This is a genomic window from Halomonas getboli (genome assembly GCF_023094245.1).
Classification (GTDB): Bacteria; Pseudomonadota; Gammaproteobacteria; order Pseudomonadales; family Halomonadaceae; genus Halomonas; species Halomonas getboli.
This window is the reverse complement of the sequence record NZ_JALMEW010000002.1, coordinates 168785-393366: the sequence shown is the minus strand read 5'-3', so window position 1 is coordinate 393366 and position 224582 is coordinate 168785. Positions and strand designations below refer to the sequence as shown.

213 protein-coding genes, 10 tRNA genes, 1 other RNA gene and 2 pseudogenes (2 of these 226 running past the window's edge) are annotated in these 224582 nt (G+C 67.2%); 127 read left to right on the top strand and 99 right to left on the bottom strand.

Annotated elements, in window-relative coordinates; translation table 11 throughout:
* From nagE to MYL53_RS06760, 10 genes are all read left to right on the top strand, one after another.
* Window positions 1–94, top strand: partial view of an N-acetylglucosamine-specific PTS transporter subunit IIBC gene (gene nagE, locus MYL53_RS06805; protein WP_247852863.1) — the 3' end only. The gene continues 1598 nt to the left of window position 1, outside the view; only the last 94 of its 1692 coding nucleotides appear in the window; the start codon falls outside the window, past its left edge; it ends in the stop codon at window positions 92–94.
* An 89-nt stretch (window positions 95–183) separates the two neighbouring features.
* Window positions 184–981 carry an HAD family hydrolase gene (locus MYL53_RS06800; RefSeq protein WP_247852862.1) on the top strand — a complete coding sequence of 266 codons (798 nt, stop codon included), beginning with the start codon at window positions 184–186 and terminating at the stop codon, window positions 979–981.
* Between the two features lie 77 nt (window positions 982–1058).
* Window positions 1059–1784 carry a response regulator gene (locus MYL53_RS06795; protein ID WP_247852861.1) on the top strand — a complete coding sequence of 242 codons (726 nt, stop codon included), beginning with the start codon at window positions 1059–1061 and terminating at the stop codon, window positions 1782–1784.
* Window positions 1781–3265: a sensor histidine kinase gene (locus MYL53_RS06790; RefSeq protein ID WP_425591740.1), complete on the top strand. Its 1485-nt coding sequence runs from the start codon at window positions 1781–1783 to the stop codon at window positions 3263–3265. The genes MYL53_RS06795 and MYL53_RS06790 overlap by 4 nt, the downstream gene beginning before the upstream one ends.
* 78 nt (window positions 3266–3343) lie before the next feature.
* Window positions 3344–4534, top strand: coding sequence for an AGE family epimerase/isomerase (locus MYL53_RS06785; RefSeq protein ID WP_247852860.1), 1191 nt, complete (start codon window positions 3344–3346; stop codon window positions 4532–4534).
* Window positions 4535–4656: 122 nt separating this feature from the next.
* Window positions 4657–5931, top strand: a complete 1275-nt coding sequence (locus MYL53_RS06780; protein ID WP_247852859.1) for an ABC transporter substrate-binding protein — start codon at window positions 4657–4659, stop codon at window positions 5929–5931.
* A 60-nt stretch (window positions 5932–5991) separates the two neighbouring features.
* Window positions 5992–6933, top strand: coding sequence for a carbohydrate ABC transporter permease (locus MYL53_RS06775; RefSeq protein WP_247852858.1), 942 nt, complete (start codon window positions 5992–5994; stop codon window positions 6931–6933).
* Entirely contained in the window at window positions 6926–7804 is an 879-nt protein-coding gene (locus tag MYL53_RS06770; protein ID WP_247852857.1) for a carbohydrate ABC transporter permease, read from the top strand. Before MYL53_RS06775 ends, MYL53_RS06770 begins: the two co-directional genes overlap by 8 nt.
* A gap of 86 nt (window positions 7805–7890) precedes the next feature.
* On the top strand, window positions 7891–9012 hold the full coding sequence (locus MYL53_RS06765) for an ABC transporter ATP-binding protein (RefSeq protein WP_247852856.1): 1122 nt from the start codon (window positions 7891–7893) through the stop codon (window positions 9010–9012).
* Window positions 9013–9026: 14 nt separating this feature from the next.
* On the top strand, window positions 9027–10286 hold the full coding sequence (locus tag MYL53_RS06760) for a YbiU family protein (protein WP_247852855.1): 1260 nt from the start codon (window positions 9027–9029) through the stop codon (window positions 10284–10286).
* Here MYL53_RS06760 and MYL53_RS06755 read toward each other — a convergent pair.
* The 8 genes from MYL53_RS06755 to MYL53_RS06725 form a co-directional block, all read right to left on the bottom strand.
* Window positions 10273–10716 (bottom strand): universal stress protein, encoded by a 444-nt coding sequence (locus MYL53_RS06755; protein ID WP_247852854.1) that lies wholly within the window; start codon window positions 10714–10716, stop codon window positions 10273–10275. The two genes, MYL53_RS06760 and MYL53_RS06755, sit on opposite strands and share 14 nt — an antisense overlap.
* A gap of 66 nt (window positions 10717–10782) precedes the next feature.
* The gene (locus tag MYL53_RS06750; protein WP_247852853.1) at window positions 10783–11223 is read right to left on the bottom strand and encodes a universal stress protein; all 441 of its coding nucleotides are present in this window, start codon (window positions 11221–11223) and stop codon (window positions 10783–10785) included.
* 74 nt (window positions 11224–11297) lie between these two features.
* Window positions 11298–12362: a TIGR01620 family protein gene (locus MYL53_RS06745; RefSeq protein ID WP_247852852.1), complete on the bottom strand. Its 1065-nt coding sequence runs from the start codon at window positions 12360–12362 to the stop codon at window positions 11298–11300.
* Window positions 12359–13735 (bottom strand): YcjX family GTP-binding protein, encoded by a 1377-nt coding sequence (locus MYL53_RS06740; protein WP_247852851.1) that lies wholly within the window; start codon window positions 13733–13735, stop codon window positions 12359–12361. Before MYL53_RS06740 ends, MYL53_RS06745 begins: the two co-directional genes overlap by 4 nt.
* A 22-nt stretch (window positions 13736–13757) precedes the next feature.
* Window positions 13758–14936 (bottom strand): MFS transporter, encoded by a 1179-nt coding sequence (locus tag MYL53_RS06735; RefSeq protein WP_247852850.1) that lies wholly within the window; start codon window positions 14934–14936, stop codon window positions 13758–13760.
* The gene (locus tag MYL53_RS17335; protein ID WP_345740360.1) at window positions 14927–15442 is read right to left on the bottom strand and encodes a helix-turn-helix domain-containing protein; all 516 of its coding nucleotides are present in this window, start codon (window positions 15440–15442) and stop codon (window positions 14927–14929) included. Before MYL53_RS17335 ends, MYL53_RS06735 begins: the two co-directional genes overlap by 10 nt.
* Window positions 15443–15498: 56 nt before the next feature.
* Entirely contained in the window at window positions 15499–15945 is a 447-nt protein-coding gene (locus MYL53_RS17330) for a DJ-1/PfpI family protein (protein WP_345740359.1), read from the bottom strand.
* Between the two features lie 157 nt (window positions 15946–16102).
* Window positions 16103–17695 carry a solute:sodium symporter family transporter gene (locus MYL53_RS06725; RefSeq protein WP_247852849.1) on the bottom strand — a complete coding sequence of 531 codons (1593 nt, stop codon included), beginning with the start codon at window positions 17693–17695 and terminating at the stop codon, window positions 16103–16105.
* Between the two features lie 364 nt (window positions 17696–18059).
* Here MYL53_RS06725 and MYL53_RS06720 point away from each other — a divergent pair, with 364 nt between their 5' ends.
* Entirely contained in the window at window positions 18060–18608 is a 549-nt protein-coding gene (locus MYL53_RS06720; protein ID WP_247852848.1) for a DUF924 family protein, read from the top strand.
* An 83-nt stretch (window positions 18609–18691) separates the two neighbouring features.
* A complete protein-coding gene (locus MYL53_RS06715) occupies window positions 18692–18934 on the top strand; it encodes a GlsB/YeaQ/YmgE family stress response membrane protein (RefSeq protein WP_247852847.1) in 243 nt (80 codons plus the stop codon).
* Window positions 18935–19040: 106 nt separating this feature from the next.
* On the opposite strand, the gene gabT is transcribed toward MYL53_RS06715, so the two are convergent.
* Both gabT and MYL53_RS06705 read right to left on the bottom strand, forming a co-directional pair.
* Window positions 19041–20339, bottom strand: a complete 1299-nt coding sequence (gabT, locus tag MYL53_RS06710; RefSeq protein ID WP_247852846.1) for a 4-aminobutyrate--2-oxoglutarate transaminase — start codon at window positions 20337–20339, stop codon at window positions 19041–19043.
* Between the two features lie 32 nt (window positions 20340–20371).
* Window positions 20372–21817 (bottom strand): NAD-dependent succinate-semialdehyde dehydrogenase, encoded by a 1446-nt coding sequence (locus MYL53_RS06705; protein ID WP_247852845.1) that lies wholly within the window; start codon window positions 21815–21817, stop codon window positions 20372–20374.
* Between the two features lie 214 nt (window positions 21818–22031).
* On the opposite strand from MYL53_RS06705, the gene MYL53_RS06700 reads away from it, so the two are divergent.
* Entirely contained in the window at window positions 22032–24494 is a 2463-nt protein-coding gene (locus tag MYL53_RS06700; protein ID WP_247852844.1) for a DUF1266 domain-containing protein, read from the top strand.
* Between the two features lie 121 nt (window positions 24495–24615).
* Complete coding sequence (locus MYL53_RS06695) at window positions 24616–25203, top strand: C40 family peptidase (protein WP_247853000.1); 588 nt, start codon at window positions 24616–24618, stop codon at window positions 25201–25203.
* Window positions 25204–25262: 59 nt separating this feature from the next.
* Here MYL53_RS06695 and MYL53_RS06690 read toward each other — a convergent pair whose 3' ends face one another.
* Window positions 25263–26141 (bottom strand): LysR family transcriptional regulator, encoded by an 879-nt coding sequence (locus MYL53_RS06690; RefSeq protein WP_247852843.1) that lies wholly within the window; start codon window positions 26139–26141, stop codon window positions 25263–25265.
* A gap of 87 nt (window positions 26142–26228) precedes the next feature.
* Between MYL53_RS06690 and MYL53_RS06685 the strand changes: the two genes are divergently transcribed.
* Window positions 26229–27443, top strand: a complete 1215-nt coding sequence (locus MYL53_RS06685; protein WP_247852842.1) for an MFS transporter — start codon at window positions 26229–26231, stop codon at window positions 27441–27443.
* Here MYL53_RS06685 and msrA read toward each other — a convergent pair.
* Window positions 27428–28054, bottom strand: coding sequence for a peptide-methionine (S)-S-oxide reductase MsrA (msrA, locus tag MYL53_RS06680; protein WP_247852841.1), 627 nt, complete (start codon window positions 28052–28054; stop codon window positions 27428–27430). The two genes, MYL53_RS06685 and msrA, sit on opposite strands and share 16 nt — an antisense overlap.
* 140 nt (window positions 28055–28194) lie before the next feature.
* On the opposite strand from msrA, the gene MYL53_RS06675 reads away from it, so the two are divergent.
* Genes MYL53_RS06675 through MYL53_RS06665 form a run of 3 tightly spaced genes read left to right on the top strand, consistent with a single transcriptional unit; the run spans window position 28195 to window position 33679 of the window.
* On the top strand, window positions 28195–30438 hold the full coding sequence (locus MYL53_RS06675) for an FAD-dependent oxidoreductase (RefSeq protein WP_247852840.1): 2244 nt from the start codon (window positions 28195–28197) through the stop codon (window positions 30436–30438).
* The gene (locus MYL53_RS06670) at window positions 30438–31067 is read left to right on the top strand and encodes a CDP-alcohol phosphatidyltransferase family protein (RefSeq protein ID WP_247852839.1); all 630 of its coding nucleotides are present in this window, start codon (window positions 30438–30440) and stop codon (window positions 31065–31067) included. Before MYL53_RS06675 ends, MYL53_RS06670 begins: the two co-directional genes overlap by 1 nt.
* Before the next feature lie 23 nt (window positions 31068–31090).
* A complete protein-coding gene (locus MYL53_RS06665) occupies window positions 31091–33679 on the top strand; it encodes an FdhF/YdeP family oxidoreductase (protein ID WP_247852838.1) in 2589 nt (862 codons plus the stop codon).
* A 90-nt stretch (window positions 33680–33769) separates the two neighbouring features.
* On the opposite strand, the gene MYL53_RS06660 is transcribed toward MYL53_RS06665, so the two are convergent.
* Complete coding sequence (locus MYL53_RS06660; RefSeq protein ID WP_035595239.1) at window positions 33770–34252, bottom strand: FKBP-type peptidyl-prolyl cis-trans isomerase; 483 nt, start codon at window positions 34250–34252, stop codon at window positions 33770–33772.
* A gap of 207 nt (window positions 34253–34459) precedes the next feature.
* On the opposite strand from MYL53_RS06660, the gene MYL53_RS06655 reads away from it, so the two are divergent.
* Complete coding sequence (locus tag MYL53_RS06655; RefSeq protein ID WP_247852837.1) at window positions 34460–34741, top strand: hypothetical protein; 282 nt, start codon at window positions 34460–34462, stop codon at window positions 34739–34741.
* An 87-nt stretch (window positions 34742–34828) separates the two neighbouring features.
* On the opposite strand, the gene MYL53_RS06650 is transcribed toward MYL53_RS06655, so the two are convergent.
* From MYL53_RS06650 to MYL53_RS06600, 11 genes are all read right to left on the bottom strand, one after another.
* Complete coding sequence (locus MYL53_RS06650) at window positions 34829–35296, bottom strand: outer membrane lipoprotein (protein ID WP_247852836.1); 468 nt, start codon at window positions 35294–35296, stop codon at window positions 34829–34831.
* Between the two features lie 250 nt (window positions 35297–35546).
* On the bottom strand, window positions 35547–35765 hold the full coding sequence (locus tag MYL53_RS06645) for a hypothetical protein (RefSeq protein ID WP_247852835.1): 219 nt from the start codon (window positions 35763–35765) through the stop codon (window positions 35547–35549).
* Between the two features lie 574 nt (window positions 35766–36339).
* Complete coding sequence (locus tag MYL53_RS06640) at window positions 36340–37938, bottom strand: isocitrate lyase (protein WP_247852834.1); 1599 nt, start codon at window positions 37936–37938, stop codon at window positions 36340–36342.
* A gap of 361 nt (window positions 37939–38299) precedes the next feature.
* Window positions 38300–38731, bottom strand: a complete 432-nt coding sequence (locus tag MYL53_RS06635) for a GNAT family N-acetyltransferase (RefSeq protein WP_247852833.1) — start codon at window positions 38729–38731, stop codon at window positions 38300–38302.
* 18 nt (window positions 38732–38749) lie between these two features.
* Entirely contained in the window at window positions 38750–39937 is a 1188-nt protein-coding gene (locus MYL53_RS06630; protein ID WP_247852832.1) for a ribosomal protein uL16 3-hydroxylase, read from the bottom strand.
* A 309-nt stretch (window positions 39938–40246) separates the two neighbouring features.
* On the bottom strand, window positions 40247–41626 hold the full coding sequence (gene purB, locus MYL53_RS06625) for an adenylosuccinate lyase (protein ID WP_247852831.1): 1380 nt from the start codon (window positions 41624–41626) through the stop codon (window positions 40247–40249).
* Between the two features lie 43 nt (window positions 41627–41669).
* Complete coding sequence (gene hflD, locus MYL53_RS06620; protein ID WP_247852830.1) at window positions 41670–42311, bottom strand: high frequency lysogenization protein HflD; 642 nt, start codon at window positions 42309–42311, stop codon at window positions 41670–41672.
* A complete protein-coding gene (gene mnmA, locus MYL53_RS06615; protein ID WP_247852829.1) occupies window positions 42308–43438 on the bottom strand; it encodes a tRNA 2-thiouridine(34) synthase MnmA in 1131 nt (376 codons plus the stop codon). Before mnmA ends, hflD begins: the two co-directional genes overlap by 4 nt.
* Before the next feature lie 130 nt (window positions 43439–43568).
* A complete protein-coding gene (locus MYL53_RS06610; protein WP_247852828.1) occupies window positions 43569–44018 on the bottom strand; it encodes an NUDIX domain-containing protein in 450 nt (149 codons plus the stop codon).
* Window positions 44015–44665: a pseudouridine synthase gene (locus MYL53_RS06605; protein WP_247852827.1), complete on the bottom strand. Its 651-nt coding sequence runs from the start codon at window positions 44663–44665 to the stop codon at window positions 44015–44017. The genes MYL53_RS06610 and MYL53_RS06605 overlap by 4 nt, the downstream gene beginning before the upstream one ends.
* On the bottom strand, window positions 44662–44895 hold the full coding sequence (locus MYL53_RS06600) for a hypothetical protein (RefSeq protein ID WP_247852826.1): 234 nt from the start codon (window positions 44893–44895) through the stop codon (window positions 44662–44664). Before MYL53_RS06600 ends, MYL53_RS06605 begins: the two co-directional genes overlap by 4 nt.
* Window positions 44896–44927: 32 nt before the next feature.
* On the opposite strand from MYL53_RS06600, the gene MYL53_RS06595 reads away from it, so the two are divergent.
* The 3 genes from MYL53_RS06595 to clpA all read left to right on the top strand — a co-directional run bounded on the left by MYL53_RS06595 (window position 44928) and on the right by clpA (window position 50158).
* On the top strand, window positions 44928–47162 hold the full coding sequence (locus MYL53_RS06595) for an NADP-dependent isocitrate dehydrogenase (RefSeq protein ID WP_247852825.1): 2235 nt from the start codon (window positions 44928–44930) through the stop codon (window positions 47160–47162).
* Window positions 47163–47383: 221 nt separating this feature from the next.
* Window positions 47384–47746: an ATP-dependent Clp protease adapter ClpS gene (gene clpS, locus MYL53_RS06590; protein WP_247852824.1), complete on the top strand. Its 363-nt coding sequence runs from the start codon at window positions 47384–47386 to the stop codon at window positions 47744–47746.
* Between the two features lie 135 nt (window positions 47747–47881).
* On the top strand, window positions 47882–50158 hold the full coding sequence (gene clpA, locus MYL53_RS06585) for an ATP-dependent Clp protease ATP-binding subunit ClpA (protein WP_247852823.1): 2277 nt from the start codon (window positions 47882–47884) through the stop codon (window positions 50156–50158).
* Between the two features lie 164 nt (window positions 50159–50322).
* On the opposite strand, the gene infA is transcribed toward clpA, so the two are convergent.
* The 3 genes from infA to aat all read right to left on the bottom strand — a co-directional run bounded on the left by infA (window position 50323) and on the right by aat (window position 52168).
* Window positions 50323–50541 carry a translation initiation factor IF-1 gene (infA, locus tag MYL53_RS06580; RefSeq protein WP_013332816.1) on the bottom strand — a complete coding sequence of 73 codons (219 nt, stop codon included), beginning with the start codon at window positions 50539–50541 and terminating at the stop codon, window positions 50323–50325.
* Window positions 50542–50664: 123 nt separating this feature from the next.
* Window positions 50665–51402 (bottom strand): arginyltransferase, encoded by a 738-nt coding sequence (locus MYL53_RS06575; RefSeq protein ID WP_247852822.1) that lies wholly within the window; start codon window positions 51400–51402, stop codon window positions 50665–50667.
* The gene (aat, locus tag MYL53_RS06570) at window positions 51392–52168 is read right to left on the bottom strand and encodes a leucyl/phenylalanyl-tRNA--protein transferase (RefSeq protein WP_247852821.1); all 777 of its coding nucleotides are present in this window, start codon (window positions 52166–52168) and stop codon (window positions 51392–51394) included. The genes MYL53_RS06575 and aat overlap by 11 nt, the downstream gene beginning before the upstream one ends.
* A 249-nt stretch (window positions 52169–52417) precedes the next feature.
* On the opposite strand from aat, the gene MYL53_RS06565 reads away from it, so the two are divergent.
* Both MYL53_RS06565 and lolA read left to right on the top strand, forming a co-directional pair.
* A complete protein-coding gene (locus tag MYL53_RS06565) occupies window positions 52418–55555 on the top strand; it encodes a DNA translocase FtsK (RefSeq protein WP_247852999.1) in 3138 nt (1045 codons plus the stop codon).
* Window positions 55556–55661: 106 nt separating this feature from the next.
* A complete protein-coding gene (gene lolA, locus MYL53_RS06560; protein WP_247852820.1) occupies window positions 55662–56291 on the top strand; it encodes an outer membrane lipoprotein periplasmic chaperone LolA in 630 nt (209 codons plus the stop codon).
* Window positions 56292–56506: 215 nt separating this feature from the next.
* Here lolA and MYL53_RS06555 read toward each other — a convergent pair whose 3' ends face one another.
* Window positions 56507–57847 carry a replication-associated recombination protein A gene (locus MYL53_RS06555; protein WP_247852819.1) on the bottom strand — a complete coding sequence of 447 codons (1341 nt, stop codon included), beginning with the start codon at window positions 57845–57847 and terminating at the stop codon, window positions 56507–56509.
* A 197-nt stretch (window positions 57848–58044) separates the two neighbouring features.
* Between MYL53_RS06555 and MYL53_RS06550 the strand changes: the two genes are divergently transcribed.
* The 4 genes from MYL53_RS06550 to MYL53_RS06535 all read left to right on the top strand — a co-directional run bounded on the left by MYL53_RS06550 (window position 58045) and on the right by MYL53_RS06535 (window position 65845).
* A complete protein-coding gene (locus tag MYL53_RS06550) occupies window positions 58045–58590 on the top strand; it encodes a hemerythrin domain-containing protein (RefSeq protein WP_247852998.1) in 546 nt (181 codons plus the stop codon).
* A gap of 174 nt (window positions 58591–58764) precedes the next feature.
* Window positions 58765–59541, top strand: coding sequence for a glutamate racemase (gene murI / locus MYL53_RS06545; protein WP_247852818.1), 777 nt, complete (start codon window positions 58765–58767; stop codon window positions 59539–59541).
* Window positions 59542–59643: 102 nt separating this feature from the next.
* On the top strand, window positions 59644–60750 hold the full coding sequence (trmA, locus tag MYL53_RS06540; protein WP_247852817.1) for a tRNA (uridine(54)-C5)-methyltransferase TrmA: 1107 nt from the start codon (window positions 59644–59646) through the stop codon (window positions 60748–60750).
* 253 nt (window positions 60751–61003) lie between these two features.
* On the top strand, window positions 61004–65845 hold the full coding sequence (locus tag MYL53_RS06535; RefSeq protein WP_247852816.1) for an NAD-glutamate dehydrogenase: 4842 nt from the start codon (window positions 61004–61006) through the stop codon (window positions 65843–65845).
* 148 nt (window positions 65846–65993) lie between these two features.
* Here the strand turns inward: MYL53_RS06535 and MYL53_RS06530 are convergent, their stop codons facing one another.
* Window positions 65994–66395 carry a hypothetical protein gene (locus MYL53_RS06530; protein ID WP_247852815.1) on the bottom strand — a complete coding sequence of 134 codons (402 nt, stop codon included), beginning with the start codon at window positions 66393–66395 and terminating at the stop codon, window positions 65994–65996.
* A 196-nt stretch (window positions 66396–66591) separates the two neighbouring features.
* Window positions 66592–67944: a magnesium transporter gene (gene mgtE / locus MYL53_RS06525; RefSeq protein ID WP_247852814.1), complete on the bottom strand. Its 1353-nt coding sequence runs from the start codon at window positions 67942–67944 to the stop codon at window positions 66592–66594.
* A 176-nt stretch (window positions 67945–68120) separates the two neighbouring features.
* Here mgtE and MYL53_RS06520 point away from each other — a divergent pair, with 176 nt between their 5' ends.
* Entirely contained in the window at window positions 68121–69137 is a 1017-nt protein-coding gene (locus tag MYL53_RS06520) for a quinone-dependent dihydroorotate dehydrogenase (protein ID WP_247852813.1), read from the top strand.
* A 97-nt stretch (window positions 69138–69234) separates the two neighbouring features.
* On the opposite strand, the gene rmf is transcribed toward MYL53_RS06520, so the two are convergent.
* The gene (rmf, locus tag MYL53_RS06515; protein WP_152478577.1) at window positions 69235–69441 is read right to left on the bottom strand and encodes a ribosome modulation factor; all 207 of its coding nucleotides are present in this window, start codon (window positions 69439–69441) and stop codon (window positions 69235–69237) included.
* Window positions 69442–69702: 261 nt separating this feature from the next.
* Between rmf and rlmKL the strand changes: the two genes are divergently transcribed.
* Together rlmKL and MYL53_RS06505 are read left to right on the top strand one after the other, a co-directional pair.
* The gene (rlmKL, locus tag MYL53_RS06510; RefSeq protein ID WP_247852812.1) at window positions 69703–71895 is read left to right on the top strand and encodes a bifunctional 23S rRNA (guanine(2069)-N(7))-methyltransferase RlmK/23S rRNA (guanine(2445)-N(2))-methyltransferase RlmL; all 2193 of its coding nucleotides are present in this window, start codon (window positions 69703–69705) and stop codon (window positions 71893–71895) included.
* Window positions 71892–72230: a glutaredoxin family protein gene (locus MYL53_RS06505; protein WP_247852811.1), complete on the top strand. Its 339-nt coding sequence runs from the start codon at window positions 71892–71894 to the stop codon at window positions 72228–72230. The genes rlmKL and MYL53_RS06505 overlap by 4 nt, the downstream gene beginning before the upstream one ends.
* A gap of 55 nt (window positions 72231–72285) precedes the next feature.
* On the opposite strand, the gene MYL53_RS06500 is transcribed toward MYL53_RS06505, so the two are convergent.
* On the bottom strand, window positions 72286–72567 hold the full coding sequence (locus tag MYL53_RS06500; RefSeq protein ID WP_247852810.1) for a hypothetical protein: 282 nt from the start codon (window positions 72565–72567) through the stop codon (window positions 72286–72288).
* A 119-nt stretch (window positions 72568–72686) separates the two neighbouring features.
* Here MYL53_RS06500 and pdxB point away from each other — a divergent pair, with 119 nt between their 5' ends.
* Window positions 72687–73835, top strand: a complete 1149-nt coding sequence (gene pdxB / locus MYL53_RS06495) for a 4-phosphoerythronate dehydrogenase PdxB (RefSeq protein WP_247852809.1) — start codon at window positions 72687–72689, stop codon at window positions 73833–73835.
* 131 nt (window positions 73836–73966) lie between these two features.
* On the opposite strand, the gene htpX is transcribed toward pdxB, so the two are convergent.
* From htpX to msrB, 4 genes are all read right to left on the bottom strand, one after another.
* Window positions 73967–74866, bottom strand: coding sequence for a protease HtpX (gene htpX / locus MYL53_RS06490; RefSeq protein WP_247852808.1), 900 nt, complete (start codon window positions 74864–74866; stop codon window positions 73967–73969).
* A 145-nt stretch (window positions 74867–75011) separates the two neighbouring features.
* Window positions 75012–76241, bottom strand: coding sequence for a pyridoxal phosphate-dependent aminotransferase (locus MYL53_RS06485; RefSeq protein WP_247852807.1), 1230 nt, complete (start codon window positions 76239–76241; stop codon window positions 75012–75014).
* An 80-nt stretch (window positions 76242–76321) separates the two neighbouring features.
* The gene (gene ylqF, locus MYL53_RS06480) at window positions 76322–77290 is read right to left on the bottom strand and encodes a ribosome biogenesis GTPase YlqF (RefSeq protein ID WP_247852806.1); all 969 of its coding nucleotides are present in this window, start codon (window positions 77288–77290) and stop codon (window positions 76322–76324) included.
* A 76-nt stretch (window positions 77291–77366) separates the two neighbouring features.
* The gene (gene msrB, locus MYL53_RS06475) at window positions 77367–77768 is read right to left on the bottom strand and encodes a peptide-methionine (R)-S-oxide reductase MsrB (RefSeq protein ID WP_247852805.1); all 402 of its coding nucleotides are present in this window, start codon (window positions 77766–77768) and stop codon (window positions 77367–77369) included.
* Between the two features lie 171 nt (window positions 77769–77939).
* Between msrB and MYL53_RS06470 the strand changes: the two genes are divergently transcribed.
* The 14 genes from MYL53_RS06470 to MYL53_RS06405 all read left to right on the top strand — a co-directional run bounded on the left by MYL53_RS06470 (window position 77940) and on the right by MYL53_RS06405 (window position 83254).
* Window positions 77940–78015, top strand: a tRNA-Glu gene (locus tag MYL53_RS06470).
* A 24-nt stretch (window positions 78016–78039) separates the two neighbouring features.
* Window positions 78040–78114, top strand: a tRNA-Gly gene (locus MYL53_RS06465).
* A gap of 92 nt (window positions 78115–78206) precedes the next feature.
* Window positions 78207–78282: transfer RNA gene (locus MYL53_RS06460), tRNA-Glu, on the top strand.
* A gap of 27 nt (window positions 78283–78309) precedes the next feature.
* Window positions 78310–78384, top strand: a tRNA-Gly gene (locus MYL53_RS06455).
* 89 nt (window positions 78385–78473) lie between these two features.
* Window positions 78474–78549 (top strand) — tRNA-Glu (locus MYL53_RS06450).
* Window positions 78550–78572: 23 nt separating this feature from the next.
* Window positions 78573–78647: transfer RNA gene (locus tag MYL53_RS06445), tRNA-Gly, on the top strand.
* Between the two features lie 113 nt (window positions 78648–78760).
* Window positions 78761–78836: transfer RNA gene (locus tag MYL53_RS06440), tRNA-Glu, on the top strand.
* 21 nt (window positions 78837–78857) lie between these two features.
* Window positions 78858–78932: transfer RNA gene (locus tag MYL53_RS06435), tRNA-Gly, on the top strand.
* A 385-nt stretch (window positions 78933–79317) separates the two neighbouring features.
* Window positions 79318–80274 carry an ABC transporter ATP-binding protein gene (locus MYL53_RS06430; protein WP_247852804.1) on the top strand — a complete coding sequence of 319 codons (957 nt, stop codon included), beginning with the start codon at window positions 79318–79320 and terminating at the stop codon, window positions 80272–80274.
* Window positions 80271–81044, top strand: a complete 774-nt coding sequence (locus MYL53_RS06425) for an ABC transporter permease (RefSeq protein ID WP_247852803.1) — start codon at window positions 80271–80273, stop codon at window positions 81042–81044. Before MYL53_RS06430 ends, MYL53_RS06425 begins: the two co-directional genes overlap by 4 nt.
* Before the next feature lie 2 nt (window positions 81045–81046).
* Window positions 81047–81883: an NADPH-dependent 7-cyano-7-deazaguanine reductase QueF gene (gene queF / locus MYL53_RS06420; protein ID WP_247852802.1), complete on the top strand. Its 837-nt coding sequence runs from the start codon at window positions 81047–81049 to the stop codon at window positions 81881–81883.
* Between the two features lie 94 nt (window positions 81884–81977).
* A complete protein-coding gene (locus MYL53_RS06415; RefSeq protein ID WP_247852801.1) occupies window positions 81978–82538 on the top strand; it encodes a nitroreductase family protein in 561 nt (186 codons plus the stop codon).
* 2 nt (window positions 82539–82540) lie between these two features.
* Window positions 82541–83044 (top strand): YiiD C-terminal domain-containing protein, encoded by a 504-nt coding sequence (locus tag MYL53_RS06410; protein WP_247852800.1) that lies wholly within the window; start codon window positions 82541–82543, stop codon window positions 83042–83044.
* Between the two features lie 122 nt (window positions 83045–83166).
* Window positions 83167–83254, top strand: a tRNA-Ser gene (locus MYL53_RS06405).
* Between the two features lie 130 nt (window positions 83255–83384).
* On the opposite strand, the gene MYL53_RS06400 is transcribed toward MYL53_RS06405, so the two are convergent.
* On the bottom strand, window positions 83385–83636 hold the full coding sequence (locus tag MYL53_RS06400) for a hypothetical protein (protein ID WP_247852799.1): 252 nt from the start codon (window positions 83634–83636) through the stop codon (window positions 83385–83387).
* Here MYL53_RS06400 and MYL53_RS06395 point away from each other — a divergent pair.
* From MYL53_RS06395 to MYL53_RS06370, 6 genes are all read left to right on the top strand, one after another.
* Window positions 83528–83908, top strand: a complete 381-nt coding sequence (locus MYL53_RS06395; protein ID WP_282103422.1) for a S24 family peptidase — start codon at window positions 83528–83530, stop codon at window positions 83906–83908. The genes MYL53_RS06400 and MYL53_RS06395 overlap by 109 nt on opposite strands.
* Window positions 83909–83972: 64 nt before the next feature.
* Complete coding sequence (locus MYL53_RS06390) at window positions 83973–84320, top strand: hypothetical protein (RefSeq protein ID WP_247852797.1); 348 nt, start codon at window positions 83973–83975, stop codon at window positions 84318–84320.
* A gap of 15 nt (window positions 84321–84335) precedes the next feature.
* Entirely contained in the window at window positions 84336–84671 is a 336-nt protein-coding gene (locus tag MYL53_RS06385) for a hypothetical protein (RefSeq protein ID WP_247852796.1), read from the top strand.
* A 9-nt stretch (window positions 84672–84680) separates the two neighbouring features.
* Window positions 84681–85049 carry a S24/S26 family peptidase gene (locus MYL53_RS06380; protein ID WP_247852795.1) on the top strand — a complete coding sequence of 123 codons (369 nt, stop codon included), beginning with the start codon at window positions 84681–84683 and terminating at the stop codon, window positions 85047–85049.
* Window positions 85050–85101: 52 nt separating this feature from the next.
* Complete coding sequence (locus MYL53_RS06375; RefSeq protein ID WP_247852794.1) at window positions 85102–86205, top strand: nucleoid-associated protein; 1104 nt, start codon at window positions 85102–85104, stop codon at window positions 86203–86205.
* 2 nt (window positions 86206–86207) lie between these two features.
* The gene (locus MYL53_RS06370) at window positions 86208–87467 is read left to right on the top strand and encodes a hypothetical protein (RefSeq protein WP_247852793.1); all 1260 of its coding nucleotides are present in this window, start codon (window positions 86208–86210) and stop codon (window positions 87465–87467) included.
* A gap of 470 nt (window positions 87468–87937) precedes the next feature.
* On the opposite strand, the gene MYL53_RS06365 is transcribed toward MYL53_RS06370, so the two are convergent.
* Entirely contained in the window at window positions 87938–88177 is a 240-nt protein-coding gene (locus tag MYL53_RS06365; protein ID WP_247852792.1) for a hypothetical protein, read from the bottom strand.
* 233 nt (window positions 88178–88410) lie between these two features.
* Between MYL53_RS06365 and MYL53_RS06360 the strand changes: the two genes are divergently transcribed.
* Complete coding sequence (locus MYL53_RS06360; RefSeq protein WP_247852791.1) at window positions 88411–90201, top strand: diguanylate cyclase; 1791 nt, start codon at window positions 88411–88413, stop codon at window positions 90199–90201.
* Between the two features lie 119 nt (window positions 90202–90320).
* On the opposite strand, the gene trxA is transcribed toward MYL53_RS06360, so the two are convergent.
* Together trxA and MYL53_RS06350 are read right to left on the bottom strand one after the other, a co-directional pair.
* On the bottom strand, window positions 90321–90644 hold the full coding sequence (gene trxA / locus MYL53_RS06355) for a thioredoxin (RefSeq protein ID WP_247852790.1): 324 nt from the start codon (window positions 90642–90644) through the stop codon (window positions 90321–90323).
* 159 nt (window positions 90645–90803) lie between these two features.
* Window positions 90804–91820 (bottom strand): zinc-binding alcohol dehydrogenase family protein, encoded by a 1017-nt coding sequence (locus MYL53_RS06350; protein ID WP_247852789.1) that lies wholly within the window; start codon window positions 91818–91820, stop codon window positions 90804–90806.
* 149 nt (window positions 91821–91969) lie between these two features.
* On the opposite strand from MYL53_RS06350, the gene MYL53_RS06345 reads away from it, so the two are divergent.
* Entirely contained in the window at window positions 91970–92878 is a 909-nt protein-coding gene (locus MYL53_RS06345) for a LysR family transcriptional regulator (protein ID WP_247852788.1), read from the top strand.
* Between the two features lie 206 nt (window positions 92879–93084).
* Here the strand turns inward: MYL53_RS06345 and MYL53_RS06340 are convergent, their stop codons facing one another.
* The 5 genes from MYL53_RS06340 to MYL53_RS06320 form a co-directional block, all read right to left on the bottom strand.
* Entirely contained in the window at window positions 93085–93837 is a 753-nt protein-coding gene (locus MYL53_RS06340) for a hypothetical protein (RefSeq protein WP_247852787.1), read from the bottom strand.
* Between the two features lie 75 nt (window positions 93838–93912).
* Window positions 93913–94566: a c-type cytochrome gene (locus tag MYL53_RS06335; RefSeq protein WP_247852786.1), complete on the bottom strand. Its 654-nt coding sequence runs from the start codon at window positions 94564–94566 to the stop codon at window positions 93913–93915.
* 534 nt (window positions 94567–95100) lie between these two features.
* Window positions 95101–95499, bottom strand: a complete 399-nt coding sequence (locus MYL53_RS06330) for a SpoIIAA family protein (RefSeq protein WP_247852785.1) — start codon at window positions 95497–95499, stop codon at window positions 95101–95103.
* Between the two features lie 124 nt (window positions 95500–95623).
* Window positions 95624–98737 (bottom strand): efflux RND transporter permease subunit, encoded by a 3114-nt coding sequence (locus tag MYL53_RS06325; protein ID WP_247852784.1) that lies wholly within the window; start codon window positions 98735–98737, stop codon window positions 95624–95626.
* Entirely contained in the window at window positions 98737–99873 is a 1137-nt protein-coding gene (locus tag MYL53_RS06320) for an efflux RND transporter periplasmic adaptor subunit (protein WP_247852783.1), read from the bottom strand. The genes MYL53_RS06325 and MYL53_RS06320 overlap by 1 nt, the downstream gene beginning before the upstream one ends.
* Before the next feature lie 296 nt (window positions 99874–100169).
* Here MYL53_RS06320 and MYL53_RS06315 point away from each other — a divergent pair, with 296 nt between their 5' ends.
* Both MYL53_RS06315 and MYL53_RS06310 read left to right on the top strand, forming a co-directional pair.
* Window positions 100170–101345: a BaiN/RdsA family NAD(P)/FAD-dependent oxidoreductase gene (locus MYL53_RS06315; RefSeq protein WP_247852782.1), complete on the top strand. Its 1176-nt coding sequence runs from the start codon at window positions 100170–100172 to the stop codon at window positions 101343–101345.
* Between the two features lie 107 nt (window positions 101346–101452).
* Entirely contained in the window at window positions 101453–102406 is a 954-nt protein-coding gene (locus MYL53_RS06310) for a CHAD domain-containing protein (RefSeq protein ID WP_247852781.1), read from the top strand.
* 24 nt (window positions 102407–102430) lie between these two features.
* Here MYL53_RS06310 and MYL53_RS06305 read toward each other — a convergent pair whose 3' ends face one another.
* The 5 genes from MYL53_RS06305 to MYL53_RS06285 form a co-directional block, all read right to left on the bottom strand.
* Complete coding sequence (locus MYL53_RS06305) at window positions 102431–103165, bottom strand: ParA family protein (protein ID WP_247852997.1); 735 nt, start codon at window positions 103163–103165, stop codon at window positions 102431–102433.
* Window positions 103166–103270: 105 nt separating this feature from the next.
* A complete protein-coding gene (locus tag MYL53_RS06300) occupies window positions 103271–103564 on the bottom strand; it encodes a YqjK family protein (protein WP_247852780.1) in 294 nt (97 codons plus the stop codon).
* A gap of 3 nt (window positions 103565–103567) precedes the next feature.
* Window positions 103568–103963 (bottom strand): phage holin family protein, encoded by a 396-nt coding sequence (locus MYL53_RS06295; RefSeq protein ID WP_247852779.1) that lies wholly within the window; start codon window positions 103961–103963, stop codon window positions 103568–103570.
* Window positions 103963–104295, bottom strand: coding sequence for an ElaB/YgaM/YqjD family protein (locus tag MYL53_RS06290; RefSeq protein ID WP_247852778.1), 333 nt, complete (start codon window positions 104293–104295; stop codon window positions 103963–103965). Before MYL53_RS06290 ends, MYL53_RS06295 begins: the two co-directional genes overlap by 1 nt.
* 75 nt (window positions 104296–104370) lie before the next feature.
* A complete protein-coding gene (locus MYL53_RS06285) occupies window positions 104371–105447 on the bottom strand; it encodes a phospholipase A (protein WP_247852777.1) in 1077 nt (358 codons plus the stop codon).
* Window positions 105448–105601: 154 nt separating this feature from the next.
* On the opposite strand from MYL53_RS06285, the gene mscK reads away from it, so the two are divergent.
* A complete protein-coding gene (gene mscK, locus MYL53_RS06280; RefSeq protein ID WP_247852776.1) occupies window positions 105602–109024 on the top strand; it encodes a mechanosensitive channel MscK in 3423 nt (1140 codons plus the stop codon).
* A gap of 226 nt (window positions 109025–109250) precedes the next feature.
* Here mscK and MYL53_RS06275 read toward each other — a convergent pair whose 3' ends face one another.
* The 3 genes from MYL53_RS06275 to MYL53_RS06265 all read right to left on the bottom strand — a co-directional run bounded on the left by MYL53_RS06275 (window position 109251) and on the right by MYL53_RS06265 (window position 113357).
* The gene (locus MYL53_RS06275; RefSeq protein ID WP_247852775.1) at window positions 109251–110006 is read right to left on the bottom strand and encodes a TlyA family RNA methyltransferase; all 756 of its coding nucleotides are present in this window, start codon (window positions 110004–110006) and stop codon (window positions 109251–109253) included.
* Between the two features lie 66 nt (window positions 110007–110072).
* Window positions 110073–112088 carry a hypothetical protein gene (locus MYL53_RS06270; protein WP_247852774.1) on the bottom strand — a complete coding sequence of 672 codons (2016 nt, stop codon included), beginning with the start codon at window positions 112086–112088 and terminating at the stop codon, window positions 110073–110075.
* A 45-nt stretch (window positions 112089–112133) separates the two neighbouring features.
* Window positions 112134–113357: an ATP-grasp domain-containing protein gene (locus MYL53_RS06265; RefSeq protein ID WP_247852773.1), complete on the bottom strand. Its 1224-nt coding sequence runs from the start codon at window positions 113355–113357 to the stop codon at window positions 112134–112136.
* Between the two features lie 252 nt (window positions 113358–113609).
* On the opposite strand from MYL53_RS06265, the gene ffs reads away from it, so the two are divergent.
* Both ffs and MYL53_RS06255 read left to right on the top strand, forming a co-directional pair.
* Window positions 113610–113706: signal recognition particle sRNA small type (gene ffs / locus MYL53_RS06260), an RNA gene on the top strand.
* Window positions 113707–114040: 334 nt separating this feature from the next.
* Window positions 114041–115186: an N-acetylmuramoyl-L-alanine amidase gene (locus MYL53_RS06255; protein ID WP_247852772.1), complete on the top strand. Its 1146-nt coding sequence runs from the start codon at window positions 114041–114043 to the stop codon at window positions 115184–115186.
* A gap of 83 nt (window positions 115187–115269) precedes the next feature.
* Here MYL53_RS06255 and nhaC read toward each other — a convergent pair whose 3' ends face one another.
* The 10 genes from nhaC to MYL53_RS06205 form a co-directional block, all read right to left on the bottom strand.
* Entirely contained in the window at window positions 115270–116727 is a 1458-nt protein-coding gene (gene nhaC / locus MYL53_RS06250; protein WP_247852771.1) for a Na+/H+ antiporter NhaC, read from the bottom strand.
* A 97-nt stretch (window positions 116728–116824) separates the two neighbouring features.
* On the bottom strand, window positions 116825–117604 hold the full coding sequence (locus MYL53_RS06245) for an amino acid ABC transporter ATP-binding protein (RefSeq protein WP_425591739.1): 780 nt from the start codon (window positions 117602–117604) through the stop codon (window positions 116825–116827).
* Window positions 117605–117616: 12 nt separating this feature from the next.
* Complete coding sequence (locus tag MYL53_RS06240) at window positions 117617–118270, bottom strand: amino acid ABC transporter permease (protein WP_247852770.1); 654 nt, start codon at window positions 118268–118270, stop codon at window positions 117617–117619.
* A 45-nt stretch (window positions 118271–118315) separates the two neighbouring features.
* Window positions 118316–118972, bottom strand: coding sequence for an amino acid ABC transporter permease (locus MYL53_RS06235; protein ID WP_247852769.1), 657 nt, complete (start codon window positions 118970–118972; stop codon window positions 118316–118318).
* A 77-nt stretch (window positions 118973–119049) separates the two neighbouring features.
* Complete coding sequence (locus MYL53_RS06230; RefSeq protein ID WP_247852768.1) at window positions 119050–119853, bottom strand: transporter substrate-binding domain-containing protein; 804 nt, start codon at window positions 119851–119853, stop codon at window positions 119050–119052.
* Between the two features lie 183 nt (window positions 119854–120036).
* The gene (locus MYL53_RS06225; protein WP_247852767.1) at window positions 120037–121215 is read right to left on the bottom strand and encodes an acetyl-CoA C-acyltransferase; all 1179 of its coding nucleotides are present in this window, start codon (window positions 121213–121215) and stop codon (window positions 120037–120039) included.
* Complete coding sequence (locus MYL53_RS06220; RefSeq protein WP_247852766.1) at window positions 121212–122492, bottom strand: ArgE/DapE family deacylase; 1281 nt, start codon at window positions 122490–122492, stop codon at window positions 121212–121214. Before MYL53_RS06220 ends, MYL53_RS06225 begins: the two co-directional genes overlap by 4 nt.
* A complete protein-coding gene (locus MYL53_RS06215; protein WP_247852765.1) occupies window positions 122492–123145 on the bottom strand; it encodes a 3-oxoacid CoA-transferase subunit B in 654 nt (217 codons plus the stop codon). Before MYL53_RS06215 ends, MYL53_RS06220 begins: the two co-directional genes overlap by 1 nt.
* Complete coding sequence (locus MYL53_RS06210; protein WP_247852764.1) at window positions 123135–123836, bottom strand: CoA transferase subunit A; 702 nt, start codon at window positions 123834–123836, stop codon at window positions 123135–123137. The genes MYL53_RS06215 and MYL53_RS06210 overlap by 11 nt, the downstream gene beginning before the upstream one ends.
* A 6-nt stretch (window positions 123837–123842) precedes the next feature.
* Window positions 123843–125213 carry an aminotransferase family protein gene (locus MYL53_RS06205; protein ID WP_247852763.1) on the bottom strand — a complete coding sequence of 457 codons (1371 nt, stop codon included), beginning with the start codon at window positions 125211–125213 and terminating at the stop codon, window positions 123843–123845.
* A 106-nt stretch (window positions 125214–125319) separates the two neighbouring features.
* Between MYL53_RS06205 and MYL53_RS06200 the strand changes: the two genes are divergently transcribed.
* From MYL53_RS06200 to cysK, 3 genes are all read left to right on the top strand, one after another.
* Complete coding sequence (locus tag MYL53_RS06200; protein ID WP_247852762.1) at window positions 125320–126231, top strand: LysR family transcriptional regulator; 912 nt, start codon at window positions 125320–125322, stop codon at window positions 126229–126231.
* Window positions 126232–126353: 122 nt separating this feature from the next.
* Window positions 126354–127388, top strand: a complete 1035-nt coding sequence (locus MYL53_RS06195; protein ID WP_247852761.1) for a histone deacetylase family protein — start codon at window positions 126354–126356, stop codon at window positions 127386–127388.
* A 24-nt stretch (window positions 127389–127412) separates the two neighbouring features.
* Window positions 127413–128384: a cysteine synthase A gene (cysK, locus tag MYL53_RS06190; protein ID WP_247852760.1), complete on the top strand. Its 972-nt coding sequence runs from the start codon at window positions 127413–127415 to the stop codon at window positions 128382–128384.
* A 91-nt stretch (window positions 128385–128475) separates the two neighbouring features.
* Here cysK and MYL53_RS06185 read toward each other — a convergent pair whose 3' ends face one another.
* Window positions 128476–129513 carry a sodium:calcium antiporter gene (locus tag MYL53_RS06185; RefSeq protein WP_247852759.1) on the bottom strand — a complete coding sequence of 346 codons (1038 nt, stop codon included), beginning with the start codon at window positions 129511–129513 and terminating at the stop codon, window positions 128476–128478.
* A gap of 135 nt (window positions 129514–129648) precedes the next feature.
* Between MYL53_RS06185 and MYL53_RS06180 the strand changes: the two genes are divergently transcribed.
* Window positions 129649–130728 (top strand): endonuclease/exonuclease/phosphatase family protein, encoded by a 1080-nt coding sequence (locus MYL53_RS06180; protein WP_247852758.1) that lies wholly within the window; start codon window positions 129649–129651, stop codon window positions 130726–130728.
* Between the two features lie 46 nt (window positions 130729–130774).
* Here the strand turns inward: MYL53_RS06180 and MYL53_RS06175 are convergent, their stop codons facing one another.
* The 7 genes from MYL53_RS06175 to MYL53_RS06145 form a co-directional block, all read right to left on the bottom strand.
* A complete protein-coding gene (locus MYL53_RS06175; RefSeq protein WP_247852757.1) occupies window positions 130775–132940 on the bottom strand; it encodes a UvrD-helicase domain-containing protein in 2166 nt (721 codons plus the stop codon).
* Entirely contained in the window at window positions 132937–139521 is a 6585-nt protein-coding gene (locus tag MYL53_RS06170) for a DEAD/DEAH box helicase (protein WP_247852756.1), read from the bottom strand. Before MYL53_RS06170 ends, MYL53_RS06175 begins: the two co-directional genes overlap by 4 nt.
* Before the next feature lie 179 nt (window positions 139522–139700).
* The gene (locus MYL53_RS06165; RefSeq protein WP_247852755.1) at window positions 139701–142556 is read right to left on the bottom strand and encodes a helicase-related protein; all 2856 of its coding nucleotides are present in this window, start codon (window positions 142554–142556) and stop codon (window positions 139701–139703) included.
* A gap of 137 nt (window positions 142557–142693) precedes the next feature.
* On the bottom strand, window positions 142694–144367 hold the full coding sequence (locus MYL53_RS06160) for a hypothetical protein (protein ID WP_247852754.1): 1674 nt from the start codon (window positions 144365–144367) through the stop codon (window positions 142694–142696).
* Window positions 144368–144429: 62 nt separating this feature from the next.
* On the bottom strand, window positions 144430–149436 hold the full coding sequence (locus MYL53_RS06155; protein WP_247852753.1) for a DNA methyltransferase family protein: 5007 nt from the start codon (window positions 149434–149436) through the stop codon (window positions 144430–144432).
* A 13-nt stretch (window positions 149437–149449) separates the two neighbouring features.
* Window positions 149450–150475 (bottom strand): Abi family protein, encoded by a 1026-nt coding sequence (locus tag MYL53_RS06150; RefSeq protein WP_247852752.1) that lies wholly within the window; start codon window positions 150473–150475, stop codon window positions 149450–149452.
* Between the two features lie 220 nt (window positions 150476–150695).
* Window positions 150696–153617: a DEAD/DEAH box helicase gene (locus MYL53_RS06145; RefSeq protein WP_247852751.1), complete on the bottom strand. Its 2922-nt coding sequence runs from the start codon at window positions 153615–153617 to the stop codon at window positions 150696–150698.
* A 389-nt stretch (window positions 153618–154006) separates the two neighbouring features.
* Here MYL53_RS06145 and dnaX point away from each other — a divergent pair, with 389 nt between their 5' ends.
* The 6 genes from dnaX (at window position 154007) to MYL53_RS06115 (ending at window position 159274) form a co-directional block, all read left to right on the top strand.
* Entirely contained in the window at window positions 154007–156064 is a 2058-nt protein-coding gene (gene dnaX, locus MYL53_RS06140; protein WP_247852750.1) for a DNA polymerase III subunit gamma/tau, read from the top strand.
* A gap of 99 nt (window positions 156065–156163) precedes the next feature.
* A complete protein-coding gene (locus MYL53_RS06135) occupies window positions 156164–156490 on the top strand; it encodes a YbaB/EbfC family nucleoid-associated protein (RefSeq protein ID WP_247852749.1) in 327 nt (108 codons plus the stop codon).
* Window positions 156491–156577: 87 nt separating this feature from the next.
* Complete coding sequence (gene recR / locus MYL53_RS06130) at window positions 156578–157183, top strand: recombination mediator RecR (protein WP_247852748.1); 606 nt, start codon at window positions 156578–156580, stop codon at window positions 157181–157183.
* Window positions 157184–157217: 34 nt separating this feature from the next.
* Complete coding sequence (gene rnd, locus MYL53_RS06125) at window positions 157218–158345, top strand: ribonuclease D (RefSeq protein WP_247852747.1); 1128 nt, start codon at window positions 157218–157220, stop codon at window positions 158343–158345.
* A complete protein-coding gene (locus MYL53_RS06120; protein WP_247852746.1) occupies window positions 158342–158644 on the top strand; it encodes a YcgL domain-containing protein in 303 nt (100 codons plus the stop codon). Before rnd ends, MYL53_RS06120 begins: the two co-directional genes overlap by 4 nt.
* A gap of 183 nt (window positions 158645–158827) precedes the next feature.
* Entirely contained in the window at window positions 158828–159274 is a 447-nt protein-coding gene (locus MYL53_RS06115; RefSeq protein ID WP_247852745.1) for a YcgN family cysteine cluster protein, read from the top strand.
* A 66-nt stretch (window positions 159275–159340) separates the two neighbouring features.
* On the opposite strand, the gene MYL53_RS06110 is transcribed toward MYL53_RS06115, so the two are convergent.
* Window positions 159341–161452: a S9 family peptidase gene (locus MYL53_RS06110; protein ID WP_247852744.1), complete on the bottom strand. Its 2112-nt coding sequence runs from the start codon at window positions 161450–161452 to the stop codon at window positions 159341–159343.
* A 71-nt stretch (window positions 161453–161523) separates the two neighbouring features.
* On the opposite strand from MYL53_RS06110, the gene MYL53_RS06105 reads away from it, so the two are divergent.
* The 8 genes from MYL53_RS06105 (at window position 161524) to MYL53_RS06070 (ending at window position 173366) form a co-directional block, all read left to right on the top strand.
* Window positions 161524–161955 carry a hypothetical protein gene (locus MYL53_RS06105; protein ID WP_247852743.1) on the top strand — a complete coding sequence of 144 codons (432 nt, stop codon included), beginning with the start codon at window positions 161524–161526 and terminating at the stop codon, window positions 161953–161955.
* A 9-nt stretch (window positions 161956–161964) separates the two neighbouring features.
* Window positions 161965–163800, top strand: a complete 1836-nt coding sequence (locus MYL53_RS06100; RefSeq protein WP_247852742.1) for a vWA domain-containing protein — start codon at window positions 161965–161967, stop codon at window positions 163798–163800.
* Window positions 163793–164578, top strand: coding sequence for a class II glutamine amidotransferase (locus tag MYL53_RS06095; RefSeq protein WP_247852741.1), 786 nt, complete (start codon window positions 163793–163795; stop codon window positions 164576–164578). The genes MYL53_RS06100 and MYL53_RS06095 overlap by 8 nt, the downstream gene beginning before the upstream one ends.
* A 145-nt stretch (window positions 164579–164723) precedes the next feature.
* Window positions 164724–166415: an AMP-binding protein gene (locus MYL53_RS06090; protein ID WP_247852740.1), complete on the top strand. Its 1692-nt coding sequence runs from the start codon at window positions 164724–164726 to the stop codon at window positions 166413–166415.
* Between the two features lie 345 nt (window positions 166416–166760).
* Entirely contained in the window at window positions 166761–170777 is a 4017-nt protein-coding gene (gene hrpA / locus MYL53_RS06085) for an ATP-dependent RNA helicase HrpA (RefSeq protein WP_247852739.1), read from the top strand.
* A 116-nt stretch (window positions 170778–170893) separates the two neighbouring features.
* The gene (locus MYL53_RS06080) at window positions 170894–171664 is read left to right on the top strand and encodes an MlaA family lipoprotein (protein WP_247852738.1); all 771 of its coding nucleotides are present in this window, start codon (window positions 170894–170896) and stop codon (window positions 171662–171664) included.
* A 9-nt stretch (window positions 171665–171673) separates the two neighbouring features.
* The gene (locus MYL53_RS06075; RefSeq protein ID WP_247852737.1) at window positions 171674–172870 is read left to right on the top strand and encodes a PP2C family protein-serine/threonine phosphatase; all 1197 of its coding nucleotides are present in this window, start codon (window positions 171674–171676) and stop codon (window positions 172868–172870) included.
* On the top strand, window positions 172857–173366 hold the full coding sequence (locus MYL53_RS06070) for an STAS domain-containing protein (RefSeq protein WP_247852736.1): 510 nt from the start codon (window positions 172857–172859) through the stop codon (window positions 173364–173366). Before MYL53_RS06075 ends, MYL53_RS06070 begins: the two co-directional genes overlap by 14 nt.
* 135 nt (window positions 173367–173501) lie before the next feature.
* Here MYL53_RS06070 and tal read toward each other — a convergent pair whose 3' ends face one another.
* A complete protein-coding gene (gene tal / locus MYL53_RS06065) occupies window positions 173502–174440 on the bottom strand; it encodes a transaldolase (protein WP_247852735.1) in 939 nt (312 codons plus the stop codon).
* 131 nt (window positions 174441–174571) lie between these two features.
* Here tal and MYL53_RS06060 point away from each other — a divergent pair, with 131 nt between their 5' ends.
* From MYL53_RS06060 to MYL53_RS06025, 8 genes are all read left to right on the top strand, one after another.
* Window positions 174572–175756 carry a Bcr/CflA family multidrug efflux MFS transporter gene (locus tag MYL53_RS06060; protein ID WP_247852734.1) on the top strand — a complete coding sequence of 395 codons (1185 nt, stop codon included), beginning with the start codon at window positions 174572–174574 and terminating at the stop codon, window positions 175754–175756.
* Between the two features lie 186 nt (window positions 175757–175942).
* The gene (locus MYL53_RS06055; protein ID WP_247852733.1) at window positions 175943–176956 is read left to right on the top strand and encodes a PstS family phosphate ABC transporter substrate-binding protein; all 1014 of its coding nucleotides are present in this window, start codon (window positions 175943–175945) and stop codon (window positions 176954–176956) included.
* A 115-nt stretch (window positions 176957–177071) separates the two neighbouring features.
* Complete coding sequence (pstC, locus tag MYL53_RS06050) at window positions 177072–178328, top strand: phosphate ABC transporter permease subunit PstC (RefSeq protein WP_247852732.1); 1257 nt, start codon at window positions 177072–177074, stop codon at window positions 178326–178328.
* Window positions 178329–178347: 19 nt separating this feature from the next.
* Window positions 178348–179514, top strand: coding sequence for a phosphate ABC transporter permease PstA (gene pstA, locus MYL53_RS06045; protein WP_247852731.1), 1167 nt, complete (start codon window positions 178348–178350; stop codon window positions 179512–179514).
* Window positions 179515–179580: 66 nt separating this feature from the next.
* Window positions 179581–180390 carry a phosphate ABC transporter ATP-binding protein PstB gene (pstB, locus tag MYL53_RS06040; protein ID WP_282103421.1) on the top strand — a complete coding sequence of 270 codons (810 nt, stop codon included), beginning with the start codon at window positions 179581–179583 and terminating at the stop codon, window positions 180388–180390.
* Window positions 180391–180569: 179 nt separating this feature from the next.
* The gene (locus tag MYL53_RS06035; RefSeq protein ID WP_247852730.1) at window positions 180570–181616 is read left to right on the top strand and encodes an ArsJ-associated glyceraldehyde-3-phosphate dehydrogenase; all 1047 of its coding nucleotides are present in this window, start codon (window positions 180570–180572) and stop codon (window positions 181614–181616) included.
* 3 nt (window positions 181617–181619) lie between these two features.
* Window positions 181620–182867 (top strand): organoarsenical effux MFS transporter ArsJ, encoded by a 1248-nt coding sequence (gene arsJ / locus MYL53_RS06030; RefSeq protein WP_247852729.1) that lies wholly within the window; start codon window positions 181620–181622, stop codon window positions 182865–182867.
* Window positions 182864–183235 carry a metalloregulator ArsR/SmtB family transcription factor gene (locus tag MYL53_RS06025; RefSeq protein WP_247852728.1) on the top strand — a complete coding sequence of 124 codons (372 nt, stop codon included), beginning with the start codon at window positions 182864–182866 and terminating at the stop codon, window positions 183233–183235. Before arsJ ends, MYL53_RS06025 begins: the two co-directional genes overlap by 4 nt.
* 4 nt (window positions 183236–183239) lie before the next feature.
* Here the strand turns inward: MYL53_RS06025 and MYL53_RS06020 are convergent, their stop codons facing one another.
* From MYL53_RS06020 to MYL53_RS06010, 3 genes are all read right to left on the bottom strand, one after another.
* Window positions 183240–183470, bottom strand: coding sequence for a thioredoxin family protein (locus MYL53_RS06020; protein WP_247852727.1), 231 nt, complete (start codon window positions 183468–183470; stop codon window positions 183240–183242).
* 22 nt (window positions 183471–183492) lie between these two features.
* On the bottom strand, window positions 183493–184845 hold the full coding sequence (locus MYL53_RS06015; RefSeq protein ID WP_247852726.1) for a permease: 1353 nt from the start codon (window positions 184843–184845) through the stop codon (window positions 183493–183495).
* Between the two features lie 92 nt (window positions 184846–184937).
* Window positions 184938–186146, bottom strand: coding sequence for an MFS transporter (locus tag MYL53_RS06010; protein WP_247852725.1), 1209 nt, complete (start codon window positions 186144–186146; stop codon window positions 184938–184940).
* Between the two features lie 37 nt (window positions 186147–186183).
* Between MYL53_RS06010 and MYL53_RS06005 the strand changes: the two genes are divergently transcribed.
* Window positions 186184–186849 (top strand): ABC transporter ATP-binding protein, encoded by a 666-nt coding sequence (locus MYL53_RS06005; RefSeq protein ID WP_247852724.1) that lies wholly within the window; start codon window positions 186184–186186, stop codon window positions 186847–186849.
* Window positions 186840–187643, top strand: a complete 804-nt coding sequence (locus MYL53_RS06000) for an ABC transporter permease (RefSeq protein ID WP_247852723.1) — start codon at window positions 186840–186842, stop codon at window positions 187641–187643. The genes MYL53_RS06005 and MYL53_RS06000 overlap by 10 nt, the downstream gene beginning before the upstream one ends.
* 47 nt (window positions 187644–187690) lie before the next feature.
* On the opposite strand, the gene MYL53_RS05995 is transcribed toward MYL53_RS06000, so the two are convergent.
* Window positions 187691–188878, bottom strand: coding sequence for an acetyl-CoA C-acyltransferase (locus MYL53_RS05995; protein WP_247852722.1), 1188 nt, complete (start codon window positions 188876–188878; stop codon window positions 187691–187693).
* Window positions 188879–188997: 119 nt separating this feature from the next.
* Between MYL53_RS05995 and MYL53_RS05990 the strand changes: the two genes are divergently transcribed.
* The 3 genes from MYL53_RS05990 (at window position 188998) to MYL53_RS05980 (ending at window position 192270) form a co-directional block, all read left to right on the top strand.
* Window positions 188998–189567: a TetR/AcrR family transcriptional regulator gene (locus MYL53_RS05990; protein ID WP_247852721.1), complete on the top strand. Its 570-nt coding sequence runs from the start codon at window positions 188998–189000 to the stop codon at window positions 189565–189567.
* Between the two features lie 239 nt (window positions 189568–189806).
* Complete coding sequence (locus MYL53_RS05985; RefSeq protein WP_247852720.1) at window positions 189807–191486, top strand: AMP-binding protein; 1680 nt, start codon at window positions 189807–189809, stop codon at window positions 191484–191486.
* A 16-nt stretch (window positions 191487–191502) separates the two neighbouring features.
* A complete protein-coding gene (locus MYL53_RS05980; protein ID WP_247852719.1) occupies window positions 191503–192270 on the top strand; it encodes an SDR family NAD(P)-dependent oxidoreductase in 768 nt (255 codons plus the stop codon).
* 95 nt (window positions 192271–192365) lie between these two features.
* Here the strand turns inward: MYL53_RS05980 and MYL53_RS05975 are convergent, their stop codons facing one another.
* From MYL53_RS05975 to MYL53_RS05960, 4 genes are all read right to left on the bottom strand, one after another.
* Window positions 192366–193160 carry an SDR family NAD(P)-dependent oxidoreductase gene (locus tag MYL53_RS05975; RefSeq protein WP_247852718.1) on the bottom strand — a complete coding sequence of 265 codons (795 nt, stop codon included), beginning with the start codon at window positions 193158–193160 and terminating at the stop codon, window positions 192366–192368.
* A gap of 88 nt (window positions 193161–193248) precedes the next feature.
* Complete coding sequence (locus MYL53_RS05970) at window positions 193249–193557, bottom strand: winged helix-turn-helix domain-containing protein (RefSeq protein ID WP_247852717.1); 309 nt, start codon at window positions 193555–193557, stop codon at window positions 193249–193251.
* 80 nt (window positions 193558–193637) lie between these two features.
* Window positions 193638–194915: an adenosylmethionine--8-amino-7-oxononanoate transaminase gene (gene bioA / locus MYL53_RS05965; protein ID WP_247852716.1), complete on the bottom strand. Its 1278-nt coding sequence runs from the start codon at window positions 194913–194915 to the stop codon at window positions 193638–193640.
* Window positions 194916–195107: 192 nt separating this feature from the next.
* Window positions 195108–195317, bottom strand: a complete 210-nt coding sequence (locus MYL53_RS05960) for a hypothetical protein (RefSeq protein ID WP_247852715.1) — start codon at window positions 195315–195317, stop codon at window positions 195108–195110.
* A 445-nt stretch (window positions 195318–195762) separates the two neighbouring features.
* Here MYL53_RS05960 and MYL53_RS17255 point away from each other — a divergent pair, with 445 nt between their 5' ends.
* Window positions 195763–196449: an HNH endonuclease gene (locus tag MYL53_RS17255; RefSeq protein ID WP_282103420.1), complete on the top strand. Its 687-nt coding sequence runs from the start codon at window positions 195763–195765 to the stop codon at window positions 196447–196449.
* Window positions 196450–196710: 261 nt separating this feature from the next.
* Here MYL53_RS17255 and MYL53_RS05950 read toward each other — a convergent pair whose 3' ends face one another.
* The 18 genes and pseudogenes from MYL53_RS05950 to MYL53_RS05865 all read right to left on the bottom strand — a co-directional run bounded on the left by MYL53_RS05950 (window position 196711) and on the right by MYL53_RS05865 (window position 205555).
* On the bottom strand, window positions 196711–196938 hold the full coding sequence (locus MYL53_RS05950; protein ID WP_247852714.1) for a hypothetical protein: 228 nt from the start codon (window positions 196936–196938) through the stop codon (window positions 196711–196713).
* Between the two features lies 1 nt (window position 196939).
* Window positions 196940–197449, bottom strand: coding sequence for a hypothetical protein (locus MYL53_RS05945; protein ID WP_247852713.1), 510 nt, complete (start codon window positions 197447–197449; stop codon window positions 196940–196942).
* Window positions 197446–197685, bottom strand: coding sequence for a hypothetical protein (locus tag MYL53_RS05940; RefSeq protein WP_247852712.1), 240 nt, complete (start codon window positions 197683–197685; stop codon window positions 197446–197448). The genes MYL53_RS05945 and MYL53_RS05940 overlap by 4 nt, the downstream gene beginning before the upstream one ends.
* On the bottom strand, window positions 197685–197981 hold the full coding sequence (locus MYL53_RS05935) for a hypothetical protein (protein WP_247852711.1): 297 nt from the start codon (window positions 197979–197981) through the stop codon (window positions 197685–197687). The genes MYL53_RS05940 and MYL53_RS05935 overlap by 1 nt, the downstream gene beginning before the upstream one ends.
* Window positions 197978–198706, bottom strand: a complete 729-nt coding sequence (locus tag MYL53_RS05930) for a hypothetical protein (RefSeq protein WP_247852710.1) — start codon at window positions 198704–198706, stop codon at window positions 197978–197980. Before MYL53_RS05930 ends, MYL53_RS05935 begins: the two co-directional genes overlap by 4 nt.
* Window positions 198707–198708: 2 nt before the next feature.
* Window positions 198709–198942, bottom strand: a complete 234-nt coding sequence (locus MYL53_RS05925) for a hypothetical protein (RefSeq protein WP_247852709.1) — start codon at window positions 198940–198942, stop codon at window positions 198709–198711.
* Between the two features lie 8 nt (window positions 198943–198950).
* A pseudogene (ssb, locus tag MYL53_RS05920) lies at window positions 198951–199367 on the bottom strand (single-stranded DNA-binding protein); the annotation flags it as partial.
* A 22-nt stretch (window positions 199368–199389) separates the two neighbouring features.
* Window positions 199390–200304, bottom strand: a complete 915-nt coding sequence (locus MYL53_RS05915) for a DNA-methyltransferase (RefSeq protein WP_247852708.1) — start codon at window positions 200302–200304, stop codon at window positions 199390–199392.
* Between the two features lie 9 nt (window positions 200305–200313).
* Window positions 200314–201693: a helicase-related protein gene (locus MYL53_RS05910; protein ID WP_247852707.1), complete on the bottom strand. Its 1380-nt coding sequence runs from the start codon at window positions 201691–201693 to the stop codon at window positions 200314–200316.
* On the bottom strand, window positions 201690–202217 hold the full coding sequence (locus MYL53_RS05905) for a death domain-containing protein (RefSeq protein WP_247852706.1): 528 nt from the start codon (window positions 202215–202217) through the stop codon (window positions 201690–201692). Before MYL53_RS05905 ends, MYL53_RS05910 begins: the two co-directional genes overlap by 4 nt.
* A complete protein-coding gene (locus MYL53_RS05900; RefSeq protein ID WP_247852705.1) occupies window positions 202214–202564 on the bottom strand; it encodes a hypothetical protein in 351 nt (116 codons plus the stop codon). Before MYL53_RS05900 ends, MYL53_RS05905 begins: the two co-directional genes overlap by 4 nt.
* Before the next feature lie 10 nt (window positions 202565–202574).
* Window positions 202575–202889, bottom strand: a complete 315-nt coding sequence (locus MYL53_RS05895; RefSeq protein ID WP_247852704.1) for a hypothetical protein — start codon at window positions 202887–202889, stop codon at window positions 202575–202577.
* Entirely contained in the window at window positions 202886–203203 is a 318-nt protein-coding gene (locus tag MYL53_RS05890; RefSeq protein ID WP_247852703.1) for a hypothetical protein, read from the bottom strand. Before MYL53_RS05890 ends, MYL53_RS05895 begins: the two co-directional genes overlap by 4 nt.
* Window positions 203200–203511 (bottom strand): hypothetical protein, encoded by a 312-nt coding sequence (locus MYL53_RS05885; protein WP_247852702.1) that lies wholly within the window; start codon window positions 203509–203511, stop codon window positions 203200–203202. Before MYL53_RS05885 ends, MYL53_RS05890 begins: the two co-directional genes overlap by 4 nt.
* Window positions 203508–203828, bottom strand: coding sequence for a hypothetical protein (locus MYL53_RS05880; protein WP_247852701.1), 321 nt, complete (start codon window positions 203826–203828; stop codon window positions 203508–203510). The genes MYL53_RS05885 and MYL53_RS05880 overlap by 4 nt, the downstream gene beginning before the upstream one ends.
* Window positions 203825–204208 carry a response regulator transcription factor gene (locus MYL53_RS05875; protein ID WP_247852700.1) on the bottom strand — a complete coding sequence of 128 codons (384 nt, stop codon included), beginning with the start codon at window positions 204206–204208 and terminating at the stop codon, window positions 203825–203827. Before MYL53_RS05875 ends, MYL53_RS05880 begins: the two co-directional genes overlap by 4 nt.
* Before the next feature lie 150 nt (window positions 204209–204358).
* Window positions 204359–204838, bottom strand: coding sequence for a hypothetical protein (locus tag MYL53_RS05870; protein WP_247852699.1), 480 nt, complete (start codon window positions 204836–204838; stop codon window positions 204359–204361).
* Window positions 204839–204886: 48 nt separating this feature from the next.
* On the bottom strand, window positions 204887–205555 hold the full coding sequence (locus MYL53_RS05865; RefSeq protein WP_247852698.1) for an XRE family transcriptional regulator: 669 nt from the start codon (window positions 205553–205555) through the stop codon (window positions 204887–204889).
* Window positions 205556–205659: 104 nt separating this feature from the next.
* On the opposite strand from MYL53_RS05865, the gene MYL53_RS05860 reads away from it, so the two are divergent.
* The 36 genes and pseudogenes from MYL53_RS05860 to MYL53_RS05690 all read left to right on the top strand — a co-directional run.
* Window positions 205660–205863, top strand: a complete 204-nt coding sequence (locus MYL53_RS05860) for a Cro/CI family transcriptional regulator (protein WP_247852697.1) — start codon at window positions 205660–205662, stop codon at window positions 205861–205863.
* Window positions 205864–205904: 41 nt separating this feature from the next.
* Window positions 205905–206696, top strand: a pseudogene (locus MYL53_RS05855) (helix-turn-helix domain-containing protein); the annotation flags it as partial.
* Window positions 206697–206727: 31 nt separating this feature from the next.
* The gene (locus MYL53_RS05850; protein ID WP_345740358.1) at window positions 206728–207516 is read left to right on the top strand and encodes a replication protein P; all 789 of its coding nucleotides are present in this window, start codon (window positions 206728–206730) and stop codon (window positions 207514–207516) included.
* 2 nt (window positions 207517–207518) lie between these two features.
* Window positions 207519–207857 carry a hypothetical protein gene (locus tag MYL53_RS05845; protein WP_247852696.1) on the top strand — a complete coding sequence of 113 codons (339 nt, stop codon included), beginning with the start codon at window positions 207519–207521 and terminating at the stop codon, window positions 207855–207857.
* Window positions 207850–208173 (top strand): helix-turn-helix domain-containing protein, encoded by a 324-nt coding sequence (locus MYL53_RS05840; protein WP_247852695.1) that lies wholly within the window; start codon window positions 207850–207852, stop codon window positions 208171–208173. Before MYL53_RS05845 ends, MYL53_RS05840 begins: the two co-directional genes overlap by 8 nt.
* Window positions 208157–208387, top strand: a complete 231-nt coding sequence (locus MYL53_RS05835) for a hypothetical protein (protein ID WP_247852694.1) — start codon at window positions 208157–208159, stop codon at window positions 208385–208387. The genes MYL53_RS05840 and MYL53_RS05835 overlap by 17 nt, the downstream gene beginning before the upstream one ends.
* A complete protein-coding gene (locus MYL53_RS05830) occupies window positions 208384–209184 on the top strand; it encodes a hypothetical protein (RefSeq protein WP_247852693.1) in 801 nt (266 codons plus the stop codon). The genes MYL53_RS05835 and MYL53_RS05830 overlap by 4 nt, the downstream gene beginning before the upstream one ends.
* Window positions 209181–209489 carry a hypothetical protein gene (locus tag MYL53_RS05825; RefSeq protein WP_247852692.1) on the top strand — a complete coding sequence of 103 codons (309 nt, stop codon included), beginning with the start codon at window positions 209181–209183 and terminating at the stop codon, window positions 209487–209489. Before MYL53_RS05830 ends, MYL53_RS05825 begins: the two co-directional genes overlap by 4 nt.
* 37 nt (window positions 209490–209526) lie before the next feature.
* Window positions 209527–209844 (top strand): hypothetical protein, encoded by a 318-nt coding sequence (locus tag MYL53_RS05820; RefSeq protein WP_247852691.1) that lies wholly within the window; start codon window positions 209527–209529, stop codon window positions 209842–209844.
* Window positions 209841–210041: a hypothetical protein gene (locus MYL53_RS05815; RefSeq protein WP_247852690.1), complete on the top strand. Its 201-nt coding sequence runs from the start codon at window positions 209841–209843 to the stop codon at window positions 210039–210041. The genes MYL53_RS05820 and MYL53_RS05815 overlap by 4 nt, the downstream gene beginning before the upstream one ends.
* A gap of 61 nt (window positions 210042–210102) precedes the next feature.
* Entirely contained in the window at window positions 210103–210762 is a 660-nt protein-coding gene (locus tag MYL53_RS05810; protein WP_247852689.1) for a metallophosphoesterase, read from the top strand.
* Window positions 210759–211316, top strand: coding sequence for a VRR-NUC domain-containing protein (locus tag MYL53_RS05805; RefSeq protein ID WP_247852688.1), 558 nt, complete (start codon window positions 210759–210761; stop codon window positions 211314–211316). The genes MYL53_RS05810 and MYL53_RS05805 overlap by 4 nt, the downstream gene beginning before the upstream one ends.
* Window positions 211270–212043, top strand: a complete 774-nt coding sequence (locus tag MYL53_RS05800; protein ID WP_247852687.1) for a hypothetical protein — start codon at window positions 211270–211272, stop codon at window positions 212041–212043. The genes MYL53_RS05805 and MYL53_RS05800 overlap by 47 nt, the downstream gene beginning before the upstream one ends.
* 121 nt (window positions 212044–212164) lie before the next feature.
* A tRNA-Met gene (locus tag MYL53_RS05795) sits at window positions 212165–212238 on the top strand.
* Window positions 212239–212366: 128 nt separating this feature from the next.
* Window positions 212367–212618: a hypothetical protein gene (locus MYL53_RS05790; RefSeq protein ID WP_247852686.1), complete on the top strand. Its 252-nt coding sequence runs from the start codon at window positions 212367–212369 to the stop codon at window positions 212616–212618.
* On the top strand, window positions 212615–213112 hold the full coding sequence (locus MYL53_RS05785; protein ID WP_247852685.1) for a lysozyme: 498 nt from the start codon (window positions 212615–212617) through the stop codon (window positions 213110–213112). Before MYL53_RS05790 ends, MYL53_RS05785 begins: the two co-directional genes overlap by 4 nt.
* Complete coding sequence (locus MYL53_RS05780; RefSeq protein WP_247852684.1) at window positions 213105–213326, top strand: hypothetical protein; 222 nt, start codon at window positions 213105–213107, stop codon at window positions 213324–213326. Before MYL53_RS05785 ends, MYL53_RS05780 begins: the two co-directional genes overlap by 8 nt.
* Window positions 213323–213826: a hypothetical protein gene (locus MYL53_RS05775; protein ID WP_247852683.1), complete on the top strand. Its 504-nt coding sequence runs from the start codon at window positions 213323–213325 to the stop codon at window positions 213824–213826. The genes MYL53_RS05780 and MYL53_RS05775 overlap by 4 nt, the downstream gene beginning before the upstream one ends.
* Entirely contained in the window at window positions 213789–213911 is a 123-nt protein-coding gene (locus MYL53_RS17250) for a hypothetical protein (protein ID WP_282103419.1), read from the top strand. The genes MYL53_RS05775 and MYL53_RS17250 overlap by 38 nt, the downstream gene beginning before the upstream one ends.
* Window positions 213908–214060 carry a hypothetical protein gene (locus MYL53_RS05770; RefSeq protein ID WP_247852682.1) on the top strand — a complete coding sequence of 51 codons (153 nt, stop codon included), beginning with the start codon at window positions 213908–213910 and terminating at the stop codon, window positions 214058–214060. Before MYL53_RS17250 ends, MYL53_RS05770 begins: the two co-directional genes overlap by 4 nt.
* A 149-nt stretch (window positions 214061–214209) precedes the next feature.
* The gene (locus MYL53_RS05765; protein WP_247852681.1) at window positions 214210–214392 is read left to right on the top strand and encodes a hypothetical protein; all 183 of its coding nucleotides are present in this window, start codon (window positions 214210–214212) and stop codon (window positions 214390–214392) included.
* 212 nt (window positions 214393–214604) lie between these two features.
* A complete protein-coding gene (locus MYL53_RS05760) occupies window positions 214605–214913 on the top strand; it encodes an HNH endonuclease (protein ID WP_247852680.1) in 309 nt (102 codons plus the stop codon).
* Between the two features lie 150 nt (window positions 214914–215063).
* Window positions 215064–215540: a hypothetical protein gene (locus MYL53_RS05755; protein ID WP_247852679.1), complete on the top strand. Its 477-nt coding sequence runs from the start codon at window positions 215064–215066 to the stop codon at window positions 215538–215540.
* A 7-nt stretch (window positions 215541–215547) separates the two neighbouring features.
* Window positions 215548–217074: a terminase large subunit gene (locus MYL53_RS05750; RefSeq protein WP_247852677.1), complete on the top strand. Its 1527-nt coding sequence runs from the start codon at window positions 215548–215550 to the stop codon at window positions 217072–217074.
* Window positions 217071–218381, top strand: a complete 1311-nt coding sequence (locus tag MYL53_RS05745) for a phage portal protein (RefSeq protein WP_247852675.1) — start codon at window positions 217071–217073, stop codon at window positions 218379–218381. The genes MYL53_RS05750 and MYL53_RS05745 overlap by 4 nt, the downstream gene beginning before the upstream one ends.
* 13 nt (window positions 218382–218394) lie before the next feature.
* Window positions 218395–219276: a head maturation protease, ClpP-related gene (locus MYL53_RS05740; RefSeq protein ID WP_247852673.1), complete on the top strand. Its 882-nt coding sequence runs from the start codon at window positions 218395–218397 to the stop codon at window positions 219274–219276.
* The gene (locus MYL53_RS05735; protein WP_247852671.1) at window positions 219267–220472 is read left to right on the top strand and encodes a phage major capsid protein; all 1206 of its coding nucleotides are present in this window, start codon (window positions 219267–219269) and stop codon (window positions 220470–220472) included. The genes MYL53_RS05740 and MYL53_RS05735 overlap by 10 nt, the downstream gene beginning before the upstream one ends.
* Before the next feature lie 361 nt (window positions 220473–220833).
* Complete coding sequence (locus tag MYL53_RS05730; RefSeq protein ID WP_247852669.1) at window positions 220834–221304, top strand: hypothetical protein; 471 nt, start codon at window positions 220834–220836, stop codon at window positions 221302–221304.
* Window positions 221219–221827, top strand: a complete 609-nt coding sequence (locus MYL53_RS05725) for an FkbM family methyltransferase (RefSeq protein WP_247852667.1) — start codon at window positions 221219–221221, stop codon at window positions 221825–221827. Before MYL53_RS05730 ends, MYL53_RS05725 begins: the two co-directional genes overlap by 86 nt.
* Window positions 221815–222429: a glycosyltransferase family protein gene (locus tag MYL53_RS05720; protein ID WP_247852665.1), complete on the top strand. Its 615-nt coding sequence runs from the start codon at window positions 221815–221817 to the stop codon at window positions 222427–222429. Before MYL53_RS05725 ends, MYL53_RS05720 begins: the two co-directional genes overlap by 13 nt.
* Window positions 222423–222743, top strand: coding sequence for a head-tail connector protein (locus MYL53_RS05715; protein ID WP_247852663.1), 321 nt, complete (start codon window positions 222423–222425; stop codon window positions 222741–222743). Before MYL53_RS05720 ends, MYL53_RS05715 begins: the two co-directional genes overlap by 7 nt.
* Window positions 222740–223081 carry a phage head closure protein gene (locus MYL53_RS05710; protein WP_247852661.1) on the top strand — a complete coding sequence of 114 codons (342 nt, stop codon included), beginning with the start codon at window positions 222740–222742 and terminating at the stop codon, window positions 223079–223081. The genes MYL53_RS05715 and MYL53_RS05710 overlap by 4 nt, the downstream gene beginning before the upstream one ends.
* A gap of 8 nt (window positions 223082–223089) precedes the next feature.
* The gene (locus tag MYL53_RS05705; RefSeq protein WP_247852659.1) at window positions 223090–223563 is read left to right on the top strand and encodes an HK97-gp10 family putative phage morphogenesis protein; all 474 of its coding nucleotides are present in this window, start codon (window positions 223090–223092) and stop codon (window positions 223561–223563) included.
* On the top strand, window positions 223563–223931 hold the full coding sequence (gp17, locus tag MYL53_RS05700; protein WP_247852657.1) for a tail completion protein gp17: 369 nt from the start codon (window positions 223563–223565) through the stop codon (window positions 223929–223931). Before MYL53_RS05705 ends, gp17 begins: the two co-directional genes overlap by 1 nt.
* A 76-nt stretch (window positions 223932–224007) precedes the next feature.
* On the top strand, window positions 224008–224517 hold the full coding sequence (locus MYL53_RS05695) for a phage tail tube protein (RefSeq protein ID WP_247852655.1): 510 nt from the start codon (window positions 224008–224010) through the stop codon (window positions 224515–224517).
* A gap of 11 nt (window positions 224518–224528) precedes the next feature.
* Window positions 224529–224582 carry the 5' end (the start) of a phage tail assembly chaperone family protein, TAC gene (locus MYL53_RS05690; RefSeq protein WP_247852653.1) on the top strand. 297 nt of this gene lie beyond the right edge of the window, so only the first 54 of its 351 coding nucleotides appear in the window; it begins with the start codon at window positions 224529–224531; its stop codon lies off the right edge, out of view.

Below are 224582 nucleotides of genomic sequence, written 5' to 3'. Positions count from 1 at the left end.
CTGTCGGGGACGCCAGTCGCTGGGGCAGGGCGCCTGGCACCTGGTGGTCGGCGACCAGGCCACGCCGCTGGCCCGCGCGCTGAACGCCGGCTGAGCCCGCTCCGGGGGCGCCGCGCGACCGCGAGCGACGCCTCCGGGGCTGGTAGAATGGGCGCACACTCTTGTCAGCGGAGGGCGCCGCCCATGTCGGCCCATCTCATCGTCAGCGACCTCGACGGCACCCTGCTCGGGGCGGATCACGCCTTGGCGGACGACACCGTGGCCACCCTGCGCGCCCTGGCGGCGCGCGGGCACCACATCGCCCTGGCCTCGGGGCGCCACTATCGCGACATCTTGGCGTTTCGCGACCGCCTGGGCGTGGATGCCCATATCATCAGCACCAACGGCGCCTATACCCACGCCCCGGATGACACCCTGATCGTGGCGCGCCACCTGCCGGTCGAGCTGGCCCGCGCGCTGATCGACCTGCCGCGCCCCGACGCCGTGCGCCTCAACCTCTACCACGATGACGAGTGGGTGATCGACGCCGAGGCGCCGAGGCTGCTGGCGCTGCACGCCCACACCGGCTTCGGCTATCGGGTGGTGGCGCCCGAGCGGCTGGCCGCCGAGGGCGTGGGCAAGGTGCTCTACATCGGCGAGCCCGGGCACCTGGCCGAGCTCGAGGGCGAGGTGCGTCGCCGCGCCGGCAAGCGACTGCACGTCACCTATTCCATGGGTAACTCGCTGGAGATCATGGCCGAGGGCGTCAACAAGGGCACCGCGCTGACGGCGCTGCTCGAACGGCTCGACCTGCCCGCCGGGCGCTGCCTGGCGTTCGGCGACAACCTCAACGACACCGAGATGCTGGCGCTGGCCGGCGAGGCCCACATCATGGCCAACGGCCACCCCGAGCTGGACGCGCGCCTGCCCGAGGCACGGCGCATCGGCCATCACGCCGAGGCGGCCGTGGCACGGCATCTGGCCGAGCGATTCGCCCTCTAGGCCGGCGCGGGTGCGAGGCGGGCGTTGCCACGATGGTGGTATCGCCCGACGACGGCGGCGCGGGTAAGGTGTCTGGCATGACGACTCCCGCCGCTACCCTGATCGTGGTCGACGACGACCCGGAGATTCGCGACCTGCTGGCCGACTATCTGGGCCGGCACGGCTATCGCGCCCTGGTGGCGGAGGACGCCGTGGCGCTGCGCGAGCTGCTCGCCAGCGAGGCGCCCGACCTGCTGATCGTCGATCTGATGCTGCCCGGCGACGACGGCTTCGCGATCTGTCGCGAGGTGCGCCGCGACGGCGAGCTGCCGATCATCATGCTGACCGCCAGCCCCGACGAGACCGACCGGATCCTCGGCCTCGAGCTCGGCGCCGACGACTATCTGGGCAAGCCCTTCAATCCCCGCGAGCTGCTGGCTCGGGTCAAGGCGGTACTGCGGCGCTGCCGGCCCCGTGAGCCGGCGGTCGCCCCGGCGCGGGCCCGGGTAGTGGCCTTCGGCGACTGGCGGCTGGACCGCATCACCCGTGAGCTGATCGACGCCGGTGGCGCGCGCAGCGCTCTCTCCGGCGCCGACTTCACGCTGCTGCAGGCCTTCCTCGATCACCCCGAGAAGGTGCTGTCGCGAGATGTCCTGTTCGACCTGACCCGCGGGCGTCCGGCGCCGCCGCTGGATCGTTCCATCGACGTGCACGTCTGCCGGCTGCGCCAGCGGCTAGGCGAGGATGCCCAGCACTCGGCGCTGATTCGCACCGTGCGCGGCGCGGGCTACGTGCTGGCGACCCGGGTGGACGTGATCGCGTGAGTCGGGGTGTCTGGCGGCGCGGCCGGCGGCGGCTGGCGCGCTGGCTGCCGCGCACGCTGCGCGGCCGTTTCCTGCTGATCATGCTGGTGGGGGTGCTCGGCGCCCAGCTGGCCAGCTATGCCATCTGGACGACACAGGTGCGCGACGGCCGGCTCGCCCGACTCGACGAGCTGTCGCGCGATATCGCCTATAGCGTCGCCTCCACGGTGCGCTTCTTCCGCTCGCTGCCCTATGGCTATCGCCATATCGTGCTCGACCAGCTGCGCGACATGGGCGGCACGCGTTTCTTCGTCAGCGTCAACGATCACCGCATCGCCGTGGCCGACGCCGGTGGAGGGCCCGAGGCGCGGCTGGTGATCGACAATTTCCATGCAGTGCTGCGCGCCGAACTCGGCGTTACCGACGCCCTGGTGGCCTTCTCCGAACCCGGCACCCTGCGGCTGCTCAATAACGAGGTGCCGCTGCGCGACCTGCCGCCGCGCTGGGGGCAGCACAGCCTGCTGACGGCGCCGCCGACGCAGCCGATCCTGGTGGTGCAGCTCCCCCTGGAGGCCGACCAGTGGCTCTATGTGGCCACCCTGCTGCCGGTGCCGGAGGGGCTGGACGCGCGTCACTGGCTGTCGGCGGATCGCCTGTTCGTGCTGCTGATGGTGCTGCTCACCGTGATCGGCCTGTCGTGGCTGGGCATTCGCAGCGCCACGCGGACCCTGGCGCGGCTGGCCAGGGCGGCGCGACGCCTCGGCGACGATCTGGATGCGCCGCCGCTCGGCGAGGGCGGGCCGCGGGAGGTCGCCGCCTCGGCGGCGGCCTTCAATCGCATGCAGCGGCGCATTCGACACCAGTTGGAGGAGCGCGAGCGGCTGTTCTCGGCGATCTCTCACGATCTCAAGACCCCGATCACCCGCCTGCGGCTGCGTGCCGAGATGCTCGACGACCCGACCCAGCGCGAGCGTTTCTGCGCCTCCCTCGACGAGCTCGATCGGCTGGTGAGAGGCGCGCTGGACTCGGTCAAGGGGCTCGACATGCACGAGGAGGTCGCCGCCGTCGCGCCGCGGGCGCTGATCGACGAGCTGGCCGGCGAGCTGCGTCTGCAGGGCGGCGAGGTCACCGTCGAGGGCGAGGCGGCGCCGCTGGCCGTCAAGCCGCTGGCGTTCAAGCGCTGCCTGGCCAACCTGCTGGAGAACGCCGTCTTCTACGGGCGGCGGGCCGAGGTGCGCCTGACGGACGACGCGCAAGCGCTGCGCCTCGATATCCGCGACCATGGTCCGGGCATTCCGGTGGACCAGCGCGAGCGGGTCTTCGAGCCCTTCGTGCGGCTGGAACCGTCGCGCAGCCGGCATACCGGCGGCAGCGGCCTGGGGCTGGGCATCGCCCGGCACATCCTCGAGGCCCATGGCGGACGACTGCGGCTGCTCGATCCCCCCGGTGGCGGGCTGGTGGTTCGCCTCGAGCTGCCCCGTCCCGGCCCGCTGGCCCCGTAACACTTCGCAGCATTCGGAAATACGCATTCCTGGCGGCTCACGCTAGGCTGGACCCGATATTCCTGCAGGAGGCACCCAGTGAACGTCTACGATCGCGACTTTCTCGCCGCCCATGTGCGCAAGACCATGGCCTTCTACCATCCTCGCGCCATCGACCCGCACGGCGGTTTCCATCACTACCTGCTCGACGACGGCACCATCCTCGATCGCGGCCACCGGCATCTGGTCTCCAGCGCCCGCTATGTGGTGACCTACGCTCGCTATGCCCGTCACGGCGGCGGTGACGAGTACCGCCACTGGGTCCGCCATGGCCTGGCCTATCTGGAACGGGCGCACTTCCAGACCGCTACACAGGGCTATGCCTGGACCCTGGACGCCGGGGTGGTGGAGGACGATACGAACCACTGTTACGGGCTGGCTTTCGTGCTGCTCGCCCATGCCGAGGCGCTCAAGGCCGGCATCGACGAAGCGCGAGACGGCCTGTACGCCGTCCATCGGCTGCTGCAGAAGCGCTTCTGGGAGCCGCAGTGGCAGCGCTTCGCCGACGAAGCCGACCGGCACTGGCGAGTGTCGGCCTATCGCGGCCAGAACGCCAACATGCACGGCTGCGAGGCGCTGATCGCCGCCTTCGAGGCCACCGGCGACGCCGCCTTCCTCGACCAGGCGCTGGCCATCGCCCGGGCCATGGTGACGGCCAATCGCGATCATCCTCACGGCTGGATCTGGGAGCACTACGACGACCAGTGGCGCCCCGACTGGGACTACAACCGCGACGATCCCGCCCACCTGTTCCGCCCCTGGGGCTATCAGGTCGGGCACCAGACCGAGTGGGCCAAGCTGCTGGTGATGCTGGAGCGTCATCGCCCCGAGCCCTGGCTGGTGCCCGCGGCCGAACGGCTGTTCCTGTCCAGCGTGACGGCGGGCTGGGATCGTGATCATGGCGGCCTGGTCTATGGCCTCGATCCGGCGCAGCGGGTCTGCGACGGCGACAAGTACTTCTGGGTGCAGGCCGAGAGCCTGGCGGCGGCGGCGCTGCTCGGCGCGCGCACCGGCCGGCCCGCCTACTGGCGCTGGTACGAACGACTCTGGGACTACAGCTGGCGCCACTTCATCGACCACCGCCACGGTGCCTGGTACCGCATCCTGACCCCGGACAATCGCCGCTACTCCGACGTCAAGAGCCCGGCCGGCAAGGTCGACTACCACACCATGGGCGCCTGCCACGACGTCATGGATGCCCTGGCCGGGCGAGATGTTTCAGCGCCGTAATATCTCGGCAATACTATCCAGCATTAGGTAACGCCTATTGATGCCACGAATGCGCTAGCGTGAGGCGAGCCGCCAAGGTTTCGGGCGGCAGTCGAGACAACAACAATCAGGAGGCACGGCACATGCGCGCATTGATGCGATTCACCCCACTCCGCCATGCCCTGCTGGGACTGACCGCGGCTGGTGCCCTCGGCGCCGGCCAGGTCCAGGCCGGTGAGGTCGAGGTGCTGCACTGGTGGACCTCCGGCGGCGAGGCCAAGGCGGTGGGCGAACTACGCGACCTGCTCGAGGCGGAAGGGCACCAGTGGAAGGACTTCGCGGTGGCCGGCGGGGCCGGCGACAGCGCCATGACGGTGCTCAAGTCCCGGGCGATGTCCGGCAATCCGCCGGCGGCGGCGCAGATCAACGGCCCGGAGATCCAGGAGTGGGGCGAGCTCGGCCTGCTCGGCAATCTCGACGGCGTGGCGGAGCAGGGCGACTGGGATGCGCTGCTGCCCGAGGTGGTGGCCGACATGATGCGCCACGACGGCCACTACGTGGCGGTGCCGGTCAACGTCCACCGGGTCAACTGGCTGTGGGCCAATCCCGAGGTGCTGGCCGATGCCGGCGTCGAGATGCCGACCACCTGGGACGAGATGTTCGCCGCCGGCGATGCGCTGCGCGAGGCGGGCTACGTGCCGCTGGCCCACGGCGGGCAGCCCTGGCAGGACGCCACCCTGTTCGAGAGCGTGGTGCTCAGCCAGGGCGGCAGCGATTTCTATCGCCGCGCCTTCGTCGATCTCGACGAGCAGGCGCTCGAGAGCGATACCATGATCGAGGCGCTGACCACCTTCAAGCGCCTGCGCGAGCTGATGGACGAGGGCATGCCGGGACGCGACTGGAACCTGGCCACCGGCATGGTGATCGACGGCGACGCCGCCATGCAGATCATGGGCGACTGGGCCAAGGGCGAGTTCACCGCCGCCGACATGCAGGCCGGCGAGGACTATCGATGCGCGCCGGTGCCGGGCACCGAGGACGCCTTCACCTTCAACATCGACAGCTTCGCGATGTTCAAGCTCGGCGACCCCGAGGCGCGGGAGGCACAGTTCGCCCTGGCGCGGCTGATCCTCGAGCCGGAGTTCCAGAAGACCTTCAACCAGCTCAAGGGCTCGATTCCGGCGCGCCCGGATCTCGACATGAGTGGCTTCGACGACTGTGCCCTGCGCTCCATGGAGGACTTTCAGGACGCGCGCGACGCCGACACCCTGGTGCCCAGCATGGCGCACCGCATGGCCATGCGCAGCGATGTCCAGGGCGCCTTCTTCGATATCATCACCAACTACTTCAACTCGAGCGACATGAGCGCCGACCAGGCCGCCGAGCGGCTGGCCCAGGCCGCCAGCCTGGCCCTCTGAGCGTTCCGTCCGGCGCCTGCACGGCAGGCGCCGCCCCTTCCTCGAGTGTGAGGTGATCCCATGAAATCCGTTTCGACTCACGCCGACGCCTGGCGGCGCGGCGGGCGCCCCGCGGCGCGTGCCAGTCTCACGGGGCGCTTCCAGGCCTGGCTGCCCAAGCTGGTGCTGGCGCCATCCGTCGCGATCTCGCTGTGCTTCATCTATGGCTTCATGCTGTGGACCTTCGTCCTCTCGCTGACCAATTCGCGCATGCTGCCGAGCTACGACTTCGTCGGCTTTGCCCAGTATGCGCGGCTGATGGCCAACGAGCGCTGGTGGGTGGCGGCCACCAATCTCGGCGTGTTCGGCGCGCTGTTCGTCGGCATCTGCCTGGTGCTGGGAGCAGGCCTTGCGATCCTGCTCGACCAGCGGATTCGCCAGGAGGGCGTGCTGCGCACGATCTACCTGTATCCCATGGCGCTGTCGTTCATCGTCACCGGGGTGGTGTGGAAGTGGCTGCTCAATCCGGGCCTGGGCATCCAGGCGATGGTGCGCGGCTGGGGCTTCGAATCCTTCACCTTCGACTGGCTGGTGGATCCCGACATGGCGGTCTACACCCTGGTGATCGCCGCGGTGTGGCAGGCCTCGGGCTTCGTCATGGCGCTGTTTCTGGCCGGCCTGCGCGGCATCGATGACAGCATCCTCAAGGCCGCCCAGCTCGATGGCGCCAGCCTGCCGCGGGTCTATCGCCGGGTGGTGATGCCCTGCCTGCGGCCGGTGGTGTTCAGCGCGGTGATGATCCTCTCGCACATCGCCATCAAGAGCTTCGACCTGGTGGTGGCGCTGACCGGCGGTGGCCCGGGCTATGCCTCCGACCTGCCGGCGACCTTCATGTATGCCCACGCCTTCACCCGGGCCCAGATCGGCATGGGCTCGGCCAGCGCCATCCTGATGCTCGGCGGCGTGCTGGCGATCCTGGTGCCCTACCTGTATTCCGAACTGCGGAGCCGTCGACATGGATAACGTGATTCGCTCCCGGACGCCGGCGGCCCGTGCCGGGCGCCTGCTGCTGCAGGCGGTGCTGGTCGTCGCCGCACTGTGGTATCTGCTGCCGCTGGCGGTGATGGTGCTGACCTCGCTCAAGCCCCTGGACGAGATCGGCGCCGGCAGCCTGCTGACGCTGCCCGAGCATCCGACGCTGGCGCCCTGGCTCAAGGCCTGGGGTTCGGCCTGCACCGGGATGCGCTGCGAGGGGGTGAGCGGCTACTTCTGGAACTCCTTCGCCATCGTCATCCCGGCGGTCATCATCGCCACCCTGATCGGGGCGCTGAACGGCTATGCCCTGACCAAGTGGCGCTTCCGCGGCGCGGAGCTGCTGTTCGCGCTGATGCTGTTCGGCTGCTTCATCCCCTTCCAGGTCATCCTGCTGCCCATGGCCCAGACCCTGGGTTGGCTGGGGCTGTCCAGTTCCCGGGCCGGGCTGGTGCTGGTGCACGTGGTGTTCGGCATCGCCTTCACCACGCTGTTCTTCCGCAACTTCTACGTGTCGGTTCCCGACGAGCTGGTCGCGGCGGCCAAGCTGGACGGCGCCGGATTCTTCCGCATCTTCTGGCGCATCCTGCTGCCGGTGTCCAAGCCGATCATCGTGGTCTCGGTGATCTGGCAGTTCACCCAGATCTGGAACGACTTCCTGTTCGGGGTGGCCTTCTCCGGGCACGACACCCAGCCGGTGACGGTGGCGCTCAACAACCTGGTCAACACCTCGACCGGGGTCAAGGAGTACAACGTCGACATGGCCGCCGCCATGATCGCCGCGCTGCCGACCCTGCTGGTCTACGTGCTGGCCGGCAAGTATTTCGTGCGCGGGCTCACCGCGGGTTCGGTCAAGGGCTAGCGACGCCACGGGCCGGGAGCCGCCCTCATCGTCGGCGGCCCGTCGCCCCCGGTACGGGGCAACAGAACAATGAAGAGGTAACCACCATGTCAGCTTTGGAAATTCAGCGGGTCTGCAAGGACTTCGGCAGCACCCGGGTGCTCCAGGACGTCAGCCTGGCCATCGACTCGGGCGAGTTCCTGATCCTGGTCGGCCCCTCCGGCTGCGGCAAGTCGACCCTGATGAACGCCATCGCCGGCCTCGAGCCGGTGACCTCGGGAGAGATTCACATCGGCGGCGAGGAGATCACCTGGCGCACGCCCGCCGAGCGTGACATCGCCATGGTCTTCCAGTCCTATGCGCTCTATCCGAGCATGACGGTGCGCGGCAACATCGCCTTCGGCCTGGAGATGCGCAAGGTGCCCAAGGCCGAACGCGAGGCCGCGGTGGAACGGGTCGCCGATCTGCTGCAGATATCGCATCTGCTCGAGCGCAAGCCCTCGCAGCTCTCCGGCGGCCAGCGTCAGCGGGTGGCCATGGGCCGGGCGCTGGCCCGCGAGCCCAAGGTCTACCTGTTCGACGAGCCGCTCTCCAATCTCGATGCCAAGCTGCGGGTGGAGATGCGCACCGAGATCAAGAAGCTCCACCAGCGCCTGGGCACCACCATCGTCTACGTGACCCACGACCAGATCGAGGCCATGACCCTGGCCGACAGCATCGCCGTGATGCGCGACGGATGCATTCTGCAGTTCGGCACGCCGGACGAGATCTACAACGACCCGGTGGACATCTTCGTGGCCGGCTTCATGGGCTCGCCGTCGATGAATTTCGTTCCGGCGGTGCTGGAGGGTGCGCCCGGCGACTACCGCCTGCGCGTGGCCACGCCCGGCGCCGACGACCTGCTGCTGCCCTGGCCGGTGAGTCGCGAGACCGCCGCCCTGGCCGAATGCCGTGGCCGGACGCTGACGCTGGGCCTGCGTCCCGAGCACTTCAGCGAGGAAGACGCGCGGCTCGGCGAGCAGGCCGAAGGCACACCGCTGTCGGCGACCGTCAGCGTGGTCGAGCCCACCGGGGCCGATATCCTGCTGCGCCTGCCGCTCGGCGACGGCGAGATCACGGCCCGGGTGAATCCCGACTGCCGGGTGGCGGCGGGGGAGCGCCTGGGCCTGCGCGTCGACATGCGCCGAGCGGTGCTCTTCGATCCCGACAGCGAACGGCGTCTCGCCTGACACAGGAGGTCGTCATGCCACAGCAAGCCTTTACTCTCGATCCCGAGCGGCTCGGCGAGACCATTGCCGCCGCCAAGCGCGAACTGCGCCAACGGATCGGCGATTATCGCGGCGCTTTCGCCCAAGCCGAGGCCGCCATTCTCGCCCAAGTGGCCGAGATCCGGGCCGAGCGCGAGGCAGGCTGCTCGCCGATCCCGAGCCTCGACGCCGACGACGTGGTCGCCGGCCGGGTCGACGAGGCGGTCCTGGCGCGGATCCGACGACGCGGCGCCTGTGCCATCCACGGCGTGTTCCCGGCGGCCACCGCCGCGTCCTGGAACGTCGAGATCGGCGACTACCTGGCGCGCAACCGCTTCATGGCCAGGCTCGCCGAGGCCGCCGAGGACCCCTATTTCGGTGGCCTCGACCAGGGCACGCCGCAGATCTACGGCCTCTACTGGTCGCGCCCACAGGTGCTGGCGCGCCAGGATCCGCGCCTGGCCGACGCCTGTCGCTTCCTCAATGGCCTGTGGGACGCCGGGGAGGAGTTCGATCCCGGGCGCCTGGCCTGCTATGCCGACCGGCTGCGGCGTCGTCCGCCGGGCTCGGCGAGCCTGGGGCTGTCGCCCCACGTCGACGGCGGTTCCGTGGAACGCTGGCTGGAGGCCAACTTCCGCGACGTCTATCGTCACGTCTTCGACGGCCGGCCGGAGCGCTTCGATCCCTTCGACGCGCGCAGCCGAACCCGGGTGCGCGAGGTGAAATCGCCGGCGGTGTGCTCGATGTTCCGCACCTTCCAGGGCTGGACGGCGCTGACGGCGCAGCGCGGCGGGGCCGGCACCCTCAACCTGATCCCGATCGCCGATGTGATGAGTTACTTGCTGCTGCGGGCACTGCAGGACGACGTGCCGGAGCACGATCTGTGCGGGGCCCGGCCGGGGCGAGCGCTGTCGGTGGACCCTCACTGGCATGCGCCGCTGCTCGAGGCGCTGACGCCGATCCCGGACCTGGCGCCCGGCGACACCATCTGGTGGCACTGCGACGTGGTGCATGCGGTGGACCCCGAGCATCGCGGGCACGAGGACAGCAACGTGATCTATATCGGCGCGGCGCCCTGGTGCGACAAGAACGCCGCCTACCTTGAAGAGCAGTGGCGGGCCTTCGCGTCGGGCCGCACGCCGCCGGATTTCGCCGCGGACGATTTCGAGGTGGACTTCGTCGGGCGCGGCAGGCCGGGGCAGCTGACGCCGCAGGGGCGCGGGCTGATGGGTGACCCGACGTTCAATGGACGGTGACCACGCTGCACTCGGCGGCATGGCTGACCTTGTGCGACACGCTGCCGGTGAGCAGGCCGCGCAGGTCGCTGAGGCCGCGGCTGCCCATCAGGATCGCGTCCACGTCGCGGGCGGCGGCCAGCTCGAGGATGGTACGGGTGGGGTCGCCGTAGCGTAGCAGGGGCTCGACGTGGCGGACGCCGCGGTCGCGCGCTTCCTCCGCGGCCGTATCGAGCAGCCGTCGGGCGCGACGTTCGCGCTCGTCGCGGGAGTCGGCCGCGGCCTCGCTGCCCGCGCCCCACATCATTGGCGGGTCGTGCGGCGCGGCTTCGGGGACGTGGAGCAGCAGCAGGCAGGCGTCCTGACGGTCTGCCAGCAGCTGGCAGGCCAGCGAGAGCGCCTTGCGGGAGTGGGATGAACCGTCGACCGGCACCAGGATCGTGCGAAACATGGCATCACCTCGCGACACGGGCTTCACGCCTGCAGCCTAGCCGCCGGTCGACGCTGCGTCAGCGGATCAGTGAACGGTGATCACCCGGCAGTCGGCGCCGTGGCTGACCTTGTGCGACACGCTGCCCACCACCAGGCCCTTGAGGTCGCCGAGGCCGCGGCTGCCCATGACGATGGTGTCGACGCCGTGCTCCTCGGCCGCGGCCAGGATCGTCTGGCTGGGATCGCCGCGGGTGAGCACCGGCTTGACCTGCTCGATGCCCAGGGCCTTGGCCTCCTCGATGGCGTGATCGAGCAGGGTCTGTCCGACCTCGTCGCGCTTCTCCAGGGTCGATTCCATGGGCACCGCGCCGATGCCCCAGACCAGCAGCGGCTCGTGGGGCAGGGCCTCGGGGATGTGCAGCAGGATCAGCTGGCCGTCCTCCTGGCGGGCCAGCTTGCAGGCGACGCACAGCGCCACCCGCGAGTGCTCGGAGCCGTCGATGGGCACGAGGATGGTGTGGAACATGGGATCTCTCCTTGGCGTGGCCGGTGGCATACCCTTCAGCCTAGACCCCATCGGGCCGCCTGGGATGATCCTCATCAACGCTTGTCGTCCTGCTCGCGACGCTCCAGGCGTCGCATTCTGCCCCACAGCTCGCGGCGCAGGTCGGCGACGCGCGGCCGCTCGGCCTCGTCGAAGGCCAGCGGGCGGGTCAGTCGCTGGGCGCGAAGCCCCAGCCGTGCCCCGAGCAGGCCCACCGCCATGCCCTGGCCGGCCCGCGCCGAGAGGCGTCCGGCCAGGTTCAGCGACAGCCATTCCATGCCGGCCTCGCTGGCCAGCTCACTGGCGCCAGCGAAGGCCATGTCGCGCAGGACCTGGCGAAACAGCCGCAGGCGCGCGGCATAGCCGAGCTCCAGGCCGTAGAGCCTGCACAGCCGGTCGATCAGCGACAGATGCCGCCAGGCCACCAGCGCCATGTCGACCAGCGTCAGCGGGCTCAGCGCCACCATCACCGCGGTTTCGCCGCTCATTCGGGAGATCAGCCGCCGCGCCTCGCGGTCGCGCGGGGCCAGCAGGTGGTGGGCCAGCAGGGCCCGGGTCTCGCGGCCGTCGTGATGGGGCTCATGGGCGGCGAGGAAGGCCTGCCAGTGCGGATGGTCCTCGTCCAGGCCCAGCTGGCGGCGCAGCTGGTCGGCGGTGGCGCGCGCCTGGCGGGCGGAGGCCTCCGGCAGCGCGCCGAGCGTCTCGCGCAGCCGCTCGTGGCGCCGCAGGCGGCGCAGTCGCCACAGCTCCCGGGCCAGGGCGCCGCCGCCGAGGCCGATGGCGCCGAGGCCCAGCAGCCCCCAGCCGAGCCCCAGCCAGTCGCCCTCGGCCAGCGCCGCGGGCATCGACAGCGCGAGCTCGCCGGCGCCCAGTCCGAGCCCCGCGACCAGCAGCCCGAGCAGGCCCCAGCGGCGGCGCTTCGGCGGCGCCAGCCCGGCGGTGACGGCGGCCTCACTCTCGCCGGGGGCGGCGTCCGGCTCCGCCGGCGTCGGTGGATGGTGGGCCTGTGTCGGATCGAACAGATGCTCCGGGGCCGGCGTCTCGGGCGCCTCCGGGGCGGTTTCGGTCTCCAGCGTGAAGCGCCGGCCGGGGCGCGGGTCGGATTCGCGGGGCGCGGTCATGTCAGCTTGTCTCCGATCAGCCACTCCAGGGCGGCGTCCAGGCGAATGTGCGGCAGGGCGCCGCCGTCGCGGGGCTGGGGGCGAAAGGCGGTGAAGGTGAAGCCCTGGCGGCGCCAGAAGCCGGCGTCGGGCAGGGCGGCCGGCACCTCGCCGGGGAACAGCAGCGTCTCCTCGCCCTCGAGGGTGGTGCCGCGCAGGACCGGCTGGCGTTGGCCGCGGTGGTCGACCTCGCGGGCCTCGGTGGCGCGGATCGCGGCCAGGCTCAGGGCGCGCACCGGCACGTCGGCGAAGCGCAGGTCCTTGAGCGGCTCGGCCAGCAGCGCCTGGAGCAGCCCGGTGAGGCGCGGATGCTGCTCGGGAGTGACGTGGTCGGCCTTGGTGGCGGCGATGGCCAGGCGGTCGATGCGCGGGGCGAACAGCCGCGAGAGCAAGCTGCGCCGGCCGTAGTCGAAGCTCTGCATCAGCCGCGTCAGCGCCCGGGACAGATCCTCGAAGCGCTCGGGCCCGGCGTTCAGTGCGCCCAGCACGTCGACCAGCACGATCTGGCGGTCGAAGCGCCGGAAGTGATCACGGTAGAACGGCTTGACGATGTGCTGCTGGTAGTGGCGAAAGCGTCGCGCCAGGGTGGCGTAGAGGCTCTCCGGCGGCAGCTGCGCCAGCACGGACGGATCGGCCCCGTCGAGCCCCGGCAGGGGAAAGAACTGCAGCACCGGGGCGCCCTCGAGCTCGCCGGGCAGCAGGAAGCGGCCCGGCTGAAGGTCCGAGAAGCCGGCCTCGCGGGCGGCCCGCAGGCCCTCGGCGTAGCGCTCGGCGATCTCGGCCAGGCGTGCCTCGTCGACCTCCTGAGCCGGGTCGAGCTTCGCCACCTCGCGCTGCCAGTCGGCGAACAGCGCGGCGCGCTCGCCGTCGAAGCGCTGGGCCCGGCACCAGCTGGCGAAGTCGTGCTCCAGCAGCGGCAGGTCGAGCAGCCATTCGCCGGGATAGTCGAACAGGTCCAGCGTCAGCCGGCGGGTGTCGCCGCCGATCCAGCCCGGGCGGCTGGGGCGGTAGCGGATCGACAGGCGCAGCTCGCTGATGCCGCGGGTCGGCGCCGGCCACTGCGGCGGGTCGGCGTCGAGGGCGGCGAGGGCGCGGTCGAAGGGAAAGCGCGGCACGCCGAGGTCCTGCTGCTCGACCCGTCGGGCGCCCAGCAGGCGGCCTTCCCGAGCGGCCGGCAGCAGGTCCAGTCGGGCCTCGAGCCCGGCGTGGCGCAGCTGGTCGATCAGCGAGGTCAGGAAGGCGGTCTTGCCCGCCCGCGACAGGCCGGTGACCGCCAGGCGCAGCTGGCGGTCGCGGCCGCGTTCGAGCAGGTCGCGTGTCAGGTTTCGGGGCATGGGGCGTCGCTCGGCATCCGTGTCAGCCCCTAATCTGCGGGCGGCGACGCCGGAAGGCAAGGCGACGGGCGCCGAGCAGCGCCAGCGGCAGCAGGCACAGCGGGACCAGCAGCAGGTTGAGGCTCGCCCAGCCCAGCAGCGTCACCGCCGGGCCGGCCAGCAGCGCGGTGATCGCCACGGTGGAGAACACCAGGAACTCGTTGGCGGCCTGGGTACGGGCCTTCTCGGCGGGGGAGTGGGCCTCGGTGAGCAGCCCGGTGGCGGGCAGGAAGGCGAAGTTCCAGCCCAGACCGAGCAGCACCAGCCCGGCATGGAAGCCGGCGAGCCCGGCGTCGAGCTGGGCGATCAGGGCGCTGGCCGCGAGCAGCAGGCAGCCGGCGCCGATCATCCGCGGGGCGCCGAAGCGGGCGGTCAGTCGCCCGGTGAAGAAGGAAGGCAGGAACATCGCCACCACGTGCCATTGAATGGTGGTGGCCACGTGATCGAAGCCGTGGCCGACCTCGGCCATCGCCAGCGGGGTGGCGGTCATGGCCAGGTTCATCACCCCGTAACCGACCATGGCGCTGACCACTGCCAGCAGAAACACCGGCTGGCGGACGATCTCGCTCAGCCGGCGCGGCTCGCCCTCGGCGGCTTCCCGGCCGGGCTCGGGCAGGCGCACGCCGGCCAGCAGCGCCAGGGCCAGCAGATAGAGCGCGCCAAGGCCGAGGAAGCTGCCCAGGTAGGGCACCTCGGCCAGGGCGTGGCTGTGGCGGGCCAGCCAGGGGCCGAAGAAGGCCGCCAGCACGCCGCCGCCCATCACCAGGCCGATGGCCCGGTCGCGTCCGCCCTCGGGGGCCGCCTCCACCGCGGCGAAGCGATACAGCTGGCCGAAGCCGATGCCGATCCCGATCAGCCAGGTGGCGAGCAGGAACAGGCCGAACGTCTGGGCCTGGAGGGCGGCCACGGCGAGGGCTGTGCCGGCGAGCCCCAGCAGGTGGCCGAGCACGAAGCCGCGGCGGCGACCCAGCCGCGCCATGATCAGCGAGGCGGGAATGGTGGCGCACATCAGCCCCAGCCACTGGGTCGCCACCGGGGCGGTGGACCAGGCCGGCGCCGGGGCCAGCTGGGCGCCGATCAGCGGCGATACGGCGATCAGCAGGATGTTGCCGCTGACCAGCAGGGCCTGGCACAGCGAAAGCAGGGTGACGGTCAGGGGCATGGGGCTGGCTCCTCGAGCGGGACGGGGCGGGCGCCGAAGCGCTCATGATAGACCGACGGCGGGACGCCGTAGCGGCGATGAAAGAGGCGGCGCAGCTGCTCGGCGCCGCCCAGCCGCCAGCGGGCGGCGAGACGCTCGAGCGGCGGGGCGGGATGGCCATCGATCAGCTCTCGGCGGTCACCCTCCAGGCGTAGCTGCGTCAGGTAGGCGCCGGGCGAGGTATCGAGATGGCGCCGGAACAGTCGCGACAGATGGCGCGGGGTGACCGCCATCCGCTCGGCCATGCGCTCCAGGCGGTGATCGCCGGCCGGATCGGCGTGCAGGCCGTCCAGCAGCTCGCGCAGCGGGCCGCTGGTGCGACGCTGTTGCGCGAGCGCCTCGCTGAACTGGGACTGGCCGCCCGGGCGGTGCAGGAACATCACCAGCTCGCGGGCCACCCGGCCGGCCAGTTCGGCGCCGTGATCGGCCTCGACCAGCGACAGGGCCAGATCGATACCGGCGGTCACTCCGGCGCTGGTGTAGCGGCCGCGGTCGGCGACGTAGAGCGCATCCGGCTCGACGCTTACCGTCGGGTAGGCCTGCGCCAGGGCCTGGCGTGGCGCCAGTGGGTGGTGGCGCGGCGGCCGTCGAGCAGGCCGGCTCGGGCCAGCAGGAAGGCGCCGGTGCAGATGGCGCCCAGTCGCCGGACGCGCGGTGCCATCTCGCGCAGTCCGTCCAGGTGGTGTCCGGCGCGGCACTCGGCGAACACGCCGCTGCCGCCGGCCACCAGCAGGGTATCCGGCGCGCCACGTGCCGTCAGGCCCGCCCAGTCGAGGTCGGCCACTATCGCCAGGCCGCCGTTGGTGTGAAGCGGGCCCGGGGCGCGGGCGACCAGTGACAGCTCGTAGAGCGGCCGGCCGGCGCAGTCGTTGGCGCTGGCGAAGACCTGCCAGGGGCCGCTGACGTCCAGCGCCTGGCAGTCGGGATAGGCCAGTAATACGACGCGGCGCGGCGGGAAAGCATCGGACATCGGCGGGTTCCTTGACGAGACGATGTCTGAAGTCTGGCGGCTGGCGTCGATGTCTACAACGACCCATTTCCCACTGATCAGGACATGGCGCGGCCCGAAACGACGACGCCCCGCACGGGGCGGGGCGTCGTCATGGCGCGGAGAAGCCGGCGTGGCGTCAGGCGAAGGCGGCGTAGATGGCGATCACCAGGATCACCAGCACGATGCCGGCAGGCACGGCGCCCTTCCACGGCGTCAGGTCGACGGCGCCGCTGTCCTCGTGGACCCAGGCCTCGGCGCGCGGACGCAGCTTTCCGATCACCAGCATCGCCACCACCAGCAGCACGAAGACCGAGGCGACGAAGTGGAACTCGTTCATGATCTGCGGCAGCTGGTTGAACGGCGGGATGAAGTAGCCGGCGAAGATCAGCAGGCAGCCGCCGACCAGGGCGATCTTGGCCGCCATGGGCGGCACGCGCTTGGTCAGCAGGCCGACCAGCACCACCGCCAGCAGCGGGATAAAGTAGATGGCGTTCATCTTCTGCAGATAGCCGAACAGGCTCTCCTGGCCGGCCAGCAGCGGGGCGATTGTCATGGCGATCAGCGCCATGATCCAGCCGAAGGTCTTGCTGGCACGGACCACCTGTTCCTCGCTGGCGTCCTTGTTCAGCACGCCCTTGTAGAAGCCGAGGCTGAACAGGGTGGTGGTGGAGTTCAGCGCCGAGTTGAACGACGACAGGATGGCGCCGACCATCACCGCGGCGAAGAAACCGCTGAGGTAGGGCGGCAGCACGTTGAACACCAGGTGGCCGTAGGCCTCGTCGGCCTGGACGCCCTGATCGGCGTAAAGGTGATAGGCGATGATGCCGGGCAGCACCAGGTAGAGCGGGCCGAGCAGCTTGAACAGGCCGGTCAGCAGCACGCCCTTCTGACCCTCGGCCAGGTTCTTGGCGGCGAAGGTACGCTGGATGATCTGCTGGTTGGTGGTCCAGTAGAAGACGTTGATCAGGAACACGCCGGTGAACAGGGTGGCGAAGGGCACCTGCTGGTCTTCACGGCCCATGGAGTTCAGACGCTCGGGATGGGCTTCCTTGAGCATGTCCCAGCCGGCCATCACGCCGCTGCCGTCGCTGACGGCCTGCAGGCCGAAGTAGACGATCACGAAGCCGCCGATCAGCAGGCCGATGCCGTTGAGGGTGTCGGAGACGGCGACCGTGCGCAGGCCGCCGAACAGCGCGTAGACGGCGCCGATCAGGCCCACCATCCACACCGTCAGCCACAGCAGGGTGGTGTCGGACTGGATGCCGGTCAGGCCGTGCAGGTCGAGCATGCCCTGCAGGCCCATGGCGCCGGAGTAGAGGATGATCGGCAGCAGGATCACCGCATAGGCCAGCAGGAAGATCACGTTGGCGATGCGCTGGGTGCCCTTGTCGAAGCGGATCTCCAGCAGCTGGGGGACGGTGGCGATGCCGCTGCGCAGGAAGCGTGGCAGGAAGAACAGCGCCAGCAGCACCAGGGCGATGACCGCCACCACTTCCCAGGCCATCACGCTCAGGCCATCGGCGAAGGCGGCGCCGTTGAGCCCGACCATCTGCTCGGTGGAGAGGTTGGTCATCAGCAGCGAGCCGGCGATCAACGGGAAGGTCAGGCTGCGCCCGGCCAGGAACAGGCCGTTGGTGCTTGAGTGGTCGTCGCGGCGGGTGATCCGCCAGGTCAGGAAGGCCACCAGTCCTGTAAAGAACAGGAAGGAGGCGAGGGTCAGGGCGTGCATATCGGAAACATCCTTAATGTCTGGCGCACATTGGCGTTGTCGCCGCGTGGGGACCGTTTTTTCTTGCTAACTTTACGAGAGTGGTCGGGAGTCTAGGGAACTGCCTTGCCTGTGCCATACGCCTTTCGTCTAACCTTCGGTAGTCTTTTTTCAGGATAGCGTCACCACACCCACCGATGTCGGCCATGCCCCGCCGCACAGCGGCGCCAGACGCGTCGCAGGAAGCGCCGAGCAGCGAGATCGGCCGATAGGCGGCCGCAGGCGTTGTCGGGCATCGGTCGGGTAGCGAGAGCGGGCTGCTATGCTGGGAGATCATCCGCCGTGGCCGGGGGTTGGCCCCGCTACCAGAGGAGGCAGCGACGCCATGTCAGGCCAGGAGTCCCGGGAAGTCCTCGCGTTCTGGTTCGACGAGCTGGCACCGGCGCAGTGGTTCCGCCAGGACAGTGCCCTCGACGACGAGGTGCGGCGGCGCTTCGGCGATACCCACGCGGCCGCACGCCGCGGCGAGCTCGACGGCTGGCGGCAGTCGGCGCGGGGAAGACTGGCCGAGATCATCGTGCTCGATCAGTTCTCCCGCCATATCCACCGAGACACCGCCGGGGCCTTCGCCGCCGACGCACGTGCGTTGGCGCTCGCCCGGGAGGCGGTGGCCGTCGGCGACGACGCAGCGCTTCCGGCTCGCGAGCGAGCCTTCCTCTATATGCCCTACATGCACAGCGAGTCGCTGGCCGTTCACGACGAGGCGCAGGGGCTGTTCGCGCAGCTGGGCCTGGAGGACAGCCTGCGCGCCGAGCGCCGGCATCGCGACATCCTCGAGCGCTTCGGCCGCTATCCGCATCGCAACGCCGCCCTCGGGCGAGCCTCGACCGAGGAAGAGCGGGCCTTCCTGGCCCGGCCCGGATCATCGTTCTGAGCTTGCGTTACGACCTTGCTTTTTGACACCGCATGCCGGCAGTCTGGCAGGCACATCCCTAGGAAGTGGAAAAGGAGAGTCCCATGAGCATCATCGCCTGGTTGATCATCGGCGGGTTGGCGGGCTGGATCGCCGGCAACATCATGCGCGGCGGCGGCTTCGGCCTGCTGGGCAATATCGGGGTGGGGGTCGTCGGCGCGGTGGTCGGCGGCTTCCTGTTCAGCCTGCTGGGCCTGCAGGCCGGCGGCTTCATCGGCTCGCTGGTCACCGCGGTGGTGGGGGCAGTAGTCCTGCTGTGGGTGATCGCGAAAGTGAAAAAAGCCTAGGAGTGCCCGGCGAGGTTTCGCCTCGCGCCTGACGCCTATCCCCTCACGTAAAACGCACGCCGCCTGGCCGATTGGCCGGGCGGCGTGCGTTTGGGCTAGCGCAGGATCAGGCGGTGGCGGCGGCCTGGCTGCCGACCAGCTCCGTCAGGCACTCCTCGATGATCGCGAGGCCTTCTGCCAGCACTTCGTCCTCGATGGTCACCGGCATCAGGAAGCGGATGGTGTTGCCCCACAGGCCGCAGGACAGCAGGATCAGGCCCTTCTCGCGCGCCTTCTTGCACAGCGCGCCGGCCAGGTCCGCGTCCGGGGTGTGGTTGGCCTTGTCGGAGACCACGTCGAAGGCGGCCATGGCGCCGAGATGGCGGCCGTTGGCCACGCAATCGAAGCGCTTCGCCCACTGGTCGAAGCGTTGGCCCAGCTTGTCGCCCAGGGCCTGGCTCTTGTCGAGGATCTTCTCCTCCTCGAACACCTCGAGCACCGCCAGCACCGCGGCGCAGGACACCGGGCTGCCGGTGTAGGTACCGCCCAGCGAGTTGCCGCCGGAGGCGTCCATCACCTTGTCGGTGCCGACCACGGCGGAGATCGGCATGCCGTCGGCCATGCTCTTGGCCATGGTGATGATGTCCGGCTCGACGCCGCTGTGCTCGATGGCGAACAGCTTGCCGGTGCGACCGAAGCCGGACTGCACCTCGTCGACGATCATCAGCATGCCGTGCTCGTCGCACAGCTCGCGCACCGCCTTGAGGAAGCTCGGCGAGGCGGCGTAGAACCCGCCTTCACCCAGCACCGGCTCGAGCACGATGGCGGCGGTATTCTTAGGGTTGGCATCGGTCTTCAGCGTCAGCTTCAGGCCGCGCAGGGCCTCTTCCTCGCTGACGCCGTGATAGGGCACCGGATAGGGCGCGCGGAAGACGTTGCCCGGCATGCTGCCGAAGTCGGTGGCGTAGGGCGCGACCTTGCCGTTCATGGCCATGGTCATGAAGGTGCGGCCGTGATAGCCGCCGGTGAAGCAGATCACGTTGTCGCGGCCGGTGGCGGCGCGGGCCACCTTGACGGCGTTCTCCAGCGCCTCGGCGCCGGAGTTGGCCAGCATCACCTTGCCGTGGCCGCGCACCGGGGTCACCTGGCTGAGCTTTTCGGCCACCTTCACGTAGCCCTCGTAGGGCATCACGGTCTGGCAGGTATGCATGACCTTATCGAGCTGGTCCTTGACCGCCTGGACCACCTTGGGGTGGCGATGGCCGATGTTGAGCACGCCGATGCCGCCGGCGAAGTCGATGATGCGGTTGCCGTCGGCGTCCCAGATCAGGGCGTTCTCGGCCCGGTCGGCAAACTGGGTGGCCGGGCTGGCGGCACCGCTGGCGACGTAGCGCTGCTTGAGCTCGTTGAGTTGTGCGTTGTTCATGAGACGACTCCTGTTGAGAGAGCGGTAGGGGCTCAGAGCCCGCCGACACAGACGTATTTTAGTTCAGTGTATTCGTCCAGACCGTGACGCGAGCCTTCGCGACCCAGGCCGGATTCCTTGACGCCGCCGAACGGCGCCAGCTCGGTGGAGAGCAGGCCCTCGTTGACGGCCACCATGCCGTACTCGAGGCCTTCCATGGTCTGCCAGATGCGCCGGTAGTCGCGGGCATAGAAGTAGGCGGCCAGGCCGAATTCGGTGGCGTTGGCCATGGCGATCGCTTCCTCGTCGTCGTGGAAGCGGAACACCGGCGCCAGCGGACCGAAGGTCTCCTCGGTGGCCACCCGCATCTCGGCGGTGACATCGGCGACCAGGGTCGGCTGGAAGAAGGTGCCGCCCAGGGCATGGGGCTCGCCGCCGCACACCAGGCGCCCGCCGTGCTCGAGGGCGTCGGCGATGTGCGCCTGTACCTTGTCCACCGCCGCGGCGTTGATCAGCGGGCCCTGCAGCACGCCGTCCTCGAGGCCGTTGCCGACCTTGAGCTCGGCCATGCGCGCGGCCAGCTTCTCGATGAAGGCATCGTAGACTCCATCCTGCACCAGGAAACGGTTGGTGCACACGCAGGTCTGGCCGGCATTGCGGAACTTGGAGGCGATGGCCCCTTCCACGGCCGCATCCAGGTCGGCATCATCGAAGACGATGAAGGGCGCGTTGCCGCCGAGCTCCATGGAGGCCTTCTTGACGGTGCCGGCGCACTGGGCCAGCAGCGTCTTGCCGACCGGGGTAGAGCCGGTGAAGGAGACCTTGCGCACCCGCGGGTCGGTGGTCAGCACCTCGCCGATCTCGGCGGGACGGGAGGCGGTCACCACGTTGATCACGCCCGCGGGGAAGCCGGCGTCCTCGGCCAGCCTGGCCAGCGCCAGGGCGGTCAGCGGGGTGGCCTCGGCGGGCTTGATCACCACCGGGCAGCCGGCGGCCAGGGCCGGGGCGCATTTGCGGGTGATCATCGCCAGCGGGAAGTTCCAGGGCGTGATCGCGGCCATCACGCCGATCGGCTCGCGCATCACCAGGATGCGCTTGTCGGCGCCGTGGCCCGGCAGGGTCTCGCCGGCCACGCGCTTGGCTTCCTCGGCGTAATACTCGACGAAGCTGGCGCCGTAGCCGACCTCACCGCGCGACTCGCCGATCGGCTTGCCCTGTTCGCGGGTCATCAGCCGTGCCAGGACCTCCTGGTGGGCCATGATGCGCTCGTACCAGCCTCGCAGCAGGGCGGCGCGTTGCTTGGCGGTCTGGCGGCGCCAGGCCGGCCAGGCGGCCTCGGCGGCAGCCACGGCCTCGCGGGCGTCGTCGGCGGTCAGGTCCGCCACCTCGGCCAGCACTTCGCCGCTGGCGGGATCGGTCACGGGGAAGCGGCGCTCGGCGTCGCGCCACTGGCCGGCCACATAGGCCTTGTCGATCAGCAGGTCGCTCTCGGTGAACATGGGGCTCTCTCGCGATGCGTTAGGATGGCTCGTGATGCGTTATGATTGACGAGTGTGCATTATTTGAAACACCTCGCCAAGCCCCGGCGTTGACTTTCTCTGGAAGGGGATTCGAGCATCGGCGAGGGCGGCGCTTTCCGTTACACTATGTCGCCGAATTTCCCGCGGCGCCGAGGCGCCGTTCCGAACGTTTGCTTGTGTGGCGAGGTGTGCCTTGGTCGATCCCCTGAATGCCTGGTGGGCCCAGCAGCTGGTGCTGTGTGATTGGGCCTTCGCCCCCGATCCCCTGACGCTGGAGGCCGAGGTGGCCGAGGCGCGTCTGGAGGAGCTGGGGGTCGTCGACCGCGGCGAACTGGGCTGGCGCCTGCTGGAGGCGTTCGGCGCCGGGGGCGAGGCCCATCCGGGGCGGCTGCTCGCCGCGCTCGAGCTCGCGGCCCTGGCCGGCGCCGCCGGTTGGCTCGGCGAGCAGCGGGCCCGGGACTGGGGCCAGCGCATCGCCGAGGAGATCGGCGGCCGCTATCACGGCCTGGACGCCTGGCTGGATGCGCTGTGCCGCGCGCGTAGCGCCGAGGGCTGGGTCCACGGCGACGATGGCTTCAGCGAGGCCTGCGAGGCGCTGGCCGCGCTCGAGCATCAAGGCGAGGGCGTGACCTGGGACATGCTGCGCGAATGGCTGGCCGGTTCGCGCCGCGAGCCGGCGCTGTGGCCGGACGACGAAGCCGAACGGGTGTGGCGGCTGCGCGCGGCCTTCAGCCCGGTGCTGGAGGCACGGGCCGCGCCCCTCGACTGGCAGGGCGTCGAGGCCTGGCTGGCCGAGGGCTGGCAGGTCCAGGGCCGCGACGAGCTGATCCGGGTGCTGCTGTGGCTGGCGTCCCAGGGCGACCGACAGGCCTGGGACCTGGACGCCGAGCGCCTGCTGTCGGCCGCCGGTGAGGAGCGCCGCGCCTGGTGGGAGGGGCTGGCGCCGCGCGACCAGTCCGCCGGGCGCGTGCTGCTGACCCTGGTCGAGGGCGGCGAGCCGCTGGAATGGGCCGCCTGGGACTGGCTGCGCATGATCGATCTGGCCTGGGCCGGCCTGTGTCTGGGCTGGCTCGACGACGAGGAAGCCCGCCATTTCGCGCTCCACGGCGCCGACCTGGCGATGCATCGCTACAGCGACTGGATGGCCCTGGCCCGGGCCTACCAGCGCGGTCGCAGCCTGTTCGAGGCCCGCGACCTGCGCGGCGCGTTCGACGCCGACTGGGCGTTGCTGCTGCAGTCGCCGGTCAGCCCCTGGCGCCGGCCGCTAAAGGAGATCGCCGCGGACGAGGCTCTGGAGGCCTCGCGCCGGGCCATGCGTGACTGGCGACGCGATCCGAGCCACTGGGTGCTGGCCCTGGCCGCGGTGCGCGAGCCGGAGCTGGCGCTGCGCCAGGGCGTGGCGCCGTCGCTGGACGAGGCGCGCCAGCAGGATGCGCGCCGCTATCTTGCCGAGACCCTCGATCTGCACGCCGACGAGGGCCCCGAGGCGCTCTCGCGCTACTGGCTGCCGGCCCAGGCGCATCACCTCAACCAGCTGGCGGCGGACGGCGCCCACGGGGCCCTGCCACCGCCCGCCACGCCGTTCGGCCGCCCGACCAAGGGCGATCTGGCCGCCCGTGACGCCCTGGGCAAGGCCAGTCGACACGCGGCGACCATCCACATGGCCGAGAAGTATGCCTTTCACCTGCAGATGGCCATGGACAGCGGGCTGTTCGATGCCGACCGGCTGGCCGAGCTGGCCGCGGCCCTGCACGGTTCGCTGAGCCGCTTCTATGCCAGCCCGCGGCGGCTGCTGGCGGCCTGGGCGCAGTGGGAGGCGCTGTTGCCGGAGCCCGACCAGCCCTCGTTGGTGGCCGAGATCCGCTGGCATCTGGAAGACCCGGGCAGCCCCTTCCACTGGCTGGACTGGAAGAGCGGCGAATGGCGGGAGCCCGGCCCGCGGCCGAGCCTGCCGCACTTCACCGCCATGGCCCTGGTGGGGCCGCTGAACAGCCCGGCGTGGAGCCTGCCCCAGCCGGAGAGCGAGCGCGAGTGCGCCTCGATCCGCGAATGGGTCGACGGCCACTACGGCCTGCATACGGCCGGCGAGCTCGCCGACTTCATCGACTACCTGCTGGACGTCGGGGATCGGCAGGAGTATCAGATCAACTACGCCCCTTACACCCTCAACCGCAGCCGGCTGCTGTCGGAGATTGCCACCCTGGAGTCCGGCGAGTGCAGCGAGGAGGAGCGCAACCACCTGCTGCGCCTGATCCGCGTGCGCGACGGCGAAGAGGGCTGCAACGAGCTCGACATGACCGCCTGGGACCTGGCCCAGGCGGTGGACCTGGCGATCGCCGGTCGCCAGCTCGGCTGGCTGGCGGAGCCGGACTTTCTCCAGCGCCTGGAGCGGGCCCACGCCCTGGCCGCCCGCCACTATGGCGGCTGGGAGGAGTACGGTCGCGGCCTGCTGGCCGGCTTCTCCTTCTTCATGGGCGAGACGCCGGAGCGCGAGGCCTTCCTCGCCGGCTTCCGTCAGGCGCTGGTGAGCTGGCTGTCCGCCGCGCCGCCGCTGGCCGGGGCCTGGGCGAGCCTCGATTTCCCGGGCGCGCGGCTGCGTCACTGGGCACCGATGCACGTGGACACGCTGCCCGGTGATGGCCGGCAGCTGCATTAAACCGTTACGCTGGTTATGATGTCGACGGCTGGCGCCGACCGGCCGACATCATCTTCAAGACACACAGGGATCGGGGAAGGGGACAGGGATGTCGACGTGGAGTCGCGTTTCACTCGCAGGCCTGACATTGCTGCTGCTGACCGGTTGCGCCGGCAGCGGCGGATCGAAGCCGCCGGTGGACGATTATTTCGCCCGCGATATGCCGGGGCTGCCCGGCGGGGCGCAGATGTCGCCAGTCGACAATCCTGTCCTCGCGCTGCGCGGGCTGCGTAATCCGCCGCCGGCCCAGGTGCGCCAGGCGCTGCTGGTCGAGCACCAGCGCTGGCTCGGCACGCCCTACCGGCTGGGCGGCACCACCCGCCACGGTATCGACTGCTCCGCCCTGGTGCAGCGCGTCTTCGCCGAGGCCTTCGGCCTGGATCTGCCGCGCACCACCACCCAGCAGGTACGCGAGGGCGAAGCGGTGCCGCGCGACGACCTGCGTCCCGGCGACCTGGTGTTCTTCCAGCCGCCCGGCTATTACCATCACGTTGGCATCTATGTCGGTCAGGGGCGCTTCCTGCACGCCTCGACCTCCCGCGGGGTCAAGATTTCCTCCCTCGACAATCGCTACTGGCGCCACTACTACTGGCAGGCGCGGCGTCCGCTGGACGACGTGCATCTGGCGCAGCGCCTCGACGACGCCCCGTCCGATCGCGGCGAGGGCTGAGGACTCGCGCCAGGCGCTGCCTGACACGTCGACGCGCGCCGGCACCGCTCTGACATCGCCTAGCGGTTCTCCAGCACGAACGTCACGAAGGCCTGTTCGGCCCGCGACAGATAGGCGCCTTCCTTCCAGGCCAGCGACAGCGCCAGCCAGGCCGGCGGGTCGAAGGATACCGCCGCCAGCTCCGGCTCCTCGACCACCCGCCTGAGGAAGGTCGTGATGCCGAAGCCCTGGCGCACGATGGCCTTGGTCAGCGGAATCAGGTTCGACTCGAAGGCGACGTTGGCGCTGGCCCCGGTGTCACGCGCCAGGGCGTCGATGAACTCGCGATGAAAGTAGCCATCCTGGAACAGCACCAGCGGCTCGGCGAAGAAGGCCTCGGGCGTGACGCTGTCGCGTGCGGCGAAGGGGTGTTCCCGGGGCACGCAGACCACCATTTCTTCCCGCGCCAGCGCCTCGCGCGTCAGATGGCGGCTCTCGCCGTCGTCGATCACCACCCCCAGGTCCAGCTCGCCCGCGGCGATCATGCGCTGCAGGCGGCGAGCGCCGGCCTCCACCACCGTCAGCCGGATGCCCGGATGGCGCGCCTTGAAGCCCATCAGCAGCGGCGGGAAATAGTAGGAGCCCAGCATCGAGGGAATGCCGATCCGCAGCTCGCCCTTGACCAGCCCGTGAAGCTCCCGCATGGCAAGCTCCGCGGCTTCGGCCCGAGCCAGCAGGTCGCGGGCATGCTCGGCCAGGGCCTCGCCCTCGGCGGTCAGGGCGATGCGTCGCTCGTGGCGATGAAAGAGCGTGAGCTCGAGGCGATGTTCCAGGTTGGCGACGGTCTGGCTGACTGCGGACTGGGCCAGGTGCAGCGAGCGGGCGGCGGCGCTGAAGCCGCCATGGTCCACCACCGCCAGGAATACGCCGAGGCTGCGCAGGTCGAAGGGCAGGGCCATAAGAGAATCCGATGAGTTCCATCATTAACTTCTGCTTGGCTTATCATTGTGCGCCCTGGATCATGGGCAGCCAACCCGGAGGCCTTCATGATCGACGCTCACAGTCGCGCCTGGTGGCGCGCGACCCTGGCCCTGTGCCTGGGCTCCTTCCTCGTGTTTCTGAATCTCTATGTGGTGCAGCCGCTGCTGCCCTCGCTGCACCAGGCCCACGGCGTCTCGACGCTGGTCGCCAACCTGGCGATGTCGCTGGCCACGCTGTCGCTGGCGGCGGCACTGCTGGTGTTCGGCCCGCTGTCGGACGCCATCGGCCGCGGCGGCATCATGCGCCTGACGCTGCTGGCCGGGGGCGGGCTGTCGCTGGCGCTGGCGGTCGTGCCGGGCTTCGAGACGCTGCTGGCGCTGCGCGTGGTCCAGGGGTTCGTGCTGGGCGGGCTGCCGGCGGTGGCGATCGCCTGGATGGGCGACGAGTTCGAGCGCTCGGCCATGCTGCCGGCGGTGGGGCTCTACATCGCCGCCAACTCGCTGGGCGGCATCTCGGGGCGGGTGATCGGTGGCTGGGCCGCGGAATCGGCCGGGGTCTCGGCGAGCTTCCTGTGGGTCGGCGGCCTGACGCTGGCCGGCGTGGCGCTGTTCTGGTGGCTGCTGCCGCCGGCCCGCGGCTTCGCGCCGCGTCGTTTTCGGCTGAGCGAGGCGCTGGCCGACATGGCCGGGCACCTGCGCCAGCCCGAGCTGCGCGGCGCCTACCTGCTGGGCGGACTCAACTTCCTGGTCTTCATCAACCTCTACAGCTACCTGACCTTCCGCCTGGCGGATGCGCCGTTCTCGCTGGACGCGCGCCTGCTGGGACTCTTGTTCCTGACCTATCTGGGCGGCACCCTGGGTTCGTCGCTGTCCGGCCGCCTGGTGCGTCGCGCCTCGCCGCCGACCTGCATGGCGCTCGGCACGCTGCTGCTGGCCGCGGGCATGGCGCTGACGCTGGCGCCTTCATTGCCGGTCATCCTGGTCGGGCTGACGCTGGCCGCCTTCGGCTTCTTCCTGGCCCACTCCATGGCCTCGGGCTGGGTGGGGCGCCAGGCCAGGCGGGCCCGCGGCAGCGCCTCGGCGCTCTATCTGGTGTTCTACTATGTCGGCGCCAGCCTCGGCGGCGTGTGGCTCGAACCGTTCTGGCGCGCGGGACACTGGCCGGGCGTGGTGCTGGGCGGCGGCCTGGTGCTGCTCGTTACCCTGACGCTGGCCTGGCGGCTGCGTCGCGGGGAGCGCCGGCGGGCGGCGAAAGAGGCGTCGGCTCAGGGCATGGCGTGAGCCGACGCCTCGTCGCCCCAGACCTCCTCCAGCCGATCGGCACGCCCGCAGGCCGACTTGTAGAAGTGGTAGCGCACCGGATTCTTTTCGTAGAAGTCCTGGTGGTAGTCCTCGGCCGGGTAGAAGGCCGTGAAGTCGCGGATCTGGGTGCCGATCTCGCGGCCGAAGCGTTCGGCCACGGCGTCGCGACTGGCCTCGGCTAACGCGCGCTGCTCGTCGCCCATGACGAAGATGACGCTCTGGTAGGTCGCGCCCTTGTCGCAGAACTGACGGCCCACCGCGAAGGGGTCGATATTGCGCCAGAAGACGTAGAGCAGGGTGCGGTAGTCGACCGTGGCGGGATCGTAGTCCACCTTCACCACCTCGATATGGCCGGTGCCGCCGGCCGAGACCTGCTCGTAGCTGGGATTTTTCACCTCGCCGCCGGAGAAGCCCGAGGTCGTCGCGACCACGCCGTCGACCTCGTCGAAGGCCTGTTCCACGCACCAGAAGCAGCCGCCGCCGAACACGGCGCTCTCGGTGGCGGTGCCGTCGGACTCGGCGGCCGCGGGAACGGCGAACGCGGCCGCGAGCAGCAGGGCGGGCAGGCGAATCATGCGGTTGACTGTCATGATGGGAATCTCCTCCACGAGCGATGACGATGGGTCGGTCGCGAACGGCTTTCCTTACACGCGATTGACCGCCAGTGTAAGGGGAAGTGCCCGGCGACGACTCACAGGGCGTTACCTCACCATGGAACAGGGAGACCGACTTGACCAAGCGACGCCTGCTGCTGGGCCTGATCATTCTCGCCTTCGCCGCCTTCTTTCTCTCCGGTGCCGATCAACTGCTGACGCTGGATCATCTCAAGGCCGAGCAGGTCCGCTTCCAGGCCTGGCTGGCCGAGGACCCGCTGACCTTGGCCGGCGGCTTCTTCGCCCTCTACGTGGCAATGGCAGCGCTGTCGTTGCCGGGGGCGGCGCTGCTGACGCTGCTCGGCGGGGCGCTGTTCGGCTTCGGCTGGGGGCTGGTGCTGATCTCGTTCGCCAGCAGCCTGGGCGCGACCCTGGCGGCGCTGATCGCCCGCACCCTGGCCCGCGCGCCGCTGGAGCGGCGCTTCGCCGCCCAGCTCGAACGCGTCAACGCCGGCATCCGGCGTGAGGGCGCCTTCTATCTCTTCACCCTGCGGCTGATCCCGCTGTTTCCGTTCTTCGTCATCAACCTGGTGATGGGCCTGACGCGGATGCGGCTGACCACCTTCTATTGGGTCAGCCAGCTGGGCATGCTGCCGGGCACCGCGGTCTACGTGAATGCCGGCCGCGAGCTCGGCGACCTCGAGTCGCTGGCCGGCATCCTGTCGCCGGGGCTGATCCTGTCCTTCGCCCTGGTCGGGGTCTTTCCCTGGCTGGCCCGGGGGCTGGTGGGCCTGGTTAAGCGGCGCCGGCTGGCCCGGCGATTCTCCCGGCCGGCGCGCTTCGATCACGACATCGTGGTGATCGGCGGCGGTTCGGCCGGGCTGGTGGCGAGCTACATCGCCGCCGCGGTGAAGGCCCGGGTGGCACTGGTGGAGCGCGACCGGCTGGGCGGCGACTGCCTCAATACCGGCTGTGTGCCCTCCAAGGCGCTGATCCGCGCGGCGCGGGCCGCCGAGGAGGTGCGCCGGGCGCCGCGCTACGGCGTTACCGCCGGCGAGCCGAGCGTCGATTTCGCCGCCGTGATGGCCCACGTGCGCGAGGCGATTCGCGAGATCGAGCCCCACGACAGCCGCGAGCGCTACGAGGGGCTCGGCGTCGAGGTCGTCCAGGGCGAGGCACGGCTGGACGATCCCTGGCGGATTCGCGTATCCGAAGGCGAAAGCGAGCGGGTGATCACCGCGCGCCATGTGATCATCGCCAGCGGCGCCTCGCCCTGGGTGCCGCCGCTGCCGGGCATCGAGCAGGCCGAGCCGCTGACCTCGGACACCCTCTGGCAGCTCCAGGCGCTGCCCGAGCGCCTGCTGGTGCTGGGCGGCGGGCCTATCGGCTGCGAGCTGGGCCAGAGCTTCGCCCGGCTGGGCAGCCGGGTGACCCTGGTGGAGCTGGGCGGCCAGCTGCTTCCCCGGGAGGACGAGGACGCCGCCGAGGCGGTGGCCGACCGGCTGCGCGAGGAGGGCGTCGAGGTGCGCCTGACGGCCAAGGCGCTGCGGGTGATCGCGCTCGACGACGGTGGCCACGGCCTCGAGGTCGAGATCGGCCAGGGCAATGAGGCCGGCGATACGCGCCTCGACACGCTGCCCTTCGACCGGCTGCTGGTGGCGGTGGGGCGGCGCGCCAACGTGTCCGGCCTGGGGCTCGAGGCGCTGGGCGTCGAGACCGCCCCGGACGGCACCCTGGCGGTGGACGAGACGCTGCGCTCGGTGCTGCCCAACGTCTGGGCCTGCGGTGACGTGGCCGGGCCCTTCCAGCTGACCCATGCCGGGGCGCACCAGGCCTGGCATGCCGCGGTCAACGCCCTGTTCGGCGAGCTCAGGCGCTTCCGGGTCAGCTATCGGGCGCTGCCGGCGGTGACCTTCACCGACCCGGAGGTGGCGCGGGTCGGCCTCAGCGAGCGCGAGGCCCGCGAGCGCGGCATCGAGGTCGAGGTGACCCGCTACGCGCTGTCCGAGCTCGACCGCGCCATCGCCGACGGCCGGCGCGACGGCTTCGTCAAGGTGCTCACCGTGCCGGGGCGCGACCGCCTGCTGGGCGCCACCCTGGTCGGCCTGGGCGCCGGCGAGATGCTGGCCGAGTTCACCCTGGCGATGACCCACGGCATCGGGCTCAACAAGCTGCTCGGCACCGTGCATCCCTATCCGACCCGCAGCGAGGCGGTGAAGGCCACCGCCGGGGTGTGGAAGAACGCCCACAAGCCGGCACGGCTGCTGGCCTGGCTCGAGCGCTATTTCGCCTGGCGCCGGGGCGAGGGGCGCGCCGAGGGGAAGGGGGAGCGCGACGGGAGCGACAGACGAGACGAGAGTGACGCGAAAGGAGACGCCTGATGCTCGATCGCTGGACCATGCCGCTGACCCAGCGGCCGCTGAGATGGCTGGCCCGGGGGCTTGCGAAGATCGGCGTGCGGCCGGATCAGGTGACCGTGGTGGCCTTCCTGGTCGGCATGCTGGCGCTGCCGCTGCTGGCCATGGAGGCCTACGGCGCCGCTCTGGCGGTGATCCTGCTCAATCGGCTGGGCGACGGCCTGGACGGTGCCCTGGCGCGGCTGACCGATCACGCCAGCGACGCCGGCGGTTTCCTCGATATCGGCCTGGACTTCGTCTTCTACGCCGCCGTGGTGCTGGGCTTCGCCCTGGCCGACCCGGCCGCCAACGCCCTGGCCGCGAGCCTGCTGCTGTTCGCCTTCATCGGCACCGGCACGTCGTTTCTGGCCTTCGCCATCATGGCCGCCCGCCATGCGCTGGACCGGCCGCGCTTTCCGCGCAAGGCGTTCTATTACCTGAGCGGCCTGACCGAAGGCACGGAGACGCTGCTGGCGCTGGTGGCCTTCTGCCTGTGGCCGGGGCACTTTCCGCTGCTGGCGGTCGTCTTCGCCGCGGCCTGCCTGGTGACGACCGCGACCCGGCTGGCGGGCGGCTACCTGACCCTGAGGGCGCTGTCGGCCGGCTCGAGCTGATCGTCAGGGCCCCGGCGTGCGCCATGGTCAGGGGGCTGCATGGCGGCCTGACGTTGGCGCTCCCGGATTTTGCACGGCCCAGGCTGTCCCTTATGGTGTGGAGGGGGGCTGATTCGAGAAGGACACTCACTCACCTGTGTATGGAGCCTGGCATGTCCGATTCCTCTTCCTCGACGTCGTCCGATACGACGCCGCCGCACGTCGCCTTCGGCACCAAGGGGGCACACGCGCCCGACCTGGACCCGGGGCTTGCCGGTAGCCAGCTGGGCACGCCCCCGGGGGGTGGATGGCCCTCCCTCAAGGCCGTCGAGACGTTCCTGTGGTCGGAGCACCTGCCCGTCAAGGGCCATCTCGGCTTGCTGAAGATGAATCAGCCCGACGGCTTCATCTGCCCCAGCTGCGCCTGGCCGAATGGCGACAAGCCCAAGCGGGCGAATTTTTGCGAGAACGGCGCCAAGGCACTGGCGTGGGAGGCCACGAGCAAGCGCCTCGAGGATCGTTTCCTTGCCGACCATACGCTGAGCGAACTGCGCGAGTGGACGGATCATCAGCTGGAGCGCGAGGGGCGGCTGACGCGCCCGCTTCGCTATGACGCCGAGCAGGATCGCTACGTTCCCGCTTCCTGGGCGGCGGCCTATGCGGAAATCGGCCAGCGGTTGAAGGGTTACGAGAGTCCGAATCAGGTCGAGTTCTACACCTCGGGGCGCACGTCCAACGAGGCGGCCTTCCTGTTCTCGTTGCTGGGGCGCCTGTACGGCACCAACAACTTTCCCGATTGCTCCAACATGTGCCACGAGACCACGTCGCGGGCGCTGCCGGAGTCCATCGGCCTGGGCAAGGCCACGGTGAATCTCGACGACTTCTCCCAGGCGGATGCCATCTTCATCTTCGGCCAGAACAGCGGCACGAACAGCCCTCGCATGCTGGGAGACCTGCACGCGGCTCGCGCTCGCGGGGCCGAGATCGTCAGCTTCAATCCCCTGCGCGAGCGGGCGCTGATACGCTTCGCCGACCCGCAGTCCGCGAAGGACATGCTGGGGCGCGAGGGCACGGAGATCTGTACCCAGTACCATCAGCTGCGAATCGGCGGTGACCTGGCCGCGATCCAGGCGATGTGCAAGTACGTCATCGAGGCGGACGATGCGCGTCGCCGCGACGATCCGCATGCCGCGGGCTACCTCGACCACGCCTTCATTGCCCAGCACTGCCATGGCTTCGAGGCCTTCGCCGATTACTGTCGGGCGCTGTCGTGGGACGACCTGGTCGGCATGTCCGGTCTGTCGCGTGAGTCACTGCAGCAGGCCGCACAGACCTATCTCGAGGCCGATCGCGTCATCTGCTGCTGGGGAATGGGGATTACCCAGCACGCTCGGGGCGGCGACACCATCCAGCAGATCATCAACCTGCTGCTGCTGCGCGGCAACATCGGGCGTCCGGGCGCCGGGGCCTGCCCGGTCCGTGGCCATTCCAACGTGCAGGGGGATCGTACCGTCGGGATCGAGAATCTGCCCAAGCCCGAGATGCTGGACGCCTTCGATCGGGTCTTCGACATGCAGTGTCCGCGCGACCCTGGCCATGATGTGGCCGAGTGCTGCGAGGCCATCCTGCGTGGTGAGGTGAAGGCCTTCATCGGCATGGGCGGCAACTTCTTTCGTGCCATCCCCGACCAGCAACGCGTGGTCCGGCGTGTGGGCGAGCTGGACATGACCGTGCACATCGCCACGAAGCTCAATCGCAGTCATCTTCATCCTGGTCGGCATGGCTGGGTGCTGCCGACGCTGGGGCACAGCGAGCGTGATCGTCAGGCAGGCCCCGACGGCCAGGGCGCGGAGCAGGTGACAAGCGTCGAGGACGGCATGTGCAACGTCTCGCCGTCGCGCGGCATGCTCGCCCCGGCCGACCCCTCGCTGCCATCGGAAATCGCCATCACCTGTCAGCTGGCCAAGGCGACGCTGCCGGCGCACCCTTCCCTGGATTGGGACTGGCTGCAGGCGGACTATGCCCGCATCCGGGATCGCATCGAGGCGGTCTTCCCGCAGATTTTCCCCGACTACAATGCGCGTCTGGCCGAGGGAGGCTTTCGCATCCGGACGCCGCCTCGAGAGCGCATCTGGCCGACCGACAGCGGGCGCGCCAACTTCCTGTTCCCCGATGGGCTGGGCGCCGATGAGCCGGGCCTCGACAAGGTCACTCACGAGACGCTCGACAGGAATAGCGTCTTCCTGCTGATTACCCTGCGGGGGCATGATCAGTTCAATACCACCGTCTATTCGGAGGATGACCGCTATCGAGATGTCTACGGCACCCGCATGGTGGTGATGATCAGCCCCCAGGATCTTGAGGCGCTCGGCTTCACCGAAGGCCAGCGTGTGCGGCTGGAGACGGCCAGCGAGGATGGCCTTGAGCGTGGCATGTCGGGCTTTCGGCTCAAGGCCTACGACATTCCGAGCGGCTGCCTGGCGGCGTATTATCCGGAAACCAACGACCTGATTCCGCTGGATCATCGGGATGCCCGCAGCAATACGCCGGCCTCGAAGTCGGTGCCGGTGCGTCTGCGCCCGATGGACGCCGAGGAGGTGAATGCGCGCGAGGGAGTGCTGGCCAGCGTCTGAGGCCGGCGTTGACTGCTCATCTCGACGGGACAGGCATAGAAAAGGGGCAGCCCGTGGGCTGCCCCTTTTTCGTCCTGGCTGGCGGCGAGCTTAGTGCTCGTGGCCACCTTCGCCGTGGACGTGGCCGTGCTCGACCTCTTCCTGGCTGGCCTCGCGGACTTCGGCGATCTCGACGTCGAAGTTCAGGGTCTGGCCGGCCAGCGGATGGTTGCCGTCGACGGTGACGGTGTCGCCTTCGACCTGGGTCACGGTGACCATTAGCGGACCGCCCTGGGTCTGCGCCTGGAACTGCATGCCCGGCTCGATGCTTTCGACGCCCTGGAAGGCGTCGCGCGGGACTTCCTGCACCAGCTGCGGCTGGACTTCGCCGTAGCCTTCTTCGGGGGCGACCTTGGCCTGGAGCTTGTCGCCAGCCGCACGACCTTCCATTTCCTTCTCGAGGCCCGGAATGATGTTGCCGGCGCCGTGGAGGTAGGTCAGCGGCTCACGGCCTTCCGAGCTGTCCAGCACTTCCCCTGCATCGTTGGTCAGGGTGTAGTGGAAGGCCACAACGGAATTCTGTGCGATTTGCATGATGAACCTATCGATGAGTGCGTGTGCGCGCATGGTAACGTGGCTTCCCGGGGACTGTCAGTGGCGTAAGGAGATTTTTCAGCTTGCTCGCGGCGATCCTGAGCGGGATTCACGCCTTGTCCCCGTGGTTGCGTGCTTCTGAAGGCGGGGATACCCTTTGTGCGACGCTTTTTCCCCGTTCATTCGTTCCCTGCTGGAGACTCCTCCATGACCTTGACCGTCATCTGGCTGATCGCCTTTGCCGTGATCCTCTTCCTGTGCCTGAGCCGCTGGGAGGCCACCGTCAGCTCGGCGCTCGACAAGCTGATGCCGTCTGTACTGCGCAGCGAGGACGACCGCTGGGTGTGGAGCCCGGCCATTGCCGTGCTGGGCGCTACCGCCATCGTGCGCCCGGTGGATCTGCTGCTGACGCTGGTCATCATCGGCCTGATCGTGCTGATCGGCAGCAAGCTGGTGTGCTGGGCGATGCGCAAGGCCAACTTCCACTGAGGTTGACGCCTGCTCGACGAGAAGGCCCGCGGCGCATGCGCCGCGGGCCTTCTGCGTTATCGCGTCGGCGTATCGACGGCGCGGGGCTCAGTAAGGCGCCACGCTGACGTTGTTGCCGGTGCCGATCAGGCGCACCTTCTGGCCGACCTGGAACGGCTGATCGGCCTTCTGCACCACCACCACGGTCTGGCCGGTCTGCTTGCGGATCTCGAGCTCCCAGGCGTCGGTGCGATTGGCGCTGTCCTCGATCTTCTTGCCGGCCACGCTGCCGCCGATGGCGCCGGCCGCGGTGGCCAGGGTGCGGCCCGAGCCGCCGCCGATCTGGTTGCCCAGCAGTCCGCCGATGACGGCGCCGCCGAGGCCGCCCAGCGCGCCGCTGTTCTGATCCCCGGCCTGGATCTGCACCCGCCGCATGGCGGTGATGGTGCCGATGCTCACGTTCTGGGCCACCTTGGCCTGATTGCCGGAATAGACGTTGCCCGAGTAGGGCGCGGTGTTGGCGCAGCCCGCCAGGGTCAGGGCGCCGAGGGCGACGATGGGAAGAAAGCGCTTCATGAATGACTCCTTGCAAGTCGGTGAGCGACGCCGTTGGTGTCGCGCCGTATGGCTTCCGTAAGACATGGTGCAGCGGAGCGTATGCTCGCCGTTGTTCATACCCTGCCTGTAGACGCGATTTTTGACCAGCGAATGCCGAAAAGGTGCGCCTGCGAACGAGGGCGGCCGGTGGCGAAGCGAGTGCCATGAAAAAGCCCACCCCGCAGGGCGGGGTGGGCAATGGCTAGTCAGGCTGTCGCGGAAAGGCGCCTCATTCCTCCTCTTGCTGCAAGGCGTCGCCGGTCAGCACCTCGTCCCAGGCATCGTCGAGGGAGTAGCCCACGCGGCTGTCGACGGTATCGATCACCTCGACGGCGTGCTGCAGGGATTCCCGGTTGCCCTTCAGGGCCAGCACCAGCTTGGCGAGTTCCTGCTTGCTGAAGGTGCTGGCAATGAGGTCGGCTTGGTGGCTCAGTTCGATGCAGTTCATGTGTAACACCTCGTTCAGTCGCCATCGTCGATGGCATTAGGGGGCGTTTGCTACGCATGCCGGGCCGGGTAAGCGCCCTATGCTGCAGTCGCGAAGTGGTCACAAGCTTGGAAAGACCATCGCCTATGGCGCCTGGATCATCGACAAGAGCGCCTTCGTTGTAGCTTTCAGCGCGGGTCGCCGGTCGGGGTAGCGACGCGTTGTCCTGCGCTGTGAATTGACTATGGTGCAGCACGGTAGAACCGACCATGCCTCATTGGCCGCAGCCGGGGTTGTAACTCGACTACATCGTGTAAGGAACGTCGCGGATGTTGTTGGCATGCTTCATGGGTGCGAGGTGCGAGGTGCGAGGTGCGAGGTGCGAGGTGCGAGGTGCGAGGGGCGAGGTGCGAGGGGCGAGGTGCGAGGGGCGAGGTGCGAGGGGCGAGGGGCGAGGGGCGAGGAGAGAGGAGAGAGGAGAGAGGAGACAGGGGCGATGCGAGTCGGGGCAGTGAGCGCCGGGTAGGCCGACAGTAAAAAAGGGGAGGCCGAAGCCTCCCCGAGTGTCTTGTCGTGGCGGTGGTGCTGCGTTCGATCAGCCGAACTGGTTCATGGTGTTGTCCTTGCCGCCGGCCTTGAGCGCCGCCTCGCCGTGGAAGAACTCCTTGTGGTCGTCGCCGATGTTGGAGCCGGCCATGTCCTGGTGCTTGACGGTGGCGATGCCCTCGCGAATCTCGCGGCGCTGGACGCCCGCCACGTAGGCCAGCATGCCTTCTTGGCCGAAGTAGCCCTTGGCCAGGTTGTCGGTGGACAGGGCCGCGGTGTGGTAGGTCGGCAGAGTGATCAGGTGGTGGAAGATGCCGGCCTCGCGGGCGGCGTCGCGCTGGAAGTTCTGCGTCCACTCGTCGGCCTGGCGACCCAGCTCGGTGGCGTCGTACTCGGCGTTCATCAGGTCGGCGCGGTCGTAGGCGCTGACGTCGCGGCCCTCGGCCTCCCAGGCGTCGAATACCTGCTGGCGGAAGTTCAGAGTCCAGTTGAAGGACGGCGAGTTGTTGTAGACCAGCTTGGCGTCCGGGCAGACCTCGCGCACGCGGTCCACCATGCCCTTGATCTGGCCGACGTGGGGCTTCTCGGTCTCGATCCACAGGAGGTCGGCGCCGTTCTGCAGGCTGGTGATGCAGTCCAGCACCACCCGGTCCTCGCCGGTGTCCGGCTTGAACTGGTAGAGGCCGGAGGCCAGGCGCTTGACCTTGACCAGCTTGCCGTCCTGCTTGATCACCACGTCGCCGTTGGCGATATCGTCCGCGGAGGCGATCTCGTCGCCGTCGAGGAAGGCGTTGTACTGGTCGCCCAGGTCGCCCGGCGCGTGGCTGACGGCGATCTTCTGGGTCAGGCCGGCGCCCAGGGAGTCGGTGCGGGCGACGATCACGCCGTCTTCCACGCCGAGCTCCAGGAAGGCGTAGCGCACGGCATTGAGCTTGGCGATGAAGTCCTCGTGGGGCACGGTGACCTTGCCGGCCTGGTGGCCGCACTGCTTCTCGTCGGAGACCTGGTTCTCGATCTGCAGGCAGCATGCCCCGGCCTCGATCATCTTCTTGGCCAGCAGGTAGGTGGCCTCGGCGTTGCCGAAGCCGGCGTCGATGTCGGCGATGATCGGCACCACGTGGGTCTCATGGTTGTCGATCTGGCCTTCGAGCTCGGCGACCCTGGCGCTGTCGCCGGCCTCGCGGGCGGCTTCCAGGTCGCGGAACAGGTGATTGAGCTCCCAGCTGTCGGCCTGGCGCAGGAAGGTGTAGAGCTCCTCGATCAGCGCCGGCACGCTGGTCTTCTCGTGCATCGACTGGTCGGGCAGCGGGCCGAACTCGGAGCGCAGTGCGGCGACCATCCAGCCGGAGAGGTACAGGTAGCGGCCCTTGGTCTCGCCGAAGTGCTTCTTGATGGAGATCATCTTCTGCTGGCCGATGAAGCCGTGCCAGCAGCCCAGCGACTGGGTGTACTTCGCGGTGTCGCCGTCGTAGGCCGCCATGTCCTCGCGCATGATCCGGGCGGTGTAGCGGGCGATGTCCAGGCCGCTCTGGAAGCGGTTCTGAACGCGCAGCCGGGCGGCGTGCTCGGGCGTGATGTTGTCCCACTTGCCGCGCTGACCTTCGCGCAGCTGGGTCAGGGTCTTGAGCTGTTCTTGAAACGTTGCCATGGAGCCATCCTCTCTGCCTGCTGGGGGAGGTCGCCCGGTCTCGTCTCGGCGTGATTGCCGTCTGGTGTCGACGAAGCCTCATGCTGCGACCGCGAAGCGCTATCAGGTTCGTCCGCTTTCCCGAGTCTGTCTCCAGGAGGCTGGTCGAACCTCGTCGAGAGAGGAAAGTGCCCGGCGACTACATGGCACAAGCGTCGATGCCGGGCGTCCCTCGCTCGCCTTGGATATCACTATGGGCCGCCATGGCGCGGCTCAACAATTGATCCTTGGGGGCAGCGAGGGTTGTAGCCCGACTACAGAATGGGGGTGTGAGGCGTGTTTCCTGTAGTCGGGTTTCCCGCGCTGGATGCGGGAGAGGGCATCAGGCGTCGAGGCGAAGCATCATGTTGCGGTGCGGAATGCCGGCGTCCATGAAGGTGTCGCCGAAGGCCTCGAAGCCCAGCCGCTCGTAGAAAGCGAGGGCATGGGTCTGAGCGGCGAGCTCGGCCGCGGGCAGGCCGCGATGGCGGGCGGCGGCGATGGCCGCCTCCATCAGCGCCAGTCCGATGCCGAGCCCACGCGCCTCGGCCAGCACGGCGACGCGGCCGATATGGCCGTCTGGCAGCAGCCGGGCGGTGCCCAGGGGGCGGCCGTCGGCCAACGCCAGGAAGTGCAGGCACTCGGGATCGCGGCCGTCCCATTCCTCGTCCCTGGGCACGTCCTGCTCCTCGATGAAGACGACGCGGCGGATCTCGCCGGCCGCCTCGCCGAGGGTCTGCCAGTCGCCCTCACGGATCTCGACGTTACCACTCATGCGCTTACTCCTCGTGTCTCATTCTTCTTCGTGGTCGCTCCACCAGGCCAGGCTGCCGGCGTCGAGCAGATGGGTCAGCACGCGCGGGGCGTCGTCGAAGGCGAGCAGGTCGGCGTCGACCGGCTCGCCGCCGGCCAGGGCGCGGGCCAGGGCGATCGAGCACTCGACGCCGTCGCCGTCGACGAACAGGGTGGCGCGTGCGTCGTCCAGCGCGCGCCAGGCGAAGCGCGAGCCGGGGCTACGCTCCAGCGTCTCGCCGTCCTGTAGCGCGGCGACAAGGTCGTTCGGGTCGGTGGGCGTCTCGCTGGCCACCAGCTGGTCGACGTACTTGGGCTGGGTCATCACGCGGCCGAACCACTGGGCCAGCTGGGCGGGATCGTCGAGGGTCTCGAGGATCAGCGCGCGCATGCGCTCAAGCGCCGCGTCATCGAGCTCGGCCGGGTCGGCGGGCGGCGTCATGCCGGCGTCGGCGTAGCGCAGCGAGGGCGGCAGCTGTTCGCCGATGTAGTCGGCGTAGGAGGTCACGGCCTCGTCGGCGGAGGGGGCGCGGAAGCCCACCGAGAAGGTCATGCAGTCGCTGGACTGGCTGACGCCGTGATGGGCCCAGCCCGGCGGCAGATAGAGCATGTCGCCCGGTTCCAGCACCCAGTCGGCGTCGGCCTCGACCTCGAAGGTCTCGAGGATGCGCAGGTCGATGCCCTTGAGGATCGGGGCGTCGTCGCCGACCTCGCCGCCGAGCTGCCAGCGGCGCTGGCCGCTGGCCTGGAGCAGGAAGACGTCGTACTGGTCGACGTGGGGGCCGACGCTGCCGCCCGGCGGGGCGTAGCTGACCATGATGTCGTCGAGGCGCCAGCTGGGCAGGAAGTCGAAGGTCTCGAGCAGTTCGGCGACCTCGGGCACGTAGTGGTCCACGGCCTGGACCAGCAGGGTCCAGTCCTGCTCCGGCAGGCGGGCGAAGGTGGCCTCGTCGAAGGGGCCGTGGCTGACCTGCCAGGGGCCGTCGGGGCCGCGTTCCTCGACCAGACGCGCCTCGATGTTCTCCTCGCAGGCCAGGCCGGCGAGCTCGTCGGGCTCGAGGGGGCTCTGGAAGTCGGGGATGGCGCCGCGGATCAGCAGCGGCCGGCGCTGCCAGTGGTCGCGCAGGAAGTCGGCTGCGGTGCGCCCGCCGAGCAGGGTGAGGGGTTCGTCTCGGGACTGTCGTGACATTGGCTCGCGCTCGCGAAGGGATGAAACGGCGACAGGCGCCGAGTGGCGCCTGTCGGGATACTAGCATGTGGGGCCAGCCGATGAGGGGCATGGCGGGTTAAGGGTCGGGCCTCGTGCTCGCGATCCCGGGAACGAAACCCTGACACTGCGCTTGCCGCCTGCGCGTCGCTTCACAACATAATCCCTCACGGGTGAAGCCGGCTCGCCATCCCTGGCGAGCCACGCGCGCGGCTGCGCTGGTGTCAGCGTCCCCGGGTAGATATCGCATCGCTACGATGCCCGCCCCTGATCGTCTGACCGGCCGGGCGCTTACAGATTACGCGCCTGGGCTTCGGCGTTGCCGATGTAGTTGGCCGGGGTCAGCTGCTTGAGCTCGCCCTTCACCTCGGCCGGCAATTCCAGGGTGTCGATGAAGGCGGCGAAGCCGGCCTGGTCGATGCGCTTGCCGCGGGTCAGCTCCTTGAGCTTCTCGTAGGGCTTCTCGATGCCGTAGCGACGCATCACGGTCTGGATCGGCTCGGCCAGCACTTCCCAGCTGTTGTCCAGGTCCTCGGCCAGGCGGGCCGGGTTGGCCTCGAGCTTGCCGATGCCCTTCAGCGAGGCCTGGTAGGCCACCAGCGCGTAGGCCATTCCGACGCCCAGGTTGCGCAGCACGGTGGAGTCGGTCAGGTCGCGCTGCCAGCGGGAGATCGGCAGCTTCTCGGCCAGGTGACCCAGCACGGCGTTGGAGAGCCCCAGGTTGCCCTCGGAGTTCTCGAAGTCGATCGGGTTGACCTTGTGCGGCATGGTCGAGGAGCCGATCTCGCCGGCCACGGTCTTCTGCTTGAAGTAGCCCAGCGAGATGTAGCCCCAGACGTCGCGGTCGAAGTCGATCAGCACGGTGTTGAAGCGGCACACGGCGTCGAACAGCTCGGCGATGTAGTCGTGCGGCTCGATCTGGGTGGTGTAGGGGTTGAAGGTCAGGCCCAGGCCCTCGACGAAGGTACGAGCGTTGGCCTCCCAGTCGACCTCCGGGTAGGTCGCCAGGTGGGCGTTGTAGTTGCCTACGGCGCCGTTGATCTTGCCGAACAGCTCCACGCTCTCGATCTGCTTGAGCTGGCGACGCAGCCGGTAGGCGACGTTGGCCATCTCCTTGCCGAGGGTAGTGGGGCTGGCGGTCTGGCCGTGGGTGCGCGACAGCATTGGCTGGGCGGCGTGCTCCTCGGCCAGGCGGGCCACCTCGTCGGCCACCTGGTGCATCACCGGCAGCAGCGCGTCCAGGCCGCCGCGCAGCATCAGCGCGTGGGACAGGTTGTTGATGTCCTCGCTGGTGCAGGCGAAGTGCACGAACTCGGTGATGGCGTGCAGCTCGGGCGTCTCGGCGATGCGCTCCTTGATGAAGTACTCGACCGCTTTGACGTCATGGTTGGTGGTGCGCTCGATCTCCTTGATGCGCTCGGCGTCTTCCACGGAGAAGTCGCGGACCAGGGCGTCCAGCGCCGCGGTGGCCTCGGCGGAGAGCGGCGGCACCTCGGTGATCTGTGGCTGCTCGGCCAGGCGCTGCAGCCAGCGGACCTCGACGATGACCCGGGCGCGGATCAGGCCGAACTCGCTGAAGTGCTCGCGCAGGGCCTCGGCCTTGCTGCCGTAGCGGCCATCGACGGGAGAAAGGGCGGTGAGGGCGGTCAGGGGGAGTGACTTGGGCTGCATGGTCGCGTTCCGGGTGGCGTGGTGGAGAAATCAGTGGGGGAAATCAGTTCAGCTCGTCCAGGGCCTTCTTGAGGGCGCCGCGCTGGAACATCAGCTTCCAGCGGCGGCCGCCCTGTTGGTGCCACAGCAGCGCGAAGCGGATGCCGGTCAGCAGGCAGGCACGCACGCGCTCGGGCATCATGCGGCTCTGCAGCAGCGAGGGATCGCCCTGGACGACGATCCGGCTCTTGAAGGTGGAGATGGTGTCCTGATAGGCCTCGCCGAGGCTGGCGACCACGTTCTCGTGGGTCTCGCCGAAGTGCTCGGCCTGACCCTGGATGCGGGTCAGGCGGGCGCCCAGGGTGTCCATCATGTCGTTGTCGTTTCTCAGCTTGCTCATCAGCATCAGCAGCGAGAAACCGTAGCGCATCACCACCGGATTGGCCTGACGTCGGCCCAGCATGCCCTCGAGGGTCTCGATGCCCAGGCGCAGGTTGTTGGGGTGCCCGCCGTAGATGGCCTCGAAGCTGGCCGGATCGGTGTCGAGGGTGGCGTGGATCAGGGTGTCCCAGGCGCGCTGGTCGACCTGGCCGGTGCGGGCCAGCTGGTCGACCTGGCTGGCGGCCTGGAACACTCCGGCCAGCGCCAGGGCCTGGCGCGCGACGGGCGAGTCCGGGGCGCGGTGAATGGGCGTGGTGCCGTTCATCGCGCGGCCTCCTCGGCGTTCCAGATGGCCTTGATCACGCCGCCGCCGAGGCAGATCTCGCCGTCGTACAGCACCAGCGACTGGCCGGGCGTCACGGCGCGCTGGGGCTCGTCGAAGCGGACCCGCACGCCGCCGTCCTCGGTGGTCTCGAAGCGGCAGGGCACGTCTTCCTGGCGATAGCGGGTCTTGGCGGTGAGGCGGCCCTCGGTGGCCGGCGGCTCGCCGGCGACCCAGTCCATCGGCTCGGTGGCCAGGCTGTCGGTATAGAGCAGCGGATGGTGCTTGCCCTGCACGGCCACCAGCACGTTGCGCTCGAGGTCCTTGTCGGCCACGAACCAGGGGGCGTCGGAGTAGTCGGCGAGCCCGCCGATGCCGAGCCCCTGGCGCTGGCCGAGGGTGTAGTACATCAGGCCCATGTGCTCGCCGATGACGTCGCCGTCGGGGGTCTCGATGGTGCCGGGCTGGGCCGGCAGGTACTGCTGCAGGAAGTCGCGGAAGCGGCGCTCGCCGATGAAGCAGATGCCGGTGGAATCCTTCTTCTTCGCCGTCACCAGGTCATGGCGCTCGGCCAGGGCGCGGACGTCGGGCTTCTCCAGCTCGCCGACCGGGAACAGGGTGCGAGCGATGGCCGCCTCGGGCACGGCGTGCAGGAAGTAGCTCTGGTCCTTGTTGGCGTCGAGCCCCTTGAGCAGGCGCGGCCTTTCGACGCCGTCGAGCTCGCCACGCGCCCGGCCGCCGCGGACGTAGTGCCCGGTGGCGATGCGCTCGGCGCCGAGCATCTCGGCGTACTCGAGGAACACCTTGAACTTGATCTCGCGGTTGCAGAGGATGTCCGGGTTCGGCGTGCGCCCGGCCTTGTACTCGGCGAGGAAGTGCTCGAAGACGTTGTCCCAGTACTCGGCAGCGAAGTTGGCGGTGTGCAGCTTGATGCCGAGCTTGGCGCACACGGCCTCGGCGTCCGCCAGGTCCTCCTTGGCGGTGCAGTACTCGGTGCCGTCGTCCTCGTCCCAGTTCTTCATGAACAGGCCCTCGACCTCATAGCCCTGCTCGAGCAGGAGCAGGGCGGAGACGGAGGAGTCGACGCCGCCGGACATGCCGACGATCACCTTGCCTTGGGTGGCTGTCATGACGCTCTCGGATTGGGGTGGTCGCAAATGGGGCGGGATTATACACGACACTGGAGACGAGGTTCGAGGTTCGAGGTTCGAGGTTCGAGGTTCGAGGTTCGAGGTTTCCTCGCCCCTCGCCCCTCGCCCCTTACCGCTCGTGTATCACGTCCATGGGGTAGAAGCGCCCGGCCAGGGCGTCGCGCACGCGGCGCAGCACCAGCGGGCTGCGTAGCCGGCCCAGTCGCTCCAGTGCCTCCAGCTCTTCCAGCGTCACCCAGTGGGTGGCCAGGATGTCCGGGTCGAGCTCGTTGCCCAGTCGGGCCAGCGCCATGCCGTAGAAGCCATGGCTGTGGAAGGTGGTGCCGTCCGGCGCCTGATAGACGTAGATGCCCAGATAGTCGCTGAGGCCTACCTGCCAGGCGGTTTCCTCGCGCAGCTCGCGCAGGGCGGCGTCCTGGATGCGTTCGCCCGGTTCCAGATGCCCGGCCGGCTGGTTGAAGACGGTCTCCGGCCCGCCCCGGTCTTCCTCGACGATCAGGAAGCGCCCGGCGCGCTCGACCACGGTGGCCACGGTGACGTAAGGGTGCCAGCGGCTCATCGGCGTGTCCTCCCGCTGTTGCGTGACTTGCCGTTCTGGCGGCCGCTGGTCCGGCGGCCGGAGTCGCGACGGTCCGAGGGCGGCTTGGGCGCGTGCAGGGTCTCGCGGCGCCACTCGCCCGGCGCCAGGCCGTCGAGCGTCCATGAGCCGATCGCCACCCGCACCAGGCGCAGGGTGGGATGGCCGACGTGGGCGGTCATGCGCCGCACCTGGCGGTTGCGGCCCTCGGAGATGATCAGCTCCAGCCAGGTGGTGACCGGGTGGCGCTTCGGGTCCAGCGGCGGCTCGCGCTCGGGCAGCTCGCTCGCCTCGAGGCGTCGGACCCGGGCCGGCCGGGTCGGGCCGTCCCTGAGTTCGACGCCGCGGCGCAGGGCGTCCAGGGCGGCATCGTCGGGCCGGCCCTCGACCTGCACGCGATAGGTCTTGGGCTGCTTGTGACGCGGGTGGCTGATGCGGTGGATCAGCTCGCCGTCGTCGGAGAGCAGCAGCAGGCCCTCGGAGTCGTGGTCGAGTCGGCCCGCCGGATAGATGCCGGGCACGTCGAGATAGTCGGCCAGGGTGGCGCGGGGCGTGCCCTCGGCGTCGCCCTTGTCGGTGAACTGGGACAGTACCCGGTAGGGCTTGTGAAAGAGATATAAGCGGCTCATGGGCGTATCTTACCGGTCGACGCGGCGGGATGGCAGGGATCGCCGCCATGCGTCGCGGGCGGCGGGCTGATATACTGCGCGACGCTCGCCGGAGCGCCCTCGTCATTTTCCGGGCCTGGCGTGACCCGCTCAGAGGGTGGCCGATGTCGCGTGTCGGCGATCGCGCCGAGTGGCTCGCCCTGGTTGCCCGTGTCGCCGACATCGAGAGTGTGCGCTTCGATCCGTTTCATGTTAATGCAGTGACCAGAGAGATCTACGCCACATGTCCAAAACGCCGAAGATTATCTATACGCTGACCGACGAAGCGCCGGCTCTGGCGACCCATTCCCTGCTGCCGATCATCGACGCCTACACCGATTCCGCCGGCATTACCGTCGAGACCCGTGATATCTCCCTGGCCGGGCGTATCATCTCGCAGTTCCCCGACGTTCTCACCGACGAGCAGCAGCTGGGCGATCACCTGGCCGAGCTGGGTCAGCTGGCCAAGACGCCGGAAGCCAACATCATCAAGCTGCCCAACATCAGCGCCTCGCTGCCGCAGCTCAAGGCGGCCATCAAGGAGCTGCAGGGCCAGGGCTATGCGCTGCCCGACTACCCGGACGAGCCGAGCAGCGACGCCGAGCGCGAGGCCAAGGCCCGCTACGATCGCGTCAAGGGTAGTGCCGTGAACCCGGTGCTGCGCGAGGGCAACAGCGACCGCCGCGCGCCGCGCTCGGTCAAGAACTACGCCCGCAAGTACCCGCATCGCATGGGTGAGTGGCAGTCCGATTCCCGCTCTCATGTCGCCCACATGACCGACGGCGACTTCTACGGCAGCGAGAAGTCCGCCGTGATCGGCGCCGACGGTGCGGTCAAGATCGAGCTGGTCGGCAACGATGGCAGCGTCAGCGTGCTCAAGGAGCGCACCCCGGTGCTGGCCGGCGAGGTGATCGACGGCTCCATGATGAGCCGCAAGGCGCTGTCCGCCTTCGTCGCCGAGCAGATCGCCGACGCCAAGGCTCAGGGCGTGCTGTTCTCCCTGCACCTCAAGGCCACCATGATGAAGGTCTCCGACCCGATCATGTTCGGCATGGTGGTCGAGGAGTTCTACCGCGACGTGCTCGAGAAGCACGCCGAGGCGCTGGAAGAGGTCGGCTTCGACGCCACCAACGGCATCGGCGACCTGTATGCCACCATGGCCAAGCTGCCGGCCGACAAGCAGGCCGAGATCGAGGCCGACGTCGACGCGCTGTACGCCGAGCGCCCGAGCCTGGCCATGGTCGACTCCTACAAGGGCATCACCAACCTGCACGTGCCGAGCGACGTGATCATCGACGCCTCCATGCCGGCGATGATCCGCGATTCCGGCAAGATGTGGGGCGCCGATGACGCCCTGCACGACACCAAGGCGGTGATCCCGGACCGCTGCTACGCCGGCATCTATCAGGCCACCATCGAGGACTGCAAGAAGAACGGCGCCTTCGATCCGACCACCATGGGCAGCGTGCCCAACGTCGGCCTGATGGCTCAGAAGGCCGAAGAGTACGGCTCCCACGACAAGACCTTCCAGATTCCCGCCGACGGCACCGTGCGCGTGACCGACGAGGCCGGCGAGGTGCTGTTCGAGCACGCGGTGGAAGAAGGCGACATCTGGCGCATGTGCCAGACCAAGGACGCGCCGATCCGCGACTGGGTCAAGCTGGCCGTGTCCCGCGCCCGTGAGAGCGGTGCTCCGGCGGTGTTCTGGCTCGACGCCCAGCGCGCCCACGACGCCCAGCTGATCAACAAGGTCGAGGCCTACCTCAAGGATCACGACACCGACGGCCTGGACATCCGCATCATGGCGCCGGTCGAGGCGATGCAGTTCTCCCTCGAGCGCATCCGTCGCGGCGAGGACACCATCTCCGTGACCGGCAACGTGCTGCGCGACTATCTGACCGACCTGTTCCCGATCATGGAGCTCGGCACCAGCGCCAAGATGCTGTCCATCGTGCCGCTGATGAACGGCGGTGGCCTGTTCGAGACCGGCGCCGGCGGCTCCGCGCCGAAGCACGTCCAGCAGCTGCTGCAGGAAAACCACCTGCGCTGGGACTCCCTGGGTGAGTTCCTGGCCCTGGCCGCGTCCCTCGAGCACCTGGGCAAGACCTTCGACAACGCCCGCGCCCGCGTGCTGGCCAAGGCGCTGGACGAGGCCAACGGCAAGTTCCTCGACAGCAACAAGTCGCCGTCGCGCAAGGTCGGTGAGCTCGACAACCGCGGCAGCCACTTCTATCTGGCCATGTACTGGGCCGAGGCGTTGGCTGCCCAGGACGAGGACGCCGAGCTGAAGGCACTGTTCGGCAAGCTCGCCGTCGAGCTGACCGCCAAGGAAGCGGTCATCGTCGAGGAGCTCAACGCCGTGCAGGGGCAGGCGGTCGACATCGGTGGCTACTACCACGCCAACGGCGAGCTGGCCGATGCCGTGATGCGCCCGAGCCGCACCCTCAACGCGGCCCTGGAGCTGGTGGCCGAGCGCTAAGCGCGACCGCCCGCGACAGGCACGTCGTCGACGTGTTCCGGCCCCCGCCCGTTCCCGGGCGGGGGCCGTTGCATTGCTGGCGGCGGCCAAAGACGGCAAAGTGAATCAATCCCGATGAACCCGGCCGCCCCGCCGGCGTCCAAACACGGTTGGAATGCCCGGCGGCGACCGGCTTGTCGATAGCGACAGTGAAGCTTATGTTCAAGACACAGGAAGACGGCATGATGGCGCACCGCGCGTCGGTGCATGCCGGCATGACGCGTCCTCCGGGGCCGGAGGAAGAGGGCGACGGCGACCTGGCGGTGCAGTCGTCAGAGCCTGAGCTGGCGAAGCCACCGATGTACAAGGTGGTCTTGCACAACGACGACTTCACCCCCATGGAGTTCGTGGTGGAAGTGTTGCAGACGTTCTTCAACATGGACAACGAGAAAGCGGTGCAGATCATGCTGGCCGTGCACACCCAGGGCAAGGCGACCTGCGGGATCTTCACCCGCGACATCGCCGAGACCAAGAGCCATCAGGTCAATGAATACGCCCGTGAGTGCCAGCATCCACTGCTGTGCGACATCGAGGCAACGGATTGAGCGCTGGCGTGTCGAAGTAGGGAAATCGCCAGCGTTGGCGGTGCGACTTGCAACGCCAATGTTTGTGCTCGATGTTGATGATGCCGGACCCAGAAGGATCCGATGCAAGCCCTAAGCGGCGAGAAGGGGACTGCCATGCTGAGCAAAGAACTTGAACTGACCCTGAACACGGCCTTCACCGTGGCGCGCTCCAAGCGTCACGAGTTCATGACCGTGGAGCACCTGCTGCTGGCGCTGCTCGACAATGCCTCGGCGGCAGACGTGCTGCGAGCCTGCGGGGCCAACCTCGATAAGCTGCGGTCCGACCTGCAGGATTTCATCAATTCCACCACGCCGCTGATTCCCGAGGATCAGGCCGACCGCGAGACTCAGCCGACGCTGGGTTTCCAGCGCGTCCTGCAGCGCGCGGTGTTCCACGTGCAGTCCTCCGGCAAGAGCGAAGTGACCGGCGCCAACGTGCTGGTGGCGATCTTCTCCGAGCAGGAGAGCCAGGCCGTCTACTTCCTCAAGCAGCAGAACGTGGCCCGGGTGGATGCCGTCAACTACATCGCCCACGGCATCTCCAAGGTCGCCGGACATGGCCAGAGTCAGAGCTCGCCGTCGCCCGAGGCCGAGGATGCCGAGGAAGCCGGCAGCGAGCAGGGCGGCAATCCGCTGACCGGCTACGCCACCAACCTCAACGAGCAGGCCCGCATGGGCAAGATCGACCCGCTGATCGGGCGCGATCACGAGCTCGAGCGGGTGGTGCAGATCCTGGCCCGGCGGCGCAAGAACAATCCGCTGCTGGTCGGCGAGGCCGGCGTGGGCAAGACCGCCATCGCCGAGGGACTGGCCAAGCGCATCGTCGAAGAAGATGTGCCCGAGGTGATCGGCGACGCCGTGGTCTACTCCCTCGACATGGGTGCGCTGCTGGCCGGCACCAAGTACCGCGGCGACTTCGAGAAGCGCCTCAAGGCGCTGCTGGCCGAGCTGCGCAAGCAGCCCAACGCCATCTTGTTCATCGACGAGATCCACACCGTGATCGGCGCCGGCGCGGCCTCCGGCGGCGTGATGGATGCCTCCAACCTGCTCAAGCCGCTGCTGTCCTCCGGCGAGCTGCGCTGCATCGGCTCCACCACCTTCCAGGAGTTCCGCGGCATCTTCGAGAAGGATCGCGCGCTGGCCCGCCGCTTCCAGAAGGTCGATGTCATGGCGCCCTCGGTGGAGGACACCATTCGCATCCTCAAGGGGCTGCGTTCGCGCTTCGAGGAGCATCACCACCTCAAGTACACCGACGCCGCGCTGGAGAGCGCCTCGCGGCTGGCGGATCGCTACATCAATGATCGCCACCTGCCCGACAAGGCCATCGACGTGATCGACGAGGCCGGCGCCCATCAGCGGCTGCTGCCGCCCGAGGTGCGTGTCGATACCATCGATACCGATCAGGTCGAGGCGGTGGTGGCCTCCATCGCGCGGATTCCGCCGAAGAGCGTCTCCAGCTCCGATCGCAAGCTGCTGGCCAACATCGACCGCGACCTCAAGATGCTGGTGTTCGGCCAGGATGAGGCGATCGACGGGCTGGCGGCGGCCATCAAGCTCTCGCGTGCCGGCCTCAAGGCGCCGGACAAGCCGGTGGGCAGCTTCCTGTTCGCCGGTCCCACCGGCGTCGGCAAGACCGAGGTCGCCCGCCAGTTGGCCCATATCATGGGCATCGACCTGGTGCGCTTCGACATGTCCGAGTACATGGAGCGTCACACCGTGTCGCGGCTGATCGGCGCGCCTCCAGGCTACGTCGGCTATGATCAGGGCGGCCTGCTGACCGAGGCGATCACCAAGCAGCCGCACTGTGTGCTGCTGCTCGACGAGATCGAGAAGGCGCATCCGGAAGTCTTCAACCTGCTGCTGCAGGTGATGGATCATGGCCGGCTGACCGACAACAACGGCCGCGAGGCGGACTTCCGTCACGTGATCCTGATCATGACCTCGAATGCCGGGGTCGAGCAGGCCACGCGTCGTTCGATCGGCTTCCAGACCCAGGACCACTCCACCGACGCCATGGAGGTCATCCGCAAGACCTTCTCGCCGGAGTTCCGCAACCGCCTGGACGGCATCATCCAGTTCCACGCCCTGCCCACCGAGGTGGTGCGCAATGTGGTCGACAAGTTCCTGATCGAACTCCAGGCGCAGCTCGACGAGAAGCGCGTGCAGCTCGACGTGGACGACGAGGCCCGGGACTGGCTGGCCGAGAAGGGTTACGATCCCGACATGGGGGCCAGGCCGATGGCGCGCCTGATCCAGGAGAAGCTCAAGAAGCCGCTGGCCGAGCTGATCCTGTTCGGCGAACTGGCCGAGCACGGTGGCGTGGTGCACGTCAGCGTCGAAGGCGGCGAGCTGCACCTGGCATCTGAATCGGAACTGGCCGACGCGCCCTGAGACGGCGCGTCGATCGCTCCCGCCAACTTATCAGCGCCCTGTCTTCGGACGGGGCGTTGTGCGTCTGGGAGCCGTGCTGGCGGGGAGTCTCCAAAGGGCGCTGCGGGCACGCCCTAAGGCGGTGTCTGAAAAGTCGGCGAGCGCCGCCTCTTTTCAGGCATGGCCTAGCGAGAGCGGTAGACGATGCGGCCTTTGGACAGGTCGTACGGGGTCAGCTCGACCTTGACCTTGTCGCCGGTGAGGATGCGGATGTAGTTCTTGCGCATCTTGCCCGAGATGTGGGCGGTCACCACGTGGCCGTTCTCGAGTTCGACCCGGAACATGGTGTTGGGCAGCGTGTCGACGACGACGCCTTCCATTTCGATATGGTCTTCGCGTGCCATATAGGCAATTCCTCGCTGGTGATAACAAACGGCGGCACGAGTGGCGGAGTGTCCGCTCGTGCCGATCAGGATAGCGCGATATTGTGCCGCATGCCGGGCGTCAAGGCAAAAAGCGCCGCAATGTCAGGTCGGGATCAGGCGCCGCCAGTGGCGTCCCTCGAGCCGCTCCAGGGGGGAGAAGGCCTGTTTGTAGGCCATCTTTCGGCACTCCTCGATCCAGTAGCCCAGGTAGACGTGGGGCAGCTCCAGCTCGCGGGCGCGTTCCACCAGTGCCAGCACCGCGTAGGTGCCCAGCGAACGGCGGTCGAACTCCTCGGCCGGGTCGAAGAAGGTGTAGATGGCCGACAGGCCGTGCGAGAGCTGATCGAAGGCCGACACGGCCAGCAGTCGTCCGTTCAGACGCAGCTCCAGCATGCGCGCGTAGTCCTGGTTCAGGGTCAGAAAGGTGCGGTACTGCTCGTGGCTCGGCGGATACATGTCGCCGTCGGCGTGGCGGGTGCGAATGTAGTGGGCATAGAGCCCGTAGTGTTCGGGGTCGAACAGCGCCGGGCGGATGCGCATCTCCAGGTCGGCGTTGCGGCGATAGAGCTTGCGCTGGGTGCGGTTGGGCGAGAAGCCCTTGACCGGAATGCGCACCGAGACGCAGGCGTTGCAGCCTTCGCAGTGGGGGCGATAGAGATGGCTTCCGCTGCGCCGGAAGCCGAGCGGCGCCAGGGAGTCGTAGACGCCGCTGCCCGGGGATTCCTGCGGGTCCAGGAACAGGGTGGTCGCCTCGCGCCCCTCCAGATAGCTGCAGGCGTGCGGCACGGTCAGGAAGAACCGCAGATCGCGAATCGGCTGGCGGGGAGTGTTACTGCTCAAGGCGGCCGCCTCCTGTGGCTCCCGGTGGCATCTGTCTCGCGGCGTCGAGGCGTTCGAACGACCATGCCGGCGGCGGAAAGACGAGTTCGGTGTCGTGTCGCGGCTCCGGCATGTCGTCCAGCCACTCATCAAGATAGTCGATGAACGTCTCCCGGGCGATGTCCCGGGCGCCCAGGCTCGCCAGGTGGGCGGTGTGCATCTGGCAGTCGATCAGCCGGCCACCCTCGGCGGCCATGGTGCGGGCGAGGCACGCCAGCGCTACCTTGGAGGCGTCGGGTGCCCGCGAGAACATCGATTCGCCGAAGAACACCGGCCCCAGGGCGATGCCGTAGAGGCCGCCGACCAGCGTCTCGCCCTGCCAGACCTCCACCGAGTGTGCCGCGCCCAGTGCATGCAGCCGACGGTAGGCTGCGGCCATCTCGTCGGTGATCCAGGTGCCGGGCTCGTCGTCGCGCGGTGCCGCGCAGGCGTGAATCACCGCCTCGAAGGCGCGGTCGCCGGTGACCGTGAAGCCGCCGTTGCGTAGCCGCTTGGCCAGGCTGCGGCGCACGCGCACCTCGTCGGGAAACAGCACCATGCGCGGGTCCGGGCTCCACCAAAGCAGCGGCTGGCCCTCGCTGTACCAGGGAAAGATGCCGTGGCGATAGGCGCTGAGCAGCCAGGCCGGGCTCAGTTCGCCGCCGGCGGCCAGCAGGCCGCCGGGATCGTCGAGGGCGGACTCGACCGGCGGAAAGCGAACGGGGTGCGCGGGGAGCCAGGGCAGCATGGAAAGGACGTCCTCGGGGCGTGGAAGCCCAAGTGTGACCGGCGCGATGCCGCGGCTCAAGTCGTCGCCTGCCCCCTGTGACGGGCGCGGCTTGCTCGGTATGATTGATGGCCTTGGATTTGGAAGACGCCATCTCGGCGCAAGGGGGTTGGCCGCTTGAGTGCCAAGAAGACAACCACGTCGCCGCGCGAGCGCGCGGTGACTGCCAAGGAAACGGCCAGGCGCTTCGGCCTGCGACTGCAGGGATCGATGCGCGAGGGCGTGGTGATCCTGCTGCTGGCAGGCTGCGTGTTCCTGCTGCTGGCGCTGTACAGCTTTCGTCCCGATGATCCCGGCTGGTCGCGCAGCGGCCCCGAGACAGAGGTCGCCAACTGGATGGGCCAGATCGGCGCCTGGCTGGCCGACGTGCTCTATTCGCTGTTCGGGGGGAGTGCCCTGTGGTGGCCGGCGATGCTCGGCTTCGCCGCCTGGTGGCTGATTCGCGCCGGCCAGGTGCGCCTGGAATGGGACGCCACGGCGCTCGCCGTGCGCTGCGGTGGCCTGATGCTGCTGCTGCTCGGCTCGACCACGCTCGGCGCGCTGCACTTCTACGATCCCGAGAGCCTGCTGCCCTACGGGGCCGGCGGCATCCTCGGTGAAGGGCTGGTCGGCGCGCTGCTGCCGCTGGTCGGCGGAGGAGGAACGGCGCTGCTGTCGCTGGTGGCGATCCTGTGCGGGGTGCCGCTGTTCACCGGCTGGTCCTGGCTGACCATCATGGACGAGCTGGGCCGTCGCGTGACCTCGCTGTGGGGCGGTATCACCGATCGCTTCGCCCTGCGCCGGGATGAGGGGGACGACGCCGAGTCTGAAGCCGAGCTCACGACGCGCTCGGCGCCCGAGCCCGATGCGGCCACCGAGGCCGACGATGCGCCGACGAGCGCCCGCGAGCCCTGGTGGCGTCGCTGGCTGCCGGCGCGCCGCGAGTCGGCTCCGGTGCTGGCGACGGAAGGTGCTCGGCGCGAACCTGGCTTCGGCAACGACGGCGACACCGAGATTCCCTGGGAAGTGCCCGAGCGTACGCCCTCGGCGAAGCGCCCCGGGGCGGCCTATACCGCCCAGGAGCCGAGCCTGTCGCTGTCCGCCGAGCGCCGCGAGCCCGAGGCACCCGCGGTTGCCGCCATGCCGCTGCGCGCCACCGAGCCGGCGGAGCCGGAGGCCTCGCCTGATGCCGCGGAATCGGTATCTTCTCGTGAGCCCGAGGCTTCGCCTGCTGCGCCGTCGCCCCAGGCATTCGCGCCGCGCGAGCGCGAGGAAAAAACGCCCAAGCCTCGGGAGCCCGCGCCGTCTCCGGCGCCCGTGCCGGCGCCACGGGTCGAGCCGGCTGCTGCGGCCGAACCTTCGCCCGCCGAGGCGCCATCGGAGGAAGCGCCCGCGGAGGCGGCCGTGCTGCCCTGGTCGCGCGACGAGAGCGCCGACCCGGTGAATGCCGAGCGTGAGCCCGCTCCTGCTGCTGCACCGAATCAGCCGGCCGAGCCCCGGGCGGCCGAGACGACGCCCGAGCCTGCCGCTTCCCGCGAGCCCGAACCGGCCACCCCGCCGGCGCGCGAGCGCAACGAGGCGCCGGCATCGACGCCGTCGCCCGAGCCGCGCCGGGTGCCGGAGGTGATCCCCGATCCGGTGCTGCCGGACGACGACGATGAGCCGTCCGCCGCGGCGGCCTCGTTCGCGTCGCCGCAAGCCTCCCGGCCGGCCGAGCCGCCGCGGCAGGAAGCGCCGCCGGCGCAGGTGGCGACCGCCGAGCAGGGGCGTCAGGCCGCCGACGAGCCCGACGGGCCGACGCTGTGGACCGTGGAGCACCTGCAGAACCAGCGCCCCGAGATGGAGGCGTTCGCCGAGCCCGAAGGGGAGCTGCCGGGCCTGCGCCTGCTGACGCCGCCCCAGGATCATCAGCCCAACTACACCGACGAGCAGCTGGCCGAGATGGCCGAGCTGCTGGAAGTTCGGCTGCGCGAGTACGGGGTCAAGGCCGAGGTGGTCGACACCTGGCCGGGGCCGGTGATCACACGCTTCGAGATCAAGCCGGCGGCCGGGGTGAAGGTCTCCAAGATCAGCAACCTGGCCAAGGACCTGGCGCGTTCCCTGATGGTCAAGAGCGTGCGCGTGGTGGAGGTGATCCCGGGCCGGCCCACGGTGGGCATCGAGATCCCCAACCCCAACCGCGCCATGATTCGCCTGCGCGAGGTGATCGATTCCGACCGCTACCAGCACGAGGCCTCGGCGCTGACCCTGGCGCTGGGCCAGGACATCGGCGGCGGCCCGGTGGTGGCCAACCTCGGCAAGATGCCGCACCTGCTGGTGGCCGGCACCACCGGCTCGGGCAAGTCGGTGGGCGTCAACGCCATGCTGATCTCCATGCTGCTCAAGGCCAAGCCGGAAGAGGTCCGCATGATCATGGTGGACCCGAAGATGCTTGAGCTGTCGGTCTACGACGGCATCCCGCACCTGCTGGCGCCGGTGGTCACCGACATGAAGGAGGCCGCCAATGCCCTGCGCTGGTGCGTGGCCGAGATGGAGCGGCGCTACAAGCTGATGGCCGCCATGGGGGTGCGCAACATCGCCGGCTTCAACGCCAAGCTCGACGAGGCCGAGCGCGCCGGGGCCCAGGTCGCCGATCCGCTGTGGGAGCCGCAGCCGTGGGAGATGCACCAGGCGCCGCCGGTGCTCGAGAAGCTGCCCTACATCGTGGTGGTGATCGACGAGTTCGCCGACATGTTCATGATCGTCGGCAAGAAGGTCGAGGAGCTGATCGCGCGCCTGGCCCAGAAGGCCCGCGCCGCCGGCATCCACCTGATCCTGGCCACCCAGCGGCCCTCGGTGGACGTGGTGACCGGTCTGATCAAGGCCAACATCCCCACCCGCATGGCGTTCCAGGTCTCCTCCCGGGTCGATTCGCGCACCATCCTCGACCAGGGCGGCGCCGAGAACCTGCTGGGCCACGGCGACATGCTCTACCTGCCTGCCGGGTCCGGCATGCCGACTCGCGTGCACGGGGCCTTCGTCGACGACGACGAGGTGCACCGGGTGGTCGAGGACTGGAAGCGCCGCGGCGAGCCGGAGTACATCGACGAGATCCTCTCCGGCGGCGTCTCCGCGGATGCGCTGGCCGGCCTCGAGGCCGAGGGCGGTGGCGGCGACGACGACGCCGAGCAGGACGCCCTCTACGACGAGGCGGTGGCCTTCGTCACCGAGAGCCGCCGGGCCTCGATCTCGGCGGTCCAGCGTCGCTTCAAGATCGGCTACAACCGGGCGGCGCGCCTGGTCGAGGCGATGGAGATGGCCGGCGTGGTCTCGACCATGGGCACCAACGGCGCCCGCGAGGTGCTGGCGCCGCCCCCGGCGGGTGACTAGCCCGCCGATCGTGCAACCACCATGCAAGCCGCGGCGGGAGCGCAACCCGCCGCGGCCTGCGCAGTCTTACCGGGCAGGATGCCCTCGACCTTCAGGGAAACAGGAGATGACCATGAAACGAACCTTCGCCGCGCTGGCCCTGGTGGCCCTGACGCCGCTCTCGGCCGCCGCCGATGATGGCGCCGAGCGCCTGGCCCGTATGCTGAAGCCGGTACAGACCTACGTGGCCGACTTCGACCAGCAGATCCTCGACGGCTCCGGGCAGCGCCTGCAGGAGGCCAGCGGGCGCATGTGGCTGTCGCGCCCGGGCCGCTTCCGCTGGGAGGTGAATGCCCCGTATGAGCAGGTCGTGATCTCCGACGGCGACGAGGTCACGCTCTACGACCCCGACCTGCAGCAGGCCACCGTGCAGCCGCTGGACGACCGTGTGACCCACACGCCGGCCCTGCTGCTGTCCGGCAGCGCCGACCAGCTCACCGACAGCTACGAGGTCACCAGCAGTCAGCAGGGTACCGCCGAGACCTTCGACCTGGTGCCGAAGAGCCCCGATACCCTGTTCGAAGAGCTCAAGCTGACCTTCTACAGCGAGCGGCTGGGCTTCCTGCAGATGACCGACAGCACCGGTCAGCGCACCGCCATCCAGTTCGATGACGTCGAGCAGAACGTGGCGGTGGATGACTCGCGCTTCGACATGGCGCTGCCGGAAGGTACCGACGTGATTCGCGAATCGCGGTAAGCGGTCTGGTCAGGCGGGAGGGGTGAGGGGGAGACCTTCACCCCTCATATTATCTCGCACCTCGCACCTCGCACCTCGCACCTCGCACCTCGCACCTCGCACCTCGCACCTCGCACCTCGCACCTCGCACCTCGCACCTCACACCTCACACCTCACACCTCACACCTCACACCTCACACCTCACACCTCACACCTCACACCTCACACCTCACACCTCACACCTCACCGCGATCCGCCTGGGCATCGAGTTCGGCGCGCCATTCCAGCATCTGGCCGTAGCGCTTCTCCTGGCCGTTGGCGGTGGGTTGGTAGAAGCGCTCATGGGGCACGTCCTCAGGCCAGCAGTCATGGGCGCTGCCGGCGGGGTAGCTGTTGGGCTCGGCGTGGGCCCAGCGGTAGCCGTCGCCGTGGCCCAGCGACTCCATCAGCTTGGTGGGAGCGTTGCGCAGGTAGGTGGGTACCTCGAGCCGCGGCTGGGCGGCGGCAAACGCCTTGGCGCGATTCCAGGCCTGGTCGACGGCGTTGCTCTTGGGGGCCACCGCCAGGTGGACGGCGGCGTGGGCGATGGCGCGCTGGCCCTCGTAGTCGCCGAGCCGCAGGTAGGCGTCCCAGGCCGCCATGGTCAGCGGCAGCGCCTTGGGATCGGCGTTGCCGACGTCCTCGGAGGCGATGGCGGTCAGCCGGCGGATCACGTCCAGCGGATCGCCGCCGCCCTGCATGAAACGGGCGATGTAGAGCAGGGCAGCGTCCGGCCGCGAGGAGCGCACCGACTTGTGGATCGCCGACAGCAGGTCGTAGAAATGATCACCCTGCTTGTCGAAGGCGCTGGCCTGGTGGCCGATCACGTCCTCCAACGCCTCGCGGGGCAGCCGTTCGCCGTTGCCCTCGGGCACGGTGAAGTCGCAGGCGGTCTCCAGCAGCCCCAGGGCGCGGCGGGCGTCGCCGGCGGCGGCCCGGGCCAGCAGCGCGAGCACCTCGTCGTCCACGGCGATGTTGCGCTCGCCCAGGCCGTGCTCGGCATCGGCGAGCGCGCGCCTGAGCACCTCGGTCACGTCGTCGTCGGAGAGCGACTTGAGCACGTGCACCCGGGCCCGGGACAGCAGCGCCGAGTTGACCTCGAACGACGGGTTCTCGGTGGTGGCGCCGATCAGCGTCAGCAGGCCGGACTCCACGTGGGGCAGCAGGGCATCCTGCTGGCTCTTGTTGAGCCGGTGGATCTCGTCGAGGAACAGCAGGGTGGGGCGCTCCTGGCCCTGGGCGGCGCGGGCGCGGTCCACCGCGGCGCGGATGTCCTTGACCCCGGCCATCACCGCCGAGAGGCGCTCGAGGTGGGCGCCGGACTCCTCGGCCAGGATCTCGGCCAGGGTGGTCTTGCCGGTGCCCGGCGGCCCCCACAGGATCATCGAGCGTACCGGGCCGCCCTCGGCCATGCGGCGCAGCGGCTTGCCGGGGCCGACCAGCGCCGGCTGGCCCACGTAATCGGCCAGCCGGCGGGGGCGCATGCGCCAGGCCAGGGGGGCGCTCTCCTCACTGCTGGCCTGCTGGAACAGGTCCATTTCTGACTCCTTCGCTGACGGCTGCTATGTTGGATACGCGATGCCGGGGATTCGCTCCCGGCGTCGGGCAAGATCTCGAACGAGGTGGGCGAACCCTGACGGCCGGTGCCATTGGCCAGGAACCCGGAGGGCGAAGGCGCGTCTAACACCAGTGCCTTCCATCCATGACCGATATTGAGGAGGCTGCCGCAATGCCCATGCTGAACCAACTGCGCCAGGATCATGCCAACATGGCCCGCATGTTGCACGTTCTTCAGCTCAAGCAGAAGACCCTGGCCGAGGGCGAACGCCCGAATTTCCAGCTGGTGCGGGAAGTCGTGGATTATATCCTCGATTACCAGGACGGCTTCAGCCAGCCGCTGGAGCACGTCTGCTCCGAGCGCCTGCGGGAACTGGCGCCGGAGACCGAGGAGGTGACCGAGCGTCTCTCGAAGAACTATCGTGCCCTGAAAGTCCAGCTCAAGCGGCTTTCCGGCGACCTCGACATGATTCTCATGGATGCGGTGATCCCCATGGATCGCTTCGCCGACGACCTCAAGGCCTATCTCGACGCGCACCGGGCCTATCTGCGCGACGAGCGCGAGCTGCTCTTCCCGCTGATTCGCGAACACTTCGCCGAGGGCGATCTCGAACGCCTGGCCGAGGCCCTGCCGGAGGGAGCGGCCGACGAGCTCGAGCGCCTGCAGGAAGCCTACCCCGAGCTCTATGCCGAGCTGCGCGATGCGCCGGAGCCGGTGACCTGACCGCCATCCTTGTCGTCGCCGGGTGACGGCTTCGAGTCCCGGCTCCACTGAGGTAGAATGCGCCGCATCGTTCGACGGAAAACCTGCGATGCCGATGTTCGCCTCGACCACTCTGACATTTCCTTCGCCCCCCGTGCTCGGCCGGCCGGGGGGCGAACGCGTGGTGGCGTGCCGATGACGGGCCCGGTGCTGGTGTTCGATTCCGGCGTCGGCGGGCTCTCGGTGGTCGAGGCGCTGCGCCGCCGGCTGCCGGAGGTCGCCCTGGCCTATGCCTGCGACAACGCCATGCTGCCCTATGGCGTGCGCGAGGACGGCTGGCTGGTGGCGCGCATCCTCGCCGTATGCGAGGCGGCGGTGGCCGCCAGCGGCGCCTGCGGTCTGGTGGTCGCCTGCAACACCGCCAGCACCCTGGCCCTCGACGCCCTGCGCGAGCGGCTGTCGGTGCCGGTGGTGGGCACCGTGCCGGCGATCAAGCCCGCAGCCGGGGCCAGCCAGAGCCGCCATATCGGCCTGCTCGCCACCAGCGCTACCGTGGCGCGGCCCTACACCGCGCGGCTGATCGAGGCCTTCGCCGGCGATTGCCGGGTCACCCGCCTGGCTGCCGACCCGCTGGTGGGCGAGGCCGAGCGTCTGGTGGCCGGTGATCGTCCGGACATGGCGGTGCTGCGCCGGGTGCTGGCGCCGCTGGCCGAGCTACCCGATCTCGATACCCTGGTGCTCGGCTGCACCCATTTCCCGCTGCTGCGCGAGGCCCTCGAGGCCGCGGTGCCGCATCCGGTGCGCTGGGTCGACTCCGGCGATGCCATTGCCCGGCGCACCGGTCAGGTGATCGCCGCGCCGCAGCGTCGCCCGGCCGCCGAGCGAGGCTGGATCACCGGCCCCGATCCGACGCTGGCCCGCGGGCTGGCCGGCTTCGGCTTCGCCGAGACGCATCCCCTGGTGCTGCGCTGAGGCTCGTGCTGCGCTGGGGCGCGTGCCGCCCACAAGCGCCGTGCCTTCCGTCTTTCCCGTATTCGCTCATTCCATTCGACCGACCATCTTCCAGGAGCCGCCGTGGCCATTCCCGTTGTCGACCCCGACCGCTATGACGAGCAGCTCGCGGCCAAGCGTGATCGCCTGACCGCCCAGTTCGCCCGCTTCAACCCGCCGGCGCTGGAGGTCTTTGCCTCGCCGCCCAGCCACTATCGCCAGCGCTGCGAGTTCCGGATCTGGCACGAGGGCGACGATCTCTACTACGCCATGTTCGAGGTCGATCCCGAGGATCCCAAGCAGAAGACCGTGGTGCGCCTGGACGACTATCCGGTGGCCGGCCGGCGTATCAACGAGCTGATGCCGGCGCTGCGCGAGCGCCTGCTCGACAACCGCGCCCTGCGCCATCGGTTGTTCCAGGTGGAGTTTCTGACCACGCTGACCGGCGAGGCGCTGGTGACGCTGATCTATCATCGCCAGCTCGACGAGGCCTGGGAGGCCGAGGCCCGGGCGCTGGAGCAGGCGCTGGACATCATGATCATCGGTCGGGCCCGCAAGCAGCGTCGGGTACTGACCCGCGATCACGTCTGGGAGCGGCTCGACGTTGACGGCCGCGAGCTCGTCTATCAGCAGGTCGAGAACAGCTTCACCCAGCCCAACGCCGAGATCTGCCGCGCGATGTTGTCCTGGGCGCGCGACGTCACCGCCGGCAGCACCGAGCGCGATCTGGTGGAGCTGTACTGCGGCAATGGCAATTTCACCGTCGCCCTGGCCGAGAACTTCCGCCGCGTGCTGGCCACCGAGATCTCGCGCACTTCGGTCGCCAGCGCTCGCGAGAACCTGGCCGCCAACGGCGTCGACAACGCCGTGGTGGGGCGCATGTCCGCCGAGGAATTCTCCCAGGCGCTGCGCGGCGATAAGGGCGGTCGCCGGGTCGCCGAGTTCGGCCTCGACGACTACGATTTCTCTACCGTGCTGGTGGATCCGCCGCGGGCCGGGCTGGATGAGGACAGCTGTGGTCAGATCAGTGGCTACGAGCGTATCGTCTATATTTCATGCAACCCGGATACGCTCGCCGACAACCTGGAGACCCTGACTCGCACCCATGAGGTGGTACGTTTCGCGCTCTTCGACCAGTTCCCTTGGACGCACCACTGCGAATGCGGCGTCCTGCTGGAGCGGCGCCGCTAGCCGCGGCCGGTTCCCTCAGAGGACGCCCCGCTGCCGCGAGGATTGTCAAGAGCAATGCGTAACCGACATGGTCATGAGAGAACCGGCATGCTGCTGGGGTGGGCCGTGTCAGAGGCGTAAGCTGTTGCCAACGCGGGCCTTTGGCGAGGACTGTCGGCGTCTCACGGGACGAGGCGCCGACGGATCTCCGGGCTCGGCGATCCGGTCCAATGATCCGGCCGCATGAAGCGGCCGCTGGCAGTCGAGGTGATGGATGCTACAAGTCGCACACGAGGAGAGTCGTCAGGATCTTCTCAAGCAGCTCGAGGAACGGCTGCAGAGCCGTCTGGACAAGGAGAAGGCCGAGGCGGTCGAGGCCTTCGCCAGATACTTCTATGCCGCCGTGCCGCTGGAGGACCTTGCGGACCGCCGGCTGGACGATCTCTACGGCGCGACCCTCTCGGTGTGGCACTTCATCCAGCAGTTCGACGCCGCCGATCCCAAGGTGCGGGTCTTCAACCCGGACTTCGAGGAGCACGGCTGGCAGTCCACCCACACCTTCATCGCCGTGCTGCACCAGGACATGCCGTTCCTCGTCGACTCGGTGCGCGTGGAGCTCAATCGCCGCGGCATGACCGTGCACGCCATTCACAACGCCGTGCTGGCGGTGGAGCGCGACAAGTCGGGTCGCCTGGGGCGGGTGACTGCGCCCGGCGAGGCCGATGCGCCCTCCTCGCGTGAGTCGCTGATCGCCATCGAGGTGGATCGCCACTCCGATCCCGAGGAGCTGGAGGAGATCGAGGCCAGCCTGCAGGAGGTGCTGGGCGACGTGCGCACCGCGGTGGCCGACTTCGACCCCATGCGCGAGAAGGTGCGGGCGGCCATCGACGAACTGAAGGCCGGCTGCCCCGAACAGGTCGCGTCCGAGGACCATCAGGAGGCGATCGACTTCCTCGAGTGGCTGCTGGCGGACAACTTCACCTTCTTCGGCTATGACGAATACGAGGTACACGAGAGCAAGGGCCGGCAGCGCCTGGACAAGGTCAAGGGCAGCGAGCTCGGCGTGTTCCGCCTCGACCAGCCGCGCTACCTCGAGCGCATCCGCACCGACCTGGGCGTCGAGGGCGACCGCTTCGTGCTGGTGCCCCAGCTGCTGTCGTTTGCCAAGAGCGCCCATCACGCTCGCATCCATCGGCCGACCTACCCGGACTACATCTCCATCGACCGCTACGACGCCGAGGGCAACATCATCGGCGAGCGGCGCTTCCTGGGGCTGTTCACCGCCACCGTCTACAACGACTCGCCGCGCCACGTGCCGATCCTGCGCCGCAAGCTGAGCTCGGTGATGGAGATCTCCGGCTTCAGTCCGCAGGCCCACAACGGCAAGCAGCTGATGCAGATCCTCGAGGTCTATCCGCGCGATGATCTGTTCCAGATCGATGTCGACGAGCTGGCGCAGACGGCGCTGGGCATCCTCGACATCCGCGAGCGGCGCCGGGTGCGGCTGTTCATCCGCGAGGATCGCTTCGGCAAGTTCTATTCCTGCCTGGTGTTCGTACCCCGCGACGTGTTCTCCACCGAGCTGCGGCTGCGGCTGCAGGAGCTGCTGTGCCAGGAGCTCGATGCCACCTTCGGCGACTTCAACACCTATCTCTCCGAGTCGGTGCTGGCGCGTATCCAGTTCATCCTGCGCTTCAACGGCGATGCGCCGACCGACTACGACATCAAGCGCCTCGAGGACAAGCTGGTCAAGCTGGCCCGCAACTGGCGCGACGACCTGCTCAACGCCGCCATCGAGGGCTTCGGCGAGGAGCAGGCCAACCTGCTGATGGGCCGCTTCCGCGACGCCTTCCCGGCCAGCTACCGCGACGATTTCAGCGCCCGCACCGCGGTCTACGACCTGCAGCATCTCGGCGAGCTCGACGACGGCGCGCCGCTGGCGTTGTCGCTGTACCGCCTGATCGAGGAAGAGGGCAGCGGCGTCAATCTCAAGCTGTTCCATCCCGACGCCTCGATTCCGCTCTCCGACGTGCTGCCGATGATGGAGAATCTCGGTCTACGCGTGCTCGGCGAGCGGCCCTACGAGGTCCACGCCACCGACCGCGACTACTGGATTCACGCCTTCACCCTGGAGCATCACACCAGCATCGAGGTGAACCTCCAGGAGATGCGCGAGCCCTTCATCGAGGCGTTCCGGCGCATCTGGGCCGGCGAGGCCGACAACGATCCCTTCAACCGACTGATCATCGGCGCCAACCTGGACTGGCGCGAAGTGGCGATGCTGCGCGCCTACGCGCGCTACCTGAAGCAGATCCGCTTCGGCATGTCGCAGAACTACATCGCCACCACTCTGGTGAAACATCCCGAGATCACCCGCGAGTTGGTGACCCTGTTCGAGCTGCGCTTCGACCCCGCCGATCGCCCCGAGGCCAGCGAGATCGCCGACTGCGAGGCGCGCATCCTGGCACTGCTCGACGAGGTGCCGAGCCTCAATGACGACCGCATGCTGCGTCGTTACATGGAGCTGATCCAGGCGACCCTGCGCACCAATTACTACCAGCGTACCGAGAGCGGCGGCGTCAAGGACTATATTGCCCTCAAGCTCGAGCCCTCCAGGGTCACCGGGATGCCCAAGCCGCGGCCGGCCTTCGAGATATTCGTCTGCTCGCCGAGGGTCGAGGGCGTGCACCTGCGCGGCGGCAAGGTCGCCCGCGGCGGGCTGCGCTGGTCCGATCGCCGCGAGGATTTCCGTACCGAGGTGCTGGGCCTGGTCAAGGCGCAGCAGGTCAAGAACGCGGTGATCGTGCCGGTCGGCGCCAAGGGCGGCTTCGTCTGCAAGCGCATGCCGGAGGGTGCGGATCGTGAGGCCGTGCAGAAGGAAGGTATCGCCTGCTACCAGACCTTCATCCGTGCGCTGCTCGACGTCACCGACAATCTGGCCGGCGGCGAAGTGGTGCCGCCGAAAGACGTGGTGCGCCACGACGATGACGATGCCTACCTGGTGGTGGCCGCCGACAAGGGCACGGCAACCTTCTCAGACATCGCCAACGAGATCTCCGCCGAGTACGGCCACTGGCTGGGCGACGCCTTCGCCTCGGGCGGCGCCAACGGCTACGACCACAAGAAGATGGGCATCACCGCCAAGGGCGCCTGGGAATCGGTCAAGCGCCACTTCCGCGGGCTGGGCATCAACACCCAGCAGGACGAGTTCAGCGTGGTCGGCATCGGCGACATGGCGGGCGACGTGTTCGGCAACGGCATGCTGCTGTCCGACAAGATCCAGCTCAAGGGCGCCTTCAACCATCTGCACATCTTCGTCGATCCGACCCCGGACGCCGCATCGAGCTTCGCCGAGCGTCAGCGCCTGTTCGCGCAGCCACGTTCGAGCTGGGAAGACTATGATGCGTCGCTGATCTCCGAGGGCGGCGGTATCTTCAAGCGCAGCGCCAAGTCGATCGCCATCACCCCGCAGATGAAGAAGGCCTTCGGCATCCGCGAGGACAAGCTGTCGCCCAACGAGCTGATCCGCGCCATGCTGGTCTCCCAGGTCGACCTGATCTGGAACGGCGGCATCGGCACCTACGTCAAGGGCAGCATGGAAAGCGATGCCCAGGTCGGCGACAAGGCCAACGACGCCCTGCGTATCGACGGTCGCGACCTCAACTGCCGCGTGGTCGGCGAGGGCGGCAACCTCGGCCTCACCCAGCGCGGGCGCATGGAAGCCGCGGCCAAGGGCGTGCGGCTCAACACCGACTTCATCGACAACGCCGGCGGCGTCAACTGCTCCGACCATGAGGTCAACATCAAGATCCTCATCGACGAGGTGGTCTCCCGCGGCGACATGACCGAGAAGCAGCGCAACCAGCTGCTGGCCGACATGACCGACGAGGTCAGCGAGCTGGTGCTGCGCGACAACTATCGCCAGACCCAGGCCCTGGATCTCGCCGAGCGCCTTTCCCAGGAGGGCATCGGGCCCTTCCGTCGCTTCATCAGCGAGCTGGAATCGGCCGGTCAGATCGACCGCGAGCTGGAGTTCCTGCCCGCCGACGAGGAGCTTCAGGAGCGCGCCCAGCAGGAGCAGGGCATGACCCTGCCCGAGCTGTCGGTGCTGATCTCCTACGCCAAGAGCGTGCTCAAGGGCGACCTGATCGCCTCCGACGTGCCCGATGACCCGACCATCATCCGCTTTGTCGAACGTGTCTTCCCGTCGGTGCTGGCCGAGCGCTATCACGACGAGATGTACGATCACCGCCTCAAGCGCGAGATCGTCGCCACCCAGGTGGCCAACGACATCATCGATCACATGGGCGTGGTGTTCATGCGTCGGCTGATGGACTCCACCGGCGCCGGCCGCGCCGACATCGCTCGCGCCTACGTGATCGCCCGCGACAGCTTCCAGCTGACCAAGCTGTGGGAGCAGGTCGAGGCGCTGGACAACAAGGTGGCCAGCGACGTCCAGTACGCGATGATGCTCGACCTGATGCGCATGCTGCGCCGTGCAACGCGCTGGTTCCTGCGCCATCGCAGCAGCATGAGCACCCGCGACGCCATCGACTACTTCGGCCCGCGCCTGGCCCAGCTGCAGGAAGGCATCGGCAAGCGCCTGCGCGGCGAGGAGAAGGCCCAGTGGGAGGCGCGCCGCCAGGAGCTGGTCGAGGCCGGCGTGCCGGAGGCCCTGGCCGCCACGGTGGCCGCGGCCAACAGCCTCTATGCGGCGCTGGGCATCATCCATGCCGCGCGCCAGAACGATGACAAGCCGCAGCGGGTCGCCGAGGTGTTCTACGAGATCGGCGCGCGCCTGGAGCTGCCGTGGCTGCTGCAGCAGGTCTCGCAGCTCGAGGTCCGCGACGGCTGGCAGGTGAAGGCGCGTGAGACCTTCCGCGACGACATCGAACGTCAGCAGCTGGCGCTGACCTCGAGCGTGCTGAGCATGGAAGACGGGCCGCGCGACAGCGCCGAACGCGTCGAGCGCTGGCTGTCGCTCCACGAGAGCATGCATCAGCGCTGGGGTCGCCTGCTCGAGGAGGTCGGCAGCGGTAGCCAGGGCGGCTTCCCGCTGTTCGCCGTGGCCGTGCGCGAGCTGGTGGATCTGGCCGAGAGCAACAGCGAGTCCTAGGCAAGGCAGCGTGTCGGCCTGACACGGGTCGGCACGAGCGCTGCTGATACGGCCTGACACGAGAAAGGGCGCCCCGCGGGGCGCCCTTTCTTGTTGCCTTCCTGGCTGTGATTTCCGTGGGACAGCAGGCCGGCCGAGATGCCGGCGATCAGCGGCAGCTGACGCTCCAGATCGCCTTGTAGTCCTCGCCGTCGTCGTTCAGGGCCGCCAGGTTGGTGTCCTCGTTGACGGTGCCGCCTTCCACCATGGCTTCGGCCTCGTGACGCTTCTTCGCGCTGGCGTCGGGCCCCAGCACCTGCTGCTCCTGAATGATGAACTCGTCCCGGTCGCGAGCCTCGCAGACCTCCAGGGCGCGCTCCTTGGCCGCTTCCAGGGCTTCCTGGCGGTCGTCGCCGAGGCCGGTCACCACGTAGTCGGTGCTTTTCATCTCCATGGAGGCGCTGTCGCTGGCGCAGCCGGTGATGCCCAGAACGGCGATGGCGCCGGCCGCGATCATCAGGGTGCGTGTCTTGGTCAGCGGTGCTTTGATCAACTGAGTCTTGGTCAACATGGGTCTCTCCTTTTCCGTCGTGCCGATCCGTGCGGGAAAGCCGTTTCCCGTGGTGACGAGGCCACCGGGCGCGGTGGCCTGTCGTGGTTCTCATGCTAGCGGGGATGCGGAGGCGCACAAGAGTGGCGCGGCGGAGACGCCGGCCGTCGCGGAACGGCGACGGCTCGGGGCGTGGTGGCAGCAGCAGGAGCCGCGGTTACAGCAGGAAGAGCGTGGCCAGGCCGAGGAAGGACATGAAGCCGACCACGTCGGTCACCGTGGTCAGCACCACCGAGCCGGACAGGGCGGGATCGATGCCGAGGCGCTTGAGCAGCAGCGGAATGACGATACCGGCGACGCCGGCGGCGAGCATGTTGATCACCAGGGCGGCGGCGATGATGACGCCGATGCCGAAACTGCCGAACCAGACGATCGCCAGTGCCGCCACCACCAGCGCCCACAGCAGGCCGTTGAGCACCGCGATGCCGACCTCCTTGCGCAGCAGCCAGTTGCTGTTGGTGCGGCTGATCTGGCCCAGCGCCAGGCCGCGGATCGCCAGCGTCAGGGTCTGGCTGCCGGCGATGCCGCCCATGCTGGCGACGATCGGCATCAGCACCGCCAGCGCCACCAGCTGGTCCAGGGCCGCCTCGAAGCGGCCGATCACCCAGGCGGCCAGGAAGGCGGTCAGCAGGTTGATGCCGAGCCACACGGCGCGGCGCTTGGCGCTGGGCAGCACCGGGGCGAACAGGTCTTCCTCCTCGTCGAGGCCGGCCATGTTCATCAGCGCCTGTTCGGACTGCTCACGGATCACGTCGACGATGTCATCGATCACGATGCGGCCGAGCAGCAGGCCGCGGGCGTCGACCACCGGCGCCGAGACCAGGTCGTGGGTCTGGAACAGGGTGGCCACGTCGAGGGACTTCATGGTCACCTGGATGCTGTCGACATCGCTGTCCATCAGGTCGGCCACGGCCTGATCCTGATCGCTGGCCACCAGCCGGGCCAGCGGCAGCACGCCCATGAACAGGCCGTTGCGGTCGACCACCATCAGGCTGTCGGTATTGTCGGGCACCTCCTGCTTCCAGCGCAGGAAACGCTGTACGGTCTCCAGGCTGACGTCGGCGCGCACGGCGATGGTGTCGGTGCGCATCAAACGCCCGGCAGAGTCCTCCTCGAAGGCCAGGGTCTCCTGCAGGCGAGCGCGCTGCAGCTCGTCCATGGAGCGCAGCATGTCCTCGGCGACCTGCTGCGGCAGGTCCTCGAACAGCTCCGCCAGATCGGCGGTGTCGAGCCCGGCGGTGGCGGCCACGATCTCGGCGTGGTCCATGTCGTCGATCAGGGTGCTGCGCGCCTCGTCGTGGACGTGCAGCAGTACCTCGCCGTCGACCTCCTGAGGCACGCGTTCCCACAGCCGGATGCGCGCGTCGAGCGGCAGCGACTCCAGCAGCAGGGCGACCTCGGCGGGCTCCAGGTCGGCGATCACGTCGTCGACCCATTCCAGATGTTCCTTCTCCAGCGCCAGGTGAATGCGCGACAGGCGGTGTTCCAGCGTCTCGGTCGTTTCGGTCATGGCGTCTCCCTGGCGGGGCGGCGTCGCCCGCGGTCTGTTCCGTGTCGGACATTCCGATGTCCGGTCAGTCAATCATACAAGATGTGCCGCACGGTCGTTGGCATTGACGTTCGTCGTGGCGAGTCGGCTGCGCTATACTCGCGCCCGATTTTTCCGCCCTCGTCTCAGGAGCCGCCATGTATTCCCTCGCCCGTTCGCTGCTGTTCCGCCTCGATGCCGAGAAGGCCCATGGCCTGGCACTGTCGGGGCTGGACCTGGCCGACCGTCTCGGCCTGGCGAAGGCCATGGGCAAGCGCGTCGACGATCCGGTGGAGTTGATGGGACTGCACTTTCCCAACCGGGTGGGGCTGGCCGCCGGACTCGACAAGAACGCCGACCATCTGGACGCCCTTGGCGCGCTCGGCTTCGGCTTCGTCGAGGTCGGCACCGTGACGCCGAAGCCCCAGGACGGCAACCCGAAGCCGCGGCTGTTCCGCCTGCCCGAGGCCGGCGCCATCATCAATCGCATGGGCTTCAACAACGCCGGCGTCGACCACCTGATCGCCAAGGTGAAGGCCAGCCGCTATCGAGGCGTGATCGGCATCAACATCGGCAAGAACCTGACCACCCCGGTGGAGCAGGCGGTGGACGACTACCTCCACTGCCTGAACGAGGTGCATGCCCATGCCCACTACATCACCGTGAACATCTCCTCGCCGAACACCCCCGGGCTTCGCAACCTGCAGTTCGGCGAGCATCTGGACGAGCTGCTCGGCACCCTGCGCGAGGCGGGCGACCGGCTCGATCGCGAGAACGGCCGTCGCGTGCCCCTGGCGGTCAAGATCGCGCCGGACATGGACGCCGAGGAGGTCGGCCTGGTGGCACGCAGCCTCGAGGCCAATCGCATCGACGCGGTGATCGCCACCAACACCACGGTGGCTCGCGAGGCAGTGGCCGGGCTGGCCCACGGTGATGAGCAGGGTGGACTGTCGGGCCGGCCGGTGTTCGAAGCGTCCAACCGCGTGATTCGCGAGCTGCGCCGACATCTGCCCGAGCTGCCGATCATCGGCGTGGGCGGCATCGACAGCGGCGCGGCGGCGGCGGCCAAGATCGAGGCGGGCGCGGACCTGGTTCAGCTGTATTCCGGCTTCATCTACCGCGGGCCGGCGCTGATCGGGGAGTGTGCTCGGGCCCTGCGCGACCGTCGTCGCTGACCTGGCGTGCGGGCGGCGCATTAAAAAGCCCACGCGAGGCGTGGGCTTGAGAGGTGAAGTTCGTCGAACGAAGGGGAGAGTCTGCCCGGTCGTCGGGTCAGATCACCATGGGGTTCTTGTGAATACCGGAGACCCCGGTCATTCCGGACCATTGGTCACCACGACCTTCACGCCAACCGCTCATCCAGTACTCTCTTAGGTTGATGTCCTGGTTCGGACAGTCATCGCGGGAGCGACCTGAGACTCCCGCCTTGTACCCATGAACATAGGCACGCTGGAAGCGATCACGTTTCTGTCGTTTCATTGGACTACCTCTTGCTAAAAGGCACCGATGGTAGCGACGCTTCAGGCGTCGCGACCGTGACTCGAGGGTGTCGAAACGGCACAGCTATGTACTGTGTCGACAGGTCCTTGCCCTCATGACAGGAACGCATGCGTTGTCTGGTAGCTACCACTTCATTCATAGCGCAACCTGGTCGATGCCGTCGACAGGTGATTTGTAACAAAGCGTACATTCAGGCGTCACGCGGACGTGGCCGACCTGAAACCACCCGATGGATTTCTCATGACCGAACGACGAGCTTCCGACTCCCTGGCCTTTCTCGCCACCTGCCCCAAGGGGCTGGAACTGCTGCTGGCCGATGAGCTGGCGGCGCTGGGCGCCACGCCCGGCAAGACGACCCTGGCCGGGGTGAACTTCCAGGCCGACCTCGAGACGGCCTATCGGGTCTGCCTGTGGTCGCGGCTGGCCAACCGGGTGGTGCTGTGCCTGGTGCGCGAGGAGGGCATCGAGACCCCTGACCAGCTGCGCGCGGCCACGGCCGCCGTGGCCTGGCGCGATCACCTGCCGCGCGGGGCGACCCTGGCGGTGGACTTCCACGGCCGCTCCAGCGAGATTCGCCACACCCGCTTCGGCGCTCAGACCGTCAAGGACGGCGTGGTGGATCGCCTGCAGGCCGACGGCCAGCCACGGCCGAACGTCGACACTCACCAGCCCGATCTGCGCCTCTACGCCCATCTGCATCGCGGCCGGCTGACCCTGGGCATCGACTTCGCCGGCGACAGCCTGCACCGCCGCGGCTATCGCCGCGACGTGGGCCACGCGCCGCTCAAGGAGAACCTGGCCGCGGCGCTGCTGATCCGCGCCGGCTGGCCCGAGCGGGCCCGCGAGGGGCAGCCGCTGGTCGACCCGCTGTGCGGCGCCGGCACCCTGCTGATCGAGGCGGCGATGATGGCCGCCGACATGGCGCCCAACCTCAACCGCGAGCGCTTCGGCTTCCAGGGCTGGGCCGGCCACGACAAGGCCCGCTGGCAGGAGATCAAGCGCGAGGCCGAGGCGCGGGCCAGCATCGGCCGCAAGCGCTGCCGCTGCCGGCTCTACGGTTTCGACCAGAGCCCGCCGGCGCTGTCCTCGGCCAAGGCCAATGCCATGCGTGCCGGCATTCCGGCGCTGATCACCCTGCAGGGCGCGAGCCTCACCGAGCTCAAGCGCCCCGAGGATCTCGACCCCGAGGCGACGGGGCTCATGATCACCAATCCGCCCTACGGCGAGCGCCTGGGCGAGCTGCCCGAGCTGGTCGGCCTCTACGCCGATCTCGGCGAGCGCGCGCGCCAGGCCTTCCCGGGCTGGCGCCTGGCGCTGTTCACCGGCAATCCGGACCTCGGCCATCGCACCGGGCTGCGCGCCCACAAGCAGTATTCGCTGAAGAACGGCCCGCTGGATGCGAAGCTGCTGCTGATGGACGTGCCGGAGGGCGCTCAGGGGGAAGGCGAGGCCGCGACGTCGACGCCGCCGCCGCGCTCCGAGGGCGCGCAGATGTTCGCCAATCGCCTGACCAAGAACCGCAAGCGGCTGAAGAAGTGGCTCAAGCGCTCCGGCGAGACCTGCTACCGGCTGTATGACGCCGACATGCCGGAATATGCTCTGGCCATCGACGTCTACGGCGATCACGTGCACGTGCAGGAATACGCGCCGCCGAAGTCGATCGATGCCGGTCAAGCCCAGAAGCGGCTGTTCGAGGCGCTGGCGGTGATTCCGGAGGAGCTGCAGGTCGACGCCAGCCGGGTGGTGGTCAAGCGCCGCGAGCGCCAAAGCGGGCGCGCTCAGTACCAGAAGCAGGCGGCCAGCGGCGAGCGCTTCGAGGTCCGGGAGGGGCCGGCCCGGGTGTGGGTGAACCTGCGCGACTATCTCGACACCGGGCTGTTCCTTGATCACCGCCCGGTGCGGCGCATGCTCGGCGAGATGGCAAAGGGCAAGCGCTTCCTGAACCTGTTCTGCTACACCGCCACGGCCACCGTGCAGGCGGCGCTTGGCGGCGCCTCGGACAGCGTCAGCGTGGACCTGTCCAACACCTATCTCGACTGGGCCCGCGACAACTTCGCCCTGAACCGGCTCGACCCCTCGCGTCACCGCGTGGTGCGCGACGATTGCTTCCAGTGGCTGGAGACCGCCGGCGTCCAGTTCGACCTGATCTTCATGGACCCGCCGACCTTCTCGAACTCGAAGAAGATGGCCGACACCCTGGACGTGCAGCGCGACCACGGCCGGCTGGTGCGCCTGGCCATGGCGCGGCTGGCGCCCGGCGGCACCCTGGTGTTCTCCAACAACCAGCGCCGCTTCAAGCTCGACGCCGAGCTGGCCGAGGCCTATGCGGTGGAGGACATCTCGGCGAAGACCTTCGATCCGGATTTCTCACGCAGGCCCGATCTACATCATGTCTTCCTGATCCGCCACAAGGAGGGTGCCGCCGAGGCATGATCCATCTGACGCTCTACACCACGCTCGGCTGCCATCTGTGCGAGACGCTGGAGGCCGGGCTGGCGCGCCTGGCCGGCGTCGAGTATTGCCTGACGCGGGTCGAGATCAGCGAGGACGAGGCACTGCTGGCGCGCTTCGGCGAGCGCATCCCGGTGCTGGTGGACGCGGCGGGGGAGGCGCTGGAGGGCGGCGTCTCCCCGGCGCGACTGGCCGAATGGCTGGCCGCGCGGGGCTGGCTGGACGAAAGCGCCTGGCAGGCGATGCAGGGCGAGAGCGAGGCGACGCAGGAGTCGGGCGGCGCGGTCAGCCGGCGGGGGCGTCGCTATCTCGGATAGGGCTCGGATAGGGGCTGAGGGGCCAGCCGAGGTCGGGACTAACGTCAGGGGCGGATCAGAGCTGGTCGAGCAGCGACAGCTGGTTGACCGCATCGCGCCCTTCGGGGCTGTGATCGTCGGCCTCGAGCACCTTGTGAAAGCCGCGCGAGGCCTGGATGGTGGCTTCGTCCTCGAGCCACATCATTGCCTGGGCGTGGTCGTCGGCGAGCCGATGCTTGAGCCCGCCGAACTGGGTGCCGATCTGGCCCCAGGCGCGGCTGAAGATCCAGTCGCCGAACATGTCCTGATGGACATGTACCAGCACATAGTCATGGTCGGTTTCCCAGCGGACGATCACGGCGACTCCCGAGGTCGGCGGCGGCGCGACGCGCACCGCTCGTGTAACATGACCTGTATTGTAAGGCCTTGTGTTTCATGGACAAGTTTCATGGACAAGTCAATCGAGAGGAAGGACCCATGAGAATCGTCGTCGACGCCAACGTGCCGGCCGCGGAGGCCTGTTTCGGGCCGCTGGGCGAGGTGATACGGGTGCCGGGCCGCGAGATCGATGCCGACACGGTGCGCGACGCCGATGCGCTGGTGGTGCGCTCCATCACCCGCGTCGACGAGGCCCTTGTGGCCGGCTCCCGACTGCGCTTCGTCGGCACCTGCACCATCGGCACCGACCACGTCGACCGGGCGGCGCTGGCCGCGCGTGACATCGGCTTCGCCAGCGCGCCGGGCTGCAACGCCGAGGCGGTGGTCGACTACGTGCTGACGAGTCTCGCGACCCTGGCCGAGCGCCAGGGCTTCTCGCTGCTCGAGCGCACGGTCGGCATCGTCGGCGTGGGCAACGTCGGCGGCCGGCTACGCACGCGCCTCGAGGGCATGGGCATCGCCTGCCTGGCCTGCGACCCGCCTCGCGCCGAAGCAGAAGGCGGCGAAGGCTTCCACGACCTCGACGCCCTGATCGATGCCTGCGACGTGCTGTGCCTGCATACGCCGCTGGTGCGCGACGGACGTCACGCCACCCGCCATCTGCTCGACGCTCGTCGCATCGCCGAGCTGGCGCCGGGCACCGTCGTGCTCAACGCCGGGCGCGGCGATTGCCTGGACGGCCAGGCGCTGCGCGCGCGGCTCTCGGGGCAGGGCGACATCACGGCGGTGCTCGACGTCTGGGAGGAGGAGCCCGGCATCGATGCCGCCCTGTGCGACCTGGCGGCGATCGCCACGCCGCATATCGCCGGCCACAGCCGCGACGGCAAACTGCGCGGTACCCACGCCATCTATCAGGCGCTGACCCAGCGCTTCGGCCTGCCGGCGCGACTGACCCTGGCGGATCTGTCGCCGGCGCCGCCGCTGGCCTCGCTGACCCTTGACGGCGGCCTGTCGGTGGAGGAGGCGCTGCGGCTGTGCATGCGCGCGGTCTATGACGTGCGCCGCGACCATGATGCCCTGCGCCGGGAGAGTCGCCGCCAGGGCATGGCGGTCGGCTTCGACCACTGCCGTGCCAATTACCCGCTGCGCCGCGAGTTCTCGACCCTGGCCGTCGAGCTGCGCCCGGCGGCCGAAGCGCTGGCGAAAACGCTCGCGGCTGCGGGGTTTCGGGTGGCGCCTAGCGCCTAGCTACAAGCGCCAAGCTATAAGAAAACCCGAAGGCCATGGCCTTCGGGTCTTCTTTTGCTTCGAGCAGTTTCACGCTGTCGATTTGCAGCTTGCAGCTTGCAGCTTGCAGCTTGCAGCTTGCAGCTTGCAGCTTACTGCCTATAAGCCGCTTCCTTGAGCGCACGAATACGGTCGTCGAGGGGCGGGTGGCTGGCGAACAGCCGCTCCATCAGCTTGCGGGTCTGGCCGGTGGTGATGGCGAACGCGGTCAGGGTGTCCGGCATCTGGTCGGCCATCTGGGTCTCGGCCTTGAGCCGGCCCAGAGCGTTGATCATGGCGCCGCTGCCGGCCAGCCTGGCGCCCGCGGCGTCGGCGCGGTACTCGCGGAAGCGCGAGAACCAGGCGACGATGGCCGAGGCGATCAGGCCGAACACGATCTCGGCGACGATCACCACCGCGAAGTAGCCGAAGAAGCCCAGGCCTTCGTTGTCATCGCGGCGCAGGAAGCTGTCGACCAGCTGGGCCACCACGCGAGCGAAGAACATCACGAAGGTGTTCAGCACGCCCTGGATCAGCGCCAGGGTGACCATGTCGCCGTTGGCCACATGGCCGATCTCGTGGGCCAGCACCGCACGCACCTCTTCCGGGCGCATGCGGTTAAGCAGGCCGGCGGAGACCGCCACCAGGGCGTCGTCCTTGTTCCAGCCGGTGGCGAAGGCGTTGGATTGCTGGGCAGGGAAGATGCCGACCTCCGGCATCTTGATGCCGGCCTCTCGGGCCAGCTCGCCCACGGTGTCCAGCAGCCACTGCTCGGTGCTGTTGGAGGGCTGCTCGATGATTACCGTGCCGGTGGTGCGCTTGGCCATCCACTTGGAGATGAACAGCGACACCATGGAGCCGGCCATGCCGAAGATGAAGCAGAAGATCAGCAGGCTGTTGAAGTTGATGCCCTGGGCGGTGAGGTAGGGCTCCACGCCGAGCAGTCGCAGGGTGATGCTGGCCACCAGGATCACCGCCAGGTTGGTGCCCAGGAACAGCAGGATTCTCATCATTGCCGGAACTCTCCCATGAGGGTTGTCGTGCAGGCGCCGCGCCCCGGTGGGCGCGACGAGTAGAAGCATCTGCTTAGATACGGACTTTCGTCGGGGGTTTCAAGCGCGGCGTCGCGACAGCCTCATCGACGATGGCGAGATGGGCTTACTGGCGGTAGCGCGACAGGAACCGCGCGAAGCGATCCAGGGCGTCGTCGAGCTGTTCGGCCCAGGGCAGGGTGACGATGCGCACGTGGTCCGGCTCGGGCCAGTTGAAGGCCGTGCCCTGCACCAGCAGGATCTTCTCCTGCAGCAGCAGGTCGAGCACCAGCTGCTGGTCGTCCTGGATGTTGAACACCTTGGGGTCGAGGCGCGGAAAGGCGTAGAGCGCACCCTTGGCCCTGGTGCAGGACACCCCGGGAATGGCGTTCAGCTTTTCAAAGGTGATGTCGCGCTGGGCCAGCAGCCGGCCGCCGGGCAACACCAGGTCGTTGATCGACTGGTAGCCGCCCAGCGCGGTCTGGATGGCGTGCTGGGCCGGCACGTTGGCGCACAGGCGCATCGAGGCCAGCATGTTGAGGCCCTGGATGTAGTCCTGGGCGCGTTGCTTGGCGATGCTGCCCGACAGCGTCATCCAGCCGCTGCGGAAACCGGCGCAGCGATAGCTCTTGGACAGCCCGTTCATGGTCACCACCAGCTGGTCGTCGCCGGCCAGGGAGCCGGTGGAGACGTGCTCGGTGCCGTCGTAGAGGATCTTGTCGTAGATCTCGTCGGAGAACACCACCAGATTGTGCTTGTGGGCGATCGCCAGCAGCTCGCGCACCACCTCCGGCGGATAGACGGCGCCGGTGGGGTTGTTGGGGTTGATGATGACGATGGCCCGGGTGTGCTCGGTGACCTTCTTGCGGATGTCATCGAGATCCGGCGCCCAGTCGGCCTGCTCGTCGCACAGATAGTGCACGGCGCGGCCGCCGGAGAGGTTGGTGGCGGCGGTCCACAGCGGATAGTCCGGCGCCGGGATCAGCACCTCGTCGCCGTCGTTGAGCAGCGCCTGGAGCGAAATGGTGATCAGCTCGGAGACCCCGTTGCCGACGAACACGTCCTCGACGCTGACGCCGGGAATGCCCTTGCGCTGGCACTCCTGCATGATCGCCTTGCGCGCCGAGTAGAGTCCCTTGGAATCGCAGTAGCCCTGGGCGGTGGGCAGGTTGCGCATCACGTCCTGGAGGATCTCCTCCGGGGCCTCGAAGCCGAACGGCGCGGGGTTGCCGATGTTCAGCTTGAGGATGCGCTGGCCTTCCTCTTCCAGGCGCTTGGCATGGTCGAGCACCGGGCCGCGGATGTCATAGCAGACGTTTTCGAGCTTGTGCGATTTCCTGAGCGAGGCAGTGTCCATGGGGTCGAGTCCAGTGGTGTCCAGGGCCGCCGGTCGGCGGGGTGATCGTCTTTTCGAGAGTAAAGGTGTGTCAGCCTGTCTCAGCCGGCCGCTTCGTCGTCGGCGCTGGCTGAGGTGTCGGCGTCCTCTTCGGGAGGCTCGGCCGGAATGTCGGCGGGGGTCTCGAGGGTCACGCGGCCGAGCTTGCCATCGCGCAGCTCGTGCAGCAGCACCTCGGCACCGCGGTGCAGGTCGACCTCGCCGCCGGCACGCAGGCCGCCGCGCTTGCTGGCAATGGTGGCGAGCAGGGCGTGGCCGTCGAAACCGGCCTCGGCCAGCAGGTCGAGCTGGGCGTCGCCGTCGGCCTCGACTCGGTCGGCATCGGGGTTGCCCTCGTAGGGAGGCAGTGTCTTCAGCTTGTAGCGAGCGGAAAACGCGTCGGGATAGCGCTTGGCCAGCTCGGCGGCGGCCACCACGGCCACGTCGACGTAGTCGATGGCGGTGTCGCGGATCGCGCCGCTGGCGGCCAGGCGATAGGCGCTGGCCTGATCCTCGATCTTCGGCCACAGCACCCCGGGGGTGTCGATCAGCGCCACCTGGCCGTTGATGCGCACCTTCTGCTGACGCTTGGTGACCGCCGGCTCGTTACCGGTCTTGGCGATGGTGCGTCCGGCCAGGCCGTTGATCAGCGTCGACTTGCCGACGTTGGGAATGCCCATGACCATCACCCGCACGTCGCGGTCGGCGCGCACCTGGCCGGCCAGCTCGTGGCACAGCTTGGGAATGCGCTTGAGCTCGCGCGACTGGGTGGTGGTCACCGCCAGGGCGCGGGTGTCAGGCTGGGCGTCGAAATGAGCGGTCCACTCTTTCGTACGGACCGGGTCAGCCAGGTCGGCGCGCGAGAGAATCTTGAGCACCGGCTTGTGGCGGGTGAGCTCCGCCAGCATGGGGTTGGCGCTGGAGTAGGGCAGACGGGCGTCGAGCACCTCGATCACCACGTCGATCTCCGGCAGCGCCTCGAGGATCTGCCGGCGCGCCTTGTTCATGTGTCCCGGGAACCAGCCGAGCATCATCCCTCTCCTGCTACTCAATGAAACGGCCGATCATCATAGCAGATGGCCGGCCGCCGCAGGGTGGGGGAGGGCGCTATTCCCCGGGATGGAAGTCGAGAGCGACCGAGTTGATGCAGAAGCGCTGGCCGGTGGTCTCCTGCGGGCCGTCGGGGAAGACGTGGCCAAGGTGAGCGTCGCAGCGGGCGCACAGCACCTCGATGCGCTGCATGCCATGGCTGGCATCCGCCTGGTGTTCCACGCAGCCGGTGCCCAGGGGGCGATCGAAGCTCGGCCAGCCGCAGCCGGCGTCGAACTTGTGCTCGTTCTCGAACAGCGGTGCGTGACAGCACACGCAGTGATAGATGCCCTGTTCGTCGTTGACCTTGTAGTCACCTGAGAAGGGGCGCTCGGTACCCTTCTCGCGGGTCACGTGGTACTGCTCGGGGGTGAGCTGTTCACGCCATTCGGCCTCGCTCTTCTCTACCTTCTTGCGCATGGCCTCTACTCCTTGGTTGCGTCGCCAGGTGCGTGCACCTCATTGTGACATCAAGACACGAGATTTTTTCCAGTCCGATCGTTAACGCTAGATCGTCGTGCCACTCCCGTGCTTGACACTTTCCCGCCGTGTCAGTACTATACGCGCCATCTCGACGAGGCGAGACACAGCGTCCCATTCGTCTAGTGGTCCAGGACACCGCCCTTTCACGGCGGTAACAGGGGTTCGAACCCCCTATGGGACGCCACTCTTCTCGATGAGATACCGGAGTGCGGGAATAGCTCAGTGGTAGAGCATCGCCTTGCCAAGGCGAGGGTCGCGAGTTCGAATCTCGTTTCCCGCTCCATTCAGTCTTCGGGCTGATGGGTTTAGAGTAGGGCCTGCGAGGGTCGCGAGCTGGTACGCCAGCCCGGTCGAATCTCGTTTCCCGCTCCATGCGTCCCATTCGTCTAGTGGTCCAGGACACCGCCCTTTCACGGCGGTAACAGGGGTTCGAACCCCCTATGGGACGCCACATCCGGTGTTTGACAATGCGAAAGCTGCGGGAATAGCTCAGTGGTAGAGCATCGCCTTGCCAAGGCGAGGGTCGCGAGTTCGAATCTCGTTTCCCGCTCCATTTTCCTTCGGGGTGATGGGTTAGAGTAGGGCCTGAGAGGGTCGCGAGCTGGTGCGCCAGCCCGGTCGAATCTCGTTCCCGCTCCATGCGTCCCATTCGTCTAGTGGTCCAGGACACCGCCCTTTCACGGCGGTAACAGGGGTTCGAACCCCCTATGGGACGCCACTTCGCAGTGTCGCCAGTGTTAAGCGGGAATAGCTCAGTGGTAGAGCATCGCCTTGCCAAGGCGAGGGTCGCGAGTTCGAATCTCGTTTCCCGCTCCATCTTCTTTCGGGATGATGGGTTCTAGAGTAGGGCCTGCGAGGGTCGCGAGCTGGTGCGCCAGCCCGGTCGAATCTCGTTTCCCGCTCCATTTGCTCGTTAGGGCAATGATTGCGTCCCATTCGTCTAGTGGCCTAGGACACCGCCCTTTCACGGCGGTAACAGGGGTTCGAACCCCCTATGGGACGCCACCTCGAAGTACCTCCTTCCAAGCGGGAATAGCTCAGTGGTAGAGCATCGCCTTGCCAAGGCGAGGGTCGCGAGTTCGAATCTCGTTTCCCGCTCCAGTAGGTCTCCAGAGAATGTTGTTTGGCCAAGGCTCGGGTCACGATCCGAAGTGTCGGTCCAATCGAATCTCGTTTCCCGCTCCAGTAGGTCTCCAGAAAATGTTGTTTGGCCAAGGCTCGGGTCACCATCCGAAGTGTCGGTCCAATCGAATCTCGTTTCCCGCTCCATTCGAAGGTTTCTCTTCACCGGTCCGGCCAGATGCGCCTGTCCGGGATGTCGTGTGTCTGCCCTTGGCGTCTGTCGATAGGCGTCTTTCCTCGCCGTGCCGCAAGAGCATGCCTCCCGGAAAATCGCCCAACTCGTTCGCCCGCGATTGAATTTGGCGGAATCGTCCCCATGATAGTGGGCCTTCAACGACATTCACCCAAGTACACAGGACTGCTCATGGCCGAACCGGCGCTGTCCATTCGTGGCCTGACCAAGGTCTACGGCAATGGCTTCCAAGCCCTCAAGGGCATCGACCTCGATGTCGCCCAAGGCGACTTCTATGCCCTGCTGGGTCCCAACGGTGCGGGAAAATCCACCACCCTCGGGGTGGTCTGCTCGCTGGTGCAGAAGACCGCCGGCAAGGTCTCGATATTCGGCATCGACATCGACAAGGACTTCGCCAAGGCGAAGTACCACCTCGGCGTGGTGCCCCAGGAATTCAACTTCAACCAGTTCGAGAAGGTCATCGACATCGTGCTGGCCCAGGCCGGCTACTACGGCATGTCGCGCCGCGAGGCCCTGCCGCGCGCCGAGGAACTGCTGCGCGACCTGGGGCTGTGGGACAAGCGCAACGGCAGCGCCCGCATGCTCTCCGGCGGCATGAAGCGTCGGCTGATGATCGCCCGCGCCCTGATGCACCGTCCCAAGCTCTTGATCCTCGATGAGCCGACCGCCGGGGTCGACATCGAGCTGCGTCGCAGCATGTGGGAGTACATGCGCCGCATCAACGAGAAGGAAGGCACCACCATCATTCTCACCACCCACTACCTGGAAGAGGCCGAGAGCCTGTGCCGGCGCGTGGGCATCATCAACCACGGCGAGATCATCCGTGACACCAGCGTGCGCGACCTGCTCGCCGAGCTGGACACCGAGACCTTCCTGCTCGACCTGGCGCACCCGCTCGAGGACGCGCCCGCCATCGACGGCTTCGACGTGCGCAAGTCCGACGACGCCCAGCTGGCGGTGATGGTTCATCGCGGCCAGCGCCTGAACGACGTCTTCGACGCCCTGGGGCAGCAGGGCATCGAAGTGGTCTCGATGCGCAACCGCGCCAACCGACTCGAGGAAATGTTCGTCTCCATGGTGGAAGAGGGGCAGAAATCCGCTAAATCCGACCAGGAGGCCCGTTCATGAACGCCAACCAGATCGCCATTGCCCTCTGGACGCTGGTGTCCAAGGAGATCCGCCGCTTCACCCGGATCTGGCCGCAGACGCTGCTGCCGCCGTCGATCACCATGACCATGTACTTCATCATCTTCGGCAACCTGATCGGATCGCGCATCGGGGCCATGGATGGCTACAGCTACATGGACTTCATCGTGCCCGGCCTGATCATGATGGCGGTGATCACCAACAGCTACTCGAACGTCGCCTCGAGCTTCTTCTCCAACAAGTTCCAGCGCAGCGTCGAGGAGATGATGGTCTCGCCGATGCCCAACTGGGTCATCCTCGCCGGCTTCGTGCTGGGCGGCATGGCGCGCGGCCTGGGCGTGGGCGTCATCGTGACCTGCGTGTCGCTGTTCTTCACCCGCATCGACGTGGCCCATCCGCTGCTGACCATCGTGGTGGTGGTGCTGACCGCGGCGCTGTTTGCCATCGGCGGCTTCATCAACGCGCTGCTGGGCAAGAAGTTCGACGACATCTCCATCGTGCCGACCTTCGTGCTGACGCCGCTGACCTACCTGGGCGGGGTGTTCTACTCGATCTCGCTGCTGCCGGCCTTCTGGCAGGGCGCCTCGATGCTCAACCCGATCCTCTACATGGTCAACGTCTTCCGCTACGGCTTCCTGGGCGTCTCCGACATCCCGGTGGGCTGGGCCCTGACCGCCATCCTCGGCTTCATCGTGGTACTGTTCGGCATCGCCCTGTGGATGCTCGACAACGGCAAGGGCATCAGGAGTTGACCATGGCACACGAACGACCCGAGACGCTCGCAGAGGCCCCGCTGGGCCGCGAGTCCGCCTATCCGGAGCACTACGACGCCGGGCTGCTGTACCCGATTGCCCGCGCCGCCAACCGCGCGCCGCTGGGCATCGAGGAGGGCGCGCTGCCGTTCGTCGGCGAGGACGAATGGCACGCCTTCGAGGTCTCCTGGCTCAACGCCCGCGGCAAGCCGATCGTCGCCGTGGCGCGCTTCCGGCTGCCGGCCGAGTCGCCGCGGCTGATCGAGTCCAAGTCGTGGAAGCTCTACCTCAATAGCTTCAACCAGACCCGCCTGGCCTCGCAGGACGAGGCCCGGGCGATCATGGAGCGCGACCTCTCCTCCGCGGCCGGTGCGCCGGTGGCCGTGGAGCTATTCGGCGTCGACGACGAGGCGCTCGCCCCGCGCCGCCTGCCGGGGGAGTGCATCGACGAGCGTGACATCGAGGTCGAGGACTACACGCCCAGCGCCGAGCACCTGACCACCGGCGACGAGATCGTCGAGGAAACGCTGCACTCCCACCTGCTCAAGTCCAACTGCCCGGTCACCGGCCAGCCCGACTGGGGCAGCGTGATGATCCGCTACCGCGGGCCGCGCCTCGACCGCGACGGCCTGCTGCGCTATCTGATCGGCTATCGCCAGCATCAGGATTTCCATGAGCACTGCGTCGAGCACATCTTCATGGACCTGATGGAGCGGGCCAGGCCCGAGCGGCTGCTCGTGCTGGCGCGCTACGTGCGCCGCGGCGGCCTCGACATCAGCCCCTGGCGCGGCACCCCCGGCGAGCGGCCGCCGACCCCGCTGCGTCTGGCGAGACAGTAGGGCGTTCCCGCCACCAGGCCTGGCGCGACAGCAATCGAGCGGCTTGATAGAGTATCGAGAACCTTTCTCGTCTGACCTCGGCAAGGAGACACCGATGGATGCGATGACGCTGCTGCAACAACGCAGCTCCATGGGCAAGCTGATGGCCCCGGCCCCGAACGCGGAACAGCTCGAGGCGATGTATCGGGCCGCACTGCGCGCCCCGGACCACAAGGAGCTCCGGCCCTGGCGCTTCATCGAGTTCTCCGGCGACGGGCTCGACCGCCTCGGCGAGCTGTTCGCCGAGGCCGAGCGGGTCGAGAATCCCGATGCCCCGGAGGCCGTGCTCGAGGGTGCGCGCAAGAAGCCCAAGCGCGCGCCGATGATCATCGCCGTGGTTGCCAGGGTCGTGCCGGACGAGCCCAAGGTGCCGCGGGTCGAGCAGGTGATCTCCGCCGGCTGCGCCGCCCACGGCCTGCTGCTGGCCGCGCACGCCCAGGGCCTGGGCGCCATGTGGCGCACCGGCAAGTACGCCTTCGACGCCACCGTGCGCGAGGGGCTCGGCCTGGCCGAGCAGGACGAGCTGGTCGGCTTCCTTTATCTGGGGCAGGTCGGCGGCCGCCACCGCCCGGTGCCCGAGCACGACCTCGACGCCTTCGTCGAGCGCTGGAGCTAAGCATGCGCGAGCTCGGCGTGCCCCATCCGCGCCTGCCGCTGCCGTCGGCGGGCGCGGAAGACGATCCGGCGGCCTTCCTGACCTGGCTGTGCGACGCCATCCCAATGGTCGAGCATCTCGGCATCGAGGCCATGCGGCGCGACGGCGATGCGCTGGAATGGCGGCTCGCCATCGCCCCGAGCCTCAACGACAAGGGCACCGGCTTCGGCGGCGCCCTGACCGCCCAGACCACGCTGCTCGGCTGGTGCTGGGCCACGCTCTGGCTGCGGCGACATGGTGTTGACCGTGATGTGGTGGTGGCCGAGGCCAGCCAGCGCTTCCTGGCGCCGGTGACCGGTGACTATCGGCTGGTCTGCACGCCGGAAAGCGAGCACGGCCCGGCGCGCCTCGAGGAGCGTCTGGCGGAGCGGGGCAGGGGGCGCATCGCCCTGGTGCAGCGCCTGTACTGCGGCGAGACCCTGTGCCTCCAGGCCCGCGGCGACTACGCCGTGCGCCCGGCACGCTGAGCCACCGGGCCCGATCAGCAAGAAAACGAAAAAACCACTTGCGTACACGGACTTAAGTGGATAATATACGCCCCGTTCTCGAGGCAAAGGCAGCAAGTCAAACGGTTCGAGAGCCAAAATGCGGAGGGGTGTCCGAGTGGTCGAAGGAGCACGCCTGGAAAGTGTGTAAGTCGAAAGGCTTCGAGGGTTCGAATCCCTCCCCCTCCGCCACGAATTCTAAGAAAGCCGCTGAGAGATCAGCGGCTTTCTTGCGTTTGTGCCTCCCCAAAGCGCTACACCTTCTCGCATCCCAGTGCACAGATTCCCCGGCCCCTAGCGGCATTCCTCTGGACGACTGTCCTTACAGACCCTCGCACAATCCGCAGCCACACTCACCTTGGTCGGTGATCGCTAATTCAGGCATGACAGCCGCATCTCTCTTAGGTAGTGTCGTCCTAAGTGTTGTGAGTGGACGTTGGTGGTTGAGGCGCGCTTTCTTCTCGAATGCATCCACGCCGCCGGCGATGGCCGTTCGCTCGAGCGGGAGGAAGTCGAATCCACCATGTACTTCCCCACCGAGCAGCTCGCCGCCCAGGGCCTCGATCTGGTCCAAGCAAGGTCCGCAGCGACTCGATGGACGGCACCCTGGCCGACGGCGACTGGGTGCTGGTGGATCGCAGTAGCCGCGATCCGCACACGGAAGGGGTGTTCTTGCTGCTCGTGCACGGCGAGCGACGTATCAAGCGCGGGCAGCGCGTCGCAAGCGGCGCCTGGCTGCTGATCAGCGACAACGAGCACTATCGGCCCGAGATGATCCCGCCCGAGCAAATGCGGGAGGTGGAGATCCTGGGGCGCTGCGAGGTCCGCATCGGGCGGATCTCGTGACCAAGGCGGCCTAGACCGCCAGTCCACAACAGCCCCGGCAGGGGCGATACGCAAGGAGAAGGGAATGAGCAACTTGGAATCGGAAACCAACAACGGCAAGGGAGCGCCGATCAAGGCAGTGTGGATTCTGCTGCTGATCGCCTGGGTATGCTTCCTGGTGCCGTTCCCCGGCCTGGGACTGTTCCTGGGCGCGCCGCTGAACCTGGTGGCCTTCATCATCGCCATCGTGGTGATTACGCGGGGCCGGACCGGCACCGGTATCACCCAACTGATCTGCACCCTGGTGGTATCGCCGATCGTCTACTTTATCGGCCTGGCTGTGTTCGGTGCTGCCCTGAACAGTGCGGAGCCGGAGAATACGGAATTCGACTATGGGGCGCTGATGCCGGAGCCGATGGTGGAAGCGGCCTGATAGGGAGGTGGGGCGATGAAATCTATGGCACTGCTGGGCGCTGGCCTGGCTTTCTTTGCTGGATCTGCTTTTGCAGCTGACATTCCGCGCTTCGATGTCGAGGCTCACTGTGGGCAGGTGGCCAGCATTAGCGGCGACTCCAGCAACATGCTGTACAACAGCTGCATCGACATGGAGCAGTCCGCCTATAACGGTCTCAAGGGCCAGTGGTCGGGCCTGCCGTCGAACATCCAGAGCCATTGCCAAGACGTGGCCAGCGTAGGCGGCCCGGGCAGCTATAGCCTGCTGGAGAGCTGCGTGCAGATGGAAGTATCCGCCGGTAACAACCGCAGCGAGTTTAGCTTCGACTGATCCTGGCCTATGCGACTCCATTACCTCGGCCCGGTGCTGCCGGGTCATGACCATCCCGTGCTCGAAGACCTGGACGCTCGGCGGCTAACGCCGAGCTGCTACCTCGTGGAGGTGGGCGACGACGCCGGCGTGGACGGCGAGATCATCGAGGGCGACGTGCTGGTGATCGACGAGGCGCGCCTGGTCCAACATGGCGATCTGGTGGTGGTGCAGGGTGAGGACAGTCTGCGCCTGTGCCGTAGCCACCGGATCGGCGGGCGCTTCCGGCTGATGCGCACCTCAGGGCCGAAAGAGTCGTTCTTCGCCCGGCAGTCGGCGTGTCGGGGCGTGGTCATTCACAGGGCTAGAAGTGACGCAATATTTCTTCAGGGAAATTGACCTCTTTTGATGAATTTCGATTAACCAAAATAATTGAATTGCAGGGTGTGTTATGAGTTTGAATACTGTGGAAGCCGAAGGTCAGGATGTGAGTGATTCTGATGAGGATTATCTTGCCAAGACAGATCTTCATCATCTTATTACGCACGAGCTCCGAAAAGATAAGCACGTAAGTGAAAATGTTACGGTTAAGCCTAGGTCAAAGCCTCTAGCAAAAACAAAGCTGGCACAAAAGCTGGTTGATCAGCTGTATGAAATATATTCATCAAAGCCCTCGAAGTCATTTGGTTATTTTAATGGAAAGGTCGAGGAGAATCGCTCTCAAGTATATGTAAAAAGGTACTTCGTTGATCGTGAGCTTGACTTTAAAACGTTTAGCGTGAAAATGGCGCATGCATTAGCTGCTGAAGCTAGGCGGTCCAGTGCTTCTACCGGTGGGCACGTGTTTGTCGCGCAATTTTCTCATGCAAAGAAAGACTATCTCTTAGTTGCTATTATAAATGATGAGTACGCCATTGCACTCAACGAGGAAGAAGATAGAGGCGATGAGTTAGAAGAGGTTGGCTTTCTAAATCTGAAGGGTTTGCGCTTTGCGGGACAAATAAATGTCACTGCTTGGAGAAATGAAGAAGATCGCTATTTAAGCTTTCTCAAAGGTACGGGGGACGTCGCGGATTATTTCAAAAGGTTTCTGGCATGCGACTCTTCTATTTCAAATTTGAACGACACTCAGTCGTTGACCAGTGTTGTTGAGAAATTTGCGTCAACAGTGAAAGTCGACGGTGAGCCGCTATCGGATCAGCAGCGAGATGATTTTTTCAAGAAAGTAGATGAATACTGTAGAGCGATGGCTGATGAAAGCCTAGAATTGCACCTTGAGGAGTTTTCTAATGTTGTGTGGCCTCGTGAACCTGAGGCTCTTAAAACCGCTTTGGCCGAGAGTGAAACTCCGATTAGCGATGGCTTTGTTCCGAACAAAAGAGGGCTCTTCGGCTTGGTGAAATTCCGAGGTAAGTCACAGCACTGGATCCTCAGCTTTGATAGAGAGGCCATCGCTGCTGGGAATATTCAGCTGTTAGAAGATAATAGTATTAAGCTTTCTGATGTTCCTCCTCACTTGATCGAGAGTCTAAGGCGAGAGACTTCGAGGTCCTGATCATGCGGCAGATTAGCTTTGATGATCTTGTTGAGATTTACAAAATGCTGGATTTAAGCAGTAGAGGTAAGTCTGAGCAACCACAGCGCTACGAATTGACTCTTGAAGAGGAGGGGCAAGTAGAACTTTTGTCACTGGCGCTCAGTGAGAAAAATTCCGAAGATTCTGGAATAACCATAACTAAGGGAGATCCTGACAATCTTAAGATTGGTGACGCTGTTGAGCTAAGGGTGTCGCAGCCCAGGCCAGGTTTAGGGATATTGGCTTGGGATATTGATGCCCTTTTTAAGGCGGGAGTTATTAAGGAGCCAAGCGACTATTTTTTGGTTTCGGAAGGCTTTTCGAAAAATGATAGTAATCCGCCATACTTGATAGTGCAGTATAGGAAGATGCTGGACTTTATTCAGTCACTCGGGAAAGCCTCAGATTATTTTGATAAAGAAAATAAGGAGTTGGTGTTTGTTGATTCTGGAAAGGTTTCCATACCTATCGTTTATACTTCCCATGATTTAGAGGGTTTGAATTTTGATATAGGGTTTATTTCTTCTTTTTTCGAAGGTGATGTTCATGAGGATCAGAAGAAAGAAATAATGTCCTCGGCTATCATTTCTTTGGTATCTGGCGTGCCTAAGGAAGATAGGTTCTCTAAAATGCTAAGTCGATTTTCTGACATCGAGGATAATGCAAGAGAAGGCTATAGGATTTTTTGTTCCGGCTTTTCCTATGAGCTTGTTAAGGGGAAGGTTCAAGATGCCAAGCTCGACTTTACTAAAAGAATTCATGACATATTCTCAAGCATTCAGAATCAGGTTCTCAGCATACCAGTGGCAACCGTGATAGTTGCTACCCAAATGAAAGATGCAGACAAAAGTGATAGCCAGATGCTTATAAATCAAGGCGTGCTTTTTGGATGCTGGATGTTTTCATTAATTGTTCTTGCGCTGATTTTTAACCAGTGGTGCTCAATTAATGCTATCAAGTCAGAAGTTGTTCGTCAGAGAGAAAAGATTTCCGCAGAATATCCGACCATTGAGCGAATGTTTGACAGTGTTTTTGTTTCTTTGTTGCATCGGATTTGCATGCAAAAGCTAATTTTTGTATCTCTGGTTTTATTGGTTGTGGTTGGTCTTGTTGCTGCACATGTGATATTTAACTCCTTTCTGCCAGAGGCGGATAAAGTGAGCTTGGATGGTGGATTTGACGCTCTGAGTATGTGGAGTGTTTTTAAAAATTCATTTTTCAATATGCTTAGCTTTGGTTGAGTTTTCTCCTTGAAGTTTCTTCTTGGAAATGGGGGAGTGTTCAGCACCCGCTACTAACTATGACATGGCACCGTTCTCTCTATTCAGCCACTCCGCATGACCGGATATTCGTAGTAGAGCTCGGTCAGCTTTCAACGAAGTCGAGCGTGAATGAGGCGCTTGGCCTAGCCGCTCCTTACCTCCATCTCCACCGAGCTGGTCAGCGCGCGGTCGCTGAGGGTGACAGGGGTCTCGGGGTAGAGCTCGGGGCGGCATTTCGGCGAGGTCGAGGGTGAACGAGGCGCCACCTCGCTGGAGGCGCTGCCATTCGCTCTGGGCGGCGGCGAGGGCGTCGTCCTTTGTGTCGTCGGTAGGGCGGCGCTTGGGCTTGTCGTCGCTGCCGGCGATGAGCTCGCGGGGGCTCGGCACCGTTTCAGAAGTCAGCGGAGCTTCGATAGGGGAGAACAGCTGTCACGACTGACCGGCCGGCCTTATTCCGCCCCCCGCACGGAACCCGCGGCAGGCCAGAGTTCGGCCGCTTGGCTGACGGTGAGGTCATCGACGATCACCGCGCCTTCACAGCCCTGAACATTGGTGAAAAGCTCGGCGCTGAGCACTCGGCCCCTAACGCGCTCGGCTTCGATCATGCTGCCGACGCTAGGGATTTCCTCGGCTTCCAGGCAATGCAGCAGGTAGCTGCCCGGGGTGTAGCTGACGACGAGAAGCTGCATGGGGGAACTCTCCTTCAAGAGCATTCGCCTGAGTCTTGACCACCCCGAAGCGCCTGTCACTGAAAGAACACTGTGCGCAAACGGGCTCCTTCCAAAACATTGATCTGGCGTGTGTCGCATGGCGAAAAACGTCCTTGCTCACCTTGCCGTTGAGCCCCCGGTTTGCCTGTTCGGCCCCTCCATGAGTAGCCTTTCACTATCCGGCCTGCCGGCGCCTCCGAGGCTCATGCTGCATGATCCTGCGCTCTTCCTGCCCGAACATCCCGCTGCCGTGCGGCCTGCGCCCGTTGCTGGCAGCCATGGTGCTGCTGTTCTCGCTCGCCACCGGCGCCATGGCATCGTCGGGGCCACCGCCGACCATCCAGAGCGTCGCCATGCTGGCCGATCCGGGAGGGCAGCTGACGGCAAAGGAGCTGGTCGGCCGGGAGGATGCCTTCCGGCCGGTCGAGACCAGGACTGACCTGAGCATCGGCTACACCGGCCATCCGGTCTGGCTGCGCTTGAGGGTCTCGGGCGGGGCGCACGGTGCGAGCGAGGCCGTGCTGCGCTTCGTCTATCCGCTGCTGGAACACGTCTCGCTCTATCGGGTGCAGGATGGCGCGATCATCGAGGAGTGGCGAAGCGGGCTGGTGGTGCCGCCCGAGCGGCGGGCGATGGCACATCGTCTTCCGGCCTTTCCGCTGAACCTCGAGGCTGGCGAGAGCGCCACGCTGCTGGCCCGGGTGGAAAGCGCGGGCAGCATGGCGCTCGGCGTCGAGCTGCTGAGCCGCGAGGCCTTCCAGATCGCCAACGACCGGGAGATGTTCTGGCTCTCCGCCTACGTCGGCCTGCTGGTGGCGCTGGGCGCCTATAACCTGCTGCTGTTCGTCGGGCTGCAGGAGCGCGTGTTCCTGCTCTATGCGCTGTTCGTCGGCAGCTTCTGCGTGGCGGTCATTACCGCCAACGGCCTCGGGCCGCTGCTGCTGTGGGGCGGGCTGGGCGAGGCGACCGCGCGCCTCGTCACCCTTGGTTTCACGCTTTCGGCGGCGTTGGGCACGCTCTTCGCCCGACAGTTTCTGAATACTCGCTGCTATGCGCCGCGCTGGCACCGGTCCCTGCGCTGGCTGCTGGTGGCGTGCCTGGCGGGCATGTTCGGCGCTGGCCTGCTGCCGCGTCGCGGCGCTCTGCAGCTGATGGATATGGTCGGGCTGGTGACCTGCCTGTCGTTGCTGGCCTGCGCCATCACCTGCGCTTACCGCCGCGTGCCGGGCGCCAGGCTGTTCGTGCTGGCCTGGGCCTTCCTGCTGGTGGGGGCGTCGATCTTCGCCCTGCGCAACCTGGGCATCATTCCCTCGAACGTCTTCACGCTGTACGGCATCCAGGCGGGGTCGGCGCTGGAGATGCTGCTGCTGTCCTTCGCCCTGGCGGCGCGCTTCAATACGCTCAAGCGCCAGAAGGAGAAGGCTCAGGCGCAGCTGGTGGCGTCGCTGAAGACCCAGGAAGCGATTCTCGAGAAACGTGTCGCCGAGCGCACCGCGGCGCTCGAGGTGATGGCCCGCCAGGACACCCTGACCGGGCTGTTGAACCGCACCGGCCTGGCCGATCGCGCGGCGGCGGCCTGGCGGCGAAGCGAGACGAGCGGCAGTCCCCTGGCAGTGCTGATGCTGGATCTCGACGACTTCAAGCCGATCAACGACCGCTTCGGCCACGCCACGGGCGACAGCGTCATCCAGGTCATCGCCGGGCGGCTGCGCCACCAGATACGCCAGCACGACCACTGCGCCCGCATCGGCGGCGACGAGTTCCTGGTGCTGTGCGAAGACCTGAGCGGGCTGGAGGAGGCCGAGGCGCTGAAGCAACGTCTGGAAAGCGCGATTCGCCAGCCGATCCGGCTCTCGGATGATACGGCGATCCGGGTGGGCGTCAGCATCGGGATCGGCTTCGACGAGTCGCGCACGCTGGATCTCGATGCGCTGATGCAGCGCGCCGACGCGGCGATGTATGCCCACAAGCGTCATGAGCAGAAGCGCTCGACGTCGCCGTGACGAAGCGGGGATAAGTGGGGATGGAGCCAGGGAGAAGAAAGCGGCGGGAAGGCACAAGGCAGAAAAAAGCGGGGCCCGCATGGGCCCCGCTGTCGCGTTGGCGTCCCGCCGCGCTCGCCTCAGGCGTGGCGCGCGATCAGGGCATCGAAGCTTTCCTTGGGCTGTACGCCGGTGAGGGCTTCGGCCTTTTCCCCGCCCTTGAAGAGGGCGACGGTCGGCAGGCCTCGCACGCCATTCCTGGCGGCCAGGTCGGGCGCCTCGTCGACGTTGATGGTGACGACCTTGAGGGCAGAGTCCCGCTCCTCGGCGATGGACTCGACGACCGGGTCGAGCATCTTGCAGGGTCCGCACCACGGTGCCCAGAACTTGACCAGCACCGGCTCGCGGCTGTCGATCACTTCCCGGGCGTAATTGCTGTCGTTGACGGCTGTCAGGGTGGTCATGAGTCTCTCCTTGGCATCTCGGCGGATGCTGGATGAAGTGGAGGCATCGCGAAGATGCTGACGTGTGGCCACCTTACTTCAGCGGGATTTTTGTTAGCAAGATTATTTTTTCATGGTTATGTAACTCCGCGAACGCGGCGGGGGAATCTCATCGAGCGCTTACGCGAAGCCTTCGAGCACGATCTTGCCCTTGGCCTTGCCGCTCTCCAGCAGCGCATGTGCGCGCTTGAGGTTCGCCGCATTGATCGTGCCGAAAGTGTCCGTGGCGGTGGACTGGATCATGGCGCTGTCCAGCATCGCCGCCACCTTGTCGAGGATCCTGCCCTGACGATCGATGTCGGCAGTGGTGAAGAGCGCACGAGTGAACATCAGCTCCCAGTGGATGGAGACGGCCTTGCTCTTGAACGGCAGCACGTTCAGCGTCTCGGGATCATCGATCAGGCCGAAGCGACCCTGGGGCGCGATCAGGTCCACCACTTGGTCGGTGTATTGCCCGGAATGGGTGGTCGAGAACACGAAGCCGGGCTGGCCGATGCCCAGCGCCTCGATCTGAGGCGGCAGCGGCTGGCGATGGTCGATGACATGGTGGGCGCCCAGATGACTGACCCATGCCTGTGTTTCCGGGCGAGACGCCGTGGCAATCACGGTCATGTCGGTCAGGGCCCGCAGCAGCTGGATGGCGATCGAACCCACGCCACCGGCGCCGCCGATGATGAGTACCGCCGGCGCCGCGCCGGGGACCGGCTCGCTGATGCGCAGGCGATCGAACAGCATCTCGAAGGCGGTCAGGGTGGTCAGCGGCAGCGCCGCGGCCTGTGCGGCCGACACGGATCTGGGGGCATGCCCGACGATGCGCTCATCGACCAGGTGAAATTCGCTGTTGGCGCCGGCCCGGCTGATATCACCGGCATACCAGACCCTGTCGCCCGGGGAAAAGCGAGAGGCATGCTCGCCCACCGCGACGACCTCGCCGACGGCATCCCAGCCGAGCACGGCGGCCTGGCCCTCGTTCGGGGCGCGGCTCTGGCGGATCTTGTAGTCGATCGGATTGACGGAAACGGCCGCTACCTTGACCAGCAGGTCATGGCCGGAGGCGGTCGGCGTCTCGCATTCGATATCGACCAGGGCGTCATCGCGGTCGATGGCGCCGGTCTCGTAGTAGCCAATGGCTTTCATGGGGTCGCTCTCCGTTCCTGTCTTGGGCGATGCCGGGCGGACCGAGCACGCTGGTCGCCGCGGCGTGATATGTCGTGACGTATCCTAGGCATGTCCTGCAGGCGGAAAAACGGCCTGTGATCGCAAACATATTCCGGTGAATCCGAAAAATGCTGCTTGATAACATCGCGCTGTTCCTGACCATCGTGGAGAAGGGCAGCCTGACGGCGGCCGGGCGGGAGGTCGGTCTGTCGCCGACGACGGTCTCGGAACGACTGGCCGCGCTGGAGACGCACTACGGAGTGGTGTTGCTTAACCGCACCACGCGCGCCATCAGCCTGACCGAGGAGGGGCGCACCCTGGTCGAGGGCGCCCGGGAGCTGTTGAACGGCGTGGGCGATCTGGATACCCGCATTCGTCACGGTGCCGAAACCCTGACCGGGACGATCCGCCTGAGCGCGCCGAGCGACAGGGGGCGCCATCTGATCTCCCATGCCCTGACCGAGTTTCAGGCCACGCATCCCGGCATCCGGGTCGAACTGCTGCTGTCGGATGGCTACGTCGACATCGTGGGAGAGGGCATCGATCTGGCCCTGCGTTTCGGCGCGATCATGGACAGCACCCTGAGGGTGCGCTCGCTGGGTGACGCCCGGCGGCTGGTGTGTGCGTCACCGGCCTATCTCGAGGCCCACGGCGTGCCGCACGAGCCCGCCGATCTCCGCTCGCACAACTGCCTGATGATGCGTTTCGGACAGAACCTCGATAACGAGTGGCGCTTCGAGACGCCGGCGGGGCCCCAGATCGTGACGGTCAGCGGTAATCGCGTCGCCAACGACGGGGCGATGGTCCGCCAATGGGGGCTGGAAGGCCTGGGGGTCGTGCTCAAGTCGGAGCTGGACGTGGCGGAGGATATCCGTCGCGGCCGGTTGATCGAGCTGCTGCAGGGCCATGCGGCTCAACCGGCCCCGGTGCAGCTGCTGTTCCCGCCGGCCCGGACGCAGCCGCGCCGGGTCAAGGCGCTCGCCGATCACCTGGTCGAGACCTTCGCGACGCTGGAACCGCTGCCCTGGCCGCGGTGATGTCAGCTCATGCAGGCGCTGTCGCACACCGGACTGCAGATGCCGGTGATGCCGAAGGAGCCGGGCTCCTGCGCCGGGAGGCGTCGGATCAGGCGGGCTGATGGCACTGCACCGCAAGCTGGCGGAGACGGTGGGCGAGTTCGGCATTTTTCCGGAGTCCGGGGCCGAGCGGGAATAGGCGGGGAAGAGGATTGGCCGGTGGCGCGTCAGCCGTCGTGATCCGCCAGGCCGACGAGCCGATCCGTGCGCTGGGCGCTGAGCCGCTGGATCATGCGCCTGAGCCGGCGCCGCTGGCCCCAGGAAGAGAGGCGCTTGGTGTCCCAGCTGGCGGGCAGCAGGGTGCACTGATCGGCGTGGAAGCTCAGTCGGAAGGTGCGCTCGGCGCCGACCGGCATGTCCTCCGGCCCGTAGATGCCGATCAGCCGGATCGTCAGGCTGTGGAACTGCAGATCGCCCGCCGGCTGATGGCCGGCCATCTCGATGCCTTCCAGCTCGGCGATGCTCGCGATCAGCCCGGAGAAGGTGCCGATGTGCAGGAAGTCGCCGGAATCCAGCGGGCCCTGGCGGGTGTCGTGACGGTGACCGCTCTTGCCGCGGCGATGGTCGCGATCATCGTCGTCGTGATCCCGGTCATCGTCGTGATGCTTGCCATCGCCGCGCGCTTCGTCGCCTTCGCTGTACTGCTGCTCGCGGTCCGTCACGTCGACCGTGAGCGTGCCCTGCGAGGTCTCGAGGTCGGCGACGATGTACTCGAGGAAGATCGATTCGGCGCTCATGTTGCTGATGATGCACAGCGCCTCGATGTCGCGCTTCTTGCCGCGGTTGATCAGCAGCCGCGGTCGTCGCTGGCGGCGAAAGCCCCAGTAGAGCAGCTGCGCATAGACCAGCGAGAGAAACAGCGTGCCCAGGCTGATGATGACGTTGAGCACGCCCTGATGCTGCGAGATCCATTCGAACATGACGTTCCCTGTCGTTTCGTCGCGAATCGATCTCCAGCCTAAAGCAAAAGCCCCGGTGCTGTCCGGGGAACCGTCTCAATGGTCGTGGTGCGCGTGGCCGTCGTCGGCCGGCGCCGATTCGGGCTCGCTTTCATCGTGGGCGTCGCTCATGGCACTCATGTCGCCATGCTCGTGATCGTGACCGTCGTCGGCCCGGGGCGTGCCGCTCGAGGCAGTTGCCGTGCCTTGCCCGTCATCCTGTAACAGCGCCTCGTACTGCCGTTCGGAGAGCGATGGCATCTCCTGCAGGAAGGCGACCAGCTCCCAGAGCTCCTGGTCTTCATGGGTGGCGCCCCAGCTGGGCATGCCGGTCATCTTGATGCCGTTGTCGATGATCCAGAACTGTTCTTCGGGGGGGACGTCACCGGGCTCGGTCAGGTTGGGCGGCATGGGGTTGAGGCCCTGGCGCAGCACGGTGTCGTCCATGCCCGGCGTCAGGTGACAGGCCGCGCACAGCGACTCGTAGGCGCTGGCGCCCTGGCGGATCTTCGCCGTGTCCGTCAGATCGGGCGTCTCGATGGATTCGGCGCGTGCGTCCACGGACTGGCGCATGGTGGTGTGCAACGCCCATTCGACGACAGGCAGGTGCTCCTCCTGCGCCGAGACGTTGTAGAGGCCGCTGTAGATGAAGGTGCCGGCGCCGAGGGCGACCGCCACGCCGCCGATGGAGAGTCCGTGCCAGAGGTTCATGCGTGCTCCCGGGCTGGTGCTGGAAATGATGGCGCCGAAAATGAGGAAGGCGGGCGATCCTCACACGGCCGCCGCGATGCGATGGCGGGCAACGTGTCGGGGCAGTGTCGTCGACCGCCGGCGCCTCATCAACCGCTGGTGCTCGATGGATGTCGAGCCGGGATATCTGAGAGGGGAGGAAAGAGGCTGCGTCCGCGCGATGTCGCTGTGGCTGACCCGGCGGTTCGCCGAGCGTCGCCTCGGTGTCCGCTATCTCTTACGCGCCGTGGCGTCGATACCGTGCGGTCACGGCAGGGCCCACGGGCCATGATGAGCTCATGGCGTGATGCCCGGTTCGAGTCAAACCGGGCAGGCCGGGGCAGGGAGGCTCCGGAACATGCCAGGGTTGGTGCGCTCGCACCGGCCGGTCCCGATCCTCCTGTGGGCTCTCCACGGCCCCGAACGATTACTTTCCCTGCTTGGCCCCCCTCGTGGGGGCGCTTTTTATGGTGTATCGCTGATGGTTTTCCTGGCTTCCCGAGCCCAACGAGGAGGTCAGGCCGTGTGTCTGGCAGGCGGTCCGGGCAAGTGGCTGACCCATTCCAGGGCGTCCGGCTTGTGGCGGACGGTGAAGGTGCGGATTTCCATCGACTTGAACAGATGGTTCTCCAGCCGCGTCAGGTGGCGCACCCAGTGCCTGTCGCTGAGCACCGCGGCGCGATAGTAGCGGTTGAGATCGCCGATCTGGGTCAGGCCATAGCCGAGATCGCGCAGGAAGGCGGTGAAGGTCATCCAGCGCATCTCGTCGATCTCGGTGTAGAGGCTGACGAGGGGCTGGGTCTTCTTGGTCGCCTCGATGGCATCGATGGCGACCTGCAGATCCGGGGCGGTGACGCGGCCGCTGACCTTCATCGCCACCACATGGGCGGCGCCCGAGGGCAAAAGTTCGAGCATGTGCGGGGCTCCTCGCATGGATGATCGTGCCTGCCTTGCAGCATAGCCGCTCGTCCGTGGAACGCCGCTCACGCCCGGAGGGAAGCAGGAGCCCGGCGCCGGGCTCCTGCCTGCCGGTGTCGCCTCAGTGGCGAGCCGGCTGGTCGTCCAGCTCGCGTTCCAGCTGGCGGGCGACGTCGCCGGGCGATCCGGTGCGCCGGGCCAGCAGGTCGTAGGCCACCGGCACCACGAACAGGGTGAAGAAGGTCGCCGCGGTCACGCCGGTGAAGATCACGGTGCCGATCACCAGGCGCGTCTCGGCGCCGGCGCCGCTGGAGAGAATCAGCGGCACCGAGCCGGCGATGGTGGTGGCCGAGGTCATCACGATCGGCCGCAGCCGGGTCATGGCGGCGTGCATCAGCGCCTCGCGGAAGGCCGTGCCCTCATCGCGCAGCTGGTTGGCGAATTCCACGATCAGGATGCCGTTCTTGGCCGCCAGGCCGACCAGCATCACCAGCCCCACCTGGCTGTAGATGTTCAGCGACTGCCCGGTCAGCCACAGGCCGAGCAGGGCGCCGCCGATCGCCAGCGGCACGGTGAGCATGATCACCAGCGGGTGGATGAAGCTCTCGAACTGGGCGGCCAGCACCAGGAACACCACCAGGGTGCCGAGCACCAGCAGGAAGGTGGTGGCGCCGCTGGATTCTCGATAGTCCCGGGCGGCGCCCTTGACGTCAGTCTGCACGCCCGGTGGCAGTACCTCGTCCACGGCGTTCTCCAGATAGGCCAGCGCCTCGCCCATGGAGTAGCCGTCGGCCAGGTCCGCCTGGACGGTGATCGCCCGCAGGCGATTGTAGCGGTTGAGCTCGCTGGGCCCGGCGAAGCTCTCGATCTCGACCAGGCTCGACAGCGGAATCAGTTCGCCGGTGCGCGCCGAGCGCACCCGCAGGCTTTCCAGGGCCCCGGGGGTGGGCGTCGCGCCGCGCTCGCTCTCGAGAATGACGTCGTACTCCTCGCCCTCGTCGGTGAAGCGGGTGACGGTGCGCCCGCCGAGCAGTGTCTCCAGGGTGCGGCCGATCTCGCTGACGGTGACGCCGAGGTCCGCCGCGCGGTTGTAGTCGATGTTCACGCTGAGCTGAGGCTGGTTCTCCTCGTAGTCGCTCTCGAGGTTCAGAAGCCCCGGATTGTCCTGGCGGATGTGGTCCATCAGCGCATCGCGCCAGGCTACCAGCTGCTCGTAGCTGCCGCCGCCGAGCACGAACTGCAGGCCCTGCTCGCTGCCGCCGCCGAAGCCCTGGGGCATGATCGGGAAGGCGCGGATGCCGGGCAGCTCGGCCAGCTCTCGGCGCACCTGGTTGAGCACCGGCCCGGCCGGGCCGCGCTCGTCCCAGTCGGCGAGGCCGACGATGGCGAAGCCGGAGTTGAAGTTCTCGGTACGCCCGCGGCCGCGGGGCGACATGATCATCACGTCCTCGACCTCGCCGCCCTCGCGCAGCGGCAGCAGCCGGGCCTCCACCTCGTCCATGTAGTCTTCCATGTAGGAGAAGGTGGCGCCGGGCGGGCCGTTGATCAGCACGAAGAAGGTGCCGCGGTCCTCCTGCGGGGTGTATTCCGCCGGCAGCTGGGGGTAGAGCCAGGCGATCGCCGCGACCAGCCCCGCGAAGCCTGCCACCACCAGCCAGCGCAGCCGCAGCACCGCCTCCAGACAGCGCCGGTAGAGCCCTTGGGCCCAGTGCAGGCCGCCGTCGACCCAGTGGGCCAGGCGTCCCTCGTGCAGGCTCGGCGAGAGGATCTTGGAGGCCATCATCGGACTCAGCGTCAGGGCCAGCAGGGTGGAGATGGCCACCGCCGCCGAGAGCGTCAGGGCGAACTCGGTGAACAGCTTGCCGACGTCGCCCTGGATGAAGCTCAGCGGCACGAACACGGCGATCAGCACCAGGCTGGTGGCGATCACCGCGAAGGCCAGCTGGCGCGCGCCGCGGTAGGCGGCCACCAGCGGCGACTCGCCGTAGAGATGCATGCGCCGGTGGATGTTTTCGAGCATCACGATGGCGTCGTCCACCACCAGGCCGATGGCCAGCACCAGCGCCAGCAGGGTCAGCAGGTTGATGGTGAAGCCCATGGCCGCCAGGGCGGCGAAGGTGCCGATCAGCGTCACTGGCACCGTGACCGCCGGCACCAGGGTGGTGCGCAGGTTGCCGAGGAACACGAAGATCACCACCACCACCAGGCCGATGGCGATCAGCAGCGTGCTGACCACCTCGCGGATGGCGCCGGAGACGAAGGTGGAGGCGTCGTAGTTGACCGCCAGGCTCATGCCCTCGGGCAGCCGCGGCCCGATCCGCTCGGCCTCGGCGCGCACCGCGTCGGAGAGCGCCATGACGTTGGCGGTGGACTGCTTGATCATGCCCAGGCCGACCACCGTCTGGCCGTTGCCGCGGAACAGCGAGCGTTCCTCGACGGTGCCGAGCTCGACCCGGGCCACGTCGGCCAGGCGCACCAGATAGCCGCCGTCGCCGCGGTCGAGCACCAGCTCGCGGAAGTCCTCAGGGGTGGCGAAGCTGCGTGGCAGGCGCACGATGAACTGACGGTCGGCGGATTCCACGGCGCCGCCCGGCAGCTCGACGTTCTCCTCGCGCAGGGCGTCCTCGACGTCGCTGACCGCCAGTCCGCGGGCGGCGAGGGCGTCGTTGTCGAGCCACACGCGCATGGCGTACTCGCGGCCGCCGCCGACGTACACGCCGGAGACGCCTTCCTGTACCGAGAAGCCGTCGACCAGGTAGCGCTCGGCGTAGTCGGTCAGCTCGGCGGTGGTGTAGCCCTCGCCGGAGAGCATCAGCCACATCACCATCTCGGAGCTGGTGTCTTCCTTGCGCACCTCGGGCGGGTCGGCCTCCTCGGGCAGGTTGTCGGCGGCGCCGGAGATGCGATCTCGCACGTCGTTGGCGGCGGCGTCGATGTCGGTGTCCAGTCCGAACTCGATGGTGATGTTGGAGTTGCCGTCGCTGCTGGTGGAGGAGATCACCTCGATCCCGGCGATGCCGGCGATGCGTTCCTCCAGCACCTGGGTGATTCGGGTCTCGACCACCTCGGCGTTGGCGCCCGGATAGGAGGTGCGGATGCTGACGATCGGCGGATCAATGGTGGGATATTCCTGCAACGGCAGGCGGGTCAGGGCCAGCAGGCCGAAGGCGACGATCAGCGCGGCCATGACGATGGCCAGCACCGGGCGCTGGACGGAGACGTCGGACAGGCGCATCAGGCGTCATCTCCGTCGCGGGTCGCGCGAAGAATGTCGCTGACGCTGGTGGCGTCGTCGGCGATGCCGATCAGCTCGACCGTCGAGGCGTCGTGCAGGCGGTCGGCGCCGTGGCTGACCACCAGGTTGCCAGGGTCCAGGCCCTCGGTGACCTCCACCTCGCCGCGGCGGCGAGCCCCCACGGTGATCTCGCGGCGCTCCACGCTGCCTTCCTCGCGAGAGGTGATCACCCACACCGACTGGCGACGCCCCTCGGCGACCACCGCGGACTCCGGGATCACCAGCGTCTGGCGCGGGCGGCGGTCGAGGGTGACGCGCATCAGCATGCCGGGGCGCAGCAGGCGCTCGTCGTTGTCGAGGATGGCGCGCACGCCGATGCTGCGGCTGACCGGGTCGACTCGGGAATCGATGGTGGCGATCTCGCCCTCGAACACGCGCTCGGGATAGGCGGCGGTGGTGGCGCTCAGGGCGAGACCCTCGGCCAGCGAGCCGAGCTGCACCTCGGGCACCTCGAAGTCGAGCTTCATGCGCGAGACGTCGTCGAGGGTGGCGAGCTCGTCGCCAGGGGTGACCAGCGCCCCCACGCTGATGTCGCGCACGCCGACCACGCCGTCGAAGGGCGCGGTGACGTGATAGTCGTCGAGCCGCGCGCGCAGCCCCTCGATGGTGGCGTCCACCTGCTGCAGCTGGGCGCGGCTGTCCTCGATGTCGGCGCGGGGCGCCAGGTTGCGTTCCTGCAGCTGGGCCAGGCGATTGACCGCGTTCTGGCGCTCGATGCGCAGCGCCTGAGCCTCGCGCAGCGACGCCCGTTCCTCGGCGTCGGACAGCTCGACCAGCACGTCGCCGCGGCTGACCGTCTCGCCGCCCTCGAAGTTGATTGCCGTGACGGTATCGGTGACCGTGGCCGAGAGCGTCACGCTCTCGTTGGCGGCCAGGGTGCCGAGCGACTCCAGCGGGTCGGACCAGGCCTGTCGGGTGGCCTCGGCGCCGATCACCGGCGTCGGCGGCAGGCCGGCGGGCTGAGCCAGGGCAGACGGTGTCAGGGGTGGCAGCGCCGGCGAGAGCGCGCCGAGCAGCAGGGTCAGTGTGGCCAGACCGGGTCGCCGGGCGCGGCGCGAGAGAAGAGCGTGGATCATGATCAGTGTCCGCAAAGAGGGCGGCGGCCCCGCTAACGTGAGTGTCGAGTGGGCGTCGATATCAGGGGCGAAGCCCTGTCGACGGATGGCGACAGCATGCCTCAAGCCGAGCGTCAGGATGTCAACGCGGCGTGCCTTGCACAATGTTTTCGCAACTCGTTCTCCGGCCGGCAACGGGGCGTTGCGCGAGGCGACACGTCGCGGGCTCGTGGCGTCGCCCTCTGGTACCATGTCGCCCTTTTGACTGGCGGGCGTCCGCGCGAGACGAGGCGCGGCGGCACGGGGAGCGCAGTGGCATGAAGTATGACGTGGTGATTATCGGCGCCGGCGCCGCCGGCTTGATGTGCGCGCTGACCGCCGGCTATGCCGGGCGTTCGGTGCTGGTCATCGATCATGCCAACAAGGCCGGCAAGAAGATCCTGATGTCCGGCGGCGGGCGCTGCAACTTCACCAATCTCGACACCTCCCCGGCGAACTTCTTCTCCAACAACCCGCACTTCTGCATCTCGGCGCTCAAGCGCTATCGGCCGGAGCACTTCGTCGAGCTGGTCGAGCGCCACGGCCTGGAGCACGTGGAGAAGGCGCCGGGCCAGCTGTTCTGCGCCGACTCGGCCAAGGACCTGCTGGCGGTACTGCTCACCGAGTGCGACTGGGCCGGCGTCGAGATCCGCCTCAAGACGTCGGTCGACGCGCTCGAGCGCCAGGGCGAGGGCATGCGAATCGAGACCTCCGTCGGGCGCATCGACGCCGGGGCGGTGGTGGTGGCCACCGGCGGGCTGTCGATTCCGACTCTCGGCGCCACCGGCTTCGGCTACGAGATCGCCCGCCGGTTCGGCCTCGAGGTGACCGATACCCGCGCCGCCCTGGTGCCCTTCACCCTGACCTCGGCCTGGAAGGAGCGTACCGCGGCGCTGTCCGGGCTCTCCACCGAGGTGGTGGCGCGCTGCCGCGACGGTGAATACCGCGAGCCGATGCTGTTCACCCACCGCGGGCTGTCCGGGCCGGCGCTGCTGCAGGCGTCGAGCCACTGGCACCCCGGCGACGAGCTCGCCATCGACCTGCTGCCCGGCGAGCCGGCCTTCGAGGCGCTGGCGGCCGCGCGCCGCGAGTCGCCCAAGCGGCGGCTCTCCACCTGGCTGGGCGAGCGCCTGCCGCGGCGCCTGGCCCAGGCACTGGTCGAGTGGCACGGCGGCGATGGCCCCATGGCCGAGCGCTCCAACGCCGATCTCGAGGCCTGGGCCGCGCGCCTCAACGACTGGCGGATCAAGCCCGCCGGCACCGAGGGCTGGCGCACCGCCGAGGTCACCATGGGCGGCGTCGACACCCGGTCGCTGTCGTCGAAGACCTTCGAGGTCAATGGCCTGCCGCAGCTGCGCTTCATCGGCGAGGTGCTGGACGTCACCGGCCAGCTCGGCGGCTACAACTTCCAGTGGGCTTGGGCGTCGGGCGTGGCCTGCGGCCAGTCCCTCTAGGCGTCTCTTCCGGGGCGAGACTCCTCGCGTCGCTCTATCTCTTCGATCTATCAACGGCTTAGGTCGGCCTATACTGGGAGCATCGCTCGCCCTGGAGGGAGGTCGCCATGAGCAAGCCGCTGCATCGCAAGCGCCTGAGTCGCGTGGTCGGTCGGCAGGGCCTGGAGCTGCTGGCCAAGGCCCGCGAGGCCTGGCCGCGCATCGAGGCGCCCGACGACAGCGAGGGGCTGCACGATTTCCGGGTGGCGCTGCGTCGGCTGCGCTCCTGGCTTAAGGCCTATCGCGGCTATCCGGGCGTGGCGATTCCCAAGGCCCAGCGCAAGCGCCTGCGCGACCTGGCCCGCGCCACCAATGAGGCCCGCGACGGCGAGGTGATGCTGGCCTGGCTCGAATCGGAGCGGCCGGCACTGGGCAACGCCGAGCGTGGTGCCATCGACTGGTGGGCCGAGCGCCTGGTGCCCCGGGTCGAGGCCGATTACGCCGAGGCCCGCTGCGTGCTGGAGGCCGGTTTCCCGGCCCTCGATCGCGAGCTCGGCAAGACCCTCGCTGTATTGGCCAAGCAGAGTGGCGGGCCGCGCTTCGGCGTGGCGACGGCCCGGGAACTGTCCGCCCTGCACGAGACCCTGACCGCGGAGCTCGCCGCCATCGGCTCTGCAGACGAGCGCGAGGCCCTGCATCGCCCGCGCATTACCGGCAAGCGCATCCGCTACCTGCTGAGGCCCTGGAAGGATGAAGCGCCGATCTTCGAGGAGGCAGAAGAGGCCATGAAGGCGTTTCAGGATGCCTTCGGCGTGTTGCATGACGATCTAGTACGCGAGCCGGCGCTCGAGGCGGCGGCGGCCGCCCATGCCGACGAGGAGGCGCGGGCACGCCTTGCGCTGGCGGCCGGTGGGAAGCAGGCCCGGGCCTCGGCACCGCGTCATCTGCGCGGCTTCATGGGGCTGGCGCGGGCCAACCGTGAGCGTCGTCTGGTCCACTACGATCGCGCCCTGGAAGCCGCTCGCGAGACGACGCGGTCGGCACGGCTGGAGGCAGCGATCGCCGCCATGCGCGGCGACTGAGGGTGTCGGGTTGGTGTGCCTGTCTCAGTGCAGACGCTGATCGATCTCTCGCCACAGCGCGGTATAGGCCCTGGCCGCGGCGCTGCGCGGGGCGTAATCGCGCACCGGGGCGCGCTCCAGGCCCATGCGTTCCACCGCGCTGGCCGAAGGAATATCGATCGACAGCCGCAGCGGCCAGCGCTCGTGGAAGCCTTCCATGACCTCGCGGTGCAGGGTCCGGCGGCGGTCGGCGAGGGTGATGAAGGGCCAAAGCGTGCAGGCGATGTCGTGATCGTCGAGGAAGTCCTGGAGCTGGTCCAGGGTACGCAGCGACAGCACCGTGGGCACCACCGGCACCAGCAGGGCGTCGACGCTGGAGAAGATGTTCTCCGACAGGTGCGAGAGGCTGGGCGGGCAGTCGAGGATCACCAGATCGTAGTCGTCGCGCACCGGCTTGAGGATCTGACGCAGGTGGCTCGCGCCGCGCTTTGCCAGCAGGGCGTCCATCTCGCGCGAGGCCAGCGCCGCCGGCAGCAGGTCGAGCCCCTCGATCTGGGTGGCGCGGATCACCTTGTCGAAGGCGGCCTTGCCCTTGACCAGCTTGTCCACGCCGCCGCGGACCTTGGGCTTGACGCGCAGGTAGAAGCTGGTGGCCGCCTGGGGATCGAGGTCCCAGAGCAGCACGCGGTATCCCGCTCGGGCGGCCTCCGCGGCCAGATTCACGGCCGAGGCCGTCTTGCCGACGCCGCCCTTGATGCTATACAGCGCCAGCATGCGCATGGAGTCCATGTCCTGTCGTCGTTCCGTCACGAGGTCGAAACAAAATCATAACAGGCCTGCCATGTCAGTGTGTTACGGCGGGATGATAATCGCTGTCAGACGGGCCTAGGGGAGGGGCAGTAAGCGCTGCAGCTGCTTCAGGCGCCGCGCGGTGACCGCCACGAACAGCGAGCGCCGGGCCAGTCGCTTGGCCGCCGCGGGGTGACGCAGCGACCACCACAGCAGCAGCGCGCCGCCGCCCACGGCAGGCAGCCGATAGCGCTGGAGGGATTGCCAGCCGGCCTCGAGCGGGCGGGCGGCCTGGTGCCAGTGCTCGGCCTCGACCAGCAGGTCGAGGCGCTGCTGTTCGATAGCGGCCTCCAGGGCCGCCTTGCGGGCTCGGCGCTCGGCTTTGGTCATCGGTCAGCGCTCCTCGCTTCGGGTCTCCATCAGCTCGCGGTCCAGCGCCAGATGCTTGAGGGTGTCGACCAGCAGGGTGCGGCGCCGGGCCAGGTGCAACACCCAGCCCGCCAGCCCCAGGCCGCCGATCAGCAGCACCGCGGCACAGCCGCCGATGGCGGCCAGCCGATAGCTGTCCCAGAAGGCAACGATGATCAGGGTGGTCAGCGCGCCGAGCCCCAGCAGAAGCAGCAGCAGGCTGATGCCGGCCAGCAGCAGCAGGGTGATGAGCCGCGCGCGCTCCTCCTCGAGTTCCAGCACGGCGAGGCGCAGACGCGTCTCGCCGGTGGCAAGCAGGCTGCCCAGCAGCCGCTTGCCGGCGCCAAACAGCCGCTGAGCCGGTCCCTGGCTCTCCGACATCAGCGCCGCCCGATCAGCATGCCGACGACCACGCCGACGGCGGCGCCGATGCCGATGCTGGTCCAGGGATTGTCGCGGACGTAGCGGTCGCAGGCGTCGGCCTGCTGGGTCACGCTCTCGCGCGCGTCGCGGTAGGCGCGTTCGCCGCGAGCCTCGAGCCGGGCGCGGGTCTCGCTGAGGCGCTTCTCTGCGCGCTCGCGCAGCTCCTTGATGTTGTGGCGGGAGTCGTCGGCGGTGGCGTTGACCAGCTCTTCGACGGTCTGCGAGAGGTGCTGCAGATCTTCCTTGAGCTGTTCGGTGGACTCACGGGTACGGGAGGTGTGATCGGTCATCGGGTCATCCTCTGACGGTGCGTGACAGGCCCAGCATAGCAGTCGTCTCCGCGGAGCGTCATGATCTGCGGCAGATCACTGCGAGAAGGTACCGGTGGAAAACAGCGGGTTGAGGCTGAAGCCGAGGCTCAGGCGCTGCGTGCTGCGGTCGTAGTCGATCAGGCTCTCGCCGTAGCCCTGGTAGAACTGGACATGGCCGCGGATCTTGCCGAACAGCGGCCAGGAATAGTCGAGCTGGGCGCCCATGTGTCCGCTGTCGGGGTTGCCGCGCCACAGCAGGCTGGCTTCCTGGTCATCGAACAGCTTCCGGGCCACGGTGACGTCGGCGTACCCCATGTACTTGTGAATGTCGGGGTTGTCGTCCTGACCTTCGGTTTCCGGCAGGCGCCAGTAGGGCGACATCGAGATCGCCCAGTCATCGTTGATGAAGGTGCTGGTCAGGATCAGGCGGTTCCAGCTGCGCGACAGGTCGCCCGAGCGGCCGTTGGACTGGTGATTGAGCGAGAGCCGATTGTCGATATTGGTCCAGCCGGCCAGCGTCCAGTCGTTGTCGAAGTCGACGAAGACCTCCGGCTCGTAGTTGGTCTCGCGGAAGGGCGAGGAGGCATCGGAATTGTAGGCCTGCCACCAGCTGCGCTGGGTGTAGGCAAAGTAGAGATCGCCGCGATTGAAGACCAGGTCCTCGGCGAGCTTGAACTTGGCGCTGAACTGGAACTTCACCTCCATCCGATCGGGGCTGGCGCCGTGGTCGATCTCGTTGAAGGTCTCCTGGTTGGGAGAGCGGCTATAGCTGAACGGCAACAGATAGTTGCGATGGTGGGCGGTGATCGCGAACGGATTGCCGGCGGATTCCTCTTCCAGCAGGCGCCGCTCGGCCACCGAGGCACCGAGCTGCGGCGAATTCGTGGCTTCCTCCGTGGGCGTGGTGTCGTCGGTCGGTTCGGCGCCTGCCGGCGCGGCGTCCTCGACGTCGGCCGTCCGGGTCAGGCGCGCGCGCAGCTCGCCGATCTCGTCCTGCAGGGACTGGATGCGGTCGCGAATGGCCTGGCGTTCGGCATCGTCGAGCGGAGCCTGTGTCTGGGCCTGTGCCTGACCGGCCAGGCCGGCGCTCAGCACGGCGGCGGTCAAGGGGACGATAAAGCGTGGAGCCATGGGGAGCGGCTACCCTGTCTAGGTGGAAGCGTTCTTCTATCATGCCCGCTGGGCAAGTCAACGGCCAGTCATCGCCCGCCGGCCGATTGTCTTGCCGCCCCGAGACGACGACAATCCGCTGACACGCCCATGAGTTCGCCTTGTCGAGGTGCCAGTGATCGCTTTTCCGCGCTGTCGGCGGCTCGTCCGCTTTCACATTCTTTGCTGCCTGCTCGCGCTGTTGACGCTGTCGGCGGCGATCCCGGTCGCTGCCCAGACCGACGAGCTTCCCGAACGTGCCGACCTCGAGGAGCGGCTCGCCTCGCTTCGTCCTGAAGAGGGCAAGACCGCCGATGCTGCGGCGCAGCAGGCGATCGATGCCCTGCAGTCGGCGATCGCCGGGCTCGAGGCCCTGGACGACGTCGAGGCACAGCTGGCCGACCTGGAGAAGCGCGCCGAGCAGGCGCCCCAGGCATTGAACCAGGCGCGGGAGTCGCTGGCGAGCCTGCAGGACACGCCGCGGGAAGTGCCGGATCAGGAGGCGCTGGCGGGGCTGGACTTCGATACCCTGACCGCGCGCCTGGAGACGGCCACCGATGACCTCGAGGAAGCCCAGGATCGCCTCGCCGAGGTGGAGACCCGGCTGCTCGGCACTCAGACGCTACCCGAGCGTGCCCAGCAGGGAATCAGCGAAGCCTCCGCGGCGATGGAAGAACATCGACGCGCCCTCGAAGCGCTGTCGGCCCGCGAGGCGGCGAAGGATGCCCCGCAGCGGATACAGCATCTCGTGGCGCGGGCGCTGGCCGAGCGACGATTGGCGCTGCATCGGCGCGAGCTGGCCACCAATTCGCGCTTTCGGGAGCTGGCCCAGCAGCAGCGTGACCTCTACAAGCTGCGGGTGGCGCGGCTCGAAGCGCGTGTTCAGGCGCTGCAGGCCTCGCTCGAGCAGCGTCGCCGCGAGCAGTCGGAGCAGGCCGTCGCCGAGGCCGTCGGGGACGAGCCGGAGGGCGTGGCCAAGCATCCCCAGATCCTGGAAGCGCGTCAGGCCAATCGCGACATGAGCCTCGAGCTGCTGCGGGCGACCAGTCGGGCCAACGAACTGGAGCGTCAGGGCCAGGAGGCGCGGCGTCAGCTCGAGCGGGTGCGTCAGCTGCAGCGCGGACTGTCCGAGCATATCGAGGCGATCCGCGGCAGCCCGCTGCTGTCGCGGATTCTGCGCGAACAGCGCCGCGCCCTGCCGAGCATCGAGTCCACCGATGGTCTCAAGGAGGAAATCGCCGACCTGCGGCTGAAGCAGTTCGAGCTCGCCCGTCAGCGCGAGCGCCTGCAGGATCCCGAACAGCAGGCCGATCGGCGCCTCGAGGAGGCCGGCGCTCAAGCCTCCGAGGCCGTCAGCGAGTCCCTGGTGCAGCTGCTGCGCGCCCGGCGAGAGCTGCTTGACCGGCTCGAGCCGACCTACGGCGAGTTATTGACCGCGGCCATCGAGCTGCAGCTCAACCAGCAGCAGCTGGTCGAGACCAGCCGCGAGCTGCGCGGCACCATCGACGAGCAGCTGTTCTGGATCGCCAACGCCCGCCCGCTGGACCTGAGCTGGCTGACCCGCTTGCCGAGCCATCTGAGCGTTGAATGGGGCGAGGGGGAGTGGCGTCGCGCCCTGCCGGTCCATTGGCGTTGGCCCGATGCCGGGGCGCTGCTGGCCTCGCCGGTGCTGCTGCTCGCCGGCGTGCTGCTGGCGCTGCGCCGGCCGCTGTCCCGCCATCTGGCGCGTCTGCACGACGAGATCGGGCATCTGCGCCAGGACAGCCAGGGTCATACGCCACAGGCCATCGCGCTGGAGGCGCTGCTGGCGCTGCCGGGGCCGCTGTGCCTGGTGGCGGTGGCGCTGGCGATGATCTTCGGGGGCGTCGGGCTGGCGGTCAGCATTGGCTCGGCGCTGCTTTATCTGGCCCTGGCCTGGGCGATGATCGCCTGGATGCGACGGCTGCTGGTGTCCGACGGCGTGGCCATCCACCATTTTCACTGGCCGAGCGGCTATGTGGCGCGGCTGCGCCGCTGGCTGTGGTGGCTGGGGCTGGCGCTTGTGCCGGTGCTGTTCGTGGGCACCCAGGCCCGCGACGTCGACATCGACCTGACCCAGCGCCCGCTGGCGCTGCTGCTGCTGCTGGTCGGTCTGGTAGGCATGAGCCTGGCGCTGGCGCGGCTGATTCTGGCCCATACGCCGTTCTTCGGCGTCAAGCTGTTCCGCCTGCTGCTGGGCCTGGCGATGGCGATGGTGCCCCTGGTGCTGGGCGGGCTGGTGATCTTCGGCTATGCCTACACCGCGCTCAGCCTGGTGGGGCGGTTCGTGATCACCCTGGACCTGCTGGGCATCTGGATCCTGGTCGAGGCGGCGGTGGTGCGCGGGCTGGCCGTGGCGGCGCGGCGGCTGGCCTATCGGCGGGCGCTGGCCCGGCGCCGGGCGCTGGCTCATGAGGCCGAGAACGGCGAGCACGGCGTCGAGGTCGTCGAGGAGCCGCCGCTGGACATGCAGCAGGTCAACCAGCAGTCGCTGCGCCTGTCCAAGCTGATCCTGATGCTGGGCTTCCTGGTCATCCTCTACCTGGTGTGGGCCGACCTGCTGACGGTGTTCGGCTATCTCGAGCAGGTGATGATTCTCGGCGGCGAGGGCCAGCAGGGCGGTGAGCTGGTGGGCACCTCGATCTCGGTGGCCGACCTCTGCGTGGCGCTGCTGGTGGTGGCGCTGACGCTGATCATGGCGCGCAACCTGCCGGGGCTCCTGGAGGTGATGGTGCTGTCGCGCCTGGAGCTCAAGCAGGGCAGCGCCTACGCGATCAGCTCGCTGCTGTCCTACGTGATCATCGGTACCGGCGTGGTCTGGGCGCTGGGCACGCTCGGGGTCTCTTGGAGCAAGCTGCAGTGGCTGGTGGCGGCCCTCGGCGTGGGTCTCGGCTTCGGGCTGCAGGAGATCTTCGCCAACTTCATCTCGGGGCTGATCATCCTGTTCGAGCGTCCGGTGCGCATCGGTGACACCATCACGCTGGGCAACCTCACCGGCACGGTCAACCGCATCCGCATCCGCGCCACCACGGTGACCGACTTCGATCGCAAGGAGATCATCATTCCCAACAAGACGTTCGTCACCGACCAGCTGATCAACTGGTCGCTGTCGGACAGCATCACCCGGGTGATCCTGACCTACGGGGTGGCCTACGGTTCCGATCATCGACTGGTGCAGCGGCTGCTGCACCGGGTCGCCGAGGAGAACGCCCGGGTGCTGGCCGACCCCGAGCCCCAGGTGCTGTTCATGCGCTACGGCGAAAGCAGCCTGGAGTTCGAGCTGCGCATCTTCGTCAACAGCCTGGGCGACCGGCTGCTGGCCACCGACGAGATCAACGGCCGGGTCGGCGAGCTGTTCGCCGAGCACGGCCTGGAGATCGCCTTCAATCAGATGGACGTGTGGCTGCGCGACGACCGGGGCCGCGAGGCGCGGGTGCCGAGCCGCGGCTCGGGCGAGGCGCCCGCCCATCCGCCGCCCGGCGCGAACGGCGATCCGGGCGAGCTGGAGGCGGGAGACGGCGGAGGCGACGCCGGGCGCTAAAGCCCCTTCAGTATCGGAAAAGTCTTCGAGCGAAGGCTAGACAAGGCAAAAAGCAACGACAAATCGGCAGGGATTGCCGATTTGGGCAGCTTCGCTGCTCGAAGAGCGAGTGACAGGATGTCACGAGTCATAAGCCGGAGTTTACGAGCCGTAAATGAGGACTTTGACCGGGCTCGCGTTCGAGATGATTGTTAACGCCGTATAGCCGAGCGCAGATACTTTTCGGTTAGCTCCGGCGGGCGTAGAGCAGGAACTCTCTATTCCCGTCGCCGCCGCGGATCGGGCTCTCCTGCCAGTGTTCGATGGCGAAGCCGGCGTCCGCGCTGGCCTCGCGGATGCGTGCCTCCACCTCGGCATAGCGTGCGGGGTCCGTGACCAGCCCGCGGGCGTTGACGCCCTCGGGGCCGACCTCGAACTGCGGCTTGACCAGCGACACCAGCTCGCCGCCTTCGGGCAGCAGGACGCCGAGTTCCGGCAGGATCAGCGTCTGCGAGATGAAGGACACATCCATCACCGCCACCTCGGCCGGATGCTCGGCCAGCGCGGCGACCAGACGCGGGTCGCTGCGCATGGCACGGGCGTTGAGCCCCTCCAGGCAGGTCAGGCGCGGCTCGTCGCGCAGCTCGTCGGCGAGCTGGTCGTGGCCGACCTCGACGCCGATCACATGCGCCGCGCCGTGGCGCAGCGCGCAGTCGCTGAAGCCGCCGGTGGACTGGCCGACGTCGAGCACCGTGCGGCCCTCGAGCGTCAGCGCCAGGGCCTCCAGCACCGCCTCCAGCTTGAGCCCGGCGCGCGATACGTAGCGCTCCTCCGGGTCGTCCTCGACGCTCAGCTCGGTGGTGTCGGGCAGCTTCTCGCCGGGCTTGGTCAGCACCCGGCCGCCGCCTGTGAGGCTCACGCGGCCGTGGCGGATCAGGCGCTGGGCGCGGGTGCGCGAGCGCGCCAGTCCCTTCAGAAGGAGCAGCTGGTCGAGGCGTGGCATGGGGCGGTCCTGACGGTCGAAGAGGGGGAATGCAGGGCCGCCATTATGCCACAGCGGACGGCCCGGTCAGCCGCCCGGTTCGGCCTGCAGACCGCCCGGCGGCAGGCGGTCGGCGCCCCAGCTGCGCTGCAGGTAGCCGATCACCCGGTCCAGCTCGGCCTGGTCGATGCGCGCCGGCTCACCGGGCTCGAGCGGGTCGTGGTGGAAGATGTAGAGCCGCGAGGCGAACTGCTCGAAGGGCAGCGAGGCCTCGCCGAAGCGCTCGCCGTGGCCGGCGGTGCTGACCCGCACGCCGTCGCCCCAGTCCTGGCCGCTGTCGTTGTTGGGGTTGTAGAAGTAGACGCGGGTCTCGCCGCCGGGATCGAGGCTGACCCGCAGCAGGGTGATGGCGTGCCAGCCGATGAAACGGGCGGCGCTGTCGGTGACCGCGATGCCCGCCGGCTGCGGATGGATGATCGGCTGGTTGCCGTTGTAGCCGGGGTGATAGCTGGCATAGAAGTGGCGCAGGAAGCCGTCGAGATCGACCAGCTGGCCGCTGGCCACGTCGACGTTGATGCGAAAGCCGCGCCCCGACCACCAGCCGTGGAACTCCGGATTGACCCAGCGGTGGGGATCGCCCTCGCGGCCGATGCAGCGTCGGCCCATCTCGGCGTAGATGCGGTCAAGATGCGGGACCACGATCAGCGATACCGGGTCCAGGTCCATGGGCAGCTCGGTGGCCACGCCGCCGGTGCTGGCCATCGATGAGATCGGCTGGCCCTCGAAGTGCATGATGATCTCGTCGTCGCGGGCGGCCCAGGCCACCATCTGCAGCAGGTAGTCCGGGTCGTTGTAGGCCCACATCGACAGCGCCCGGGCCGACTGGCAGGTGGGATTGTTGCCCTGGCCGACGCCCAGCGGCAGGCCGAGCATGCACAGTACGCCCTCCAGCAGCCGCGCCCGCGGCGAGACGGCAGCGCCGAAGGCCAGATCGAGCCGCGCCTGAGACCAGTCCGACAGGGCCAGACCCAGCTGGCGCCACAGCGCCGGCGCCACCGGTGGCTGGTAGAGGATGCCGCGCTCGAGCGTCAGCGCCAGGCCGTAGACGGCCTGGGCGGTATCGGGGTGAAGCCCGCCGCGGATCAGCGCATGCACCAGTTCTCGATAGCACAGCAGGCAGTCGCGGCCGGTCGAGGAGAGCCCCAGCGCGTCGCCGATCAGGGTGTCGCCGTTGTCCAGCAGGTGGCGCAGCAGTACCGGGTGATAGGGTGAGACCAGGCCGGTATCGTGCATCGCCCGGGCGAAGCCGGTGGCCTCGGCCTGCAGGGCGGTGGGATCCATGCCGGTCAGGCGCTGGCGATAGACCTCGAGGCCCGGGTCCTCGCGGCAGGCGTGGGTGGGGCCGAACAGCGAACTGACCAGGCGGTCGGCGCCCTGGCCGCTGATGCCCAGATCGATCGCCGGGTCGGCCTGGCAGATGGCGATCTGGGTGATCATCTGCTTGACCGGACCGACCTGGATCGGGCGCTGCTGGAGGATGCGCCAGATCTCGCCGATCAGTCGGTCGATGATGTGCTCGTAGCCGATGCGCTGGGCCAGATGGGCGAACAGCCGCCGCGGCAGCTCGGCCAGGCGGCCCTGGGTTTCGCGTTCGGCCTCGCTGGGCGCGCCGAACAGCAGCCACAGGTTCAGGGCCATCACCTGGGTCAGGTAGTGGTGGGCCTGCTCCGACGAGATCAGCGCGTGGCGGACGTCGCCCCTGGCCACCGCCAGCAGCCTGAGCTCGCTGAGCGCCTCGATCACCACGGTGTTGGCATCGGCGCTCTTCAGTGCCTGGGTGGTCAGCGAGGGCACCAGGAACTGGGGCGTGGCCCAGTCCGAGCCCTCGAAGACCCCGGCGGCCTCCATGGCCGCGGTGCGGGATTCGACCGCCGCGGCGCCGCCCTCCTGCAGCAGCACGCGGCGGGCCGTGTCGAGTACCCGTGGCAGCTTGCCCGGCTTGGCGAAGTCCCGGGCCTGGGCCAGCAGGGTCGTGGCCTCGTCCAGTCGGGCCAGCAGGCCTGTCAGCTTGTCGTCGCCAGTTGGCGCGGGGGGATGGGTCACACCGACTCCTCGTCATTCTGCGGGATGACGTCCATGACGCCCCCATCAGACATAGAAATCAAGTTCTTCCATACGCTTGAGCAGGTCGCGCATGCGATGGGGATCGTCGCCCTTGAAGTACACCAGGCCCCAGTGGGTGCCGAAGGCGGTGCGCTTGGTGACGGTCTCCTGCATCGGCGGCGTCAGCTCGTGAGATTCGAAGTAGGCGTCGTCCTCGACCTCCTCGGGAATCTCCAGCTGGCTGACCACGCGCAGGCGCGGATAGACCCCAAAGCAGCCGGCGTAGCCGTCGGCATCGACGACCTCCTTGGGGAAGAAGGCGGCGACTTCCTCGGCCGTGGTCTTGGGGTCGAAGACCAGCATGCTGGCCTGATAGGCATTGAAGCCGTAGACCCGTTCGAGCAGCTCGAAGACCTTGAAGCCCGGCGGCCGGTAGGCAACCTCGCCGAAGTACATCTCGCCGTCGCTGGTGACGAAGTACTCGGGGTGAATCAGGCCGAAGGAGATATCGAAGGCCTTGATCAGCTTCTCGATCTGGGCGGTGATCTGGGGACGATAGCGCTCGAGCTCCGGCGAGGCGGGCACGAACACCGAATAGCCCAGGGTCACGTATTCCGAGATGTTGAGGAAGGCGATCTTGCCGTCGTGGATCCAGGCCTCCACGGCGAATTCCCAGCCGTCCAGATGCGATTCCATCAGCACCGGGAATTCCTCGTCGGGAATGGTGTCGACCTCGTCCGGCGTGCGGATCACCCGATGGCCCAGGCAGCCGGCCTTGTCGAAGGCCTTGAGGTGAATGGGGTCGTTGGGGTCGCCGTCGAGCTTGAGCAGGGTCTGGTTGACGCGCTTGAGAAAGCGGATGACATCGTCCTTGTCATGGGCCTCCTCGAAGATGCCGACGCGGATGCCGCCGAGCTGGGCGCGGCGCTTCATCAGCGCCTTGTCGCGCAGCAGCAGCGACTGGCCGTATAGCCGTGGGCTGTCGAGCAGCACCGAATTGATGGCGCCGGCCCATTCCACGGTTTCCTCGAACAGCGGGATGGCCACGTTCACGCCCATCTCCTTGAGCGTCTCGGCGATCTCCATCGAGCGGTCGTTCAGGCGCTCGAAGTTCCAGGAGAGGTAGGGGATGTCGTGCTGCTGGCAGTACTCCTCGGCCCAGTCCGGGGCCACCACCACATAGCGTCGGTCGAAGTTCTCGGCGGCTTCGATGGCATTCAGGCTCCAGCCCAGCAGCGCGATATAGCCCTTGTTGGGATCTTTCTTCATGGGATGCCTCCGATCGGCGATTCACGAATTGGCCCTCGCCGTCGGCGACGGCAAGGAGACGAGCTAACCACACCATAGTCGTTCCTGTGCAGTTGACGCGTTGATGGACATCCACGCACGTCACGATTCGGCAATCGCTCCTTGCTGCGCCGCCGGTCGCTTGGTATAGTGCGCGGCGTTCGGCAACTCCCTGATCCTGCTCAGAGAAGTGTCTGAACCAAATGGCATGTCAGATGCCCGCTGTGGTGGCCCCTCAGGTCCTCCCGCAATGCTAAGTCGCGAACCCCGCCAGGCCCGGAAGGGAGCAACGGTAGTGATGGATGCGTGTGCCGGGATGTGGCTTTTGGGGCCGCCTCCATTTTGGGCCGTATTTTTTCCCGCCGAGCCCTCTTTCCTGTTCCGCCTTATCCTTCGCTTCGCCGTCTTCGTCCGAGGCCAGGCGTGGCCGCGCGCATGTGTTCTCCATGGTTTGCCAAGACGTGAGCGCCTGGGGCACGTTTTGCTTCGACCATGGTCTGAGGCCTGCGCCGACGGCGCCGTGAGCCGACGGGGCGTTGGTCGCCGGCACGCGCTGTTATAAGATAACATTTTTTCGCTGCGGATGCCGCCGATGCACGGGCAGCGCTCGGCGTCTGCGGACGTTTGAGAGTCAAGGATCGCTTGCAGAAATGGAGTCTGGCCCGATGGAAAGAAGGCGCTTTCTCGGTGCGCTGGCCGTGCTGTCGCTGTTTCCCTCTTCTCTGGCGCTGGCCGATGAGCGTCGCGCCAACCGCTACAGCCTGTCGTCGAGCGGTGGCTCGGCGACGCTGACGATCGAGCTGCCCGAGGAAGCCGATTACCGATCGTTCAGCCTCGATGGCCCGCCGCGCTTCGTGATCGACCTCAAGCGGATCGATCGTGTCCTGCCGACACACACGGTGGAAACGAGCGGGACGATCGTCAAGCGCGTGCGAACCGGTGCGCGGCAGGACGGCGTTCGGCTGGTGGTGGATCTGGCACGTTCGGTGCCGACCCGGGTGACGATGCAGGACGCGGGCCGTGGCCTCAAACGGCTGGTGGTCCAGCTCGGCGAGGGCGATCCGATCATGGCATTGATGGGAGAAGCGAAGGCGGCCGACGACGGCCCGCGGCCGGCGGTGATCGCCATCGATGCCGGCCACGGCGGGCGTGATCCGGGCTGCATCAGCGCCTCGGATCACTACGAGAAGTTCGTGGCGCTCGGTATCGCCGCCAAGTTGTGCCGCCGCCTCGAAGCGGATGCGCGCTTCCGGCCTATCATGACGCGAGACGACGACACCTTCATTCCCTTGCACGAGCGGGTGCTGATCGCCCGGGACCGCCAGGCGGACATGTTCGTCTCGCTGCACGCCGATTCGGCGCCGCGCACGAGCGCCTCCGGGGCCTCTGTCTACGTGCTGGGGGCGGACGACGCCGGCTCGGCGGAGGCGCGCTGGCTGGCCGAGAGCGAGAACAGCGCCGACCGCTACGCCTCGACCCGCCAGAGTCGCATCTACAGCCAGGACCCCGAGGTGCAGGACATCCTGCTGGACCTGTCCATGAGCAGTACGCTCGCGTCCAGTCGCGACCTGGCCAAGACGATGCTGCACCACCTGTCGCAGACCACCAATCTGCACAATGACCGCGTCAATGCCGCTGGCTTCGCCGTGCTCAAGTCGCCGGAGATCCCGTCGATCCTGGTCGAGAACGGCTTCATGTCCAATCATCAGGACTGCCAGCGGCTGCTGACCGATGGCCACCAGCAGGCCCTGGCGGAGGCCCTCCACCAGAGCATCGGCGACTATTTCGAGCGCTATCCGCTGCACGCCTGATGGCACGACTTTCCAGGGGGTCAACGAAAAGGGCATCGTGCCGTGCACGATGCCCTTTTGGCGTGGTGATGGTACGGCAGTGCTCAGCCGGGCTGCGCCGTCTCCCGGTGTTCCTGTTCATAGGCGTTGACGTCGTTGCGCTCGCCTTCCCGCCAGATGAAGACGTTGAACATCGCATAGAGGATGGCGATCACGGGGGTGATCAGGGCCAGGAAGGTCCAGCCCATGTAGTCCCATGCCGAGACATCGAGTACGCCCATGTAGTAGGCGCCGCCCAGGCCCCAGGGGACCAGCGGCGAGGTCACGGTGGCCGAGTCCTCGCAGGTGCGCGAGCACACCGACGGCAGGATCCTGAGACGCCGGTAGGCCGGCACCAGCATGCGGCCCGGGATGATGATGGCGATGTACTGGCTGGCGGAGAACAGGTTGGTGGCCAGCGACGCGAACACGTGGGTCACGATCAGGCCCCGGGAGTGGCTGACCAGCTTGCCCATCCGGTCGAGCAGCACCTCGAGCATGCGGGTCTTTTCCAGTAGGCCGCCGAGGCTCAGGCCGATGAAGCCCAGCGAGATGGTCCACATCATCTCCTGCAGGCCGCCGCGGCTGAGCAGGCTGTCCACTGCCTCGATACCGGTCTCGGAGACGTAGCCGTAGTTCATGTAGTTCATCATGTCGCCGATCGCCACGCCCTGCACGCCGACGGCCATGGCGGCGCCGACCAGGCTGCCGATGACCATCACGGCGAGCGCATTGACGCGGCTGTAGGCCAGCACCACCACGACCAGCGGCGGCAGGAAGGCCAGCAGGCTGACCGAGTAGTTGGCCTGGATGCCCTGCAGCAGCTGGTCGGTCTGGGGGGTATCGATACCGCCGGTGTCGTGACCCAGGCCGATGACGAAGAACAGCGCCGCCGAGATGATCAGGGCGGGGCCGGTGGTGTAGAACATCGAGCGAATATGGTCGAACAGGTTGGCCTCGGCGATGCCGGCCGCCAGGTTGGTGGAGTCGGAGACCGGGGAGATCTTGTCGCCGAAGATAGCGCCCGAGATGACCGCGCCGGCGGTCATGGCGGGCGGGATCTCCAGGCCGCCGCCGATGCCCATGAAGGCCACGCCGAAGGTGGCGGCAGTGGTCCAGGAGCTGCCCGTCACCAGCGAGGCGATCGAACACACGATCACGGTGGTGAACAGGAAGTAGGACGGATCGATCAGCGTCAGGCCGTAGTACACCAGCGACGGGATGGTGCCCGAGGCGATCCAGCTGGCCACCAGCACGCCGACCATCATCAGGATCAGCATCGGCAGCATGGCGATCTCGCAGCCGTAAAGGATGCCCTTCTGGACGTCATGCCAGCGAAAGCCCGAGAGCAGCGCGATGATCGCGCAGACCACGATCGCCAGGATCAGCGAGATATGGGTGACCCAGTCCTCACCGAGGAGGAAGATCTGGGCGAACATCATGAAACACAGGAAGCCGATGCAGCTCAGGGCTCCGAGAAACGAGGGGCGTAGGGATGCATCGTGGGGCGTCGTATCGTGCACGTATGGCTCCTTCAAGGCATAAGATACCGTCGACCGATCGCGGGATCGGCCGGAGGGGGTCCTGGTGTGTTCTGAATCTGCTGGGGCGGGTGCCTCGTCAGGCCTGGGCGCCCAGGTGCTTGCGCAGGAAGTGCTGGGTACGTTCCTGCTCGGGATGGCTGAACAGGTGATCCGGGGTGTTGGCCTCGACCACGACGCCGCCATCCATGAACATCGCCCAGTCGGAGACGTCGCGCGCGAAAGCCATCTCGTGGGTGACGATCAGCATGGTCATGTGCTCCTCGGCGAGCCCCTTCATGACGCGGTTCACCTCCTCGACCAGCTCGGGATCCAGCGCCGACGTGGCCTCGTCGAAGAGCATGACCTTGGGCTGCATGGCCAGTGCCCGGGCGATGGCTACGCGCTGCTTCTGTCCCCCGGAGAGAGAGCTGGGGTAGGACCGTGCCTTGTCCGCCAGGCCCACGCGCTCGAGCAACTCCATGCCCAGTTCACGGGCGCTGCCGGCATTCATGCCCTTGAGCTTTCTGGGCGCCAGGGTCACGTTGTCCAATGTCGAGAGATGGGGAAACAGATTGAAGTGCTGAAACACCATGCCCATGTTCTGGCGGATATGATTGATATGTCTCTCGAAGGCCAGGCCCTTGAGGTCGGGACGGTTGACCTGTACGCCATCCAGCAGGATGCTGCCTTCGTCGATCACCTCCAGATTGTTGATCGAGCGCAGTAACGTGCTCTTCCCCGAGCCCGATGGTCCGATGATGGAGATGATCTTGCCGCGGTCGACCCTCAGGTCGATGCCCTTGAGCACCTCCAGGTCACCGAAGCGTTTCTTGACCCCCTTGAGCTCGACCATCGGGGTCTCTGTCGACTGTGTCATGTCGCGTCCTCGTTAGCGGCGATAGGCGGCACGACGCTCGATCCACGTCTGGCCGGCTTCCATCATCAGATTGATCAGGTAGTAGATGACGGCGATGGTGATGTAGAACTCGAAGGGTCGGAAGGTCACGCTGATGGCATACTGCGAGACATACACCATCTCTCCGATGCCGATGGCGGACAGCACCGAGATATCCTTGACCATGATGATCATGTTGTTGCTCAGCTGGGGCAGGGCGCGATAGAAGGCCTGGGGAAGGATCACGTAGAACAGCGTTTTCACGTGTCCGAAACCCAGCGAACGAGAGGCCTCGTACTGTCCGCTCGAGACCGATCGGATAGTGGCAATGAAGATATCGGCGTTGTAGGCCATGTAATGAAAGCCAAGGCCAAGAATCCCCACCACGATGGCCGGTATCAGGATCAGTTCGCCGAGGCCGAAGTAAAGAAAGTAGAGCTGCAGCAGCAGTGGTGTGGTCATGAACAGCCAGATGAAGAAGCGCAGTGGCCAGTTCACCATCTTGCGGGTATATAGCGTGATGACCGCCACGATCTGGCCACCGATTACCGACATCACGGCAACGGCCAGGCCGATCAGCAGGGTGACGCCGACGCCCTGAAGCAGGGTAGGCAGGTACTCGATGACGGGGCTGAAATCGAATTCCATGGGGCAATCCTTCTTGTTGTGGTCAGCTAAGGCGCCCTGTATGCGTTACAGGAAGGTGTAGCGTGTGGCTCGGCGATAGAGGAATTCCACGATGCCCATGACCGCATAGATGATGACGATGTACATCAGGGCGCTGAGCGTGAAGACTTCCAGAGGCTTGTAGGTGGAGCCGATCAGGCGCTGGGCTTGATAGGTCAGCTCGATCACCGAGATGATCGATACCAGCGAGGAGTTCTTGACCAGGATGATGGCCAGTACGCCGATCGAGCGAATCATCAGCCCGGCGGCCTGGGGCAGGATGATATACCTCAGGGTTTCCAGGCGACCGAAGCCCAGGGAGCGCGCCGCCTCGTTCTGGCCACTTTCCACCGATTCGATGGCGCCGCGAATGGCTTCGCTCATGTAGGCCCCGATATTGAAGGCCCCCACTACCACGCCACAGGTGAAGGGGTCCAGGCGCAGGCCGACGGCGGGGCCACCGTAGAAGACCAGCAGCAGCTGCACGAAATAGGGCGTGCCGCGCACCACGCTGATATAGGCGCGTGCCAGCCAGCGAACGGGTGTGATGCGCGAGGTGCGAAAAAACACCAGTACCGAGGCGATGAAGAAACCGAAGAACAGGGCGCGTGCGGAGATGTCCACGGTCACCCACGCCGCCTTGATCAGCAGCGGCGTGATCTCGATCATCAGATTGAAGTCCATGATCCCTTCTTTCCTGTTGTCGTGTTGTCAGGAAGGGTGGGGGGCAGCAGGGCTGTTGCCCTGCTGTGTCGATCCCGTCAGTTGAATTCGACGCCTGCGCCGATCCACTTGTCGACGATGTCCTGATAGGTGCCATCCGCCCGGATCTCCGCCAGCGCCTCGTTGAGCGCCTCCTTGAGCTGCGGAGAGCCTTTCTGGACGGCGATGGCGGCCGGGAAGCGAGGCAGATCGCCCACGTCGACCTGCTTGATGGCGATATCGTCCTCGTTGAGCGCGACATAGACGGGAATGTCATCGGCGACCATGACGTCGATGCGACCGGTGGTGAGGGCATTGAGCATGTCGGGCAGCCCCTGGAAGGTCTGGTTGCGCCACCGGCCTTCGGCGTGCTCGGTGGCCCACTGGTTACCCGTCTCGCCGAGGGTCGAGCCCACTCGCTTGCCCTCGAAGTCCGCGATGCTGGAGACGTCATCGGTCTCTTCCTGCACCCAGATGGAGAGCCCCGAGCGGTAGTAGGGATCGGTGAAGTCGACGGCCTTCCGACGCTCCTCGGTAGCACTCATGCTGCAGATGCAGGCATCGAAACGGCCCCCGGCCAGGGCGGCGACGATGCCATTCCAGGGCGATGTCTGGATATTGACCTCGACGCCCATCTTGTCCGCCAGCGCCTTGGCGATATCCACGTCGAAGCCGACCAGGTTGCCCTGAGTATCGACGAAGCTGAACGGTGGGTAGGCACCGGAATTGGCCACCTGGAAGACATCGTCCTGGATCTCGGGAAGGTCCCGGGCCTGGGCCGGCAAGCTGGCCAGAGACAGGGCGCCGAGCAGTGCCAGGGCGCCGATGACGGGACGGTGGAACGGCTTGTTGTGCTTTGTCATGTTATTGCCTGCTTGTTATGGAGTTAGCGTGATGGATTTGGCGTTATGGGTCTGGCGCTATGAGTCTAGGTGATTAATTTATGGATCTGCTGGATGACGCTTTCGACGTTCTCGATGCGGGGGGTGGCGATCACCTCCTGACTGTGGGGCAGGGGTAGCGGTGCAGGCCGTTGCCTGCGCGCGTCATGCTCGTTCGAGGATCATGGCGATGCCCTGGCCGCCGCCGATGCAGGCCGCCGCGCAGCCGTAGCGCCCTTTTTGGTGTTGCAGCGTGCGAGCGAGGGTGCCGGCCAGGCGGATGCCGGTGGCGCCGAGGGGATGGCCCAGGGCCAAGGCGCCGCCGAACACGTTGACGCGCTCGGGGTCGAGCCCCAGGGTGTCGATGGCATAGAGCGGCACGGCGCTGAAGGCCTCGTTGATCTCCCAGGCGTCGATGTCGTCGATGCCGAGGCCGGTGGCGGCGAGCACGCGCTCGATGGCGACCGCCGCGCCGGCACCCATGCGCTCCGGCATCACGCCGCAGTCGACCACCTCGACCACCCGCGCCATGGGCGCAAGCCCGTGATGCGCCAGGGCGCTCTCGGACATCACCAGGGCGGCGCCGGCACCGGAGGTCAGCGGCGAGCTGTTGCCGGGGGTGACCCGGCCGCCCTCGAGGAAGGCCGGGTCGAGCTCGGCCAGCCGCGAAAGGCTGGTGTCGGGGCGGATGTTGGCATCGCGCTCGACGGACTCGCCGGCGGCGTTGGTCAGCGACAGGCGCTCGCCGTCGAACCAGCCTTCCCGCTCGGCCAGCCCGGCCCGCTGATGGGAGCGCAGGGCGAAGGCGTCCATGGCCTCCCGGGTGATGCCGCTCTCCCGGGCCAGGCGCTCGGCGGTCAGGCCCATGTTCATGGCCACGCTCAGGTCGAGGTCGTCCTTGCCCTGCAGGGCCTCGGGCACCGTCAGCACGCCTTCCTTGAACAGGCTCGGGCCCATCGGCACCCGTGACATGTTCTCGAAGCCACCGGCCATGCCGGCCTGGATGGCGCCGGCCTGGATCTCGCGCACCGTGCCGCGCAGCGCCGCCAGGCCGGAGCCGCACTGCTGGTCGAACAGCCGCGAGGGGCAGCCGTTGCCGAGCCGCGAGAGCCACAGCGGATAGCGGCCGCCGAAGCTCCACTGCTCCTTCACCGGCAGGGCACAGCCGATGCCGAGGTCCTGAATGGCGTCGCCCTCGACTGCGTTGCGTTCCAGCAGGGCGTCGATCACCCGGCCGAGCAGCACGTCGCCGCGGGTGTCTGACCAGGCGTCCACCTCCGGCTTGCGGGGATGGGCGCGGGTGAAGGCGCTGCGCGCGAAGTCGACGAGATAGGCGGCATTCATGAGGGGCTCCGCGCGGTGTCGCCGGTGGCCCAGCGATGGATGAACAGGGCGTAGGTGGTCAGCACCCGGCGGATGGAGTCGATCTCGACGCATTCGTCGACGCCGTGGATGCGCTGGGCGACCGGGCCGTAGCAGGTGCCGTTGATGCCGCCCGAGACGTGGAAGGCGCGCAGGTCGGTGGTGCAGGTCGAGAGGTAGTGGGCCGGCGGCGCGCCGACGAGATCCTCGTGGCAGCGCGACAGCAGGCGGATCCCGGGCGTCTCGAGGTCGACCAGGTGGCCCTCGGAGCGAAAGCCGTGGAACTCGACCCGCGGCGCGGGGCTGCCGTCGTCCAACGCACGGTGGTGTGTGGCGACGACCTCGCGCACCCGCGCCATCACCTCGTCGGCACTCAGGCCCGGCGGGAAGCCGACGCGGCCCTCGAGGATGGCGTGGGCCGGTACGCTGGAGGCCCAGTTGCCGCCCTCGATCTTGCCGATGCTGAGGTTGAAGGGGTGTTCCAGGGCGTCGTAGGGCGCCGGTCGGGGCAGGGCGTTGATCTCGTCCTCCAGCGCCTTGAAGGCCGGCAGGTAGCCTTGCAGGGTCTCGATGGCGTTGCTGCCGGCGCGGGTGTCCAGCACATGGGCCGGCACGCCGTCGACGCGCAGGCGGAACCACAGCACGCCCACCTGGCCGCTGTAGATCTGGGCGCCGAAGGGCTCGGGGATCAGCACGAAGTCGCCGCTGTAGCCCTGATGCAGGCAGGCCAGCGCGCCGTTGCCGGTGCACTCCTCCTCGATCACGGTCTGCAGGGTCAGCGGGAAGTCGATCTCGATGCCGCTCTCGCGCACTGCCTGCACGGCCATCACCATGGCGGCGATGCCGGCCTTCATGTCGCCGGCGCCGCGACCGTACAGCCAGCCGTCCTGCTCCCAGGGCTCCCAGGGCGGCCGCGTCCACATGTCGGTGGGCTCGGCGGGCACCACGTCGAGATGGCCGTTGAGCACCAGATGGGGCCTGTCGGCGTCCGGGTTCAGCCGGGTGACCAGGTTGTAGCGGCCCTCGCTCGACCACGCGGTGGGCGCGCGGTGGGGATGATCGGCGAAGCCCGGGGCATCCAGGGCGACGCGCTCGGCCGGCAGGTCGAGCCGCTCGAACCACTGTTCCATGGTGTCGAGCGCGCCGCGTTCCTGGCCCAGCACGCTGTAGCCGCGCACCAGGTCGCGGGTCAGGTCGAGGGTGGTGTCCATCAGCGCCTCGCAGCGCTCGAGCAGCCGCGTTTCGGTGGCATTCAGCATCAGAACCTCCCCAGCCGGTGTTCGTCGATGATCAGTTCGGCCTCGGTGGCCGCGCGCAGCGAGGCCACGTCGAGCCCCTCGGCGATGTCCACGACCTCGAGGCCCGCCTCGGTCACGTTCATCACCGCCTTCTCGGTGATGATGATCGAGACGCAGCGCCGCGCCGTCAGCGGCAGCCGACACTGGCGCAGGATCTTGGCATTGCCGTGCTTGTCGTTGTGCGAGCAGAGCACCACCAGCCGCCGGACCTTCTGCGCCAGCTCCATGGCGCCGCCGATGCCGGGCGAGAACTTGCCGGGAATCTTCCAGTTGGCGAGGTTGCCCTGCTGGTCGACCTCGAAGGCGCCCATGAAGGTCACGTCGACCCGGCTGCGGCGGATCATGGCGAAGGACAGGGCGCTGTCGAAGACGCTGGCCCCGGGCCGGGTGCCGATATAGGCGCCGCCGGAGTCGATCATCTCGAGGTCGGGCTCGGCATCGGGCGCGAGGGGCTGGCAGCCCAGCACGCCGTTCTCGGAGTGCACCAGCACCTCCATGTCCGGCGGCAGGTAGTGGAACAGCCGGGTGGGCAGGCCGATGCCGAGGTTGACGATCTGGCCGTGGGAAACCTCCCGGGCGGCGCGGGCGAGGATGCGTTCCTGGTCAGACGGCATGGGCGTGGCCTCCCTGTTGGTCGGCGGCGGGGTCGACCTGCACGACCTGGCTGACGAAGGCGCAGGGCGTGTGGATGGAGGCCGGTGCCAGCCGGCCGGGCGCCTCGACTCGATAGGCCTGGGCGATGACGCGGTCGGCGGCCATGGCCATCAGCGGATTGAAGTTGATCGCGGTGCCGCGATAGACGAGGTTACCGTAGGCATCGGCCAGGTCGGCGTGCACCAGGGCGAAGTCGGCGCGGATGGCGGGTTCGATCGCCCAGGTCCGGCCGTCGCAGTCGATCTCGCGGCGGCCCTCGCCGATCTCGGTGCCCAGGCCGATATCGGTCAGGAAACCGTAGTGGCCGGCGCCGGCGCAGCGGATCTTCTCGGCCAGCAGCCCCTGGGGGTGGATCTCCACGGCGAGGTGGCCCTGGTTCATCTCCTCGATGGCGACCCGGTTGAGACCGATGTGCGAGGTGATCAGCCGCTCGACGCGGCCGGCGCGGATCAGCGGGCCGATGCCGATGTCCGGCTCGTTGGCGTCGTTCTTGATCAGCGTCAGGCGTTTCTGGCCCTGGGTCAGCAGTTCGTCGAGCAGTGCGCAGGGCGTGCCCGGCGTGCCGAAGCCGCCGACCATGATCGAGGCGCCGTCGGGAATGGCGGCGATCGCCGCCTCGAGCGTGGTGTGCTTGTGATTGAGCCGTGTCATGGGAGATCAGCCTGTGATGCCGTGAGCGGAGGGCGTGGCGTGGGCGTCGCGCAGCGGCGCCACTTCGCGGTCGAGCCGGTCGAGGGCGCGCCCCAGGCGCTCGAGCAGCAGCGCGGTCTCGTCCTCGTCGATGGTGAACGGCGGACTGACCAGGAAGTGATCGCCGGCGCGGCCGTCCAGGGTGCGGCGCGGGTAGATGAGCAGCCCTTCCTCCTTGGCCAGTGCCGTGACGCGGGCGAAGAGGTTGGCCTCGGCGGGGAAGGGCGTCTTCCCGACCGGGTCCATGACCAGCTCCACGCCCCACAGCAGGCCGAGGCCGCGCACGTCGCCGATCCAGTCATGGCGGGCCTTGAGGGCCTCGAGCCCCTGCTGCAGCTGGCGGCCGCGGGCGTTGACGTTGTCCATCAGGCCCTCGCGGCGAATCGCCTGGACGGCGGCCAGGCCGGTGGCGCAGGCCAGCGGATTGCCGGCATAGGTGTGGCCGTGCTGGAAGCCGCCGCCGGCCATCACGGTGTCGACGATGTCCTCGCGGCACAGCAGCGCACCCACCGGGTAGTAGCCGGCGCCCAGGCCCTTGGCGGTGGTCAGCAGGTCCGGCACCACGCCCCAGTGCTGATAGGCGAACCAGCGGCCGGTGCGGCCCACACCGCACAGCACCTCGTCGAAGATCAGCAGGCAACCGAACTCGTCGCACAGCTCGCGCAGCCCCTCCAGGTAGGCCCGGTCGACCAGCCGGGCGCCGGTGCTGGCGCCGCCGACCGGCTCGACGACGATGGCGATGACGGTGTCGCCGCCGGCGGTCTCGATCCGTTCGCGGGTCTCGTCGAGCACGCGGCGCACGTGGGTCTCGCGGTCCGCCTCCGGCTGACGATAGAAGTCCGGGCCGGGCACCTTGAGCGAGCCCGAGGTGATGTCGGCGAAGGGCGCTTCCAGCGGCTGGTAGCCGGTGACGCCGAGCGCGCCGAGGGTGCTGCCGTGATAGGACGGGCGCAGCGAGACGAAGCGACGGCGCTGGGGCTCGCCGCGAGCGGTGAAGTACTGGCGGGCCAGCTTGAGCGCGGACTCCACCGCCTCGGAGCCGCTGGAGACGAAGAACACCTTCTTTAGCGCGCCTTCGGTCATCTCGACCAGGGCGTTGCCCAGCGCCATGGCCGGCGCGTTCTCGAACTGGGTGCGATAGGTGAAGGCGACGCGGTCGAGCTGAGCCGTCATGGCATCGCGGATGTCCTGGCGGCCGTGGCCGAGGTTGCAGGAAATCGCCCCGGAGCAGCCGTCGAGATACTCCTTTCCCCGGGTGTCCCAGAGGAAGACGCCCTGGCCGTGACTGACTTCCGGCATGGCGGGACCGGCCTGATAGAACAGGGGAGAGGTGGTCATGGTATCGGTCCGTTGTGGTTGTGTTGTCGGGATATCGCCAGTCTAGGTAGGCACGTTATGCTATTTCAATATATGATGTTTTTACCGAATTCTATGACTTCGAATCATGCCTGACGTCAATATCCATTCCCTCAAGGCGCTCGCCATCTTCAAGACCCTGTTCGAGGCCGGCAGCGCCTCCCAGGCGGCGCGGACTCTGGGCATCACCCAGTCCGGCGTCAGCCGCTCGCTGTCGCAGCTGGAGCAGAATCTGGGGCTCTCGCTGTTCCTGCGCGAGAAGAACCGGCTGGTGGCCACGCCCGAGGCGCGGGAGCTATACGAGGAGATCCTGCGGCTGATGGGCAATATCGAGGAGCTGCGCCACAGCGTGCTGGCGCTCAAGGAGTTCGGCACCTCGCGACTGCGCATCGCCGCCATTCCGGGGCTGGCCTTCGGCTTCGTGCCGCAGCTGATCGCCACGCTGCTCGAGGACAATCGGGGCTTCAGCATCAGCTTCGACATGATGTCGAGTCACGAGGTGCTGCGGGAGGTCGAGTCCGGCCATGCCGATATCGGTTTCGTGACGCTGCCGGTGAGCTCCCGGGTGCTGCGGGTCGAGGAGTGGCTGACGACCCATGCGCGGTGTCTGGTGCCGAAGAGCCACGCGCTCGCGACGCGCCGCGAGGTGACCATCGACGATCTCCGGGACGAGTATCTGGTGATCGGCAACCAGCCCAATGTCGGGGCCGACCCGCTGCTGAATCTGGCCACGCAGCACGGCATCCACATCGCCGGCAAGACCGAGGCCAATATCGGCGCCATCAGCGCCCTGGTGGCGAACGGCGTCGGCATCAGCGTGATGAATCCGATCACCGCCGTCGACCAGCTGGCGCATCGCGACGAGGTCGTAATGCTGCCGTTCCGCCCGGAGATCGATTTCGGCTTCGGGCTGGTCTATCGCGACGACTGGAAGCAGGCGCGGGCGCTGGAGTTCATCCGGGCCAGCGGCCGGGAGCTGCTGCAGCGCTATCCGCAGTGAGGCGGGGTGCCGAGGGTGTCGCCGGGGCCGCGGCGGTGGCATGCTAGCGGTCCGGTGACGATGCGATTCCGTGCGTCGTCGTTGAACCTCTGCTTCACGATCCTGGCAGGAGCCCTCGCGACATGTTGACCTTCCACAGTGATGACACCGGCCTGCGCCGTGCCCGTACCGAACTCGACGGCGGCGAGCTGGTGACGCCCTACGAGTGCCCCGAGCGGGTGGAGCTGGTGCTCGGGCGCGTGCGCGAGGTCGGGCTCGGCGAGGTGCGCGCCCCCGAGGCGTTTGGCCTCGAGCCGGTGCTGGCGGTGCACGACCGCGGCTACGTGGACTTCATCGCGACCTGCTGGGACGACTGGCAGGCGGCGGGCAAGCGCGGTGAGGCGATCGCCTGGATGTGGCCGACCCGCACGCTGCGCGACGATCGCATTCCCGAGCACATCGACGGCCGCCTCGGCCACTATGCGATGTCCGCCGATACCGCGATCTGCGAGGGCACCTTCGAGGCCGCCCTGGCCAGCAAGGACATCGCGCTGTCGGCCGTTGCCCATACCCTGGCCAGCGGCGAGCCTTGCTTCGGGCTGTGCCGGCCGCCCGGCCACCATGCCGCCAGCGACCAGTTCGGCGGCTACTGCTTCTTCAACAACGCCGCCATCGCCGCCCAGCATGCGCTGGACAGCGGGAAACGGCGCGTAGCGGTGCTGGACGTCGACTTCCACCACGGCAACGGCACCCAGCAGATCTTCTACGAGCGCGACGACGTGCTGTTCGCCTCGCTGCATGGCGACCCGCGCACCTGCTTCCCCTACTTCCTGGGCCACGCCGATGAAACCGGCCGCGGGCGAGGGGAGGGCTTCAACCTCAACTATCCGATGGCGCCGGGAACGGGCTTCGAGGCCTGGTCCCGGGCGCTCGACGATGCCCTGGTGCGCATTCGCCAGGCCGGCTGCGAGCTGCTGGTGGTCTCGCTCGGCGTCGACGCCTTCGAGCACGACCCCATCAGCGCCTTCAAGCTGACCAGCGACGACTTCACCGAACTCGGTCGGCGACTGGCCGGCGCGGGACTGCCCACGACCTTCCTGCTCGAGGGCGGCTACGCGGTCAAGGAAATCGGCATCAACGCCGTCAACGTGCTGACCGGCTTCGACGCCGCCCGTTAACACGCCCATCACAAGGAACGATCCATGGCACGCATCTACGACGACAATTCCCGCTCGATCGGCAATACCCCGCTGGTCCGTCTCAACCGGGTCAGCGAAGGGGCCACGATCTGGGCCAAGATCGAGGGCCGCAACCCGGCCTACTCGGTGAAGTGCCGCATCGGTGCGGCGATGATCTGGGACGCCGAAGAGCGCGGCGTGCTCAAGCCCGGGATGAGCATCGTCGAGCCCACCAGCGGCAACACCGGCATCGCGCTGGCCTTCGTCGCCGCGGCCCGCGGCTATCCGCTGGTGCTGACCATGCCGGCCTCCATGAGCCTCGAGCGGCGCAAGGTGCTCAAGGCGCTGGGCGCCGAGCTGATACTGACCGAGCCCGCCAAGGGCATGGCCGGCGCCATCGCCAAGGCCAAGGAGCTGGCCGAGGCCGAGCCGGAGACCTACTTCCTGCCGCAGCAGTTCGAGAATCCGGCCAACCCGCGTATCCACGAGACCACCACCGGTCCCGAGATCTGGAACGACACCGATGGCGAAGTGGACGTCTTCGTCGCCGGCGTGGGCACCGGCGGCACCCTGAGCGGCGTTTCGCGCTACATCAAGCAGACCCAGGGCAAGGCCATCACCAGCGTGGCGGTGGAGCCGGTCGACTCGCCGGTGATCGCCCAGACCCGCGACGGCCAGGCACCGACCCCCGCGCCGCACAAGATCCAGGGCATCGGCGCCGGCTTCGTGCCCGCCAACCTCGATCTGTCGCTGGTCGACCGGGTCGAGGCCGTGGGCAACGACGAGGCCATGGAGATGGCGCATCGGCTGATGCAGGAAGAAGGCATCCTGTGCGGCATCTCCTGCGGCGCCGCCGTGGCCGCCGCGGTGCGCATCGGGCGCGACCCGGCCTTCGCGGGCAAGAACATCGTCGTGATCCTGCCGGACAGCGCCGAGCGCTATCTCTCCTCGCCGCTGTTCGCCGGCCACTTCGGCGAGCTGGAAAACCAGCCGTAAGTCGCGTTTCCAGCCCCATTCCCGGCCTCAGTCCCGGCGGCCGCCCGGCCGCCGGGATCGCTCTCGCACTCCGGCGCCGCCGCGGCGCTCCCTACGCCTGCGGCGGCGGCAGGCTGGGCACCAGGTCCACCACCCCGAACGTCTCCATCCCGATCCATGCCAGGAAGCCGACGTAGAGCGCCAGCAGTACCGCGCATTCGAGCTTCGTCAGCACCATGCCGGTGCGCATCATCAAAAACAGCGCCACCGTGGCGGCGGTGAGCACCGCCATCATCGGCGCGGCGATGGAAAAGTTGACCATGGCGGTGCCGGCGATCAGCACCCCGGCGGGGATGCACACCAGCAGGTCGAAGGTGTTGCTGCCCAGCACGTTGGCGATGCCGGTGACGCCGCGACCCTGGCGGGCGGCGCGGATCGAGACGAAGGCATCGGGGATCGAGGTGCCGGCGGCGACCACGGTGATGCCCCACAGGAAGCTCGGGGTGTCGAAGATCTCGCCGAACTGGATCGCCGCGCGCACCAGCCCTTCCACGCCGATCACGATCACCGCCAGCGACAGCCCCAGCCGGGCCCATTCGCGACCCGGATGTACGTCGCCGACCGCGGCCTCGCCCTCGTGGTCGAGCGTGTCCTGATACTGCACGAACAGGTAGAGCCCGTAGAGGGCCACCGGCATCAGCGCCAGGCCGCGGGTCAGCTCGCCGCTGATGGCGCCGCCTGCCGCCTCGGCGGGATGATAGATGGCGGCGAAGGCGAAGGTCAGGGTCAGCACCGCCACCGCGATCATGTAGAACTGGGCCTCCTTGTAGACCAGGTCGCGGTTGGCCTTCAGCGGGTGAGGGCTGGCCAGGCCGGAGACGGCGGGGATCACCAGGATGTTGAACAGCGCCGAGCCGACGATCGCCGCCACGCCGAGCTCGAACTCGCCGTGCACCAGGGTCGAGATCACCGTGGTGGAGAGTTCCGGGAAGCTCGAGCCCACGGCCACCACGATGGCGCCCTGGACGATGTCCGGCAGGCGGTAGTGGGCCGCCAGCCGCTCGCTGCTGGTTTCCAGCAGGCCGCTGCCGCGCCAGACGATGGCGGTGGCCACCACGGCCACGAGGCTCCAGATCAGGATGGCGAGCATGACGGTCGTCCCTTCCGTGAATGACGAGCGTCCAGCCTAACAGCCCCCGACTGTCGATCGCATATTGGTGGCCTCTGATATTGATGTCGTCTTCTCCGACCGGCAGGATGGCGCCTTTCCGACATGGAGGGGTGCATGCAACGTCTTGTCTTGGCAGGTTTTCTTACACTGGCTCTGGCCGTTTTTCCGGGCCTGGCCGGCGCCGCGGTGATCGGCAGCTGGAACCTCGAACATCTGGGCTGGAACAACGACAAACGGCTCGATCTGGTGGCCCGGGTGGCCGGGCGCTTCGACCTGCTGGCGGTGCAGGAGTTGATGGACGGCGAGGCGCTGGCGCGGCTGGAGCGCGAGCTCGAGGCCGTGTCCGGCGAGGACTGGTCGTCGATGGCCAGCCACGCGGTGGGGCGCAGCCGCTACCGGGAGCACTACGGCTTCCTGTGGCGCGAGTCGCGCGTCGCATCGCTTGGCGGCGGCGCGCTTTTCATCGACAGCCGCGACGTCTTCGCCCGCGAGCCCTTCTCGGCGACGTTCCGCGATCGAGAGAGCGGCGACACCTTCGTCGCCGCCACGATGCACGTGGTCTACGGTGACGGTCTCGCCGATCGTCGGCCCGAGGTCGAGGCCCTGGCCGACTACTGGCAATGGCTCGACGAGGCCTATCCCGACACCCCACGGCTGCTGATGGGCGACTTCAACCTGGCGCCGGACGATCCCGCCTGGGCGCCGCTCAGGGCCCTCGGCGCGGTGCCGGCGCTGAACGGCGAGCCCACCACCCTCGGCACCACGGCGGGGCGCTACGCCAGCCCCTACGACAACATCTGGTATCGTCCCGATCGGCTGAGCCCCTCGATGCTCGGCATGCTGCGCTATCCGTCGCTGACCGGGCTCGAGCACGGCGAGGCCCGCGAGCACGTCTCCGATCACGCGCCGGTCTATCTGGCGCTGCATCAGGGCGAGCTGGCATCGCTGCCGCCCGGCGCCGGCGTGGTTGCCGATGCCGGCGACGCCTCTCTCGGCGCGACGGCCGGCTGCATCGATCTCAACGCCAGCCCGCGCGCCGCACTCGAGAGCCTGCCGCATATCGGCCCGGCCCGCGCCGAGGCCATCGTGGCCGGTCGGCCCTGGGCAGGCAGCGGCGAGCTCACGCGCATCGACGGCATCGCCGCCGGGCGCCTCGCCGACATCCGCGCCAGCGACCGGCTGTGCGGCGGCTGACCCGCTCCGGCCCACGCTTTGCGCCCGGCAGGGATCGAGTGGTTTGCTACGAAAGAAACGAGCTGGCCGTGCCGCTGCTTGAAACGAAAAGACGCTCGATGGCGCGTGTTGCTGCCACATGAAGCAGGGCCCGTTCGTTGAGTTCGCGATGGCGCCGCTCCACCGGATCTTCGGTTCGGCCTGTGTGCTTCGCGGGAATCACTCCGTCGTTGACGCAGGCAATGTGCATCTCGCGGAACTCTAGCCCTTTGACGCGGTGAAGGGTGGCAAGGCGAACGCCTTCCTGCTCGGGGTCATCCGGCTTGTCGCGCGACACCGCCCGGGTGGGGATGTCGCGCGCCTGCAGCGCCTGATGGATGTCGCCCAGCAGTTTCTGCGTACGAGCGGTGACGCAGCAATCAGCGCCGCGACTCTCGACGGCCTCCTCGTCATGGGCGGCCAGATGCGCTTTCAGATGTTCGGCCAGGGCGTCCATCTCGGCCTCGAAGTCCGCGTAGTGCGTCACTTCCGGCATATCGCCCTGCAACAGCGAGCGATAGTCCTGCTGCCCGTCGCTGCCCTCATCCAGGTCGTCGATGGCCAGGCCTTCCAGCAGGGCCACGGCAAAGCGCCGCGTTTGTTCGGTGGTGCGGTAGTTGATGCGCAGTTTCTTGCCGCGTCCGCGAATATTGATGCCGCACTTCGAGAGCGAGGCCCGTCGGCCATATATGCGCTGGTGACCGTCGCCCACGATGAAGAGATCATCCCGGGCCTCCGGCACCAGGTGTCGCAGCAGCTTCAGCGTTTCGGCACCGAAATCCTGCGCTTCATCGACGATGACGTGTGACCAGTCCGACGTCAGGTCGCCATTCTCGATCATGTCGATCGCCTCGAATACGCCATCCTCGAACGGGCGCAGGCGCGCATGGCTGAGCTGAGCGCGCATTTCCTCAAAGACGGGCCATATGGCGGCACGCTGTCGGCGGTTGAGTGCCACGCCGCGCCCGGCGCGGGAGGCACGAAAGTAATCCTGGCGGGTCACGACATGCTGGGGCAGCACCACCTGCTGGAATTCCTCCTCATAGAAGGAAGTCGGCAGGTCAGGGTCGCTGGAGCGGGATTGCATGGCGCGCTTCCAGGCCTCCTGGTAGCCCTTGTCTGAGGGGTAGACCAACCGAGGGGCGCCGTCGCGGGCGACGAGACGCGATACCAGACGATTGATGTTGACGACCTCGATACGTGCCATCTCGTCGTCATGGCAAAGCTCGCGCAATTGGTGCTCGATGTCCGTCGCCAGATTGCGGGTAAAGGTCGTGACCAGAATGCGGCTCAGTCCGTCGTCGGCCATGTCATCGATCAGTCGCCGTGCCAGCCAACGGGCGCGATGCATGGCCACCACGGTCTTGCCGGTGCCGGCACCACCCAGCACTCGCACGGCACCGTTCCAGTGGCGTTCCACCAGCTGGCGCTGGCTGGGATGCAGGAAGACACGCCAGTGCGAGAGCGGAGCCTGCAGCATGTGCTCCAGCTCCTGCTCTTCCTCGACCACGCGGAAACGCCGCTGACTGTCCGGGCGTTGCAGCGCGGCAGCGAAGTCCTGGCGGTCGACCGGATCATGAGTATCCGACACCCCATAGGTTTCCAGCACCTCTTGTAGTGGCTCGCCCTGGGCAAGAAACATCAGGGCCTCCTGAGCCTCAGCGGGCAGGCGCGGGGCCAGTGCCTCGAGCGCCGACAGTGTCGTCACCTGTTGCACGTCCGTGATCAGCGACTCCGGCACGCCCAGTCGCAAGAGTTCGTGATCCCTGGCCTGGCAAAGCGGCGTCGTCTCGTCGACTTCCAATGTCTCCTGTTGAGCGGCCGGTGCTTCCCCGGGCTCTTCCGCCGCCTTTTCGGTGGCCGAGGAAAGGATCTGCAGGCTGCCGGTCTGCGGGTGGATATCGATCTTGTGGCGGGAGGCCCAGGCGTAGGCTTCATCGTGCTTGTCGACCCACAGCAGCACATAGACATTACCCTGTTCCGGCTTGAGCACGATGGCCCGATATTCGACATCGACACGGATCGAACGCAGATTGGGATCGGGGGTGGTCAGGGTCTCGTAATTGAGGCCGGGCGAACGTGGGTTCTCGCGAAACTTGGTGACCATGTTCATCACCTTGCCCTGCTTGCGACGTGGGATCTGCGCGTATGCCTCGAGGAATTCCTGGGAAATCGCGACGGTGATCTCGCTCATGGCTCACTCCTTGTCTCAGTGCTCAACCAGCCGATCAGTGTCTCGATGGTGGCGTTGTCATGTGTCGTGACCAGTCGCCAGTCAGACAGTGCGGACTGCCAGTCGGCGGGCAGGTCGTCCTCCAATGCTACTGCGACTTTCGCGGACTCCCAGGCCAGCTCCAAGGTGATCGAGGCTTCACCGGATGCATCCAGCACATCCAGCCCCGGCGTTGGTACCGGCAAACCTCGTTGCGCCAGGCTGGTCAGCCATTCGCGTGGCAGCAGCGTCAGCTCCTGGTCAATCAACGCCTGCCACTCGGCCGTGGCCGCTGTGCTGTTCTGGGAGGTCGACGACTCGTCCTGCGACCCCTTGATAGCCGTCTTCAGCGCCGTGCATTCGGCCACCGTATCGCTGACGACCTGGCGGGCCACGCCCTGAACCGAGCACATGGAAAAGCGTGGCGCGAATTGCAGCAAATTGGCGGCATGCCAGAAGGCCCGCCAGCGGGCTTCGCCCTCGGTATTATCGGGCAGGTGGCGGTCATCCAGGCTCAAGTGAAAATGCAGCTCAACGGGCAGTCGATTAGCGTTTTGCAGGGCATCAAAGGGAATGCTCAAGGTGATTTCGCTGCTGGCCGGGGCGTTGGCATCTTCGCTGTTGCCGAGCGCATTCATGACGCCGCCGAGCAGGATGGTAGCGGACTCCGGCAGTAGCGCATGTCGCACCGCGACCGGGGCGTTTTCGGCCAGTTCTAGGTCGATACTCTGGCGCAACCCGGGGTCTTGAAGCGTGCGCTGATCCAGCCAGTGGAAGGCCTGGCCGAGAGCCGCTTGGGCCAGACGCTGCGCTGTATCGAGGGGATCGCGCAGATAGGCCAGCAGCCAGTTCAGAGAGCTTTCCTTGAGATCTTCCAAGCCAGCATGACGGCTGGTGGTGCCGAGCTTTTCAGCAGTCTTCGGATAGAAATTCCCCAGGTGACCGGTTGGCTGGCGTTGCCAGAGTGGTAAATCCAGATCGGTGCCTTCCAGATCACGCCAGCCCAGCGTCCAGACATGAAAACGTCCCGATGCCAGTACCGCCTGGCGCTTGGCCGTATCGTCATCCAACTGGTCGTGGTGATACTGGAAGCCATCCAGATAGAGCGCCACCGGACGGGCCTGTTGCTGGCTGTCGCTGGCGGGCCATAGCACGAAGTCCGGCCGCGTGTCCCGCGTGACGCCGTCGGCCGCTCCCAGGTTGCGCTGGGGCTCCACAAGCCAGCTGGCCAGCCGTGGTGTCCCATCTTCGCGTCGCCCGGTTTCCAGCGTCAGGCGCCACCCCGGGGTTCCCTCGTACAGCTCCGGGAGGAGGCGGATACCGGTTTCCCGATTGGCAAGAGCATCGATGAAGCGTTGTTCCAGCTCGCTTTCCACCAGGGCGTTGAGGTCGACATGATCCAGGCCATCAATGGCGATCAGCGCATCACGCCGGCTCAGAATCCGCTCCAGCAATTCCATGGCCCGCCGTCGAGAGATATGTACCATGTGGCGGCTTTCGCGGTAGGCAAGCAGGCAGCGATAACAGCCATCGAGCTGTTCATCGTGCTGGCAGTCACACCCATCAAGATGTTCGAAGGCGGTCTGCAACATTGCCAGCAGGGTATCCGGGGATTGCATCAGTTCCTTCAGGTAGCCGGTGCCCCCCGGCACACTGTCATGGAGCACCAGGTAATGGCGAGAGGGCGCGCTACCCTGGCTCGGCGTCTGCTGCTCGGAGACCTTCAGGTGGTCCACATTGCCATGGAAGTGCTGCTTCAGCCCCAGGTGCAGGGCCGCAATCAGTGAGTGGCGCGCCGTATCGGACATGGCAATATCCGAAAGCGGCAATAGCAGGCGCAAGGCCTCAGAGGACAGCTCGCGATACAGGAACAAGCTGTCCAGAAAATCCTCTTCCTGTTCGACGGCACCGCGCTGTGCCAGTTTGCAGAAGCGCTGATGCCGTTCATTGGCCTTCATCTTCGGTCGCTGCACCTTGCCGCAGTGCTTGCAGACACGAAAGCCGGCTCGCGGGCGCTCCTCGCCGGCCACCTTGAATGACGGTGCCTTGTCGTCATGACGGCCGAAGTTGATCTCGCGAAAGCGCGCCTGGGGAATATACTCGAAGCCGAACGGGCACTCCGGGTCATCGATGCGATAGGCAAAGCGCGCGCTGTTGGGCGCGATATCCGTCAGCAACTGGCGAACATGAAAGGATGGCTCGCGCTGCTCGCTGTCATCACCGATTCGGCTGTCGCGATCGCGTACCGTGGCGGTCACCTCTCGCAGCCTGAGGAGCTGCTGCTTCTGGGCACCATCCGCCCACTGCGGGCTGCCGCATCGCGGGCAGGCACCATGCCGGTCGCCCTGGTCGATCTGCTCGCTGAAGTGGCAGTGGTTGCATAGCCGCCAGGTTTCCACATCGCTCAGGCGCATGTTGACCTGGTCGATCTTCAAGGCCCGGCCAACGGCATAGAAGGTGTTATCCGGCGCCAGCTCGACCAGCGCATTCTGGGCAGGGCGTTGAAAGTCGTAACTCACCACCTCATAGGACTTCGCGGTCTTGTCGTTCCCGACAGGCCGAGCATCGCTTCCGGAAGCACTGGTGTCGTGCTGCGCCTGGCGAACCGAACGGATCACCACGCCATTGAGGGTAACGCCTTCTTCCGGGAAGGCGTAGTTGGGCAGCAGCCCCTCATCGGTGAAGAAATTGAGGGTGTGCTGGGCGTCGAGGCGCTTCGCCATCTCCTGCAGGGCCCGCTTCTCGCTCTCCACGGCCTCGATCGCTTCACGGATGGCTTCATCCTCGGGCTGCTGGCGCAAGCGCTCGAGCTGCTTGTTGTGTGCCCGGATGGTATCGCGCCAGCTCTGGCGTTGACGGGCCTTTTCGTGAAGCCGGTTGTTGATGCGGTAGCGCAGGCTGCCTTTGATGCTTGCGTCATCGCTGAAGTAGTCATGCAGGTGGCGGCGGGCCTCATCATCCAGGGCCGGGAAGAGCGCGCAAAACTGCTCGAACAGCCAGTGCTGATGGCGATCGATGAAGGTCAGCAGGCTGTGTGGAAAGCCCGTCTTGTCGCCGCGGCGCATGTTGTCGAGCACCACCGAAAGGCGGGTGGGCAGCATGCTCTCGTCCAGGGTGTTGTCACGCGCGGCCTCGGCTACCCAGTGATCGAAGGCGAAAGCCATCAACTGGCGCTCCAGCACCGCCGTGGCCCGCAGAAATACCCCTGGCGGCTGCACGCTGCCTGCCATCATTTCCTTGGGCTCGGCGTAAAAGTACAGATCATGAGGCGCGGCATTGGCGATGGTGACATTCAGCGCATTGCCGTCGCGGCGGCCGGCCCGGCCGATGCGTTGCAGATAATTGGCCTGGGAAGGCGGTGTCGAGCACAGCAGCACCGACGACAGGTTGCCGATATCGATGCCCATCTCCAGCGTCGGCGTGGCCGAAAGCAGATTGATATCCCAGGGCCGCTGGCCGCTGATGAAGGAGCGCTCGACCTGGGCGCGTTCGTCGCTGTACAGCAGGCCGGTATGCTCGTGGCTGACCAGTCGCGTGGGTGAATTCTTGGAGGCCGGCAGTGCCCACTTGAATGCCTTGGCCCGGCCCAGCTCGCCGGCACACTGGGGTTGCAGGCAGGCCATGCCTTCCCAGTGCTCGGACTGTTCATGAGCCACCTGGGATCGCTGGCCACAGACATTGCAGCGCATGGGCAGCGGCTGGGTCACGGCATGCCAGTGTGGGCGTTCCAGCCCCCAGATGGAGCGTCCTTGGGGCGTTGCGACCACTCTCAACAGTCCGATGCGCTCCAGTGTCCGCAGGGTCAGCTGATAGGCTTGGGCCACGTCATGGGTCAGCACCTGGTCGGCGTCCAGTTGTTTGAGAAACCAGCTCTTGTACCAGTGGCCCCCACCGCGCTGCTGGCCGCCGATGCTGTCGAAGTTCTTCGAGACCGAGTCCTGGGTCAAAAAGGCCGGCGGGGCGGATCGGGGGCCGTAATTGGGCAGCCAGGGTGTGTTGCGAAAGATAAAGGTGTTGCCGCCATTGCGTACATAGCCTTCCACTTCCGGGTGCGCAAAGGCGCCGCGGGTGCGCATGCGATGCAGCACGCCAAGCAAAAAGCGTGTTGTCTGCTCGCGGCTGACCTCACCGATGCCCGGCAGCTCCTGGGCCCAGTCGTTGGCCAGCCGCTCGGCGGCGGCTTCCAGCAGGGGCGTATCTACGCTGAGGGTGACGCGCCCCTGGCGCTCCAGGGTACGGCCGATCTGGCTGCGCAGCCCTAGCTCGGTATGCAGTTCCCAGTCGAGCCGCCGACGCACCAGGTCGGGCAGGTCGCTGTCGGCCGGCAATGCGTCCTCACGCTGCAGATAGTCGGCATCCCGCAGCCAGGCCATATTGGGGGCCAGCCAGCGGCCCACGAAATCGGCGTCACTGCCGGCCTGGCGACGCATTGCCTCGGCAAACGCCTGGCCGAGTTGATCCAGCGGTAGCGTCTGTCCCTGGCTGGCCAGCCAGCCATTCATCGCCTGACGCAGCGCCTGCCGCCAGGTTCGTGCTTCGAAGAAGCCGGCGCGGTGAGCGGCGTCCTGCACGCTATCGGAGAAGGCGATGGCCTTGCGGTCATCGTTATAGGGAGACTGGTACAGCCGAGCCAGAAGGGTGCTGGAGAGTGAGGCGGCACGAAAACCCAGGATCGACAGGCCACCGTGGGAGTGGCAGTACGGGCAGTGGTCGGTCTTGCTGACCAGCTTATCCTGTTCCCGCTCCTGCAATACCGGCTGCCAGACCCGCAGCAGCGTACCGGCGCCGCAGGTCGGGCAGTTGCCTTGGGCATCGCCATGGGTCAGCGCCCGGCAACTCGAACAGAGCTGCTTGACCTGACCTTCTCGCTGCGCTGGCGGTGCCGAATCCGCCAGCGGATATAGCAGACAGACATTGGGCCCTCTCTGGAAATACTCGCGATAGAAGGCCGCCAGATCGTTCTTGATGTGGGGGCTGTCTTCGGCCTTCAGGATCCCCCAGGCCGCGTTATGGCAGTCCCGGCAATGCACCAGTGGCAGGTGGAGTGACTGGCCGTCCGTTTCCGTCTGGCCGGGGGCCGGGCGGCCCTGGGGATCGTCATCGGCAAAGCGCAGCTCGGGAGTATCGCCCACACTGGCCACCATGCGCGACAGCTCGCGCAGCCAGAGTTGCAGCCGTACCGTCAGCAGCGGGGCCAGCAGCGGCTCGTCATCCTCGCGCGGCACGGCCTCGCGGGCCGCCGAGATCAGCGCCAACAGGCTGTAAAGCACCACATGCGGTTCACCGCTCCATTGGCGTTCGCGCTTCCAGCGCTTCAGCAAAGCGCCCAGATCGGTGACACCCTGGCTCTCACGCAACAGGTGATGAAATGCCTCGTGGCGCTTGAGGTCTCGGCCCAGTGCGACCAGGGCCCGTGAATGCGACGGGTGCTCGGCATCGCGCAGGGCATGCACGTCGGTTTCGACCGGGACGCTACCCTCGATGAACCACTGCTCGAAGGCGGCCGCCAGAAAGGTGGAAGGCTGCTCGAAGCGTTGCGGATCCAACTGCCGACGTGCCGCGATATCCGCTGGCCAATGGTGGAAGGCCAGGTCGCCATGCTTCGCCTGTGCATGTTCGAGATACTCGGTGGCGGACAGCCGATCCTCCAGTACCAGGCTCTCATCACCAAAATCCGTGGCGAAGATCTCCTCTGCATAACGCATCAGCTGCTCCGAGGCCGAGGCGTCGCCGATGGTTGCCGAGGTGCCCACACAGGCCATTTCATCGCCGATCGACAGGCGGTCACGCAGGCGCCGGATCAGGCAGGCCAGATCGGTGCCCTGGGCACCATCGAAGGTATGCAGCTCATCCACCACCAGATAGCGGAGCATGCCCGGCGTGTTGAAACGCCACAGGGCCTGGTCCTTGGGCCGCATGAGCAGGAAATCGAGCATCTTGTAGTTGGTCAGCAGGATATCCGGCGGGTTATCGCGCAGCGTCTCCTTATCGGTGATCACGCTATCGACGGACATCGACCGGCTGGGAGACTCCACCTCATCGCCGGTGAACAGGCCCACGGTGATCCGGGTATCCAGCTCACTGACCAGTCTGGCCATGCGCCGGGCCTGATCCGTCGCCAGGGCATTCATCGGGTAGATGATCAACGCCTTGATACCGCGTTTCTCGGTGATGGACGGGTCGGCCCGGAACGCACAGCAATGTTCAAGAATCGGTAGCAGGAAGCACTCCGTCTTGCCCGAACCGGTGCCCGTGGCTACCAGTGTGGATTGCTTCACCTTGCCACTAAGCCGCTGAAAGGCCTGCTGCTGGTGGCGAAAGGGTGGAAACCCCGGATCGATATGCTGAAAAGGCGGCGATTGATCATCGCGGCGAAAGGGCAGACCCAACGACAGATAAGGGCCCTTCAGCAACTTGCCGGAAGTATCCAGGAAGCGGTCGATCAGTGCCGTCTCGCCTTGTGCCCCCTCACCGCGAAAGCTTGGCGTGGAGATCGGAAAGGCCGCACGCAGGTAGTCGTGCAGGCTCAGCTGCAGTTCATGGGCGACGAGGCTTGGTAGCATATGGACTCCTTGGGCACTCCTTTGCTCAGGTGCAAGATGCTAAGAAAATTTACAGGAAAAAGGTAGCCTTCCTGTCGAGGACGGATAAAACCTCAGAGTGATATGCCGGGGTTTCGTCGTTTTTGGGATTGATGAATCTATCATGCGCTTATGGGTATGCTTTTCTCCTGAGTTCAAGGTTAGGGATTGTTCAGAACCCACATGGCGGAGACGGGATCAAATCGTTCCGGAAGCAGGCTTGTCCTGGAATGATGGGACATTCGCCAGGAGCAATGCTTTTTCAGTCTCTCATAGGTCTGTTTCGCCATCTCCATATCCCGAGGCTCGTAAGCCTCATCTGTTGCCTCATCAAGTAGCCACTCCTGGATGGAAGGGGGGTTGAGTTTGATATCTTTTCCGTCATCGAGAAAGATCGAGAACTCTTCGCTCATCCGCCTTCCTGCCTCGTTTTGCCAGCGCAGCATAGTGGCCAGGATTGCACCCTGAGCCTGGGTGGTATTCATGCTTGTCATGGCATGTTTTCCACCGAAGTCAGTGTCTAATGCCATTTCAATCAGTGCTTTGAAGAAAGCGCTACCATAACTGATGAGCTCAAGGTCATCTCGGTCTCGGGATAGCGGCCTGTTAAAGGTAATGGAAATCACTGATCGAGACATGTGAAGCCTGTTCTTGATCCATTGAGGGAGTCTAAGCCTCCAGGCCGCTCCTCTCAGATAGTGGTAATCTACTTCGATTTCCAAGAGGCGACACATTCCTGATACAAATGACTTCAAGTGATCATTGGTCACTACGATTTGTTGGCTGAAGGCGTTTGCATCAAAGCTTGAAACATGCTCGAAGAGGTCGCGTTGAAGGCTGGCAGCATTGCGGGCACGCTCGAGTGCTTCCTCAATCCGCTCTTGAGTTCGCTGAATATTCTGCTGGCGCGAGTTGTTGATAATGTCTTCCAGGTTGGCGATGTCAGAGATTTCACCAAGTATGTCGTCCTTGAGACCCTCGTTGAACTCATCACCCTGAACCTGAGCCATGTCCTCCACTACTTGATGAAGGCGTTCATACATGATTGTTATGATGTCATCATCCAGGGAGCCTTTGGAGTTGATGTTAAGAACCGTGACAGGCTCTTTCTGCCCATAGCGATAGAGGCGACCTATCCGCTGTACAAGCCGCATCGGATTCCAGGGAAGGTCGTAGTTGATCATGATGTGGCAGTTGTGATGAAGGTTTATTCCTTCGCCTCCTGCTTCGGTAGAGATGAGGAACTGTCCGAGATTCTGGAAGGAGTGTATCGCTTCTGACCGTTCGTCCAGTGACATGCCGCCATGGATAAGTTGAACTGTGTCAGGGCCAAATTTTTCCCTGAGGGCTGTTTTCAAGTATTTTTGAGTGGCACGATATTCAGTGAATATCAGGATGCGTTCTCCGGGAGAGTTGTTAAGTATTTTGTGGATAATGGTGTCCATGAGGCTATTCAGTTTCAGGTCTTTTTCCTTGAGCCTTTCAGCAGACGAGATGAGCTCTTCCAGAAGTTCTCTTTCGCCTGAAAAGAATTCCTCTTCGTTGCCTGGTAGAAGTGCAACTTGTGCTTCTTCTTCCTCCCCTTGATATCGGCTATCCTCTTTTTTCTGTGCAATGTCAAAGCTGTTGCCCTTTTCATTGTCCAGCCTGTGCAGTCGATTAATCAGAGCTTGATGGATGGCTGCGACACTGGAAGCGGCTAGCTTCCTGTATACTGTCATCACGAAGCCAATGGCATTTCCGGTTTTTCCTAGATTTTCTCCCGCGCTGTACCCTAGTTTGAGATAACTTTGCATAGACCTGTCGAAGTCATGGCTTTCCTGGCTGCTTTCGACAGTGATGGAATGCGTTTTCTTTCCACGAAATATGAAGTTTCCCTTCTTGTCAGTGACGTCTGACTTGTAATTTCTTATGACCATCTCTCCGAGAAGGCTGCGGTTGAGGTCTAGTAGGCGAAATTCTTCCTTGAGTTCAGGGCGAAGCAGTTCAAGTAAAGCAATGAACTTGTCTTGCATTCCTTGGTGGGGAGTGGCGGTGAGCAGTATCAGGTTATCCGCTTTTTCGTTTTCGCGAAGCGCGTGTAGCAGGTTGAAGCGATCCGAGGAGTCGAGTTTCATGCCGTATTGTCTTCTGGAAAGCCGGTGGGCCTCATCGACTAGCACGATATCCCAAGGGGCGGCGTGGAGCAGCATCTCCCGGTGGTGATCCTGCTTGAAAAGGTCCATGGATCCTATGACATAGTCGTGGGCGTGATCTTGCCAGTGGGACGCTTTCTGAATGACAAAATCACGCCCATAAATTCGGAAATCTCGTAAATTGAAGCGGTTTGACATCTCTTCCTGCCACTGTGTCGTCAGTCCGGAAGGTGTGATGATCAGCACACGCCGTGCTTCCTTTCTTTGGCGTAGCGCATAGATGAGCATTCCAGCTTCGATAGTCTTTCCAAGCCCTACATCATCTGCGATAAGCCAGTTGTAATTACCTGAATTTAGGATGTGGTGGACGAGGTGGATCTGATGGGGAAGGGGGTCAATATCCAGGTCAGATAACGCACCGGTATTCTGCTGCCAATTCTGAAAGAGTCGTGCAAGTATTCGAAGTCGACATCTTTCAGCAGTCGAGAAGCTATCCTGATGACCAACGAGAAATCGCTGTTTTACGCTTGGGCAGGGTTTAAGAACATACCAGGGCAGCCATCGCCTTGTCTGGCTTTCCGGGAATTCGGTCAGGTGGAGGTGGAGGTGAGATTCCAGTTTCGTTTGTACAATGATTCCTTCACCGAACTTCCTGGCTTCCCTCGACCCGGTCGCCTGGACATGCATGCCGGATTTGTAGCCGGAACGCAGTGATGATGTCTCTACCCAAAGTGGCTCCTTGCGAGACTTCAACTTCACCTGCGAACGTGGTGTATTGCCTCCGGTGACAGACTGGAGAACCCGGCAGGTCTCTTCTTCACCCGACGGTATTGTGATACTTGCTCTTGCGCCAAGGACAGGTGTTTTGGTGGGTATCGACATCTTCTGGTTCCTGCATTAATGGGTTCGCGAGATTTTTTCCATCAGATCATTAGTATCAAGGACAGCTTTTTTGTTGCCTTGTTGGTAATTATTCGAGGGGGCGCCAGTGATGCTCCGCTCATGGAGATGACTTCTGGTTATTCAGAGTCAAGATCCTGTGGTTGGCCAATCGTATCGTAGAACTCATTCTCCTGGCGATTTGTGATGTCATAAACATCATTGGGGAAGATTCCTCGATCATCTACAGGATCTTCCCAGGTCAGCTGCATGCTGGCTTCGACTTCTGGATCCGAGGAGAGGATGCTGGCATTCAGGAATGCTGAATAACTGCCATAGGCTGTTCTGAGAGTGTCGCTTGAGTACCAGACATCGAAGAGATCCAGGAGATAGGCCTCAATCTCCTCGAATAACGGAGAGCTCTCTGATGATTGGGAGAACAGGCTGATGATGCGCAGGCACTGGGCCCAGCTAATAACTCTCTGGGTAAAGCGTGACATCTTTCCTGAAGAAGTGAAGGTGACCCATAGGGAATGGTTGTTGGACCAGAATTCGCGAAGTTGGCTGGCCAGTAGGAATTCGTCCGGTGTCATGCCTCCACGGTCGGCGTAAGCCTGGAAGTGAGATAAAATTGTGCCGTAGCCGCGTGTGTCGAGCACTTCGGCCAGGGGGTGAAGATAGGAATCGCTCCAGCCATTACGACGAATGAATGCCAAGCTCTGCTGGCAAGCTCTCAGGTATGGTGAGATGGTCGTTTCCTGGCGGTTGCTTGCGGTGTCGGTGTCGGTGTCGGTGTCGGTGTCGGTGTTTTTGTTTTCGTGGAGCCTGTCGTCTAACTCCTCCAGCGAATCCTCATATATATCCGGCTCTACGATGTCGTTGTCCTCGAAGAGATCGTCCAAGAGGCTTGACGGTTCGCTTTCCTCAGGCTCGATTTCCGCCTCGTAGTGAGACATAGAGAGGGCTTCTTCGGAGTGAGCCTGCCATGAGCTACTGGGACTGGATGACTCATTGGCGTAGGGCGGGGGCTCCGGAGCTTGTGAAGGTTGTGTCTCTGTTTCCGTGGCACTCCTTTGCGTCTTATCGGGAAGGTGAAGAATAGTGCGTTTTGGGGCGCGAGCGCTGCGGCCAAGCCTAGAGGGGTTTTCGGCACCGTCCTTGTCGACATCCGTGTCGCCAAGAGCCCCATGTTCGACACTGTTATTGAGGATTTCGTCTTCATCCGAATCGGCCTCTGTATCCGGCGCCTTCTGACTCACCTCTGATGGATTCTCCTGCGTGGCGTGCTTGTAGCTCTTGTCGTTATGGCTGACACGATGAATGTCTTTCGCCGGCCGCTGCAAAGAAGGGCGAGCGGATCCTTCCCTGGCCTCTTGAGAATGAAGCACCATGGAAGCTTCATTAGTGGGTGTCTTGTGGGGAGGATGAATGCGATGACGACTATCCTGACTTTCCCCTGGCGCCGCACATGTTTCGGGTTTCCTCCGCCTGGCCTTGTCTGGCAGGTGAAGGGTGGTACGTCCAGGGGGCCGGTCCACAGGGTGGCTGTCAGGGGTAGCCCTTGTATTCAGGCCGCAGGTATCTCTGTCATGCGTACCATCGTCATCCTCGTCGATCTGATCTTCGTCAAGCATCTCGTACTCGGCACTCTCATCGAGGAGGAAAGCCTCATCTCGGTCAGCTTCTGCATCCGGAAACCGTTTGGCGGTCCCCGGCGGTGTCTCCCGCTCGGGGCGCCCGGAAATCCTGCGATTACTGGTCCCGCGATAGCTGGATTTTCTGGCTGCCCAGCGGAAGGTTTTCTTGATCGTCATCTTATCCCCTCTCCTCCATTGGAGACAGTTGGGAATGGTTTCCTATGCTCGATGTTCCAAGATCATGCCTTGGATTGCTCAAAGATTTCCCACGCTTTTTCATAGTCCTTCTCCCGATCCGGGCGGGTGAAGGGAGCGTGGTATTCGATGGTGGTTTCCCAGGGGCCGTCGGGGAGGGTGTCGTCGAGCCAGGTCTTACGGACGACGCCTTCCTGCATGTCTTTCACGTCTTCCCAGCCGAGGGCGATGTTGTAGTCGGTGCGCTCCGGGGATTCGATGGAGTAGTGAATGTCCTGCTCCAGTTCCTTCTTGTTGGCCTTGCGGGGCAGGCCGACGCCGGCGAGGCCCTTGCTGGGGGTGAAGATGATGCGGCCGCGGGCGTCATACCAGGTGTCGGCTTCATTTTGGCGCATGACGTAGAACTGCACGCGATAAATGGTCTTGAGTTCTTCCAGGGTCATGCCCAGTGTCTGGGCGACCAATACGTCGATTTCCACCAGGGCCTGACGGCGGGCGTAGTCGTTGCGTAGCGCGCAATGTCGCTGCCACTCCGGCGTCAGATTGGCAAAGAAGTCATGATCCAGCAGCGGGCTATCGCTGGCCCATTGGGCTTGCTTAAAAGCGTCCTGCCAGCAGGACTGCCAGAGTTCTGAATAATGGTTGGTTAGACAGTTTAATGATAATAGCCTCGTTGAGGCCTGAGGAACTTTTTCTAGTAACGGGAATGCAGACCAAGTGGCCATTAGGTTGCTCCTTCCCGTTGTCTTTGTGTAAAAATCTCCTGCCAGAGAAGTACAAAATAAAGCTTGCTTAATTAAGGTCAGATTGTTCTTGAATGCTGTTGTTTGCGCACCATGAATATGTCCGCAGCCTTTCGGAAGGATAGAAGGGATTAAGGTTCTTTCTCCGGACTGTGAAAGCATTCCACGGTATGCTAATCGATAATAGTCCGTGACCTTGTTCGGTTGTGTTTTTCCTTCCTCAATCCAGCTGACACGGGGTGTTCGGCCTGCGTAGGTATCCGCATCGCAGGCGGGGACATAGTTTGTGCGCGGCAGGTAGTCGTCGGGGAGGGTTTCTAGATCCAAGATATCGTAGTGCCCCTTTTCAGTGCAGACCGAGCGAGGCGTCTTGTACATAGGTAAGCCAATATAGAAATGTGGGCCGCTAAGGATCCACTCGCTGGAGCTTTTGGGAAAGCATGTTTTCCGCTGGATGGTGCCGTCTTTCTGGGCATTGGTCTCGTGCCACATTTCTAGAGACACATAGTCTCCAGTCATGTCCGCCAGGCGGGTAGGCTGTGCGGCGAAGCGCTCCAGAACACGAATCAACTGTCGTATATGTAGGGCAGGTAGTCGCGCCTGCAGTGGCTGTGTGCCCACCTCGTCATATAACGAAGCGAAAAGTTCTAAAGATTGTTTGTTAATCTCAATGATTCGGTCGGGGTGCCCTTTGGTACTCCACGTGAAATTAAATTTGCTGCCATCCCAAGTTTCATCCTTGATGCCAGGTGCTTCTTTCTCTGGCAGTGAGGTATGCGAAAAGTCGATGACTTTGGGATGAAAGACGTTAGCTATAGCCTTAAATGAAGGTTCTGGCTGAGGCCGCGAGTAAATGTTGATGCCGTAACGGCGTGTGCCTCCGATCGGAAATAAAAGAAGCTCATTCTCGAACTGAAAATGTGCTCGCAGTCGGGGATAGACTATCTCCCGGAAGCTACCTCCTTTGGGGTCGTCATAGATCCCCTCCGGGTGCAGGAAGCCTGCCACACCCTGTTCGCAACCCAGTCGCCAGGCGGTGGGCAGAAAGCACTTGTAGAGGTTGGTCTGCACGCCCTTGAGCAGCGGGTAGTTGGCGGCGCTGTTGAGAAAGGCCTGGGTGCCTTCGCTTTCCTCGTATTCGCGGCGCCAGGCGCCGAGCAGGCCGGGGTGGTCGTGAAAGGCCTGTTCGCGCAGGGTGGCGAGCTGGCTGGCGGAGGTCTTGCGCAGGGCGAAGGCGGGCTGGTGGTCGCCCATGATGCCGCCTTCCTGCCATTCCACCTTGAGCCAGGGCGGGTTACCCAGCACCAGGTCGAAGCCGCGGCGGCCGCTGACGGCGCCGGAGAACACATCGGCGTATTCCAGCTCCCAGTGGAAGAAGCGACGGGCCTCGGCCAGCTCGTCGGCGAGCTTCAAGCGCGGGCAGGCGCGGAACAGGGTGGCCAGCTTGACCACGCCGAAGCGGTCGACGAAGCGCCGGCCTTCCTCGATGCCCTCGGGCTCCTGCTGGAAGAGGTCGGGGATGTCGTGGCTGGGGCCGGCGCCGATGGTGTCGCCGAGCAGCAGGGTTTCCAGGTCCCAAAGCCATTCCTCGCGGCTGGGCAGTTCCTCGGCGCGGTCGATGGGCCAGAACCACAGCGCACACCAGTAATCCATGGCCAGCTTGAGGCGGCGGTAGGCCGGGGCGCTCTGCTGGTAGCGCTCGGTGAGCGAGGCTTCCATGGCGTCCTTGAAGGCCAGGCTGGTGGGCTCGCCGTTGGCCTCGCGGCCGTAGATGGGGTAGGGGTCGCTGGTGCGGGCGCGAATGCGGGCCAGCTCGCGGGCGTGCTCGACCCACAGCGCCTCGACCTGCTGGCTGAGGCGTTCCAGGCGCTGGCGCTCTTCGGGATTGAAGGGCGCGGTGAAGCCCTTCTTCCACTGCTTGATGGCAGCCAGTTCATCGCCGAACAGCTGCTTGGCGACCTTGTCGGTGTAGTCGGCCATGCCGGTGAAGGGCAGCAGGAAGTGCCAGATCCGGCTCTCGCCCAACTTCTGATCGGGCGCATGACCATCACTTTGTTGCGCGGTGTTCTCCGCCTTGTTGTCACCGGCCACGGTCCCGGCTCCGTCCTTGGCGTCCTCGACCACCAGCGGGATGGCGTCGCCGGCGCGGTTGAGCCAGGCGGCGGGGTCCTTGGGCTTGAGGCCGAGGGCGCTGGCCGGGTAGGCCTCGCGGCGGGCGCCGATCAGCGAGTTGCCGGTGCGCAGCTGAAAGCCGAACCAGGGCACGAAGCGGTCGGATGAGAGGGCGCCGAGCCATAGCGAGACCTCGGCGAGCTCCACGGCCACGGGGTTCAGGTCGACGCCGAAGACGCTGTGGTCGGCCAGGTACATCTTGACGCGCTGCTTCTCGGCGGCGTATTCGGCCTGGGGAATGCGCTCGGCGCTGGGGTCGTGCTGCTGTTTGGCGCTCTGAGCCAGGGCCAGGTACTTGTCGGCGAGCTGGTCGATGGCCTCGTTCAGGAAGGCGGCGCTGCCCATGGCTGGCTCGCAGAGGGTCAGGCTGAGCAGGCGCTCGGCGCGGGTGGCGTCGTCGGGCAGCGGGTCGAGCTGCTCGGCGTAGACCTCCTTGAGGGCGTACTTGACAAGTGACCGGGTCAGCACCTCCGGGGTGTAGTAGGAGGCGCTCTTTTCGCGGTCGCGCCCGGCCAGGCGGTAGAGAAAGCGCCCACGCGGGTGGCGGCGCAGCTGCTGGTAGCCGTCTTCGTCGCGGTCGAAGACGCGCTCGGCGTCGCTGAACTGTTCGAGCTGCTCGGCGGTGACGAAGTAGCCGGTGTCCAGCGGGTCGGGGTTGGCCTCGCCGGCGCGCTTGACCTCGAAGAGGTCCTGCTCGGCGAAGAAGCCGCGATAGCTGAGCAGGGCCTCGTAGACGGCGCCGAGCTGGTTGATGCCCAGCCGGGCGTAGCTGATGCGCCCGCGGCGGCGCTTGCCGCGGCCCTTGGCGGGGCGCGAGAGCGACATCAGCTGGATGATCTGCTGCAAGATGACGTTGGGGAAGACCACCTTGTCGAGCAGCTTGGTGCGCTGAGGGTCGAAGAGGTGGCTCTTGAGCGCCGGCAAGGTGAAGGCGTCGTCGTCCGTGCCGCCGATGTCCTCGAAGTCGAGCTGTTCGTTGCTGGGCGCTTCGACGCCTTCATGCACCAGGCGGAAGAGCCGGGTGATGGAGTGGTGCAGGAAACTGCCCTGGCGTTCGCGCTCGCTGGTCATCGGTGTGAGTTCCAGCTGGCGCAGGCCCTCCAGAGAATAGCCGCTGAGGTAGGTGGCGCTGTCCACCGGGGCGTAGCCGAGCTCGGGGCGAGCCTCGATGTAGAACAGGAACAGCAGGCGGTACATGGTACGCAGGCATTCGCGGGAGAGCTGGTCGGGGTCGAGCTGGCCGGAGTAGATGCCTTCCTTGCGGCTTCGGGCGCGCTCGATGAGCTGGCGGGCGGCTTCGTTGCCAAGCAGCTCGATGCCTTCGCGCAGGGCGTACTTGAGGTCCTCGCTGACGCCGTAGGCGTGCTTGTGGGCGTTTTCGTCGAGGGTGTCGAGCAGGCTCTGGCCGTTGGCGTCGAGCAGCGACTCGCGGCCGAGCAGCACGCTGGCGGCCTTGAGGGCATCGGTGTCGCGGCGTGTGAGCAGTTCGACCCAGTCGAAGCGCAGCAACTGGCCGCGGGCGAAGCGGCTGCGGTCGATGAGCACCCATTGGTGCGGGGCCACCAGCAGCACCCAGCGCGGCGGGCGCTCCTGGGCGAAGACCAGGCGGGAGAGCAGGCTTTGCCAGCTTGGCGGCGTTTCGCTTTCGAGTTCGCGCTGGAAGGCGCCGGGTAGCGGGGTCTCGTCGAAGCTGAGGTACTGGGCCGGCAGGGGCGCGGCGGCCAAGGGGTCGCCCTGGGGCTCGTCGAAGGGCAGCGATTCGATGACCCACAACAGCGGCGCGCCCTGGGTGTCGTTAAGTTCGGCGAGCAGCGGCACTTCGGCGTCGTCGCTCAGCGCACGGCGTTCCGGCTGGACCGCGTAGCCGAAGCGTTCGAGCATAGGGCGGGCCAGCTCGCGGGCGGCTTCGATGACCTCGTGGCGGCGGCCACGACGGATCAGCGTCTGGGTGGCCTCGATCTCGCGCAGGCGCTCGTGTGCGCCACGGCGAAGCCCGGCCCAGGGCGTGTCGCCGCCGGTGTCGTTGGCCTGCTGCTGCCAGGCCTCGATGACGCCGCGAATGTCGCCTTCGAAGATATCGGCGAGGTAGTGCTCGCTGTAGAACTCGTTGTCGTTGATGATGCCTGCGTGTGCCATAGCCTTCCTTGCCTTAACGCGTCTTTGCCTTGCCTGCCGTGGCCGGTGGCTGTGTGTGTAGCGATGCGAGTCGTTGCTGCCAGTCGTCGGGAAACCCCATGGGCTGGCGCGGGATATCGGGATACTCCGCCAGCAACGTCTGCAGGCGGCCGGGCCAACGGGTGTCCGGGCTGATCTGGGTGGTGAGATACGTCAGCATGGCCAGCACGGTGAACAGGCGACGTGGTACATCGCGCCCCGGGCGGCCGTCGGGGGTGGAAATGTTGTCATCCCATCTGGGCGGTATCCCTAGCTCACGATTCCATAACCGGGCGTGGTGGGCGCAGATGTTGCGTACGAAGGTCAGGGTATGCAGCCAGCTGCCCAGGACCTTCTGATGAAGGCCGAAGCGCGTCGCGATGGCCTTGCGGTCACGGTCCCGGGCCAGCCCCTGATACAGATGCGAAATGCTGCCCAGGCTCATCTCCTCGAGTGCCGCCCAGGAGGGTGGCAGGCAGGGGTCGGAGTAGGTTTCTGCATAGAAGCGTGGATAGTTGTCGCGTTTGCGACTTTCGATGCGCTGACGCTTTATCTCGTCGGATACGCGGCTCTTCTGGATCTGCTGCTGTTCGCGCTGAAACTTCTTCCGTTCCGATGCCAGCGTGTTCTCGATATCACCGATCATGCGGCCGAAACGGTAGTGGTGTACGAACTGCTGTCGGTCCAGATACCAGTGAGCCCCATAAGCTGGTGCCATATGGTGGCTGATGCAGGCGCGCACGGCGATCTCGACTCTTTCCAGCGCCGTCATCAGCAGCTGCCGCAGGTCGCTGTCGAAGCGATAGACCCGAACGATATCGGCGAGCCTGCTACCGGGCTTGAAGGCGTGCTCGCTATCCTCGGGAAACTGGAAAGGCCGCATATAAGGGCTGAGCCTGAACAGCGTGGTGACTTCCAGCAGACGGAGGGCTCGTTCTGCATTCTCTACCTGGAGGCCGCGTTCGATCAGCAGGTCGAGCTGTTCACGGGCGGTGAGGGCAGGCTTGGCGAAGCGTGTCATGTGGCCACCTCCTGCTTGGGGTGGCCGTGGCCCTTGTGATAGGCAATAAAAAACCCGCGCGATTTAAGCGTAACTGCCGGAGCAGCCATAGGCTTGGCGGGTGTGTTGCCGAGTATTATAGGTACGCCGATATCGGCCCGCAAGGTGGCTGCCGCTATCCGGGCACGATAGGGCGTCAGGGCAGACGGCATCCAGGTGCGCGCTTGTTGCGTCATGCTCGTCATGTTCCGGGGACCGCCGATGTGGCCGGGTCGCCGGTGAAAACGGCGGCGACCTGGAGCCAGGGCTGGTTTTCGATCTGCTGGGTGGCTTCCAGCCAGTTCTCGTAGTCCTTGAAGATGTGCTCGAGCCGTGCGGTGCGCTCGTCACGGCGGCGTTGCTTGCGGCTCTCCTGTTCGCGGCTGCTGCTGAGGTCGAGCTCGATCTGTTGCTGGTGCCGCGTCTTCAAGGCATCCATGGCGTTCATCTGGGCGTTGAGGCGGTCGTTGATCTCGCCTTCACGCTGTACGCGGACTTCGTGCAGATAGCGTTTCGCGGCCTTGACGGCGTCGGGCAGGGTGGCCTGAAGCAGGCTGTTGTCGCCCGGGATGCCGGGGTTGGGCAATGATTCGGGGTCAAGCGCCAGTTCGCTCAGGGCATCATCGAGCGACATCGGTTCGCCGACGCTGCCGTCGCTGGTGTCGATGGGGACGGCACACCAGGACTGGATCAGAGCCTGGCCGCGACGGTTGGGGTAGCCGCCATGCAGCAGTACGCGGGCCTGGCCTTCGGGCAGGGCGGCGGGCACGCGGATGACCGGGGCGGTGTGCCGGCCGAAGGCGTTGAGGATGCGGTCGCGAAGCCATTCGAGCACCGGGTGCAGAGGCCAGAGGTACTGCACGACGGGCCAGGGATCGTCTTCCTGGCGTGCCTGGTCGAGGGCCTGCTGCATGCGCTGCGCATCGGCGGTGAGAATGAAGCGGTCGTGTTCGGGACGAATCTCGCGGGGCAGATAGGTAAGCCGCTGGCGCAGGTCTTCGGGCGCGGTCAGTTCCAGGCGCTGGGCCTGCTCGTCGACGCTGGCCTGGAGCTCCTGCCCCTGTTCGCGCATGGCCTGGCGCAGCCAGTCGATGGCGGCGCGGGACCAGGCCAGGGTGCTGGGATAGAGCCGGGGCGGTTGGGTGGTCAACTCGTCGAGAGTGGTGGCCGGTCGGGTGTCGGGAATAAAGGCGTCGAGTGGTGATTCGCTGTCGTTGAGCTGGTCGTCGAGCAGGCCGGCGAAAAGTGCCGAGAGGTCGTCGGGGTCGTCGTCGCGCTCGAGCACTTCGGTGACCTGCGCTTCCTGTTCTTCCTGTGTGCGGCCGGCGGTAAACTCGGACGGATCGCCGATATTGCGGCTGGCCTGGTCATCCTTGTCGATCAGTACCTCGAGCACGCGCTGGTCGCCGCGTACCTTGGGATGCTCGGATTCGGTGATCAGGTAGCGAATCTGCGGCGGTTGTGTCTGGCCGTAGCGGTCGATGCGGCCGTTACGCTGCTGGAAGACCATCAGCGACCAGGGAATGTCGAAGTGCACCATGCGGTGGGCGCGGTGGTGTAGGTTGATGCCTTCGGCGGCGACGTCTGAGCAGAGTAGCAGGCGCAGTGGGCTGTCTCCGCGATTGAAGGCCTCGACGGTGGCCATGATGTCTCGGTCGCGATCGGTGCCGCGCAGCACGCCGACCTGTTTGGCCTTGAGGCCGATGTCACCAGGCAGATGCGCTTCGAGAAAGGCCAGGGTGGTGAGACTTTCGGTGAAGATCACCAGGCGGTCGTCGGCGTCTCGTTGCCAGCCCATTTCGCCCTGGCCGGGCTTTTTGCCCAGCAACTCGAGCAGGCTCTGGTACTTGCTGAAATGCTCGGGGGTGATGGCGCGCACGGCCAGCGCCAGGCCTTCCAGGCTGTCGATATCGGCACTGCGCTCGGGGGTGTGTGCTTGTTTCTGCAGCTTGGCCAGGCGGTTTTCGATGGTTGAGAGACACGCTGCCGGGCTGGAGAACAGCGTCTTTTCCAGCCGTGTGCGGAACAGGCCGCTGCCGGCGGTGCGCTGGCCGTCCAGGGTGTGAAAGGTGACGTCCATCAGCTGCTCGAAGGCGTGCTCTTCGTGCGCGCTGGCGGTGGCGTAGTGGCGGTCGATCTGGCGGTCGGGGAAGTCCCCGAGCTGGTCGCGCACGTCCTTCTTGAAGCGGCGAATCACCAGGCCCTTGTCGCGGAAGTCTTCGTGGGCGTACTGGCTGGGGTTGGTGATGGCCGTGGGGTCCAGCATGTTCATCAGGCTGGCGAAGCTTTCCGGTTTGCCGTCGTGGGGCGTGGCCGAGAGCATGATCAGGGTGTCGGAGCGAGTGGCCAGCAGTCGGGCCAGGCGTGCGCGTTGTGAGGCACCCTGGCCGCCGGCGCGTTCGGCGACGTTGTGGGCCTCATCGATGATGATGATGTCCCAGTGAGCCTGTTCGAGGTAGTGGCGGTACTCGATGTCCTGCTTGAGGGTGTCGATGGAAATGATCGACCGATCGAAGTAGTGAAAGGGGTTGTGGTTGGCCGGGATGCGATTGCGTACCCGGGCCAGGCCCTGGGAGTCGAGGCGTGTCAGCGGGATGGTGAAGCGGTTCCAGAATTCCTGCTGGAACTGGCCGAGCATGGATTTGACGGCCAGTACCAGGATGCGTTTGCCGCGTCCGCGGGCGATCAGCTCGCTGGTGAGAATGCCGGCTTCAAGCGTCTTACCCAGGCCGACGGCATCGGCGATCAGCATTCGTGCCCGAGGCTGGGCCAGTGCCTGACGCGTGGGTTCGAGCTGGAAGGGCAGGGCGTCCATGGCTGCGTGGTGGCCCATGTGGATGCGGTCATCCGTCGGCGTGGTGTCGCGTAGCTGGGTGGCCAGGGTCAAAAGGCCGGCACGGTGGCCCTGTGAGAGATCGTCCACCAGTTCAGTGGTCGCCGGGTCGAGAATGCGGATGTCATCCTCAAGGCGCGTCAGGAACTTTGCCTCGCGGCCGCGCACCAGTTCCGACAGGCCCGTGCAGCTGAGCTGCTGCCCTCCATCGCTGGTCTGGTCGAGGCGGGTAAGACGCCATTCGGCATCGCGGATTTCCAGGCGCATTCCCGGAGCAAGCTGCTGGCCCATGTTTCCCCTTTGCTTCCTGCGTTGGTGACGCGGTGTCCTCTCCCCTGGCGCGGGGCACGTCCCGGTCTCTTTAGGTGTTCTGATTAATGTTTGATTAGCTTATCAAAGGCAAGATTGCGACGTCTGCTTCCTTTCCCCTGAAGGTGGGGGATCTCTGTGCGTATGTACAAGCCTGTGGATGCATCCAGGCACTTTTTCAGCCCGGTCGAGGGTAGGCTTCATGGGGGACAGGCGAAGTGCACCGGCGCCCCCGGCCCACGCTTTGCGCCTGGGCCGCCACCCGGTAGAATACGTGGCATCTCTTCAAGCCCGTCGGTCGGCGATCTTCGCATCGGCGGGGCTTTCGTGTTCGGCTGCCAGCCAGCCCAGCCGCAAGGATTCCGAGCTGCATGAGCTATCAGGTTCTGGCCCGCAAGTGGCGGCCGCGTACCTTCCATGAACTGGTCGGCCAGGAGCATGTCCAGCGCGCGCTGGTCAATGCCCTGGACCAGGGCCGGCTGCACCACGCCTACCTGTTCACCGGTACCCGCGGGGTCGGCAAGACCACGCTGGCGCGCATTCTGGCCAAGTGCCTGAACTGCACCGCGAACGGGCAGGGCGACGAGGGCGTGACCTCCACGCCCTGCGGCCAGTGTCCCAGCTGCGAGGCCATCGATGACGGTCGCTTTGTCGATCTGATCGAGGTCGATGCCGCCTCGCGCACCAAGGTCGAGGACACCCGCGAGCTGCTCGACAACGTGCAGTACGCTCCGACCCAGGGCCGCTACAAGGTGTACCTCATCGACGAGGTGCACATGCTCTCCACCAGCAGCTTCAACGCGCTGCTGAAGACCCTGGAAGAGCCGCCGCCCCACGTGAAGTTCCTGCTGGCCACCACCGACCCGCAGAAGCTGCCGCCCACGGTGCTGTCGCGCTGCTTGCAGTTCACCCTCAAGCACATGCCGCCGGAGCGCATCGTCGGCCACCTCTCCAAGGTGCTCGAGGCCGAGTCGGTCTCCTTCGAGGAGAGCGCGCTGTGGCTGCTCGGCAAGGCCGCCGAGGGCTCCATGCGCGACGCCATGAGTCTGACTGACCAGGCGATCGCCTTCGGCCAGGGCGAGGTGCGCCACGCCGACGTGGCGGCGATGCTCGGCACCCTCGACCATCGCCACGTGCTGGCGCTGCTCGAGGCCATGGCCGAGGTCGACGCCGCCCGGGTGCTGTCCGAGGTCGCCGCCCTGGCCGAGCAGGGCCCGGACTTCGCCGGCGTGCTTGACGACGTCACCGGCGTGCTGCACCGCCTGGCCGTGGCGCAGATGGTGCCCGACGCCCTGGACAACGGCCACGGCGACCGCGACACGCTGCTGGCGCTGGCCGCGCGTTTCACCGCCGAGGACATCCAGCTCTACTACCAGATCGGCATCCAGGGCCGCGGCGACATGGCCCACGCGCCGGACCTGCGCACCGCCCTGGAGATGACCCTGCTGCGCATGCTGGCCTTCCGTCCCCAGGGCGTACCGAAGCCGGCCCAGACGCCGCTGCCCATGCGCGGAAGCGGTGACGGCGGCTCGCCCGCGGCCGGAGGCGGCACCGGGCAGTCGGGTGGCAGCGATCAAGCCGCCAGCGCCGCTCAAGCGTCGAGTGCGGCGCCTGGCGCTGCGGTATCGCAGCCGGCGGCCGAAGCCGCCCCGGCCACTGAGCCGACGCCTGAACCGGCTCCGGCGCCAGCGCCGGTCGAGTCCGCCGCGTCGCCGGCACCGGCCGAGGCCCCCGCTGATCCGCAGCCGGCTCCCGAGGCCGCGCCGGAACCCGCGCCGTCCGCGGTCGCGGCAGCCGAACCGCCGCCGTGGATCCTGGACGAGTCGGCCGCGTCGGCGCCGGTCGAGCCCGAACCGGCCCCCGTGGCCGAGGCGCCAGCGCCTCGGCCTGAACCGCAGCCTGAACCACGGCCCGAGCCGGCCCCTGAGCCCGCTTCGGTCGCGGCGGCTCCCGAGCCGGAGCCCGAGCCGCAGTCCGCACCTGTCGAGGTGCCGGCCGAGGCACACGCCGCCGACGCCGCCCCGGGCGAGCTGAGTCATGCCGAATGGCTGACGCGCTTCGACGCCCTGGGCCTGTCCGGGCTGACGCGCAACCTGGCGGCCCATTGCGTGGTCGAAGCCGATGACGGCAACGCCCTGACGCTGCGGCTGGATCCGTCCCAGGCGGCGATGCAGGCCGACGTTCACGTCGAGCGCATCCGCGAGGCGCTGGCCGGGGCCGGTTTCGCGCGGCGCCTGACCATCGCCGACGGGCCGCTGCCCGAGGGCGTCGAGACGCCGCGCCAGCGCGCCGACCGCCTGGCCGCCGAGCGCCACGCCGAGGCGGTGGCCGCGCTGCAGGCGGACCCCCAGGTGCAGAAGATCCAGCAGGCCTTCGGCGCCCGGCTGATCGAGACCACGGTGAAGCCCGCCGAGGCGGCGCGTCACTGAACGGACGCGAACGACACGCGTCGTAAGGGTAACGCCGACCATACACGACACCGGCCGCCCGGGCGGTCGGACAGAACATCCCATCGAGAGGACGTCACCATGATGAAAGGTGGAATGGGCAACCTGATGAAGCAGGCCCAGGAAATGCAGGAGAAGATGCAGAAGGCCCAGGAAGAGGTCGCCAAGGCCGAGGTTCACGGCGAGGCCGGTGCCGGCATGATCAAGATCACCATGAACGGCCGCCATGACGTGCTCAAGGTCGACATCGACCCGAGCGTCATGGAAGAGGACAAGGAGCTGCTCGAGGACCTGCTGGCCGCCGCCGTGAACGACGCCGTGCGCAAGGTCGAGGCCAACTCCAAGGAGCTGATGGAAGGCGCCACCTCCGGCCTGAACCTGCCGCCGGGCTTCAAGATGCCGTTCTGAGGCATCTCGCCGGAACGCAAGGCACGAGAGACGGGCGCCCGCGTGGCGCTCGTCTAGCCCCATGACGAGACGCGAGTCCCCCGACCCATGAGTTTTTCTCCCCTGGTCGAACGGCTGATGGAGGCCTTCCGGGTGCTGCCCGGCGTCGGCCCCAAGACCGCCCAGCGCATGGCCATGCACCTGCTCGAGCGCGACCGCGACGGCGGCCGGCGGCTGGTGGAGTCCCTCGGCACGGCCCTCGAGGCGGTCGGCTACTGCCGGCGCTGCCGCACCCTCACCGAGGAGGAGCTGTGCGGCATCTGCGCCAGCCCGCGCCGCGACGACGGCGTGCTGTGCGTGGTGGAGTCCCCGGCCGACCAGCTGGCCATCGAGGAGGCCGGCGGCTATCAGGGCCGCTACTTCGTGCTGCACGGCCACCTGTCGCCGCTGGACGGCGTCGGGCCCGAGGACATCGGCCTCGACCAGTTGGAGGCGCGGGTCGCCGAGGCCGGCGTCGAGGAGGTGATCCTGGCCACCAATCCCACGGTGGAAGGGGAGGCCACGGCCCACTACATCGCCTCCCAGCTCGCCCCGCAGGGGCTCAAGCTCTCGCGCCTGGCCTATGGCGTGCCCATGGGCGGCGAGCTCGAATACGTCGACGGCGGTACCCTGAGCCGGGCCTTCAACGGCCGGTTGCCTTTCCAGGGCGAATGATCGCCGTCCCATCCCTGCCATGCCGGATGACCGCATGTCCCTGACACCCGAGATCCGCTGGATCGACACCCCCGAGGCGCTGGACGCCGCCTGCGCCGAGGTGGCCGAGGCCGACGTCCTGGCCCTGGATACCGAATTCTTCCGCGAGCGCACCTTCCACCCGGTGCCGGCGCTGATCCAGTTCTGCGCCGGCGGGCCGGCCTATCTGGTCGACCCGCAGGAGGTGAAATGTACCGAGCGTTTCCGTCGCCTGCTCGCCGAGGGGCCGTTGAAGCTGCTGCATGCCTCCAGCGAGGACCTGGAGGTCTTCGCCCATTGGGCCGGCGTGCCCATCGCGCCGCTGGTGGACACCCAGATCGCCCAGGCGCTGCTCGGTGAGGTGCCCTCCATGGGCTACCAGAAGCTGGTCGAATATTGGGTGGGCGAGACCCTGCCCAAGGACGAGACCCGCTCCAACTGGCTCGAACGCCCGCTCTCCGACGCCCAGAAGACCTACGCCGCGCTGGACGTGGTCTACCTGCTGGACGTCTGGGCGCATCAGCACGAGTCCCTGGTGCGCCACGGCCGCCTGGAATGGCTCGAGGAGGACTGCGCCGCCTTGGTGGATCAGGCCTCGCGCAGCGACGAGGCGGACGGCCAGTGGTACCTGCGCCAGCGCAACCTGTGGCGGCTGGGGCCGCGTCAGATCGAGGCCTATCGCCTGATGACCACCTGGCGCGAGGGCGAGGTGCGTCGCCGCGACCTGCCGCGCAGCTGGCTGGTCAGCGACAAGCTGCTGTTCGCCATCGCCGAGCGTCTGCCCGAGAACCGCTATGAGCTGGCCTCGGTGGAGGGCGTCAAGCCGCCGCTGGTCAAGCGTGAGGGCGACACTCTGCTGGCGCTGATCAAGGAGGCGCGCCTCCTCGATGAGGCCGAGCTGCCCTCGGTGCCGCTGTCGCCGCTGTCGCCGGCCTTCAAGCGCTGCCTGAAGGCGATGAAGAAGGTGGTGAACCTCGAGGCCGAGTCCTTGGGTCTGGCCCCCGAGACGCTGATGCGCCGCCGTGACCTGGAGGCCCTGGCCAGCGCCCGGCTGCGCGGCCGCCCGCTGCCGCTGCCCGTCGGCTGGCGCGGTGAGCGCCTGGCCGATGCCCTGGAAGATGCCCTGAACGAGGTCCCCGCATGACCACCATGAACGGCAAGCTCTTGTGCGAGGTGTTCAAGAGTCCGCGCAAGGATGAGATGTACCTTTACGTGGACAAGCGCCGGGGGCTCGAGGACGTGCCCGAGGCGCTGCTCGAGCGCTTCGGCAAGCCGGTCTCGGCGCTGACGCTGATCCTCACGCCGGACAAGCCGCTGGCCCGCACCCGCGGCGCCGAGGTGATGGCCGCCATCGAGGAAAAGGGGTTCTACCTGCAGATGCCGCCGGCCAAGGAGGATTATCTGCTGGATCTTTATAGAACGCCCACCGAAGCGAAATACTAGGCTTCCTTCGGACTTCGGACTTCGGACTTCGGACTTCGGACTTCGGACTTCGGGCTTCGGGCTTCGGGCTCGGCTATGAGATGCGCACATGGGGTCAGACCCTTCAGCAACCTTAGGAGCAAGCTCCTAAGGCTGCTGAAGGGTCTGACCCCGGGCATGATCCGGCCTCGCGCAGGAGAGAACATGAGAGAGAAATTCTGGGAGCGCTTCCCGCTGGAAGAGCTGACCGATGAGGAGTGGGAGGCGCTTTGCGACGGCTGTGGCCAGTGCTGCCTGCTCAAGTTCCAGGACGACGAGGGCGACCTGGCGGTGCTCAACGTGGCCTGCGAGCTGCTCGACATCGAGGGCTGTCGCTGCAGCGACTATGCCAATCGCTTCGCGAAGGTGCCGGACTGCCAGCAGCTCACCGTAGCGCGCATCGAGGAGTTCCGCTGGCTGCCCAAGTCCTGCGCCTATCGGCGCCTGGCCGAGGGGCGCAAGCTCGCCGGCTGGCACCCGCTGATCTCCGGCGATCCCGAGCGGGTGCATCGCAAGGGCATCAGCGTGCGCAGCTTCGCGGTGTCCCAGTCCGAGGTGCCCGAGGAGGAGCTGGAGGACCATATCATCGCGATCTTGCCGATCGACGGTTAGGTCTCCCGACAAGGGGCATGACGAAAAGAGGCGGCCAGGGGGCCGCCTCTTGCATTTCTGCGCCGCTCAGGCCTCCCGCGTCTCCAGCCCCAGCGCCCACAGGATGAAGGCGTCCTGGCGGGCGTTGTCGTGCCAGCCCTTGAAGCGCCCCGAGGCGCCGCCGTGGCCGGCCTCCAGGTCGGTGCGCAGCAGCGTGGGGTGGTCGCTGCCGTCCACGCCGTGGCCCTCGGCCAGCTCAGTGAGGCGGGCGTAGAGCTTGGCCGGTTCCCAGTAGGGCACCCGGGTGTCGTGCCAGCTGCCCTGCAGGAACACCGGCGGCCAGGGCCGGTCAGGCAGGTTGTCCAGCGGCGAGTAGTCGCGGATGCGGCTGCGGGCGGCAGGCTCGCGCGGGTCGCCCCATTCGCTGTACTCGGCGGTGGTCAGCGGCAGGTCGGGATTCTCCATGGTGCGCAGCACGTCGACGAAGGGCACGTCGAGCACCGCGGCGCGGAAGCGCTCCGGTGACAGGTTGAGGCTGGCGCCGACCAGCAGCCCGCCGGCGCTGGCGCCGTAGGCGACGATGCGCCCGCCGTCACTGACGCCCTGTTCGACCAGGGCGTCGCGGGCGGCCAGGAAGTCATGGAAGCTGTTGGTCTTGTGCTCGAGCTTGCCGCTCAGGTACCAGGGCTCGCCGCGGTCGCCGCCGCCGCGCACGTGGGCCACGGCGAAGGCCGCGCCGCGGGCCAGCAGCTCCAGGCGTGCCACCGAGAACCAGGGATCGAGAGTCTCGCCGTAGGCGCCGTAGCCGTAGAGCAGGGTGGGCAGTGGATGGCCGACCAGGTCGGCGCGCATCACCACCGAGACCGGCACGCGCTCGCCGTCGTGGGAGGTCGCCCACAGTCGCTCGCAGGCCAGCTGGTCGGGGCGCAGGTCGCCGTGCACCGGCTGCTGCTTGAGGCGGCGGCGCTCGCCGCTGTCCAGGTCCAGCTCGGTCCAGGTCGCCGGCAGGGTGAAGGATTCCTCGCGCAGCCGCAGGCGCCGCTCGTCGAAGTGCGGGGCGTCGGCCAGGCCCAGGCTGCAGGGCGTCTCGGGCAGCGGCAGGCGCTCGTCGCGGTGGAAGGCGTGGTCGGCGTCGAGCTCGATCACCCGCAGGTGGACCTGGGCCTGCTGATGGTCGCGCTCGCTGGCCACCAGCCCCCAGCTGAAGGCATCGATACCCTCGAGGGTGGTGTCCTGGCGGTGCCCGATCAGGCGCTCGGGCTCGCCCTGCGGGTCGCTCTCGTCGACCCGGTCGAGGCAGAAGTGGGGCGCCTGGCGGTTGTGCAGCACGTAGAAGTGGCCGGGGCGGTGATCCACGCCGTACTCCACGCCGCGCTCGCGGGGACGGAACAGCGCAGGCGCCGTGGCCGGCGAGGACGCCGGAACCAGGTGCACCTCGCTGGTGTCCTTGGAGGCGGACTCCAGCACCAGCCACTCGCGCGAGCGGGTCTTGCCGAGTCCCAGCCAGAACTCCGGGTCGTCCTCGCGCAGCATCAGCGACGGCTCGCCGGCGTTCGGCGTCGCACCGAGGGTCAGCGGCAGCCGCCAGATGCTCTCGGGGCGCTGGGTGGCGTCATAGCGGGTGAACAGCAGGGTGGCGCCGTCCTCGGCCCAGCACAGCTCGGGGCCGATCTCCTCGAGCAGCGCCAGCGGCTCGCCGTCCGGCAGGCGTTTGAGCCACAGGGTGAAGATCTCGTCGCCCTGGGTGTCCTCGCTCCAGGCCATCCAGGCCTCGTCCGGCGACAGCGACATGTCGCCGATCTCGAAGAAGGCGTGGTCGGCGGCGCGGCGCTGCAGGTCGAAGAAGGGCTCGCGGCGCTCGGGCTCGCCGTTGGGATGGCGCCACCAGACCGGATGGTCGGCGTCCACGGCGGTCTCGCTCCACACCGTGAAGTGGTCGAGCGCCGTGGGCAGGCCGTGAACGGCCAGCTCGCGGCGCGCCAGATGGCCGTGGTAGAGGCGTTCGGTGAGATCGTCCAGGGGCGCGAACCAGGCCTGTGAATGGGCATTGGCGGCCTCGAGGAAGGCCGTCACCTGCGGGTCGTCGCGCTGCTCCAGCCAGTGCCAGTCGGGGTCGTCGGCGCGCCGGAACGCGGCGGTCGGGTGGGGGGCGTCGGTCATGTTCGTCTGGCCGGGGACACGTGGCGGCTGTGCTTTCATGGTGCGGGATGTACCATACTCGGAGTGAATTCAACGAAATGCGTCTCGCGACGCGTAATGACGAGGTACCGATGCTACTTTCGGATTCGATGTCCCTACTATGGCTGACCTACGCCGCGCTGTCGCTGGTAGTGCTCGGCACCGGCTACCTGGGGCTGGCCTTTCTGCCGCGCCTGCCGCGGCTGGTGATCACCTGGGCCGTGGGCGGGGTGATGTGGGTGCCGGCCACCTTCGAGCTGGCGCTGACCACTGATGAGGGCACCTATCACGGTGTTGCACCGGCGGTGGTCGTCGCCGGTCTGGCGTTTCTCAAGGGCGATGCCGGCACCATGATGCCGGCGCTGCTGCTGGTGGCGGTCGCCGCCGGCCTGGGCGCCGTGGTCGGCCTGCTGCTGTGGCGGCGCGGCCATCGCGCCGCCGCTCGCCAGGCACAGCAGCGCGAGAGCGCCGAACAGGGCCGCCAGGAAGGCGGCGAAGCGCGACGAGAGCCGGTGATCGGCTAAGGAATCGGGATGTCTGAAGGAGCTCGCGGCCGTGTCGTCCGGCCTTGCCTGGCCAGGTTGCTGGCGCTGTGCCTGGTGGCATGGGCGGTCGCCGTCTCGCCGGCGTGGGCCGAGGAGAAGAGCGCCGACGTGCGGGCCGTGGTCGACGTATCGGGCAGCATGAAGGCGCACGATCCCGACCGCCTGGCGGAGAGCGCCATGGGGCTGCTGGTGTCGCTGCTGCCGGAGAGCGCCAGCGCCGGCGTCTGGACCTTCGGCGAGCGGGTCGACAATCCGCTGCCGCTGGGCCGCGTCGAGGCCGACTGGCGCCAGCGCGCGCTGTCGCTGCCGCCGTCGTCGCGGGATCAGCAATACACCGATATCGAAACGGCCCTGCGCCGGGCGATCGATGCCGAGGCCAACGGTCGCCAGCAGCTGATCCTGATGACCGACGGCGTCATCGATCTGCCGCCGGCCCGCGGCAACAAGCCGGCCGTCGACCGCGCCTCGCGGGAACGGATCGTCGACGAGCTGGCGCCCGAACTGGCCGACCGGGGCGCGACGGTGCATGCCATCGCCTTCTCCGACGAGGCCGACCTGGCGCTGGTCGAACGCCTGGCCCAGCGCACCGGCGGGTTGGCCGCGCGGGTGGATTCGCCCGAAGGGCTGATGGGCGCCTTCCTCGATATCTTCGAGCGCATCTTCCCGGCCGATCGTCTGCCGCTGGACGACGACGGTGGCTTCACGGTCGACGAGGGCGTGGATCGTCTCTCGGCGCTGGTGTTCCACGATCCCGAGGCCGAGCCGCTGACGCTGGTCGGCCCCGATGGCACCCGCTATCGCGCCGATTCCGCCCCGGACGGCGCTAACTGGCAGGTCGAGCCGCGCTTCGACCTGATTCGCGTGCCCGACCCCGAAGCCGGGCAGTGGCGCCTCGAGGGGCCGGTGGGCGAGGGCAGCCGCATCAGCATCAGCGGCCCCTGGCAGCTGCATACCGCCACGCTGCCGGCGACCCTCTATCGCGGCTTCCCGGTGCCGGTCGAGGCCTGGCTGGTGGCCCAGAGCGAGGAACGCCCCCTGCCGGGCAACCTGACGCTGGAGGTCTCCCTCGAGGACGCCGATGGCGAGGTGCAGTCCTCGGTGACCCTCGACGCCGACGACCAGGGCCGCTTCCGTGGCGAGCTGCCGGCGCCGGCGCTCACCGGCAACGCCCAGCTGGTGGTGCGCGCCTCCGGAGACGGCTTCACTCGCCAGCGCCGCCAGGCGGTCAACGTGCTGCCGGCGATCGGTGCGTTGCACGATCCGGCCGAGGGCCGCGTGGTGCTGGCCGCCGAGCATCCGCGCCTGAATCGCGACAATACCGAGATTGGTGGCGAACTCGGCGGCGAGACGCTCGAGGCCGAGCCGGTCGGCGAGACCCGCTGGACGCTGGCGCTGCCCGAGCTCGACCCGGACCTGCGTCAGCCGCTGACCCTGACCGCCCGCGTCACCCTGGACGGCGAGACCCGCGAGCTGCGCCTCCCCCGGCTGATGCTCAATCCCGACGCGCGGGTCGGCATCGCCGGTGCCGGCGCCGGGCCGACCCTGGCCGCCGAGCGCTTCGCCGATGCCGACGAGGCCGCGGCGACCGAGGCCGAGCCTAGCCTCGCCGACCGCTTCGTCGAGGGCGTCAATGCGGTGCCGGCCAAGCTGCGTCTGGTGTGGCAGGAGGGCTGGCCGGGGCTGGTCGAGCGGGCCCGCGGCTGGACCGACTCGCCGATGTTCTGGATCCTGCTGATGCTGGTGATCGGCCTGACGCTGCTGCGCTTGCTCTGGCGCCACACCAGCCGCTCCCGTTCCCATGAGCGCAGGGACCCGTATGTGTGAATTGCTGGGCATGAGCGCCAACGTGCCGACCGATATCTGCTTCAGCTTCACCGGCTTCCTGACCCGCGGCGGCGGCACCGGTCCGCATCGCGACGGCTGGGGCATCGCCTTCTACGAGGCCGGCGGCTATCGCGACTTCCGCGACCCGCATCCCTCGGTCCATTCGCCCATCGCCCGGCTGATCTGCGACTACCCGATCAAGTCGCACATCGTGATCAGCCACATCCGCCAGGCCAACGTCGGCCAGGTGCGCCTGGCCAACACCCATCCCTTCACCCGGGAGATGTGGGGCCAGCCCTGGTGCTATGCCCACAACGGCCAGCTCGCCGGCTGGGAGGCGCTGCCGCTGTCGTTCTACCGGCCCGTGGGCGGCACCGACAGCGAGCATGCCTTCTGCTGGCTGATGGGCGAGCTGCGCCGCGCCTTCCCCGCGCCGCCGGACGACCGCCGGGCACTGTGGGCGCATCTGCACAATCTTTGCGAGCGGTTGCGCGGGCTCGGTGTCTTCAACCTGCTGCTGGCCGACGGCGAGTACCTCTACACCTACTGCACCACCAGGCTGGCGCATATCACCCGTCGGGCGCCATTCGGCCAGGCCAGCCTCTCTGATGCCGAGATGGCGGTGAACTTCGCCGAGCACACCACCCCCGATGACGTGGTCTCGGTGATCGCCACCGAGCCGCTGACCGACAATGAGGAGTGGGTGCGCATGGTGCCCGGCGAGCTGCTGGTGTGGCGGGACGGCGAGATTCAGGGTCGCTTCGTGGCGCAGGGTTGAACAAAAGTTTCAAACAGAAGTTTTAATTGCGTATTCCCTGAGAAGGAGCGACTGGGATAGGGTGGGGCATAGCCGCAATGCCATGACAACGCTGAATAACAACAGGGCACGATCCCGCAGGGTCGACCACAGCCTGGAGAATGCCATGAGCGAGCACGCCACGCCCGCCGTCCTCAGCGGCCCCGATCTCGAGGGCCGCGACGACTACGCCTCGGTGATGGAGGTCTTCCACGCCGCCATCGAACGCTTCGCCGACAAGCCCGCCTTCACCTGCATGGGCCGGACCCTGAGCTACGGCGAGCTCGACCGCCTGTCCGCCGATTTCGCCGCCTGGCTGCAGCAGGAGGCCGGGCTCGAGCCCGGCGATCGCATTGCCATCCAGCTGCCCAATCTGCTGCAGTTCCCGGTGGCCGTGTTCGGCGCCCTGCGCGCCGGCCTGGTGGTGGTCAACACCAACCCGCTCTACACCGAGCGGGAGATGGCCCACCAGTTCAAGGATTCCGGCGCCCGGGCCATCGTCATCCTGGCCAACATGGCGGCCAAGCTCGAGCATATCCTCGACGACACCGACATCGAGCGGGTGGTGGTGACCGAGATCGCCGACCTGCACGCCTTCCCCAAGCGGCCGTTGATCAACGCCGCGGTGAAGTATCTCAAGAAGATGGTGCCGTCCTATCGGCTGCCCGGCGCCTGGCGCTTCCGCGATGCGCTGGGGCGGGGTGCCTGCCTCGAGCACCGCGACATCGCTCGCGGCCCCGACGACATCGCCGCCCTGCAGTACACCGGCGGCACCACCGGGCGGGCCAAGGGCACCATGCTGTCTCACGGCAATCTCGTGGCCAACATGCTCCAGGCGCGCCAGGCGATCGGCCCGGGGCTCGCCGAGGGCGGCGAGACCATCATCGCGCCGCTGCCGGTCTATCACATCTACACCTTTACGGTGAACTGCCTGTTCATGATGGAGACCGGCAACCACTCGGTGCTGATTCCCAACCCCCGCGACCTGGACGGCTTCGTCAAGACGCTGAAGACGGTGCACTTCACCGGCTTCGTGGGCCTCAACACCCTGTTCAACGCGCTGTGTCAGCGCGACGACTTCCGCCGCCTCGACTTCTCTGCCCTGCATCTGACCATCTCCGGCGGCATGGCGCTGACCGGGGCCGTCGCCAAGCGCTGGGAAGACGTCACCGGCTGCCCGATCGCCGAGGGCTACGGCCTCACCGAGACCTCGCCGATCGTCAGCTTCAACCCCATCGACGATATCCGTCTCGGTACCATCGGTAGGCCGGTCGCCGGCACCGAGGTCAAGGTGGTGGATCTGGACGGCAACGACCTGCCGCTCGGTGAGGCCGGAGAGCTGTGCGTCAAGGGGCCCCAGGTGATGAAGGGCTACTGGAACCGCGAGGAGGACACCGCCGCGTCCCTCGACGCCGAGGGCTGGTTTCATACCGGCGACGTGGCGGTCTTCGACGAGGATGGCTATATCCGCATCGTCGACCGCAAGAAGGACATGATCCTGGTGTCGGGCTTCAACGTGTATCCCAACGAGATCGAGGACGTGGTGGCCCATCATCCCGGCGTGGTGGAGTCGGCCGCCGTGGGCGTGCCCGACGAGGACAGCGGCGAGGCGATCAAGCTGTTCGTGGTGGCCAGCGACCCGGACCTGGACGCCGCCACCCTGCGCACCTGGTGCAAGAAGGAGCTGACCGGCTACAAGGTGCCGCGCCACGTGGAGTTCCGCGACGAGCTGCCCAAGACGAATGTGGGCAAGGTGTTGCGCCGCCAGCTTCGCGACGAGGCGCAAGGTGAAGCGAAGGAAGAGGGTGAGGCGTCTTGAGTCAGCACTGATCGCGAGCCGGGGACAGGTCGAAGAGGGGGTTTTTGGCCATGGGTAAGGAGAACTTCTCCGAACGGGCTGGCCATGGAAGGCCAGCACCGGTCCGGCGAGCGGAGCAGGATGCGAGAGCGAAGCCGGGCCAAAGTAGCGCCCAGGGATGGGTTCACAGCGCCCCTCGCAGACCTGTCGCCTGCGGGAGTGCTCCGATACTGATATGAGGGGCGCATGGAGGGTCGATTAGCCCCCGACTGGTTCGCGGCGTTACAATGGCCGGCTCGCATCGCCCGACCGATGCGAGCCGTTCTGTCGTCCCGCCCGTTCGATCACCGGAGCCCTCGAGTCATCGTGAGTACCTTGACCCCAGCCCCCGACGCGCCCGAATCCGATGCCGCCGCCCTGGAAGCCCTCAGGGGCGAACTCGACGGCGTGCAGCTGCGCGACGCGCCCCGCCTGGGCAAGCGCCTCGCCGGCCTGACCCGGCGCTGCCGCCAGGGCAAACCGGTGGACCGTGGGCTCGCCGAGCTGCGCCGCGAGGTCGAGCGCTCCCGCGCCCGGGTCGAGGCTCGCGCCTCGCGCCCGGTAAAACTGTCCTACCCCGAGGAGCTGCCGGTCGCCGAGCGCCGCGAGGACATCCTCGAGGCCCTGCGTGATCATCAGGTGGTGGTGGTGGCCGGCGAGACCGGCTCGGGCAAGACCACCCAGCTCCCCAAGCTGTGCCTGGAGCTCGGGCTCGGCCGGCGCGGGCTGATCGGCCATACCCAGCCGCGCCGGCTGGCGGCCCGCTCGGTGGCCACGCGCCTGGCCGAGGAGATGGAGGTGCCGCTGGGCGAACAGGTCGGCTACCAGGTGCGCTTCACCGATCACACCGACGACGCCACCCTGGTCAAGCTGATGACCGACGGTATCCTGCTGGCCGAGACCCGGCACGATCCCGACCTCACGCGCTACGAGGCGATCATCATCGACGAGGCCCACGAGCGCAGCCTCAACATCGACTTCCTGCTCGGCTACCTCAAGCGCTTGCTCGACCGTCGCCCCGACCTCAAGGTGATCATCACCTCGGCGACCATCGACGTGGAGCGCTTTTCCGAGCACTTCGCCCTGGCGGGCGAGGACGGCACCAAGCGCCCGGCGCCGGTGGTCGAGGTCTCCGGGCGCACCTACCCGGTGGAGGTGCGCTACCGGCCGCTGACCCGCGAGGCCGAGGACGAGGAGGACCGCACCCTGCAGGAGGGCATCCTGCACGCGGTGGAGGAGATCCAGGCCGCCGAGCGCGAGAAGGGCTGGCTGCACGGGCCCCGCGACATCCTGGTGTTCCTGCCCGGCGAGCGCGAGATCCGCGAGGCCGCCGACACCCTGCGCCGCGCCGAGCTGCGCGACACCGAGATACTGCCGCTCTACGCCCGGCTCTCCAACGCCGAGCAGAACCGCGTCTTCGCCCCGCACCGCGGGCGGCGCGTCGTGCTCTCGACCAACGTCGCCGAGACCTCGCTCACCGTGCCCGGCATCCGCTACGTGATCGACCCGGGCCTGGTGCGCATCAGCCGCTACAGCTACCGGGCCAAGATCCAGCGCCTGCCGGTGGAGGCGGTCAGCCAGGCCAGCGCCGACCAGCGCAAGGGCCGCTGCGGCCGCGTGGCCGAGGGCCTGTGCATCCGCCTCTTTGATGAGGAAGACTACCTCGGCCGCCCCGAATTCACCGATCCCGAGATCCGGCGCACCAACCTGGCCTCGGTGATCCTGTCGATGCTGTCGCTCAAGCTCGGCAGCATCGAGGCCTTTCCCTTCGTCGATCCGCCCGACTCGCGCTTCGTCACCGACGGCTTCCGCCTGCTGTTCGAGCTCGGCGCGGTGGACGAGGGCCAGCGCATCACCCCGCTCGGGCGCAAACTCTCCCGGCTGCCCATCGACCCGCGCCTGGCCCGCATGCTGCTGGCCGGCGCCGAGCAGGGCGGCCTGCGCGAGGTGCTGGTGGTGGTCTCGGCGCTGGCCATCCAGGACCCGCGGGATCGTCCGGCCGAGAAGCGCCAGGCCGCCGACCAGGCCCATCGCCGCTGGCAGGACCCGGACTCCGATTTCGTGGCGCTGCTCAACCTGTGGCACGGCTTCGAGGCCGCCCGCGAGGAGCTCTCCGGCAACCGCCTGCGCCGCTGGTGCAAGGACCACTACCTCAACTACCTGCGCCTGCGCGAGTGGCACGATACCTTCCGCCAGCTGCGCCAGCTGCTGCGCGACATGGACATCGACGTGCCCGCACCGGCCCCGCTGCCGGCCGAGGACGACGACGGCGAGGCCGCCAGGAAGGCCCGCCGCGAGAGCGCCGTGCGGCTTCACAAGGCGCTGCTGCCGGGGCTGCTGTCGCACCTCGGCCAGCTGCTGGAGAACCGCGAGTACCAGGGGGCGCGCAACCGCAAGTTCATGATTCATCCCGGCTCGGGGCTGGCCAAGAAGACGCCCAAGTGGGTGATGGCCTTCGAGCTGGTCGAGACCTCGAAGCTGTTCGCCCGCACCGTGGCCAAGATCGATCCGGCCTGGATCGAGCCGCTGGCCGGCCACTTGGTCAAGCGCAGCTACAGCGAGCCGCACTGGGAGATGAAGCGCGCCCAGGTGGTGGCCTTCGAGCAGGTCACGCTGTTTGGCCTGGCGATCGTCAGCCGCCGCCGGGTGCATTTCGGGCCGATTGATCCCGTTCAGTCGAGAGAGCTGTTTATCCGCCGGGCCCTGGTGGAGGGCGAGTTCAAGACCCGGGGCGAGTTCTTCGCCCACAACCGCGCGCTGGTCGAGGAGGTCGAGAACCTCGAGGATCGCGCCCGCAAGCGCGATATCCTGGTCGACGAGGAGGCGCTGTTCGACTACTACGACGCGCGCATCCCCGAGGACATCGTCAACGGCAAGGGCTTCGAGGCCTGGCGCAAGCAGGCCGAGCGCGACGATCCGGACGTGCTCAAGTTCGACCGCGCCGCGCTGCTGGCCCGGGAGGCCGAGGAGGTCACCCAGGCCGACTACCCGGACGAGCTGGCGCTGAACGGCGTGCGCTATCCGCTGAGCTACCATTTCGCCCCCGGCGCAGAAGACGACGGCGTGACCCTGACGGTGCCGGCGGCGATGCTGCCGCAGCTGCCCGAGGGCCGACTGGAATGGCTGGTGCCTGGCCTGCTGCGCGAGAAGTGCATCGCGCTGCTCAAGTCGCTGCCCAAGGCGATCCGCCGCCAGGTGGTGCCGATTCCCGACTGGGTCGATGCTGCCCTGCAGGCCATGACACCGGACGACGTGCCGCTCACCGAGTCGCTGGGCGAGTTCCTGCGGGTCAAGACCGGCGTGCGGCTCGCGCCCGACGACTGGCGGGTCGAGGCGCTCGAGCCACACCTGATCATGAACCTGCGTGTGGTCGACCACGAGGGCCGCGAGCTCGGCCAGGGGCGAGACATCCGCGCCCTGGAGCGGCGCTTCGAGGCCGCGGCCGGGGAGGGCGCCCGCGCGCTGGCGAGCGAAGCCAGCGAGGCGGAGGCGCTCGAGACCCTGCCCGAGGCGCCGCTGCCGGAGTCCCGGGTCACCACCCAGGCCGGCATCCGCGTCGAGGCCTATCCGGCGGTGGTGCCGGAGGACGACAGCCTCAGGGTCGAGCTGTTCGACCATCCCGACAAGGCCCGCGAGGCCCATCGCCGCGGCGTGGTGCGCGCCGCCATGGCGCGGCTGCCGGACCAGGTGCGTGCCATCGAGCGCCTGCCCGGCCTGCAGCCCTGCGCGCTGTTGTTCGCCAAGGTCGGCAGCAAGCGCCAGCTGGCCGAGGACCTGGTCAGCGCCGTCTTCCAGCAGGTGGTGGCGGTCGATCCGCTGCCGCGCTCCCGCGACGAACTCGAGGCGCGGCTGGCCGAGACCCGCGACGCCCTGGTGCCCCACGCCGAGGAACGCCTCGGCATCCTCAAGCAGGCGCTGGAGGGCCATCTGGCGGTGACCAAGGCGTTGAAGGGCAATCTCAACCTCTCGCTGGCGCTGGTATACAGTGACCTCAAGGCCCATATGCAGCGCCTGGTGCATCCCGGTTTCGTCACCGAGGCCGGCGACTGGCTGGCGGAGTACCCGCGCTACATGGAGGCCGCGCAGATCCGCCTGGAGAAGGCGCCCCGCGAGCGCATGCGCGATCAGATGCACATGCAGGCGGTGCAGGACTTCGAGGCGCGGCTGGCCGCGCGGCGCGAGAGCGAGCGCCGCGGCGGCGTCGAGGACCCGGCGCTGGTCGAGTTCGGCTGGTGGATCGAGGAACTACGCGTGTCGCTGTTCGCCCAGCAGCTGGGCACGGCGCTGCCGGTCTCGGAGAAGCGCCTCGAGAAGCGCTGGAAGGAACTCACCGGGCGCGCCTGAGCGGGCCCCGGACTGGAGTGTTGCGGCGCCGCGGGCTACAGTGCCGGCAGCGTCGTGACCCGCAATACCGATCGACGATGGACACCAGAATGACGCGTAGGGAGACCGTTCGAGCCATGACTCCGATATCCATCCGCCGGGCCGGCCAAGGCCTGGCGGCGCTGTGCGCCCTGTCACTGCTGACGGGCTGCGCGACCACCTCCGGCGTCGACGACGCCAATCCGGCGGACCCCTGGGAAGGCTTCAACCGCGGGGTGTTCGCCTTCAACGAGACGGTCGATCGCTATGCGCTCAAGCCGGTGGCCCAGGGCTATCGCTACGTGACGCCCGACCCGGTGCAGACCGGCGTCGGCAATTTCTTCTCGAACCTCGGCGAGATCGGCACCACGCTCAACAGCCTGCTGCAGGGCAAGCCGGGCAATGCCGGCATCGCCACCGGACGCTTCCTGATCAACTCCACCGCGGGCGTGCTCGGCATCTTCGACGTGGCGTCCCATATGGATCTGGTCGGGCGCGAGGAAGACTTCGGCCAGACCCTGGCCGCCTGGGGCGTGGGCTCGGGGCCCTATCTGGTGCTGCCGCTGCTGGGTCCGAGCACCGTACGCGATACCGCCGGCCTGCCGGTGGACTGGTACACCGACCCGCTGACCTATGTCGAAGAGGACAAGGTGCGCTACGGGCTGCGCGGTCTGGACGTGATCGACACTCGGGCCGGGCTGCTCGATCAGGAAAAGCTGATTCGCGGTGACCGCTACAGCTTCATCCGCGACAGCTGGCTGCAGCGTCGGCGCTTCGAGGTCAACGACGGCGAGATGGGCGCGGACCCCTTCGCCAGCGACGACTTCGATTTCGATGACGCCGACTTCGATGATGCCTTCGCCGAGTGAGGCCACGGGATGCCTGGAGTCAATGAGCTGGTCGGCCTGATCGACGTTGCCGGGGACGAGCGCGATGCCCTGGCCGAGATCATCGCCGGGGACGGCCTGGCGGTTGCCGCCGTGGAGCGCCTCGAGCAGCTGCCGGACGATACGGTGCTGGTGGTGGCGCACGCCCGGGCGGTGCCCCGCGAGGCCTGGCAGGCGCTGGCCGAGCGGCTGCCGACCCTGGTGGTCAGCGACGACCGTCAGGACAGCGATCTGCTGCAGGCGGTGGACGCCGGGCTGGTCGACTATGTGATCGAGCCGCGCCGCCACGGCCACCTGCTGCGGCGCATGATCCGTCGGGTGATCGATCTCAATCGTCTGGCTCAGGAGCGGGAGCACGACCGGGCGCGCCTGGCCGAGCTCAACGAGCGCCTGGAGACGCACCTGGCGATGCTGCGCCTCGATCAGCAGGCCGGCGGCCAGATCCAGCGCAAGCTGCTGCCGCCGCGCCCGCAGAGCATCAACGGCGTGAACGGCGATTACTGGCTGGTGCCGTCGCTGTATCTGTCCGGCGACTTCCTCGACTTCCAGCGCTTCGACGACCGCTACACCCTGTTCTACTTCGCCGATGTCTCGGGCCATGGGGCCTCGTCGGCCTTCGTCACGGTGCTGCTCAAGTCGCTCTCCCATCGCTGGCAGCACGAGTGGGACGGACAGCATCCGGAGCAGCTGGCGCCGCGCTGGCTGGCCGGGCTCAATCGCGAGCTGCTCGATACCGGCATCGGCAAGCACGCCACCCTGTTCGTCGGCGTGATTGACCGCGAGCGTCGCTATCTTCACTATTCGCTCGGCGCGCAGCTGCCGATGCCGCTGCTGGTGGCCGACGGCGAGGCGCGCTACCTGGAAGGGGAGGGCATGCCGGTGGGGCTGTTCCCGGACGTCGAGTATCCGCCGCTGGGCTGCGCGCTGCCGGCGAACTTCCGGCTGTGGCTGTGCTCCGACGGTATCCTCGAGTGCCTGCCTGGCGAGACCCTGGAGGCACGGCTCGAGGAGCTGCGCGCTCGCGCCGAGGCCAGCGAGTCGCTGGCGGCCCTGCGCCGGGGTCTTGCCCTGGGCGACGACATCGTCGACGCTGATAGCGAGGACGCCGATCGCGCCCCCTGTCAGGACGAACTTCCCGATGACCTGACGATCATGATGTTGAGCGGATTTGGCAATGATGATGCATGAAGGCCGCCTCAAGGCGGCGTTCGATTCCGGGGTGTTCGTGCTCAAGCTGTGCGGCGACGTTCGGCTGACGCTCTGCGCGACGCTCGACACCCAGGCCCAGCGCCTGGCCGAAACGCCCGGGCTGGAGGCGGTGATGGTGGACCTGCGCGAGGCCACCAACGTCGACTCCACGGCGCTCGGTTTCCTGGCCAAGGTGGCCATGGCGCTGCAGGGACGCCTGAAGCAGCCGCCCACCATCGTCGTCGACAACCCTGACGTGCGGCGCATGCTCGACGTGATGGGCTTCGCCCGCTACTTCACTCTGCTGGAGTCGCCGATCACCGAGCCCCACGAGCTGCGCGACCTGCCCGAGGTGCCCGCCGACGAGGAGGGCATGCGCGAGCGTATCCTCGAGGCGCACCGCATCCTGATGCACATGAACGACCATAACCGCGAGCAGTTCCAGCCGCTGGTCGAGATGCTCGAGGAGCAGAAGAGCCCCGCCGGCCGGGAGTGAGTTGCCGCTTCGGTGGGGCTCGATGCCAGACGCTGCGGAAGAAGGCAGGGCAAAATGAAAGAGGGGGAGACGCCGGCCGGCGTCTCCCCCTCTCGTCGTTTCAGGCGATCATGCGGGCGTCGCGGCCCGGCGTGATCAGCCCTGGCGCAGCTCGCCCAGCAGCGTCTCCAGCTTGCGCTGGTCGGCCATGAACTTGCGGATGCCCTCGGCCAGCTTCTCGGTGGCCATGGGATCCTCGTTCATCGCCCAGCGGAAGTCGGCCTCGGTCTGCGGTTCCGGCGCGCGGGTCTCGGCATCCAGCGGCGCGAGGCGACGCTCCAGCGTGCCCCGGGTCTCGGCCAGTTCGCCGAGCAGGGCCGGGGAGATGGTCAGCCGGTCGCAGCCGGCGAGGGCGGTGATCTCGCCGCTGTTGCGGAAGCTGGCGCCCATCACGATGGTCTCGTAGCCGTGGCCCTTGAAGTGCTCATAGATGCGCTTGACCGACTGCACGCCCGGGTCGCGGTCGCCGGCGAAGTCGGCCTCCGGGTCCTGGGCCTTGTGCCAGTCGAGGATGCGGCCGACGAAGGGCGACACCAGGGTCACGCCGGCATCGGCGCAGGCCCGGGCCTGGTCGACGTTGAACATCAGCGTCAGGTTGGTGTGGATGCCTTCGCGCTCCAGCACCTGGGCGGCGCGAATGCCTTCCCAGGTGGCGGCGAGCTTGATCAGGATCCGCGACGGGTCGACGCCGGCGCGCTGGTAGCGATCGATCAGCGAGCGAGCCTTGTCCAGCGATGCCTGGGTGTCGAAGGAGAGGCGCGCGCTGACTTCGGTGGACACGTAGCCCGGCACCAGGGCACTGATCTCGCTGCCGATCTCGACCGCCACGGCGTCCATGGCGTCGTCGATGTCGGTGGCCTGGCGGGCGATCTCCGCCAGGCGGGCGCGGCGGCCCTCCTGCTGGGCGGCCTGCAGGATCAGCGAGGGGTTGGTGGTCGCATCGGTGGGCTGGAAGCGACGAATCGCCTCGATGTCGCCGGTGTCGGCGACCACCGTGGTCATGCCTTTGAGTTGCGTCAGCAGGTCGTCTGCCATGGGTCCTGAGTCCTCCGTGTATCGGTCCTTCAACTCTAACAAGCGTGCCCGAGGGAAAACAGGCGCGTCCGACATCCACCAGTGAGGTGCGTTATCATTAGCGCCCTTTCGGCATTCTCGTAGGAGGTCGCTTGACCCTCAGCGCACGACGCGTGGCCCTGCTGGTGGCCACCAATACCGCCCTGGCGCCCTTCGCCATCGACGCCTATCTGCCGGCCATGCCGTCGCTGGCCGCATCGGTGGGCGCGAGCGTCCATCATACCCAGCTGTCGATCAGCCTGTTCCTGTTCGGCTTCGCCATCGGGCAGCTGGTCGGCGGGCCGATGTCCGACCGTCTGGGGCGTCGCCCGGTACTGCTCTCCGGGCTGGTGATCTTCCTGCTGGCCAGCCTGATGATCATGCGCGTCGACAGCCTCGGCGAGCTTCTGACCTGGCGCTTCGTTCAGGCCCTCGGCGGCGGCGCCTGCGTGGTCAACTCGGCGGCCATCGTGCGCGACTGCTTCAGCGGGCGCGAGGCGGCCAAGGTGATGTCGACCATGGCCATGATCCTGATGCTGGCGCCGCTGGTGGCCCCGGCGGTGGGCAGCGGGCTGTTCTACCTGGCCGACTGGTGGCTGATCTTCGCCTTCCTGGCGGCCTATGCGGCCTTCCTGCTGTGGCTGATGGGCACCCGCCTGCCGGAGACCCGGCCGGCCGATGCGCCGGTCGCCTCTGGGCGCCAGGTGCTGCGCAACTATGCCAGCGTGCTGCGCCATCGCGAGGCGATGGGCTATGTGCTGGCGGTGGCCTCGACCTTCTCCGGGATGTTCGCCTTCATCACCTCGTCGCCGTTTCTGTACATGAGCCATTACGGCATCTCGCCGGCGGTCTATCCGCTGGTGTTCGGCGCCAACGTGGTGGTCATGGCGCTGTCCAATCGCGTCAATATCCGTCTGCTGCGCCATCGCACCCCGCAGCAGAACATGCGCCTGGGACTCGGCGTGCAGTTCTGCGTGGCCGTCATGCTGGTGGCGCTGGTGGCCACCGGTCTCGATTCGCTGGTCACGGTGGTGCCGCTGATCATGCTGTTCATGGGCATGGTCGGGCTGATCACGCCCAACGCCATGGCCTCGCTGCTGGAGCATTTCAGCCACATGAGCGCGACGGCCACGGCGCTGCTGGGCTGCACCCAGTTCACCTGTGGTGCCCTGGCCGGGGTGGTGGTCAGCGCCATCGAGGTCGACAGCGCCTGGCCCATGGTGCTGACCATGCTGATGGTGTCGCTGCTCGGCAATCTGGCGCTGCGCGTGCTGGCGGGACGAGCCGCCCTGCACTGAGTGGACGCTTGACCGTCGCTCCGGCCCGCTCGGGCCGGAGCCCGATGGGCCCGCTCGCGGTGCCCTGTCTTCCTGCGACGACGAGGAATGTGGTTCGAGAGTTTGGATGTCATGAAGCTGTCATTTTCGTGGGGCATCGTGTGTGTCGCGAAAGGATGATCACTTCCCCGAACAGGAGCTCTCTCCATGAACCGCATCCTCAAGACCACCGCCATCGCTGCCGCCGTCATGGGCGTCGCCGGTGTCGCCCAGGCCCGCGACCAGCTGCGTATCGTCGGCTCCAGCACCGTCTATCCGTTTGCCAGCTACGTGGCCGAAGAGTTCGGCGCCACCACCGACTACCCGACGCCGGTCATCGAGTCCACGGGTTCTGGTGGCGGCCTGCGCCTGTTCTGCAACGGCGTCGGCGATGACACTCCGGACATCACCAACGCCTCGCGTCGCATGAAGCCCTCCGAGTTCGAGCGCTGCGCCGAGAACGGCGTGACCGACATCACCGAGGCCTTCATCGGCTATGACGGTATCGCCTTCGCCGAGTCCAGCGAGAACGATCCGATCAACCTGACGCGCAAGCAGCTGTTCCTGGCCCTGGCCGCCCAGGTGCCGGTCGACGGCAAGCTGGTCGACAATCCCTACACCAACTGGAGCGAGATCGATGCCTCGCTGCCGGATCGCGAGATCTCCGTCTACGGTCCGCCCACCACCTCCGGCACCCGCGACGCCTTCGAGGAGCTGGTGATGGAAGCCGCCTCCGAGGACATGGACGTCTACGGCGGTGAAGGCTATACCGACATCCGCGCCGACGGCGTCTACATCGAAGGCGGCGAGAACGACAACCTGCTCGTTCAGCGCCTGGCCGAGGACACCGACGCCTTCGGCATCTTCGGCTACTCCTTCCTGGAAGAGAACAGCGACAGCATCATCGGTGCCAGCATCGATGGCGTCGAGCCGACGCCGGAAGCCATCGGCAGCGGCGAGTATCCGGTGTCTCGCTCGCTGTACTTCTACCTGAAGAATCAGCACGCCGACGACGTGCCGGCGATGGATGCCTACGCCAAGATGTTCATGAGTGAGCAGATGATCAGCGACATGGGCTATCTGAAGGGCATCGGCCTGATCCCGGCGCCGCAGGACCTGCGCGCCGAGGCTCGCAGCGCCGTCGAGAGCCACGAGCCGCTCGAGCTGGCCGACCTCAAGTAACGAGGCCCGGTACTCGCGCTGCATCAGCCGGCAGCCTGGGGCTGCCGGCTGACATACGTTCCGCCGGGGGCAGAGCCCTGCCAGCCCCGCGGATCCATTCCGCCGAGAGACACCTATGCAGACCAATCAAATCCTCGCGCTGTTCTGCGGCACCCTGTTGGTGCTGGGTCTGATAGCCTTCTTCCTGGGGCGCGCCAAGGCCGCCCGGGTGCGTGCCGCCGGCGTGTCCATGCATGCGCAGCCGGACCAGTACGCCTGGTTCAGCGTGCTCTCCACCGCCGGTCCGGCGATCCTCGTCGGTGCCGTGGGCGCCTTCGTCATGCTGCTGCTGGGCGCCGAGATCCCGACGCTGTATCTGCTTGCCGCCAGCCTGGTCGTTGGCTGCGCCGGCCTGGCCATGGGCGTGTATCTGGTTCGCCCCGACTTCCATGCGCGCAAGGCCATCGAGAGCGTGATTCGCTTCTTCCTGGCCGGCGCCGCCCTGATCTCGATCTTCACCACCTTCGGGATCCTGATCTCCATCGTGGGAGAGGCCATCCGCTTCTTCCAGATGCAGAGCTTCTGGGACTTCATCACCGGCACCACCTGGAACCCGGGCGCGAGCTTCCTCGCCGCCGCCGGCCGGGCCGAGGAGGGCGCCAGCGCCGCCCAGTTCGGCTCGATCCCGCTGTTCGCCGGCACCTTCATGATCACCGCCCTGGCCATGCTGGTGGCGATTCCGGTGGGCCTGCTGTCGGCCATCTACATGGCCGAGTTCGCGCCGCAGAAGGTGCGCACCCTGGCCAAGCCGGTGCTCGAGGTGCTGGCCGGCATTCCCACCGTGGTCTACGGCTTCTTCGCCGCCATCACCGTGGCGCCGCTGATCGTCGACGCGGCCGGCTTCTTCGGCATCGATGCCTCGTTCAACAACGCCCTGGCGCCCGGCATCGTGATGGGCATCATGATCATTCCCTTCATCTCCTCGCTGTCCGACGACGTCATCAACTCGGTGCCGGACAGCATGCGCCAGGGCTCGCTGGCGCTGGGCATGACCAAGGGCGAGACCATCCGCGACGTGGTGGTGCCGGCGGCGCTGCCGGGCATCATTTCGGCCTCGCTGCTGGCGGTGTCCCGGGCGATGGGCGAGACCATGATCGTGGTCATGGCCGCCGGCATGCGGCCCAACCTCACGGCCAATCCGTTCGAGGACATGACCACGGTGACGGTGCGCATCGTCGCCGCCCTGACCGGTGACCAGGAGTTCGCCAGCGCCGAGACGCTCTCGGCCTTCGCCCTGGGCCTGGTGCTGTTCGTGGTCACCCTGTCGCTGAACCTGGTCTCGGTGATCATGATCCGCCGGTTCCGCGAGAAGTACCGGATCAACAACCTCTAACGCTGGGAGCTTTTTTCCGATGAGCCAATCCTTCGACGAGATCAGCGCCCAGCTCCGGCGTCGTCACCGCAAGTCCGCCCGCCTCAAGTGGGTGTCCATGGGCGCCCTGGGGCTGGCCGGCCTGTTCCTGGTGCTGTTCTTCGCCGACATGCTGGTCAAGGGTCTGCCGGCCTTCCAGCAGACCCAGATCCAGGTCCAGGTCGACTACAGCGAGCGCGCCGCCGAGCTGCCCCTGGCCGCCGTGCAGGAAGACGTGCGCCCGCTGGTCAGCCGCGGCTACCTGCGCCTGATTCCCGGGCGCATGGAAGACAATCCCGAGCTGCTCGGCACCAAGCGCATGGAATGGGTGCTGGCCGATGCCGAGGTCGACCAGTACCTCAAGGGGCACTACACCCGCCTGCATGACAAGGAGAAGGCGGTGGTCGACGAGCTGAAGGCCGAGGGCCGGGCAGAGCTGCGTTTCAACACCACCTTCTTCACCAGCGGCGATTCCAAGATGCCCGAGCTCGCCGGCATCGCCTCGGCGGCCATGGGCACGGTGATGACCCTGCTGGTGACGCTGGCGGTGGCCTTCCCGATCGGCGTGATGACAGCGGTGTACCTCGAGGAGTTCGCCCCGGACAACCGCTTTACCCAGCTGATCGAGATCAACATCAACAACCTGGCGGCGATTCCCTCGATCCTGTTCGGTCTGCTGGGCCTGGCGATCTTCATCAACTTCTTCGGCGTGCCGCGCTCCTCGCCGCTGGTCGGCGGCCTGACGCTGGCGCTGATGACCCTGCCGGTGATCATCATCGCCACCCGCACGGCGCTGCGCAGCGTACCGGACGCCATCCGCCACGCCGCCTTCGGCGTCGGCTGCTCGCGCTGGCAGGTGGTGCGCGACCACGTGCTGCCGCTGGCCCTGCCCGGCATCATGACCGGCTCGATCATCGGCCTGGCCCAGGCCATGGGCGAGACCGCGCCGCTGATCATCGTCGGCATGGTGGCCTTCATTCCCGACGTCACCGCTTCCTTCAGCGATGCGGCCACGGTGCTGCCGGCGCAGATCTTCACCTGGGCGGGCGAGCCCGAACGGGCCTTCATCGAGAAGACCTCCGGGGGCATCCTGGTGCTGCTGGCCGTGCTGATCACGCTCAACGCCACCGCCGTGGTGCTGCGCAAGAAATTCGAGCGTCGCTGGTAAATCCCGCGGCCAGACACAGGATATGCCAAGATGAACATTCAAATTTCCGAGCGGAAGATGGGCCCCATGAGCGGACACAGTGCCGGCGAGCCGGTGGTACGCAACGACAACGCCAATCACGAGCTGAGCGTGCGGGTGCGCGACCTCAACCTGTGGTATGGCCAGAATCAGGCGCTCAAGAACATCAACGTCGACGTCTTCCAGAAGAACGTCACGGCGCTGATCGGCCCGTCTGGCTGCGGCAAGTCGACCTTCCTGCGCTGCCTCAACCGCATGAACGACCTGATCCCCAACGTACGCCTCGAGGGCCTGATCTCGATGGACGGCCGCGACGTCAACGAGGCCAGGATGGACGAGGTGGCCCTGCGCCGCCGCGTGGGGATGGTGTTCCAGAAGCCGAATCCCTTCCCCAAGTCGATCTACGACAACGTCGCCTATGCGCCGCGCATGCACGACCTGGTGAGCCGCAAGGCCGACGTCGACGAGCTGGTGGAGCGCGCGCTGCGCGACGCCGGCCTGTGGGAAGAGGTCAAGGACAAGCTGCAGGAGCCCGGCACCTCGCTGTCCGGCGGCCAGCAGCAGCGCCTGTGCATCGCCCGGGCCATCGCGGTGCAACCCGAGGTCATCCTGATGGACGAGCCGACCTCGGCCCTGGACCCGATCTCCACGGCGACCATCGAGGACCTGATGGACAAGCTGAAGCAGCAGTTCACCATCATCACCGTGACCCACAACATGCAGCAGGCCGCGCGGGTCGCCGACTACACCGCCTTCTTCCACCTGGGCGAGCTGATCGAGTACAACGACACCCAGACCATGTTCTCCAACCCGGCCACCAAGAAGGCCGAGGACTACATCACCGGTCGCTACGGTTAAGCGCCGTGCTCGTGTGATGCTGCGACGGGGAGGCCACAGGCCTCCCCGTCGTCGTTTCGGGCCTGCATTCCGTGGTGTCACCGGATCGTCACGAGTGCCGGATATATATGGGTTTCCATATATACAGGGTGGCGTATATATTGAGTGCCATCACAGCGTCCGCGACCGGGAGAGCCCCCATGACCCTGACCCTCGGCATCAACGGCTTCGGCCGCATCGGACGCCTCGCGCTGCGTAGTCTGTGGCCGCGCGTCGAGGCCGGCGAGGTCGCCATCGCGCGTATCAACGACCCCGGCGGCGATGCCGCCACCTTCGCCCACCTGCTGGAGTTCGACTCGGTGCACGGGCACTGGTCGCCGGGGCAGGGCATCCAGGCGGATGACGGCGCCCTGATCATCGACGGTCGGCGGATTGCCTTCAGCGGCCACGACACCATCGCCGCCGCCGACTGGTCCGGCTGTGACGTGGCCCTCGAATGCTCCGGCCACATGACGTCCACCGACAGGCTTCAGGCCTATCTGGACCAGGGCGTGGGCCGGGTGGTGGTCAGCGCGCCGGTCAAGGAGGAGGGCGTGCTCAACGTGGTGATGGGCGTCAACGACGACGCCTTCGACCCCGCCCGGCATCGCATCGTCACCGCCGCGAGCTGCACCACCAACTGCCTGGCCCCGGTGGTCAAGGTGATCCTCGAGACCTTCGGCATCCGCCACGGCTCGATGACCACGGTGCATGACATCACCAACACCCAGGTGATCCTCGATGCCCCTAGCTCGCCACAGAAGCCGGACCTGCGCCGCTCGCGGGCCTGCGGCATGAGCCTGATCCCCACCACCACCGGCTCGGCCAGGGCGATCACCGCCATCTTCCCCGAGCTCGAGGGCAGGCTGAACGGCCACGCCGTGCGCGTGCCGCTGGCCAACGCCTCGCTGACCGACATGGTCTTCGAGCTCGAACGTGAGACCACGGTGGAGGCGGTCAACGCGGCGCTGAAGGCGGCGGCAGAGGGCGAACTGGCCGGCATCCTCGGCTACGAGGAGCGCCCGCTGGTCTCCATCGACTATCGCACCGACCCGCGCAGCGCCATCGTCGACGCGCCGTCCACCATGGTGGTCAACGGCACCCAGCTGAAGCTCTACGCCTGGTACGACAACGAGTGGGGCTACGCCAACCGCACCGCCGAGCTGGCGCTCAAGGTGGGGCGCGCATCGGCGGGCAGCGCGGGGTGAGTCGTGGCTGAATCGCTTGTCGCGCGCCTGCGGGGCCTGCCCTTCGAGATCCGCCAGTATCTGCTGATCACCGGCAACTACTGGGCCTTCACGCTGACCGACGGCGCGCTGCGCATGCTGGTGGTGCTGCACTTCCACCGGCTGGGCTACTCGCCGCTGGAGGTGGCGCTGCTGTTCCTGTTCTACGAGGCCTTCGGCGTGGTCACCAATCTGGTGGGCGGCTGGCTGGGGGCGCGCCTGGGGCTCAATCGCACCATGAACGTCGGGCTCGGCCTGCAGATCGTGGCGCTGGCCATGCTGATGGTGCCCGCCGCAGCGCTGAGCGTGCCCTGGGTGATGGCCGCCCAGGCGCTCTCCGGCATCGCCAAGGACCTCAACAAGATGAGCGCCAAGAGCGCGGTCAAGGTGCTGGTGCCGAAGGACGGCGCCAACGCCCAGGGCGCGCTCTATCGCTGGGTGGCGATCCTTACCGGCTCGAAGAACGCACTCAAGGGCGCGGGCTTCTTCCTCGGCGGGGCGCTGCTGACGCTGATCGGCTTCCGTGGTGCGGTGAGCGTCATGGCGGTTCTGCTCGCCGCCGTGCTGGCGCTCTCGCTGTGGCGGCTCAGGGCCGACCTGGGGCGCGGCAAGCGCAAGCCGACGTTCACCGAGGTGTTCTCGTCCTCCAGGGCGGTCAACGTGCTGTCGGCGGCCCGACTGTGCCTGTTCGCCGCCCGGGACGTGTGGTTCGTGGTGGCACTGCCGGTGTTCCTCTATGACCAGCACGGCTGGAGCCACTGGACGGTGGGCGGCCTGCTGGCCGTGTGGGTGATCGGCTACGGCGGGGTGCAGACCCAGGCGCCGCGGCTGACCGCGCGCCTCGGCGCGAGCCCGCGGGCCGTCACCGTGACGCTGGCGCTGCTGCTGGCCGGGCTGCCGGCGCTGCTGGCGCTGCTGCCGCTGGCCCAGGTGGGCTGGCTGGTGGCGGGGCTGCTGGCCTTCGGCGTGCTGTTCGCGGTCAACTCCAGCTGGCACAGCTATTTGATCGTGCGCTTCGCCCGGGCCGACGGCGTGTCCATGGACGTGGGTTTCTACTACATGGCCAATGCCATGGGCCGGCTGGCCGGCACGCTGCTCTCGGGCTGGCTCTACCAGGTCCAGGGGCTGGCCGCCTGCCTGTGGGTCTCGGCGGCGCTGGTGGCCGCCAGCGCGCTGATGGCCCTGGCGCTGCCCGGCGAATCCCGGTCGAGCGAACGGGGAGCGACGCCATGAGCGAGGCGCACGACGGCGCATTGCTGGCGCCGGTGATGTTCTTCAAGTGCCTGGCCGACGAAACCCGGCTGAGGCTGACGCTGCTGATCCGCCGCCAGGGCGAGCTCTGCGTGTGCGAGCTGAGCGGCGTGCTCGAGCTCTCCCAGCCCAAGATCTCGCGGCACCTGGCGCAGCTGCGCCGCGCCGGCCTGCTGGTCGGCCGCCGCGAGGGGCAGTGGGTCCACTACGCCATCGCCCCCGGGCTGCCCGGCTGGGTCGGCGCGACGCTCGAGGCCGCCGCCGAGGGTGAGGCCGACCGGCTCGCCGCCCTGGCCGCGCGGCTGGAAGGACTGGGCGAGGGGCCCGAGCGGCGCCGGGCGCTGTGCTGAGGGCTCAGCCCAGCAGCGCCTCGATCTCCTCGCGGCTGGCCACCTTGCCCTCGAGCGCGATCTCGCCGTCGATGCCCAGCGCCGGGGTGCGCATCACCCCCTGATCGATGATGGCATTCATGTCGGTGACCTTCTCGATCTCTACCGTCAGGCCCTTGGCCTCGGCGGCCTCGCGGGCGTTGGCTTCCAGCTGCTGACACTTGCGACAGCCGCTGCCGTAGATGCTCAGTTTCATGCAGCCCTCCTTCGGGCGAGTATCACGGCCATAGCTGGCCGTAGAGGTAGCCGGACAGGGTCGCCATGACCACCACCAGCGCGCAGTAGACGAGGGTCTTGCCGGTGCCGAGGATGGTGCGGATGACCAGCATGTTCGGCAGCGACAGCGCCGGCCCCGCCAGCAGCAGCGCCAGCGCCGGCCCCTTGCCCATGCCGTTGCCGATCAGGCCCTGGACGATGGGCACCTCGGTGAGGGTGGAGAAGTACATGAATCCGCCCAGCAGTGAGGCCAGGAAGGTCGAGCGGAAGCCGTTGTCGCCCACCGCCAGCGCCACCCAGTCGGAGGGAATCAGCCCTTCCTCGCCCGGGCGCCCCAGCAGCAGCCCGGCGATGAACACCCCGGCCAGCAGCAGCGGCACGATCTGCCGGGTGAAGTCCCAGCTCTGCCGGGCCCATTCGCGGTCGTCGTCGCGCAGCGTGGCGACCAGCATCAGCCCGACGATGCCCACGGCGAAGGCCAGCTCCGGCACCCCGGGCGCCAGCAGCGAGGCCAGCGTCACGGCGCCGGCCAGCCCGGCGACCTGGCGCGGTGGCCAGCCCCAGCGGCGGATCAGCAGCAGGGCGAACAGCCCGCCGAGCGCCGCGGTGATCGGCCACTTCCAGGCGTACACGGCCATCCAGGTCGCGCTGTCGGCGGCGGCCCAGTTGGCGAACACCAGGATGCCCACCATCAGGCCGAAGAAGGCCGTCACCTGGCCCAGCGGGCGGCCGTCGTCGTCGCCGCCGAAGCCTCGGGCTCCGCTCGGCCGGCGTTCCCGCTCCTCGCGGCGATAGATCAGGTGCATGATCAGGCCGATCACCACGGCGAACAGGATCGCGCCGACGGCCCGCGCCAGCCCCAGCTCCGGCCCCAGCACCTTGGCGGTGACCACTACCGCCATCACGTTGATCGCCGGCCCCGAGTAGAGGAAGGCCACGGCCGGCCCCAGGCCCGCGCCGCGCCGGTAGATGCCGCCGAACAGCGGCAGCACCGTGCAGGAGCAGACGGCCAGCAGCATGCCCGACACCGAGGCCATGCCGAAGGCCACTGGCTTGGGCGCCGAGGGCCCCAGGTAGCGCATCACCGCGCCCTGGCTCAGGTAGGCGGCCATGGCGCCGGCGATCAGGAACGCCGGCAGCAGGCACAGGATGACGTGCTCCTGGGCGTACCAGTGCGTCAGCCGGACGCCCTCCAGCACGGCGTTGTCGAAGCGCTCGGCCCCGGCGGGCAGGAAATAGATCAGCAGGAAGACCCCGACCACCGCGGCGATCCAGCGCAGCTGGTCGGGATTCTGCCGCGCCAGCGTCAGCAGGCGGGCCATGAAGGGGAGAGCGACGGGGCGGGAGTCCGACATGCGAGCGAGGCCTCGCGACGACCGAGAATTACGTCACTATATCGGGGGGCATGTCGCACGCGGGCGGCTTTCCGGCGTGGCCTTGATCGACGTCAATTCCGCCCGTCGTCCTCGGGGTCGACGGGCAAGACGACGCTCGCGCCACGCAGCACCCACAGCCCCAGCGCGGGCCCCGGCAGCAGCCACCACACCGCCCAGGGCCCCAGCGAGGCCCACAGCGTGGTGGTCAGCCAGATGCCGGGCAGCGTCAGGCCGAAGCCGATGGCGTTCATCACCGCCAGCGTCGAGCCGACGTGGTCTTGCGGGGCGTTGGCGGCGGCCAGGGCCGAGAACTGCGGCGAGTCGGCGATCACCGTCAGCCCCCAGACGGCCAGCAGCGCGAGCGGCAGCCAGGGCGTGGCCTCGGCGAGCACGGGATAGCCGAGGCAGATCAGTCCCGAGGCGGCCAGCGCCCCGCGGGCCACCGGCAGGCTGCCGTGGCGCCGGCTCAGCCGGCCGCCCAGCACGCAGCCGGCCGCGCCCAGTGCGATCACGCCGAAGGCCAGCCACGGCACCAGCGCCGGTGACGCCGAGAGCCGTGCCAGCTCGCGGCCGACCAGGAAGGGCGTCAGCGTCCACATCGCGTAGAGCTCCCAGCAGTGGCCGAAGTAGCCGCCGGCCACGGCGCGGAAGCGGGCGTCGCGCAGCGCGGCGAGCCCCTCTCGCAGCCGCGCCCGGCCCCCCGGCGGCGGCAGGTGCGGGCCGTCGCCCAGCAGAAGCACCAGGGCGCCTCCGAGCAGCGCGAGCCCCGAGGCGCCGAGCAGCGGCCACTGCCAGGGCAGCCCGAGGGTAGCGCCGCGCAGCAGATGGGGCAGGGCGGTGCCCAGCGTCAGCATGCCCACCAGCCAGGCCAGCGCCGCCCCGGTGTGCCTCGGCGTCCAGCCGATCACCAGCTTCATGCCCAGCGGGTAGATGCCGGCCAGGCAGACGCCGGTGAGAAAACGCAGCGCGAGCGCCGGGACGGGAGACGGCGCGGCCAGCACGAAGCCGGCGTTGACCAGCGCGCCGGCCAGGCTCGCCGCGGCGAACACATGGCTGGCGCGGAAGCGGTCGGTGAGCCCGCTGACGGCGAGCCCCAGAGCGCCGAGGATGAAGCCGGCCTGCACCGCCAGCGTCAGCCGGCCGAGGTCGGTATCGGTGAGGCCGAGCTCGGCGGTCAGCGACAGCCCCACGCCGTTGACGCTGAACCACAGCGAGGTGCCGAACAGCTGGGCGATGACGATGGTAGCCAGCGGATGGCGGGAGAGCGAGGATGGACGCATGGCAGTCGCCGGTGTCGAGAACGGGAGAGATCAGGCTATGGAAGAAGAAGCACCCCGGCAATGCGCCATGGGTCGAGGCGGCGGATGCGCGTCCGGAGCGCTGCGTCTCGAAGGTCTCGCCGTCGGCGAGCTTCAGGACGTTGCGCTGACAGTCGCCGCCGGAGAGGTGCTGTGCCTCTCCGGGGTCAGCGGTAGCGGCAAGAGCCGGCTGCTGCGCGCGGTGGCAGACCTCGACCCGCACGAAGGCGAGGCCTGGCTGGGCGCGACCGCACGCGCGTCGCTCGCCGGCCACGAGTGGCGTCGCCGGGTGCGGCTGGTGCCGGCCGAGAGCCGCTGGTGGGCCGAGCGCGTCGGCGACCACTTCCCCTCCGCGGAGGTCGCGGGGCTCGCGGCGCTGGGCTTCGAGTCCGCCACCCTCGATTGGCCGGTGGAGCGGCTGTCCTCGGGCGAGCGGCAGCGGCTGGCGCTGCTGCGGGCGGTGACGCCCGCGCCCGCGGCGCTGCTGCTGGACGAGCCCACCGCCAACCTCGACGCCGAGACCGCGCGTCGGGTCGAGGACTGGCTGTGTGCGCGTATCCGCGAGGCCGGCTGGCCGACGATCTGGGTGGCCCATGACATCGCCCAGATCGCCCGGGTCGCCGATCGGCATCTCAGGCTCGAGGCGGGGCGGCTGACCGAGGCGGGAGATCCGGCATGGGCGTAATCGAACTGGCCTGGTGGCAGCTGGCGCTGGCGGCGCTGTTGGTGGTGGCGCTGGCCGGCTGCACCATGGCCGCCCGCCTGGGGGTGGGGCGCAGCCTGCTGATCGCCGCGGCCCGCACCGCCATCCAGCTGACGCTGGTCGGATTGGTGCTGGAGGCGCTGTTCGCCTCGGCGCGCTTTCACTGGGTGGCGCTGATGGCGACCGGCATGCTGCTGATCGCCGGGCGCGAGGTGGTGGCACGCCAGACGCGCCGGCTGACCGGCGGCTGGGGCTTCGGCATCGGCACCCTGGCGATGTTTCTGTCGTCATTCAGCGTCGCAGTGCTCAGCCTGACGGTGATCATCGGCCCCGAGCCCTGGTATCGCCCCCAGTACGCCATCCCGCTGCTGGGCATGATGCTCGGCAACACCATGACCGGCGTGGCCCTGGCGCTGGACCGGCTGACCGACGGCGCCTGGCGGCAGCGCGCGGTGATCGAGAACCGGCTGATGCTCGGCCAGCCCTGGCAGGAGGCGATCGGCGATCTGCGTCGCGAGGCCATGCGCAGCGGCCTGATGCCGACGATCAACGCCATGGCCGCCGCCGGGGTGGTCAGCCTGCCGGGCATGATGACCGGCCAGATCCTGGCCGGCACCGCGCCGGCCCTGGCGGTCAAGTATCAGATCCTGATCATGTTTGCCATCACCCTCGGTACCGGCTTCGGTACCCTGGTGGCCGTGTCACTCGCCAGCCGGCGGCTGTTCGACGCCCGCGAGCGGCTGCGGCTGGAGCGGCTTTCCTCCTCGAGCCAATGAAAACGCCCGCCATGGAGGCGGGCGCATATGGCGGGCGACGGAGATCGTCAGTCGATCAGTTCCACGGCCACTGCGGTGGCCTCCCCGCCGCCGATGCACAGGCTGGCGATGCCGCGCCGGCCGCCGGTGGTGCGCAGGGCGTGAATCAGGGTGGCGAGGATGCGTGAGCCGGTGGAGCCGATGGGGTGGCCCTGGGCGCAGGCGCCGCCGAAGACGTTGACCTTGTCGTGGGGCAGGCCGAGATCGTCCATGGCGATCAGGGTGACCACGGCGAAGGCCTCGTTGATCTCGAACAGGTCGACGTCGTCCACGTCCCAGCCGAGCCGCTTCATCAGCGTCTCGATGGCGCCCACCGGGGCGATGGTGAATTCGCTGGGGTGGCGCGAGTGGGTGCTGTGGCCGATCATGCGGGCGATCGGCCGCGCGCCCAGGCGGCTGGCCGCGTCGCCGCTGGCCAGCAGCAGCGCCGAGGCGCCGTCGGAGATCGAGCTCGAGTTGGCCGCGGTGATGGTGCCGTCCTGGGCGAAGGCCGGGCGCAGCGCGCGGATCCTGTCGAGCTTGGCCTGAAAGGGCTGCTCGTCGTGCTCGACCACGCTCTCGCCGTGGCGGCTGGTGACGGTGACCGGCGCCATTTCCGCGTCGAGGTGGCCGGCGTTGGTGGCCTCCATGGCGCGCTCCAGCGAGGCGATGGCGAAGTCGTCCAGGCGCTCGCGGGAATAGCCCCGGGCGTCGGCGATCTGCTGGGCGAAGCCGCCCATCAGCTGGCCGGTCTCGGCGTCCTCCAGGCCGTCGAGGAACATGTGATCCTTGAGCTCGCCGTGGCCCAGGCGATAGCCCGAGCGCGCCTTGGGCAGCACGTGGGGCGCGTTGGACATCGACTCCATGCCGCCGGCCAGCATCACCTCGCCGGAGCCGGCGCGGATCAGGTCGTGGGCCAGCATGGTGGCCTTCATGCCGGAGCCGCACAGCTTGTTGACGGTGGTGGCGCCGACCGCGTCCGGAATGCCGGCCTGGCGCATGGCCTGGCGGGCCGGGCCCTGCTTGACGCCGGCCGGCAGCACGCAGCCCATGAAGCCCTCGTCGATGGCCGCGGCGTCGATGCCGGCGCGCTCGATGACGGCCCTGATCGCGGTGGCGGCGAGCTCCGGCGCGCTCAGGCGGGCGAGGCTGCCCAGCAGGCCGCCCATCGGCGTGCGGGCGGCGGAAAGGAAGACGATCTCCCGTGAATCACTCATGGCGTGGCTCCCGATACGGATTGTTATGAGGGAGGGCGGCGGGCGCGTTGACCCGCCGAAGGGGCTATGGTTCTCTCAGGCTAACCAAGCAAGCGCTAGTGTGAATGTCGATGAATGTAATGAATGACTCCCCGCGTCGCAAGGAGCTCACCCGCCAGGCCGCCCAGCTGTTCGTGCAGGAGGGCTTCGACCGGACCACGGTGCGCATGCTGGCCGAGGAGATGGGCATCAAGTCGGGGAGCCTGTTCCATCACTTCCGCGACAAGCAGGAGATCCTGGCCGCGGTGATCGAGGAGGGCACCCGCAACGCCCTGGCGATCGCCCATGCGGCCCTCGAGGCGTGTGACCGCGACCCGGAGGCAAGGTTGCAGGCCATGGCCCGTGCCCACCTGGAGACCCTGCTCACCGATCGCAACGCCCACGTCGTCGCGCTCTACGAATGGCGCCGCCTGGACGACGACGCCCGTGCCCACCTCGGCCATCTGCGCGACGCCTACGAGGCGCTGTGGGAGACGGTCATCGACGAGGCCCTGGCCGCCGGGCTGATTCAAGGCGACCGTTTCCTGGTCTCGCGCTTCGTGATGGGCGCGCTGAACTGGACGGTGCGCTGGTACGACCCCGAGGGCGAGCGCTCCCCCGAGGAGCTGGGCCGCGAGCTGGTGGCCATGCTGATGGTGCCGCGCGTCTGACCCACCAACGTCGAGCCCGTCGCACGGTGGGCTCGACCATGGTCTAGCCGCTCGAACGTTCATATGCCTTGCTCCGCCATGGCGAAACCTCTAGCTTGAGTCGAGCACGGTTCATGTTGACGTTTACGTCAACGGAATAAAAATAACTTTCCGGCCGTGTCGCCGCGACCCGCAGACGCATAACAACAATCCGCGGGCGTTCCGGCCTCGACGCCGGGTGCCCGCCACGGAGGCCTTTCATGAGCACGCCCGCGACGCTGTCCGATCTTGCCCCCTCTCTCGCCGCCTATCTCGAGACCTTCTCCCTCGATGCCGTGATCGCGCGGCTCGACGACCACGCCGACGGCCGCCTCAACGCCTTCGAGGCCTGCTGCGGCCGCCACCTGCGCGAGGGGGGCGGGGCGATGACGGCGCTGGTGCACGAAAGCGTCGACGGCCGCGTCACGACCCTGAGCTACGCCGAGCTGGCCGAGGCCAGCGAACGCCTGGCCGGCTGGTTCGCCGCTCGGGGCCTGGGCGAGGGCGATCGCATCGCCGGCATGCTGCCGCGTACGCCCGAGCTTTTGGTCGCGGTGCTCGCCGCCTGGCGCATCGGCGCGGTCTACCAGCCGCTGTTCACCGCCTTCGGGCCGGACTCGGTCGGCTATCGCCTCGAGCGCGCCGGGACGCGGCTGGTGATCACCGATCACGCCAATCGGGCCAAGTTCGACGGCCTGGCCGAGTGCCCGCCGGTGCTCGCCGTGGGCGGCGCCGATGACGCTCATGGCGACGACCGCGACTGGGCGGCCGCCCTCGAGCACGCGCCGATCGCCACGCCGCCGCCTCGCCAGTCGCCGGACGCGCCCTTCCTGCAGATGTTCACCTCCGGCACGGTGGGCAAGCCCAAGGGCGTGGCCGTGCCGCTCTCGGCGCTGCCGGCCTTCGCGCTCTACATGGAGCTGGCCGTGGGCCTCGACCGCGACGACCGCTTCTGGAACATGGCCGACCCGGGCTGGGCCTACGGGCTCTACTACGCCATCACCGGGCCGCTGCTGCTGGGCGCGACCACCCACTTCTGCGAGGCGGGCTTCGGCGCCGAGGTGGCGCGGGACTTCCTGCGGCGCCATGAGATCACCAACTTCGCCGCCGCCCCCACCGCCTATCGGTTGATGAAGGCCTCGGGGCTGTTCGATGGGGCGGCCGAGGACCTCGCGCTGCGGCGCGCGAGCTCGGCGGGCGAGCCGCTCAACACCGAGGTGGTAGGCTGGGTGGAGCGGGCACTGGGCTGCCCGGTGATGGACCACTACGGCCAGACCGAGACCGGCATGACCTGCTGCAATCACCATGTGCTCGGCCATCCCCGGCCCGTCGGCGGCATGGGCGCGCCGCTGCCCGGCTACCGGCTGGCGATCCTCGACGCCGAGGGCCGCGAGCTGCCGCCGGGCGAGCCCGGGGTGCTGGCGGTGGACATCGCCCGCTCGCCCGCGCACTTCTTCGCCGGCTACACCTGGCAGGAGAAGGATCCCTTCATCGACGGCTATTACCTGACCGGCGACGTGGTGGTCGGCCATGAAGACGGTACCTTCCAGTTCGCCGGGCGCAACGACGACATCATCACCACCTCGGGCTATCGCGTCGGCCCCACCGACGTGGAGAACTCGGTGCTGACGCATCCGGCGGTGGCCGAGTCCGCTGCCGTCGGCCAGCCCGACGCGCTGCGCGGCGAGATCATCCGTGCCTACGTGGTGCTGCGCGACGAGCACGAGCCCAGCGAGTCGCTGGCCGAGGAGATCCGGCAGCAGGTGCGCGAGCGGCTCTCGGCCCACGCCTTCCCGCGGGAAATCGAGTTCGTCGACGCCCTGCCCAAGACCCCCAGCGGCAAGATCCAGCGCTTCAAGCTGCGCGCGGATGCCGCCGACAAGGCGGCGGCCGCCCCCTGACCGTGGAGACATGACCATGCAAGTGAAGGACAACGCCTTTCTGATCACCGGCGCCGCCTCCGGGCTGGGCGCCGCCACCGCCGAGCGGCTGGTGGCGGCAGGCGGGCGCGTGACCCTGTGCGACCTCAGCGAGGGCATCGATGCCCTGGCCGAGCGGCTCGGCGCGGCGGCTATCGCCGTGCGCGGCGACGTGACCTCGGCCGACGACATTCGGGCCGCGGTGGACGCCGCCGTGGCCCACGGCGGTGAGCGGGGTCTGGCTGGGGTGGTGCACTGCGCCGGCGTGGTCAGCGTGGCCAAGCTGCTCGACCGCGAGGGCAATCCGGCCGATCTCGACGACTACGCCCGTACCCAGCAGATCAACCTGGTCGGCACCTTCAACGTGATGCGCCTGGCGGCGGCGGCCATGGCGGCCAACGCCCCGGGCGAGGACGGCGAGCGCGGGGTGATCGTCAACACCGCCTCGGTGGCGGCCTTCGACGGCCAAGTGGGGCAGTGCGCCTACAGTGCCTCCAAGGCCGGAGTGGTGGGCATGAGCCTGCCAGCGGCCCGGGAGCTCTCGCGCCACGGCATCCGGGTGATGGCCATCGCTCCGGGGGTGTTCGAGACGCCGATGATGGAGGATCTGCCCGAGGCCGCCGTGGAGGCGCTCTCGGCGGCGGTGCCGTTCCCCAAGCGGCTGGGCCGGCCCGACGAGTACGCCCGCCTGGCCGAGCAGATCATCGTCAACCCGATGCTCAACGGCGAGGTGATCCGTCTGGACGGCGGCATTCGCATGCAGTGACGCGGCCTGGCGCTGGCGCGTGAAGACAGCACCGCCCCCGGCATTTGCCGGGGGCGGTGCGCTTTATGCTGAGGTTCGAGGTTCGAGCGAGAGCGTCAGGCGATGGTGTCGACCACGCCACCGTCAACGCGCAGGGCCGCGCCGCTGGTGGCCGAGGCCTGGGGCGAGGCGGCGTAGACCACCATGTTGGCGACTTCCTCGACGGTGGCCGCGCGCTGGATGACCGAGCTCGGGCGCTGGGCCATCACGAACTCCCTGGCGGTTTCCTCCATCGACTTGCCGCTCTCCTTCTGCTGTTCGGCGAGCATCGCCTGTACGCCCTCGGACAGCGTCGGCCCCGGTAGCACCGCGTTGACCGTGACGCCGGTGCCGGCCAGGCGCTTGGCCAGGCCGCGGGACAGCGACAGGTAGGCGGTCTTGGTGACGCCGTAGTGGATCATGTCGTCGGGGATGTTCAGCGCCGACTCCGAGGACAGGAACAGAATACGGCCCCAGCCGCGCTCGACCATGCCGCCGGCGTAGGCCCGCGACAGGCGTACGCCGGACATCACGTTGACGTCGAAGAAACGCTGCCACTCGTCGTCCGGGGTCTCGAAGAAGTCCTGCGGGCCGAAGATGCCGACGTTGTTGACCAGGATGTCGGCGGTGGGCTCGGCGGCCAACAGGGCGTCGCAGCCTTCGGCGGTGCCCAGATCCGCCGCCACGCCGCGCACGTCGGCCCCCGCCACCTGCCGGCGCAGCCGTTCCAGCGCCTCGTCGACGGCGGCCTGCTGGCGACCGTTGACCACCACGCTGGCGCCGCTGTCGGCCAGCCCCTTGGCGATGGCGAAGCCGATGCCTGCGGTGGAGCCGGTGACGATGGCGGTCTTGCCGGTCAGTTCGATCTGCATGGAAGCCTCCTGGCGTTAGGGTGTATGTCCTTGTGTCACTAGCACCCTAACAAGTGGCTCGCGCGATGGGAATCGCCGGTCGCGCGGCTCAGGCGGTGTCCCGCGGGGGATAACCGAGAGCCCGGCGCAGCATCTCGGCGTGGTCGGTCACCCAGTCGGGAGCGATGGGGCCCCAGTCGCGGATGACGTAGTGGCCGATGTTGTGGCGCTGACCGGGTTCTGGCGCGAACTCGCAGTGGATGTCCAGTTCGGCCAGCGCGGTGATGGTGTCCTGGGCGGTGCGTCGCGGCATGCCCGTGGCCTCCATTATCGCCGGCACGCTGGCGGTGCCGGTGGCGACCAGGTGGGCCACGTAGAGGCGGCGATAGAAGCTGGTGCGGGTCTTGCTCAGGCTCATGGCGGTCGTCGTCCCTGAAGGTTTGCCCAAGGCTGACACGCCGCCGCGGCGAGTGCCAGCCCGAGGGTGAGCGACGCGCCTCAGCGCGCCTGTGACAGGAACCAGCCCTTCATCGCGCCGGTGATGCGGCGCATGTCGTCGTGGGGGGTGATGTAGGCCGGCATGGTGTACAGCCAGCGGCCGAAGGAGCGCAGCCACACGCCCTGGGTGCGGGCGAAGTCGGCCGCGCCCTTGAGCGATTCGGCGTCGTGGACCTCGATCACCGCGGTGGCGCCGAGCACGCGCACGTCGGCCACGTCCGGGTGGGCGCGCAGCGCCGCGTCATCCACCAGCTCCTCGCGCAGCACGCCGTTCAGCGCCTCGATGCGGCCGAGGTAGTCGTCCTCCTCGAACACCGCCAGGCTCTCCAGCGCCACGGTGCAGGCCAGCGGATTGCCCATGAAGGTGGGCCCGTGCATGAAGGCATGCAGCTCGCTGTCGCCGATGAAGGTGTCGTGGACGCGGTCGGTGGCCAGTGTCGCGGCGTGGCCCAGATAGCCGCCGGTCAGGCCCTTGGACAGCACCATGATGTCCGGCGTCACGTCGGCATGGTCGGCGGCGAACATCCGGCCGGTGCGGCCGAAGCCGGTGGCGACCTCGTCGAAGATCAGCAGCACGTCGAACTCGTCGCACAGCTCGCGGGCGCCCCGCAGGTAGTGGGGCGAGGTCATGTTGAGCCCGCCGGCCGCCTGCAGCAGCGGCTCCATCAGCAGCGCGCCGATCTCGTGGTGATGGGCTTCCAGCACGCCGCGCAGGGCGTCGAGATCGGCCTGCACCTCCTCGCGGGTGGCGTCGAAGCCGGCGGTGGGAGCGGGCGCGAAGTGGTGCTGCGGCAAGAAACCGGAGAACAGCGAGTGCATGCCTTCCTCGGGATCGCACACCGCCATGCAGCCGGCGGTATCGCCGTGGTAGGCCTTCATCAGCGTCAGCATGCGGTGCTTGGCCGGCTTGCCGCGCAGGTAGTGATACTGCACGGCCATCTTCATCGCCACCTCCATGCCCACCGAGCCGCTGTCGGAGAAGAACACGTGATTCAGGCCTTCCGGCGTGATGCGCACCAGCTCGCGGGCCAGGCGGTCGGCCGGCTCGTGGGTCAGCCCGCCCAGCATCACGTGGCACAGCTGGTCGGCCTGGCGCTGGATGGCCTCGACCAGCCGCGGATGGCGATAGCCGTGGATCATGCACCACCAGGAGCAGGTGGCGTCGAGCAGCGACTCGCCGGTATCGAGGGTGAAGCGCGGGCCGTCGCCGCCGACCACCTTGGGCGACGGGGTCTGGGTCTTGAGATGGGCGTAGGGGTGCCAGACGGGGGATGTCATCGGGCCTCCTGGGCAGGCGTGAACGGCACCGCCGGCGCGTGCGGGCGCCGGCGGTCGGATGACCCATACCTTACATGTAAACCCTGGGGTTATGAAGATGTTGACTGTGGCGGCGGGCCATAGTGAATAGGGCCGACAGCAAGGAGAAGAAGAGGGTGGAGAATAGCGAAAGAGGGAGCTCGGCGGGCGTAATCAGCGCTGTGCGCCGTGACCGGCACCGGCGACACGGGGGCTGGTGGCGTGCTCGGTGGTGTGGCCGCAGGCCTGGCAGGTGACACGGTAGCGATAGGCATCCACTCGTCGTAGCGTGAAACTGGCCCAGCGCGGTCCCTGCGGGGCGCGGATCTCGGTCGCGCCGCAGGGGCAGATCATCGCCCAGCTGCCGCGGAGCATGGGCATCATGGTGATCTCCAGCATCCATCCGTCCTCGTTGCATCGCTATGCCCACTCAGGCTAGGCGCAGGGGGAGGCGCGGGGTATAGGAAATCGCCGACAGTTAGGGAGAGGTATCTCATCGCCCCTTCCGCGACGGAGTATCAGGAGACGGTGAGCGACGAGGGCACTATTGGCGGTGATCTTTCCCTATCGTCCAGGCGAGTCCTGCCGCGAACAGCGTTAACGTGGCGACGAGTATCCCTGGTGAAAGGGTAACTTCGGCAGGCATGGCAACCTCACGGTGGTGGCATATTCCGCGAGTCTATCGCAGGGCTCGGCAACGAGAAGGCAATGACGGCGAAGGAGCGATCGTGTGGTGCACCGGTCGGGGCATGCCATGTAAGCGTTGGCACACTTTATTAGCTATCTCTTATTCTGTGATGGTATCTCCGCCACAGGGAAGCAAAGCGCGATGTCGAGGTCATGGAGCGATGAAGAGCTCAGGGCTACCGTCGAGGCCTATATCGAGATGCTCGACAAGCAGCGTCGCGGTGAACGAGTGGTCAAGGCCCACTATTATAGGGCGCTGGAGGTGCGGTTCGGCAGGACGGCCAAGGCCTTCGAATATCGGGCCCAGAACATCTCCTATGTCTACGCGCAGCAGGGGCGAGCCTGGGTCGAAGGATTGAAGCCGGCGTGCAACGTCGGCGTCAATATCGTCGCCCGGATCGAGGCGTTCATCGCCGAGGCGGAAGGGCAGCGTATCGCCTCATCGGCTCGCTTCGCGACCGAAGTCAACGAACGTCGCAGCCAGTATCGTCATGATACGTTGACACCACCGAAGGGGCGGCAGGCACCGGATAAGACATCGGTCGGTACGACGGTGTATGAGCGTGATCCCGATGTGGTGGCGTGGGTGCTGACGCAGGCCGATGGTATCTGTGAGTGCTGCGGTTCTTCCGCTCCCTTCATCCGAGAGGATGGCACCCCATTCTTGGAGGTTCATCACCTCAGGCGCTTGGCAGACGGGGGCCCCGATATCGTAGAGAATGCCGTCGCCCTGTGTCCGAACTGCCACCGTGAGTTGCACGCCGGCGTGGGCAAGCATGAGCTGGCCGCACGGCTTATCGGCAAAATCGGACGGCTTAAAGCCTATTGATAAGAGGCCGAAAAGATCGAGAAGAAATGGCAATAGGATTGTCGACGGCTAAGTCACAATCTGGTCACAGGGGATTATCGAATGCCTCGAGGAGAGGTCGTCAAGAAGACGAGTAAGTGAGGCAAATTGGAATGGTGCGGATGGGGAGACCCGTAGTATCTTTATAAATCAAGTCACTATGAGCCAAAACCCCCATCGGCATACAGCCAGGCATACAAGAAAATCGTTGCTGGCGCTGGCTCATCTTCCCCGCCGGCGCGCTCATGCCTGAGCGCGCTCCATCAGGACTTCACTATAGCGGTAGACCTCTGACAGGCGAAAGAGCACCGGGGCCCCGCGTGAGTCCCCCGTCTTGAATCCCTTCGGGCAATCCGAGTCCGTCTTGCGCAGCCGGTCGAACTCAGTGGGGCTGCGGCCGATGATGCGCGCTGCCTCCTTCCGACTGATCTGCACGTACTTGGGATCGAGCCACTGATTGATGTCCTGCATATCAGTCTCCTGTGTGCCGGCGGCCGCCATGCCCGCGGCCCGGGCCTTCCCGCCAGTTCTGTTCTTCCTCGACCCACGCCTGCCGGTTCTCGGCGCGGTGCTTCTCCAAGATCTTCTGTACCCCCGGCAGCGCGGCGATCTGGCGCAGCCGGCCGAGCTCCTGCTGCTGGCGCTGGATGATGCCCAGGGAGACGTCGGCCAGCTGCCAGCGATCCTCCGGCGCCTCGCCGTCTTTCCGCACTTTCCCGAGCCCGTAGCAGCCGCCGCAGGGGTTGGTCTGGTTGCCCTTGATGGCGTCGCGCCCCGTGCCCAGGCAGAGCGTGCAGTCGTCGGCGTCGAGCGGCTTCCAGTTCTTGTGCCAGTCGTCGAGCGTGGTGGCGCTGGTCACGTCCTTGTCGAGGTCGCGATAGGCCACCAGCGTCTGGCCCTCGAGGGCGCCGCCGCCGGCGTACTGGCTACATTCGGCGAACCGGCCGCCGTGCTGCCGGTGGGTGTGGGTGGGCTGGGTCACTCGGCTGTCTCCTCATCGATCATCGCCCCGCGCACCGCTTCCGCGATGGCCTCATCCAGTGGTGCCCCTTGATTCCACCACCAGCCGTCGTAATCGAGCATTCCGCAGGGAGCGGTGACGATGATGTACCACCTGTCGTCGGCGTCCTCGCGCTCGATCTCAATCTCGTGATCCCGATACTCGCCGCTGAATGAATGCTCATCGCGGTCATGGGTGATCAGCTTGCTCCAGTCCATCATTCCTCCCCGGGCCGCTGGGCCTCCTGCTTCCGGCGGCTGGCATCGTCGCGCCGCTTCTTGTTCGCGAGCATCTGCTCGATCATGCGGGTCCGGCTCCAGTCGGCCTGCTTCGGGTGGCGCTTGCGGAACTGTTTGATGGCGGTGGGCGACAGCCCGGCACGGCGCAGGGCTTCGGCGTCGCTGATCTCGTCGTCGGTCCAGTCGTGGGGCGCATGGCGTTGCGCGGAGCCCCGGCGGGCGGAGCCCGCCTTGGCCTGGCCGATCGGGATCTCGTCGTAGATGGTGCGCTTCATGATTCCTCCCCGTCCGTGTCGGCCTGCTCAGCTTGGCAGCGATAGGCACGAATGCGCTCGCGCAACTCGTCCCGCGTCGCATCGAGAGCCCCGCGGTCGCTGCCAACCTCTCTATCCATGTACTCGAGGGCATCCAGCGCCTCCGACATTGCCTCGGCCTGCTTCTCCGCATCCCGGCGGGCGAGGGAGGTGGCGGGCCTGTCGCGGGCAACAGCCATCCATGCCGACATGGCTGAGCTAGTTTCCGGGTCACGCTCGGTAAGCGCCCATTGCTCCAGCTCGTGATACAGCGCGCGCCCTCCATGCTCCAGACGGCCCAAATGCGCCGCCAGGGCCTGCTCCCGGGCCTCGGCTTGGTCAGCCCGCTCCCGCTGTTTGTGCAGCGCGGCGCAGGCGGCCTCGTAGGCGTGAGGAGTCGGGTAGCTGCTCTCTGCCTTGCGCAGCCGATCAATCAGCGCGAGCACGGTCTCCGGCCGGGCGGCGGCGATGTACTTGGCGTTACGTTCGCCGCGATGCCCCTGGCACGGCGGGCACTCGGCCACCCGATCGTTGCCGGCAAAAATGTGGCCGGTCTTGTTGCGCTGCCAGGTGCCGCGCGCGGCGCCACGGGCCAGCTTCTCCAGCTTGGCAATGGTGACGCCGGGGCTGAGTTCGGCAGCATAGTGCTCATGCTGCTCAGAATCGCCGGCCTGTGCCGGTTCTTGCGCGATATGTTGCTCAGTCATCGTCACGCTCTCCGATAGGCCGGCAGCTCGCCGGCGGTGGTGGTGGGCTGGATGGCGCCGCGCTGGAGCCAGTCGTGCAGGGCGGCCACGGCCAGGCCGAAGCGTCCGCCGGGGCTGAGGCGTCGCCAGTCGGCGCTCTGGTAGCCCATGACCACACCGATGTAGGTGAGCAGGCCGCCGAATGCGAGGCAGATGCCGGCGAGCACCACGCCGATGGCAATCACGAATGGGGTCATCACTGGAACCCTCCCTGGTCGTAGCCGTGGGGCGCGCCGTAGCCGTCGTCGAACCCGCCGGGCTGGCTGGCGCCGGTGTCGCTGGCGCTGCGGGTGTCGAGCATTTGCATGTCGTTGGCGACGATCTCGGTGGAGTACTTGTCGACGCCGTTCTGGTCCTGCCACTTGCGCGTCTGCAGGCGGCCCTCGACGTAGACGCGCGCGCCCTTGCGCAGGTACTGCTGGGCGACCTCGGCGAGCTTGTTGAACATCACCACCCGGTGCCATTCGGTGCGCTCCTGGCGCTGGCCGCTCTGGCGATCGGTCCAGGTGTCGGTGGTGGCGAGGTTGAGGTTGGCCACCGCGGTGCCGCTGGGCGTGAACCGGACCTCGGGGTCTTGCCCGAGGTTGCCGATGAGGATGACCTTGTTGATGCCACGGGCCATGTGGGCCTCCTTGTGCGGGTGGTTACGCCTGAGCGCTGGCAGGGGTGGATGTGCTGGCGCTGGCGAACATGTCGACCGGCTCCTGCTCGGCGTCGTGCAGATTCTTGAGGGCCAGGCGCCAGTAGCTCTCCTTGAGCTCGACGGCCACGGCCTTGCGGCCCATCTTGATGGCGCTCACTGGCTCGCTGCCGATGCCGCCGAACGGGCTCAGCACGGTGTCGCCGGGGTTGGTCCAGAGATCGATGGCGCGCTCGATCACGTCGAGTTGCAGCGGGCAAATGTGGCGCTCGTCGTCCGGGTCGCGGCCGTCGCGATAGGCCAGCGTGCGGCTGGGGTTGATGTCCATCCACACCGGCGAGGCGTAGCGCTGCCAGCGCTCAACGGGGAAGGTCTCGTTGGTGTGGCTGACCGGCTCGGGGTTCTCGCCCGGCTTGCGCATGGTGACCAGGTAGTCGGGGATGCCCTGGCGGCTCATCGCCGAGTCCTTTTTGATCTGCTTGTGCAGTAGGCCGAGCGCCTTGGTCCGCTGCATGGCGGTCACCGGGTCCTTCCAGATGCAGACTTCCGAGTGAAAGATCCAGCCCTCGGCGATGAAGGCCTTGATCAGGTCGCCGCGGAAGTCCTTGAGGCCGATGTAGCCGTCCCGCACCTTCGAGGCCGGCAGGTTCATGCAATGGAATGACAGCAGCCGGCCTGGCTTGGTGACGCGGTACAGCTCACGCACGAGGTACTGGAACTGCGCACTGAACTCGTCGTCGTCCTGGACATTGCCCATGTCGAAGTCGCTATTCGAGTAGGTGTAGAGCGACGCGAACGGCGGCGAGAAGATGGTGTAGTCGATGGACGCCTCCGGCATGTTGCCGATGACGTGCACGCAGTCGCCGTGGTACATGGCCCAATCGGCGCCGAGCTCCTGGTTCAGGACCTTGCCTTTCATGATCGCTCCTTAGGCCACCCAGGCGGGCAGCACCATATCGACGGTGGGGTGGTAGTCGGTTTTCTCGATGGCGGCAGCCTGGCCGGAATCCATGGCGTCCTTCATGTGCTCCACCATGGCGGCCTGCATATCCTCCATCTGGCGTTCCTTGCGCTCGACGTTGTGCTTGATCGCGCCCAGGCTTTCGGCGCTGACGATGTGGCTGTGCACCTCCCGGGCCTGGCCGAATCGCCAGCAGCGGCGGACGGCCTGATACATCTGCTCGAAGCTGTCATCCAGTCCGACGAACGCCATGCGGGCGCAGTGCTGCAAGTTCAGGCCCATGCCGGCGATACTCGGCTTGGTGACCAGCACCCGGACGCTGCCGTCGAGGAAGCCGTTGATGGCTTGCTCCTTCTTCTCGATGCTGTCGCTGCCGCGCACCTCGACGGCACCCTGGATCGCCTTGGCCAGCGCGTCGGACTCGTCGTTGGTGTGGCACCACACCAGCCAGGGCTCGCCCGGCTCCTGAGCGACGGTCTCGGCTACCTTGGCCACCCGCTCGGCCAGCGTCTCTTTCTTCGCCTGGCGTCGCTCGCTGAGGCTCTGCGCGATGGACGTGAACATGTCGTCGCCGTACTCGCTGGCTACCAGGTGCTCGTGGGTGTGCAGGGTCGGGAGAATGTAGCCGTCGTCCTCGAAGCCAATGTCCGACGGCAGGCGGATGGTCACCGCCCATGACGCCAGCCACTGCCAGAATCGCTTGGCGCCATGCCCCTTGAGGCGCCACTTACTGGTGTCGCCACCGTCGTGGGTGAAGAACATGGCCAACATCTCGTCCATTCCCATGATCCCCAGGAACTCTGCCTGGTTGCCGAGTTCCATGTGATCGTTCGGCGAGGGCGTGGCAGTGCACGAAAGCCGGTAGGGGCAGGCCTTCCAGTCGTCGATGATCTTGCGCCGGGTCTTACCGTCGCGGTTCTTGAGGATGCTCGACTCGTCCAGCACGATGCCGGCGAAGGCTTCGGGGGCGAAGTTGTCGAGCATCTCGTAGTTGGTGACGTAGACCCCGTCCGGCGTGGCCGGTATCTCCCGCACGTACTCGACATGGACGCCGAACTTTGCGGCCTCCTGCTGGGTCTGGCGGGCGACGCACAGCGGCGCGGCGATCAGCACGGGCAGGCCAGTACGCTCGGCGACATGCCCCGCCCAGGTGGCTTGCATGGCCGTCTTTCCCAGGCCAGTGTTGGCGAAGATGGCCGCCCGGCCGCGGCGCAGCGCCCAGCGCACGATGTGGACCTGAAACCCCTTTAGCGGCAGGCCGCCGAAGCCTAAGTCGGCACACTCGAAGCCGCTCGGCTGATCCTGCTTGGTCTTGTTCCTGACGAAATCGAGGTACTCGACGTTCATGACGACAGCTCCGCTTGGCTGGTGGAGGGGCGGGCGAAGTACTCGCGCCACGGCACGTGCCGGCCGTCGACCAGGAAGCCCCAGCCGTCGCCGCGTTCGCGGCCGGTGATGAACAGCGTCACGGCGCCGTCCTGGCAGACGTCGGTGATGCGGTGGTAACGGCGCACGCCGATCTCGGCGGTGTCGCCGGGCTGGCGCGAGGTCAGGTGCTGGCCGTGGCGTTCCTCGAGGTACCAGCCGCGGAGGATCAGGGTGCGGGCGTCCCACGGGTGGTCATGCAGGTGCTCGTCCTCGTCCGGCTTGCGGATGACGTGTAGGCGAACCGACACCGGGCACCAGGGCCGGCGGGCCACGCGGGTGGCGTTGTCGTAGGGGTTGAACAGCCAGTAGCGCTCCATGTACGTCTCGCCGTTCTTGACGATGTGCGAGTACGGGGTGCGCATGGCCCGGCGCAGCAGCCAGCGGGTGACCGCGGGGCGGCTGGCGAGGTGGGCGATGGCCTTCCAGATCGGGGTGGGGATCATGACGAAATCTCCCCGTGAGGGCCGATCAGACTTCCGTCATCCAGCCGGATGGCATTGATGCCGATACCATCGACCTCTTCGTGCTCGAGGAACACGCCCGAGTACCCGCCGCTCTCCGGCTCGACGACGAGCTTCACGACCAGCCCTTTCGAGCGCCCAATGATGACCTCGCCGGCCTTGGGAAGATCACCGTCCTCGTTGCCGAAATGGCGCTTCGCTTCATCGAGCCCATAGGCGCTCTCGCAGCATCCGGCCTCGATGATCGGGCCGGCGATGGAGGTGAACGCCTGCTGGATTGCCCGCGGGTTCACGCCTACCTGCATTGCCTTAATGGTGTGCTTGGCCATTGATCTCTCCTCAGAACTGCACCGGATGGCGCTGGCGCTGGGCCAGGTGCAGCAGGTGGGAATGGCGGATGGCGGGGCACTGCTCGGCGGCGGTGCCGCGGTAGTCGGGCTGGCCGACGCGCAGGTTGATCGGCACGTTGCGCGCTGCCTCGGCGATCCAGAGGGCGACGTCCTGGCAGTACTGGCGCTGGGCGGTGTCGTTCACCGGGGCGCTCGGTGTCTGGCCGATGGCCACGCCGGTGGCCAGGGCGACGCCGATCACCAGGGCGGCGAATCCGCCGCCGAGGCTGGTGGCCGCGGTGTTGTTGTGCGGTTGGCGGTTCATGCGGCGACTCCCTGGGTGACCCGGACGCTGCCGTCGCGGGCCATGGCCAGCAGCAGGTCGGCCAGGCACTGAGTGGCGGCGGCCTCGGTGGCGTGCGGCCGGGCGGTGTGGATGACCAGCAGCGTGCGGGTGCTGGGCACGCGGATGGCGGGGCGCCAGGCCGGGTTGTTGTTGCGGTCGATGATCGGCACGGCCAGCAGCTCAGTGTCGGGCGCGGCGGCGCCGTGGCGCTCGGCGTGTTGCAGCCAGGCGGCGGCGAGGTCGTGGACCGGCACGGGCAGCACCAGCGCGGCGGCGGGGATGACGTGGTTCATGACGGCTGACCTCCATGGCGGATGGTGCGGAGCTGCTGGGCGATTTCTTCGAGCCTGTCGAGGGTGTCGAGCCAGTCATCGCGGCGGTGGTAGTTGCCGGGCAGCGTGACGCTGATCGGCTCCTGGGCTTTCAGCCCTTCGCCATGCCCGGTGAGCTCGAAGATCGTGATGGCGATGGCGCCGAATTGACCGGATTGCTCGACGTCCACGGCGTAGATCATGCGATCGCTGATTTCCTCGGCCAGATCGGTGATCTCGTGGACGCGGCTGCGGATGAGCTGGCGCAGGGTCTGGTCGACGATGCTCATGACAGCGGGCCCTCCATCAGGTAGCCGGTGAGGCGGTGGATGGCGGCGCCGAGCTGGTTGACGGCCTCGGCGGCCGGCCGGTCGTCGCGGGGCAGTACGATGTCGTCCACCGAGAGCAGGCGGCCGGCTGGCGCCGTGCGGATGGTGAGGCGCACGCAGTGGTTGGCGCCCTGGTAATCGGCATCGGCGTGGTAGCGCCCCATCAGGCTCACGGCCATGGCGTATTCGTGAAGCTGCATGACGGTGGCGCTGATGCCGGTGGCTAGACCGTGGCGGCGGTACAGCTCGCTGAGGGTGTTGGGGGTGGCGTAGCTCATGCGAACAGGCTCCCGAGGTCGCGCCGGGCGACCCGGCTGGTGGCGGACATTTGCTGGCGCGTGCGGGCCGGCTGGCGGACGCGCTGGATGTGCTGGCCGCTGAGGTCGGCGACCATCAGCGCCAGCACCAGGGGAGCGATCCACCCTCGGCGGATGGCCTCGGCCACGGCGGCAGTGCCGCGGTGCACGCCCAGGCGGCCGTAGACGCGCATCAGGCTGTGCTTGACGGTGGCCGGCTGGATGCCGAACTCGCGGGCGATCTCCTTGGCGGAGAGGCCGCTGGCCAGGGCCATGAGGTGCTGGGCTTCGCGTGGGGCGAGCTGGCCGGAGTGGCGATCCGGGTTGGCCGTGGCCTGCCAATTGCCGAAGGTGAGTTGCATGGCTGTTCCCCTGTCTTGTTTTCTGAACTCAGCGTATAGCGACCTAAACATGGCGTCAAGGAAGAAAGTTCAGAAAATCAAACATCGGGGCAACAAAAAACCCGCCTCATTGGGCGGGCTAGGTGGGCGTTATCGGTATGCCGATAACGGTCAGCGGCGGGCTTCGGCTTGCTGCATGCACTGGAGGTAGTAGTTGTTGGAGAACCTCAGCACCCAGCGATTCTGCATGGGCTCGGTCGAGAACCGTGGATCCTGAAATGCTTCCATTATCATGGTGTGGAGCAGGCTATTGTCGCCGACTCGGCCCATCATCTCGCGCATGGAGGCCCCGTTCTGTCGCGCCCTCATGACGGTCTCAGCAGTTTCCGAGATGCTGCTGCATATCTCATGGTCGGTGGCGGGCTTGGGAGGGGCTGGTGCAGGAGGTTCCGCTGGCTCTGGTGCCGTCGCCCGCGGCGGGACAGATGCTTGAGGATCAGGCTCGGGAACAGTGACGTGATCTACTGCTGTGCCGGGCGGGCAGGGTGCGCTCTGCCACGTGGGCTGACCATTGATCTCGCATCGGTTGACCTGGGCGTGAGCGGTGCCGGCCAGCAGTGCGGCGGCAATGATAATCGGGGCGGTTCGCATGGTGACCTCCTGTCATGAGTGCATTCCAGCGGGCGCCGCCCCGGTGAGTCAGGGCATATAGCGAGAGGGCTTCACGATGGCGCCAACGTAATGAATCCGCATCACCTCTTCCTCGAAGACGTGCAGCGGCTCGAAGTCGTTGTTGATGCTGTCGAATCGGTACTGGCCGTCACGTAGCCAGGTGAACACCTTGATCATGCACTGCCCGTCGCGCGTGCAGACCAGCACCTCGTCGCCGTTGACGTAGGGGTGATTGGGCTCGATGACGACGTACTCGTGGTGCTTGATGCGCGGCATCATGCTGTTGCCGACCACCCGTAGGCCGTAAGCGTCGGCGTCCTGGCTTTCCACCATCACGTAGCCGTCACCCTGCTCAACAGGGTAGTCCAATGCCTCGAAGTAGCCGCATGGGCCGAGCTGCGCCGATCCCTTCACAGGCACCCTCCCTTGGCTGACGCCCACGGCGGGGCCTTCCACATTCGAGTGACTCTCTGCCTGGTATGACGCGGGGGTTTCAGCAGTCCTCTCGGCCCCCGTCGCCAGATAGTGCGGTGACCGCCGCAAGACCGTAGCGAGGCGCAGCAGCACCTCTCCGCCGGGATGGGTTGTCCCGGCCTCCCATTGGCTCACTGTGCCCTTTGAGCGCCCGATCTTGTCGCCGAGCGCCTGCTGGGAGAGCCCCTGCTGTAAGCGCAATGCTCGGATGCGCTGGCCCATCGTTTGATTATCCATGTTCAGTAGATTAAACCCCGTGGGTGTTTAGAATCTTGCATCACAGTGGATAGAAACCTAAACTCGGTGGGCACACAGGAGGCCCGCCCATGACCAAGCAGGATGTTCTCGACCACTTCGGCGGCACCATCGCCGCCGCCAAGGCCCTCGGCCGCTCGAAGGGCGCCGTGAGCCAGTGGCCCGATCAGCTGCCCGCGAATCTCCAGTTCGAGATCGAGGGCCGTACCGCTGGCGCTCTGCGCGCCGACACCTCCAAGCGTAAGCCGAAACCGGCCCGCGCTCAGCGCGCTTGAGGTTGCTGTATGGGCATCCATGAACAACACGAGGTGCGTCCATGAGCCTGGCTGCGATGCACTGGGCGCGTCAGTCGCTCAAGACGCTGCCCGCCACGGTGAAGGCGCCGGCCCGCCTGGCGCTGATGCTGCTGGCCGATTACGCCGACGAGCAACACGCCTGCTGGCCGTCGATCTCCACCATGGCGCTGGAGATGGGCTGCGGCGTTCGCAGCGTGCAGCGCGCGGTGGACCTGCTCGAGGAACATGGCCTGCTGAAGGTCGAGGTGCGGCACGCGACGAACGGTCGGCAAATGTCGAACCGCTACCACCTGGCCGTGATCGAGCGCTTCGGGGGAGGGTGCCAATCTGACACCCCCTCTATGTCTGGCCAATCCGGGGAGGGTGCCAAATTGACACCCCCCGAGGGTGTCAATTTGACAGGGGAGGGTGTCACCACTGACAGGGGGAGGGTGTCACCGGTGACACCCCTTGAATCTACCACTATGAATCAAACACCCTCTCACTCTGACGCGGGCGCGAGCGATTCGCCGGGCGTGTTCGGCCAGGACCTGGACGACGACGGCCAGCCGCTGAACGCCCCCGCCGATCCTGCCGACCCCGAGCCGCCCCTGGCTGGCCATCGCCAGCGCCAGCAACCGATGACCCTGGACTGGGAACCCGACCTGCCCACCTGGCAGCGTGCCTGCTGGGAGCGTGGGCTGCCCCCCGATGCCGACGTGCACCACGCCCTGCTGGACTTCCGCGAGCACTTTGCCGCCCTGCCTGGGCGCACTGCCACCCCCGCCGACTGGACCCGCCGCTTTGCGCGCTGGGTGCAGGAGAACCTGCGCCGCCAGGCGCCTGCCACCGGAGGAAACGCCCATGTCTCAAGCGATGCCGGAGCTGCTGGCGCAACAGACCCAGCGGCTCGCCGCCGGCGAGTGCGCGAACAGCTCGCCGACCCGAACGACACCAGCTGGGCCGACGGCTGGTGGCCAAGCGAAGGCGGAGACGACGCCCCGGCCGGAGACGCTGGCGCTGGTGAATCAGGTGTTCACCCGGCTGGCGGCGCTGTACCCGCGGACCTGGGAGAGCGCGTTCCCGAGCGAGAGCGTGCTGGCGCTGAGCAAGCGCGAGATGGCCATGGAGCTGGCCCGATGGGTGGCTCTGCCGACGCGTCCGGTGGTGGAACGGGCGATGAGCGATCTGAAGCGCGAGGGGAATACCTGGCCGCCGACGATCCCTGTGCTGATCAGGCTGCTGGCGCCTACGCCGGAGGACTTCGGTATGCCGGCGGTCGCTGAGGCCTGGCGCGAGGTGACGGCCCACGCCCACGAGCCGCGCCGCCACCGCTGGAGCCACGAGGCCGTGCGCATGGCGGGCAACGCGGTGGGCTGGTGGGAGCTGACCCACGTGCAGCCCAGCCGGGTCGAGCGCCTGGAGCGCCGGTTCGCCAAGGAGTATCAGGCCCTGGTCAACCGGGTGATGGCCGGCGAGACGCTGACCGAGCGCCAGCTGCTCGAGCACGACAGCCGCCGCTCGCCGGCGGAGCTGGCCGAGCGGGCTGGCCGAGAGGAGGCTCAGCGCCGCGCGGAGGCCGCCGGGCTGAAACAACGCATGAGTGGCCGCGAGGGCATCGCCGCCCTGCGTGGCGTACTGGGAGGGAAGTGACCATGGCCGCACTGATGCAACCCACCGGCAACGAGGTCTCCCGCGAGGGGCTGGACGATGTGCGCCGCTCCGGGCGGTCCGCGCGCCAGCAGGTCAGGATCATGGCCGCCCTCTACTGGTGCGCCAAGGGGGAGGGTTGGACCCGTCAAGAGCTTGCAGAGCTGCCGGGGATCCCGCTTTCCAGCGTTTGCCCGCGCTGCCACGAGCTGCTCGCTCTCCAACTGATCGATGTGATCGGAACCGTGGGCAAGCCGGCCCGGCAGGTGCTGGGCATCACTGACAAGGGCGTCGACTGGCTGCTGGCGCTGGCGAGCGACGAGGGAGGGAAGGGCGATGCGTGACCAGACCATCACACTCGAGCGCGCGGTGCTGCTGGCGCTGATGAGCTACGGCGACCCGCGCGACGGGCTGGACGTGAACCACCTGTGGCGTCGTCTCACCACCGCCGACGGCGCGGGCCCGAGCTGGCGCTCGGTGGCCAGCACCGTGACCCGCCTGGAGCGCCAGGGGTATCTCGAGATCGTCGACGAAGCCCAGGTGGGCGAGGACTGCCACCCGCTCTATGCCCTCACCGACGCCGGCCGCGCGCTGGCCCGCCAATCCCAGCAGCTGCGCCCGCAGGGCCTCGAGGAGTTTCGTCGTGGCGAGCATTCATGAGGTATCGGTGGCGGATGGCATGTTCGCCGCCCAGCACGACATCAGCCTGAGCGAGGCCACGGCCTACCGCCGCGGTGGCGAGGCGCGGGATCGGGGCGCGCAGCTCCACGCCGATGCGCTCAGCACCTACGACGCCTGGTTCGCCGCCGGCTGGCACGACCGGGACATGGCACACGGCAACCGGGTCATCCAGGCCCAAGGGGTGGCGGCATGAACAGCCCGGCCAATATCGACGACCGCATCCGCCTGACCAAGCTGCAGGCGCAGGTGATGCAGGCAGTGACCTCGGAGCACCAGCAGACCCGCCGCGGCGTGCCGATGGTCATCGTGCAGGCGTACTGCAACGCCCGCTCCGATTGCGATCAGGACCGTGTGCTCAACGCGCTCACCAAGCTGCGCGCCGCGGGCCTGATTCACGTGAAGGGCGAGGCGGTATGGCCCGCCCCGGCGGCCATGGATCATGTCGCGCCCGGTGCGCCGCTCGACGACGAGCCCGCCGCGGGGCCTCAGCCGAACACCGCGCCAGCAGCCGACCGCGACACCCGCGCCCCGGTGCGCCCCGCCAGCCGTGACACGATGCGTCCCCGGGCTGGCGGTGCGCCCAAGCCGGTGACGCGGCCTGCTCCCATCTCGGTGGCCACCGCTGACCTCAAGACCTGCCGCCTCTGCCGGGTGACGTTCCGCCGCCCGGATGAGGCGCCGATCCCTGAGGACCTGTGCGAGCGCTGCCATAACGCCCGGGAGGCTGTCGGCTGGTCGACAATCCCTGAGCCCGAGTCCATCCGCTACGCGACTCGCGGCGATGACCTGGTGGTGCCGAGCAGTCCGTTCTATCAGCCCGCCGGCATCACCCTTTCGCTCGAGCTGTTCCAGCGCTGCGTGGCGATGCACCGCACGCTGCTGGCGCAGGCCGGTGATGGCTACGCCCAGGGCGAGCAGGACGCCGGGCAGGAGCTGCAGTGGCTGATGGAGACCGGGCGCCAGCTGGTGGCCGCGGGAGGTGAGACATGAGCTACGAGATCGAGTATCGCAGCAAGCTCCAGTGCTCCGAGACCGCCGCCGCTGATATGGGCTGGCGCGGGCGCCTGGCACATCGCCTGCGCCAGCTAGCCGCCCGCCTCGATGGCGACCTGTCGCTGCGCCTGAGGGTGGAGACCCTTCCGTGCCTGGAGCGTCATGACGTGGCCCGCTGCGTCGAGCGTGGGCTTGAGCACGCCAACAGCCTCCTTACCGATGCCTGCCGGGCTGAGGCGCTCGAGGGCGTGCTGCGCGCCGAATGCAGTGAGCTCTATGACGACGAGGTGGGGAGTGAGTAGCCAGGGCAAGGGCGGTCGGCTGGCGCGGGAGGCCGCGATGCTCGGCGAGCTGCCGGTGTTCGGCCTCTATCTCGATGCTCGCATCCGACACCAGAAGGGCATGACCGAGACGCAGATGCCGGACGGCACCCACACCCCGGAGGAAGCCGCCGACGCGATCCGCCGGGCCTGCGGGGTGGAGAGCCGCGCCGATCTGGATCACAACGACGACGCCGCGGCCATGTTCCGCCGGATCGTGAGCGACTTCGGCAACTGGAAGCGTCGCGCCGAGCGGGCCGGCGCTTTATCCGCTATGGGGGATAACTGCGAAATATCCCCCGCAGCGGATAGCCACCACGGGAGGGTTGCATTGTGAGCGACTGGCTTTACGACCTCGCCGCCAGGCGGCTGCGCGCCGCCACCGGCCACTTCGACGCGGCGACCGATCTATTCAAGCAGGGCCGTGGGTTTGACGGCTGGTTCCGGGCGATGCCCGCCTACATCAACCAGTGGGTCGGCCTGCGCCTCGGCGACCTGGCAGCGGCCATCGAACGCGCACGGGGTGATTCATGAGCGACAAGAACGCCGAGAAGCCGCCCGAACGGCGGTACGTGAACAATCCGAGGAGGGTGTGATGATCGAACGGCATGAGGCCAACATCCGGGGCCGCGACTTCTTCGTCGGCGACATCCACGGCCAGCTGGATCTACTGAACTCAGAAATGAGTCGAGTGGGCTTCGACAAGGCTGTCGACCGGCTCTTCAGCGTGGGCGACCTGATTGATCGCGGCGCCCGCTCGCTCGATTGCCTGTCGCTGCCGTTCGAGCCTTGGTTCCACGGGGTGCGCGGCAACCACGAGATGCTGGCGCATGACGCCCTGCTGCGCGACAACGACGGCGACTGGATGCCGTACAACCTCTGGATGGTGAACGGTGGTGCCTGGTCGGTGGGCGAGAACGCCTACGAGGTGAAGACGATCCTGGCCGAGGCGCTCGAGCATCTGCCATATGCCAGGGAGGTCGTGGTCGACGGCAAGCGCGTCGGGATGGTCCACGCCGAGCCGCCTGCGGATTGGGCTGACGTTGTTCGCCCTTCGCTGATCCAGCAGCTGGTGTGGGGGCGTACCCGCATCAGCCAGCAGGACGAGACGCCGGTGATCGGCATCGATGCGGTGGTGGTGGGCCACACCATCGTCGGCGCGCCTACCCAGCTGGGCAACGTCCATTACATCGACACCGGAGCGTTCTGCACCGGCAAGCTGACGCTGATCGAAGCGCGGGAGCTGCTGGTATGAGCACCCGCAACTACGTCCGGGCCACGCCGCGCCGCAAGCCCACCGCCTCCGGCAAACCCCGGCGCAAGCCGGTCGATTGGGAGGGGCAGGAGCAGGCGGCGGTGATGACCTGGCTGAAGGCCGAAAAGATCCGTGGCACGGATGTGGGAGAGCTGTACGACGCCACCTATCACGTGCCCAACGGCGGGTATCGGCTGGCCAAGGAAGCGGGGCGGATGAAGGCCCAAGGCGTGAAGGCTGGGGTGAGCGATCTGGTCGTCCGGCAGGCGCGGGGTGGATGGCACGGGCTCTATCTCGAGTTCAAGGCCACGCCGCCCCGGGATGCCGCGCTGGCCGACAGTCAGCATGCGTGGTTGGACGATAGCGAGTACGAGGGGTATTGCCCGGCGCTGGCGCGGGGCTTCGATGAAGCGAAGGCCGTATTGCGGGAGTACGTCAGCTGGCCGCGCACCCAGGTGGTGGGCGATCAGCTGGCGCTGGAGAACGGGTCGGAATGGAAACGGGGAGATGGCGATGACGATGGCAGCACTGGCGCAGACCGAGGGGAGCGGTAACGTGACGGCACAGACCAGGGATTACGAGCGCATGGGCATCTGGCGGCTGGCTGAGCTGGCGCGCCAGCAGCACCCGGAGCACGACGACGAAGCGACGCGGGTGTTCGTCCGCCGGATCCTCGACATGGAGGTGGAGCGCCGCACGCTGCACGGGACCGACCATCTGCAGGGCGTCGGCGGCAGCGCGATCGCTCCGGGGTATGCACCCGGCGGCACGGACATCGCCCGGGAGCCGCTGGCCAACCTCTACGACCGGGGTATCCGCTACCACGAGAGCCACGAGGCGGTGCGCCGCTGGCTGGCATGGGCGAACATCCCCGAGCGCCAGCTGCTGGCGCTGCTGATCCAGGCGCGAAAGTTGGACCGCCGGGTGCAGGGCAGCGAGTGGGCGGCGAGCTATGAAGCGATCGCGGCCAACATCGGCAGCTATGCCCGGCAGCTGGGCTTTTTCTGCGTGGAGGGGCATCGATTCGACTGCGTCGAGGATCAGCCGACGGATCCGGGGAAGCGCCAGTGGCAGGTGGTGCCGCGAAGCGAGGCTGAGCGGGAAGAGATGGCCGAGCGTCACGCCAGGGTGCAAGAGGAGGGCGTGCGCCGCCGGGTGCGGACCTCTCACCTGGTGCCAACGTTCAAGAATGGCCAGGCGATCAAGGATGCAGCGAAGTCGGCAAAGGCGCAGCTGATCCTGCTGGCCAAGATAGGTTATCCACAGGATGCGATTGTTTAGCACAAGATGTTGCGCTTTCTCCACGGTTGATCTACTGTATCTGTAGCTTGGCGATCGATCCGCCAGGCGCCAGACATTACCACGGCCCGCCGGCTCGCCCCGGCGGGCCGTTTGCGTTTGCAGCGGATGGGTCAGACAGCAAGACGCCGGGCTCATAACCCGGAGAAGTCGGTGCAACTCCGGCATCCGCTACCAGTTTATGCCGCCCGGTGCGTTCCCCTTGCCGCGCCACTCCCGCGGGCGGCTCCCTTTCTGTGATGGCGCCGCCTGGCGTCTTGCCCCACGTGCGGGGCCTTTTCTTCATGCCCAGACGACGAGGCGCTATGTCTACCCGGATCGCAGTCGAGGAGAGCATTCGAACCGCGCCGGTAGGCGTTGGCTGGCTCACGTTCGTGAAAGCTGACCCCGGCACTCAGGTCGGTGTCGTCGCCGGCGTGCTGACGTGCATCTATCTGCTGGGGCAGGTGTGGTGGATCTGGCGCCGCGCCCGCATCGAGGACGAGAAGCTCGAGATGCTCAAGCGCGAGCACCAGGCCGCGATGGCCGGCAGGGATTCGGAGGACGGCGAGCCGTGAGCATCAAGCGTTTCGTTGGCCTGGGCCTCGGTGGCACCGCCCTGGCGCTCGCCGCCGGCACGGTGAGCTTCTTCGAGGGCAAGGAGAATTCGGCTTACTTCGACCCGGTAGGTGTGGTGACCGTCTGCTATGGCCACACGGCCACGGCTCGGATCGGCCAGACCCTCAGCGACGAGGAGTGCGGCCGGCTGCTGGCTGGTGACCTGGGCGATGCGTTCGATGCGGTCGACGATCGTGTGACGGTTGATCTGCCGCCGACACGCCGGGCCGCGCTGGCCTCGTTCGTTTACAACGTGGGGGCGGGGGCCTTCGGCCGATCGACCCTGCTGCGAAAGTTGAACGCCGGCGAGACGGTGGCGGCCTGCAACGAGCTGGCCCGCTGGACCTATGCCGGTGGCGAGGAGCTTCCGGGGCTGGTGAAGCGCCGCGATGTCGAGCGCTGGCTCTGCCTCTATGACGAATACGCGCCGCTGGTCGCGGGTGATCATGAGTAACGCCACCGCCGACGCCGACCGCTGGAAGAATCGCCGTCGCCTCGCCCACTGGGCCATGGCCGCGGCGATCCTCGAAACGGCGGGCCTGTTCTGGCTGGAGCTGCCGGCCGCGGCCCTGTGGCCGACCTACGGCCTGTGGGGAACGATCATCGGCGCCTACATGGGCACCGCCGTGTGGGATGACGTGGTGGCCCGCAAGCTGGGGCAGCTATGAGCACCCTGATTCGATTGGTACCGGGGTGGGCCTGGGCCGCATTGCTGGCCACGGCGCTCGCCGCCGGAGGCTGGCTCTACCTGCAGGGCGTGCAGGCATCACGCGATGCCGCCATCGCCCAGCGTGACGCCGCGCGGGCCGCTCTCGAAAAATCCCAGGGGGAGGTCGCTGCGCTGACCAGTGCCCTGGAGTGGCGCCGCGAGAACGCCCGCCGCCTGCTGGCTGCCCTCGAACAGCGCGAGCAGGCCCTGGCCGCCGCACGCGACCGAATCAACGAACACCGGGCGGCCCTCGACCGGCTGGAGGACACCGATGCGGAGGTTCGCGAGTGGGCTGATCGCCCTGTGCCTGATGCTGTTGCTGACTGGCTGCGCGCTCTGCCCGACGCAGACGGTGCCGGTGCTGGTGACGCCAATCGTTCCGCCGAGCCTGACCAGCCCCCTGCCGGCGCCAGCCGGGCGCGTGGCGACGAATCGCGGGCTGCTGGACCTGCTGGCTGACTACGAAGCGCTGCGCATCCGCGCCAACAAGGATCGCGCCGCAGTGGTCGAGATCCTCGCCCACGACGCTGGCGACGAGGAATGAACCACCGGGGCCCTGTCATCCAGCGCTGCCGCGACACGGCGGCCGGCATCGGCACCGTGCTGCTGCTGGTCGTCTGGGCTGCCGGGCTGCTGATCAGCGCCTGCCACTCGCACCAGCAACGTCACACCCCGCGGGGACCAAGGAGGTGATCCGCCATCTCCGGGCCGGGCTCCGGTGACCCCGGCATGCCGGCAGCGCGCCGCGAGGTGCTGCGCCGGCCCAACACAGGGTATCGACATGGCATGCGCCGCCTGCGAACGCCGCCGAGCGTGGATCAAGAAATGGAGGGCCGAGGCCCATGAGCGAGCGCGCCGAGCAGCTGCTCGAGCAACTGGTCGCGGATCAGCGCCAGACGCTGATCGAGCAGCAGAAGACCAATCAGCTGCTGACCCTGCTGATCGAGGCCCTGGCTGCTGAGGATCAAGAAGAGGTGGGGCGGCAGGATGCTACCACTTGGCTAGATGGCAGTCCGGCAGAATGACCGCTGGCAAGTGAGGTCGTGATGAAGCCGCATATTGAGCGAGATCCGTGGTCTGGATCGAACATTGGCTATCGATGCATGAGTGCCAAATACAAAGCAGGCGGCCGCATCGTCGGTCGGGGTAAGACCCCGCAAGACGCATACGAGGACTGGACTTGGTTGTTCCGTGGCCACATGCAAGCGGTGCACCGGCATGAGGCTGGAACCGCCTGATGGACACCCGCCCTTGGCGCCACCTCTACAACACGCGTCGCTGGCATCGCCTGCGGGCTGCCCAGCTGCGCGACGAGCCGCTGTGCCGGTTCTGCCGTGACCTCGGCCGTGTGACCCCGGCCAAGGTGGCCGACCACATCACCCCGCACAAGGGCGGCGAGGCGCTGTTCTTCGACGCTGACAACCTGCAGTCGCTGTGCAAGACGTGCCACGACTCGGCCAAGCAGCGCCAGGAGAAGACAGGCAGCCTGCCCGGATGCGATCTGGACGGCCTGCCGCTCGACCCTGACCACCCCTGGCGTGCATGAGCCGGATTCATGCAGAAACGCGAACTGGTCGCATCAAGGGGAGGGGGTGGGTCGAAAGTCCAGCGCCAACCGGCGAAAACCGCCGCCGAATTTTCGGTTCATCGCTAACACAGTTTTTTCCATTAACCCTGCGCATATTGGGGGTTCCTTATGAGCAAGCGCGACCGCCGTCAGCGGAGCGACAGCGCCGCCGCGCATGTGTCGGCAGTGCGCGCTGCCGCCGAGGGTGTCATCGAGCCGCCGGCCTATGTCGACGTGCCTGACGACGCCCGCCCGTTCTGGGATGCCATCATGCTCACCCGCGCCGCGGACTCATGGACGCCGGGCGACCTGGTGCTCGCCTCGCACCTGGCTCGTGTGAACGCTGACATCAATCACTACCTCAAGCAGGCCGAAGAGAAGGGCCGGGTTTCCGAGGGAATGATGGGCCCCGCCCCGTCCGCCGAGCACAAGGTGCTGAAGGATCTGCACGCCCAGTCGCTCTCGCTGAGCCGCTCGCTCCAGGTTCACGCCCGGGCCACGCAGGGCGAGTCCCGCGATCAGCGCAAGCGCAACGATCTCCACCAGCATGCCAACGAGGTGATGACCGACCAGGATGACGGCCTGATCGCACGCCCCATGCACTGAGGTGCCTATGCCTCGGTCCCCGACCCGCGGTGAGCGCGTCATCCAGTTCATCGAGCGCTACTGCCGGGTGCCCGAGGGCAAGCTGGTAGGGCAGCCGATTCAGCTGGCCAAGTTCCAGAAGCGTTTCATCCTCGACGTCTACGACAACCCGCACGGCACCACCGACGGGTATCTCAGCATCGCGAGGAAGAACGGCAAGACCGGCCTCATCGCCGGCATCCTGCTGGCGCACCTGGTCGGCCCCGAGGCGCAGCAGAACAGCCAGATAGTCTCCGGCGCCATGAGCCGCGAGCAGGCCGCCATCGTGTTCAACCTGGCGTGCAAGATGATCCAGCTCGAGCCCCGGCTCGCCGAGATCATCCACATCACGCCCAGCGGCAAGAAGCTGATCGGCCTGCCGATGAACGTTGAGTACAAGGCGCTCGCCGCCGAGGGCAAGACGGCCCACGGCCTGTCGCCGATCCTGGCCATCCTCGACGAGGTCGGCCAGGTGCGCGGCCCGCAGAGCGACTTCATCGACGCCATCACCACCGCCCAGGGCGCTCACGACGCGCCGCTGCTGCTGGCGATCAGCACCCAGGCTGCCAACGACGCCGACCTGTTCTCGGTCTGGCTGGACGACGCGGCGCGCTCCAAGGACAAGCGCATCGTCAGCCACGTTTACGAAGCGCCGAAGGACGCCAAGCTGCACAGCAAGCGTGCATGGAAGGCCGCCAACCCGGCGCTCGATCTGTTCCGCTCGCGGGAGGACATGGAGAAGCAGGCGCGCAAGGCCGCGCGCATGCCCAGCTTCGAGAACACCTTCCGCAACCTGAACCTCAACCAGCGGGTCTCGACGGTCTCCCCGTTCGTCTCGCAGGACGTGTGGAAGGCCTGCGGCAAGAAGCCCAAGCCGCTGAGCGAATGCGTCGCCATCTACGGCGGCCTCGACCTCTCGGCGCGAACCGACCTCACGTCCTGCGTGCTGATCGGCCGAGACGAGCAGGGCATTGCCCACGTTCACCCGTTCTTCTGGACGCCCGAGCAAGGCCTGCACGAACGCGCCCAGAAGGACCGCGTGCCTTACGACGCCTGGGCCCGAGACGGCTGGCTGCGCACCACGCCCGGCGCGACGGTGGACTACTCGTTCGTGGCCAGCGAGATCGCCGAGCTCCTCGGCGACGTCGATGCCGAGCTGATCGCCTTCGACCGCTGGCGAATCGACGTCTTCAAGAAAGACGCCGACGCCCTCGGCATCGAGCTGCCGCTGGCGCCGTTCGGCCAGGGCTTCAAGGACATGAGCCCCGCGCTCGACATCCTCGAGGCCGACCTGCTGAACAGCCGCATCCGCCACGGCAAGCACCCGGTGCTCACCATGTGCGCCGCCAACGCCGTGGTCACCAAGGACGCCGCCGGCAACCGTAAGCTCGACAAGCACAAGGCGACCGGGCGCATCGACGGCATGGTCGCCCTCGCCATGGCTCTGGGGTGTGCGGGGCACGCCGAGGAGGCCGACGACATCAACGACTTCTTATCGGACCCGATCATCGCATGAGCAATCAGACGAAAAAGCCGGGTCGCGTGAAGACGGCGATCCTCAACTGGCTGGGCGTCCCGCTTGACCTGCAAAGCGACGCCTTCTGGCAGGCCTGGGCATCCAGCACCAGTGCCGCCGGCCAGCGGGTCAACGAGAACACCGTGATGTCGCTCTCGGCCGCCTGGGCCTGCACCCGGCTGATCTCCGAGGCCGTGGCCACGTTGCCGCTGCACCTCTACGAGCGCACGCCCGACGGCCGCCGCCGGGCGGTGGACCACCCGCTCTACGGCATCCTCAATCGCAGCCCCAACGCCGAGTCGACCCCGGTCACGTTCTGGGAGTCGAACACCGCGGCCATCCTGCTGCGCGGTAATGGGTTCAGCGAGAAGCAGTACTTCGGCGGCCGGCTGGTCGGCCTGAAGTTCCTGTCGCCGGATCGCCTGAGCGGCAGCAAGCTCTCCAACGGTGACGTCCGCCTGATGTACACCGAAGAGGGCGGTCGGCAGCGCCCGGTGCGCGAGAAGGATCTCTTCCACATCCCCGGCTTCTCGCTCGACGGGAAGTGGGGGCTGTCGACCATCCAGTACGGCGCCGCGGTATTCGGCTCCGCCCTGGCCGCCAGCCAGGCCGCGAACAGCACCTTCGAGAAGGGGCTGGCGCCGACGGTCGCCTTCACCATGCAGCAGGTGCTCAAGAAGGAGCAGCGCGAGGACTTCCGCGAGAACATGAAGACGATCAGCGGCGCGCTCAACGCCGGCGAGTCGCCGCTGCTGGAAGGCGGCATGGACGCCAAGACGATCGGCATCAAGCCCAGCGACGCCCAGCTGCTGGAGTCCCGGTCGTTCAGCGTCGAGGAGGTGTGCCGCTGGTTCCGCGTCGACCCCTCGATGGTCGGCCACGGCAACAAAGACTCCAACTGGGGCACCGGCCTCGAGCAGAAGCTGATCGGCTTCCTCACGTTCACCCTGCGGCCCTGGCTCACGCGCATCGAGCAGGCCATCAACAAGCACCTGCTCAGCCCGCAGGACCAGCGCCGCTTCTACGCCGAGTTCTCCATCGAGGGCCTGCTGCGCGCCGACAGCCAGGCCCGCTCCCAGTTCTACTCGGTCATGGTCAACAACGGGATCATGACTCGCGACGAGGTCCGCCAGCTGGAGAACCTGCCCACCAAGGGCGGCAACGCCGACGTGCTCACCGTGCAGACCGCCATGGCCCCGCTCGACTCCGTCGGCCAGGCCAACGACGGCGACACCGCCCGCGCCGCGCTGGCCGCCTGGCTCAACCCGAGCCAGTCCAGCCAGCAGGGCAACACCGACCAAGACTGACCGGAGCCATCCCATGACGCTCATGACGCTGCCCGCCGCGCCGGCGGCTCGCCCGCGTGCGGGCATTCAGCACGACCTCTCGCCCCGCGCGCTGCAAGCCTGGAATCCCGGCATTCATTCCGCGATCGACGACCAGGCCAGCACCATCACCATCTACGAGCCCATCGGCGAGGACATGTGGGGCGATGGTGTCACGGCCCGGCGAATCGCTGGCGCCCTGCGGTCCATCGGCAGCGGCAACCCGGTCAACGTCAACATCAACTCCCCGGGCGGAGACTTCTTCGAAGGCCTGGCCATCTACAACCTGCTCCGCGAGCACGACGGCCAGGTCAACGTGAACATCATGGGCCTCGCGGCCTCCGCCGCCTCGGTCATCGCCATGGCCGGCGACGAGATCAGCATCGGCCGCGCCGCCTTCCTGATGGTGCACAACGCCTGGGTGCTGGCGATCGGCAACCGCCTCGAGCTGCGCGAGATCGCCGACTGGCTCGAGCCCTTCGACGCCGCTGCCGTCGACATCTACCAAGCCCGCACCGGTATCGCCCAGGACACCATCGTCGCCCAGCTGGACGCCGAGACCTGGATCGGTGGCCGCCAGGCCGTGGACGCCGGATGGGCCGACACCTTCCTCGATGCCGACCAGGTCGAGGAGGGTGCCCAACCCTCGCAACGCGCGGCCGCCAAGGAGCTGGATATGGCCATGGCCAAGGCCGGCATCCCGCGCAGCCGCCGTCGCGAGCTGATGCAAGAGTTCAAGTCCGGCACGCCTAGCGCTGCCGGCGGTGGTACGCCGAGCGCTGCCGCGACCGACACGCACAACGCTGTCGCCCTCGAGATCGACGCAGACCCCCTGCGTATCACTGCCAACTTGAAGGAGTACCAGTCATGCCTGTGAACGTGGAGCAGGAATATCAGCGGGTCCAGCAGGACCTGAAAGAGGTCAGCGACAACCTCAAGCAGTTCGCCGAGGACTCGCAGGCCGCCATCAAGGAAGGCAAGCAGCTGTCCCAGGAGACCAAGGAGCGGGTCGACCAGCTGCTGACCACTCAGGGCGAGCTGAACGCACGTCTCGAGGCGGCCGAGCAGGCCCTGGCCGACAACCGCGGCGGCGCCCCGGCGGCGACCCTGAGCATGGGCGCTCGCGTCGCGCAGTCCGACGAGTTCGCCAACCGCGCCGCGCAGCTGGCGCAGGGCGGCAAGGGCTCGTTCACCGTGGACGTGCAGCAGGCGATCACCGAGGCCGATGCCTCTGCTGGCGCCACCACCGAGCCGACCCGCGTGCCCGGCGTGGTGACCCCGCCCGAGCGCCGGCTGTTCATCCGCGACATCCTCAACTTCGGCCGCACCGCGTCCAACGCTGTCGAGTTCGTGCGTGAGACCGGCTTCAGCAACAACGCCGACGTGGTCTCCGAGAACCCGTCCGGCGGCAAGCCGGAGTCGGACATCACCTTCGAGCTGGACAGCGCGAACGTGGCCACCATCGCGCACTGGATCCAGGCCTCTCGTCAGGTGCTCGCCGATGCCGGCATGCTGCAGAGCTACATCGACGGTCGCCTGCGCTACGGCCTCAAGCTCAAGGAAGAGGCGCAACTGCTCAAGGGCAGCGGCGTGGGCCTGAACATCAATGGCCTCTTCACCCAGGCCAGCCAGTATGCCAACCCGGGCGTCTCGGTCACCGAGGACACCAAGATCGACCGGCTGCGCATCGCCATGCTGCAGGTGCAGCTGGCCGAGTACGCCGCCGACGGCCTGGTGCTCAACCCGATCGACTGGACCGGCATCGAGCTGACCAAGGACACCCAGGGCCGCTACATCTGGGCCAACCCCAACGGCGTGAATGGCCCGACCCTCTGGGGCCTGCCGGTGGTGGCCACCCAGTCGCTCGACCAGGACGAGTTCCTCACCGGCTCGTTCCAGATGGGCGCCCAGGCCTGGGACCGCGAAGACGCCACCGTCACCGTCTCCACCGAGGACCGGGACAACTTCATCAAGAACATGGTCACCATCCTCGCCGAGGAGCGCGTGGCGCTGACCGTGTACCGTCCCGAGGCCTTCGTGAAGGGCGACTTCCAGCTGGGCAGCGGCGCCTGATCCAGCGTGACGTGAACCACGGGGCCCGCCAGTAGCGGGCCCCGTTGCATGAGGGCTGATAGATGCCAACCGTGGAAGCACTCACCGGTTTCGATCACGGCGGCTCACGCCGGCGTGGAAGCACGTTTCCGGTCTCCGACCACACCGCCAAACAGCTGGCCCGGGCCGGGCTGGTGCGGATCGTCGAGGACCACCCCAAGAAGGCCGATGGCGGGAAGTCGTCTGCATCGCCAGCGGCCCAAGCCTCACCGCAGACGACTGCCAAGCGGTCCGCGCGTGGCAGCAAGCGGCGCCCGGCCGAGGCGTCATCGTAACCAACACCACCTACCAGCTCTGCCCCTGGGCGGACATCCTCTACGCCATGGACCGCGCCTGGTGGCGCCGCTACGCCGACGACGCCGAGCAGGTGTTCCGCGGCGAGCGGGTCAGCAGCGCTCGCGGCATTCCCGGCGTGCAGGGGCTCAAGTTCCACCAGGGCGGGAATAGCGGGGCTGGCGCCATGAGCCTGGCCGAGTGGCACGGCGCCCGGCGCATCATCCTGCTGGGCTACGACTGCGGCTATGCCGCGGACGGCAAACGCCACTGGCACGGCGATCACCCCAAGGGCCTCGGCAACGCCGTCTCGATGCCCAAGTGGTACGCCCAGTTCGAAGAGATGGCCGGCCACCTCGGCCACTGCGAGATCATCAACGCCTCGCGCCACACGGCCCTGGAGCTGTGGCCGCGACAATCACTGGAGCAGGCTCTTGCAGATCTACGGTGTGGAGCTGATCGAGCCCGGCGACATGGTGATCCATCACCAGAGCCGCACGGAGACACCGTTCGAGTATGAGTCGGTTATGGCGTGGATGGCTGCCTGCAAGGGTGGGGTGGCGATCGACGTCGGCGCCTACACCGGGCTGTACGCCATCATCGCCGCCCGGCTGGGTGCCAAGGTGCTGGCGCTGGAGCCGAACCCTGCGGCCATCGCCAGGCTGCGCGAGAACGTCGCCGCCAATGGGGTGGCGGTGGAATGTCATCCGGCCGCAGCCTCTGACCGCACCGGCGCCGCCCGCTTCGTCGGCCGCCCAGGGCTGGGCCTGACTAGCGCCGGCCGTATCGTGCCCGGCACCGGTGTGCCCACGCTGCGGCTGGACGATCTGGAGCTGGATGACGTGCGGGCCATCAAGGTCGACACCGAGGGCCACGAGTGCCAGGTGATCGAAGGCGCGGCTGAGACCATCGCCCGTTTCCGCCCACTGATTATCACCGAGGCCCTCAACGCTGCCGCCCGCGACGCTCAGCAGCGCCTGCTGGCGCCGATGGGCTACCAGCCTACCGAGGCCGACGAGTGGAACCTGATATGGAAAGCGTGACTCGCGTCTGCGTCCTTCGCAGCGGCGGCCAGTACACCCCAGCGCACGTCCAGTGGCTCGCCCGGCAGGCGCCGGGGCTGGTGTGCCTGGCCGACGTCGACGTGCCCGGCGTGCCGACGGTGCCACTGGCGCACAACTGGCCTGGCTGGTGGGCGAAGCTCGAGCTGTTCCGGCCGGACATCGCTGGCGACCTGCTGTACCTCGATCTCGACACCGTGGTGCTCGGCGACCTGGCGCCGCTGATCGACGCCACCGGCGGCCGCACCACCATGCTGTCGGATTTCTACTGGCCCGAGCATCCGGCCAGCGGGCTGATGTACATCGCCGAGCGCGACAAGGCCCGCGTGTGGGACGCCTGGCGCCGCGACCCCCACGCGCACATGCGCCGGCGGGGATGGCGCGGCACCCTCGGCGACCAGGGCTTTCTCGGCCGGGTGCTGGGAAAGGGCGTGCAGCGCTGGCAGTACATCGCCCCCGGGCGCGTCGTCAGCTACAAGGCGCACTGCCAGCAAGGCCTGCCTGCTGGCGCCGACGTCGTCTGCTTTCACGGCAACCCGCGGCCCTGGGCCGCCACGGCTGACTGGATACCGCCGCTATGCTGATTCCCCTCGCGACCATCAAGACGCACCTGCGGCTCGACCCGGACCCCGATTCCGAGCTGGACGCCGAGCTCGAGCGCCTGCTCGACGTCGCCGTCGAGTACGCCTCGCAGTACCTCGGCCGGCCGATCCCCTGGGATGACCCCGACACCAGCAGCAGCGAGGCCATCCTCCCGGCCAGCGTGCAGCAGGCCCTGCTGATTCTGGTCGGCGAATACTTCGAGAACCGCGAGCAGCACATCGTCGGGTCGATCATCCAAGAGAACCAGACCGTCGTGAACCTGCTGCACTTCCACCGCGTGGGGCTGGGGATATGAGAAGCGGACGCCTGCGCCACCGCGTGCGCCTCGAGCGCCCGGCCAACGTGCAGAACCCCGACACCGGCGCCATGGAGCCCGGCTGGGCGCTGGTGCGCCGCACCTGGGCTGACATCGAGCCGCTCAGCGCGCGCGATTTCATCGCCGCCCAGGCCGGGCAGAGCGAGGTCAGCGCCCGCATCACCCTGCGCTGGCGCGACGACATCACCGCCGAGAAGCGCCTCGTCGATGAGCGCACCGGCAAGGTCTACAACATCGCGGGCGTGCTGCCCGATCCGAAGAGCGGAGTGCACTACGTCACCCTGCCCGTGAAGGAGGGCGTGAACGATGGCCGCTGAGGTGCACCATGCTTGACGCCTCCTTCAACCTCGAGGGCGTCGACGAGGCGCTGGCGAAGATGAAGCAGGTCGAGGAGCTGCCGCGCAAACGGTCTACGCGCTTCGCGCTGCGCAAGGCCGCGGCGATCGTGCGCGAGAACGTGGCCGCCCGGGCCGCGCGCCTGGACGACCCGAAGACCGCCGAGAGCATCGCCGCCAACGTCGTGGTCCGCTACGACGGTGCGTACATGCGCCAGACGCGCGACATGAAGATGAGCGTCGGCATCCTCGGTGGCTCCACCTCCCGGTTCAAGAACCAGGCGAACCCCGGCGGCGACACCTACTACTGGCGATTCCTCGAGTTCGGTACCGCTAAGATGCCGGCCGTACCGTTCATGCGCCCCGGCATGGAGGAGAGCATCGAGCCCGCCACCGATGAGTTCCTGCAGCAGTTCGACAAGGCGCTGGTGCGCGCCATCCGCCGAGCGAATAGAGGCCGCTGATGACTCCCCCGATCTTCCCGACCTGCGTCGCCTCGGCGCCGGTGACTGCGCTGCTGGGCACCAACCCGACGCGGCTCTATCCGTTCGACGATGCGCCCCAGGGCGTGGCCTCGCCCTACGCCGTGTGGCAGATGATCCCCGGCGGCAGCCCGGCCAACAACCTGGCCGACCGGCCGGACATGGATGCGTTCTCGCTACAGGTCGACGTCTATGCCGCATCGAGCACCGACGTCATCGCCGTGGCCGCCGCGCTGCGCGACGCCATCGAGCCGGTGGCCACCATCACCCGCTGGGGCGCGCAGGACACCGACCCCGACACCAAGCACAAGCACATCGGTTTCGACGTGGACTGGTACGTCCCCCGCTGACGCCCAGCCCGCTCACCGCTCGCCCGCCGCCGCGCGGGCTTTTCTATGCCCGCAACCTGAGCAGAGGTAACCCGCCATGTCCAAACTGGCACAAGGCACCGAGCTGTTTTTCATCGACAAGTCCTCGAGCACCGATGCAATCACGAAGATCGAGTGCGCGACGACTCACAACCCCGGCGGCAACCCCGCCTCGCGCCTCGACGACACCTGTCTCGAATCCAACGACATGGAGTACAAGGCCGGACTGCGTGATCCCGCCGAGGCTTCCATCGGCGTGCGCCCCGATCCCGATATGGACAGCCACTATGCGATGTTCCTGATGTCGCAGATGTCACCCAGCCCCAACACCACGCTGCTGGTCGGCTGGTCCGATGGGCCGAAGGATGCCGATGGGAAGCCGGCCACATCGGGTCACCCGACGCTGGACAGCAACGGCGAGGTCGACCTGCCGACGAACCGCACCTGGCTGCAATACGACGGCTATTTCGCTGACTTCTCGTTCGACTTCCAGACCAACGCCCTAGTCAGCGGCACCGTGCCGTTCCAGCGCTCCGGAAAACTGAAGTGGCAGCGCAAGTCCGCGTAAGGAGCTGACGCATGAACCTGAGCATCGACCGCCTCCAGCAGATGGGGGCGTTCACCGGCGCGCCG

Bases quoted from the DNA above. Each gene is read 5' to 3' on its own strand.
- MYL53_RS06800 (WP_247852862.1), top strand. From the start codon at position 184: ATGTCGGCCCATCTCATCGTCAGCGACCTCGACGGCACCCTGCTCGGG.
- MYL53_RS06795 (WP_247852861.1), top strand. From the start codon at position 1,059: ATGACGACTCCCGCCGCTACCCTGATCGTGGTCGACGACGACCCGGAG.
- MYL53_RS06780 (WP_247852859.1), top strand. From the start codon at position 4,657: ATGCGCGCATTGATGCGATTCACCCCACTCCGCCATGCCCTGCTGGGA.
- MYL53_RS06775 (WP_247852858.1), top strand. From the start codon at position 5,992: ATGAAATCCGTTTCGACTCACGCCGACGCCTGGCGGCGCGGCGGGCGC.
- MYL53_RS06770 (WP_247852857.1), top strand. From the start codon at position 6,926: ATGGATAACGTGATTCGCTCCCGGACGCCGGCGGCCCGTGCCGGGCGC.
- MYL53_RS06765 (WP_247852856.1), top strand. From the start codon at position 7,891: ATGTCAGCTTTGGAAATTCAGCGGGTCTGCAAGGACTTCGGCAGCACC.
- MYL53_RS06760 (WP_247852855.1), top strand. From the start codon at position 9,027: ATGCCACAGCAAGCCTTTACTCTCGATCCCGAGCGGCTCGGCGAGACC.
- MYL53_RS06755 (WP_247852854.1), bottom strand. From the start codon at position 10,716: ATGTTTCGCACGATCCTGGTGCCGGTCGACGGTTCATCCCACTCCCGC.
- MYL53_RS06750 (WP_247852853.1), bottom strand. From the start codon at position 11,223: ATGTTCCACACCATCCTCGTGCCCATCGACGGCTCCGAGCACTCGCGG.
- MYL53_RS06745 (WP_247852852.1), bottom strand. From the start codon at position 12,362: ATGACCGCGCCCCGCGAATCCGACCCGCGCCCCGGCCGGCGCTTCACG.
- MYL53_RS06740 (WP_247852851.1), bottom strand. From the start codon at position 13,735: ATGCCCCGAAACCTGACACGCGACCTGCTCGAACGCGGCCGCGACCGC.
- MYL53_RS06735 (WP_247852850.1), bottom strand. From the start codon at position 14,936: ATGCCCCTGACCGTCACCCTGCTTTCGCTGTGCCAGGCCCTGCTGGTC.
- MYL53_RS17330 (WP_345740359.1), bottom strand. From the start codon at position 15,945: ATGTCCGATGCTTTCCCGCCGCGCCGCGTCGTATTACTGGCCTATCCC.
- MYL53_RS06725 (WP_247852849.1), bottom strand. From the start codon at position 17,695: ATGCACGCCCTGACCCTCGCCTCCTTCCTGTTCTTTACAGGACTGGTG.
- MYL53_RS06720 (WP_247852848.1), top strand. From the start codon at position 18,060: ATGTCAGGCCAGGAGTCCCGGGAAGTCCTCGCGTTCTGGTTCGACGAG.
- MYL53_RS06715 (WP_247852847.1), top strand. From the start codon at position 18,692: ATGAGCATCATCGCCTGGTTGATCATCGGCGGGTTGGCGGGCTGGATC.
- gabT (WP_247852846.1), bottom strand. From the start codon at position 20,339: ATGAACAACGCACAACTCAACGAGCTCAAGCAGCGCTACGTCGCCAGC.
- MYL53_RS06705 (WP_247852845.1), bottom strand. From the start codon at position 21,817: ATGTTCACCGAGAGCGACCTGCTGATCGACAAGGCCTATGTGGCCGGC.
- MYL53_RS06690 (WP_247852843.1), bottom strand. From the start codon at position 26,141: ATGGCCCTGCCCTTCGACCTGCGCAGCCTCGGCGTATTCCTGGCGGTG.
- MYL53_RS06685 (WP_247852842.1), top strand. From the start codon at position 26,229: ATGATCGACGCTCACAGTCGCGCCTGGTGGCGCGCGACCCTGGCCCTG.
- msrA (WP_247852841.1), bottom strand. From the start codon at position 28,054: ATGACAGTCAACCGCATGATTCGCCTGCCCGCCCTGCTGCTCGCGGCC.
- MYL53_RS06670 (WP_247852839.1), top strand. From the start codon at position 30,438: ATGCTCGATCGCTGGACCATGCCGCTGACCCAGCGGCCGCTGAGATGG.
- MYL53_RS06665 (WP_247852838.1), top strand. From the start codon at position 31,091: ATGGTCAGGGGGCTGCATGGCGGCCTGACGTTGGCGCTCCCGGATTTT.
- MYL53_RS06660 (WP_035595239.1), bottom strand. From the start codon at position 34,252: ATGCAAATCGCACAGAATTCCGTTGTGGCCTTCCACTACACCCTGACC.
- MYL53_RS06655 (WP_247852837.1), top strand. From the start codon at position 34,460: ATGACCTTGACCGTCATCTGGCTGATCGCCTTTGCCGTGATCCTCTTC.
- MYL53_RS06650 (WP_247852836.1), bottom strand. From the start codon at position 35,296: ATGAAGCGCTTTCTTCCCATCGTCGCCCTCGGCGCCCTGACCCTGGCG.
- MYL53_RS06645 (WP_247852835.1), bottom strand. From the start codon at position 35,765: ATGAACTGCATCGAACTGAGCCACCAAGCCGACCTCATTGCCAGCACC.
- MYL53_RS06640 (WP_247852834.1), bottom strand. From the start codon at position 37,938: ATGGCAACGTTTCAAGAACAGCTCAAGACCCTGACCCAGCTGCGCGAA.
- MYL53_RS06635 (WP_247852833.1), bottom strand. From the start codon at position 38,731: ATGAGTGGTAACGTCGAGATCCGTGAGGGCGACTGGCAGACCCTCGGC.
- MYL53_RS06630 (WP_247852832.1), bottom strand. From the start codon at position 39,937: ATGTCACGACAGTCCCGAGACGAACCCCTCACCCTGCTCGGCGGGCGC.
- purB (WP_247852831.1), bottom strand. From the start codon at position 41,626: ATGCAGCCCAAGTCACTCCCCCTGACCGCCCTCACCGCCCTTTCTCCC.
- hflD (WP_247852830.1), bottom strand. From the start codon at position 42,311: ATGAACGGCACCACGCCCATTCACCGCGCCCCGGACTCGCCCGTCGCG.
- mnmA (WP_247852829.1), bottom strand. From the start codon at position 43,438: ATGACAGCCACCCAAGGCAAGGTGATCGTCGGCATGTCCGGCGGCGTC.
- MYL53_RS06610 (WP_247852828.1), bottom strand. From the start codon at position 44,018: ATGAGCCGCTGGCACCCTTACGTCACCGTGGCCACCGTGGTCGAGCGC.
- MYL53_RS06605 (WP_247852827.1), bottom strand. From the start codon at position 44,665: ATGAGCCGCTTATATCTCTTTCACAAGCCCTACCGGGTACTGTCCCAG.
- MYL53_RS06600 (WP_247852826.1), bottom strand. From the start codon at position 44,895: ATGAAACGGATCGAAGCGCACACTCTCGATGTCGGCGACACGGGCAAC.
- MYL53_RS06595 (WP_247852825.1), top strand. From the start codon at position 44,928: ATGTCCAAAACGCCGAAGATTATCTATACGCTGACCGACGAAGCGCCG.
- clpS (WP_247852824.1), top strand. From the start codon at position 47,384: ATGATGGCGCACCGCGCGTCGGTGCATGCCGGCATGACGCGTCCTCCG.
- clpA (WP_247852823.1), top strand. From the start codon at position 47,882: ATGCTGAGCAAAGAACTTGAACTGACCCTGAACACGGCCTTCACCGTG.
- infA (WP_013332816.1), bottom strand. From the start codon at position 50,541: ATGGCACGCGAAGACCATATCGAAATGGAAGGCGTCGTCGTCGACACG.
- aat (WP_247852821.1), bottom strand. From the start codon at position 52,168: ATGCTGCCCTGGCTCCCCGCGCACCCCGTTCGCTTTCCGCCGGTCGAG.
- MYL53_RS06565 (WP_247852999.1), top strand. From the start codon at position 52,418: ATGCGCGAGGGCGTGGTGATCCTGCTGCTGGCAGGCTGCGTGTTCCTG.
- lolA (WP_247852820.1), top strand. From the start codon at position 55,662: ATGACCATGAAACGAACCTTCGCCGCGCTGGCCCTGGTGGCCCTGACG.
- MYL53_RS06555 (WP_247852819.1), bottom strand. From the start codon at position 57,847: ATGGACCTGTTCCAGCAGGCCAGCAGTGAGGAGAGCGCCCCCCTGGCC.
- MYL53_RS06550 (WP_247852998.1), top strand. From the start codon at position 58,045: ATGCTGAACCAACTGCGCCAGGATCATGCCAACATGGCCCGCATGTTG.
- murI (WP_247852818.1), top strand. From the start codon at position 58,765: ATGACGGGCCCGGTGCTGGTGTTCGATTCCGGCGTCGGCGGGCTCTCG.
- MYL53_RS06535 (WP_247852816.1), top strand. From the start codon at position 61,004: ATGCTACAAGTCGCACACGAGGAGAGTCGTCAGGATCTTCTCAAGCAG.
- MYL53_RS06530 (WP_247852815.1), bottom strand. From the start codon at position 66,395: ATGTTGACCAAGACTCAGTTGATCAAAGCACCGCTGACCAAGACACGC.
- mgtE (WP_247852814.1), bottom strand. From the start codon at position 67,944: ATGACCGAAACGACCGAGACGCTGGAACACCGCCTGTCGCGCATTCAC.
- MYL53_RS06520 (WP_247852813.1), top strand. From the start codon at position 68,121: ATGTATTCCCTCGCCCGTTCGCTGCTGTTCCGCCTCGATGCCGAGAAG.
- rmf (WP_152478577.1), bottom strand. From the start codon at position 69,441: ATGAAACGACAGAAACGTGATCGCTTCCAGCGTGCCTATGTTCATGGG.
- rlmKL (WP_247852812.1), top strand. From the start codon at position 69,703: ATGACCGAACGACGAGCTTCCGACTCCCTGGCCTTTCTCGCCACCTGC.
- MYL53_RS06505 (WP_247852811.1), top strand. From the start codon at position 71,892: ATGATCCATCTGACGCTCTACACCACGCTCGGCTGCCATCTGTGCGAG.
- pdxB (WP_247852809.1), top strand. From the start codon at position 72,687: ATGAGAATCGTCGTCGACGCCAACGTGCCGGCCGCGGAGGCCTGTTTC.
- htpX (WP_247852808.1), bottom strand. From the start codon at position 74,866: ATGATGAGAATCCTGCTGTTCCTGGGCACCAACCTGGCGGTGATCCTG.
- MYL53_RS06485 (WP_247852807.1), bottom strand. From the start codon at position 76,241: ATGGACACTGCCTCGCTCAGGAAATCGCACAAGCTCGAAAACGTCTGC.
- ylqF (WP_247852806.1), bottom strand. From the start codon at position 77,290: ATGCTCGGCTGGTTCCCGGGACACATGAACAAGGCGCGCCGGCAGATC.
- msrB (WP_247852805.1), bottom strand. From the start codon at position 77,768: ATGCGCAAGAAGGTAGAGAAGAGCGAGGCCGAATGGCGTGAACAGCTC.
- MYL53_RS06430 (WP_247852804.1), top strand. From the start codon at position 79,318: ATGGCCGAACCGGCGCTGTCCATTCGTGGCCTGACCAAGGTCTACGGC.
- MYL53_RS06425 (WP_247852803.1), top strand. From the start codon at position 80,271: ATGAACGCCAACCAGATCGCCATTGCCCTCTGGACGCTGGTGTCCAAG.
- queF (WP_247852802.1), top strand. From the start codon at position 81,047: ATGGCACACGAACGACCCGAGACGCTCGCAGAGGCCCCGCTGGGCCGC.
- MYL53_RS06415 (WP_247852801.1), top strand. From the start codon at position 81,978: ATGGATGCGATGACGCTGCTGCAACAACGCAGCTCCATGGGCAAGCTG.
- MYL53_RS06410 (WP_247852800.1), top strand. From the start codon at position 82,541: ATGCGCGAGCTCGGCGTGCCCCATCCGCGCCTGCCGCTGCCGTCGGCG.
- MYL53_RS06395 (WP_282103422.1), top strand. From the start codon at position 83,528: ATGCATCCACGCCGCCGGCGATGGCCGTTCGCTCGAGCGGGAGGAAGT.
- MYL53_RS06390 (WP_247852797.1), top strand. From the start codon at position 83,973: ATGAGCAACTTGGAATCGGAAACCAACAACGGCAAGGGAGCGCCGATC.
- MYL53_RS06385 (WP_247852796.1), top strand. From the start codon at position 84,336: ATGAAATCTATGGCACTGCTGGGCGCTGGCCTGGCTTTCTTTGCTGGA.
- MYL53_RS06380 (WP_247852795.1), top strand. From the start codon at position 84,681: ATGCGACTCCATTACCTCGGCCCGGTGCTGCCGGGTCATGACCATCCC.
- MYL53_RS06375 (WP_247852794.1), top strand. From the start codon at position 85,102: ATGAGTTTGAATACTGTGGAAGCCGAAGGTCAGGATGTGAGTGATTCT.
- MYL53_RS06370 (WP_247852793.1), top strand. From the start codon at position 86,208: ATGCGGCAGATTAGCTTTGATGATCTTGTTGAGATTTACAAAATGCTG.
- MYL53_RS06365 (WP_247852792.1), bottom strand. From the start codon at position 88,177: ATGCAGCTTCTCGTCGTCAGCTACACCCCGGGCAGCTACCTGCTGCAT.
- MYL53_RS06360 (WP_247852791.1), top strand. From the start codon at position 88,411: ATGATCCTGCGCTCTTCCTGCCCGAACATCCCGCTGCCGTGCGGCCTG.
- trxA (WP_247852790.1), bottom strand. From the start codon at position 90,644: ATGACCACCCTGACAGCCGTCAACGACAGCAATTACGCCCGGGAAGTG.
- MYL53_RS06350 (WP_247852789.1), bottom strand. From the start codon at position 91,820: ATGAAAGCCATTGGCTACTACGAGACCGGCGCCATCGACCGCGATGAC.
- MYL53_RS06345 (WP_247852788.1), top strand. From the start codon at position 91,970: ATGCTGCTTGATAACATCGCGCTGTTCCTGACCATCGTGGAGAAGGGC.
- MYL53_RS06340 (WP_247852787.1), bottom strand. From the start codon at position 93,837: ATGTTCGAATGGATCTCGCAGCATCAGGGCGTGCTCAACGTCATCATC.
- MYL53_RS06335 (WP_247852786.1), bottom strand. From the start codon at position 94,566: ATGAACCTCTGGCACGGACTCTCCATCGGCGGCGTGGCGGTCGCCCTC.
- MYL53_RS06330 (WP_247852785.1), bottom strand. From the start codon at position 95,499: ATGCTCGAACTTTTGCCCTCGGGCGCCGCCCATGTGGTGGCGATGAAG.
- MYL53_RS06325 (WP_247852784.1), bottom strand. From the start codon at position 98,737: ATGCGCCTGTCCGACGTCTCCGTCCAGCGCCCGGTGCTGGCCATCGTC.
- MYL53_RS06320 (WP_247852783.1), bottom strand. From the start codon at position 99,873: ATGATCCACGCTCTTCTCTCGCGCCGCGCCCGGCGACCCGGTCTGGCC.
- MYL53_RS06315 (WP_247852782.1), top strand. From the start codon at position 100,170: ATGAAGTATGACGTGGTGATTATCGGCGCCGGCGCCGCCGGCTTGATG.
- MYL53_RS06310 (WP_247852781.1), top strand. From the start codon at position 101,453: ATGAGCAAGCCGCTGCATCGCAAGCGCCTGAGTCGCGTGGTCGGTCGG.
- MYL53_RS06305 (WP_247852997.1), bottom strand. From the start codon at position 103,165: ATGCGCATGCTGGCGCTGTATAGCATCAAGGGCGGCGTCGGCAAGACG.
- MYL53_RS06300 (WP_247852780.1), bottom strand. From the start codon at position 103,564: ATGACCAAAGCCGAGCGCCGAGCCCGCAAGGCGGCCCTGGAGGCCGCT.
- MYL53_RS06295 (WP_247852779.1), bottom strand. From the start codon at position 103,963: ATGTCGGAGAGCCAGGGACCGGCTCAGCGGCTGTTTGGCGCCGGCAAG.
- MYL53_RS06290 (WP_247852778.1), bottom strand. From the start codon at position 104,295: ATGACCGATCACACCTCCCGTACCCGTGAGTCCACCGAACAGCTCAAG.
- MYL53_RS06285 (WP_247852777.1), bottom strand. From the start codon at position 105,447: ATGGCTCCACGCTTTATCGTCCCCTTGACCGCCGCCGTGCTGAGCGCC.
- MYL53_RS06275 (WP_247852775.1), bottom strand. From the start codon at position 110,006: ATGCCACGCCTCGACCAGCTGCTCCTTCTGAAGGGACTGGCGCGCTCG.
- MYL53_RS06265 (WP_247852773.1), bottom strand. From the start codon at position 113,357: ATGAAGAAAGATCCCAACAAGGGCTATATCGCGCTGCTGGGCTGGAGC.
- MYL53_RS06255 (WP_247852772.1), top strand. From the start codon at position 114,041: ATGGAAAGAAGGCGCTTTCTCGGTGCGCTGGCCGTGCTGTCGCTGTTT.
- MYL53_RS06245 (WP_425591739.1), bottom strand. From the start codon at position 117,604: ATGACACAGTCGACAGAGACCCCGATGGTCGAGCTCAAGGGGGTCAAG.
- MYL53_RS06240 (WP_247852770.1), bottom strand. From the start codon at position 118,270: ATGGAATTCGATTTCAGCCCCGTCATCGAGTACCTGCCTACCCTGCTT.
- MYL53_RS06235 (WP_247852769.1), bottom strand. From the start codon at position 118,972: ATGGACTTCAATCTGATGATCGAGATCACGCCGCTGCTGATCAAGGCG.
- MYL53_RS06230 (WP_247852768.1), bottom strand. From the start codon at position 119,853: ATGACAAAGCACAACAAGCCGTTCCACCGTCCCGTCATCGGCGCCCTG.
- MYL53_RS06225 (WP_247852767.1), bottom strand. From the start codon at position 121,215: ATGAATGCCGCCTATCTCGTCGACTTCGCGCGCAGCGCCTTCACCCGC.
- MYL53_RS06220 (WP_247852766.1), bottom strand. From the start codon at position 122,492: ATGCTGAATGCCACCGAAACGCGGCTGCTCGAGCGCTGCGAGGCGCTG.
- MYL53_RS06215 (WP_247852765.1), bottom strand. From the start codon at position 123,145: ATGCCGTCTGACCAGGAACGCATCCTCGCCCGCGCCGCCCGGGAGGTT.
- MYL53_RS06210 (WP_247852764.1), bottom strand. From the start codon at position 123,836: ATGACACGGCTCAATCACAAGCACACCACGCTCGAGGCGGCGATCGCC.
- MYL53_RS06205 (WP_247852763.1), bottom strand. From the start codon at position 125,213: ATGACCACCTCTCCCCTGTTCTATCAGGCCGGTCCCGCCATGCCGGAA.
- MYL53_RS06200 (WP_247852762.1), top strand. From the start codon at position 125,320: ATGCCTGACGTCAATATCCATTCCCTCAAGGCGCTCGCCATCTTCAAG.
- MYL53_RS06195 (WP_247852761.1), top strand. From the start codon at position 126,354: ATGTTGACCTTCCACAGTGATGACACCGGCCTGCGCCGTGCCCGTACC.
- cysK (WP_247852760.1), top strand. From the start codon at position 127,413: ATGGCACGCATCTACGACGACAATTCCCGCTCGATCGGCAATACCCCG.
- MYL53_RS06185 (WP_247852759.1), bottom strand. From the start codon at position 129,513: ATGCTCGCCATCCTGATCTGGAGCCTCGTGGCCGTGGTGGCCACCGCC.
- MYL53_RS06180 (WP_247852758.1), top strand. From the start codon at position 129,649: ATGCAACGTCTTGTCTTGGCAGGTTTTCTTACACTGGCTCTGGCCGTT.
- MYL53_RS06175 (WP_247852757.1), bottom strand. From the start codon at position 132,940: ATGAGCGAGATCACCGTCGCGATTTCCCAGGAATTCCTCGAGGCATAC.
- MYL53_RS06170 (WP_247852756.1), bottom strand. From the start codon at position 139,521: ATGCTACCAAGCCTCGTCGCCCATGAACTGCAGCTGAGCCTGCACGAC.
- MYL53_RS06165 (WP_247852755.1), bottom strand. From the start codon at position 142,556: ATGTCGATACCCACCAAAACACCTGTCCTTGGCGCAAGAGCAAGTATC.
- MYL53_RS06160 (WP_247852754.1), bottom strand. From the start codon at position 144,367: ATGACGATCAAGAAAACCTTCCGCTGGGCAGCCAGAAAATCCAGCTAT.
- MYL53_RS06155 (WP_247852753.1), bottom strand. From the start codon at position 149,436: ATGGCACACGCAGGCATCATCAACGACAACGAGTTCTACAGCGAGCAC.
- MYL53_RS06150 (WP_247852752.1), bottom strand. From the start codon at position 150,475: ATGACACGCTTCGCCAAGCCTGCCCTCACCGCCCGTGAACAGCTCGAC.
- MYL53_RS06145 (WP_247852751.1), bottom strand. From the start codon at position 153,617: ATGGGCCAGCAGCTTGCTCCGGGAATGCGCCTGGAAATCCGCGATGCC.
- dnaX (WP_247852750.1), top strand. From the start codon at position 154,007: ATGAGCTATCAGGTTCTGGCCCGCAAGTGGCGGCCGCGTACCTTCCAT.
- MYL53_RS06135 (WP_247852749.1), top strand. From the start codon at position 156,164: ATGATGAAAGGTGGAATGGGCAACCTGATGAAGCAGGCCCAGGAAATG.
- recR (WP_247852748.1), top strand. From the start codon at position 156,578: ATGAGTTTTTCTCCCCTGGTCGAACGGCTGATGGAGGCCTTCCGGGTG.
- rnd (WP_247852747.1), top strand. From the start codon at position 157,218: ATGTCCCTGACACCCGAGATCCGCTGGATCGACACCCCCGAGGCGCTG.
- MYL53_RS06120 (WP_247852746.1), top strand. From the start codon at position 158,342: ATGACCACCATGAACGGCAAGCTCTTGTGCGAGGTGTTCAAGAGTCCG.
- MYL53_RS06115 (WP_247852745.1), top strand. From the start codon at position 158,828: ATGAGAGAGAAATTCTGGGAGCGCTTCCCGCTGGAAGAGCTGACCGAT.
- MYL53_RS06110 (WP_247852744.1), bottom strand. From the start codon at position 161,452: ATGAAAGCACAGCCGCCACGTGTCCCCGGCCAGACGAACATGACCGAC.
- MYL53_RS06105 (WP_247852743.1), top strand. From the start codon at position 161,524: ATGCTACTTTCGGATTCGATGTCCCTACTATGGCTGACCTACGCCGCG.
- MYL53_RS06100 (WP_247852742.1), top strand. From the start codon at position 161,965: ATGTCTGAAGGAGCTCGCGGCCGTGTCGTCCGGCCTTGCCTGGCCAGG.
- MYL53_RS06095 (WP_247852741.1), top strand. From the start codon at position 163,793: ATGTGTGAATTGCTGGGCATGAGCGCCAACGTGCCGACCGATATCTGC.
- MYL53_RS06090 (WP_247852740.1), top strand. From the start codon at position 164,724: ATGAGCGAGCACGCCACGCCCGCCGTCCTCAGCGGCCCCGATCTCGAG.
- MYL53_RS06080 (WP_247852738.1), top strand. From the start codon at position 170,894: ATGACTCCGATATCCATCCGCCGGGCCGGCCAAGGCCTGGCGGCGCTG.
- MYL53_RS06075 (WP_247852737.1), top strand. From the start codon at position 171,674: ATGCCTGGAGTCAATGAGCTGGTCGGCCTGATCGACGTTGCCGGGGAC.
- MYL53_RS06070 (WP_247852736.1), top strand. From the start codon at position 172,857: ATGATGATGCATGAAGGCCGCCTCAAGGCGGCGTTCGATTCCGGGGTG.
- tal (WP_247852735.1), bottom strand. From the start codon at position 174,440: ATGGCAGACGACCTGCTGACGCAACTCAAAGGCATGACCACGGTGGTC.
- MYL53_RS06055 (WP_247852733.1), top strand. From the start codon at position 175,943: ATGAACCGCATCCTCAAGACCACCGCCATCGCTGCCGCCGTCATGGGC.
- pstC (WP_247852732.1), top strand. From the start codon at position 177,072: ATGCAGACCAATCAAATCCTCGCGCTGTTCTGCGGCACCCTGTTGGTG.
- pstA (WP_247852731.1), top strand. From the start codon at position 178,348: ATGAGCCAATCCTTCGACGAGATCAGCGCCCAGCTCCGGCGTCGTCAC.
- pstB (WP_282103421.1), top strand. From the start codon at position 179,581: ATGAGCGGACACAGTGCCGGCGAGCCGGTGGTACGCAACGACAACGCC.
- MYL53_RS06035 (WP_247852730.1), top strand. From the start codon at position 180,570: ATGACCCTGACCCTCGGCATCAACGGCTTCGGCCGCATCGGACGCCTC.
- MYL53_RS06025 (WP_247852728.1), top strand. From the start codon at position 182,864: ATGAGCGAGGCGCACGACGGCGCATTGCTGGCGCCGGTGATGTTCTTC.
- MYL53_RS06020 (WP_247852727.1), bottom strand. From the start codon at position 183,470: ATGAAACTGAGCATCTACGGCAGCGGCTGTCGCAAGTGTCAGCAGCTG.
- MYL53_RS06015 (WP_247852726.1), bottom strand. From the start codon at position 184,845: ATGTCGGACTCCCGCCCCGTCGCTCTCCCCTTCATGGCCCGCCTGCTG.
- MYL53_RS06010 (WP_247852725.1), bottom strand. From the start codon at position 186,146: ATGCGTCCATCCTCGCTCTCCCGCCATCCGCTGGCTACCATCGTCATC.
- MYL53_RS06005 (WP_247852724.1), top strand. From the start codon at position 186,184: ATGGAAGAAGAAGCACCCCGGCAATGCGCCATGGGTCGAGGCGGCGGA.
- MYL53_RS06000 (WP_247852723.1), top strand. From the start codon at position 186,840: ATGGGCGTAATCGAACTGGCCTGGTGGCAGCTGGCGCTGGCGGCGCTG.
- MYL53_RS05995 (WP_247852722.1), bottom strand. From the start codon at position 188,878: ATGAGTGATTCACGGGAGATCGTCTTCCTTTCCGCCGCCCGCACGCCG.
- MYL53_RS05990 (WP_247852721.1), top strand. From the start codon at position 188,998: ATGAATGACTCCCCGCGTCGCAAGGAGCTCACCCGCCAGGCCGCCCAG.
- MYL53_RS05985 (WP_247852720.1), top strand. From the start codon at position 189,807: ATGAGCACGCCCGCGACGCTGTCCGATCTTGCCCCCTCTCTCGCCGCC.
- MYL53_RS05980 (WP_247852719.1), top strand. From the start codon at position 191,503: ATGCAAGTGAAGGACAACGCCTTTCTGATCACCGGCGCCGCCTCCGGG.
- MYL53_RS05975 (WP_247852718.1), bottom strand. From the start codon at position 193,160: ATGCAGATCGAACTGACCGGCAAGACCGCCATCGTCACCGGCTCCACC.
- MYL53_RS05970 (WP_247852717.1), bottom strand. From the start codon at position 193,557: ATGAGCCTGAGCAAGACCCGCACCAGCTTCTATCGCCGCCTCTACGTG.
- bioA (WP_247852716.1), bottom strand. From the start codon at position 194,915: ATGACATCCCCCGTCTGGCACCCCTACGCCCATCTCAAGACCCAGACC.
- MYL53_RS05960 (WP_247852715.1), bottom strand. From the start codon at position 195,317: ATGATGCCCATGCTCCGCGGCAGCTGGGCGATGATCTGCCCCTGCGGC.
- MYL53_RS17255 (WP_282103420.1), top strand. From the start codon at position 195,763: ATGTCGAGGTCATGGAGCGATGAAGAGCTCAGGGCTACCGTCGAGGCC.
- MYL53_RS05950 (WP_247852714.1), bottom strand. From the start codon at position 196,938: ATGCAGGACATCAATCAGTGGCTCGATCCCAAGTACGTGCAGATCAGT.
- MYL53_RS05940 (WP_247852712.1), bottom strand. From the start codon at position 197,685: ATGGACTGGAGCAAGCTGATCACCCATGACCGCGATGAGCATTCATTC.
- MYL53_RS05935 (WP_247852711.1), bottom strand. From the start codon at position 197,981: ATGAAGCGCACCATCTACGACGAGATCCCGATCGGCCAGGCCAAGGCG.
- MYL53_RS05930 (WP_247852710.1), bottom strand. From the start codon at position 198,706: ATGACTGAGCAACATATCGCGCAAGAACCGGCACAGGCCGGCGATTCT.
- MYL53_RS05925 (WP_247852709.1), bottom strand. From the start codon at position 198,942: ATGACCCCATTCGTGATTGCCATCGGCGTGGTGCTCGCCGGCATCTGC.
- MYL53_RS05915 (WP_247852708.1), bottom strand. From the start codon at position 200,304: ATGAAAGGCAAGGTCCTGAACCAGGAGCTCGGCGCCGATTGGGCCATG.
- MYL53_RS05910 (WP_247852707.1), bottom strand. From the start codon at position 201,693: ATGAACGTCGAGTACCTCGATTTCGTCAGGAACAAGACCAAGCAGGAT.
- MYL53_RS05905 (WP_247852706.1), bottom strand. From the start codon at position 202,217: ATGATCCCCACCCCGATCTGGAAGGCCATCGCCCACCTCGCCAGCCGC.
- MYL53_RS05900 (WP_247852705.1), bottom strand. From the start codon at position 202,564: ATGGCCAAGCACACCATTAAGGCAATGCAGGTAGGCGTGAACCCGCGG.
- MYL53_RS05895 (WP_247852704.1), bottom strand. From the start codon at position 202,889: ATGAACCGCCAACCGCACAACAACACCGCGGCCACCAGCCTCGGCGGC.
- MYL53_RS05890 (WP_247852703.1), bottom strand. From the start codon at position 203,203: ATGAACCACGTCATCCCCGCCGCCGCGCTGGTGCTGCCCGTGCCGGTC.
- MYL53_RS05885 (WP_247852702.1), bottom strand. From the start codon at position 203,511: ATGAGCATCGTCGACCAGACCCTGCGCCAGCTCATCCGCAGCCGCGTC.
- MYL53_RS05880 (WP_247852701.1), bottom strand. From the start codon at position 203,828: ATGAGCTACGCCACCCCCAACACCCTCAGCGAGCTGTACCGCCGCCAC.
- MYL53_RS05875 (WP_247852700.1), bottom strand. From the start codon at position 204,208: ATGCAACTCACCTTCGGCAATTGGCAGGCCACGGCCAACCCGGATCGC.
- MYL53_RS05870 (WP_247852699.1), bottom strand. From the start codon at position 204,838: ATGCGAACCGCCCCGATTATCATTGCCGCCGCACTGCTGGCCGGCACC.
- MYL53_RS05865 (WP_247852698.1), bottom strand. From the start codon at position 205,555: ATGGGCCAGCGCATCCGAGCATTGCGCTTACAGCAGGGGCTCTCCCAG.
- MYL53_RS05860 (WP_247852697.1), top strand. From the start codon at position 205,660: ATGACCAAGCAGGATGTTCTCGACCACTTCGGCGGCACCATCGCCGCC.
- MYL53_RS05850 (WP_345740358.1), top strand. From the start codon at position 206,728: ATGTCTCAAGCGATGCCGGAGCTGCTGGCGCAACAGACCCAGCGGCTC.
- MYL53_RS05845 (WP_247852696.1), top strand. From the start codon at position 207,519: ATGGCCGCACTGATGCAACCCACCGGCAACGAGGTCTCCCGCGAGGGG.
- MYL53_RS05840 (WP_247852695.1), top strand. From the start codon at position 207,850: ATGCGTGACCAGACCATCACACTCGAGCGCGCGGTGCTGCTGGCGCTG.
- MYL53_RS05830 (WP_247852693.1), top strand. From the start codon at position 208,384: ATGAACAGCCCGGCCAATATCGACGACCGCATCCGCCTGACCAAGCTG.
- MYL53_RS05825 (WP_247852692.1), top strand. From the start codon at position 209,181: ATGAGCTACGAGATCGAGTATCGCAGCAAGCTCCAGTGCTCCGAGACC.
- MYL53_RS05820 (WP_247852691.1), top strand. From the start codon at position 209,527: ATGCTCGGCGAGCTGCCGGTGTTCGGCCTCTATCTCGATGCTCGCATC.
- MYL53_RS05810 (WP_247852689.1), top strand. From the start codon at position 210,103: ATGATCGAACGGCATGAGGCCAACATCCGGGGCCGCGACTTCTTCGTC.
- MYL53_RS05805 (WP_247852688.1), top strand. From the start codon at position 210,759: ATGAGCACCCGCAACTACGTCCGGGCCACGCCGCGCCGCAAGCCCACC.
- MYL53_RS05800 (WP_247852687.1), top strand. From the start codon at position 211,270: ATGGCGATGACGATGGCAGCACTGGCGCAGACCGAGGGGAGCGGTAAC.
- MYL53_RS05790 (WP_247852686.1), top strand. From the start codon at position 212,367: ATGTCTACCCGGATCGCAGTCGAGGAGAGCATTCGAACCGCGCCGGTA.
- MYL53_RS05780 (WP_247852684.1), top strand. From the start codon at position 213,105: ATGAGTAACGCCACCGCCGACGCCGACCGCTGGAAGAATCGCCGTCGC.
- MYL53_RS05775 (WP_247852683.1), top strand. From the start codon at position 213,323: ATGAGCACCCTGATTCGATTGGTACCGGGGTGGGCCTGGGCCGCATTG.
- MYL53_RS05770 (WP_247852682.1), top strand. From the start codon at position 213,908: ATGAACCACCGGGGCCCTGTCATCCAGCGCTGCCGCGACACGGCGGCC.
- MYL53_RS05765 (WP_247852681.1), top strand. From the start codon at position 214,210: ATGAGCGAGCGCGCCGAGCAGCTGCTCGAGCAACTGGTCGCGGATCAG.
- MYL53_RS05760 (WP_247852680.1), top strand. From the start codon at position 214,605: ATGGACACCCGCCCTTGGCGCCACCTCTACAACACGCGTCGCTGGCAT.
- MYL53_RS05755 (WP_247852679.1), top strand. From the start codon at position 215,064: ATGAGCAAGCGCGACCGCCGTCAGCGGAGCGACAGCGCCGCCGCGCAT.
- MYL53_RS05750 (WP_247852677.1), top strand. From the start codon at position 215,548: ATGCCTCGGTCCCCGACCCGCGGTGAGCGCGTCATCCAGTTCATCGAG.
- MYL53_RS05745 (WP_247852675.1), top strand. From the start codon at position 217,071: ATGAGCAATCAGACGAAAAAGCCGGGTCGCGTGAAGACGGCGATCCTC.
- MYL53_RS05740 (WP_247852673.1), top strand. From the start codon at position 218,395: ATGACGCTCATGACGCTGCCCGCCGCGCCGGCGGCTCGCCCGCGTGCG.
- MYL53_RS05735 (WP_247852671.1), top strand. From the start codon at position 219,267: ATGCCTGTGAACGTGGAGCAGGAATATCAGCGGGTCCAGCAGGACCTG.
- MYL53_RS05730 (WP_247852669.1), top strand. From the start codon at position 220,834: ATGGACCGCGCCTGGTGGCGCCGCTACGCCGACGACGCCGAGCAGGTG.
- MYL53_RS05720 (WP_247852665.1), top strand. From the start codon at position 221,815: ATGGAAAGCGTGACTCGCGTCTGCGTCCTTCGCAGCGGCGGCCAGTAC.
- MYL53_RS05715 (WP_247852663.1), top strand. From the start codon at position 222,423: ATGCTGATTCCCCTCGCGACCATCAAGACGCACCTGCGGCTCGACCCG.
- MYL53_RS05710 (WP_247852661.1), top strand. From the start codon at position 222,740: ATGAGAAGCGGACGCCTGCGCCACCGCGTGCGCCTCGAGCGCCCGGCC.
- MYL53_RS05705 (WP_247852659.1), top strand. From the start codon at position 223,090: ATGCTTGACGCCTCCTTCAACCTCGAGGGCGTCGACGAGGCGCTGGCG.
- gp17 (WP_247852657.1), top strand. From the start codon at position 223,563: ATGACTCCCCCGATCTTCCCGACCTGCGTCGCCTCGGCGCCGGTGACT.
- MYL53_RS05695 (WP_247852655.1), top strand. From the start codon at position 224,008: ATGTCCAAACTGGCACAAGGCACCGAGCTGTTTTTCATCGACAAGTCC.